The organism is Marinobacter sp. KM021 (genome assembly GCF_050707965.1).
In the GTDB taxonomy this organism is placed as follows: Bacteria; Pseudomonadota; Gammaproteobacteria; order Pseudomonadales; family Oleiphilaceae; genus Marinobacter; species Marinobacter shengliensis.
Window position 1 is genome coordinate 3,609,450 of sequence record NZ_CP136129.1, and the last position, 229,893, is coordinate 3,839,342.

Annotated in this window: 206 protein-coding genes, 1 tRNA gene, 1 pseudogene and 2 riboswitches (2 of these 210 running past the window's edge); of the genes and pseudogenes, 116 read left to right on the forward strand and 92 right to left on the reverse strand. The window is 58.9% G+C overall.

What is annotated here, in order from left to right; genetic code table 11:
* Positions 1-383 carry the 3' portion of a sensor domain-containing diguanylate cyclase gene (locus tag RVM24_RS16870; protein ID WP_286922499.1) on the forward strand. The gene continues 1,417 nt to the left of window position 1, outside the view, so only the last 383 of its 1,800 coding nucleotides appear in the window; its start codon lies off the left edge, out of view; its stop codon occupies positions 381-383.
* Positions 384-386: 3 nt separating this feature from the next.
* Here the strand turns inward: RVM24_RS16870 and RVM24_RS16875 are convergent, their stop codons facing one another.
* The 3 genes and pseudogenes from RVM24_RS16875 to RVM24_RS16885 form a co-directional block, all read right to left on the reverse strand.
* Complete coding sequence (locus RVM24_RS16875) at positions 387-773, reverse strand: DoxX family protein (protein WP_286922500.1); 387 nt, start codon at positions 771-773, stop codon at positions 387-389.
* Positions 774-868: 95 nt separating this feature from the next.
* The gene (locus RVM24_RS16880; protein ID WP_286922501.1) at positions 869-1,516 is read right to left on the reverse strand and encodes a hypothetical protein; all 648 of its coding nucleotides are present in this window, start codon (positions 1,514-1,516) and stop codon (positions 869-871) included.
* A gap of 191 nt (positions 1,517-1,707) precedes the next feature.
* A pseudogene (locus RVM24_RS16885) lies at positions 1,708-2,809 on the reverse strand (MATE family efflux transporter).
* 280 nt (positions 2,810-3,089) lie between these two features.
* Here RVM24_RS16885 and coxB point away from each other — a divergent pair.
* From coxB to RVM24_RS16905, 4 genes are read left to right on the forward strand one after another with little or no spacing between them, the layout of a single operon-like run.
* Entirely contained in the window at positions 3,090-4,151 is a 1,062-nt protein-coding gene (gene coxB / locus RVM24_RS16890) for a cytochrome c oxidase subunit II (RefSeq protein WP_227510101.1), read from the forward strand.
* A gap of 57 nt (positions 4,152-4,208) precedes the next feature.
* Positions 4,209-5,792 carry a cytochrome c oxidase subunit I gene (ctaD, locus tag RVM24_RS16895; protein ID WP_058091851.1) on the forward strand — a complete coding sequence of 528 codons (1,584 nt, stop codon included), beginning with the start codon at positions 4,209-4,211 and terminating at the stop codon, positions 5,790-5,792.
* A gap of 15 nt (positions 5,793-5,807) precedes the next feature.
* The gene (locus RVM24_RS16900) at positions 5,808-6,410 is read left to right on the forward strand and encodes a cytochrome c oxidase assembly protein (protein WP_061331378.1); all 603 of its coding nucleotides are present in this window, start codon (positions 5,808-5,810) and stop codon (positions 6,408-6,410) included.
* Positions 6,411-6,426: 16 nt separating this feature from the next.
* Complete coding sequence (locus RVM24_RS16905) at positions 6,427-7,314, forward strand: cytochrome c oxidase subunit 3 (RefSeq protein ID WP_286922503.1); 888 nt, start codon at positions 6,427-6,429, stop codon at positions 7,312-7,314.
* Positions 7,315-7,329: 15 nt separating this feature from the next.
* Here the strand turns inward: RVM24_RS16905 and RVM24_RS16910 are convergent, their stop codons facing one another.
* Positions 7,330-7,539, reverse strand: coding sequence for a twin transmembrane helix small protein (locus RVM24_RS16910; RefSeq protein WP_061331377.1), 210 nt, complete (start codon positions 7,537-7,539; stop codon positions 7,330-7,332).
* Positions 7,540-7,635: 96 nt separating this feature from the next.
* Here RVM24_RS16910 and RVM24_RS16915 point away from each other — a divergent pair, with 96 nt between their 5' ends.
* From RVM24_RS16915 to hrpB, 7 genes are all read left to right on the forward strand, one after another.
* The gene (locus RVM24_RS16915; RefSeq protein WP_286922504.1) at positions 7,636-8,373 is read left to right on the forward strand and encodes an SURF1 family protein; all 738 of its coding nucleotides are present in this window, start codon (positions 7,636-7,638) and stop codon (positions 8,371-8,373) included.
* Positions 8,354-8,995, forward strand: coding sequence for a hypothetical protein (locus tag RVM24_RS16920; protein WP_061331375.1), 642 nt, complete (start codon positions 8,354-8,356; stop codon positions 8,993-8,995). Before RVM24_RS16915 ends, RVM24_RS16920 begins: the two co-directional genes overlap by 20 nt.
* Positions 8,996-9,059: 64 nt before the next feature.
* Entirely contained in the window at positions 9,060-10,118 is a 1,059-nt protein-coding gene (locus RVM24_RS16925; RefSeq protein WP_286922543.1) for a COX15/CtaA family protein, read from the forward strand.
* Positions 10,115-11,035, forward strand: coding sequence for a heme o synthase (gene cyoE, locus RVM24_RS16930; RefSeq protein WP_058091858.1), 921 nt, complete (start codon positions 10,115-10,117; stop codon positions 11,033-11,035). The genes RVM24_RS16925 and cyoE overlap by 4 nt, the downstream gene beginning before the upstream one ends.
* A gap of 34 nt (positions 11,036-11,069) precedes the next feature.
* Complete coding sequence (locus tag RVM24_RS16935) at positions 11,070-11,732, forward strand: SCO family protein (RefSeq protein ID WP_286922505.1); 663 nt, start codon at positions 11,070-11,072, stop codon at positions 11,730-11,732.
* Between the two features lie 126 nt (positions 11,733-11,858).
* Positions 11,859-13,061, forward strand: coding sequence for a YbfB/YjiJ family MFS transporter (locus RVM24_RS16940; protein ID WP_286922506.1), 1,203 nt, complete (start codon positions 11,859-11,861; stop codon positions 13,059-13,061).
* A gap of 377 nt (positions 13,062-13,438) precedes the next feature.
* A complete protein-coding gene (hrpB, locus tag RVM24_RS16945; protein WP_286922507.1) occupies positions 13,439-15,913 on the forward strand; it encodes an ATP-dependent helicase HrpB in 2,475 nt (824 codons plus the stop codon).
* On the opposite strand, the gene RVM24_RS16950 is transcribed toward hrpB, so the two are convergent.
* Positions 15,867-16,721 (reverse strand): translation initiation factor eIF-2B, encoded by an 855-nt coding sequence (locus tag RVM24_RS16950; protein WP_286922508.1) that lies wholly within the window; start codon positions 16,719-16,721, stop codon positions 15,867-15,869. The genes hrpB and RVM24_RS16950 overlap by 47 nt on opposite strands.
* Positions 16,722-16,793: 72 nt before the next feature.
* Positions 16,794-17,165 carry a DUF6746 family protein gene (locus tag RVM24_RS16955; protein ID WP_286922509.1) on the reverse strand — a complete coding sequence of 124 codons (372 nt, stop codon included), beginning with the start codon at positions 17,163-17,165 and terminating at the stop codon, positions 16,794-16,796.
* A 147-nt stretch (positions 17,166-17,312) separates the two neighbouring features.
* Between RVM24_RS16955 and RVM24_RS16960 the strand changes: the two genes are divergently transcribed.
* Both RVM24_RS16960 and RVM24_RS16965 read left to right on the forward strand, forming a co-directional pair.
* Entirely contained in the window at positions 17,313-18,131 is an 819-nt protein-coding gene (locus RVM24_RS16960; protein ID WP_286252865.1) for an ATP-grasp domain-containing protein, read from the forward strand.
* Positions 18,132-18,301: 170 nt separating this feature from the next.
* Complete coding sequence (locus RVM24_RS16965; protein WP_061331369.1) at positions 18,302-19,477, forward strand: type III PLP-dependent enzyme; 1,176 nt, start codon at positions 18,302-18,304, stop codon at positions 19,475-19,477.
* Between the two features lie 172 nt (positions 19,478-19,649).
* Here the strand turns inward: RVM24_RS16965 and RVM24_RS16970 are convergent, their stop codons facing one another.
* The 5 genes from RVM24_RS16970 to RVM24_RS16990 form a co-directional block, all read right to left on the reverse strand.
* Positions 19,650-21,719 (reverse strand): site-specific recombinase, encoded by a 2,070-nt coding sequence (locus tag RVM24_RS16970; RefSeq protein ID WP_286922510.1) that lies wholly within the window; start codon positions 21,717-21,719, stop codon positions 19,650-19,652.
* Between the two features lie 69 nt (positions 21,720-21,788).
* Positions 21,789-22,979 carry an MFS transporter gene (locus RVM24_RS16975; RefSeq protein WP_286922511.1) on the reverse strand — a complete coding sequence of 397 codons (1,191 nt, stop codon included), beginning with the start codon at positions 22,977-22,979 and terminating at the stop codon, positions 21,789-21,791.
* Positions 22,980-22,990: 11 nt separating this feature from the next.
* On the reverse strand, positions 22,991-23,386 hold the full coding sequence (locus RVM24_RS16980) for an ectoine synthase (RefSeq protein WP_008176749.1): 396 nt from the start codon (positions 23,384-23,386) through the stop codon (positions 22,991-22,993).
* A gap of 50 nt (positions 23,387-23,436) precedes the next feature.
* Positions 23,437-24,867 carry a GTPase/DUF3482 domain-containing protein gene (locus RVM24_RS16985; RefSeq protein WP_286922512.1) on the reverse strand — a complete coding sequence of 477 codons (1,431 nt, stop codon included), beginning with the start codon at positions 24,865-24,867 and terminating at the stop codon, positions 23,437-23,439.
* Positions 24,864-26,276 (reverse strand): DUF2868 domain-containing protein, encoded by a 1,413-nt coding sequence (locus RVM24_RS16990; protein ID WP_286922513.1) that lies wholly within the window; start codon positions 26,274-26,276, stop codon positions 24,864-24,866. Before RVM24_RS16990 ends, RVM24_RS16985 begins: the two co-directional genes overlap by 4 nt.
* An 83-nt stretch (positions 26,277-26,359) precedes the next feature.
* On the opposite strand from RVM24_RS16990, the gene RVM24_RS16995 reads away from it, so the two are divergent.
* Positions 26,360-26,719: a DUF6164 family protein gene (locus RVM24_RS16995; protein WP_061331364.1), complete on the forward strand. Its 360-nt coding sequence runs from the start codon at positions 26,360-26,362 to the stop codon at positions 26,717-26,719.
* On the opposite strand, the gene RVM24_RS17000 is transcribed toward RVM24_RS16995, so the two are convergent.
* Positions 26,696-27,616 (reverse strand): alpha/beta hydrolase fold domain-containing protein, encoded by a 921-nt coding sequence (locus RVM24_RS17000; RefSeq protein WP_431474428.1) that lies wholly within the window; start codon positions 27,614-27,616, stop codon positions 26,696-26,698. The two genes, RVM24_RS16995 and RVM24_RS17000, sit on opposite strands and share 24 nt — an antisense overlap.
* 471 nt (positions 27,617-28,087) lie before the next feature.
* Here RVM24_RS17000 and RVM24_RS17005 point away from each other — a divergent pair, with 471 nt between their 5' ends.
* The 7 genes from RVM24_RS17005 (at position 28,088) to RVM24_RS17035 (ending at position 38,514) form a co-directional block, all read left to right on the forward strand.
* Positions 28,088-29,500, forward strand: a complete 1,413-nt coding sequence (locus RVM24_RS17005) for a sigma-54 interaction domain-containing protein (RefSeq protein WP_431475413.1) — start codon at positions 28,088-28,090, stop codon at positions 29,498-29,500.
* 321 nt (positions 29,501-29,821) lie between these two features.
* On the forward strand, positions 29,822-30,907 hold the full coding sequence (locus RVM24_RS17010; protein ID WP_061331363.1) for a TRAP transporter substrate-binding protein: 1,086 nt from the start codon (positions 29,822-29,824) through the stop codon (positions 30,905-30,907).
* Positions 30,908-30,983: 76 nt separating this feature from the next.
* Positions 30,984-31,598, forward strand: a complete 615-nt coding sequence (locus RVM24_RS17015) for a TRAP transporter small permease subunit (protein ID WP_208622815.1) — start codon at positions 30,984-30,986, stop codon at positions 31,596-31,598.
* Positions 31,599-31,613: 15 nt separating this feature from the next.
* The gene (locus tag RVM24_RS17020) at positions 31,614-32,984 is read left to right on the forward strand and encodes a TRAP transporter large permease (protein ID WP_106694539.1); all 1,371 of its coding nucleotides are present in this window, start codon (positions 31,614-31,616) and stop codon (positions 32,982-32,984) included.
* Between the two features lie 57 nt (positions 32,985-33,041).
* Entirely contained in the window at positions 33,042-33,821 is a 780-nt protein-coding gene (locus RVM24_RS17025) for a 3-hydroxybutyrate dehydrogenase (RefSeq protein ID WP_286252896.1), read from the forward strand.
* 16 nt (positions 33,822-33,837) lie between these two features.
* Positions 33,838-35,826 (forward strand): acetoacetate--CoA ligase, encoded by a 1,989-nt coding sequence (locus tag RVM24_RS17030; protein ID WP_431474429.1) that lies wholly within the window; start codon positions 33,838-33,840, stop codon positions 35,824-35,826.
* Between the two features lie 444 nt (positions 35,827-36,270).
* Positions 36,271-38,514: an NADP-dependent isocitrate dehydrogenase gene (locus RVM24_RS17035; protein ID WP_138437347.1), complete on the forward strand. Its 2,244-nt coding sequence runs from the start codon at positions 36,271-36,273 to the stop codon at positions 38,512-38,514.
* Positions 38,515-38,610: 96 nt separating this feature from the next.
* Here the strand turns inward: RVM24_RS17035 and ybaK are convergent, their stop codons facing one another.
* From ybaK to RVM24_RS17055, 4 genes are read right to left on the reverse strand one after another with little or no spacing between them, the layout of a single operon-like run.
* Positions 38,611-39,081 (reverse strand): Cys-tRNA(Pro) deacylase, encoded by a 471-nt coding sequence (gene ybaK, locus RVM24_RS17040; RefSeq protein ID WP_106694170.1) that lies wholly within the window; start codon positions 39,079-39,081, stop codon positions 38,611-38,613.
* A gap of 57 nt (positions 39,082-39,138) precedes the next feature.
* Positions 39,139-40,443: a DSD1 family PLP-dependent enzyme gene (locus RVM24_RS17045; protein WP_431474430.1), complete on the reverse strand. Its 1,305-nt coding sequence runs from the start codon at positions 40,441-40,443 to the stop codon at positions 39,139-39,141.
* Positions 40,444-40,449: 6 nt separating this feature from the next.
* A complete protein-coding gene (locus tag RVM24_RS17050; RefSeq protein WP_431474431.1) occupies positions 40,450-41,868 on the reverse strand; it encodes a D-arabinono-1,4-lactone oxidase in 1,419 nt (472 codons plus the stop codon).
* Between the two features lie 11 nt (positions 41,869-41,879).
* The gene (locus RVM24_RS17055; protein WP_106694173.1) at positions 41,880-42,263 is read right to left on the reverse strand and encodes a c-type cytochrome; all 384 of its coding nucleotides are present in this window, start codon (positions 42,261-42,263) and stop codon (positions 41,880-41,882) included.
* Between the two features lie 136 nt (positions 42,264-42,399).
* On the opposite strand from RVM24_RS17055, the gene RVM24_RS17060 reads away from it, so the two are divergent.
* The 3 genes from RVM24_RS17060 to RVM24_RS17070 all read left to right on the forward strand — a co-directional run bounded on the left by RVM24_RS17060 (position 42,400) and on the right by RVM24_RS17070 (position 45,316).
* Positions 42,400-43,620 carry a sensor domain-containing diguanylate cyclase gene (locus RVM24_RS17060; RefSeq protein ID WP_138437344.1) on the forward strand — a complete coding sequence of 407 codons (1,221 nt, stop codon included), beginning with the start codon at positions 42,400-42,402 and terminating at the stop codon, positions 43,618-43,620.
* Between the two features lie 74 nt (positions 43,621-43,694).
* Entirely contained in the window at positions 43,695-44,981 is a 1,287-nt protein-coding gene (locus RVM24_RS17065; RefSeq protein ID WP_431474432.1) for a serine hydrolase domain-containing protein, read from the forward strand.
* A 107-nt stretch (positions 44,982-45,088) separates the two neighbouring features.
* Positions 45,089-45,316 carry a hypothetical protein gene (locus RVM24_RS17070; protein ID WP_058092899.1) on the forward strand — a complete coding sequence of 76 codons (228 nt, stop codon included), beginning with the start codon at positions 45,089-45,091 and terminating at the stop codon, positions 45,314-45,316.
* 2 nt (positions 45,317-45,318) lie between these two features.
* Here RVM24_RS17070 and RVM24_RS17075 read toward each other — a convergent pair whose 3' ends face one another.
* Complete coding sequence (locus RVM24_RS17075) at positions 45,319-46,332, reverse strand: hypothetical protein (RefSeq protein ID WP_431474433.1); 1,014 nt, start codon at positions 46,330-46,332, stop codon at positions 45,319-45,321.
* Between the two features lie 164 nt (positions 46,333-46,496).
* On the opposite strand from RVM24_RS17075, the gene RVM24_RS17080 reads away from it, so the two are divergent.
* Genes RVM24_RS17080 through RVM24_RS17090 form a run of 3 tightly spaced genes read left to right on the forward strand, consistent with a single transcriptional unit; the run spans position 46,497 to position 51,019 of the window.
* Positions 46,497-50,039, forward strand: coding sequence for a 7TM diverse intracellular signaling domain-containing protein (locus tag RVM24_RS17080; protein ID WP_058092897.1), 3,543 nt, complete (start codon positions 46,497-46,499; stop codon positions 50,037-50,039).
* Complete coding sequence (locus tag RVM24_RS17085; protein ID WP_058092896.1) at positions 50,032-50,577, forward strand: hypothetical protein; 546 nt, start codon at positions 50,032-50,034, stop codon at positions 50,575-50,577. The genes RVM24_RS17080 and RVM24_RS17085 overlap by 8 nt, the downstream gene beginning before the upstream one ends.
* Before the next feature lie 28 nt (positions 50,578-50,605).
* Positions 50,606-51,019, forward strand: coding sequence for a response regulator (locus tag RVM24_RS17090; protein ID WP_058092895.1), 414 nt, complete (start codon positions 50,606-50,608; stop codon positions 51,017-51,019).
* Positions 51,020-51,044: 25 nt separating this feature from the next.
* On the opposite strand, the gene RVM24_RS17095 is transcribed toward RVM24_RS17090, so the two are convergent.
* Positions 51,045-51,317: a hypothetical protein gene (locus RVM24_RS17095; protein ID WP_058092894.1), complete on the reverse strand. Its 273-nt coding sequence runs from the start codon at positions 51,315-51,317 to the stop codon at positions 51,045-51,047.
* Positions 51,318-51,888: 571 nt separating this feature from the next.
* Between RVM24_RS17095 and RVM24_RS17100 the strand changes: the two genes are divergently transcribed.
* On the forward strand, positions 51,889-52,125 hold the full coding sequence (locus tag RVM24_RS17100; RefSeq protein ID WP_058092893.1) for a hypothetical protein: 237 nt from the start codon (positions 51,889-51,891) through the stop codon (positions 52,123-52,125).
* Here the strand turns inward: RVM24_RS17100 and RVM24_RS17105 are convergent.
* Positions 52,094-52,606 (reverse strand): 3'-5' exonuclease, encoded by a 513-nt coding sequence (locus RVM24_RS17105; protein WP_058092892.1) that lies wholly within the window; start codon positions 52,604-52,606, stop codon positions 52,094-52,096. The genes RVM24_RS17100 and RVM24_RS17105 overlap by 32 nt on opposite strands.
* 150 nt (positions 52,607-52,756) lie before the next feature.
* On the opposite strand from RVM24_RS17105, the gene queC reads away from it, so the two are divergent.
* Positions 52,757-53,422, forward strand: coding sequence for a 7-cyano-7-deazaguanine synthase QueC (gene queC / locus RVM24_RS17110; RefSeq protein WP_058092891.1), 666 nt, complete (start codon positions 52,757-52,759; stop codon positions 53,420-53,422).
* The gene (gene queE, locus RVM24_RS17115) at positions 53,422-54,078 is read left to right on the forward strand and encodes a 7-carboxy-7-deazaguanine synthase (RefSeq protein ID WP_058092890.1); all 657 of its coding nucleotides are present in this window, start codon (positions 53,422-53,424) and stop codon (positions 54,076-54,078) included. The genes queC and queE overlap by 1 nt, the downstream gene beginning before the upstream one ends.
* Positions 54,079-54,121: 43 nt before the next feature.
* Here queE and RVM24_RS17120 read toward each other — a convergent pair whose 3' ends face one another.
* From RVM24_RS17120 to RVM24_RS17135, 4 genes are all read right to left on the reverse strand, one after another.
* Complete coding sequence (locus RVM24_RS17120; RefSeq protein ID WP_058092889.1) at positions 54,122-55,165, reverse strand: AraC family transcriptional regulator; 1,044 nt, start codon at positions 55,163-55,165, stop codon at positions 54,122-54,124.
* A 144-nt stretch (positions 55,166-55,309) separates the two neighbouring features.
* Complete coding sequence (locus tag RVM24_RS17125) at positions 55,310-56,197, reverse strand: alpha/beta fold hydrolase (RefSeq protein ID WP_058092888.1); 888 nt, start codon at positions 56,195-56,197, stop codon at positions 55,310-55,312.
* A gap of 112 nt (positions 56,198-56,309) precedes the next feature.
* On the reverse strand, positions 56,310-58,070 hold the full coding sequence (locus tag RVM24_RS17130; protein ID WP_431474434.1) for an ExeM/NucH family extracellular endonuclease: 1,761 nt from the start codon (positions 58,068-58,070) through the stop codon (positions 56,310-56,312).
* A 9-nt stretch (positions 58,071-58,079) separates the two neighbouring features.
* Positions 58,080-58,982, reverse strand: a complete 903-nt coding sequence (locus RVM24_RS17135; RefSeq protein ID WP_431474435.1) for a WYL domain-containing protein — start codon at positions 58,980-58,982, stop codon at positions 58,080-58,082.
* A 248-nt stretch (positions 58,983-59,230) separates the two neighbouring features.
* On the opposite strand from RVM24_RS17135, the gene RVM24_RS17140 reads away from it, so the two are divergent.
* The 8 genes from RVM24_RS17140 to RVM24_RS17175 all read left to right on the forward strand — a co-directional run bounded on the left by RVM24_RS17140 (position 59,231) and on the right by RVM24_RS17175 (position 67,538).
* Entirely contained in the window at positions 59,231-60,514 is a 1,284-nt protein-coding gene (locus RVM24_RS17140) for an MFS transporter (protein ID WP_431474436.1), read from the forward strand.
* A 162-nt stretch (positions 60,515-60,676) separates the two neighbouring features.
* Entirely contained in the window at positions 60,677-61,102 is a 426-nt protein-coding gene (locus RVM24_RS17145; protein ID WP_072675787.1) for a MarR family transcriptional regulator, read from the forward strand.
* Positions 61,103-61,105: 3 nt separating this feature from the next.
* Entirely contained in the window at positions 61,106-62,497 is a 1,392-nt protein-coding gene (locus tag RVM24_RS17150; RefSeq protein WP_431474437.1) for an MDR family MFS transporter, read from the forward strand.
* A gap of 46 nt (positions 62,498-62,543) precedes the next feature.
* A riboswitch (yybP-ykoY riboswitch) is annotated at positions 62,544-62,649 on the forward strand.
* Between the two features lie 84 nt (positions 62,650-62,733).
* On the forward strand, positions 62,734-63,303 hold the full coding sequence (locus RVM24_RS17155) for a TMEM165/GDT1 family protein (RefSeq protein ID WP_072675785.1): 570 nt from the start codon (positions 62,734-62,736) through the stop codon (positions 63,301-63,303).
* Positions 63,304-63,402: 99 nt separating this feature from the next.
* Entirely contained in the window at positions 63,403-64,404 is a 1,002-nt protein-coding gene (locus tag RVM24_RS17160; RefSeq protein WP_431475414.1) for a L,D-transpeptidase family protein, read from the forward strand.
* Between the two features lie 70 nt (positions 64,405-64,474).
* Positions 64,475-65,227 carry an SDR family oxidoreductase gene (locus RVM24_RS17165; RefSeq protein WP_286922532.1) on the forward strand — a complete coding sequence of 251 codons (753 nt, stop codon included), beginning with the start codon at positions 64,475-64,477 and terminating at the stop codon, positions 65,225-65,227.
* 22 nt (positions 65,228-65,249) lie between these two features.
* Entirely contained in the window at positions 65,250-66,710 is a 1,461-nt protein-coding gene (locus tag RVM24_RS17170) for an NfeD family protein (RefSeq protein ID WP_061331334.1), read from the forward strand.
* Between the two features lie 42 nt (positions 66,711-66,752).
* Positions 66,753-67,538, forward strand: coding sequence for a slipin family protein (locus RVM24_RS17175; protein WP_106694188.1), 786 nt, complete (start codon positions 66,753-66,755; stop codon positions 67,536-67,538).
* 66 nt (positions 67,539-67,604) lie between these two features.
* On the opposite strand, the gene RVM24_RS17180 is transcribed toward RVM24_RS17175, so the two are convergent.
* The 3 genes from RVM24_RS17180 to RVM24_RS17190 all read right to left on the reverse strand — a co-directional run bounded on the left by RVM24_RS17180 (position 67,605) and on the right by RVM24_RS17190 (position 70,486).
* Complete coding sequence (locus tag RVM24_RS17180) at positions 67,605-67,886, reverse strand: Lpp/OprI family alanine-zipper lipoprotein (RefSeq protein ID WP_061331332.1); 282 nt, start codon at positions 67,884-67,886, stop codon at positions 67,605-67,607.
* Between the two features lie 209 nt (positions 67,887-68,095).
* Positions 68,096-68,650 carry a L,D-transpeptidase family protein gene (locus tag RVM24_RS17185; RefSeq protein ID WP_374787088.1) on the reverse strand — a complete coding sequence of 185 codons (555 nt, stop codon included), beginning with the start codon at positions 68,648-68,650 and terminating at the stop codon, positions 68,096-68,098.
* 123 nt (positions 68,651-68,773) lie between these two features.
* Complete coding sequence (locus RVM24_RS17190) at positions 68,774-70,486, reverse strand: potassium/proton antiporter (protein WP_431474438.1); 1,713 nt, start codon at positions 70,484-70,486, stop codon at positions 68,774-68,776.
* A 71-nt stretch (positions 70,487-70,557) separates the two neighbouring features.
* On the opposite strand from RVM24_RS17190, the gene RVM24_RS17195 reads away from it, so the two are divergent.
* Positions 70,558-70,631 (forward strand) — tRNA-Gly (locus RVM24_RS17195).
* 25 nt (positions 70,632-70,656) lie between these two features.
* Here the strand turns inward: RVM24_RS17195 and RVM24_RS17200 are convergent.
* Positions 70,657-71,967 carry an NAD(P)/FAD-dependent oxidoreductase gene (locus RVM24_RS17200; protein ID WP_106694192.1) on the reverse strand — a complete coding sequence of 437 codons (1,311 nt, stop codon included), beginning with the start codon at positions 71,965-71,967 and terminating at the stop codon, positions 70,657-70,659.
* Positions 71,968-72,294: 327 nt separating this feature from the next.
* On the opposite strand from RVM24_RS17200, the gene RVM24_RS17205 reads away from it, so the two are divergent.
* On the forward strand, positions 72,295-72,918 hold the full coding sequence (locus RVM24_RS17205; RefSeq protein ID WP_106694193.1) for a YbhB/YbcL family Raf kinase inhibitor-like protein: 624 nt from the start codon (positions 72,295-72,297) through the stop codon (positions 72,916-72,918).
* A gap of 135 nt (positions 72,919-73,053) precedes the next feature.
* Positions 73,054-73,905, forward strand: coding sequence for a UDP-2,3-diacylglucosamine diphosphatase (locus tag RVM24_RS17210; protein ID WP_431474439.1), 852 nt, complete (start codon positions 73,054-73,056; stop codon positions 73,903-73,905).
* A 58-nt stretch (positions 73,906-73,963) separates the two neighbouring features.
* Here the strand turns inward: RVM24_RS17210 and RVM24_RS17215 are convergent, their stop codons facing one another.
* The 4 genes from RVM24_RS17215 to RVM24_RS17230 form a co-directional block, all read right to left on the reverse strand.
* A complete protein-coding gene (locus RVM24_RS17215; protein WP_431474440.1) occupies positions 73,964-74,569 on the reverse strand; it encodes a TetR/AcrR family transcriptional regulator in 606 nt (201 codons plus the stop codon).
* A gap of 255 nt (positions 74,570-74,824) precedes the next feature.
* Positions 74,825-75,496 carry a TVP38/TMEM64 family protein gene (locus tag RVM24_RS17220; protein ID WP_431474441.1) on the reverse strand — a complete coding sequence of 224 codons (672 nt, stop codon included), beginning with the start codon at positions 75,494-75,496 and terminating at the stop codon, positions 74,825-74,827.
* Between the two features lie 95 nt (positions 75,497-75,591).
* The gene (locus tag RVM24_RS17225) at positions 75,592-75,867 is read right to left on the reverse strand and encodes an anti-sigma factor family protein (RefSeq protein WP_431474442.1); all 276 of its coding nucleotides are present in this window, start codon (positions 75,865-75,867) and stop codon (positions 75,592-75,594) included.
* Complete coding sequence (locus RVM24_RS17230; RefSeq protein WP_431474443.1) at positions 75,861-76,481, reverse strand: RNA polymerase sigma factor; 621 nt, start codon at positions 76,479-76,481, stop codon at positions 75,861-75,863. Before RVM24_RS17230 ends, RVM24_RS17225 begins: the two co-directional genes overlap by 7 nt.
* Positions 76,482-76,670: 189 nt before the next feature.
* On the opposite strand from RVM24_RS17230, the gene RVM24_RS17235 reads away from it, so the two are divergent.
* The 10 genes from RVM24_RS17235 (at position 76,671) to RVM24_RS17280 (ending at position 89,934) form a co-directional block, all read left to right on the forward strand.
* On the forward strand, positions 76,671-78,863 hold the full coding sequence (locus RVM24_RS17235; RefSeq protein ID WP_431474444.1) for an FAD-dependent oxidoreductase: 2,193 nt from the start codon (positions 76,671-76,673) through the stop codon (positions 78,861-78,863).
* A complete protein-coding gene (locus tag RVM24_RS17240; protein ID WP_431474445.1) occupies positions 78,850-79,821 on the forward strand; it encodes a radical SAM protein in 972 nt (323 codons plus the stop codon). Before RVM24_RS17235 ends, RVM24_RS17240 begins: the two co-directional genes overlap by 14 nt.
* 280 nt (positions 79,822-80,101) lie before the next feature.
* Positions 80,102-81,505 carry a sodium:solute symporter family transporter gene (locus RVM24_RS17245; protein WP_374813990.1) on the forward strand — a complete coding sequence of 468 codons (1,404 nt, stop codon included), beginning with the start codon at positions 80,102-80,104 and terminating at the stop codon, positions 81,503-81,505.
* 239 nt (positions 81,506-81,744) lie between these two features.
* On the forward strand, positions 81,745-83,286 hold the full coding sequence (gene istA / locus RVM24_RS17250) for an IS21 family transposase (RefSeq protein ID WP_374816283.1): 1,542 nt from the start codon (positions 81,745-81,747) through the stop codon (positions 83,284-83,286).
* Positions 83,287-83,298: 12 nt separating this feature from the next.
* Complete coding sequence (istB, locus tag RVM24_RS17255; RefSeq protein WP_061332066.1) at positions 83,299-84,054, forward strand: IS21-like element ISSpu5 family helper ATPase IstB; 756 nt, start codon at positions 83,299-83,301, stop codon at positions 84,052-84,054.
* 70 nt (positions 84,055-84,124) lie between these two features.
* Complete coding sequence (locus tag RVM24_RS17260; protein WP_431474446.1) at positions 84,125-85,087, forward strand: hypothetical protein; 963 nt, start codon at positions 84,125-84,127, stop codon at positions 85,085-85,087.
* A 147-nt stretch (positions 85,088-85,234) separates the two neighbouring features.
* Entirely contained in the window at positions 85,235-85,750 is a 516-nt protein-coding gene (gene ectA, locus RVM24_RS17265; protein ID WP_431474447.1) for a diaminobutyrate acetyltransferase, read from the forward strand.
* Between the two features lie 178 nt (positions 85,751-85,928).
* Positions 85,929-87,197, forward strand: coding sequence for a diaminobutyrate--2-oxoglutarate transaminase (ectB, locus tag RVM24_RS17270; protein WP_061331308.1), 1,269 nt, complete (start codon positions 85,929-85,931; stop codon positions 87,195-87,197).
* A gap of 50 nt (positions 87,198-87,247) precedes the next feature.
* Positions 87,248-88,699, forward strand: a complete 1,452-nt coding sequence (locus RVM24_RS17275) for an aspartate kinase (RefSeq protein ID WP_138437324.1) — start codon at positions 87,248-87,250, stop codon at positions 88,697-88,699.
* 242 nt (positions 88,700-88,941) lie between these two features.
* The gene (locus RVM24_RS17280) at positions 88,942-89,934 is read left to right on the forward strand and encodes a sigma-70 family RNA polymerase sigma factor (RefSeq protein WP_431474448.1); all 993 of its coding nucleotides are present in this window, start codon (positions 88,942-88,944) and stop codon (positions 89,932-89,934) included.
* A gap of 2 nt (positions 89,935-89,936) precedes the next feature.
* Here the strand turns inward: RVM24_RS17280 and RVM24_RS17285 are convergent, their stop codons facing one another.
* Genes RVM24_RS17285 through pdxH form a run of 5 tightly spaced genes read right to left on the reverse strand, consistent with a single transcriptional unit; the run spans position 89,937 to position 92,717 of the window.
* Positions 89,937-90,392 carry a DUF3429 domain-containing protein gene (locus RVM24_RS17285; protein WP_061331302.1) on the reverse strand — a complete coding sequence of 152 codons (456 nt, stop codon included), beginning with the start codon at positions 90,390-90,392 and terminating at the stop codon, positions 89,937-89,939.
* Entirely contained in the window at positions 90,389-90,694 is a 306-nt protein-coding gene (locus tag RVM24_RS17290) for a DUF6482 family protein (protein ID WP_061331300.1), read from the reverse strand. Before RVM24_RS17290 ends, RVM24_RS17285 begins: the two co-directional genes overlap by 4 nt.
* Before the next feature lie 57 nt (positions 90,695-90,751).
* Entirely contained in the window at positions 90,752-91,336 is a 585-nt protein-coding gene (locus tag RVM24_RS17295) for a DNA-3-methyladenine glycosylase I (RefSeq protein WP_431474449.1), read from the reverse strand.
* A gap of 15 nt (positions 91,337-91,351) precedes the next feature.
* Positions 91,352-92,113, reverse strand: a complete 762-nt coding sequence (locus tag RVM24_RS17300) for a 4'-phosphopantetheinyl transferase family protein (RefSeq protein WP_431474450.1) — start codon at positions 92,111-92,113, stop codon at positions 91,352-91,354.
* The gene (gene pdxH, locus RVM24_RS17305) at positions 92,082-92,717 is read right to left on the reverse strand and encodes a pyridoxamine 5'-phosphate oxidase (protein ID WP_106694228.1); all 636 of its coding nucleotides are present in this window, start codon (positions 92,715-92,717) and stop codon (positions 92,082-92,084) included. The genes RVM24_RS17300 and pdxH overlap by 32 nt, the downstream gene beginning before the upstream one ends.
* A 177-nt stretch (positions 92,718-92,894) precedes the next feature.
* On the opposite strand from pdxH, the gene RVM24_RS17310 reads away from it, so the two are divergent.
* From RVM24_RS17310 to RVM24_RS17330, 5 genes are all read left to right on the forward strand, one after another.
* Positions 92,895-95,717, forward strand: coding sequence for a DUF748 domain-containing protein (locus RVM24_RS17310; RefSeq protein ID WP_431474451.1), 2,823 nt, complete (start codon positions 92,895-92,897; stop codon positions 95,715-95,717).
* Positions 95,718-95,740: 23 nt separating this feature from the next.
* A complete protein-coding gene (yfbR, locus tag RVM24_RS17315; RefSeq protein WP_286252992.1) occupies positions 95,741-96,346 on the forward strand; it encodes a 5'-deoxynucleotidase in 606 nt (201 codons plus the stop codon).
* A 131-nt stretch (positions 96,347-96,477) separates the two neighbouring features.
* Positions 96,478-97,293 carry an SDR family NAD(P)-dependent oxidoreductase gene (locus RVM24_RS17320; protein ID WP_058092851.1) on the forward strand — a complete coding sequence of 272 codons (816 nt, stop codon included), beginning with the start codon at positions 96,478-96,480 and terminating at the stop codon, positions 97,291-97,293.
* A 94-nt stretch (positions 97,294-97,387) separates the two neighbouring features.
* Positions 97,388-98,494 (forward strand): GGDEF domain-containing protein, encoded by a 1,107-nt coding sequence (locus RVM24_RS17325; protein WP_431474452.1) that lies wholly within the window; start codon positions 97,388-97,390, stop codon positions 98,492-98,494.
* A 50-nt stretch (positions 98,495-98,544) separates the two neighbouring features.
* The gene (locus RVM24_RS17330; protein WP_431474453.1) at positions 98,545-99,318 is read left to right on the forward strand and encodes a class II glutamine amidotransferase; all 774 of its coding nucleotides are present in this window, start codon (positions 98,545-98,547) and stop codon (positions 99,316-99,318) included.
* A gap of 203 nt (positions 99,319-99,521) precedes the next feature.
* On the opposite strand, the gene RVM24_RS17335 is transcribed toward RVM24_RS17330, so the two are convergent.
* Positions 99,522-100,415 (reverse strand): metal-dependent hydrolase, encoded by an 894-nt coding sequence (locus tag RVM24_RS17335; protein WP_431474454.1) that lies wholly within the window; start codon positions 100,413-100,415, stop codon positions 99,522-99,524.
* A gap of 229 nt (positions 100,416-100,644) precedes the next feature.
* Here RVM24_RS17335 and RVM24_RS17340 point away from each other — a divergent pair, with 229 nt between their 5' ends.
* Both RVM24_RS17340 and RVM24_RS17345 read left to right on the forward strand, forming a co-directional pair.
* On the forward strand, positions 100,645-101,751 hold the full coding sequence (locus tag RVM24_RS17340) for a helix-turn-helix domain-containing protein (RefSeq protein WP_431474455.1): 1,107 nt from the start codon (positions 100,645-100,647) through the stop codon (positions 101,749-101,751).
* Positions 101,752-102,150: 399 nt separating this feature from the next.
* Positions 102,151-102,558, forward strand: a complete 408-nt coding sequence (locus tag RVM24_RS17345; protein WP_431474456.1) for an NINE protein — start codon at positions 102,151-102,153, stop codon at positions 102,556-102,558.
* On the opposite strand, the gene RVM24_RS17350 is transcribed toward RVM24_RS17345, so the two are convergent.
* Positions 102,559-103,926 carry a WS/DGAT/MGAT family O-acyltransferase gene (locus RVM24_RS17350; protein ID WP_431474457.1) on the reverse strand — a complete coding sequence of 456 codons (1,368 nt, stop codon included), beginning with the start codon at positions 103,924-103,926 and terminating at the stop codon, positions 102,559-102,561.
* Between the two features lie 113 nt (positions 103,927-104,039).
* Complete coding sequence (locus tag RVM24_RS17355; protein WP_431474458.1) at positions 104,040-105,917, reverse strand: MFS transporter; 1,878 nt, start codon at positions 105,915-105,917, stop codon at positions 104,040-104,042.
* Between the two features lie 145 nt (positions 105,918-106,062).
* Between RVM24_RS17355 and RVM24_RS17360 the strand changes: the two genes are divergently transcribed.
* On the forward strand, positions 106,063-106,728 hold the full coding sequence (locus RVM24_RS17360) for a nitroreductase (protein WP_374786489.1): 666 nt from the start codon (positions 106,063-106,065) through the stop codon (positions 106,726-106,728).
* A gap of 19 nt (positions 106,729-106,747) precedes the next feature.
* On the opposite strand, the gene nirD is transcribed toward RVM24_RS17360, so the two are convergent.
* From nirD to RVM24_RS17375, 3 genes are all read right to left on the reverse strand, one after another.
* Positions 106,748-107,116: a nitrite reductase small subunit NirD gene (gene nirD / locus RVM24_RS17365; RefSeq protein ID WP_431474459.1), complete on the reverse strand. Its 369-nt coding sequence runs from the start codon at positions 107,114-107,116 to the stop codon at positions 106,748-106,750.
* A gap of 170 nt (positions 107,117-107,286) precedes the next feature.
* On the reverse strand, positions 107,287-109,800 hold the full coding sequence (gene nirB / locus RVM24_RS17370) for a nitrite reductase large subunit NirB (RefSeq protein WP_431474460.1): 2,514 nt from the start codon (positions 109,798-109,800) through the stop codon (positions 107,287-107,289).
* Between the two features lie 27 nt (positions 109,801-109,827).
* Positions 109,828-111,057, reverse strand: a complete 1,230-nt coding sequence (locus RVM24_RS17375; RefSeq protein WP_431474461.1) for an NAD(P)/FAD-dependent oxidoreductase — start codon at positions 111,055-111,057, stop codon at positions 109,828-109,830.
* Positions 111,058-111,421: 364 nt separating this feature from the next.
* On the opposite strand from RVM24_RS17375, the gene RVM24_RS17380 reads away from it, so the two are divergent.
* Entirely contained in the window at positions 111,422-112,720 is a 1,299-nt protein-coding gene (locus RVM24_RS17380; protein WP_431474462.1) for a nitrate- and nitrite sensing domain-containing protein, read from the forward strand.
* Positions 112,721-112,765: 45 nt separating this feature from the next.
* On the opposite strand, the gene RVM24_RS17385 is transcribed toward RVM24_RS17380, so the two are convergent.
* The 3 genes from RVM24_RS17385 to RVM24_RS17395 all read right to left on the reverse strand — a co-directional run bounded on the left by RVM24_RS17385 (position 112,766) and on the right by RVM24_RS17395 (position 116,166).
* Positions 112,766-113,644, reverse strand: a complete 879-nt coding sequence (locus tag RVM24_RS17385; RefSeq protein ID WP_431474463.1) for an ABC transporter ATP-binding protein — start codon at positions 113,642-113,644, stop codon at positions 112,766-112,768.
* A 153-nt stretch (positions 113,645-113,797) separates the two neighbouring features.
* Positions 113,798-114,790 carry an ABC transporter permease gene (locus tag RVM24_RS17390; protein WP_431474464.1) on the reverse strand — a complete coding sequence of 331 codons (993 nt, stop codon included), beginning with the start codon at positions 114,788-114,790 and terminating at the stop codon, positions 113,798-113,800.
* An 11-nt stretch (positions 114,791-114,801) separates the two neighbouring features.
* Positions 114,802-116,166, reverse strand: coding sequence for a CmpA/NrtA family ABC transporter substrate-binding protein (locus tag RVM24_RS17395; RefSeq protein ID WP_431474465.1), 1,365 nt, complete (start codon positions 116,164-116,166; stop codon positions 114,802-114,804).
* Between the two features lie 486 nt (positions 116,167-116,652).
* Here RVM24_RS17395 and RVM24_RS17400 point away from each other — a divergent pair, with 486 nt between their 5' ends.
* A complete protein-coding gene (locus RVM24_RS17400) occupies positions 116,653-119,328 on the forward strand; it encodes a molybdopterin-dependent oxidoreductase (RefSeq protein ID WP_431474466.1) in 2,676 nt (891 codons plus the stop codon).
* A gap of 7 nt (positions 119,329-119,335) precedes the next feature.
* Here RVM24_RS17400 and RVM24_RS17405 read toward each other — a convergent pair whose 3' ends face one another.
* Positions 119,336-120,034, reverse strand: a complete 699-nt coding sequence (locus RVM24_RS17405) for a hypothetical protein (protein ID WP_431474467.1) — start codon at positions 120,032-120,034, stop codon at positions 119,336-119,338.
* Positions 120,035-120,209: 175 nt separating this feature from the next.
* On the opposite strand from RVM24_RS17405, the gene RVM24_RS17410 reads away from it, so the two are divergent.
* Together RVM24_RS17410 and brnA are read left to right on the forward strand one after the other, a co-directional pair.
* A complete protein-coding gene (locus RVM24_RS17410; RefSeq protein ID WP_230713194.1) occupies positions 120,210-120,356 on the forward strand; it encodes a BrnT family toxin in 147 nt (48 codons plus the stop codon).
* The gene (brnA, locus tag RVM24_RS17415; RefSeq protein WP_061331257.1) at positions 120,346-120,615 is read left to right on the forward strand and encodes a type II toxin-antitoxin system BrnA family antitoxin; all 270 of its coding nucleotides are present in this window, start codon (positions 120,346-120,348) and stop codon (positions 120,613-120,615) included. The genes RVM24_RS17410 and brnA overlap by 11 nt, the downstream gene beginning before the upstream one ends.
* 1,563 nt (positions 120,616-122,178) lie before the next feature.
* Here the strand turns inward: brnA and RVM24_RS17420 are convergent.
* From RVM24_RS17420 to RVM24_RS17460, 9 genes are all read right to left on the reverse strand, one after another.
* The gene (locus tag RVM24_RS17420) at positions 122,179-122,514 is read right to left on the reverse strand and encodes a hypothetical protein (RefSeq protein ID WP_431474468.1); all 336 of its coding nucleotides are present in this window, start codon (positions 122,512-122,514) and stop codon (positions 122,179-122,181) included.
* Position 122,515: 1 nt separating this feature from the next.
* A complete protein-coding gene (locus RVM24_RS17425) occupies positions 122,516-123,025 on the reverse strand; it encodes a hypothetical protein (protein WP_431474469.1) in 510 nt (169 codons plus the stop codon).
* A gap of 320 nt (positions 123,026-123,345) precedes the next feature.
* On the reverse strand, positions 123,346-123,864 hold the full coding sequence (locus RVM24_RS17430; protein ID WP_431474470.1) for an Hcp family type VI secretion system effector: 519 nt from the start codon (positions 123,862-123,864) through the stop codon (positions 123,346-123,348).
* 204 nt (positions 123,865-124,068) lie between these two features.
* A complete protein-coding gene (locus RVM24_RS17435) occupies positions 124,069-125,799 on the reverse strand; it encodes a protein kinase domain-containing protein (protein ID WP_431474471.1) in 1,731 nt (576 codons plus the stop codon).
* Entirely contained in the window at positions 125,796-126,632 is an 837-nt protein-coding gene (locus tag RVM24_RS17440; protein WP_061331253.1) for a formate/nitrite transporter family protein, read from the reverse strand. The genes RVM24_RS17435 and RVM24_RS17440 overlap by 4 nt, the downstream gene beginning before the upstream one ends.
* Positions 126,633-126,929: 297 nt before the next feature.
* Positions 126,930-127,700 carry an energy transducer TonB gene (locus RVM24_RS17445; protein ID WP_431474472.1) on the reverse strand — a complete coding sequence of 257 codons (771 nt, stop codon included), beginning with the start codon at positions 127,698-127,700 and terminating at the stop codon, positions 126,930-126,932.
* Complete coding sequence (locus RVM24_RS17450; RefSeq protein ID WP_374786480.1) at positions 127,697-128,107, reverse strand: ExbD/TolR family protein; 411 nt, start codon at positions 128,105-128,107, stop codon at positions 127,697-127,699. The genes RVM24_RS17445 and RVM24_RS17450 overlap by 4 nt, the downstream gene beginning before the upstream one ends.
* Positions 128,104-128,499, reverse strand: a complete 396-nt coding sequence (locus tag RVM24_RS17455; protein ID WP_374786479.1) for an ExbD/TolR family protein — start codon at positions 128,497-128,499, stop codon at positions 128,104-128,106. The genes RVM24_RS17450 and RVM24_RS17455 overlap by 4 nt, the downstream gene beginning before the upstream one ends.
* A complete protein-coding gene (locus RVM24_RS17460; protein WP_106694252.1) occupies positions 128,486-129,271 on the reverse strand; it encodes a MotA/TolQ/ExbB proton channel family protein in 786 nt (261 codons plus the stop codon). Before RVM24_RS17460 ends, RVM24_RS17455 begins: the two co-directional genes overlap by 14 nt.
* 155 nt (positions 129,272-129,426) lie before the next feature.
* Between RVM24_RS17460 and RVM24_RS17465 the strand changes: the two genes are divergently transcribed.
* Positions 129,427-131,781, forward strand: a complete 2,355-nt coding sequence (locus tag RVM24_RS17465) for a sensor domain-containing diguanylate cyclase (protein ID WP_431474473.1) — start codon at positions 129,427-129,429, stop codon at positions 131,779-131,781.
* Here RVM24_RS17465 and RVM24_RS17470 read toward each other — a convergent pair.
* On the reverse strand, positions 131,778-132,545 hold the full coding sequence (locus RVM24_RS17470) for a sulfite exporter TauE/SafE family protein (RefSeq protein WP_230713179.1): 768 nt from the start codon (positions 132,543-132,545) through the stop codon (positions 131,778-131,780). The genes RVM24_RS17465 and RVM24_RS17470 overlap by 4 nt on opposite strands.
* A 96-nt stretch (positions 132,546-132,641) precedes the next feature.
* Between RVM24_RS17470 and RVM24_RS17475 the strand changes: the two genes are divergently transcribed.
* Entirely contained in the window at positions 132,642-134,129 is a 1,488-nt protein-coding gene (locus RVM24_RS17475; protein ID WP_230713177.1) for an amidase, read from the forward strand.
* Positions 134,130-134,271: 142 nt separating this feature from the next.
* A complete protein-coding gene (locus RVM24_RS17480; protein ID WP_058092818.1) occupies positions 134,272-134,880 on the forward strand; it encodes a hypothetical protein in 609 nt (202 codons plus the stop codon).
* Positions 134,881-134,907: 27 nt separating this feature from the next.
* Here RVM24_RS17480 and RVM24_RS17485 read toward each other — a convergent pair whose 3' ends face one another.
* Positions 134,908-136,329 carry an HDOD domain-containing protein gene (locus tag RVM24_RS17485; protein WP_230713176.1) on the reverse strand — a complete coding sequence of 474 codons (1,422 nt, stop codon included), beginning with the start codon at positions 136,327-136,329 and terminating at the stop codon, positions 134,908-134,910.
* A gap of 210 nt (positions 136,330-136,539) precedes the next feature.
* On the opposite strand from RVM24_RS17485, the gene RVM24_RS17490 reads away from it, so the two are divergent.
* The 4 genes from RVM24_RS17490 to ltrA all read left to right on the forward strand — a co-directional run bounded on the left by RVM24_RS17490 (position 136,540) and on the right by ltrA (position 141,270).
* Positions 136,540-137,547, forward strand: a complete 1,008-nt coding sequence (locus RVM24_RS17490; protein WP_106694261.1) for a methionine ABC transporter ATP-binding protein — start codon at positions 136,540-136,542, stop codon at positions 137,545-137,547.
* Positions 137,547-138,224 carry a methionine ABC transporter permease gene (locus RVM24_RS17495; RefSeq protein ID WP_058092815.1) on the forward strand — a complete coding sequence of 226 codons (678 nt, stop codon included), beginning with the start codon at positions 137,547-137,549 and terminating at the stop codon, positions 138,222-138,224. The genes RVM24_RS17490 and RVM24_RS17495 overlap by 1 nt, the downstream gene beginning before the upstream one ends.
* Before the next feature lie 200 nt (positions 138,225-138,424).
* Entirely contained in the window at positions 138,425-139,207 is a 783-nt protein-coding gene (locus RVM24_RS17500) for a MetQ/NlpA family ABC transporter substrate-binding protein (RefSeq protein WP_230713175.1), read from the forward strand.
* A gap of 785 nt (positions 139,208-139,992) precedes the next feature.
* On the forward strand, positions 139,993-141,270 hold the full coding sequence (ltrA, locus tag RVM24_RS17505) for a group II intron reverse transcriptase/maturase (protein ID WP_058578632.1): 1,278 nt from the start codon (positions 139,993-139,995) through the stop codon (positions 141,268-141,270).
* 107 nt (positions 141,271-141,377) lie between these two features.
* Here ltrA and RVM24_RS17510 read toward each other — a convergent pair whose 3' ends face one another.
* Positions 141,378-142,031, reverse strand: a complete 654-nt coding sequence (locus RVM24_RS17510; protein ID WP_058092813.1) for a peroxiredoxin — start codon at positions 142,029-142,031, stop codon at positions 141,378-141,380.
* A gap of 155 nt (positions 142,032-142,186) precedes the next feature.
* Complete coding sequence (locus RVM24_RS17515) at positions 142,187-143,548, reverse strand: alanine/glycine:cation symporter family protein (RefSeq protein WP_230713174.1); 1,362 nt, start codon at positions 143,546-143,548, stop codon at positions 142,187-142,189.
* A 198-nt stretch (positions 143,549-143,746) separates the two neighbouring features.
* Between RVM24_RS17515 and RVM24_RS17520 the strand changes: the two genes are divergently transcribed.
* Together RVM24_RS17520 and fghA are read left to right on the forward strand one after the other, a co-directional pair.
* Complete coding sequence (locus RVM24_RS17520; protein ID WP_061331240.1) at positions 143,747-144,178, forward strand: CBS domain-containing protein; 432 nt, start codon at positions 143,747-143,749, stop codon at positions 144,176-144,178.
* A gap of 29 nt (positions 144,179-144,207) precedes the next feature.
* Positions 144,208-145,053 carry an S-formylglutathione hydrolase gene (gene fghA, locus RVM24_RS17525; RefSeq protein ID WP_061331239.1) on the forward strand — a complete coding sequence of 282 codons (846 nt, stop codon included), beginning with the start codon at positions 144,208-144,210 and terminating at the stop codon, positions 145,051-145,053.
* 21 nt (positions 145,054-145,074) lie between these two features.
* Here the strand turns inward: fghA and RVM24_RS17530 are convergent, their stop codons facing one another.
* Positions 145,075-146,199 (reverse strand): HD-GYP domain-containing protein, encoded by a 1,125-nt coding sequence (locus RVM24_RS17530; protein WP_061331238.1) that lies wholly within the window; start codon positions 146,197-146,199, stop codon positions 145,075-145,077.
* A 244-nt stretch (positions 146,200-146,443) separates the two neighbouring features.
* Between RVM24_RS17530 and RVM24_RS17535 the strand changes: the two genes are divergently transcribed.
* The gene (locus tag RVM24_RS17535) at positions 146,444-147,448 is read left to right on the forward strand and encodes a GGDEF domain-containing protein (RefSeq protein ID WP_061331237.1); all 1,005 of its coding nucleotides are present in this window, start codon (positions 146,444-146,446) and stop codon (positions 147,446-147,448) included.
* Here the strand turns inward: RVM24_RS17535 and RVM24_RS17540 are convergent.
* The gene (locus RVM24_RS17540; RefSeq protein WP_082780510.1) at positions 147,424-148,866 is read right to left on the reverse strand and encodes an MATE family efflux transporter; all 1,443 of its coding nucleotides are present in this window, start codon (positions 148,864-148,866) and stop codon (positions 147,424-147,426) included. The two genes, RVM24_RS17535 and RVM24_RS17540, sit on opposite strands and share 25 nt — an antisense overlap.
* Before the next feature lie 164 nt (positions 148,867-149,030).
* Between RVM24_RS17540 and RVM24_RS17545 the strand changes: the two genes are divergently transcribed.
* The 3 genes from RVM24_RS17545 to RVM24_RS17555 all read left to right on the forward strand — a co-directional run bounded on the left by RVM24_RS17545 (position 149,031) and on the right by RVM24_RS17555 (position 153,188).
* Positions 149,031-149,903 (forward strand): carboxylate/amino acid/amine transporter, encoded by an 873-nt coding sequence (locus RVM24_RS17545; RefSeq protein ID WP_058092806.1) that lies wholly within the window; start codon positions 149,031-149,033, stop codon positions 149,901-149,903.
* A 144-nt stretch (positions 149,904-150,047) separates the two neighbouring features.
* Positions 150,048-151,622 (forward strand): methyl-accepting chemotaxis protein, encoded by a 1,575-nt coding sequence (locus RVM24_RS17550; protein WP_431474474.1) that lies wholly within the window; start codon positions 150,048-150,050, stop codon positions 151,620-151,622.
* 171 nt (positions 151,623-151,793) lie between these two features.
* Complete coding sequence (locus RVM24_RS17555; RefSeq protein WP_286920648.1) at positions 151,794-153,188, forward strand: sodium-dependent transporter; 1,395 nt, start codon at positions 151,794-151,796, stop codon at positions 153,186-153,188.
* 81 nt (positions 153,189-153,269) lie between these two features.
* Here RVM24_RS17555 and RVM24_RS17560 read toward each other — a convergent pair whose 3' ends face one another.
* From RVM24_RS17560 to RVM24_RS17575, 4 genes are all read right to left on the reverse strand, one after another.
* Positions 153,270-153,872, reverse strand: coding sequence for a hypothetical protein (locus RVM24_RS17560; protein WP_072678760.1), 603 nt, complete (start codon positions 153,870-153,872; stop codon positions 153,270-153,272).
* A gap of 120 nt (positions 153,873-153,992) precedes the next feature.
* Entirely contained in the window at positions 153,993-154,571 is a 579-nt protein-coding gene (locus RVM24_RS17565) for a QsdR family transcriptional regulator (RefSeq protein WP_228263890.1), read from the reverse strand.
* 62 nt (positions 154,572-154,633) lie between these two features.
* The gene (locus tag RVM24_RS17570) at positions 154,634-155,356 is read right to left on the reverse strand and encodes a 3'-5' exonuclease (protein ID WP_286920649.1); all 723 of its coding nucleotides are present in this window, start codon (positions 155,354-155,356) and stop codon (positions 154,634-154,636) included.
* Complete coding sequence (locus RVM24_RS17575) at positions 155,349-157,226, reverse strand: putative nucleotidyltransferase substrate binding domain-containing protein (RefSeq protein WP_230714092.1); 1,878 nt, start codon at positions 157,224-157,226, stop codon at positions 155,349-155,351. The genes RVM24_RS17570 and RVM24_RS17575 overlap by 8 nt, the downstream gene beginning before the upstream one ends.
* 139 nt (positions 157,227-157,365) lie before the next feature.
* On the opposite strand from RVM24_RS17575, the gene cobU reads away from it, so the two are divergent.
* Positions 157,366-157,896, forward strand: a complete 531-nt coding sequence (cobU, locus tag RVM24_RS17580) for a bifunctional adenosylcobinamide kinase/adenosylcobinamide-phosphate guanylyltransferase (protein ID WP_061331229.1) — start codon at positions 157,366-157,368, stop codon at positions 157,894-157,896.
* Here the strand turns inward: cobU and RVM24_RS17585 are convergent.
* Together RVM24_RS17585 and cobT are read right to left on the reverse strand one after the other, a co-directional pair.
* A complete protein-coding gene (locus RVM24_RS17585) occupies positions 157,880-158,479 on the reverse strand; it encodes a histidine phosphatase family protein (protein WP_230714094.1) in 600 nt (199 codons plus the stop codon). The genes cobU and RVM24_RS17585 overlap by 17 nt on opposite strands.
* A 4-nt stretch (positions 158,480-158,483) precedes the next feature.
* Positions 158,484-159,542: a nicotinate-nucleotide--dimethylbenzimidazole phosphoribosyltransferase gene (gene cobT, locus RVM24_RS17590; RefSeq protein WP_230714096.1), complete on the reverse strand. Its 1,059-nt coding sequence runs from the start codon at positions 159,540-159,542 to the stop codon at positions 158,484-158,486.
* A 114-nt stretch (positions 159,543-159,656) separates the two neighbouring features.
* On the opposite strand from cobT, the gene cbiB reads away from it, so the two are divergent.
* The 11 genes from cbiB (at position 159,657) to RVM24_RS17645 (ending at position 171,636) form a co-directional block, all read left to right on the forward strand.
* A complete protein-coding gene (gene cbiB / locus RVM24_RS17595; RefSeq protein WP_230714097.1) occupies positions 159,657-160,616 on the forward strand; it encodes an adenosylcobinamide-phosphate synthase CbiB in 960 nt (319 codons plus the stop codon).
* The gene (cobD, locus tag RVM24_RS17600; protein WP_230714098.1) at positions 160,613-161,677 is read left to right on the forward strand and encodes a threonine-phosphate decarboxylase CobD; all 1,065 of its coding nucleotides are present in this window, start codon (positions 160,613-160,615) and stop codon (positions 161,675-161,677) included. The genes cbiB and cobD overlap by 4 nt, the downstream gene beginning before the upstream one ends.
* A 39-nt stretch (positions 161,678-161,716) precedes the next feature.
* A riboswitch (cobalamin riboswitch) is annotated at positions 161,717-161,909 on the forward strand.
* 158 nt (positions 161,910-162,067) lie between these two features.
* Positions 162,068-163,897: a TonB-dependent receptor domain-containing protein gene (locus tag RVM24_RS17605; protein WP_230714100.1), complete on the forward strand. Its 1,830-nt coding sequence runs from the start codon at positions 162,068-162,070 to the stop codon at positions 163,895-163,897.
* Positions 163,898-163,965: 68 nt separating this feature from the next.
* Positions 163,966-164,817: a cobalamin-binding protein gene (locus RVM24_RS17610; RefSeq protein ID WP_061331430.1), complete on the forward strand. Its 852-nt coding sequence runs from the start codon at positions 163,966-163,968 to the stop codon at positions 164,815-164,817.
* 69 nt (positions 164,818-164,886) lie between these two features.
* The gene (locus RVM24_RS17615; RefSeq protein WP_061331429.1) at positions 164,887-165,801 is read left to right on the forward strand and encodes a FecCD family ABC transporter permease; all 915 of its coding nucleotides are present in this window, start codon (positions 164,887-164,889) and stop codon (positions 165,799-165,801) included.
* Between the two features lie 23 nt (positions 165,802-165,824).
* Complete coding sequence (locus RVM24_RS17620) at positions 165,825-166,595, forward strand: ABC transporter ATP-binding protein (protein WP_230714182.1); 771 nt, start codon at positions 165,825-165,827, stop codon at positions 166,593-166,595.
* Between the two features lie 159 nt (positions 166,596-166,754).
* Positions 166,755-168,062 carry a cobyrinate a,c-diamide synthase gene (locus tag RVM24_RS17625; protein ID WP_431474475.1) on the forward strand — a complete coding sequence of 436 codons (1,308 nt, stop codon included), beginning with the start codon at positions 166,755-166,757 and terminating at the stop codon, positions 168,060-168,062.
* Positions 168,063-168,096: 34 nt separating this feature from the next.
* The gene (cobO, locus tag RVM24_RS17630; RefSeq protein WP_286920657.1) at positions 168,097-168,708 is read left to right on the forward strand and encodes a cob(I)yrinic acid a,c-diamide adenosyltransferase; all 612 of its coding nucleotides are present in this window, start codon (positions 168,097-168,099) and stop codon (positions 168,706-168,708) included.
* The gene (locus RVM24_RS17635) at positions 168,709-170,178 is read left to right on the forward strand and encodes a cobyric acid synthase (protein ID WP_230714106.1); all 1,470 of its coding nucleotides are present in this window, start codon (positions 168,709-168,711) and stop codon (positions 170,176-170,178) included.
* Positions 170,175-170,876 (forward strand): 5,6-dimethylbenzimidazole synthase, encoded by a 702-nt coding sequence (gene bluB, locus RVM24_RS17640; protein ID WP_374786474.1) that lies wholly within the window; start codon positions 170,175-170,177, stop codon positions 170,874-170,876. The genes RVM24_RS17635 and bluB overlap by 4 nt, the downstream gene beginning before the upstream one ends.
* A 91-nt stretch (positions 170,877-170,967) precedes the next feature.
* Complete coding sequence (locus tag RVM24_RS17645) at positions 170,968-171,636, forward strand: DNA-3-methyladenine glycosylase I (protein ID WP_061331219.1); 669 nt, start codon at positions 170,968-170,970, stop codon at positions 171,634-171,636.
* A 30-nt stretch (positions 171,637-171,666) separates the two neighbouring features.
* On the opposite strand, the gene cobS is transcribed toward RVM24_RS17645, so the two are convergent.
* From cobS to RVM24_RS17660, 3 genes are all read right to left on the reverse strand, one after another.
* Entirely contained in the window at positions 171,667-172,428 is a 762-nt protein-coding gene (gene cobS / locus RVM24_RS17650; RefSeq protein ID WP_082780509.1) for an adenosylcobinamide-GDP ribazoletransferase, read from the reverse strand.
* A gap of 99 nt (positions 172,429-172,527) precedes the next feature.
* Positions 172,528-173,952, reverse strand: a complete 1,425-nt coding sequence (locus RVM24_RS17655; protein WP_061331217.1) for an ATP-binding protein — start codon at positions 173,950-173,952, stop codon at positions 172,528-172,530.
* Entirely contained in the window at positions 173,943-174,629 is a 687-nt protein-coding gene (locus tag RVM24_RS17660; RefSeq protein ID WP_061331216.1) for a response regulator transcription factor, read from the reverse strand. Before RVM24_RS17660 ends, RVM24_RS17655 begins: the two co-directional genes overlap by 10 nt.
* 157 nt (positions 174,630-174,786) lie before the next feature.
* Here RVM24_RS17660 and RVM24_RS17665 point away from each other — a divergent pair, with 157 nt between their 5' ends.
* From RVM24_RS17665 to RVM24_RS17700, 8 genes are all read left to right on the forward strand, one after another.
* The gene (locus tag RVM24_RS17665; RefSeq protein ID WP_197463806.1) at positions 174,787-175,497 is read left to right on the forward strand and encodes a thermostable hemolysin; all 711 of its coding nucleotides are present in this window, start codon (positions 174,787-174,789) and stop codon (positions 175,495-175,497) included.
* Positions 175,481-177,688 carry an AMP-binding protein gene (locus RVM24_RS17670; RefSeq protein ID WP_061331215.1) on the forward strand — a complete coding sequence of 736 codons (2,208 nt, stop codon included), beginning with the start codon at positions 175,481-175,483 and terminating at the stop codon, positions 177,686-177,688. The genes RVM24_RS17665 and RVM24_RS17670 overlap by 17 nt, the downstream gene beginning before the upstream one ends.
* Positions 177,675-178,454 (forward strand): SDR family oxidoreductase, encoded by a 780-nt coding sequence (locus RVM24_RS17675; RefSeq protein WP_061331214.1) that lies wholly within the window; start codon positions 177,675-177,677, stop codon positions 178,452-178,454. The genes RVM24_RS17670 and RVM24_RS17675 overlap by 14 nt, the downstream gene beginning before the upstream one ends.
* Positions 178,454-179,074, forward strand: coding sequence for a tetratricopeptide repeat protein (locus RVM24_RS17680; protein ID WP_061331213.1), 621 nt, complete (start codon positions 178,454-178,456; stop codon positions 179,072-179,074). The genes RVM24_RS17675 and RVM24_RS17680 overlap by 1 nt, the downstream gene beginning before the upstream one ends.
* A 79-nt stretch (positions 179,075-179,153) precedes the next feature.
* On the forward strand, positions 179,154-180,668 hold the full coding sequence (locus tag RVM24_RS17685) for a sensor domain-containing diguanylate cyclase (protein WP_106694289.1): 1,515 nt from the start codon (positions 179,154-179,156) through the stop codon (positions 180,666-180,668).
* Between the two features lie 85 nt (positions 180,669-180,753).
* Complete coding sequence (locus RVM24_RS17690; protein WP_374813952.1) at positions 180,754-181,620, forward strand: MBL fold metallo-hydrolase; 867 nt, start codon at positions 180,754-180,756, stop codon at positions 181,618-181,620.
* Between the two features lie 7 nt (positions 181,621-181,627).
* Positions 181,628-183,349 (forward strand): SulP family inorganic anion transporter, encoded by a 1,722-nt coding sequence (locus tag RVM24_RS17695; protein WP_374786472.1) that lies wholly within the window; start codon positions 181,628-181,630, stop codon positions 183,347-183,349.
* Positions 183,350-183,436: 87 nt separating this feature from the next.
* Positions 183,437-184,096, forward strand: coding sequence for an energy-coupling factor ABC transporter permease (locus RVM24_RS17700; protein ID WP_061331209.1), 660 nt, complete (start codon positions 183,437-183,439; stop codon positions 184,094-184,096).
* Positions 184,097-184,103: 7 nt separating this feature from the next.
* On the opposite strand, the gene RVM24_RS17705 is transcribed toward RVM24_RS17700, so the two are convergent.
* The 7 genes from RVM24_RS17705 to RVM24_RS17735 all read right to left on the reverse strand — a co-directional run bounded on the left by RVM24_RS17705 (position 184,104) and on the right by RVM24_RS17735 (position 194,532).
* A complete protein-coding gene (locus tag RVM24_RS17705; RefSeq protein ID WP_286253118.1) occupies positions 184,104-186,233 on the reverse strand; it encodes a putative bifunctional diguanylate cyclase/phosphodiesterase in 2,130 nt (709 codons plus the stop codon).
* Positions 186,234-186,431: 198 nt separating this feature from the next.
* Positions 186,432-186,962 carry a response regulator transcription factor gene (locus tag RVM24_RS17710; protein ID WP_374786471.1) on the reverse strand — a complete coding sequence of 177 codons (531 nt, stop codon included), beginning with the start codon at positions 186,960-186,962 and terminating at the stop codon, positions 186,432-186,434.
* Positions 186,959-188,230 (reverse strand): sensor histidine kinase, encoded by a 1,272-nt coding sequence (locus RVM24_RS17715; RefSeq protein ID WP_431474476.1) that lies wholly within the window; start codon positions 188,228-188,230, stop codon positions 186,959-186,961. Before RVM24_RS17715 ends, RVM24_RS17710 begins: the two co-directional genes overlap by 4 nt.
* 63 nt (positions 188,231-188,293) lie before the next feature.
* Complete coding sequence (locus tag RVM24_RS17720; RefSeq protein ID WP_374813948.1) at positions 188,294-190,870, reverse strand: PEP/pyruvate-binding domain-containing protein; 2,577 nt, start codon at positions 190,868-190,870, stop codon at positions 188,294-188,296.
* 7 nt (positions 190,871-190,877) lie between these two features.
* Positions 190,878-192,227 carry an NADP-specific glutamate dehydrogenase gene (gdhA, locus tag RVM24_RS17725; RefSeq protein WP_374813946.1) on the reverse strand — a complete coding sequence of 450 codons (1,350 nt, stop codon included), beginning with the start codon at positions 192,225-192,227 and terminating at the stop codon, positions 190,878-190,880.
* Between the two features lie 119 nt (positions 192,228-192,346).
* The gene (locus RVM24_RS17730; RefSeq protein ID WP_431474477.1) at positions 192,347-193,552 is read right to left on the reverse strand and encodes an ISL3 family transposase; all 1,206 of its coding nucleotides are present in this window, start codon (positions 193,550-193,552) and stop codon (positions 192,347-192,349) included.
* 221 nt (positions 193,553-193,773) lie between these two features.
* The gene (locus RVM24_RS17735; RefSeq protein ID WP_431474478.1) at positions 193,774-194,532 is read right to left on the reverse strand and encodes a putative 4-mercaptohistidine N1-methyltransferase; all 759 of its coding nucleotides are present in this window, start codon (positions 194,530-194,532) and stop codon (positions 193,774-193,776) included.
* A 220-nt stretch (positions 194,533-194,752) separates the two neighbouring features.
* Between RVM24_RS17735 and RVM24_RS17740 the strand changes: the two genes are divergently transcribed.
* The 3 genes from RVM24_RS17740 (at position 194,753) to RVM24_RS17750 (ending at position 200,337) form a co-directional block, all read left to right on the forward strand.
* Positions 194,753-197,227 (forward strand): ExeM/NucH family extracellular endonuclease, encoded by a 2,475-nt coding sequence (locus tag RVM24_RS17740; RefSeq protein ID WP_374813905.1) that lies wholly within the window; start codon positions 194,753-194,755, stop codon positions 197,225-197,227.
* A 122-nt stretch (positions 197,228-197,349) separates the two neighbouring features.
* Positions 197,350-199,170 carry an NAD nucleotidase gene (gene nadN / locus RVM24_RS17745; RefSeq protein ID WP_286253195.1) on the forward strand — a complete coding sequence of 607 codons (1,821 nt, stop codon included), beginning with the start codon at positions 197,350-197,352 and terminating at the stop codon, positions 199,168-199,170.
* 147 nt (positions 199,171-199,317) lie between these two features.
* Positions 199,318-200,337 carry an LLM class flavin-dependent oxidoreductase gene (locus RVM24_RS17750; protein WP_431474479.1) on the forward strand — a complete coding sequence of 340 codons (1,020 nt, stop codon included), beginning with the start codon at positions 199,318-199,320 and terminating at the stop codon, positions 200,335-200,337.
* Here the strand turns inward: RVM24_RS17750 and RVM24_RS17755 are convergent.
* Positions 200,304-200,849, reverse strand: a complete 546-nt coding sequence (locus tag RVM24_RS17755) for a glutathione peroxidase (RefSeq protein ID WP_083557658.1) — start codon at positions 200,847-200,849, stop codon at positions 200,304-200,306. The two genes, RVM24_RS17750 and RVM24_RS17755, sit on opposite strands and share 34 nt — an antisense overlap.
* Positions 200,850-200,956: 107 nt before the next feature.
* Here RVM24_RS17755 and RVM24_RS17760 point away from each other — a divergent pair, with 107 nt between their 5' ends.
* The 7 genes from RVM24_RS17760 (at position 200,957) to RVM24_RS17790 (ending at position 207,305) form a co-directional block, all read left to right on the forward strand.
* Positions 200,957-201,496, forward strand: a complete 540-nt coding sequence (locus tag RVM24_RS17760) for an alpha/beta fold hydrolase (RefSeq protein ID WP_374813909.1) — start codon at positions 200,957-200,959, stop codon at positions 201,494-201,496.
* A 127-nt stretch (positions 201,497-201,623) separates the two neighbouring features.
* A complete protein-coding gene (locus tag RVM24_RS17765) occupies positions 201,624-201,947 on the forward strand; it encodes a high-potential iron-sulfur protein (RefSeq protein ID WP_106694325.1) in 324 nt (107 codons plus the stop codon).
* A 247-nt stretch (positions 201,948-202,194) separates the two neighbouring features.
* Positions 202,195-203,223: a TRAP transporter substrate-binding protein DctP gene (gene dctP / locus RVM24_RS17770; RefSeq protein WP_061332497.1), complete on the forward strand. Its 1,029-nt coding sequence runs from the start codon at positions 202,195-202,197 to the stop codon at positions 203,221-203,223.
* 115 nt (positions 203,224-203,338) lie between these two features.
* Positions 203,339-203,935: a TRAP transporter small permease gene (locus RVM24_RS17775; RefSeq protein WP_374813911.1), complete on the forward strand. Its 597-nt coding sequence runs from the start codon at positions 203,339-203,341 to the stop codon at positions 203,933-203,935.
* A gap of 37 nt (positions 203,936-203,972) precedes the next feature.
* On the forward strand, positions 203,973-205,259 hold the full coding sequence (locus RVM24_RS17780) for a TRAP transporter large permease (RefSeq protein ID WP_431474480.1): 1,287 nt from the start codon (positions 203,973-203,975) through the stop codon (positions 205,257-205,259).
* A gap of 33 nt (positions 205,260-205,292) precedes the next feature.
* The gene (locus tag RVM24_RS17785) at positions 205,293-205,736 is read left to right on the forward strand and encodes a universal stress protein (RefSeq protein WP_058093009.1); all 444 of its coding nucleotides are present in this window, start codon (positions 205,293-205,295) and stop codon (positions 205,734-205,736) included.
* 156 nt (positions 205,737-205,892) lie between these two features.
* On the forward strand, positions 205,893-207,305 hold the full coding sequence (locus tag RVM24_RS17790) for an alanine/glycine:cation symporter family protein (RefSeq protein ID WP_058093010.1): 1,413 nt from the start codon (positions 205,893-205,895) through the stop codon (positions 207,303-207,305).
* 2 nt (positions 207,306-207,307) lie between these two features.
* Here the strand turns inward: RVM24_RS17790 and RVM24_RS17795 are convergent, their stop codons facing one another.
* The 7 genes from RVM24_RS17795 to RVM24_RS17825 all read right to left on the reverse strand — a co-directional run bounded on the left by RVM24_RS17795 (position 207,308) and on the right by RVM24_RS17825 (position 216,424).
* Entirely contained in the window at positions 207,308-209,464 is a 2,157-nt protein-coding gene (locus RVM24_RS17795; RefSeq protein WP_431474481.1) for a diguanylate cyclase, read from the reverse strand.
* 198 nt (positions 209,465-209,662) lie between these two features.
* Positions 209,663-210,700 carry an extracellular solute-binding protein gene (locus tag RVM24_RS17800; RefSeq protein ID WP_431474482.1) on the reverse strand — a complete coding sequence of 346 codons (1,038 nt, stop codon included), beginning with the start codon at positions 210,698-210,700 and terminating at the stop codon, positions 209,663-209,665.
* Positions 210,697-211,467: a spermidine/putrescine ABC transporter permease PotC gene (gene potC, locus RVM24_RS17805; protein ID WP_058093013.1), complete on the reverse strand. Its 771-nt coding sequence runs from the start codon at positions 211,465-211,467 to the stop codon at positions 210,697-210,699. The genes RVM24_RS17800 and potC overlap by 4 nt, the downstream gene beginning before the upstream one ends.
* Positions 211,464-212,321: a spermidine/putrescine ABC transporter permease PotB gene (gene potB, locus RVM24_RS17810; RefSeq protein ID WP_431474483.1), complete on the reverse strand. Its 858-nt coding sequence runs from the start codon at positions 212,319-212,321 to the stop codon at positions 211,464-211,466. The genes potC and potB overlap by 4 nt, the downstream gene beginning before the upstream one ends.
* Positions 212,314-213,435, reverse strand: a complete 1,122-nt coding sequence (potA, locus tag RVM24_RS17815) for a spermidine/putrescine ABC transporter ATP-binding protein PotA (RefSeq protein WP_431474484.1) — start codon at positions 213,433-213,435, stop codon at positions 212,314-212,316. The genes potB and potA overlap by 8 nt, the downstream gene beginning before the upstream one ends.
* 130 nt (positions 213,436-213,565) lie before the next feature.
* Positions 213,566-214,636, reverse strand: coding sequence for a TRAP transporter substrate-binding protein (locus RVM24_RS17820; protein ID WP_431474485.1), 1,071 nt, complete (start codon positions 214,634-214,636; stop codon positions 213,566-213,568).
* A gap of 111 nt (positions 214,637-214,747) precedes the next feature.
* The gene (locus tag RVM24_RS17825) at positions 214,748-216,424 is read right to left on the reverse strand and encodes a methyl-accepting chemotaxis protein (protein ID WP_431474486.1); all 1,677 of its coding nucleotides are present in this window, start codon (positions 216,422-216,424) and stop codon (positions 214,748-214,750) included.
* 233 nt (positions 216,425-216,657) lie between these two features.
* Here RVM24_RS17825 and RVM24_RS17830 point away from each other — a divergent pair, with 233 nt between their 5' ends.
* Complete coding sequence (locus tag RVM24_RS17830; RefSeq protein ID WP_431474487.1) at positions 216,658-218,007, forward strand: CHAD domain-containing protein; 1,350 nt, start codon at positions 216,658-216,660, stop codon at positions 218,005-218,007.
* 16 nt (positions 218,008-218,023) lie between these two features.
* Here RVM24_RS17830 and RVM24_RS17835 read toward each other — a convergent pair whose 3' ends face one another.
* The gene (locus tag RVM24_RS17835; RefSeq protein ID WP_431474488.1) at positions 218,024-218,797 is read right to left on the reverse strand and encodes a cation diffusion facilitator family transporter; all 774 of its coding nucleotides are present in this window, start codon (positions 218,795-218,797) and stop codon (positions 218,024-218,026) included.
* 93 nt (positions 218,798-218,890) lie between these two features.
* On the opposite strand from RVM24_RS17835, the gene RVM24_RS17840 reads away from it, so the two are divergent.
* Positions 218,891-219,772 (forward strand): LysR family transcriptional regulator, encoded by an 882-nt coding sequence (locus tag RVM24_RS17840; protein WP_431474489.1) that lies wholly within the window; start codon positions 218,891-218,893, stop codon positions 219,770-219,772.
* Here RVM24_RS17840 and RVM24_RS17845 read toward each other — a convergent pair.
* Positions 219,751-219,984, reverse strand: coding sequence for a DUF3565 domain-containing protein (locus RVM24_RS17845; protein ID WP_374786458.1), 234 nt, complete (start codon positions 219,982-219,984; stop codon positions 219,751-219,753). The two genes, RVM24_RS17840 and RVM24_RS17845, sit on opposite strands and share 22 nt — an antisense overlap.
* On the reverse strand, positions 219,981-220,877 hold the full coding sequence (gene rarD, locus RVM24_RS17850; RefSeq protein ID WP_374786459.1) for an EamA family transporter RarD: 897 nt from the start codon (positions 220,875-220,877) through the stop codon (positions 219,981-219,983). Before rarD ends, RVM24_RS17845 begins: the two co-directional genes overlap by 4 nt.
* 103 nt (positions 220,878-220,980) lie before the next feature.
* Between rarD and RVM24_RS17855 the strand changes: the two genes are divergently transcribed.
* Positions 220,981-221,361, forward strand: a complete 381-nt coding sequence (locus RVM24_RS17855; protein WP_058093022.1) for a rhodanese-like domain-containing protein — start codon at positions 220,981-220,983, stop codon at positions 221,359-221,361.
* On the opposite strand, the gene RVM24_RS17860 is transcribed toward RVM24_RS17855, so the two are convergent.
* Positions 221,362-221,826 (reverse strand): YchJ family protein, encoded by a 465-nt coding sequence (locus tag RVM24_RS17860; protein ID WP_227513291.1) that lies wholly within the window; start codon positions 221,824-221,826, stop codon positions 221,362-221,364.
* Positions 221,827-221,895: 69 nt separating this feature from the next.
* Positions 221,896-222,570: a hypothetical protein gene (locus RVM24_RS17865; RefSeq protein WP_058093024.1), complete on the reverse strand. Its 675-nt coding sequence runs from the start codon at positions 222,568-222,570 to the stop codon at positions 221,896-221,898.
* Between the two features lie 165 nt (positions 222,571-222,735).
* Between RVM24_RS17865 and RVM24_RS17870 the strand changes: the two genes are divergently transcribed.
* Positions 222,736-223,695 (forward strand): GGDEF domain-containing protein, encoded by a 960-nt coding sequence (locus RVM24_RS17870; RefSeq protein ID WP_058093025.1) that lies wholly within the window; start codon positions 222,736-222,738, stop codon positions 223,693-223,695.
* Here the strand turns inward: RVM24_RS17870 and RVM24_RS17875 are convergent.
* A complete protein-coding gene (locus tag RVM24_RS17875) occupies positions 223,690-224,526 on the reverse strand; it encodes a substrate-binding periplasmic protein (protein WP_227513292.1) in 837 nt (278 codons plus the stop codon). The two genes, RVM24_RS17870 and RVM24_RS17875, sit on opposite strands and share 6 nt — an antisense overlap.
* A gap of 235 nt (positions 224,527-224,761) precedes the next feature.
* Here RVM24_RS17875 and RVM24_RS17880 point away from each other — a divergent pair, with 235 nt between their 5' ends.
* The 5 genes from RVM24_RS17880 to RVM24_RS17900 all read left to right on the forward strand — a co-directional run bounded on the left by RVM24_RS17880 (position 224,762) and on the right by RVM24_RS17900 (position 229,611).
* A complete protein-coding gene (locus tag RVM24_RS17880) occupies positions 224,762-225,400 on the forward strand; it encodes a DUF1826 domain-containing protein (RefSeq protein ID WP_286920689.1) in 639 nt (212 codons plus the stop codon).
* A 45-nt stretch (positions 225,401-225,445) separates the two neighbouring features.
* Entirely contained in the window at positions 225,446-226,744 is a 1,299-nt protein-coding gene (locus tag RVM24_RS17885) for a hypothetical protein (RefSeq protein WP_431474490.1), read from the forward strand.
* Positions 226,745-226,828: 84 nt separating this feature from the next.
* The gene (locus tag RVM24_RS17890) at positions 226,829-227,944 is read left to right on the forward strand and encodes a hypothetical protein (protein WP_431474491.1); all 1,116 of its coding nucleotides are present in this window, start codon (positions 226,829-226,831) and stop codon (positions 227,942-227,944) included.
* Entirely contained in the window at positions 227,934-228,860 is a 927-nt protein-coding gene (locus RVM24_RS17895; RefSeq protein ID WP_286920686.1) for a metal ABC transporter solute-binding protein, Zn/Mn family, read from the forward strand. The genes RVM24_RS17890 and RVM24_RS17895 overlap by 11 nt, the downstream gene beginning before the upstream one ends.
* On the forward strand, positions 228,850-229,611 hold the full coding sequence (locus tag RVM24_RS17900; RefSeq protein ID WP_286920685.1) for an ABC transporter: 762 nt from the start codon (positions 228,850-228,852) through the stop codon (positions 229,609-229,611). Before RVM24_RS17895 ends, RVM24_RS17900 begins: the two co-directional genes overlap by 11 nt.
* Here the strand turns inward: RVM24_RS17900 and RVM24_RS17905 are convergent.
* A protein-coding gene (locus tag RVM24_RS17905; protein WP_106694311.1) for a hotdog fold thioesterase crosses the window boundary here: on the reverse strand, positions 229,592-229,893 show its 3' portion. It continues 127 nt past the right edge of the window; only the last 302 of its 429 coding nucleotides appear in the window; its start codon lies off the right edge, out of view — the gene reads right to left on this strand; the stop codon is at positions 229,592-229,594. The two genes, RVM24_RS17900 and RVM24_RS17905, sit on opposite strands and share 20 nt — an antisense overlap.

A 229,893-nucleotide genomic window follows, 5' to 3' on the forward strand; every position in this document is an offset into this window, starting at 1 on the left:
GGCATCTGACCGGCGATGATTGCCTGGTGGCACTTGCCGGCATTTTGCGGGCGGAAGTCCAGCGGGCAGGCGACCTTGTGGCACGTTACGGCGGTGAGGAGTTTGCGATACTGCTGCCAACCACCGATTCCGAGGGTGCCCTGTTAGTGGCAGAGCGCATTCGCAAGGCGGTTGCGGGAACCCCGGTGGCCACTAAAGAGCAGGATGCGCCGGTGCCACTGACCATCAGCGTTGGTGTGGCAACCATGCTACCGGCGAGAGGCATTAGCAGCCCAGAGCTGGTGCGCCGCGCCGATGAAGCACTCTATGCCGCCAAGGACAATGGCCGCAATCGGGTGGCGGTGTGGCAGCCGAAAGTGCCGGCCCCCACCGCCGACTCCTGAGTCTCAGTTTTTCAGTTTGTACTTGCCCGGCCCCAGAAAAATCACTGCAAAGGCAATAAACAGGAAGAAACCCTGCAGCTCCAGTGCCCAGCCGCCGTTGCTGCTGAGGCTCAACAGCTGATGCCCATGGACCAGGGCGATGGCGACAATCATATTGAAGACAATAATCAGCGCGCCAATCCGGGTCTGGTAGCCCAGTATCACCATCAGCGGTGCAATGACTTCACCAATGTAAACGCCGTAGGCGAAAATGGTCGGCAGGCCGTGGGCGGCCAGCTGTCCTTCGATGAAGCCAATACCATTTAACAGTTTGGCAATACCATGAAACAGCAGCAGTCCGCCCAGGGTGAGCCGGACAATCAGTTTTCCCAAATCGGCATTTTCAAGCACAGGGTGGTCTCCCAATAGATGGATGGAAAGCCGAAGGATACAGGTTTTCTGGCACGGAATTCAGTGACGGGTTTGTAGCAAACTGAAACGGTCGCTCAAAACGCGGAGCCGAGATTGAAACGGATATGGTTCCGTTCGAGAAGGTTTTCCCAGTAATGCCGCATCCAGTCCCAGGCTCGGTTGTTGACCTGGTCGATGAAGGGGTCAAGATCAAGGTTGTAATAATCCGTTGTGCCAGCAATTTGAAGTACCGTCACTGTAATCGAATCATCCAGTTCATTGGCAAAGGGCTCGCCAATCAGTTCGTGGGCCAGTAGGTTAGCCCGGGTGGCTTCCAGGTCGATCAGCTCGCCGGCCCGGATCGAGCGGTTGTTGTCGTGCATTTCCTCCATCAGACGGTGGCACAGGTAGGCCCGGATCAGCAGCCCGTCCAGGCCATCGTACTGCACCAGCAACACCGAGGGCTGGGTAAAGTAGCGGATAGCGGCGTCGACGAAAGGCTGAAACAGCTGGGACTTGCCGGCCTCCCGTGCGCAGGCATCAACACACTCGATCAGTCTTGGCGCCATTTCGATGTATTCGACGGCAAACTGGAACAACGACGTGGCCGGCTGATAGCCGTCAACCACGATCGCTGTGGGCAGTTGGGCGGCTTTCTCCTTCATCTGCCGGAGAAATGCGCCGGAGCGGGCTTCCTTTCGCCTTGCCTGGTCAATGATGTTGAGAACAGCCTTTGGTGTCATTTCAGGAAATGCCAGTGTATGAACAAGTTGAGGTCGCAAGGCGTTCCCCCTGGGTCGAGGAGTACACGGGCAAAGGCGCCAATGCTGAATCACAAACGCCCCCGCCGTTTCTGATCAGTGTAGCCAAGATTTTGGGCTCTGCTGTGGTTATGACAGAAGTTAACCTTTCACGGCCAGAACGCGGTTCAGGGTCAGCTCTGGCTGAACCAGGTGTCCTGGCGGGTATAACGCCAGCAGAGCCAGCCCATGCTGGCGGCTCTGGCCAGCATCAGGGCTATGAGCGACAGCCAGAGCCCATGGTTGCCCCACCCAGTGCTCAGCCACCAGACCGGCAGGAACACGCCAAGGGCCGAAAACAGCATGGTGTTCTGCATTTCCCGGGTGCGGGTGGCGCCGATAAAGATGCCGTCCAGCAGGAAACCCCATACCGCAGCCAGCGGCAATAGCCACAGCCAGGGCATTGGAAATCACCAGCAAAAAGGTAATCAGCACGGCGTTGGCGGCCAGGATCACATCCCCCTGACGGGCGCCCTGGGCCGTGAAAAACGCCAGCACCAGCAGCAGTGCGATGGTCCTGACCATGATGTAACGGTTCACCTGAAGAATCGACAGGTAATCGGACACCTGGCCGATCAGCGCCCGGGTAAACCGCTGGCCTTCGGGCATTCGGCGCAGCACGATGGCAAAACCGATCAGGGCGGCACTGTACTCGGCGATGACCGTGGCCAGGGCCACGCCGCGACTGTTCCAGCCCAGAACCGTCACAAAAAACACATCGAGCACGATGTTGATGCCGTTGGCGATGATGAGCATCACCATAGGCCCCCGGGGGAACTGGGTACCAATAAGCCAGCCCACCAGGGTGTACTGGCACAGTACCGCCGGCGCGCTCCAGATCCTGATTGCCGCGTATTCGGCGGCCAGCTCGGCCACCGCCGGGCTCGGGTTCATCAGGGTAAGGCCCAGGCTTATCAAAGGCTTGTGGAACAGAATCAGCAGCAGGCCGATGCCCACAGCCAGAAAGATCGAGCGTAACAGTAGTGCTACCTGGGCGAAGGGGTCACGTTTGCCCCAGGCCTGGGCCGCCAGCCCCGTGGTTCCCATGCGCATAAAGCCGAATGTCCAATACAGAATACTGAACAGGTTGGCACCGACCGCCACAGCACCAAGGTATTCCGGACTATCCAGGTGGCCCAGCACGGCGGTGTCCACCAGGCCGAGCAGTGGCACGGTCAGGTTGGTCAGCATCAGCGGCCAGGCCAGTGCCCAGAGGCGATGGTCTGTACTGGTCATTATGGGCCTTTTATGAGTTATGGTTCTCAAAATTCCGTGTTTATCCGTTTTGGATTTAAGGATTTTTTAGCCTTTTCTTGATCTGTGTCTATACTCGATCCTGATGTATCCATAATCAGGCTTTCACTCTGAGGCCATCCGGTGTTGCGAGCGCCGGGGTGTGTCGCAGGGGGATGACGCAAAATCCGACAAGAATAACACTCTGTGGAGACACAGTATGCGCGTGCATGCCAAGCGGGCAGTAGCCCTAGCCGCTGGTCTGTTGTTGCCGGTCACTGTCATGGCTGACTGGACCATGAACATGTCACCCGGGGTGACCAGCACCAGTAACCAGATTTTCAGCCTTCATATGACCATTCTCTGGATCTGTGTCGCCATTGGCGTCATCGTTTTCGGGGTCATGTTCTGGTCAATCTTTGCTCACCGCAAGTCCCGGGGTGCCAAGCCCGCGAACTTCCATGAGAACACCGTGGTGGAGGTGCTCTGGACCATTATCCCACTGGCCATTCTGGTGGCCATGGCGATTCCCGCCACCGCGACACTGGTCGAGATGTACGACACCACCGAATCGGATGTCGACATCAAGATCACCGGTTACCAGTGGCGTTGGCAATACGAGTACATTGACGACGATTTCAGTTTTTTCTCGAACATGTCGACGCCGCGCGACCAGATCCGCAATCGTCAGGCCAAGGGTGAACATTACCTGCTGGAGGTCGATAACCCGCTGGTGATTCCTGTCGGCAAGAAAGTCCGTTTCCTGCTCACCGCCAACGATGTCATTCACTCCTGGTGGGTGCCGGCATTTGGTGTGAAGAAAGATGCCATTCCCGGGTTTATCAACGAGACCTGGACCCGGGTGGATGTGCCCGGCACCTACCGTGGCCAGTGTACCGAGCTTTGCGGCAAGGACCATGGCTTTATGCCGGTGGTCGTCAAAGCGGTGCCTGAGGAGGAATACAACGAATGGGTGGCGGAGCAGAGAGAAATGGCTGAAATGGAACGCCAGTTGACCGAGAAAGACTGGACTCTCGACGAGTTGATGGAGCGTGGTGAACGGGCTTATGCAACCGCCTGTGCCAGCTGCCACCAGGCTGATGGTACCGGTATGCCTCCGGCGTTTCCGGCTCTGAAGGGCAGCCAGATGGCGCTGGAAGATATGGACGCGCACATTGAAATAGTCGTGAAAGGCTCGCCCGGTACCGCCATGCAGGCCTTCGGCAACCAGTTGAGCGAGGTCGACCTTGCCGCGGTGATTACCTACGAGCGGAATGCCTGGGGTAACAACACCGGCGAAATGGTCACGCCCAAAGAGATTTTTGATTACAAGAACCAACAGTAATCAACGCCAGATAACAACAATCACCAGCCATAACAAACGGCGGTAACGGGGGTTTTCATGAGTGCGGTTGCAGATACCCACACCCAGGACCATCATCATGGCCCGGCCAAAGGCATTAGCCGCTGGCTGTTGACCACAAATCATAAAGACATCGGGTCGATGTACCTGATCTTCAGTTTCGCCATGTTCCTGCTGGGTGGCAGCATGGCGATGGTGATTCGGGCCGAGCTGTTCCAGCCCGGCCTGCAGATTGTCGAGCCGGAATTCTTTAACCAGATGACCACCATGCACGGCCTGATCATGGTGTTTGGTGCGGTTATGCCGGCCTTCGTCGGCCTGGCCAACTGGATGTTGCCGCTGATGGTGGGGGCGCCTGACATGGCCCTGCCGCGGATGAACAACTGGAGCTTCTGGCTGCTGCCCTGTGCCTTCCTGATTCTGGTCTCTACCCTGTTCATGCAGGGCGGTGCTCCGGACTTTGGCTGGACCTTCTATGCACCGTTGTCGACGACCTACGGGCCGCCGAGCACCACCTTCTTTATTTTCGCGGTGCACATCATGGGTGTGTCGTCGATCATGGGCGCCATCAACGTGATTGCCACCATTCTGAACATGCGGGCGCCGGGTATGACCCTGATGAAAATGCCCCTGTTCGTGTGGACCTGGCTGATTACTGCCTTCCTGCTGATTGCTGTCATGCCGGTACTGGCTGGTGTGGTCACCATGATGCTGATGGACATCCACTTCGGGACGAGCTTCTTTGATGCTTCCGGTGGCGGTGATCCGGTGCTGTTCCAGCACGTGTTCTGGTTCTTCGGGCACCCCGAGGTGTACATCATGATCCTGCCGGCGTTCGGGGCCATCTCGCACATTGTGTCTGCGTTCTCCCGCAAGCCACTGTTCGGTTATGCCTCCATGGTGTATGCGGTGGGTGCGATCGCTATCATGTCGTTCATGGTCTGGGCGCACCATATGTTCACTGTGGGCATGCCCTTGGCGGGCCAGTTGTTCTTCATGTACGCCACCATGCTGATTGCGGTGCCCACCGGGGTGAAGGTGTTCAACTGGGTGACCACCATGTTCCGGGGCTCCCTGAGCTTTGAGGCGCCGATGCTGTTCTCGGTGGCCTTTATCATCCTGTTTACCATTGGCGGGTTCTCCGGACTGATGCTGGCCATCGCGCCGGCGGACTTCCAGTACCACGACACTTACTTTGTGGTGGCGCACTTCCACTACGTACTGGTGCCGGGTGCCATCTTCGGCATCTTTGCCTCTGCCTACTTCTGGCTGCCCAAGTGGACCGGCCACATGTACGACGAAACACTGGCCAAGACGCACTTCTGGTTGTCGTTCATCGGTATGAACCTGGCGTTCTTCCCCATGCACTTCCTGGGGCTGGCGGGTATGCCGCGCCGGATTCCGGATTACGCCCTGCAGTTCACCGACTTCAACATGATCTCCAGTATCGGGGCGTTCATGTTCGGGGCAACCCAATTGCTGTTCCTGTTCATCGTGGTCAAGTGTGTGAAGGGCGGCAAGAAAGCGCCCGCCAAGCCCTGGGATGGTGCTGAAGGTCTTGAGTGGACCGTGCCGTCACCAGCGCCTTACCACACCTTCTCCACTCCACCGGAAGTGAAATAACCGGGAGACTGCACCATGTCTGAGCAAACAGGTGAGAAAACGCCAGAGCGTAAAAGTAATGCGAGGGTGATTGGCTGGTGCCTGTCAGGGGTGGTGGGCATGTTCGCCTTCGGGTTCGCGCTGGTGCCGTTGTATGAGGTGTTCTGTGAGATCACCGGCATCAACGGCAAAACCGGTGGCCGGTATGAAGCCAGTGCCACCCAGCAGGTGGATGAAAACCGGACCGTGACAGTTCAGTTCCTGGCCAGCAACGGCCCAGGTATGACCTGGAAATTCCGTCCGGTGGTTCGAAGTGTGCAAGTGCATCCGGGGGAATCGGTAACCATCAATTACTATGCCGAGAACCCGACCGATCAGCCCATGGTTGGCCAGGCGGTACCTAGCCTGGCCCCCTCCGAAGGCACTCTGTTCTTCCACAAGACCGAGTGTTTCTGCTTTAACCAGCAACCGCTGGAAGCGGGGGAAAGTGTGGAAATGCCGCTGATCTTTATCGTTGACCGGGACTTGCCGGAACACATCACCAAACTGACCTTGTCATACACCCTGTACGATCAGGGCAAGCAGGCGGAAGTTTCAAAGTCCGACCGGGCGCAGACAACAACTAACAATAACGGCTAAGCCATCGGAGACAGTTATGGCGGATAACCAGACCTATTACGTTCCCGAACAGAGCAAATGGCCCATCGTTGCCACTGTCGGGCTGGGGGTGACCCTCTACGGGGTGGCGTCAATCATGGTCAATGGCAAACAGGGTGAAAGCACCACCGGCTCCTGGATCATGTTCATGATAGGCGCCTTGATCATGGCGTACATGCTGTTTGGTTGGTTTGGCGCGGTCATCCGTGAGAGCCGGGCCGGCCTGTATAGCCCCCAGATGGACCGTTCGTTCCGCTGGGGTATGAGCTGGTTTATCTTTTCGGAAGTGATGTTTTTTGCCGCCTTCTTTGGCGCGTTGTTCTATGTTCGGGTGTTTGTGGTGCCTTGGCTGGGTGGTGAAGGCGACAAGGGCAGCACCAACATGCTCTGGGAGGGGTTCCAGGCCAGCTGGCCGTTGGTGAACAATCCGGACCCGCAAGCCTATCCGGGCCCCAGCGAAGTCATCGGCCCCTGGGGTTTACCGCTGATCAATACTATCCTGCTGGTAACCTCATCCTTTACCGTTACCATTGCCCATCACGCCATGAAGGCGGGTGACCGGGCAAAGATCAAACTCTGGTTGATGGCGACCATTGCGCTGGCGGTTGTGTTCATGTTCGTGCAGTCCTATGAATACCTGCACGCCTATCGGGATCTGGACCTGACCCTGCAATCCGGTATCTACGGCAGTACCTTCTTTATGCTGACGGGCTTCCACGGTGCTCACGTATTCCTTGGCACCTTGATGCTGGTGATCATGCTGATACGAATCAACAAGGGGCACTTCACTGCCGACAACCATTTTGGTTTTGAGGCGGCAGCCTGGTACTGGCACTTTGTGGATGTGGTCTGGCTGGGACTGTTTGTATTCGTCTATGTCATTTGACAACAACGTTGGTCATTACGGGACCGGGGTCGGGTTAAGCACCAGATCTCCGGTCCACAGGGAGGTCAGAACCACGGCAATGAGCAATACGCTCAACGCCACCCGAACCGCCAGGGAGTTCACCACCCGGCTGGTTTTGCCACCGTCGCGGATCAGGAAAAACAGACCACTGAACAGGCTGACCATAACCGCCAACAGCAGTACGACGATAAGAAGTTTTAGCATGGGGTGTCCCTGTTGTTGAATGGTTTTATGGACAGAGTCCCCGGTGCACGATGGGAACCTGATATCACTATAGCAAAGCATGGGTAGGTGCGGTTGATGAATCGCCGATGGCAGTTTGACTGGCGATTGCTGATGTTCAGCGGGCTGCTGTTGCCCGTGCTCCTGAGCCTGGGAGTCTGGCAACTCAACCGGGCCGAGGAAAAGCAGTTGCTTTTGGCGGCCTGGCAGCAACAGGCCAGCCAGGCCGACTGGCCAGAACTGGTCTCAGGCGGATTAGAGAAAGGGCAGCCGGTTGTTCTGACCGGCTGGTATACCGAATACACCTGGCTGCTGGATAACCGAACCCGTGACGGCGTGCCCGGATACGAAGTGTTGACCGTGTTTACGCCGGTAGAGGGGCCGTTACTGGTAGTCAATCGTGGCTGGGTTCGCGGCCCCCGCACTCGGGATCAACTGCCGGAAATCGACACCCCGGGCGGACTGTTTACCCTGGAGGGACGGCTGGATGATTATCCGGTGCCCCCCGTGCTGGCTGAGGATACGGGCCCAGCCAGTGGCTGGCCAAGACGGGTACAGGCATTACCTGCAGCCACTGTTGAAGACACGGTGGCTAGTCCGGCCGGGATGATCCTCAAGCTCTCAGACTCCGAGCAGCCCGGTGCTTACCGCGCCGATCATGCACCGGATGTAATGGGCCCACAGACCCACTACGGATATGCTGTGCAATGGTTTGCGCTTGCTGCAGCACTGACTATATTGACGTTAGTGGCGAGTTATAAAAAAAATGAAAGAATCCGAAAGACAGGAGCCGATAATGACAACGACAACGGCTGATTCCGTGACCGGGCAGGACCCCCTCAGCCCGGAACAGGTTCGTCGTGGCAGGCGCACCGCCCTGCTGCTGTTTGCAGTGGGTTTTGGGCCGATGATTCTGGCCACCATCATGTTTTATACCGGCTGGTTGAATCCGGTTGGTCATACCAACGAAGGCGAACTCCTGATGCCGCCGGTGCCGGTGCAGGCACTGAATCTGGAAACCTCAAACGGGGTGCCGCTGGCAGAGCGCTTCGGCGCTGATCAGGTCGACCCTAACTGGCTTATGCTTGTGGTCTCAGGTACTTGCGGCACCGATTGTGAGGAGCTTCTGTATCTGGCCCGCCAGGTAAACATCGCCCTTGGCAAAAATGCACCTCGGGTCAGCCGGGCAGCAGCGCTGGGCTCTGTGCCAGCCGGGCTCGAGCAACGCTGGCAGGCAGAGTACAGCTCCATGGAGCGACTGCGCCCGGCACCCGGCGCGGCAGCGGCCTGGCCCACTGGCGTGTCACCCGAGACAGCTCCCCGGATCTTGCTGATCGATCCTTTCGGTAACGTGATGATGCATTACGGCACCGAGCACACTGGCAAGCAAATGCTCAAAGACCTCAAGCATTTGCTGAAGTTGTCGCAGATTGGCTGACCAGGGAGAACGGAACGTGACGCAACAGTTTTCCCGGGAGCAATCTGCTCAAACGGTTAAGAAAATGGCCCGCTGGTCCACCGCTGCCTGCCTGCTGGCGGTGGTGGTGATTATGCTTGGTGCCTGGACCCGACTGGTGGATGCCGGGCTGGGTTGCCCTGACTGGCCGGGGTGTTACGGCTTCCTGACGGTGCCCCAGAGTGAAACCCGCATTGCCATCGCCAATGCCCGTTTCCCCGAGACGCCGGTGGATGTGTCCAAGGGCTGGCCGGAAATGATCCACCGCTACGCTGCAGGCATACTGGGCCTGGTGGTGTTTGGTCTGGCCGCCACTGCGGTACGCCACCGCCGGGCGGGTGTGCCGGTCAAACTGCCTCTGTTCATTGCTGCCTTCATTCTTTTACAGGGCGCGTTTGGCGCCTGGACCGTGACCCTCAAACTCTGGCCACAGGTGGTCGCCCTGCATCTGCTGGGTGGGTTCACCACGCTTACTCTGCTGCTATTGCTAACGCTACGTTTGCGCAAACGATCCCGGGGCTCTGCCCCTTCAAGCACAGCATCGCCGGCCCTCGCCCGCCTGCGCCCCTGGTTGTACGGTGGTCTTATGCTGGTGATCATGCAAATTGCGCTGGGTGCCTGGACCGCAGCCAACTATGCCGCCGTGGCTTGCACGGACCTGCCTACCTGCCAGGGGCAATGGTGGCCGGAAGGTATGGATTTCCAGCATGGCTTTGACATTACCCAGCAGGTTGGCCCGAACTATCTGGGGGGGCAGTTGACGGCGGATGGCCGAGTAGCGATTCATGTTACCCATCGCCTGGGTGCGGTTATCGTACTCGGCTACTTTGTCGTCCTGCTGATGCTGCTCTGGCGGAATCGAGGTGATAGCGGTCTGGACCGGAGCATCGCGTTGGTCTCGGCGGCGCTGGCCGTGCAGATCGGCCTGGGCCTGGCCAATGTGTGGCTGTACATTCCACTTTCTATTGCCGTCGCCCACAACGCCATGGGGGCAGGACTGCTGCTGACTGTGGTCAACCTGATCTGGCAACATCGGCAGCTACCACAATCTGAAACATCCCCCGCAACCCATACAACAACCATAAATCGGGAGGTAACGGCATGAGCGAGCAAGTCAAAGCGCTGCCGGCCGAGGAGCATGCGAGTTCCCTGAGCAAATCCATTTCCTGGCGGGATTACCTGGAGCTGACCAAGCCCCGGGTGGTTGCGCTGATGATCCTCACCTCGGTTATTGGCATGCTGCTGGCGGCGCCTGGCGTGCCCGGCTGGGGTGTGCTGCTGTATGGCAACCTGGGTATTGCCCTGCTGGCAGGGGCCGCCGCCGTTGTGAACCACGTCGTCGACCAGAAGATCGACACCGTGATGGCCCGCACCCGCAAGCGCCCGGTGGCCACCGGACGGATTGCTGCGATTGATGCCCTGTTGTTTGCCACCGTACTGGCAGCCGTGGGCATGATTGTGCTGGTCTGGCAGGTGAATGAACTGACGGCCTGGCTCACCCTGGCTTCACTGGTGGGTTATGCCGGGGTTTACACCCTGTTCCTGAAGCGGGCCACGCCACAGAACATCACCATTGGTGGCCTGGCGGGGGCTATGCCTCCCTTGCTGGGCTGGACTGCCGTTACCGGTCAGGTGGAGGGGCACGCCCTGCTGCTGGTACTGATCATCTTCGCCTGGACACCGCCGCACTTCTGGGCCCTGGCCATTCACCGTAAAGAGGAATACGCCAAGGCCGGTATTCCCATGCTGCCAGTGACCCATGGCAACAAGTACACCGAGCTGCACATTCTGCTGTATACCCTGATGTTGCTGGCGGTCAGCCTGCTACCTTTTGTCACAGGGATGTCAGGTGGTATTTACCTGATCGGTGCACTGGCACTAGGCTTGAGGTTCCTGCAATACGCCATCCGATTGTTGAAGGGCGATGACCGGCGGGTGGCGTTGAACACTTTCAAATACTCCATCACTTACCTGATGGCGCTATTTGTGGTGCTGCTGGTGGATCATTTTGTCTATTTTTGATTGACAGTTTCCGGGTTTATAAAGTGGAGGCCCAATGGGGCGATCGTTACGCATCACGTTGTTTGTCTTGTTCCTGGTGGTCATGCTGGTGTTCGGCCTGACGGTTGGCCGGCAGGTGTTCCTGAAAGGAGCCGGTGAATCGCCAGTGGCGGCGCCGGACCTGAGCCAGTACAACACCTATGTGTACGAGCAGCCGCGCCCCCTGGCGGAGTTCACCCTCACCAACGAACAGGGTGAAACCGTCACCCGCGATGACCTGAAGGGCCGGTGGACGTTTGTGTTTGTGGGCTACACCAACTGCCCGGATATCTGCCCGGCGGCCATGGCGAATCTGCGCCAGACCGACAAGCTGTTGTCGGCGGATGTGCCCAAACCGGATTACCTGTTGGTCACGGCCGACCCGGAACACGACACCCCGGAACAACTGAAAGCCTATACCGGCTTTTTCGGTGAAAACTTCCATGGCCTGACCGGCGACCTGGAGACCCTGCGTGAACTGGCCAAGAGTGTCAGCGCCGTGTTTGTTCATCGGGAGGTGGACGGGCAACTGCTGGTGGACCACAGTGGTCACTTCGCCTTGCTTAACCCCGAGGGCCGGCTTCAGGCCCTGATCCAACCGCCCCATAAGCCCCAGGAGCTGGCCCAGGCCTATCAGCGCATCACCCAGTGGGCCAGGAACCGCAACCCCGGCTCCTGAGCCCGTGGCTCGTTCGGCGGGCCAGCTGGCTGGACCCTATCCTGCGAAAGTCACACTGACAATTAATCGGTAGTGACCTACACTGCTCGGCCGTTTCATTGATCGACACGACCTCCGGGCTGAGCTATGACCAACTCGCACTCTGCTGACCCAAGACAGCTGTTTACCGTCCTGACCGCCGGCGCCCTGGTGTTGCTGGTGGTGCATGGTCTTGGCCGGTTTATTTACACCCCGCTGCTGCCCTACCTGGTTGCAGACGGCCAATTCAGCGCCCCGGATGGCGCTGCCGTCGCCACCTGGAACTATCTTGGGTATCTGATGGGCGCCATGCTGGCCATTCGCTGGCATCGGATTGACCAGATCCGTGTCATGCTGCCGCTGTTCCTGGCTATTCATGTGGTCACCACACTGGTGGTCACCCAGACCGACAACCTCACAGTTATATCCGCAAGCCGCTGGCTGAACGGCGTGGCCAACGGCGTGGTGTTCGTGCAGGCGCCCGCGTTGATACTGGAGTGGCTGGTGTTGCGCAACAGGGCCTCGCTCAGCGGCCTGGTCTATATCGGTGTGGGCATCGGCCTGCTGGTGTCCAGCGGACTGGTCACCGGTTCTGCGACCCTGCTTGAAGGCGCCGAGCGCTGGTGGCCCGCGGCGGTGTTGTCGATACCAATAGCCTGGTGGGGCGCCATGCAGCTGCGCAGGCTGGACGTACCGGTGCGCCAGCACGACGATTCCGGGCAGGTGGTCAGCAATACCCCGTTACTGGATCGAGCGAGTATTCCGTTGTTCCTGTCCTATGCCGGGGCTGGCCTTGGGTACATCCTGCCGATGACCTTCCTGCCGCTGCTGGCCAAGATGACCTTGCCCCAGGGCCACGGGCTACTGGACGGCACCTGGGTGATCGTAGCCCTGTTTACCATTCCCGCACCCTGGCTCTGGAACAAGTTGGGGGCCCTGATGGGGGATCTGCCGGCATTGAGGCTGAATTTCCTGATCCAGCTGGCGGGGGTGCTGGCGGCGGTGGTCTGGCCTGGGGCCTTGGGGTTGGTCCTGTGTGCAGCCCTGGTAGGCAGCACGTTCCTGGGTACGGTGCTGCTGACTCAGCGTATCGGGCGGGCATTGCATCCCCATCAGGGGCCCCGGTTGTCGGCGGCGATGGTGGCGCTTTACGGTTTCACCCAGATGGTTGGGCCGTGGCTCACCAAACAATGGCTGGATGCGGGCGGTACCCTGGGGTCTGCCTTCGGTATTGGAGTGGCGTCGCTGGCGTTTGGGCTTTTGTTTGCGTTCTTTGTGCCCCGGGCTGAGGTTTGGCATTCGCGGTCTTGATGTGGTGTGGACCCAGACTGCGGGTTGTGGGGGATTGATCGGGGTGGTGGGGTATTTTTTGCCTTGGAAATGAAACTCGCTGCGCTCAGACATTCATTTCCGGCGGAAAAAAATACCCCGCCACCCCGCGCTAGCTGACCACGGCGGTTCCGCTGAAAAAGATAATTTGCTGGGTGAGCTTGACGGCGTAAGCGGCTTAACCCAAGTACGACCATGGTAACCTCTGGATATTCCCTTAAAGTTACGCAGGGTGTGGGGGTGTTTAGGTTTTTTTGACCGAATAAAGGTGTCTGAGCGAAGCGAGTTCTTTTTCGGCCAAAAAAACCTAAACACCCCGCGCCACCCCAAAACTCCCAGGCTAAACCCAACCACACCCCATGCTTCCAATAGAACACATACTCCCAGAGCTAAAACAAACCCTGAACCAAGGCACCACAGCCTTACTGCAGGCCCCGCCGGGTGCCGGTAAAACGACAAGGGTCCCGCTGGCTCTGTTGGACGCCCCCTGGCGGGACAACCGGAAGATCCTGATGCTGGAGCCCAGGCGGCTGGCGGCGCGGTCGGCGGCACGGTATATGGCGAAGCAGCTTGGGGAAGCGCCGGGGCAGACGGTGGGGTATCGGACTCGCCTGGATACCAAAGTGTCAGGCAGCACCAGGATTGAGGTGGTGACCGAGGGCATTCTGACGCGCCTGATTCAGAACGACCCGATGTTGGAAGACTATGCCGCTGTGCTGTTTGATGAGTTTCACGAGCGCTCCTTGCAAGCTGATCTGGGATTGGCGCTGGTGCGGGAAAGCCAGCAGGCCCTGCGGGAAGACCTGCGATTGCTGGTGATGTCGGCCACCCTGGATACCGCGCCCATTGCCCGGGTGCTGGGGAATGTACCGGTAATCACCAGCGAGGGCCGGGCGTTTCCGGTGGAGGTGTTGTACAGACCCTTACCCCGCAATGCCCGGATAGTGGACCAGATAGTGGCGGTGGTTCAGGAGGCCTTGGGAGCGCAGACCGGCTCCATGCTGGTGTTCCTGCCCGGGGCCGGGGAGATTCGCCGGGTGGCGCAGCAGCTGGCGGGTCAGTTGCCGGATAACGTGGTGCTGGCGCCGTTGTATGGCAATCTCAAAGCTGAAGAACAGGATCGGGCGATTTCGCCGGCACAGGACGGTACCCGCAAGATTGTGCTGGCCACAGCGATTGCCGAGACCAGTCTGACCATTGAAGGCGTGCGGGTAGTGGTTGATGCCGGCCAGCAGCGCCGGGCAGTGTTTGATCCTAACAGCGGTATGACGCGCCTGGTGACCGGGCGGGTATCGAAGGCGTCTGCCGAGCAGCGCAAGGGCCGGGCCGGTCGTGTTGAGCCGGGGGTGTGTTACCGGCTTTGGAGTGAGTCGGAGCAGTTCGGGTTGGCGGACTACACGCCGCCGGAAATCCAGCAAGCCGACCTGGCGCCGCTGGTACTGGAACTGGCCCAGTGGGGGGCCCGTTCCCCGGAGCAGGTGGTGTGGATTGATACACCACCAAAAGCGCACTGGCAGCAGGCGGTGGCGTTATTGCAGTGGCTGGATCTGCTGGATGCCGAGGGCGCCATCACCGACCACGGCAAGGCGGCCCGGGAGCTGGGTCTGCACCCGCGCCTGGCCCATATGGTGATCAAAGGCCGTGCTCTGGGGCTGGGCCAGCTGGCGGCAGAGCTGGCCGCGCTGCTGGAGGAGCGGGATTTGCTCGGGCCAGGCTCAGGCGCTGATTTGCCTGAACGGATTCGGGTGCTGCGGGGGGAGCGCGGTCATCGCGGCCTGGACACCGCACGGTTGCAGGCGGTTCGGCAGGCGGCAAAGCGACTGTGCCGTGGCCAGCTGGCTCAGGATCTACCCTCGGAAACCGACGTTGGGCGGGTGTTGGCCCGGGCCTATCCGGACCGTATTGCCCGCCGCCGCTCAGGGGCCATGCCCCGGTATCAGTTGAGCAACGGCAAGGGTGCGGTGTTGCGGGAGGACGATCCCCTGGCCAGGCAGGACTGGCTGGTGGCGGCGGAACTGGATGGCAAGGCCCGGGAAGCAACCATCTATCTGGCGGCACCGGTCGACCTCGCAGACCTGGAGCAGGACTTGTCTAACCATATTGAAGAACGTGAGGAAGCCGTGTGGGACGACAAACGCGGCACCATCGTAGCCCGTCGGGTCCGCAAGCTCGGGGCACTGGTGCTGGCGGAGAAACCGCTGAATCAGGTGGCCCCGGAACTGGTTCAGCAGGGCCTGCTGGACGCGGTGCGCCGTAAAGGTCTGGACAGCTTGCCCTGGAGCGATGCAGCACGCCAGTGGGTTGCCCGGGTGAGATTACTGGCCGGCCAGTTTCCCGGTGACTGGCCGGAGATCAGCGACCAGTCCTTGCTGGACACCCTGGAGACCTGGTTAGCGCCGTTTATGGCGGGCATGAAGCGCTGGTCTGACCTGGCCGGCATCAACCTGGTTCCGGCCCTGAACGCCCTGCTGGATTACCCGCAACAGCAGCGACTGGAAGAACTGGCCCCGAAAGCCCTTACCATTCCCACCGGCCAAAATGTCACCCTGGATTACAGCGTGGAAAACGGCCCTGTGCTGGCGGCCAAGCTGCAGGCGTTGTTTGGCTGGACCGAAACGCCGAAAGTGGCAGGTGGTCGGGTGCCGGTGGTGATTCACCTTTTGTCACCGGCCCAGCGGCCTTTAGCGGTTACTGCCGACCTGGCCAGTTTCTGGCAGAACGCCTATCCCGAGGTGCGCAAGGACATGCGTGGCCGCTATCCCAAACATCCCTGGCCGGACGACCCACTCACCGCCCAGGCCCAGCAGGGAACGAAAAAACGCCCTGCTCGCTGACCCGCCCGGTCACCAGGCTGTCAGGCACCGGTTCGAAGTAGATATTGCGCACGGTTATGCCCGTCTCTGCGGGCCCCTGCAGTTCATCCGCGGGCATTTCCTCGAGTTGGATGCTGTTAACGGTTTCCGGGCTGTCCCGGAAAGTGTCCGCCAATACCCAGAACGGCGTTCCCGCATGCCGCGCGGCCAGGGCTACAAGCAGCGTGCCGCTCTTATTGATAAAGTGATGGTCCGCCAGCCAGCAGTCGCAGCCGGTGAACACAAGGTCTGCTCTCGGCATAAACAGACCGACCTGGGCATCGGTAATCAGTGTGACCGGAACCCCTTGGTGGGCCAGCGCTGTGGCCAGGCCGTGGCCCTCGAAACCGGGGCTGCTTTGGGTGCAGATCACCGAAAACTCCACGCCATCCCGGGCCAGTTCGGTCAGACACTGCAGCACCACAGAACTGGCGCTGTGGGTCAGGATGGTGTTGCCATGTTGTACAAGTGCGCGGGCGTGGGCGATCAGCTGGCTGGTGGCTGATTCGAGCTCGATGATTAATGCCTGAATGGCGCTTTCAGCTGACTGTAGATTCTCAGCCAGTGCTCGTTGCAGGCGGTCGACACTGTTGCCAATCACCACCATGCTGGGGCGGGCTTTGGTCAGGGCAGCCAACAACGGTTCCAGGCCTTGTATTGCCGCCGGTTGTTCAGCGACGTAGCGGTGCAGCTGGCGCAGAGTCGTCAGCGCCAGTTGACTGGCGCCCGAGTGGGTATCCTCTTCAACCTGCTGTAACAGTGCCTGCGCTTGTGGATCAAGAACGGCCATCGCCACTAACCTGTGTTCACCGGGTGAGTAGCCTTCAGGTTAGCAGCGATGGAGAACCGGAACAGCAATCCGTTATTTGATCACTTCCCGACTGACTTCAAGGTACTTCTGCCCGTGCTTTTTAACAGCGTTGCCATCAGCGTGCTCGGAGGCAACGTGAACTTCTTCCAGCATATCCGCCAGTTCGCGCAGTTCTTCATTGATCTTGCCCAGGGCGTTTTCCAGGGTATAGGTCAATTCGTGGACCTCGTTCATGGCCTCGGGGGTCATGTCTCCGGCCAATACCTTTTCCAACTTATTGTTGTATTCCGAGAAGTTGCTAACCGCTTGTTCCAGGGTGTCAGAGGGCTTGCCCTTGAAGTGCTCGACGTCACTGGCGTGGGCGTTGGCACCGAATGCAAAGGCGGCGCAGGTGAGGGTGGCAAACATCAGGTTTTTGGTCATGGGTAGCTCCTTTTGTGTTAATGCAAAGTATTATCATTTATATTCGCTCTGTCCATGACGCCGGTCAATTATTTTTCCTGAGGTAGCTTGTCCGGAACCGGATTCTGTATAAAATGCGCGCAACCTATCTGGAGTGCCGCTGACACCATGCACCTGGTTTCCTTTGATATCTTCCGTACCCTTGGCTTTCCTGACACCACAGTACTCAAGCCGGAGCAGTTCCTTCGACACAAGGACTTGCTGCGAGACGCCGACTGGGTGCTGTTCCCGGAATACTGGCAACTGAACGCCCTGGTCCATGGGCTCAAGTGCCGCGTGTTTCCAAGCGAGGCCAGCTACCGCATTGGTCATGACAAGGTGGAGATGACCCGTGCGTTCCAGACCGTAGTACCGGAACACACCCCCTGGACGTTGATCGAAGCCAACGGCCCCCAGGAGCGGGATCTGATCTGGGACACCATGGCCCTGCCCTTTGTGGCGAAGCTGCCCAAGGCCAGTATGGGCGAAGGAGTGTGGCTGATTGAAAACCGGGACGACTGGCGCCGGTACTGCGAACGTACCCACGTACTTTATGCTCAGGAATACTTGCCTATCGACCGCGATGTGCGGGTTGTGGTGGTGGGTGACCGGGTGCTGACGGCCTATTGGCGAACCCAGGCGGAACAGGGCTTCTACAACAACGTGGCCCGGGGTGGGAAAATTGATACCAGCGAGGTGCCAGGGGTGGTCACCGAATTGGCCCTGCGGTTGGCGAGAGAGTTGGGAGTAGACCACGCCGGCTTTGATATAGCGCTGGTTGACGGCTACCCCTACGTTCTGGAATTCAACCGGCTGTTTGGCAACCAGGGGCTCGGCCAGGGCAGCGATCTAAAAGAGGCCATTCTGGATTATCTGAACAGGCAGAGCTGCCCCCAGGATCCGGACGGGCCGACAGAGCCGACGCCGCTTTGGCCGGTGGCGGTGTGATACAGAATTCTCTGCCAGAGGTCCGGTTTCCGTTGCCGGATTTATGGGTATATATGCGCATTTGCGGTGGTCAGAAAAAAGCCTGATGATCGCGACTATTCACGGGTAACACGGCGAGGCTGTGCTACCCTTTTTTATGCCCGTTTACCCTGTGGAGGGACACACCACCCATGAATCTGAACCCCAACGCTGACATCGCCGATTATTACAGCGCCGAGACCTTCAAGCGGATCAAGGACTTTGCCGACGGCAAGGAAACCCCGTTTGTGGTCATCGACACCCAGACCATTGACCGTCAGTACGAGGAGCTGGTGGAAGGGTTCCCGTACGCCAAGGTTTACTATGCGGTGAAAGCCAACCCGGCGCCGCAGATTCTGACCATGCTGCGGGACAAGGGTGCCTGTTTCGATATCGCATCGGTGTATGAGCTGGACAAGGTGATGGGCCTGGGTGTGACCGGTGATCGCATCAGCTATGGCAACACCATCAAGAAGGCGAAGGACATTCGCACCTTCTACGAGAAGGGCGTGCGCCTGTTTGCCACGGACTCCGAAGCCGACCTGCGCAACATCGCGAAAGCGGCGCCGGGCTCAAAAGTGTATGTGCGCATTCTGACCGAAGGCACCCTGACCGCAGACTGGCCGTTGTCCCGCAAGTTTGGCTGCCAGACGGATATGGCCATGGACCTGCTGATCCTGGCTCGCGATCTGGGCCTGGTGCCTTACGGCGTGTCATTCCACGTGGGTTCCCAGCAGCGGGAAATCGGCGCCTGGGATGCCGCCTTGAACAAAGTGAAGGTGATTTTTGAGCGCCTGAAGGAAGAAGACGGCATTGAGCTGAAGATGATCAACATGGGCGGTGGTTTTCCGGCCAACTACATCACCCGCACCAATGAGCTGGCGGTGTATGCAGAGGAAATTGCCCGTTTTCTGCGGGAAGATTTTGGTGACGATCTGCCGGAGATCATCATTGAGCCGGGCCGTTCGCTGATCTCCAACGCCGGTGTGTTGGTGAGTGAGGTGGTGCTGATTTCCCGGAAGTCCCGTACCGCGTTGCACCGATGGGTGTTTACCGATGTGGGTAAGTTCTCGGGGCTGATCGAGACGCTGGATGAGTCGATCAAGTTTCCGATCTGGACTGAGAAGACCGGTGAGGGCGAGGACTGTGTGATTGCGGGGCCGACTTGTGACAGTGCCGATATCATGTATGAGCACCACAAGTACCCGTTGCCTTTGAATCTGGCGATTGGTGACCGGATGTACTGGCTGTCGACCGGGGCTTATACCACCACTTACAGTGCGGTGGAGTTTAATGGCTTTCCTCCGTTGAAGGACTACTACATCTGAGTTTGGGAGTCTGGCCGCGGAGCGGGGAGGTCTTTTCCGCCGGAAAAAACAACTCGCTTCGCTCAGACATCTTTTTTCCGGCGGAAAAGACCTCCCCGCCCCACGGCCTGTCGGGTCGGTTCGGGAAGTCTTATTTTGCTACTGTTTTGTGGGTCGCTTTGGCGGCCCTTTTTTATTTCTGCAGGGCCTTTTGGCGCTGTTCTTTGTTTTCGGCCTTGGTTTGCGGGCTGTCGGGTTGAGCCTCTTTGATGTCATCCGGTTCGGGCAGCGGATCTCTTGGCGGGTAAACCAGCGCCATGGGGTTTTCAGCGACCACCTGGAACCAGGCTTTGATCAGTTTCGGGAAGCTGGATATCCGGGTGTTTCTGGCTCTGAGCGCCACGTTCAGGGCCAGGGTGAAGCTGACGATGAGGTTGACGCCGCCGATCAGCAGGGCGAACAGGGTGAACAGGGCGAAGTCGCTGGCGCCGGGGATGAACACGGACATGGCGTAGCCGACGTCGGCGGAGGAGAAGGCGACGTGGCGGATGTCGATGGGCAGGGCCAGGAGGTAGCCGATGTAGCCGGTGATGCCGAGCAGCACGCCGAACACGAAGTTGCTCATCAGGGCGCCGTAGTGTTCAGCCACGTAGGCGCCGAAGCGGGCGCGGGTTTCCGGCGGCATCAGGGGACGCAGCAGGGGGTGTTGTTCCAGGCGTTCGGCCAGGTTCAGGTAGGCTGCGCGGTTGTCGAAGTAGCCGGCCACCAGGCCTGAGAAGAACAGCCAGACACCGGCGATGGCGGCGTACATCAAGGCCAGGCTTTGCCAGGGGTGGATGCCGGTGAGCATGTAATCGTAGCGTTCGGTACTGATCAGCGGAACGCCTTGCACATGGCTGTATAACGAGCCAACGGCGAAAGCCACAGACAGGGCGACGGCAACGTTGCCCATGATGGCGACGAATTGGGTGCGGCCAACCCGGACCAGCAGTTCTGCCAGTTTGCGGGCGTTGGCGCGGCCCTGTTCGCCCTGCTCGACTTTTTCGGCGATGCTGGCGGCAGTCATGGCGGGCTGTTTGGTGGCCACGGTGCAGTGCAGCATGTGGATGATCATGAAGCCGATGCCGTAGTTCAGGCTGACCCAGAGGGTTTCCCAGCCCCTGGTCAGGTCCAGCTGGAGTATCTGGATCTTGATCAGTGCCATGAAGGCGATGATAAACCCGCCCCCGGCGCCGGAGGCCAGCATGGCCAGGTATTCTTTTCGGCTGCCGGCAATGTAGTGCTCGCCGTGGTCGCTGGCGTTCTCGGTGACGCTGCGGGACATCAGCCTCAGGTTGGCGCGCCACAAGGCTCTGACGCCGTGGCGTTCGGCGCTGGCCTGGACCAGGGTCTTGAACAGTTCCACGGATCGGTTAAGTCGCTTCACCGGGTCTGCCGGGTCCAGAATATCCAGCAGGTGTTCAATCCGGTCCAGGGTCTGGTGCAGCCGCTCCAGCAGGTGGGTCAGCGCCATGGTAGAGCCGGCGGTGACGGATTTGCGTTGCAGTCGGTCAATCTCTTCACGGCATTGTTCAATCAGTACCCGGGCGTGGGCATCGTCCAGCTCAACGGATTCCTTTTCCTGCAGGGCATGCCCCCAGGATTGCACCAGCGCGGCAATTTCCCGCTGTAGGGCCACGAAGGCGGATTCCCGGTCAATGATCTTCGGGTTCAAGCGCAGGATGTTGGGCTCCAGTTCCTCGGCGGCGACCCAGATGGACATCATCTCCAGGGCGTTGAGCATCTGGCTGTAAATGCGATTCCGGGTGCGTTCCAGAGCCGAGGGTGAAAAGTGCCACAGGGTGGTCAACAGGCGGATCAGAGCCTCATCGGGGATGCGGTGAATCCATTCGGCGTCGTCTTTGCGGTGGAACACCACAAACAACACGTTCTTGACGTTGTTGCGGTCTTTGGGGGCCGGGTTGATCCGCTCGTACAGGCGCTCGCCGATTTCTTTCAGGAAGCCGCGGCGGGAATAGAGCCCCAGGCCAGACAACAACTGGAAAAACTGGGCCTGGTCGAGCCATTCCTGCAGCCGGCCAGACACTGCCAGGTGTACGTCCAGGTTCTCGGTCAGGGCACCTTCCAGTTGCTTCATGCGGTCAACGGCGTTGTGGACGGTTTCGCCCCGTTGCGGGCGAATCCAGTCCACCACCAGGCTGAGTGTTTTCAGAGCGCTGGTGTCTTCATCCGCGAGCTGGTTAATCAGGGTGGCCAGTTTCAACACAGAGTCCTTGCTTGAGCATGGGGCTTAACGGCTTCCATACGATGTTTGTTTGCTGACAGATGATACTCAGGCCGGTCGACGGCGCAGATCCAGAGTAAAGGCTATGGGTAACACCAGCAGGCTGTACCCTACCATCACCATGATGGCGTGGCGGATATCCCCGCTCCAGTCGGCAATCAGACCGCCGATCATGGGCACTGAAAACGCCAGGGTATAACCCACCAGAAACGTGCCGGCCGACAACCTCCCGGTTTCCTCCGAGCGTACCAGCAGTGGTGGCAGCGCAACCAGCAGAATCAGCAGGATACCGGCAACAAAACTCATCAGGGTGGCGCTGAATATGGCTGGCCACCCCTCAAGGACAATGGTGCCGCCGGTGCCGACAATACTGAGCACCGCCATCAAGATGATCATGCTGCGCTTACCTACCCAGAATCGGGCCATCTTGAGCATCAGCAGCGAGGCCACCACTTGCGCAAAGTTATACCAGAAAAGCGCGTCTGCCAGCTTCTCAAAATGCCCCTGCTGTGCCAGCAGGTTCCCCATGTAGGCGTTAAGGCCAAAAAACATGGAGCCGGACAAGCCCAACAGCAGGCCAATACGCAGGGTCAGCGGGTTTTTCCAGTCTGGCAGCCAGGCGCTGCGGCGCACCGGCCGTGCCAGGTCCCGCTTGGGCAGAAACAGGGCTGCGGCAACCAGAAGTGCCGGTAACGACCACGCCAGTAGCGTGGCGCGCCAGCTGTTATCCAGCAATGGCATGAGCACCGGTAATGTGATGCCGGCACCAATGAATTCGCCCATCAACATGCCGTTCATGTAGATGGCAGAGCCGATGGCCAGGTGATGGGGCGCCAGCCAGCGTGGCAGCAAAGCCGGTAATGCCGGTTGCATCATGGCGACGCCGAGCCCCATGACCGCGCTGGCGAGCATCAGGGTGAAGGTGTCTGGCACCAGGCCGCGGCCCGCAGAGCCGATCACCATGATCACCATGGCCATGGCCAGGGTGTTTCTGGGGCCGATGCGGGAAATGGCCAGGGAGCCAGGCATGGCGCCAATGGCCAGCATCAGGATGGGTAAAGTGGTGAGGGCGCCAGTCAGGGCCTGCGTAAGCGCCAGTTCATCTGAAATAAATGGCGCCAGTGGCGGTGCCACCAGTACCGGAATTCTCAGGTAAACACCGGCCAGCCAAAGCAGCACCGCCACCGGCAGCAGCCTGGCTGGCGATGGCGGTGCAGTTGTTGCCGAAGGGGTTGTCACGACCAGCGGGTTCAGTCTTCGCTGGTGTCGGGCAGGTAGGCGCCGTCTTCGTCGTGTACTTCGCGGCCGGTGACCGGAGGGTTGAAGGCACAGATCAGGCGCATGTCTTCGGTGCCGCCGTACAGGGTATGCTGGTCGTGCTTGTCGAGTGCATACAGGGTGCCGTCGGTGATCTCGTGGGTTTCGCCGGTGGCCTTATCCAGAATTTTGCCGTTACCGGCAACGCAGTAAACCGCTTCCAGGTGATGCTTGTACCAGAGGTTCAACTCAGCACCGGCGGGAATAATGGTTTCGTGGAACGAGAAACCCATGCCGTCTTTTTTCAGCAGCATGCGGCGGCTGGTCCAGCCTGGGCCGGTGACTTCGCGCTCGGTACCGATAATGTCTTGCACTCGTACAATTTTCATTCGCATTCCTCATTGTGTGATGGAATAGCCGTACAGTATAAACATGCCGGTTAAGGCCGATTCAACCGCCAATCGTCGTAAACCATCATGGCATGCTCAATGGCGGTTGCCAGAATCTGTCGTTGCGGGTGGCCGAGAGATTTTTGCTTGCGACAACGGTCGAAGGCTTTCTGGATCTCCCGGCGACTGTGTTTATCAAGCCGCTCCAGCCAATGCTGATCGGCTGGTTCCAGCTCCAGCAGGTCCCGTCCGGCGTGGTTTCGGTGACTGATGTGCCACCAGTGATCTACTGCCCTGCCCAATACAACATAGCCGAACTGGCTGTCCTGTACGGGGCCGAACGTGGCGCTTTTCAAACCGTCTTTCAGGGGGCCGATGTTCAGTGCCGGGAGCAGCAGTCGGTCACCGTAAAAGTAGCTGCCGGCGGCACCGATCAGCCCACCCACCAGGGCTCCGGTGCCAAGGGAGGTGCCGAAGGTCGCGGCGTCAATGCCGGCACCCCCGACCGCTCCCGCACCAAAGCCGGCCCCGGCCAGATACTTCTTGCTGACCGCCCAGTGTTTCCGGGTGTCTTCGGAGAACAGGTCGTGCTGGTTGGCCCATTCCAGCTCTGCCTCCTGGCGCTGGATACGTTGATGCTGGTACAGGTGTTCAATGTTCACCCGCAGGGTCTGTTCGCGCTGGCGCTGATGCCGATACCAGCGGTCCCGCAGGGTTTCAGCCAGGGAAGCATCACTGATGCTGGCCACCTGATCCAGGGTGAGTGTGCGCTTCTCCTGATAGGCCATCATGTCTTCCAGGGCTCGCGCGATCAGGCCGGCGGCCTGGTGGCGGCGCTGTTGTCGTTGCTGGGCCAGCAGGTCGGTGGCCCGGGCGAGGGTCTGCTCCCAGTCCGGTTCAAGCTGTCCGAAGGCTTTGAGCAGGCTGAGATGCTGCTCGAATGGGGCGCGAACGGCGTCGAACTTGCGGACAACCTGAAAGAACTGGCCGAGTGCGGCCTGCCAGGTATCGCTGTAGTCGTCATCACCTATGCTGTTGATCAGGGCCAGGCTTGGCCGGCCAGTCCAACGCAGGATGGTCATTTCAGCCTCGTGCTCGGTACTGTAGGGCACGGAACCATCCACCACGTAAATGATCCCGGCGCCTTCGATAACGGGTGTCAGCAATTCGCATTCATCCACGTAGCGATCGTCGCCCTGGTGCTGGAGCACGAACGCCCGGACGGTTTCCGGATGGTCGGAGGCCGACAGGCTGTGGGCCTCCAACCACTGCAGTACCCGCCGGGGTCGCTGGAAGCCGGGGGTGTCGACCAGGGTGTACAGCTGCTGGCCATCAACACTGAGCGGGTAGGCCTGTCGGGCCCGGGTGGTGCCCGGTTCAAGGGCAATGGCGATGGCGTCGTTCTGGGACAGGGTGGCCACCACGCTGGACTTGCCTTTGTTGGGATGGCCGACCACGGCGAAAACCGGCTGCTGGCTCATGGGCGTTCGGTTCCGGTCTGGTAGGGGTTATCCGGCACGGACGGCAGCACGGTGACCTGGGCAAAGCCCGCCGGTAGGCGCTCGGTAAATCGCAACCAGGGTTGGATCAAGTGGTCGGCTGGTGCGCGGTTGGCGTCGGAGGCCAGCGGTAGCACCAGTACACGGGTATTCCCTGGCCACTGCTCCCGGGCATGGTCCAGGAAGTCGTGCAGCTCGCCGGTGGGGGGTTCCCAGCTGCGGGTAACCACCATAACGCTGGGTTCCGGGTTCTCTGACAGGGCCTGCGCCAGGGTTGCCAGCACCCGGTCATCCTCTTCCAGGGAGGCGCGCCCCCCGGCCTTTAGGATCTGGGTCTGGTTACCAAGCAGTTGTTGCGGTAACTCCGGCTCACCGGCACCGGCCCAACAGACAATATGGTCCGTGTCTGATAGTTCGACGGTCCGGGCCCGGGTGGTGGTGTCGGGGAGGTCGTCGGCGTCGTTGTGCTGGTTGCCGGTGTCCAGGGTCGGGGTTTCCATACGCCAGGCCAGCGCTTGCATGCCGGGATGCTGTTGCAGAATCCGGCGGGCCTTGTGGGTGATCAGCCAGTGGCTGAAAGCCAGAAGCATTAAGCGGGGCACCAGCACCCAGGTTAGCCACAGCATGACGACAAATGGCCACCATTGGCCCCATTGCGCCGGAGCTGTGCCGGGGCTGTCCGGCGCCGCCCGGAAAAACCGCGTGGCCTCGACCAGTTCCTGGGACGGCACAGCCGCCGGCCACAGCCAGCCCCAGGGGGTGGCAAGCGCCTGCACCAGTGTGTGATACCCGCCGGCGGCCGTGTCGAGTGTGGTGCTCCAGCCAAAGGCCAGGTCTTGAATCACAAGCAACACCAGCAGGGTCAGTAGCCCGGTGGTGGCGAACGCGGTGCCGCCGGCGTGGGCGGCACGGGCCATCAACAGCGGTTGCAATTGTGCCAGGGTTTGCCCCGGCAGTTGCGGCTGCAACCGCCGTTGCAACCAACCCCAGGGCTGCCAGCCGGCAACCGCCTGGACGGTGGTTGCGGTAGCCAGCAACAGCTGCAGCAGCACAAATGCCACGAACACCGTGATATTGATGCGCTGGCCGCCATCGTAGAACAGCAGGCCGGCCATGGTAATCACCCCAAACAGTGCCCCGGCTGCGATAAAACCACGCTGAATCCGTTGCCACTGCAACTCGAGCTTGTGGTTCGCCTGGCTTGCCCTGCCGGGGCCGCTGAGTCGCTGCATGTGTGCCAGCCAGGCCGCTGCGTCGGGGCGAATGCCCTGCTGTTCGCAGTCCAGTGCAAAACGCCGGTCCCGGCGGTGCAGAAAGGCGGGGGCTTGCTCCCTGTCGCGCTGGATGCGGTCATCAAACTCCAGCAGCAGACGAAGGGGGTGGTGGCTCATGCAGAATCCTGTTGCATTCGGTCGGTTATGCTTTCCTGCTAGGATATAGCCAACAACGCCCGTTAAGCCAGCCGGAACGCCCTATGCCCCACCACCTGATGAACCTGCGTAACGTACCCGACGACGAGGCCGACGATATCCGCGCCCTGTTCGAAGAGCATGAGGTGCGCTATTACGAAACACCACCCAGCCGCTGGGGCATCAGCATGGGCGGTTTCTGGGTGCATGACGATGACGAGGCGGAGCGCGCCCGGGCGCTGTTGGATGACTACCAGGCCCGCCGCCTGCAAGCCCAGCGCGAAGACTACCTGGCCCGTTGCCAGCGTGGTGAAACCGGGCTCTGGTATCAGTTTCGACGCCGGCCGGTCACCTTCCTGGCGGCACTCATCGCCATTGCCGTTATTCTCGGGTTGAGCCTGTTACCGTTCATTCGCCTGGGCTGATTGCGGCCCGGCGCCCTGGCGAGCCAGGAACCGGGCCGCCTGATCGACCGCATTGCCGGCGGTCAGAAAGCTGGTGACATGGCCCCGCAGGCGCATCCGGTAGATCTCGCGATACACCCCCTGGGCATCCAGGGCCTCGGCAAAACGCTCAGCCTGACTGAACGGAACCAGCATATCCATGGTGCCGTGAAACAGGAAAAATGGCGGTGTTGCTGCGCTCACATGGGTCACCGGAGACGCCCGTTGGTAACGATCGGGTTGTTCTTCCAATTCAGCCCCCAGAAGCTGACGCAATAGCCGGCCAGAGCCAAAGGCGGGCAAGTCCGCTGGAAGCCCGCCGGCCACCGCAGCCTTTAGAGCTGTTTCCGGGCCGCCATGGGGCCTGTTCAGGTCACTGTCGGTGCTGGCCACGGTGGCCAGCAGGGCCACCAGGTGAGCGCCCGAGGAGAAGCCGAAGCCAGTGACCCGGGAGGTGTCCAGGCCATAGCGGCCGGCATTCCGGTTCAGCCAGTGGCGGGCGATCTGCAGGTCGTGCAGCTGTGCCGGAAACGTGAAGTCCGGGGCGAACCGGTAATCCACGTTGAGCACGGCGAATCCCTGGCTGGCCAGGGACTCCGCCACCCAGGTCATATCGCTTCGGGAGCGACGCTCCCAACCACCACCATGAGCCATCAGAACTACCGGGGCAGGATCCGTGCGCTCAGGCACGTAGAGATCGGCGTACAGCGGCTCTGGCCAGGTATCCGGTGAATATCGGAGCGAGGAATGAACGGTGAACCCGGTTTCCGGCAGGGTAACGGAGTGTGATGGCGTTGGCTGGTGGCTGGCGCAACCTGTCAGGAACAGGGCGGACATAGCCATGATGGCGCTGATATACCTGACATTACGAACGATCACCCCCTGCCTCCTTAAGGCTTACTAATTACTCCGATGATACGAGCTGCCGCTGAAGATGGATGTTGATGGGGTATGTGTCCGGTTCGCAGGACGCTGTCTGAAAAGCCGGACACGTCTGAGAAGGCCGCATTGCCGGGGATCGAAGATGATTTGAGCCTGTGCATGTCCGGAAATCCGGAAGCTTTCACCTGTTGAATCTGTGTTATTTGAAATTAAATCAATAAAAACAGATGGTTGGGTTGTTGGCACAGGATACGCAAGGGCATGTTTGCCTCCCGTGAGGCGTTTCCAAAAACAACAAACAAGGAACGATCATGAAACCCATAGTGATCTGGCCCTGATCGAGGCCGAGCTGCCGACTTTCGATTTGCCCCCGGACCGGGGGCTTTCTATACTTCCGTGACTGCGTCCGGAAATCCGGACGCCCAGGGTTGCCCCATGAACCAATTCCGGCCCGTGAGTACGCGGTACATGACCGAGCTGTTTACCGATAGAAACAAGAGTGGTCTGACAAGAGACCTGATAGAAGCGCTGTTTCCCATGTTTGAGGAAGCCAGTGCCGGTGCCATTGCCGTGGACCGGCATACCCGGATTACCTGGATTAACAGCAGCTATTCCCACCTGCTGGGCCTTGGCGACCCGGCCCAGGCAATCGGCAAACCGGTGCGCCAGGTGATACCCCAAACCCGAATGCCGGAGGTGGTGGAAACCGGCAAACCCCTGCTGTTGGACATCATGGAACACAACCAGCAGCAGTTGGTGGTTACCCGGCTGCCCTATTACGACCAGCAGGGTGAGATCGAGGGGGCGGTTGCCTTCGTCCTTTATGATGACCTGCAACCGCTGACGCCACTGGTATCAAAATACCGTCGCCTGCACCGTGATCTCGCCGCCGCCCGCAAGGCGCTGGCGAAGAAGGCCCGGGGCACCCGTTACAGCCTTGGAGACTTTGTTGGTGGCAGTCCCGCTGCCCTGGAAGTCAAACGGCGTGCCCGTCTGGCCGCTGGCCGGGACATGCCAGTGCTGCTGCTGGGAGAAACCGGTACCGGCAAGGAGGTTCTGGCCCAGGCGATCCACGCGGTATCGCCCCGGGCCGACAAACCCTTCGTTGGGGTGAACGTGGCGGCCATTCCGGAAAATCTGCTGGAAGCGGAGTTTTTTGGTGTGGCGCCGGGTGCCTATACCGGAGCTGACCGGCGTACCCGTGATGGCAAGTTTCAACTGGCCAACGGGGGCACCCTGTTCCTGGACGAAGTGGGCGACATGCCGCTGCCGTTGCAGGCGAAACTGCTGCGGGCCCTCCAGGAGGGGGAAATCGAACCCCTGGGTTCAAACAAGGTGGCCAATGTGGATGTTCGGGTCATCGCGGCAACCAGCCGGAATCTGGAATCGATGATTGCTGAGGGCAGTTTTCGGTCAGACCTCTATTACCGCCTGAACGTGCTGGAAATCAACATACCGCCGCTACGGGACCGCTTGGCGGATCTCGGGGTGCTGTGCGAGGCGCTGCTGGGTGAAATCTGCGAGGGCCAGGGGCTGCGGGGGGAAATTACCGATGCCGGGGTGGCGGCTCTTGGCAGCTATGACTGGCCGGGCAATATCCGGGAATTGCGCAACGTGCTGGAGCGGGCGTTGACCATGAGTGAGGATGGCGACCTGCTGGATGCCGATGCCATCTTCAAGGTATTGCCGAGGGCGAGCCAGCGCACTGTGCCGGCCATGGCGCCCAGGCCGGTGCGGCCGCTCGCCCAGACCCTGGCCGAGGCGGAGGCCCAGGCCATCGAGCAGGCGCTGCTGGCCTGCCGGGGTAACCGTACCAAGGCCGCCCGTCTGCTGGGCATTTCCCGGTCGGTTTTCTATGAAAAACTGGCGAAGCTGTCCTGAATCCAAGACATATGTCCTGTTTTTAGGACACTTCACTCCGACCAAGGTCTTGAAGTGTCCGGTCAGCCAGACGCTCCGATGTTTCTGGAATATGGGGAAAAATCATAATTAATTGATAAATAAAGACTTTGTTTGGATGGCACGGTGTCTGCTACAGCCTGAATGCAGGACGTCAGAACAACGCTCGAAAACAACACTGGCGCACATTCGTTGGACCCGAACCGGTCAGTCGCGGTTTCGTGCGTTGTCTGATTCAACTCAGACCAGCCTTTCGGCACCAAGACCGAAAGGTGGATGACAACAACAAGAAGGATCCATTTCATGTCGATCAAGCAAAAGCTCTCGCGTCTTACCTATGGTATTACCGCTGCGGCTGTGATTTCCGGCAGCCTGATCAGCAGCGATGCCCTGGCATCGGAACGAGTCCGTTGGCAGGTGCCCCTGGCATTCCCATCGCATCTGATTGGCCTGACTACCCCGGTCAAACACCTGACTGAGAACCTGAAAGCGGTTTCTGGCGGCAATATCCAGCTTCGTTACTATGAGCCGGGCGAGCTGGTACCCCCGTTTGAAATCATGGAATCCGTCAGCACAGGCAAGTACCCCGCCGGTTACACCTGGGTGGGTTACGATCAGGGTACTATTCCCGCGTTGCCGTTGTACTCTGGCGCCCCCTTCAACATGGAACCCCCTGCCTACCTGGCCTGGTATTACCAGGGTGAGGGCCGCGAGTTACTTGAAGAAATCTACGCCAAACGCAACATCCACCCCATGCTCTGTTCGATCATTGGCCCCGAGGGTGCCGGTTGGTTCGCCAAGCCGATCGAAAGCCTGGATGACATCGACGGCCTGAGAATCCGCTTTGCCGGCATCGGTGGCAAGGTACTGGAAAAGCTGGGTGCATCAGTCACCATGATTCCGGGCGGTGAGCTGTATCAGGCCCTGGAGCGCAAGACCATCGATGCCACCGAGTTCTCCCAGCCGGCCATCGACAAGATGCTGGGCCTGGACCAGATCATCAAGAACTACATCATGCCGGGTTGGCACCAGACTCTGACCACTTCTCACCTGCTGGTGAACAAGGACGTCTGGAACAAGCTCAAGCCTGAAACCCGCGCCGTGATCGAAATGGGCTGCGAATCGGCAACCCTGAAAGGCTTCGCCGAAAGTGAATGGGCCCAGCCCACGGCGCTGCGGGATTACGAGAAGGAAGGCGTAAACGCCCAGACTCTGCCGGAGCCGGTACTGCGTGAGCTGCAGAAAGTCACCAACGAAGTACTGGACGAGATCGCCGCCGGAGACGAAATGTTCCGTCGCGTTCTGACCAGCCAGCGTGAGTTTATGGAACACCACTCCATCTGGCACTCCAAGGGCTACCTGCCCCGGGACTTCTATCAGTACGACTGATACCGAGTCCTGAACCTGTGGATGCCGGCGTTGCCGGCATCCACCCCGAATTTTCCCTGATTATGTCGAGGTGATTGTGACTCACGAGCACGAATCCCCCAAGGCGCCCGTGCCTGCTCAGGCGGGGTCTGGCCTGCCCTACAACCGGTTGTCCTGGTGGCTGGACCGGTTTGTGGCTGGCGTTGGCAAGCTCAGTTCCTGGCTATGGATTGCCGTGCTGGTGGTGGTGCTGGCCAACGTGTTCAGCCGGTTCATTCTCAATGCCGGATCGATCTGGCTTGAGGAATTGTCCTGGCACTTCTTCGGTGCCGCCATGATGCTCACCCTGGGCTTTGCGGTGGTGAAAGACGATCACGTTCGGGTGGACGTGTTGCGGGAACGGTTTTCCCTGAAATGGCAGGCGAGAATAGAACTGGCGGCCATCTTGTTGCTGGCGCTGCCCATCGTCTACCTGATGGTGGAAACCCTGATTCCCTACGCCTACAGCTCTTATGTGTACAACGAGCGTTCCCAGGCCCCCAGCGGCCTGCCCTATCGCTTCATCTTCAAGAGCGTGCTGCCCATCGGCATGACCCTGGTGGGTATTGCCCTGGCTTCCCGGGCCCTGCGTTGCTGCACGCTGCTGTTCCGATTTCCCCGCGAGATTGCCACGCCCGAAGGTGATGGCAACGGCGAACACCCGCATCCGTAACGAGGCACAAGAATCATGGGCTTGGAAACACTTCTGGTTATTGCCATGTTCGCCGCCTTCATGGTGCTGTTGCTGCTGGGTTTTCCAGTGGCCTGGTCATTGGCGGGCATAGGCCTGGTGTTTGCCGTACTGGCGAACTTTCTGATTGAACATTTTGATGCCGACCTCTGGTTCACCTGGAACGGCACCATCGGCGTCCTGGACGCCCGATTGTATGGGGTGGTGGCCAATGAACTGATGGTGGCGCTACCGCTGTTTATCTTCATGGGCATCATGCTCGACCGCTCCGGCATTGCCGAGAGGCTGATGCACAGCCTGGTGCGGGTACTCGGCCCGCTGCGCGGTGGCTATGCCATTACCGTGGTGATTGTCGGTGTGCTGCTGGCGGCCTCTACCGGTATTGTCGGGGCTTCGGTGGTGTTGTTGGGCATGTTGTCCCTGGGGCCGATGATGCAGGCCCAGTACAACAAATCCCTGGCGGTGGGTACGGCGTGTTCCGTGGGCACCCTGGGTATTCTGGTGCCCCCCAGCATCATGCTGGTGTTGATGGCGGATCGTTTGGGCACGTCCGATGCGTCTGTCGGTAAGCTGTTCATGGGGGCGCTGATTCCGGGCCTGATGCTCGGCGCCATGTACATCCTGTACATCCTGATTGCCTCCTTCATCAAAAAGGACCTGGCCCCGGCGCCGAAAAACCGGGAGCCGCTGGATCTCAGGGCGCTTCTCGATGTATTCCTGGCGGTGGTGCCGCCCATGGCGCTGATCATTGCGGTGCTGGGTTCCATTTTCTTTGGCATTGCCACCACCACCGAAGCCTCGGCCGTGGGGGCGTTCGGGGCCCTGCTGATGGCGCTTCTGAGCCGGCGTCTTAACGTCAAGGTACTGCGGGAATCCCTGTACCAGACCAGCCGCACCACGGCCTTTATCTTCGGCATCTTTATCGGCGCCACGGTATTTGCTGCCGTCCTTCGCGGCCTGGGCGGCGATGATGTGATTCGCGATGCCATTACCGGTTTGCCGTTCGGCACCACTGGCATTCTGATCACCGTGCTGTTCATTACCTTCCTGCTGGGCTTCTTCCTGGACTGGGTGGAAATCACCCTGATCATTCTGCCCCTGGTTGCCCCTGTGGTGTTCTCCCTTGGCGTGGAGCCGGTGTGGTTTGCGGTGATGTTCGCCATCTGTCTGCAGACCTCGTTCCTGACCCCGCCGGTTGGTTTCTCCCTGTTTTACATCAAGGGTGTTTGCCCACCGGGGATCACCACACGCCATATCTACCTGGGGGTGCTGCCGTTTATTGCCCTGCAGGTGCTCGGACTGGCGTTGGTTTTCTGGTTCGAACCCCTGGCCACCTGGCTGCCCAACGAAGTCTACGGAGGTCGTTGATATGACCGCCCTGTACAAGACCAATAACAAACCGATCATCAACAAGGAGACAGTGTGATGCGTCTTCACAACCAAGTTGCACTCATCACCGGCGCTGGCCGGGGCATTGGCCGGGCCATTGCTGAGCATTACGCCCGCGAAGGCGCCCGGGTGGCGGTCGCGGACCTGACACTGGAAAGTGCCGCCGACACCGTCGCGGCCATCGAGCAGGCGGGCGGCACGGCCATGGGCCTGGCCATGGATGTCACCGATGAGCAGGCGGTGGACCAGGGGGTTGCTACTATCATTGAGCAATGGGGCCGGCTCGATGTGGCCCTGGCTAACGCAGGCATCCAACACATTGACCCGGTGCATAAACTGGCCTTTGCCGACTGGAGCAAGGTGATGAACGTGCACCTGGACGGCGCCTTCCTGGTGACCCGTGCCGCCCTGCGCCAGATGTACACCCAAGGTGGGGGTACTATGCTGTATATGGGCTCGGTACACTCGGTGGAAGCCTCGCCGCTGAAAGCGCCCTATGTAGCCGCCAAGCACGGCATGCTGGGCCTGTGCCGGGCGGTGGCGAAAGAGGGTGCCGAGCATGGGGTACGTAGCAACATCATCTGCCCCGGCTTTGTACGCACCCCGCTGGTGGACAAGCAGATCCCAGAGCAGGCCAAAGAGCTGGGCATTTCCGAGGAAGAAGTGATCAGCAAGGTGATGCTCAAGAACACGGTGGACGGCAAGTTCACCACCCTCGAAGACGTATCAGAGCTGGCGGTGCACCTGGCGGCCTTCCCGTCCGCCGCCCTCACTGGCCAGTCGATCGTGGTCAGCCACGGCTGGCATATGCAGTAATTTTCTGGAGAGACGGATGAGCAACATAGAACAATCACCGGTTGTCTGGACCCCGAGCCAGGAAACCCTCACCGGTTCCCGAATGGGCCAGTTTCAGGCCTGGCTTGAGCAACAGGGCTTTGGCCCGTTTGCCGATTACCACGCCCTGCACCAGTGGTCGATCACCGAGCTGGATACCTTCTGGCAGAAGATCTGGGATTATTGTGGCCTGGTCTGCGACACCCCCGGCAAGCGGGTGTTGGGCCGCCGTGAGATGCCCGGCGCCGAATGGTTCCCCGGCATGAAGCTGAATTTTGCCGCCAACCTGCTGCGGCTGGCGGACGGCGATCATGCTGATAAAGAAGCCGTGGTGGCCTACTGCGAAACCCGCCTGGTAATGCGCAAGACCTACGCCGAACTGAAAGCCGACGCCGGCGCCCTCGAAGCCTTCCTGCGCAGCAAAGGTATCCAGAAAGGCGACCGAGTGGCCGGCGTGGTCACCAACGGCTACGAAGCCTTGGTCGGCATGCTTGCAGCGACCAGTCTCGGTGCCATCTGGAGCTCCGCCTCCCCGGACTTCGGCATCGGCGCCATCAACGACCGCTTCGGCCAGATCGAACCCTCAGCGTTGATCGTGGTGAATGGCTACGGTTATGGCGGAAAGGTGTTTGCCCGCCAGGATGACTTTGCCGAATTGATCGCTGGCCTGCCGTCCCTGAAAGTGGTGGTCAGCGTTGCGCAACTGCCAGATGAAACCCCGATTCCAGGGGGGATGGTCACCACCTGGGACGACGCCCTGAAGGCGGGCGAAGGCCAGGCCCCCTCATTCACCCCAGTGGACCCGGACCACCCGGTTTACATCCTCTATTCCTCCGGCACCACCGGCAAACCCAAGTGCATCGTTCACGGCACCGCCGGCCTGTTGGTCAACCACGCCAAAGAGCTTATGCTGCACGGCGACGTGGGTCCGGACGACCGCTTCCTCTACTTCACCACCTGCGGCTGGATGATGTGGAACTGGCAGGCCTCCGCCCTGATGACCGGCGCCGCCGTCATTACCGTCGACGGTTCCCCGGGTTACCCGAGCCTTAATTTCCTGTGGGAAACCGTAGCGAAAGAGCGGGTGACCCACTACGGCACCAGCGCCCGCTTCATCGCCGGCTGCCGCAAAGCCGAACTGCAACCGGCCAAAACCCTGGACCAGAGCCACCTGCGCGTGGTCTTCTCCACCGGCTCCCCACTGCTGCCGGAAGACTACGACTGGGTCTATAGTGATGGCGCTCCCAACGTATTACTCGGCTCCATCGCCGGCGGCACCGACATCTGCGGCTGCTTTGTGGGATCAACGCCACTGCTGCCGGTACGAAGAGGCGAAATCCAGTGCCGCTTCCTGGGCGTGGACGCCGTCGCCTACGGCGATGACGGCCAGCCGGTCAGCGAAGGCCGGGGCGAACTCGTTTGCCGCCAACCGCTGCCCTCCATGCCCGTCAGCTTCTGGCAGGATCCGGACGGCGAACGCTACAAAGACGCCTACTTCAACACCTTCCCCGGCGTCTGGGCCCACGGCGACTTCATCGAATTCACCGAGCACGGCGGCGCCATCATCTACGGTCGCTCCGATGCCACCCTCAACCCCGGCGGCGTAAGAATCGGCACCGCCGAAATCTACCGCCAGGTGGAAACCATCAGCGAGGTGAAAGACAGCCTCGTGGTCGGCCGCCAGATCGACGGCGACGTGGAAGTGGTCCTGTTCGTAGTCCCGGCCGACGGCCAGACCGTCACCGACGACCTGATCAAAACCCTGAAAACCCGAATCCGCGAAGGCGCCAGCCCCCGGCACGTACCCAAACACATCGTGGAAGTGCCCGACATTCCCTACACCCGCAGTGGCAAAAAGGTGGAACTCGCGGTGGCCCGGCTGGTCAATGGCTCAAGTAAAGCGGACAACCGGGATGCCCTTGGCAATCCGGAAGCCCTGGACCGGATACGTGAGCGGTTGGTGGAAGTGAAGCTGTTACCGGCGTGATTTCGTTCATTTTGTCGACAAAATGAGCGTGTTTTCGCTTGACTGAAAGCGCGCGGAATACAGCTCGGTAGTTGGATGAGCGTTGGTGGAACGGCCTCCCAAAACTGTGCGGAGCCATGGATGGCGGAGCCCAAGCGCCACAAGGATGTGCCGGCAGGAGCGTGTTTTGGGAGGCCGTTCCACCAGCGCGATAACTCCAAAACCGGAAAACCTGACAAATGTTAGAAAGTTTCGTAAATTCCCGCCATTTCATCGTCCTGTAACCGAAGATCAGGCATTTTTAGTCCGTTCTTATACTAAGATCGTAACCAAAGTTTGGTAAAAAATGCTATCTTAGTAGGTCTATCAAAAGTTCCGAATCAGTCATCGGCATAACCAGCCGTTCACAAGACGCCTGACCGTGCCATGACCGTCCTGAACCCACCCATTTGCCTGAGGACGAAAATGACAACATCCAAAGCCAAGATTGTCTACACACTGACCGATGAGGCCCCCGCTCTCGCCACCCGGTCACTGCTTCCCATCCTGGAAACCTTCGCCAAGCCGGCTGGCATCGACTTTGAAACCAGCGACATCTCTCTCGCGGCGCGTATTCTGGCAGGCTTCCCGGACTACCTCGAAGAAAACCAGCGCGTTCCGGATGCCCTGGCTGAATTGGGTGAGTACACCAAGGATCCGGACGCCAACATCATCAAGCTTCCGAACATCTCCGCGTCCATTCCCCAGCTCCGTGCCGCCATCAAAGAGCTGAACGAACAGGGCTACAAGGTTCCGGAATATAAAGAACACCCGGAAACCGACGAAGAGAAAGAAATCCACGCCCGTTACTCCAAAGTACTGGGCAGTGCTGTTAACCCGGTACTGCGTGAAGGTAACTCCGATCGCCGTGCGCCGGCTGCGGTAAAAGCCTTTGCCCGCAAGTTCCCCCACAGCATGGGTGAGTGGAGCCCGGCGTCCCGTACGCACGTAGCGCACATGCGCGGTGGTGACTTCTACTCCAGTGAGCAATCGGTAACCCTGGACAAGGCCACCAACGCCCGCATCGTGTTTGAGAACAAGCAGGGCAAACAGACGGTACTGAAGTCCGACCTGCCGCTGCAGGAAGGCGAAGTGCTGGACGGCATGTTCATGAGCAAGAAGGCTCTGGTGAAGTTCTTCGAAGACGCCATTGCCGACTGCGAGAAAACCGGCGTGATGTTCTCCCTGCACGTTAAAGCCACCATGATGAAAATCTCCCACCCGATCGTGTTCGGTCACGCGGTGAAGGTTTTCTACAAGGAGCTGTTCGACAAATACGGCGACCTGTTCAAGGAAATCGGTGTTAACCCGAACAACGGCCTGTCTTCCGTCATTGAGAAGATCAAACAGCTGCCGGAGTCCAAGCAGGAGCAGATCCAGGAAGACCTGCACGCGTGCTACGAGCACCGCCCGGAAATTGCCATGGTGGATTCCGTTAAAGGCATCACCAACCTGCACGTACCGAGCGACGTGATTGTCGATGCCTCCATGCCGGCGATGATCCGCAACTCCGGCAAGATGTGGGCCCGTGACGGCAAGCTCAAGGACACCAAGGCGGTGATGCCGGAGTCCACCTACGCCACCATCTACCAGGAAGTGATCAACTTCTGTAAAACCCACGGCGCGTTTGACCCCACCACCATGGGTACCGTACCGAATGTGGGCCTGATGGCGCAGAAAGCCGAAGAGTACGGCTCCCACGATAAGACCTTCGAAATGAAGGAAGACGGCATTGTGCGTGTGGTGGCCGAAGACGGCACCGTACTGACCGAGCATAAGGTTGAAGAAGGCGACATCTGGCGCGCCTGCCAGACCAAAGACCTGCCGATCCGTGACTGGGTCAAGCTGGCGGTTAACCGGGCCCGCTCCAGCGGCACGCCTGCGGTGTTCTGGCTGGACGATGAGCGCGCCCACGATGCCCAGCTGATCAAGAAGGTTGAAAAGTACCTGGCCGAGCTGGACACCGACGGTCTGGAAATCCACATCAAGTCTCCGGTTCGCGCCATCCGCTGGACCATGGAGCGCCTGATTCGTGGTCTGGACACCATCTCGGTAACCGGCAACGTGCTGCGGGACTATCTGACCGACCTGTTCCCGATTCTGGAACTGGGCACCAGTGCCAAGATGCTGTCCATCGTTCCGTTGCTGAACGGCGGTGGCCTGTACGAGACCGGTGCTGGCGGTTCTGCGCCCAAGCACGTACAGCAGCTGATCCAGGAAAACCACCTGCGTTGGGATTCCCTGGGTGAATTCCTGGCCACGGCGGTGTCTCTGGATGAGCTGGGTGAGAAACAGGACAACCAGCGGGCCCGTCTGCTGGGCCAGACCCTGGACAAAGCCACCGAGCGCCTGCTGGAAAATAACCAGTCTCCGTCTCGCGTCACCGGTGAGCTGGATAACCGGGGTTCCCACTTCCACCTGGCTCGTTACTGGGCGGAAGAGCTGTCAAAGCAGGATGATGACAAGGAGCTGAAAGAGTTCTTTGCCAAGTTGTCGAAACAGCTGGAAGAGAACAAGGACAAGATCTTGGAGGAAATGACCGTGGTGCAGGGCCACCCGGCCGATATCGGTGGTTACTACCACCCGCCCATGGAGAAGGTGTGTGAGGTGATGCAGCCAAGCGCGACCTTCAACAAGATCCTGGCCGATGCACGGGACTCCGTGAAGTAAGGCCAGCAGTTCAGCCGGCCGGAGCCTGCTCCGGCCGTGATTGACAAAAACCGGGTTGCCCATGGTCGCCCGGTTTTTTTGTGCTTGCTCCTGCGGTCAATCCTGCTGCAGAGGCACTAACAGGCCATTGGTCAGGCGTGCCAGATCGTCCGGCGTCAGCTCTATCTCGAGTCCACGTTTGCCGGCGCTGACGAACACCGTCGGGAAGTGGTGGGCGGTGCTGTCGATAAACGTTCGGAGCCGTTTTTTCTGGCCCAGAGGGCTGACACCACCCAGCACATAACCGGTGGTTTTCTGGACCAGCTGTTTGTCCGCCATCGTGGCTTTCTTTGCCCCGGCGGCCCTTGCGATCTGCTTGAGGCCCAGCATGGCGGTGACCGGTACAATGCCGACCGCCAGTTCCTTGTCATCCAGGCTCACCACAAGCGTCTTGAATACTTGCTCCGGCGCCACACCCATTTTCGCCGCTGCTTCACCACCGTAACTCTCGGCCGCCGGATCGTGGTCGTACTCATGTATGGTGTAGTTCACTTTGGCTTTTTTGGCCGCGAGAATTCCAGGGGTCATGCCGGGTCCCGTATTGATCGATGGTGGACGGAATTAAAGCATGCACTGCCGGCGACGTCATCCCTCTGGCAGCACCGGCCAGTAACGGGAAATCTCCCCCAGTCTGGCATCGAAAACGGCGAGTTCGCCGAACTGCAGAAACACAGACTCGCTCTGATGCGGCCTCAGGAATACCCAGTCGTCTTCCTGCAGTGGCACCCCGGCGGCCAGGTTAAGCATCTCCTGATTACTGGACCGTCCGAACACCGCGTTGGTTGTCAGCCCCGCCGGTGACACCGGCCGAGCCTTCCAGTTGCCCCCGTAAATGAAGACCGCCCTGGCCCGGTTGGGGTTCCACAATCGCTGCAGTCGGCCAAGGCCCGGTGTGCCGGGAATCCGGTTGGCTTCCTGCAGTTTCAGCACCGGAGTGGCAATGAAAGCTGCAGGCTGGTGGCCCGCCAGGGTGGCCAGGTCGAAATCCGTGGGCATCACCAGGCCGGAGCCGGCCGCCAGGTCGTTGGCGGTAATGGTGTTGGCCCGGCCCTTATATAACTGGTACGTGGTGGAGCCTCCGGTGTTGAAGGTGAGCCCTGCCAGGTCACGCCCCAGGGTGTTCCGGGCCAGTGAAACATACCGGTTGTAACGGGCCATGGCCTTTTGCCACAACCAGTCCGTCGGCCCCGGTGCTTTCACGATATGGGGTTCATAACCCATAAAACCGCTGAAGCTCAGCCAGCGGGATTGCTCTATGTCCAACAGCGCCCGGGATAGCAGCTGATCATCGTTGAACCCGCCCCGGTGCAGGCCGATATCCAGTTCCAGGTTCACCCGCATAGGCTCGTTCCGTTGCCGGGCCAGTTGCTCGTATTGCGCCAACCGGCGTGGAGAGTCGATCAGCCATTGCAGTTGCTGTCGGGGCTGGAAGTCGTTCTGGTCAGCCTGGTGCCGATCATAGAAACGGACAGCCGCCGCGACCGGTAACGGTTTGCCCAGCAGAATGTCGGCGTCAGGGATGGAGCTGGCAATCTGGTTGAGGAAGGGCTGGTGAAACAGCATCAGCCGCCGGGTGCCGGTCTTGGCCATCACGTGCTCCAGTAAGGGCACCGAAGGTAGGGATTTCACCACAATCCGGTAGTCGAAGTCGTGGCCAAGGTGTTGTAGCAACACCTGAATGTTGTGGTCCAGGCGTTGCTGGTCAATCACCAGGGTGGGTGTGGCCAGCCCGCTGGCATCCAGCGCCCGGGACAGGGCGCGGAAGTAGTCTGAGTGGCCATCGCGAATAGCCGGGGGCCGGAGCCATGCGGCTGTACCCAGGCCGCCGGCCGCCACCCCGGCCAGAATGAGTTTGCGCCTTTGCTGACGGAACGCTTCGCTGTGAGCCATGGTGGGTTATCCGTGGGAGGTATTGTCGCTGAAAAGGCCGGCCAGGTAAGGGTTCAGGAAACGGCCGTTCGGGTCGAGACTTTTCCTTACTTCACAGAATGCCTGCCATTTCGGGTACTGCGCCTGGAATTCAGCGGCGGTAAGCGTGTTCAGCTTGCCCCAGTGAGGCCTGCCACCATACCGGCGGAATATCGGCTCCACTGCGGCAAAGAGCGGCTGGTAGTCATCCTCGAAAAACCGGTGGACGGCGATGGATACTGAATCCCGCCGATAGAATGGGCTGAGCCAGGCATCATCGGCTTGCACAAAGCGCACCTCGAAGGGAAAGAACACCTCCGGGAAACGGTTTTCAACCAGATCCACCACCTCCCGGAAGGCCTTTTGCCAGTTTTCTCTGGGCAGGTGGTACTCCATCTCATTGAAGCGCACATTGCGGTCACTGGTGTAGTTCTGCCAGGACGGCGCCACCTTCTGCTCCCGGGCCAGGGTGCGCATATAACCCCCGAGAATCAAGCGCCGCAGCCTGGGGGACCAGGCCAGGTAGTCGCGGGCTTTCTGCAAATCCCGCACGCCGTCGTTCTGGTCCAGTGCCGGGGTTGCCGAGAGGGGTTCGTCCGTCAGGTCGTGGGTGCTGGTGAAACCCATGCCGGAGAACGGAATGTAATAGAACTCAAAATTGCGATGCTGGTCTGCCAGGGTGTCCGCCGTTGCCAGAATGTCCTCGATGGGCAGCCATTCGGTGGTTTTCCGGAGCCGATATGGGCGGGTATTTTGCAGGGTGACGTCAGTCACAATGCCCAGGCAGCCCAGCCCCACCCTGGCTGCCTGGAACAGGTCCGGATGCTGGGTCTGGCTGCACTCGATACGCTCGCCATTGGCGGTGACCAGTGTCAGCGCCGATACGTAGCCAGACAAGCACATCAGCTTGCTGCCAGTGCCATGGGTTGCAGTGGCCAGAAGGCCCGCCAGGGATTGCTGGTCTATATCGGGCATGTTGAACAGGGCCTGGTCAATCGCTTCCAGGGGTTGGCCCAGTTGCCCGAGCAGGGTGCCGGCGGCCACCTTGGCCTGGCACCGGCTGTCATCATGCCCCAGAACGCCGCTCAGGCGAGCCATGGATACCAGAATGCCGTCGGTGGGTACCAGGGCGGAGAATGAATGGCCAGAGCCAACGGGGCGAACGGGCAGGTGTCGATGGTTTGGGGCGGCAAGGAGTTCCTGCAGCTCGGTGACGCTCCGGGGGGCAACACGCATGGCAGGGACCGACTGCTGGGAGCCAGACCAGTTACGCCAAGGCAAAGGGGACTTGCTGCCCCCGGCGTTGCTTTGTGCCTGTGCCGGCGCTTGCTGTGCTGCCTGCAGCGACAGGGTATGCCCGACGATGGCGGTACTGACCAGCAATTGCAGAAAATGCCGTCGTTCCATATGAATCTACCTCAGGTTTCTGCCGGCCGCGCCATGAATTCGATGAGCGCCTGAAATTCTGCGGTGTCGCAGTCCATGCACAAGCCGTAGGGCGGCATACCACCCATGCCCGACACCACGTTGTCCACCAGCCGCTGCATGCCTCCCTCCAGGCGCCTGTTCCAGGCTTCGCTGTCACCGGTCAGGGGGGCATCCGAAGTACCCCGGCTGTGACAGGCCATGCAGGAGCGCTGATAGATACCAGAAAGTTCAGGGTCTTGAGGGCGGGCTGTTTCGGCATAGTCCCGGATGGCCTGTTCAGAAGGGCCGGAGGGTGAACAACCGCCAATGATCAAGGCAAGGCTGGTAATGACCAGCAGCCTGGCGTGAGTATGGTGCAGAGGGTGTTGAATCATTGTTTTTGCCCAAAACAAAACTATGTGTCACGTTTAGTTTTGTGGAAATGCCTGGAAAATGCAACCTTGCCTCGACTGAACGTGTGAAACTGTCTACTTTTCCTATAGGACAGCTCCCCAAGGCAAAAGGAAGACTATGCAGCCTGAACAACCAGAGCGAGGGAAAGAAACCGGCTGGAGTAGCAGTCAAAGCCCTTTGCGCCGTGCCCTGTCGGCCACCCTGGTGTACCTGGTGGCAGGTATCATCTGGATTACGTTTTCTGACCGGATGGTGGAGATCTGGTTTGCAGACCCCCGGTCCCTGTCAGCCATGCAAACCTGGAAAGGGTTTTTGTTTGTCGCGGTCACCGCGCTGGTGTTATTCACCGTTATGCTGCGCTTGCTCAGCAAGGATCGTTTGTTGCTGTCGCTCCAGCTGGACCAGCGGCGGGCGCTGCGCCAGAGGGAGCAGCAACTGCGGGTATTGATGGATAACCTCCCGGGCATGGCCTATCGATGCCGGAACGACGACAGCTGGACCATGATGTTCGTTTCTGGTGGCTGTGAGCAGCTGACCGGCTATCTGCCCGACGACCTGATCAACAACAAGCTCGTCAGCTATGCCAGCCTGATGGATCCGGATGCAATCGAACAGGTGTCCGAAGAGGTCGCCATTGCGGTGCGCAAAGGCCGGTCTTTTTCCCTGGAGTACGCTATTACCCGCAAAGACGGCCGTAAGGTGTGGGTCTGGGAGCGTGGCTGCGGTGTCGAGCACGATGACGGCAGTGTTTTCCTGGAGGGGATAGTGCTGGATATCTCCGACCGCAAACAGCTGGAAACCGAGTTGGAGGAGATGGCCACCCGAGATCCTTTGACCGGCCTGCTCAACCGGCGGGAGTTCTCCAGAGTCCTGGAGGAAGAGTTGGAGCGCGCCCGCCGCTATGAACGTCCGATGGCGCTGTTATGGATTGATTTTGATCACTTCAAGGACATCAATGACAGCTGGGGCCACGCTGCTGGTGATACCGTGCTCTGTGCGGTGAGCGAGATCCTGACCGACCGGGTAAGAAGTGTCGATTCCGTCGGCCGGTTTGGTGGCGAGGAATTCGTTATTGTGCTGCCCGAAATGGATGTGGAGGGTGCCCGGGATACCGCCGAGCGTTTGCGCCAGCGGGTAGGTAACGCGCCGATACCGCTGGAGTCTGGCCACTCGGTGCCATTAACCATCAGCGTGGGTGTCGCGGTTTATCCTGTTCATGGTCACACAGTGGAAACACTTTGCAGCGCAGCGGACAAGGCGATGTATCAGGCCAAAATGCAGGGTCGCAACTGTGTGGCCATGGCGCAGCCGATCGAGCCGGTTCATAATGAAATCTGATAAAGGCTGAAATGTCGGCCCCAGCAAGTGTCCCGGGAGGGGCCAGTTCTCAATAACGATAAAAGGCGTCCGTTATGCATTCACTCGCCCGCCGTGCCCTGCACACCTGCGATATTCCGGAAGACCTGACCTCTGTCACTTTCCGCAATCGTGACACCGAACACCCGGATCGGGTTGGTTTACCGCAGGACGCAGTGGAATCCGTATGGCGTAGTGTGGAGGGCTTGTACCGGACCGGTGTGCACCCGGGAATCCAGCTGTCGCTCCGTTACCGGGGCGAGCAGGTGCTGCATGGCGCCATGGGCCATACCCGGGGCAACGGCCCCCATGATCCCGCCGCTCTGCCCAGGCTGCCGATGACCACGGAAACCCCGATCTGCTATTTCTCCGCCTCCAAGGCGGTGACAGCGCTGCTGATGCACATGCTCGCAGAGCAGGGCCTGGTGAATCTGATGGACCCGGTTTCCTACTACTGCCCGGAGTTTGCCAAGAACGGAAAGCGCACCATCACCGTGCACCAGATCCTCTCGCACCGGGGCGGTATTCCGGCGATTCCCCGTGAGACCCCCATAGACGTGCTCTGGGAGCGTGATGAAATCTGGCGCCTGCTGTGCGCTGCCAAACCGGTCGAGGTGGACGGCGCGAAGGTGGCTTACCATGCCATTACCGGTGGCTTTGTGTTGCAGCGGGTCTTGGAGAAGGTCACGGGCGATACCATCGAAAATTACCTGGACCGGTACCTGCGCAAACCTATGGGTATGAAGTGGTTCACTTACGGAATCGCCCCGGAGAAGCTGCACGAACTGGCTACCAATTATGCCACCGGCCCGACCCCGATGTTTCCGCTGTCGTGGATCGTCAGCCGGGCCCTGGGCGGAGACATTCGCACGGTGGAGAAAGTCACCAACGACCCGCGCTTCCAGGAGGCGGTCATTCCCGCCGGTAATCTCTGTGGCACCGCGGAGGAAATGGGCCGGTTCTTCCAGATGATGCTCAATGGCGGGGTCTGGAATGGTCAGCGAATTTGCAGTGAGTTAACCATCCGCCGTGCCATCCACCAGTTCGGTTCATTGCAGATAGACCGTACCATGATGATCCCCATGCGCTTCAGTGCTGGCATGATGCTGGGCGGCAACCCGGTAGGACTCTGGGGGCAGCAGAGCAGTTATGCCTTTGGCCATGTAGGCCTGATCAACAAATTGTGTTGGGCGGACCCGGCCCGGGATATTTCCGTGAGCCTGCTCAACACCGGGTTTCCGATCGTGGGTCATCACTTACCTGCACTGGCCAGATTTGTCTATACTGTGTGCAGGCAGTTCCCGGTGTTGCCGGAAAACAAGCGAAGGCTGGTGGCTGCCTGAGTCAGTAAAAGTGAAACCTTGTTCATTCTAATTGCACTTTGTCTGACAGTTCTGCAAAATCGGCATTCTGAAACGGATTATTCACCAGACTCAAAGGATGAGGCACCATGGACAAACCGGAACTTCCCCCGCCTGAACTTCAGCGCGTCAAGCTGGACCAGCACGACAGCGTACGCAGCCATGTACAACAGCAGGTATGCGACGAGGTCCAGCGCCTGGAACGCCGTATCGAAACCCTGCGACTGACCAAAGCCCCCCATGCGGCCATCATGATCTCCACCTACGAGCGTATGATCAGCCGGAAGAAAGGCTTTCTGCAGAACTGGGATCTGTGAGCCTATTTGCGGGTTGAGGCCGACGCCGCGCTCCAGTTGGCGATGGCCAGATCTTCGCTCTGGTTGACGCAGTTGTTGGGATTCTGCTTCGTTGCGTCGTCCTCTTCTGCACTGTCGTCCGGTACACGGGCGGGCTCGCCATCCGAGGTGTAGATATGCACGGTATCCATGGCGTAGTTGATCTCCACCCGCAGGCAGTCTGGTGTCGTGTTATCCGCACCGTACCGGCTCAGGTCGATGACCGCCTGCTCGGTATTCTTGATGAACAGCGTGTCGAGCTGAGCATCGGTTACAAACGTTTGGCGTAGCTCGACGCCCCCGTGATTCCGGCTGACGTAGTCGGCGGTGGCGTATTCTGGCTGGTTGTAGCCGCTGGCAACAAACTGCAAGGCGTCAAAGCGGGAGCCGGCCAGCACACTCAGCAGCTCCGGCTGCTCTTCCCTGACGTCATCGTTGACGCTCCGGGCCACATACTGAATGGTCCGATAGACCTTTTCGGTAAGCTCGCTGCCTTCGGGGCCCTCGGGCAGATATCGCCAATCGAGGGTCTGGTAGTTCCATTCGTAGTCGTTCAGGGGCTGGAGACTGAAGGACGCTGCCTGGTCGGTAAACCGGATACGGGCGCCGGCACTGCGGGTGTTGTAGTTGCCGGCCTGGGACAGCGCGATACGATCCCGGATATAGCGCCTGCCTTCATCAAAGTTGGTAATACCGCCCACGCCGATCACCTGGTTCATCAGGTCCAGGGGATTACGCACCCGGGTATAGTCCTGGCCAGTGTCGTCTGGCTGTGCTCCGATAAAGATATCGATATGCCGCCGGATTTCTTCCACCGTAGCCAGATGGTCTTCGTTGTCGGCGTTATCGCCAGTGGGTTGTATGCCCTGGTAGAAATCGCTGAACCGGGTGAAGCTGAGGGTATCCGGTGCCTGCTCGGTGTTGGTCAGGTCAAAGGTTGAGAACACCAGGTCAACATTGGTTGCCGGGTTGAACGCGGAGGAACCGGTGCTTTCCATCCGACACCCCGACAGGGTAAGGACGGACAGGGAAACAGCAACAAAAAGGCAGGAATGTCTCATTTCAGGTGGCCCCGGGGTGCGAAAAAACGGGTGAAAGGCTAAAGTGACTTGTGCTGACAATAAACGATAAAGCACGCAGCTACCCGCGCGGAGATCACATTTTGCAGCAACGGTTTTCCGAAACACTCAACCGGGTGCTCGTCGCCCTGTTGATGCTGGTTGTTGTTTCCCTGCCCTCTCTGGTGCAGGCGAAAAGCGCCTGTCCTGCCGGGTCGGTGGTGCTGGATAGTACGACCAGCAGTGTGCGTAATCTCGATGGCTGTATCTGGTATCTGGAAGATGCCGGCCATGAACTGGTCATTGACGACATCCTGGCCATGCCGAAGGAGCAGTTCAGCCTGCACCGGGGGGGCGTGCTTAATTTCGGTTATACCGACTCGGCCTACTGGACCCGTTTTGATCTGACCACCCGCGGCAGCCAGGTTGCCAGCAACTGGATCCTGGAACTGGCGCTGCCACTGGTGGATGAAGTCTGGCTGTATGTGGTGCGTGACGGTCGGGTGGTTGAGCAGCGCCGTGCGGGCTACCTCGACAACTGGGACGACCGGGATCTGGCCGTGCCCAACCCGACCTTCCGCCTGCAGTTGATGCCTGATGCCACCACCACCGTGTATCTGCGAACCACCACCACCAATACCTTCAGGTTGCCGGTAACACTCTGGCACCCGGACAGTTACATTGAGAAAGTCTCCATCGATGAAGCGGTCAGGGGCGTGCTGTTGGGGGCCATCCTGGCGATCCTCGCCTATAACCTGTTTGTTGCTGTGTCAGTCCGGGAACGCAGCAACATCTATTATGTGCTGTACCTGGTCTGCGCGGCGGTGTTTATCGGCACCGAACAGGTGCACGGGGTTCAGTTGCTGGACAACCGGCCACCGATTCTGGACAAGGCCTACCTGCATTTTCAGATCATCCTGACCTGGTTCTTCGGGTTGCTGATGGCCCGCTCTCTGCTCGAGACCCAACAGCGTTCCCCGGACCTGGACCAGGTCATCCGCCTGTGCCTGTATTCGGTGGCGGCCACCTTCGTGTTGTCGTTCTTCATGCCCTACTCGGTGGCGATGGAATGGATTGTGGTGGGGTCCATTCTGTTGAGCCTGATCCTGATTGTGGTCAGTTACCTGTCATGGCGCTATTACAACCCGGCGGCCCGGTCCTACTTCTTTGCCTGGACCATCGCGCTGATCGGTTTTGGGATCTATGCGCTGACGGTCATGGGGTATGTGCCCCTGAACACCTTCACCACCTATGCTCCCCAGTTTGGGTTAGTGGCTCAGATCATTCTGTTCTCCTTCGCCCTTGCCGATCGCATCAAGCAGGTTCAGGGCGAAGCGCTGGCCTGGAACCAGCGGGCACTGGCTAATCTCCAGCGCTACCAGTCTCTGTTTGATAACGCCATTGAAGGGGTGTTCCAGATGTCGCCAGACCGGCGCTTTGTCACCGCCAATCCGGCGATGGCCGAGTTGTTGGGCTACAGCAGCAGCCGCGAGTTACTGCAGGACAACCCGGATGTGCTGGAAACCTGCATCGCCGATGACAGGCTGCGGCGCCTGGTGATAGAGCAACTGGAAGTCCGGGGCATGGTCAAGGGTATTGAGGCCCGCTATTTCACCCGCAGTGGTGTTGAACGTTGGGCCACCATCTCGTTGCACACGGCTTACGATCTGGATGGCGAGCCCCTGCACCTTGAAGGTACCTGCATTGATGCGACCGAGAGTCACCAGCGCCAGCGAATCGAGCGGGAGCGTGAGCAGGAGCGCCTGGAGAAAGAGCTGGCCCGACACTCAGCCCAGGCCAAGAGCCAGTTTTTGGCCAACATGAGCCATGAGATCCGGACACCGCTGGCGGCCATTATCGGGTATGGCGAAACCCTGCTGGACCCAGACCTTGATGAGCGGGAGAAACGCAGCAGTGCCGAGACTGTCGTGCGCAGTGGCCGACATCTGCTGGAGTTGGTCAACGACATCCTTGACCACTCGAAGATCGATGCCAACAAGCTCGATGTCGATGTGGTACCGGTCATGCTGCCGGATTTGCTGGATGAGATTCGCGCCTTTTTCGAGCCCCGGGCCCGGGAAAAGGGCCTGGAATTCACCATTATCTGCGACTTTCCCCTGCCCGAGCAGATTCTGACCGACCCAACCCGGTTTCGGCAGATCATCATTAACCTGTGTGGAAATGCGCTTAAATTCACCGAAAAAGGAACAATTTCTCTGATTTTGCGCTGTGACCGAGAAGCCGAAACCCTCTGTGCCCGGGTTGTGGACACCGGCATTGGCATGAAGCCGGAGCAACTGGAGCGGCTGTTTGATCCCTTCGCCCAGGGCAGCACGGCTATCTCCCGACAATACGGCGGGACGGGGTTGGGACTCAGCATTTCCCGCCGGCTGGCCGAGTTGCTTGGCGGCAGTATCCGGGTATCCAGTACCTACGGTGAGGGCAGTGAGTTTGACGTCTGCATTCGCACCGGCGACCTTGCCGACGTTCATTTTCTGCGTGACGCCTCGGAGTTGAACCAGCGCCGACGGGGTATCGCCTCGGTGTTGGCCCCCAGGCTCAAAGGCCGGATTCTGTGTGCTGAAGATAACGACGTGAATCGGCGCCTGGTATCCATGCTGGTAGACAGAACCGGTGCCGAACTGGTGCACGTCAGTAACGGGGCCGAAGCGCTGGAATTGGCTAGCCGGGAGCGTTTTGACCTGATTCTGATGGACATCCAGATGCCGGTGATGAACGGCCGGGATGCCACCCAGGCATTGAGAGAAGCCGGGGTAAATACCCCAATCATCGCCCTGACAGCCAACGTAATGACGGAAGACATTGCCGAGTACCGGCTGGCGGGCTGTAATGAGCATCTGGCCAAGCCCATCGACAAACAACGCTTCTACGAGGTGCTGGCGCGGTACCTGACGGTTTGCCCTGAAGACTATCAGGGCGATACGCGCCAGTACTCGGGTAAGGTGCTGGTTGCCGAAGATAACGACGACAATCGTTTGTTGGTTGAGCGGATGTTGCGGCGCTTTGGTGTTGAGCCGGTTCCGGTCGCCAGTGGCGATCTGGCCGTCCGGCTTGCGCTGGCCGACACCGTGCATCTGGTCCTGATGGATCGCCATATGCCGGAAATGGACGGTGTAGCCGCCACCCGCCTGCTGCGCCAGGCCGGGTTCCGCCGCCCGATCATTGCCTTCACGGCCGGGGATCAGACAGAGAACGATGCTCTGCTGGCGGCGGGCTGTGATGGGGTGCTGAACAAACCGATCGACCAGTCGCATTTGCAGGCCATTCTGGAACGGTACCTGGTGGCGTCACCGGCCTCAGCGGTCACTTCCGATGATCTGGCACACCTGGTGCCCCGGTTTCTGGGCGGGCTTGAGGGTCGGCGGGAACGCATGCGTTTGGCATTCCGGGCCAGGGATGCGAGCGCACTGCAGATGGAAAGCCACCAGATCAAAGGCACGGCCGGTGCCATGGGCTACCCCTTGATGACGCGCCAGGCGACCAGCCTGGAAAACCGATTGAGGGAAAATCCGCCGGATTGGGCGCGAATCGGCAAGGAACTGAGAACTCTGGACGAGATGATTGAACGGGCGCTGCAGGGAGCGCCAGATGAGCGGGAAACAACACAGGAACAGGCCAATGACTGAAAACCGACAGCAACAGGAACAGTATTCCCTCAGCATGATGTATGGTACCTACGCCGACGTGTTGTTCGTGCTGTTTCCGTTTCTGGTGATTGCCATGCAGCGGTTGTGGGATGGCAATCTTTACCAGACGCTGATGCGCCCGGACCTGAGCATCGCGGCGGCGATACTGGCGGGTCTGGCCATTGGCAAATTTGTGCTTGGCCTGGTGACCAATCGAGAGCTTGGGCGTTACAAAGAGCGTATTGTGTTCTTTATTGCCTTGACGTTGTTCGTGGTGCTGGGCCCGGCGATTATCCTGATACTGAGTATCACAGCCAACGCACAGGTCCCGGGATTTGTGGCGTTTGTGCAGCCGGTCTTGTTGATTGTGGCCATTTCGCTCTACACCACGGCGGTGAGTATCGCCAATATTCTGGTGCGTACCAACCAGGGGCAGTCAGGGGCGGAGGTGTCTGAAGCCACGTCGCAGTCGAAAGATGGTCGTCCCCGGCCCGCGCCCCTGGATTTGCCCAGACGAACCGGCAACGATGGCTACTGATCGGTGCGGATAATACAGGAGACAAGGGATGACGGATCTGAGAATACTGGTAGTGGAAGATGAGCCCGTGATGCGGGAACGGCTCGCGGAAATGCTCTACAAGGCGGGCGCCACACAAGTGGCTGAATGCCCCGATGCGGCCTCGGCCCGGGCGGCTTTCGATGCCAGCGAGTACCATATTGTCCTGCTGGACCTGGGTTTGCCAGATGGGGATGGCCATGAGCTAATGACGAGGTTCAAGCAGATTCGGGAGGATCAGCATATCGTGCTGGTCACCGCCGATGACTCCATTGAGAGCATTCAGCGGGCAATCAGTGCCGGTGCCAATGGCTATGTGGTCAAGCCCTACTCCCAGGAAAAAATTCACGATGTGGTGAATAACTACGCCATCGTGCATGGCGGCGATATGGCGATGATGCAAGGGCTGAACCGGCGCCACTGACCGGTTCAGCGCATCGTCAATGCAATCAGGCGACCTGGCGGGCAATCCAGGAGTTATAACGGGTGGCCAGGGCACGCACGTAACGCGCTTCGGATCCATCCAGATTGCTCAGAACCCCTTTGAAAATCCAGCCTCGTTCATACAGGCCCAGCACCCGCTGTTCGTCATCCAGATTGACGCGCTGATTGAGTTTCTTACAAATTGCATCCAGCAGCGGCAACTTTTCCGGGCGCTTGATCGGAGCCTGACGATTGCTGATCGGCTGATTGGCTGCGCGGGTTGTCGGATGTCTTCTCATGATGTTCTCCTTGTCGTTTTGCGGCTGCAAAAACAAAAAACCCCGGGGCCTGAGGCAACCGGGGTTTGGCAGAGAAGCTGCCCCGGTCGCCGCAATGGCTCCCGGGACTGACCGAAAGCCGTTAGATGTCTTTCACCATGGCGCGCACAGACTGCCCGTGACGGCAACCGGTGGCGGAGTAAGCGGTGGTCTTGGTAATCATCCTGGTCATATCAGCTCTTTGGATTCGGTTCACTTACCAGTGTATAGGCAATTGGCCGGTTTGCAATAGCCCCGGTGATTCGGCAAACCCGTACAGACGTGGCGAAGGTCGATCGGGATAATTCCCAGCGTCACGTGTTTTTACGTTGTGCAATCCGCGGTACCTCCGTATCAGGTATCGAATGGATCTCTCCTTTCTACGCAGCCGAATTGGCTGCGTTTTTTTTGCCCGGATATTGGCAGGCCAGGGTGGTTTCGGTTAGTTCGTAGCCACTAGTCCGTACAGCCTCTTGGGGTCGTTTTTGCGATAATTCGTACACTAACTTAATGCATTGAATTATCCGAAACCCAGAGGTTGAAACCGAAGAAAATGCCCGACGAACCCGGATCTGCCCGTAACAAATTCCGTTCCGATTTCATGGTTGAGCTTGCGTTGATTGTCGCTGTGGCCGTTTATCTGATGATGGCTCAGGGGCAGGCAGTTGGAGAAAATCTGTCGTTCACCGTGGTGGGCGCGGCCCTGATGGCCCTGGCCACCTACTGGACGCTTCACACCGTCCGTGACGGCCTGGAAGTTATTGCACTGCGGCTTCGCCCTGGCAAATAACCCGCTCCCAGGTTTTGTGCAGGATCAGCGCGTCGTTGGCGGCCCGGTGAACCGGTAGTCCCAGGTCGGCAATGACTTGTTGGCGGGTGCCCGACCACTGCCGCACCTGGGCCGGGTTCAGCAGCATGGACACCGATTCCAGCTGGAACTCCGGGGTTTCGCCGGCGGCCCGGAACAGCCGGTGCAGCCAGAAGCTGTCAAAGGTCCAGGCGTCGCAGAAGATCTGCTCCGGCAACAGCCTGTTCAGCGCCCGGGCCACTTCCCCTACCGGTGTGCCTTCCTGCTCCAGCCGTGCACGGGAAATGCCGTGTATGGTTTCCGCGCTCTCAGACCAGTCCTGCCAAAGCACGTGTGGTCGAATCAGCCAGCTGTGCAGGCTGCCATTGGGCATGCACACGCCAACTTCGATCGGATAACTTGCGATCAGATCGAGACTGGATGCTTCAAAGTCGATGAATGCCGGGCTGCTGTCTGAGTTCATTGAATCGTTGCTGGCTGTTTGTCGTTTTCCATCGAGTTTACCCCTGATCTTCCCATGACGCGAACCCAAGCGGCTCTGGCGCTGTTACAATATAGCCATGGTTTGTAAAAGCCCAATGACAAATCCCCTTCTTTTCCTGGTGAATACCCCATGACTGACACCGTTGTCGTTATCTATTCCGGGGGCATGGACTCCTTTACCCTGCTCCATCTTGCCCGGGCCCGTGGCTATAAAGTGCATGCACTGTCGTTTAATTACGGTCAGCGCCATGTACGGGAGTTGGAGGCGGCAGCTGCGGTGTGTCAGGCGGAGGCGATTCCCCACAAGGTGATTGATATCCGCGCCATGAGTGAGGTGATGGCGGGGTCCTCACTGACCTCAGACATTGCCGTGCCGGAGGGGCACTATCAGGAAGACAGCATGAAGTCTACGGTGGTACCCAACCGCAACATGATCCTGCTGTCGCTGGCCACCGGCTATGCCGTCACGGCCGGTGCACAGGCGGTCTGGTTTGGTGCCCATGGCGGCGATCATGCTATTTACCCGGACTGCCGGCCGGAATTTATCGAAAAAATGGATGCGGTGTGCCGGGTGGCCAATTACCAGCCGGTGGCGGTTGAGGCACCTTTTATGGCGCTGGACAAGGGTGAGATCCTGGGTGAGGGGCTGAAGCTGGGCCTGGACTACAGCCAGACCTGGACCTGCTACAACGGCCGGGAACTGGCCTGTGGTCGCTGCGGCTCCTGCGTTGAACGCCTGGAGGCGTTTGCGGCTCATGGCCTGAAAGATCCTCTGGCTTACGAGAGTCGCGCCTGATGTACCGGGTAAAGGAAGCGTTTTACACCCTGCAGGGGGAAGGCGCCCAGGCGGGCCGGGCAGCGGTATTCTGCCGGTTTAGCAAATGCAATCTGTGGACCGGACGGGAGAAGGATCGGGCGGGGGCTGTCTGCAACTTCTGCGATACCGATTTTGTCGGTACTGACGGCCAGAATGGCGGTCGTTTCGAGACTGCCGTGGAGCTGGCCGAACATATTCGTAAGCTTTGGCCCGACGCCCCGGGCCGACCCTACGTGGTTTGCACCGGTGGGGAACCCCTGTTGCAGCTGGACAAACCATTGATTGATGCCTTCCACGCTTCGGGTTTCGAGGTAGGGGTGGAAACCAACGGTACCCTGCCGGCACCGGAGGGAATTGACTGGTTGTGTGTCAGCCCAAAGGCCGACGCCGAGGTGGTGATTACCGAATGTGATGAGCTGAAACTGGTGTATCCCCAGCCCTTGGCCCAGCCGGAACGGTTTCTGGGTATTTGGGCCAGGCACTATTTCCTGTCACCGATGGCCTCGCCGTCTGTGCCGGATCAGAATGATGACCCGGTCAAACGCAGCAACACCCGCAAAGCGACCGAGTATTGCCTGGCGCATCCGCAATGGCGCCTGACCCTGCAAATGCACAAGATCCTGGGCATTGACTGACCGAATGCCCGGGTGAGCCCCGCAGGCACTCTCCGGTCATGCTTCAGGCCGTTCGGCGCAGGGCCGTTTCCCGGGTGCGGAAATGGCTGGGGCTCAGGCCGGTCCAACGCTTGAAGGCCCGGGTAAAGTTGGCCGCATCGGCATAGCCAAGGGCATCGGCAATCTGGCTCAGGTTCATGCCCGTGTTTTCCAGAAGTTCCTTGGCCCGCTCAAGGCGAACCTGATCCACCAGTTGCTGGAAGCTGGCCTCTTCTTCCTGAAGGCGGCGTTTCAGGGTGCGCTCGGACACAAACAGAGTAGCGGCTACCCGCGCCAGTTTTGGAGGAAACGGATGACTGGTCTCGATGACCCGTCGAACCCGGCAGGCAAAGCCGGCATCCTCCTTTAACTGCTTCAGGGCTTCCTCACACTGCGCCCGTGAACTGGCAGCAAGCTGGTCGTCGCTGAATCGCACTGGCAGGCAAAGCTGGCTGACGGGCACGATAAGCGCGTTCTCGGTCGCGCCATACTCCACCGGCACCCCGATACGATTGCGAAAGCGGTGGAAGTGGTTGGGCTCTGGCCCGCGCCGAAGCACCCGTGTGCCGGGCACCAGGGTGCCGGTCAGTTGGGCGCCCATGGTGACGCAGCCAAACAGAACCGCATCCAGCACAAAACCCTGCAGTGGCCCCAGCTCGATGTCGCAGGTCACGTTATACCAGGCGTTCTGCCCGGATACCCGTTTCTGAACTTTCAGGTGGGGCGCTCGCAGCGTCAGGTAGCGGGTCATCAGCTCCAGTGCCTCTTCCAGGGTTCTGCTGCTCATGACCGCCGTCCCCAGGGCGCCATGCAGGGGGAGCTTGAGCTCCCGGGCGAGCATGATGCCAAGGCCCGGTTCGCCACTCTCGATGATGGCGCGGGTAACAAACTCGCTGGCCTGGGCCTGGCTGACTCTTACTTCCGTTGAGTTCAGGCGGGTGGGGTCAAGACCGACCCGAAGAATGAGATCCCTTTCGTCCACTCCAATGGTGTGCAGCAATTCGGCCAGGGTATGCAGGTAGATGGCCGGCATGCCCAGATCCTGTACAGTAGAAACTGAGACGCGCATGGGTTTCCTCGTCAGCGACTGTTCTTGTTATGTAAGGGTGTTCAGTATTGCTGATTATGACCGTTTGCCCGGGCCAGCCCCATGACTTGATTGACGGGTCAATGGGCCAGAGAGGCCAATTCGGCACCTCTCCGGTCAGTCATTTCAATGGTTATGGCGCCGGATGAAGGTTTCCAGAACCTGGGCGGAACGGCCAGGATTTTCCAGCATGGGCAGGTGGCCGACGCCCCGGAATACATGCACATCGGCGTCTGGTGTGGCGGTTCTGAACCAGTTTACGCAACGGGTCGGGGTGATCACGTCTTTCTCGCCCCACTGCACCTGCAGCGGTGGTGTGCCCGGGCCGAGATACCGGGCCGGAGCCAGGGCGTCAGCGAGCATGTCGTTGAATATGTGTCTCAGCGCTTGTCGGCGGTTCAGAAGGTCCGGGCCCAGTAATCCGGCCATGGCCAGCCCGGGTAACGTTGGTTTGCCGGTGCCCACACTGTTGAACATCCGGTAGACCCCGGCCCAGTCCTGGGGAATCAGGATGGCATCGCGATCAGACTCAAAGGGCGCGTCAATATCCACATCCGCATGTTCCGGGATACCGGCGCTGTTAAGCAGTGTCAGTGACCGGGGAGGCTGTTCCAGCTTATGGGCCAGAATCGACGCAATGGCGCCCCCCATGGAGCTGCCGGCAATGTGCAGGTTGTCTGTCGCGTAGCCGGATAGCCACTCACTCAGCCGTCGGGCCTGGCTTTCATAGCGGTAGCAGGCGTCGGCATGGTACTGGCTCTCGCCCAGCCCCGGAACATCGGGAACCAGCAGGTGCCAGTCCGTGGGGAGCTTCTGCATCCAGAAGGCCCAGTTTTCTTTCATGGCGGCAAAGCCATGAATCAGCACCAGGGTTGGCCGCCCGGGTGCCGGTTTGCCGCGCTCCAGGAACACCATGCGGTGGCCGTCAACAATGGCCTCCTGGCGTCGCGCGCGCAGCAGCCAGCGTTGTCCGGTGCGGGCGACCGGCCATAGGTTCGGGGTCGGGACTTTCATGGATACGACAACCTCTTGATGGTAAATCCGAATTCCAGTTTACCGCCCCTGTTGTGGGGTGCTATTGCCTGCCCGCCCCGATCTGGCGTCGGTGCGGCAACCGGGTTCAAGGCTATGGCAGCCGGATATCCGTAATCACCGGGTTGTGATCCGAAGAGCGCCAGGGGCCGCTGACCGGTATCCGAGGTGGTTGGTCGTAGCCCAGGGCCCGGGGTTCATCGGCATTGATGTTCCACGTTTGGGCGTGGGTAACATGGGGCATCAGGCTGGCTGAAGCCAGGGCATAGTCGAGGCTGCCTTTTCCTCCCCGGTATCGGTAACTGTGGTGTGGGCAGTGGTCCGGTTGGCAGGGATGGAAGTGGTGCACCAGGCTGGTAAAGCCCTGTTGAAAAAGCACCTGCACCGGGTCTTCCTGAGCGTAGCTGTTGAGGTCGCCGGTGATCAGGGTGCCAGCGAGCACGTCCGGGACGGGAAGTGAATCAAGCCAGCGGAGCATGGCGTCGGTGGCCCGGGTACGGCGATGATTAAAACAACCCTGGCCGTCTTTCTGATCTGAATCTTTGCTGCTGGCATTTCGGCAGGATTTGGATTTCAGGTGCGTCACTACGATGCGAACAGCCTGGTCGCTGTGCCGGGCCTGGAACATCTGGGCCAGGGGAGGCCTGCCCATGGGCTCTGACGGCTGTCGGTCGGCGCCGCCGACAGGGGTTACCCGGTCTGTCCGGTATAACAGGGCGCTGCGAATGGCGTCGGAGCCGTCATCGCCGGGTGTCGCCACAAATCGCCACTCGGCGCCAAGCTGCGCGGCCAGTTCGGCAACGGCACTGTCTGGGCCATAACCATCGTTTTCAAGTTCGGTGACTGCCAGTATGTCCGGGTCTGGTAAGGTGAGAGCTGCCACCAGCCGCTGGCTCTGGTCCTGGAAGGCGGCCAGGCTCTCTGCCCCCCGGGCAGTGGGAAAGCCGGCACCCTGGCCGTTACCGTTGAAGTAGTTCTCCAGGTTCAGGGTGACGATCCGCAGGTGGACGTCATCGGGCTTGCCGGGTGGTTGCGGGCGCTCGTTGCTGGCTTTGAAGACCGGTTGCCTGTCTGGCTGGACACGCCACTGGCCAAAGCGGAAATCAAGAACGCCCTGCAGCTGCGAGACGGTATCGCCGGCGCGTACCGTGTTCTGCCCATCAAGCCCGCCCGGTGGCCAGGGCACGGGATCGGGATTGCGCACGGCCAGCCCATCGTCCAGAAACACGCGGTGTTGATGGTTGTTGCGGGCCTGCCTGACGGCTGCTGGCCCCGGTGCCAGGTATTCCGTCGGGATGACTTGATCCTCGGCGGCCAGAGCAAGCTCTCCGTAAAGGGCAAGGTTGTAATGATCAATAACGGTCAGCGGGGCGGCAAAGCGAACCCGCATGTTCTCAAGGCTTTCCGGTGGTTGTGACCAGGGCAGTGAGACTTCGATGGGTTTGGGCAGCTCGCCCTCGCCGCAGACGGTAAGTTTGCCGACATCCACCAGCTCCGTCAGACCATGATATTCCTTGACGGTCCCTGTCAGTCGCAGGCGCTGGCCGGGCTTGCCCGCTGCCTGGCGTGTGTAGATGAACAGGGCTTCGGAGGTGGCCGGGTTCTGGTCCGTTTCAGCGTCAGCCTGTTGCAGGTAGAAACCACCAAAACCACCTTTATGGCGACTGTCCCGGGTGAGGATGCCTTCGACGGTGACGGTTTGCCCGACCATGGGCGAAGCGGAGCCGCTCCCCTGAATGGTGTGGATGGCAGTGGCCGGCGCGCCACATGCCTCGGCCACTGCCTGCGTCGGCACGCAGAGCGTGGTAGCCAGGCCGAGGGCGGCGTTGAGCAGAAGTCTGGAAAGTGTCGTCACCGGGCCAGTCTAGCAGAGACCGGCCACCGCTTTGAGTGCCCGTTCGCGTTTGCTGCCAAAGCCAAGCTGGTCCGGGTTGGCCAATTCCAGCTGCTGCACCAGTGGGTCCGGGTGGCTGTTATCAAAGGTAATTCCGAGCCGGGACAGGACATAGGGTGCCAACGCTGCGCGGGTTTCGATGCTGAGGTAGCCCTTTTCCATACCGTAGTCGTTGGCAATGATCTGTTGCTGGGCTTCGGTCAGGCGCTGATCAGGTGCGATCTCCAGGGTGACCAGGCGTTGCCAGTCTTCATCCTGCTGCGCGGCGTGCCTGGATTTCTGCCGTAGTGCTTCCGGCTGGCCCTGAAAACGGCTCAGGGCGAAATCCCGGAATTCCCGGTTGGCATTGCACCAGGCCCGCACGTGCCAGCTGTTACCCGTGCATACCAGTGAATGCGGCTCCAGCAGGCTGTCGGCGGCTTCCGGTCGGCTCAGGGACACGTAACTGGCCTTGAGTTGGCGGTGATAACGGGTAGCGTTAACCACAGCCCGCATGGTTTCCGGGGCGATGCGCCGGGACGGTTCCGGGATGACGGCATTGCCCGGCAGTCCAAGGTCCAGGTCAGAAAACGTGTCGCTCAGGCTCTGTTGCCGCGCAAGCAGGTCTTGATACTCGCTAACCTGGCCTCGGGTTACCACCGGTTTGAAACCGGCTGCCGGCACATAGCCTTTCAGGTGCCGGTCGTAAACCAGATTGCCGGGAGCCAGTTCCCGCAGGTAGGTGTTGATATCCTTCGATGCCTGCTGGCGACCGATGCCAAAACTGTGGCAGATATGGTTGGTGGTCAGGCGTCCTTCCCACAACGCAATGATCTCAATCAGTCGATAGCGAAGCAGTAAATCCCAACGAATGGGCCAGTCCGTTTTCTTCATAACCAGGCGCTCATGGTCCGATAAGTAGCTTGACGTTTATGTTACCCGCTACGGCTATCGGGTTCTGTTACGGCCCATTAATGTAAAACATTGTCAAATACCGCGCCACTGTTGGGTTCAGGGTCTCGGCAACTGCTTAGTGGAGTCGCCTGATGATGGCTGGTTAAATACCCGCCAGCAGACAACCGATAACGTTGCTATCTTTTCTTTACTGTCACCCAGATGTAACTCTTTACCCGGAGCTCCTCATGACCCGAATGGTCACATCCCTTTCGGCGCTGATCCTCAGCATTGTTTTGCTGGTCAGTGGCAATGCATTTCTGATGACGCTGCTGGGTATTCGACTGAGTATCGAAGAAGTCTCACCCAATGTCATTGGCTGGGTGCTGGTGTGCTATTCCATCGGTTTTGTCCTTGGCACCCTGTATGTCCACAAGATTATTGGCAGGGTAGGCCATATCCGCGCCTTTGCGGCATTTGCTGCCATGGCTGCCGTGGTGTCGCTGATGTATCCGATGGCGGTGTCGATGATTTTCTGGGCGGTCCTTCGGGTACTGTCTGGCTTCACCATCGCCGGTGTGTTGGTGGTGATTGAAAGCTGGTTCTCCAGCCGTGCCACTAACGCCAACCGGGGTGCGCTGTTTGCCGTTTACCAGATTGTTTTCTACTTGTCGGCCGCCGGCGGCCAGTTGATTGTCAACGTGGGTGACCCGGGCAGTTTCCTGCCGTTTTCGCTGGCGGCCATCCTGCTGACTCTCGCCCTGATTCCTCTGGCTCTCACTCGAATGGAAGCGCCGTCGATTGAGCAGGTGCACCGGATGTCGATCTTCAAACTCGGGCGGGAATCATTTTCCGGTGTCGCTGGCGCGCTGATCAGCGGCGTCATGATTGGCGGCTTCTATGCACTGGGGCCGGTATACGCCACGTTAGTCGGGCTGGACGTGGCCAGAACTTCGACCTTCATGGCCAGCGCCATCATTGCTGCCATGTTGTTGGCCTGGCCATTGGGCCGGGTGTGTGATCGATTTGACCGGCGCCGGGTGATGTTCTGGGTGGCGCTGATTGCTTCTGCTTCGGCCGTTGGGGTTGGCGTTTTCGGGGCGGCAAGCCTGACGTTGCTCACCCTTCTGGTAGGGCTTTTTACCGGTCTGTCGGCCACTCTGTACCCAATCGCGGTGGCCATCACTAACGACCGCATGGACAGCAACCGGATTGTCGCCGCCAGTGCCACGCTGTTGCTGAGCTACGGTATTGGCAGCGTAATCGGGCCGATCACCATGGCGGAGTTAATCAACATCATGGGGCCCTCCGGGCTGTTCTATGGCAACGCCGGCTTCCTGTTGCTGCTGGCGGTGATCACCAGTTATCGGATCAGCCACACTGACGATGTGCCAGTGGAGGAGCAGGAGCATTTCGTGCCTGCCATGCCGGAGGCGTCTCCGGTGCTCTCAGAGCTGGACCCGCGTAATACCGAGTTCCACGAATCACCGGAAGTGGAAGAAATGCAGGAGGAGTTGCGTCAGGCTGGCTGACGCACCTTTCGGTTTTCCCCAATTATATTTTCACCATCATATCTGTTTTTATTTCAATGGTTAGCTTACTATTGGTGAATTTCCAATAAGGTAAGTGTTTTCTCGGTTTTCGGGGTGGCGTTTGCTTGTCCCATGCCGGATCACCATCAGGAGTATTTAACCATGAGAGATCAATTCCCGTTTGCCGTTGCCCGGGTTACCCGCCGCTGGCGCAAGATGCTGGATGAGCGGTTGAAAGACCTGGGGGTCACGCAGGCTCGCTGGAGTACCATGGTGTATCTGCAGCAGGGCGGTGAAGGCCTGACCCAGCGCGAACTGGCCAGTCTGATGGCCATTGAAAATCCTACCCTGGTCCGGTTGCTTGATAGTCTGGAACAGCAGGAGTTGATTGAGCGGCGCCCTTGCCCGAATGATCGGCGCGCCCGCCGGTTGCATCTGACCAAGGCCGGTGCTGCGTTCATGGATGAGCTGTCCGAGCGGGCCGCTGTGTTGCGTGAAGAGATGCTGGAGGGCGTGACTGATAAGGAAATCGAATGCGCGCTCAAGGTGTTCCACAAAATTATGGATAACGCCGAAAAGCAGAAGTAACGCTTGAGCGATAATTCTGTCGAGGGCCTGACCGCCCGTTACGGCGAACGCTGGCGCTGGCTGGCCGTTGCTACGGTTGTGCTTGGCACCATGGCCACGGTGCTCAGTGCCACGGTGGTGAATGTTGCGCTCCATGACATCATGATGGAGTTCGGCATTCGCCAGGGCCAGGTGCACTGGCTGGCCACCGGATTCATCGCCGCCATGACCACTACCATGCTGGCGTCCGCCTGGCTGCTCGACCGTTTTGGCGTGCGCCTGACCCTGGGTGTTGCCATGGCGGTGTTCACCGTCATCTCCCTTCTCGGCGGCTTTGCCGAATCTCCTGAACAGTTGATTGCCGCCAGAATAGGCCAGGGCGCCATGGCCGGGTTGATGCAACCCATGGGCATGTACCTGGTGTTCCGGATTTTTCCGGCAGACAGGCGTGGTCAGGCCATGGGCATTTATGGCATGGGGGTGATTTTGGCACCGGCGTTGGGGCCTGTGCTGGGTGGTTTTCTGGTGGACCAGTTCAATTGGCGTTACGTGATGTTTGCACCGGCACCGGTCACCCTCCTTGGGGTCTGGATGGCCTGGCGGTTTCTGCCGCTGCCCCGCGCCCGTCCTGAGCCTTATCCCTTTGACCTACCCGGTTTGTTGCTGCTCGGGGCAACGATCGCACTGACCCTGGACACCCTGACCCGAATGCAGGCCTGGCCCGGCCAGGAACCGCGAATCGTGGTGCAGTGGGGACTGGCCCTTGGCCTGCTGTTGGTCTTTGTGTTTCGTGAGCGCACGGCGAAGCATCCCCTGGTCAATCTAGTGTTGTTGCGCCAACCGGTGTTTCTGTTCGCCACGCTGGGAGCCATGGCGCTGGGGCTGGCACTGTTTGGCTCAACCTATCTGATTCCTCTGTTTGTGCAGACCACGCTGGGCTTCTCTGCGACGGAGGCGGGTCTGCTGATGCTGCCCGCCGGGGTGGTGCTGGGCATTGTTTTTCCGCTGTCGGGCCGGCTGGCAGACAAGCGCAGCGCCCGCAGCCTGGTGCTGTTTGGAATTGGGGTATTCGCCCTGTCCGCTGTCCTGTTTGCCCTCACCGGCCAGTACGCTGGGTTTGGCTGGCTGGTACTCTGGGCAGTGTTGGGCCGGATTGGGATTGGCTTTATGCTGCCGGCCCTGTCCACCGGTGCGCTGAATCCACTGCCCAAGGAACAGCTGGGCGCCGGGTCCAGCACCATCAATTTCGCCCGTCAATTGGGGGGTGCCCTGGGAGTGAACGTGGTGGCGTTGACCATCGAGTTCGGTGAACACCAGGGCAGTGTGCCTACTGCTGCTGCCTTCGAGGCAGCCTGGTGGCTGGTAGCGGTGTTTGTGGCGTTGGCTGCCGTGCCGGTCTGGAAAATGCGGGTGTAAGGTGGCCAGTTGCCATTTCCGGCGGGATTCATTAGCATGTGGCCAACTTCGGGGGAGTAGCCTTCGCTTCTGGGTAACAGGAGCGGACGGTAGTCAACATACTTGGAGCTCATTCTCCATGGCTACCGTGTTCCGTAATTGATCGCGGAATTGGCAAGACCTGAGGCAGATCACCTCCACTGGGCGGAAGGTGAGCTGTCTCATGTCTGACGATTTCCGCCCTGAGGTCTCTTCGAATGGATGCGTTTCTCGCTTCAACCCTTGCCGTGGCCATTGCCGAAATTGGCGACAAAACCCAGCTCCTGTCTCTTTTCCTGGTTGCCCGATACGCAAAGCGTACCCCTATCATTCTTGGTATTCTGGTTGCGACCGTGCTCAATCACGCGCTCTCAGCGTGGCTGGGGGCCTGGGTGGCCAGCTGGATTCCGTCCCAATGGTTGCCCTGGATTCTCGCAGTGAGTTTTGTCGCTATCGCCCTTTGGTTGCTGATACCGGATAAAGACGACAGTGCCGAATCTCGGTTTCTCGGCATGGGCGCCTTCTGGGCCACTACGGTAATGTTCTTCCTGGCGGAGATAGGTGATAAAACCCAGGTGGCTACGGTGGTCCTGGCGGCAAGGTATACGGAAACGTTATGGGTTATCATCGGCACGACGGTGGGTATGCTACTGGCCAATATTCCGGTGATCCTGGCCGGGCGCTGGCTGATGGAGCGACTGCCTCTGGCTACCGCCAGGATCAGTGCCAGCGTATTGTTTGTGGTGTTGGCGGTGGTAACGGTCTGGACCACTCTGGTGAACTCCTGACACGGAACTGTGTCTTTCAGAGCAGAGGCCCGGAATGAATGTTTATGGGAACTGATTGATATGTGGTTGAAAAAATGTGCCGCCGTCCTGGTGTGCCTGATGTCCCTGGCGTCAGTCGTCAATGCTGCGCAGAATCAAAAGCCGTCAGACACCGCAACGGTGGAAAACGATCGTTCGCCCCGGGTACCAACGTTCGCGCTTAACGGCGATCTGGCGGGGGAACTGCAGGTTTTCACGACCCGCTATGAGGATACCTTTGCTGCCATTGGCCATGATGAGGCTTTGGGATATCTGGAGCTGGTCAAGGCCAATCCTGGTGTTGACCCCTGGTTACCGGGAGACGGTACGACCATTACCCTGCCGCGCATGTACGTGCTGCCTGATGCGCGCCGGGAAGGCATCGTGATTAATCTGGCCGAGTATCGGCTCTATTATTTCACTGACGATGGCGTTCAGGTGTATCCCGTGGGCATTGGGCGTGAAGAGAATCCGTCACCGCTGACCAACGCCGAGGTAACCATGCCACTGGAATCGCCTGCGTGGTATCCGCCGGCCAGTATCCGGGCATCCTATGAAGCCCGGGGTGAGTACCTGCCGCGCATGATCCCACCCGGCCCGGATAACCCACTGGGTACCCATGCCCTGATGCTGAGCGAGAAAGGCTATCTGATCCACGGAACCAACAGGCGCTTCGGTATCGGCTTGCCGGTCAGTGCCGGCTGTTTCCGTATGTACAACGAAGACATTTCCCGGTTTGTCTATCAGGTTCAGAAGGGCACGTCGGTCCAGATTATCCGAGAACCTGTCAAGCTTGGCTTGTCTGGCGGCGAGGTGTGGCTTGAAGTGCACCGGCCCCACGAAGATTACTCGCCCGAGGATCGCGAACAGCTATGGCGTGTAACACTGGAAAAACTGGAAGCCTTCCGCCAGCAACACCCGGACGTGGAAGTTCAGCGCCGGTCCATCGAGCTGGTGGTGGATCAGGCCGATGGCATTCCCACCATGGTCGGTGAGCGGCTGACCCGGGTGGCCTCTGATAAGGGACAGACGGAAAGCAACCCGGAAGAGCCTGCAGAGCCGGAGCAAAAGCTGTACTTTTGACCCTGGCGCCAGGCTTTGCTGAAGTACCCGCTCCGCGACAACCAATAATAACCAAACGGCAGGAGTACTCATGAGTCGTACTATACTGATTACCGGAGCCAGTTCCGGACTGGGTGAAGGCATGGCCCGGGAGTTTGCTGCCCGGGGTGATCACCTTGCCCTGTGTGCCCGTCGTACCGAGCGGCTGGACCAGCTCCGGGCCGAGCTGGAGGGCACCTATCCGGGAGTGAAGATTAGTGTGCGGGCCCTGGATGTGAATGATCACGCACAAGTGGCTGAGGTTTTTCAGGCTTTCCGGGAGGAGTTTGGTCAGCTCGACAGGATCATCGTCAATGCCGGGATTGGCAAGGGGCAGCCGCTGGGCACCGGGCGCTTTGATGCCAACCGGCAGACCGCAGAAACCAATTTTGTTTCCGCCCTGGCCCAGATAGAAGCCGCCATGGAGATTTTCCGGGCACAGAACCATGGTCACCTGGTTGCCGTATCATCGGTAACGGCTGTTCGGGGGATGCCGGGCAACGTCACCACCTATGCGGCGACCAAGGCCGGATTGGCGGCACTTTGCGAGGGTTTGCGTGTCGAACTGAAAAAGCGCCGGTCTCCCATTCGCGTGACCACGCTCTATCCGGGGTATATCCGGACTGAGATCAACGAAAAGGTCAAGAACACACCTTTCATTGTGGACGCGAAGACCGGATGCCGGGCCATGGTCCGTGCCATTGAGTCCGGCAAGGCCGAACGTTTTGTGCCAGGTTGGCCCTGGACGCCCATTGGTTTCATACTGAGGCGACTGCCGGAGTCCGTACTGGCCCGAATATTCTGATCACTCTGCCTGGGAGATCGCCATGACGCCAAACCCGATGCAACGTCAGAACCTCCGCTTGCCCCTCTGGTCCCTGATTTTTTTCCTGGGAGGGCTGCTGGGACTGATCGGGGCTTCCTGGCAGGCAATTGCCCAGCAGGACACGCCGAGAACGGCACTGGTATTGACGGTCGAGGGTGCTATCGGCCCGGCCACAATGGATTATGTCACCCGTGGCATCAGACGGGCCGAGCAGGAGAATGCTGGCCTGGTCATTCTGGAAATGGATACGCCGGGTGGCCTGATGGATTCCATGCGGGAAATCATCAAAACCATCCTCGCCTCCGAGGTGCCGGTGGCAACCTACGTGTCACCCCAGGGCGCCCGCGCCGCCAGTGCCGGTACCTTCATCCTCTACGGCAGTCATATTGCGGCTATGGCGCCCGCCACCAACCTCGGTTCGGCAACGCCGGTTCAGATGGGCGGCCTGCCAGGCTCGCCAGAGCAAGAACCGGAGCAGCCCGCCGGGGACGACGAAGCTTCAGAGACCAGTGCCGACGACTCGGCCGCCGAACCACAGAAACGCCGGGGCGACACGGCGATGGAGCGTAAGGTTCTGGAGGATGCCGTCAGTTATATCCGTGGCTTGGCCGAGCGCCATGGTCGGAATGCCGACTGGGCGGAAGAGGCCGTCCGCGAAGCCGTCAACCTCGGCGCAACCGAGGCGCTGGAACTGAATGTTATCGATGTCGTGGCGCCTAACCTCCGCGAATTGCTGGAGGCCATTGATGGTCGCACCGTGCAGATGGCCACCGGCGAGCGGGAGCTGGTCACGGCGGACCTGGAACTGGTCCGTTCAGAACCGGATTGGCGAACCCGGTTACTGTCGGTGATCACCGATCCGAACGTCGCCTATTTCCTGATGATCATCGGTTTCTACGGCATTATCTTTGAACTGTCGAATCCCGGTGCAGTGTTCCCCGGGGTGATCGGTGCTATCTGTCTGATACTCGCGTTGTTTGCATTTCAGGTGTTGTCGGTGAATTACGCCGGCCTTGCCTTGATTCTGTTGGGGCTGGCGTTCATCGTGGGGGAAGCCTTCATGCCTAGTTTCGGCATTCTTGGTGTCGGTGGCATAGTCGCCTTTGTCACGGGATCGGTGATTCTGATGGATGGCAGCCACTCGGATATCTCATTGCCCACCGTTGGCGGCACGGCTGTTGTGGCGGGCGGGTTTATTCTCTGGACGGTTACCCGCTTCATCGGTTTGCGACGCCGTACGCCGGTCAGTGGCAGCGAACACATGGCTGAGGAAAAAGGCGTGGCACTGGACGACTTTGAATCTTCTTATGACGGCTACAAGGGCCATGTCCGAGTCAGTGGGGAGCGTTGGAATGCCCGTTGTCCGCATCAGATCACCAAGGGCACGCAGGTGCAGGTAAACGGTATGGAGGGGCTGACCCTTCTGGTTGAAGCCAGGCCTGATTCTGATCAAGGTCATTGAACGAGCAATTCGTACTAACCAACGGCAAATCAAGGAGGCCGTATGAACCTGGGTGACATTATTCCCTATATTGCACCGACTGTGGTGCTGCTTCTGATTCTCGGTTCCGCCATCAAGATCCTGCCGGAATACGAGCGCGGTGTGGTGTTTTTCCTGGGCCGCTTTCAGGGTGTCAAAGGCCCCGGCCTGATCATCGTCATCCCCGGAATTCAGCAAATTGTCCGGGTGGATCTGCGGGTGATCACCCTGGATGTCCCAAGCCAGGATGTTATTTCCAAAGACAACGTGACGGTCAGGGTAAATGCAGTGCTGTACTTCCGCGTGGTTGACCCCGAGAAGGCGATTATCCGGGTCGAAGACTATGGCGCTGCTACCAGCCAGTTGGCGCAAACAACCTTGCGCTCTGTGCTCGGCAAACACGATCTCGATGAAATGCTGTCTGAGCGAGACAAGCTGAATTCGGATATTCAGGAAATCATTGATTCCCAGACCGAGGATTGGGGTATCAAGGTGGCCAATGTGGAAATCAAACACGTTGACCTGAATGAGTCGATGATTCGTGCGATTGCCCGGCAGGCTGAGGCTGAGCGGGAACGTCGTGCGAAGGTCATCCACGCAGAGGGCGAATTGCAGGCTTCCAAAAAGCTGGTTGAGGCCGCAGAGGTGATGTCTGTGAATTCCGGTGCCATGCAGTTGCGTTATCTGCAGACCCTGTCAGACATGAGCAACAACAACTCCTCCACGATTGTGTTCCCGCTACCGATGGACATGATGAAAACCTTTATGCAAAACCAGCAACAGAAGGCTTCCGGCAACCCGGAGGGGTAAGACAAAACATTTTGAGCGAGCACAAAAAAGGCCGGTTGAACCGGCCTTTTTTGCTAAACGGCAGCCTTACTTCTGGCTGGCACGCTCGAGCATGCGCTTGGCGCGCTCGTTCGCTTCGTCAGCGGACTTCTGAGCAGCACGGGCAGCAGCCAGGGCTTCTTCAGCAGTCTGCTGAGCAGTGCGAGCGGAGCTTGCAGCGCTGTTAGCAGTGTTCAGAGCGTTGTTAGCAGTTTGCTCGGCGGAGCTTGCAGTCGCATTGGCCTCGTCGATAGCGCCCTGCTCAGTGGTGGCACAGCCTGCAGTCAGAGCAGCGGCCATTGCAAACCCGGCGATCGTCAGTTTACGCATGGTAAATCCCCTTATTGGTCGTTTTATTTCCTGTGATCCAGAAGTCATTAAGACGACTTCCTGTCAGCTAAGCCCGATAGGCGTTGACTACCGGAGTCGTCAAACAGTGTAAAACACTCAGAGACAAAATGTTAACTAAGGATACGTAAATTTTCTTAGGCTATGACAACAACTTAATACTCCCGTCATGAACGGGGTGGGTTCTGCGGTCAGGGAAGAATCCGAATGGGGGTGCCGTTATCGACCAGTGCCCAGATCTCATCCATCTCTTCATTGGTGACCGCAATACAGCCTTCGGTCCAGTCCAGGCCGGTATACGCGAAGGCAAGGTCGCCCGCTTCGTTGGGCAGTCCGTGGATCATGATGCTGCCGCCGGGATTAAGCCCCCAGGCTTCGGCCAGCTCCCGGTCACGGGCGTTCGGGTAGGATATATGGATGGACTTGTAGAAATCGCTGTTCGCGTTGCGCCAATCGAGAATGTAATCCCCTTCTGGCGTTCGCTTGTCACCCTCATACAGCTTGTGTCCTACCGGATTGCCTCCCAGTGAAATCCGATAGCTGCGCACCTTGTGCTCACCGCTCAACAGATAAAGCCTGCGCTCACTTTTGCGCACCAGAACCTTGGTGATGTTCAGGTGCTCTTCCAGCGTTGGTTCGCTGCCAGGCATGGCCATGCGTGTATCAGCCCGGGCCAGCAACTCCGAGCTACTGGCCATGGCAGGCAATAAGACAACTAACAGTGATAGAAAAACTCTGAAGATCATGATGCTGGCACAGGTCGCTGGATGGTTAAACTTTGTTCACGTGTGTTTATAACATAGCCAGCACGAGGATTGATAAGGGGTTTTGTTACGGTTTTTGATTTTCCTGCACAAACCGGACGGGCATCACGCATCCATTTTCAGGCCAACTTTGGTTACCCTGTCGGCTTCGGTGGCCCGGGCCACGAGCGTGACTGGCCCCAATGTGACGGTGTCGCCAACGACAGGATGCCCCTTGGTGCGTTTGGCGAAACACTCGGCCAGCGAAAGTTCCGGGGGTAATTCGTCAAACTCGATGCCGTAGACCTGTTCAACATCGCCCAGCAGGGCATCACCGTTCAGTACGAAATCACCGAAGAATGCACGTTCGGCCAGATGCTTGGGTGCCTGCCGTCCGCTCAGGGCTTTTCCGAGCTCGGGCAACAGGGAGGGTGTTGCAAACATGGCAAGCATATCACCAGCAGACACCTGCAGATCCTTGGTCGGTTGCAGGCATTTGCGTTGCCGGAATACACCGGCAACCGCGGTATTTTCGGGCAGGCGCAGTTGGCCCAACGCTCTGGGCTTCTCCCAGTTTTGCCCCCGCAACGGAAACAGCATCAGCTCATGGTCGCCAGCGGCGGGCGCATCCAGTGGCAGCCGCCGGTAGGGATCTTCGCCGGCGGGAACTTCAAGCCGCAACTTGCGGGCGAGAGGTGCCATGGTGGTGCCCTGCACAATCAGCGACACCAGAACGATAAAGAACGCCGCGTGGAAAACCAGTTGCGCATCCGGCAGGTCGGCAATGATCGGGAACAGCGCCAAAACAATGGGCACCGCGCCTCGCAGGCCCACCCAGCTGATAAAGCCCAGCTCCCGCCGGTTGAAGCCGAATGGCCAGAGCGTGATCAGCACGGTTAATGGCCGAATAACAAAGATAAGCGCCAGAGCCAGCACCAAACCGGCGCCTGCCAGGGGGATCAGGTCTGATGGGCTCACCAGCAGGCCGAGCATCAGGAACAGACAGAGCTGTGCCAGCCAGGCCATGCCGTCGTGCACCTGAAGAATCATTGGCATCATCCGGACATGACGGTTTCCAATGACCACACCGCACAGGTAAATGGCGAGGAATCCGCTGCCACCGACAGCGTTGGTGGCAGAAAACACCGAAATGCCGGCCGCACCCACCAGCAGGGGGTACAGCGCGGGGGTCAGACGCATCCGATTGGCCAGTTCCACCACCAGAAAGCCACCCAGAACGCCGGCTGCAGCGCCGATGCCGAACTGTTGTACCAGCATGGTCAGGCCGGAGAGTATGGACCCCTGCTCATGTTGGCCAATCAAGGTCACCAGCATCAGGGTGAGGAAAATGGCCATCGGGTCGTTACTGCCAGACTCGATCTCAAGGGTGGCACTGACCCGCTCGTTCAGGTGCAGGCCCCGGCCTTGCAGCAGAGAGAAGACCGCGGCGGCATCGGTTGAGGAAATAATGGCCCCGATCAACAAAGCCATCATCCAATGCAAATCGAATACCCACCATGCCACGATGGCCGCGCCACCCGCGGTCAGGGCAACGCCAAGGGTGGCAAGTACCAGGGCTGGCCGCAGACCTACCCTGAAGGTCTCTACCCGGGTGCGCATGCCGCCATCCAGCAGGATAACGGCCAGTGAAAGATTGGCGATAAGAAAAGCCAGCTCAAAGTTATTGAACTGGATGCCGCCCGGTCCGTCCTCGCCCATCATCATGCCGACAGCCAGAAAAACCAGCAGCACCGGCATGCCGACCCTGCTTGAAAGCGGGCTGAGAACGATGCTGAACACAAGCATCAAGGCGCCAATCAGAGTAAACGTGGGATCCATTAGACTCCTGACCAAAGGGACTTGCCCGGACGCTGGTCCGGGCCTATATTGCTGTGGCAATCATTATGCAGGCGGGCGTAGCTCAATGGTAGAGCAGAGGCTTCCCAAGCCTACGACGTGGGTTCGATTCCCATCGCCCGCTCCAGCCTCACACGCTAAGCAGTTTTCGCTCAATGCAACTTCAGGCGAGGGTGCATCGCTCGGCTGATCTTGTCCATCAGCCAGATAATGCCCGTGCGCAGGAACCCGTGCAGGGCAACCTGGTGCATCCGGTACAAGGACACATAGAACAACCTGGCCACCTTCCCTTCGATGTACATGCTGCGACCAGACAGGTTGCCCATCAGGTTGCCGACCGTCGTGTAACGGCTGAAATTGATCAGTGAGCCATGGTCATTGTAGACAAAGGCCACTGGGTCTTTGCCCTCCAGGCGGTTACACAGGGTCTTGAACAGGGCATCGGCCTGCTGATGGGCGGCTTGGGCCCGTGGTGGCACGGGATGGTCGGAATCGGGCTGCGGGCAGGCTGCGCAATCACCGAAGGCAAAGATGTCGGTATCCCGTGTGGTTTCGAGGGTTTGCTTCACCAACAGCTGATTGCTGCGATTGGTTTCCAGGCCGCCGAGCTCTGCCAGAAACGGGGGAGCCTTGATGCCCGCGGCCCAGATGGTCATTTCAGATGGCAATTCGGTGCCGTCTTTCATGACCAGACTGTTTTCACGCACTTCGCTGACTGGCTGCCCGGTCAGTACTTTCACCTTCTGGCGTTCCAGTTCACGGGTGGCTGCCGCTGACAGGCGCCCGGGCAGGGCCGGCAAAATCCGGTCTGCCGCTTCGATCACGCTGATGGAAACATCCGAGGACTGCAGGTGGTTCATGCCGTAGACCGGCAATTCCCTGGATGCCAGTCGCAGCTCGGCAGCCAGCTCCACACCCGTGGCGCCAGCGCCGATGATGCTGATGTTCAGAGTATGGGGTTTGCCCTGATTGGCCTCGTGGTTCTTGCGCAGGAACGCGTTGAGCATCAGGTTATGGAATCGTCTCGCTTGCCTGAGGCTGTCGAGAAACAGGCAGTGTTCCTGGGCGCCGGGTGTGCCGAAATCGTTGGCTGTACTGCCCACGGCGATCACCAGGGTGTCGTATTGAATCCGACGCTCGGGCACCACCTCGTGGCCCTCTTCGTCCAGGAACGGCGCGATGATGATTTCCTTGGCCGCCCGATCAAGGCCGTTCATGCGCCCCAGCTGAAATTCATAGTGATGTTTCCGTGCGTGGGCCCGGTAATTAATTTCGTTGGCACTGGCGTCCAGTGAGCCGGAGGCCACTTCGTGCAGAAGAGGTTTCCAGACGTGGGTCAAGCCGGCGTCGACCAGGGAGATGCGAGCCTTGTTTTTTTTGCCGAGTTTGTTGCCGAGGCTGGTGACCAGTTCCAGGCCTCCGGCGCCACCGCCGACGACAACAATGTGATGCAGGTTTTCCATAACAGTCAGACCTTCAGAAGATGAGAGCCAAGCGCTCTCGCGGGAAAACGCTTGGCTGTCTGCTCTGATCAGTCTGACCTGTGAACACAAAAGGTAGGCTGCTAACACCGTTATACTAACGTTGACGGCCCGGGATGACAATTGGACAGAAGTGTTGCCTGGCGGGTGCTTTGGGTTACACCTGAGCGCAGAAGCCGTGTTTTCCGCCGCTGGTTTGCTAATCTGGACAAAGACCTGACGTGGTTGATAAAACCGGAACACCGGCCGGTCCCGTATCATTCGGCGATGGCTGAATTAATCAAAAGCCGCTCGACAGGAGAGACGATCGTGAAACTAGAGGTTCGTGGTGTAGAAGAGGGACAACCCATTCCAGAGAAGTTTGCCTTTGGGGTTTTCAGCGAGCAGGACCACATGAGCTTTGGCCCCAACCGAAACCCCGAGTTGGTCTGGTCTGGGGCACCGGAGGGTACGAAGAGTTTTGTGGTGATGATGTTTGACCCGGATGTGCCCAGCGTAGCCGATGATGTGAATCAGGAAGGCAAAACCGTGCCCGCCGACCTGCCCCGGGTGGATTTCTTCCACTGGCTGCTGACAGACATTCCCGCCAATATCGGCCGCATCCCGGAAGGCGAAGACAGTGACGGCGTGTTGCCCAAGGGCAAGGACCATGGGCCGGGTCCGATTGGCGTTCGGGGCGTGAATAATTACACCCAGTTCCTTGCCGGCAACCCGGACATGGCGGGCACCTATGCCGGATATGACGGCCCCTGCCCGCCCTGGAACGACGAGATCATCCACCACTACCATTTTGAAGTGCACGCGCTGGATGTGGACAGTCTTGGTCTGGAAGGTGAGTTTGATGGCAACGATGTGCGCCAGGCGATGGCCGGCCATGTGCTGGCCAGTGCCAGGGTGACCGGCACCTACACTCTCAATCCAGATCTGCGCTGACGCTGTTTGTCGCCGGGCGGACGGTTCTTCGCCCGACTTCATAAAACTGACTTGCCATTGTCACCCGGGTGTCACCGGAGCTTGCCAAGGTTGTTACAGGAAACCGAAGGCAGGCCTGACACCACGGGAGGCACCATGCGAGCGTATCGCAGCGTATTCATTTCGGATGTTCATCTGGGAACGGCCGATTGCCAGGCCGACTACCTGCTGGATTTCCTCAACAACGTTCGCTGCCAGACGCTGTACCTGGTAGGCGACATTATCGACCTGATCGCCATGCAGCGCCGGGCCCATTTCCCGGACAGTCATCGGCGGGTTATCCACAAGCTGTTGGAGCTCGCCGCCACGGGTACCCGGGTGGTATACATTCCCGGTAATCACGACGAGTTTTTCCGGCGCTTCTGCGGTCAGACCTTCTCCGGCATAGAGCTGCAATACAAGGCAGTGCACACCACCGCCGACGGTCGTCAGTTTCTGGTCTGCCATGGCGACCAGTTCGACCAGGTGGTGCGCTGCAGCCCGCTGATGCTGTTAGTAGGAGACCGCGCCCACGGCCTGTTGCTGCGCCTGAACCGCTGGTTCAACGCCCTGCGTCGGCTTCAAGGCAAGCCTTACTGGTCGCTGGCGGCCTGGATCAAAAGCCGGATCGGTAAGGCCAGAACCTTTATCCGGCGATTCGAGCTGGCGGCGCTGACGGCTGCAGAGAAAGGTCATTACCATGGTTTTATCTGCGGCCACATCCACTCGGCAGGCTTTCTTCGCAGTGAAGATGGCCTCTACTGCAACGATGGCGACTGGGTGGAGCATTGCACCGCGCTGGTTGAGCGGGACGACGGCAAGCTGGAGCTTTTGCACTGGTCAGAATCGCCGGTGACCCTGAGCCGGGAACCGGAACACCCCAACCCGGAGCTGGCCGGTGACGCCCGGCCGGTGATCGACGCCCTGCCAGCGGCGTTTCTGGAACAGTTGAACGGCCCCGTGCGCTAGCGGCTGATTGAACGGGGGGTAAGGAGTTTCAACTTGGCAGAGGACACCTGGCTGGAGTTCAGTTCTGTACCTTGTAGACCTCTAGAATTGCCGCCATGTCGTCGCCCAGGTGCTCCAGCTCAGTGGCCGACAGGTTGCGCTCAGCCATGGAGCGCAGCCCCATAATCTGGCTCTGAAGCAGCCTCGCCAGCCGCCGGCAATCGGTTTTGGCGGCAATTTCTGCCTGAGTCCTCGCACTTTCCAGCAGCTCGGCAAAGGACGTTTCAATAGCGGCCAGCACACTCTGGGCCTGTGAATACAGTGCCGGGTTGGTGTTGCTGGCTTCCAGCAAGGTTTTCACGATCAGGCAGGCGCGCGCGGGGGCGCAGTCAACGTCTGTGCAGCTGCTTGCGATTTTTCGAAGATACGCCTGCAACCCTTCGACAATGCTGTCATAGCCGGCCATGTGCTCTGAAAGATCAGCCCCGCCCTGTTGGGCGTAACTGGCCAGGGCTTCAGAAAACAGGCCATCTTTACTGCCAAACGTGGCGTAAATGCTGCCGGGGCGCATATCCAGCGCCTGTTCAATCTGCTTCATCGAGCTGCCGTGATAGCCCTTGTGCCAGAACAGACTGACGGCCTTGGCCAGGGCTGTATCCCTGTCATAGCTTGGAGGTCTTGGCATAACAACACCGCCTTCGTGTGAGCTTTGAATGTTCACTCAATTATAACTTGAGCGACTGATCAAAAACAGGTGGGCTACGATAACCGGCACGTTCTGAATGTGGTCATGACGTTGTCCCAGAAAATCATGAGTAACCACATCAATCACATCGCCAACAAGCCGGTAGATGGGCCCGTTTTAATTGAACTACCTTGACTACGACCGCAGAACCCAGCCAGAAGCGAGGAATGGCGAGACTGGCCTACCCTTTTGTTGTTATTGATTTAGTTGCAGCCAACGGGCCAGCCTTGAGCCCGGGCGTCGGCTGATCGACCAGGGTAACCATACCATGGCGGCCAGAATTGCAGCGCCGGCCAGCACGGTCAGTATGGGGTTTAGCCTGAAGGTGTTCCCCAGCCCGGCGAAGACCACTGTCATCGGGAGCATGCCGAGCAGAGTCGCGACGGCGAAACGCCAGGCTTTAACGGCAGTAACGCCGGCGGCATAGCTGATCAGGGCAAAGGAAAATACAGGAATCAGCCGGGTCAGCAGAATTGCGATGGTCAGAAAACGCTGAGACCCATCCTGAGCCAGCACGGGGTTGTCAGGGAACCGTTTGCAGATGGCATCGCGGCCAAGGCTTCGGGCAATCCAGAAGGCCGCCATGGCGCCGACCAGCGCGCCGGTCCCCGCAATCGCTGTACCCCACACAACGCCGAAGGCAAGTCCGGCCGTTGCGCTGACAGGTAGGGTTGGGATGGGGCCCACTACCACCGCGATGATCATCAACATTATCAGCAGTAGAGGACCGATTGCGCCTTGGCTACCAAGCCAGGCGGACAGCACATCCGGAGAAAGGTTCGTTGGCATACCCAGGTTCTGTAACAGCCACCAGGATGCTGCCAGCGCAACAAGAACCACGACCAGAATTGTGATTCTGAGAGTCATTGAACAACCTTCGAGGAAGTGGCGGGTTAGCTCTGGGATAACGTGGCTGAGTACTCAAGCAAGAGCGTGTCGCATCAGTGAAACCCAGGATATCACTATGACTGAGGCGTGTCGTTCGAGTCGTTTGGGCCTGTGGCTTGAGTCTTCAGAGCCTCGGAAACCCGCTCATCAATTCGGCGAAGGAATTCCTCGTCTGCGCGCCCCGAAGAGTGCGCCCTCAGTAGGTTGTTACTGGCCCTCAAATTGCCAATAAACGTCCGGCAGTCCTTGCACATCATCAGGTGCATTTTCACGGTCAGATTCTGGCGGCGGCTGAGCTCGCCATCAATGTAATCACTGGCGATTTCGGCCAGGCCCCTGCACATTAACATTCGCCGGTCTCCTGGAAAGTCTCCACCATGAGAAAGATCTTCTGCCTCGCCCGATGTAACAGTACACGCAGGTTAGAGGCACTGACATCCAGAATGTTACAGACATCATCCGATTTATGCTGGTGGGCTTCATAGAGCATCAGAGCTGAGCGCTGGGTTTCCGGCAGGGCAGACAAATGTTTGTCCAGGCAATCGCTAAGGGCACCGTTTTCCATCAGATTGTCGGCTGATTCATGGAACTGAAGCTTTGGGGGCAGGTCCCAATGGCCTTTGGCGTTGAAACGGTCAGCCAGTTCCGGTTCCAGGCTTTCCGAGAAATCCGTGGCCACTTCCCGATTGCTTGAGCGCAGTTTGTTTTTGCACCGATTGGCAACGATGCGGTGCAGCCAGGTTTTCAGGCCTGAGCGGCCTTCAAATTTCTGTATTGCATCTATCACTGTTACCCAGCAGTCCTGGAGAACCTCTTCCGCGCTGGAGTGGTCCAGGTAAAACCGGGCCACGGCGAGCATGCCCGGTGAGTATTCGCGTACTGCCCGGCGATACGCGCTGGGCTCGCCCTGCTTGAGGTCGTCGATCAGTGATGTTTCAAGTTCCGGGCGTGCCGCTGTGTCCATGGGTTTCCGTCCCTTGTCGCTGTCAGTATGGCTGTTTGTCTTTGTATAGTGTTTCGTAATCGGTAAAAGTTCCGGTATTCTGTAGTGAGTGCTCAAAAATAATAGTTCAGGGGCTGTGTAACATCCAGCCGGTGATCGTGTCTTGGCTATAACAGCGTATTGGTTTATTCAATTCTTACGGGCATGGATATGAATCGCAGCAAGCTTTTACTTCTTCTGATTATCGCCGCCATCGTGGGGATCTTCCTCGGATTCGACGGCCATAAACTTCTTACTCTGGAAAACCTCCAGTCGCACCAGAGTGCCATCGGGCAGTGGATTGACCAGAATCTGGTATTGGCCGTCACAGGTTACGCGGTTATCTATGTGGTTGTGACCGCCCTGTCTCTGCCCGGAGCCACCATCATGACTCTGGCCGGTGGTGCCTTCTTCGGCAACCTTTACGGATTGGCGGCGGTCTCCATTGCGTCGACCGTGGGCGCATCCCTGGCCTTTCTGGTTGCCCGGTTCCTGATGCGGGATACCCTGCGTAAGCGCTACGGGGAAACGGTGGCCAAAATGGACCGCGGCATCGAGAAAGACGGCGCGTTCTATCTGGCCACCCTGCGCCTGGTGCCGGTGTTCCCCTTCTTCCTGATCAACCTGGCCATGGGACTGACCGCCATGAAGCTGCGCACCTATGCCCTGGTGAGTTGGATTGCCATGTTGCCCGGTACCTTTGTGTACGTGAACGCGGGCACCCAGCTGGGGCAAATCCAGTCGACCGGTGACATTCTTTCGGCCAACCTGCTGCTGTCCTTTGCCCTGCTGGGGCTGTTCCCGCTGATCGCCAAGTTTGTGGTGGGGTTCATCCGCCGCCGCAAGGTCTATGCCGGCTGGCAGAAGCCGGATCATTTCGACTACAACCTGCTGGTGATCGGAGGTGGTTCGGCCGGGCTGGTATCGGCCTATATCGCAGCGGCCGTAAAAGCCAAAGTGGCGCTGATTGAAAAACACAAGATGGGTGGCGACTGCCTGAACACCGGCTGTGTGCCCTCCAAGGCCCTGATACGCAGCGCCAAGGCGGCCGACACCTTGCGCCATGCTAATCGTTACGGGCTGGAGGCGGTGCCGGTAAAAGGCTCGTTCAAGAACATCATGAATCGGGTCAAGGATGTCATCGCAAAAGTAGAGCCCCACGATTCCCCGGAACGCTATCGCAAGCTCGGTGTGGACTGCATTTCCGGCGAGGCGAGTTTCGTGTCGCCCTGGGAGCTGGAGGTGAAACACAATGATGGCCGCACCCAACGCCTCACTGCCCGCAGCATCATCGTCGCCACCGGTGGCAAACCTGCCGTACCGCCCATTCCCGGCCTGAACGACATGCAGCCGCTGACCTCCGATAATTTGTGGGAACTGGAGGAGCAACCGCAACGCCTGCTCGTGCTCGGTGGTGGCCCCATTGGCTCGGAACTGGCGCACGCGTTTGCCCGGCTTGGCTGCCAGGTGACCCAGGTGGAAAAAGGGGAGCGATTGCTGGCAAAAGAAGATGCTGATGTCTCGGAACTGGTACTCAAACAGTTTGAATCCGACGGAATTGATGTCCGGTTGAAACATTCCGCTGCCGAGTTTCGTATAGAGGATGGAGAGAAGGTCGCCTATTGCGATTATGAAGGCGAGAAGATACGGATTCCCTTTGATCAGGTGTTGGTGGCGGTGGGGCGCGCGGCGAATACCTCTGGCTTGAATCTGGAAAGGATTGGTGTAGACACCTTGCCCAACTGCACCGTGCCGGTGGAAGACGACATGAGTTTGCGGTATCCCAATGTGTTTGCCTGCGGCGACGTGGCCGGCCCGTACCAGTTTACCCATGCGGCGGCCCATCAGGCCTGGTACGCGGCGGTGAACGGTCTGTTTGGCCAGTTCAAGCGCTTCAGGGTGGATTACCGGGTAATGCCCTGGGTGACGTTTACCTCTCCGGAAGTGGCCCGGGTTGGTTTAAGTGAAGCGGAGGCTCAGGAGCAAGGGGTTGCCTACGAGGTCACCCGCTACGGCCTGGATGATCTGGACAGAGCCATCGCCGAGAGCGAAGACCACGGCTTCATCAAGGTGCTCACGCCGCCGGGCAAAGACAAGATTCTGGGTGCTGTGGTTGTGGGTGCCCATGCCGGGGAAATTCTTGCCGAGTTCACGCTGGCGATGAAACATGGCCTGGGGCTGAACAAGATTCTGGGCACCATTCACCCCTACCCGACCTGGAATGAGTCAGCCAAGTACGCGGCGGGTGAATGGAAACGGGCCCATGCGCCCGAAGGCATTCTGAGGCTGCTGGAGAAGCTCCACGGCTGGCGCCGTGGTGGCAAAAATACAAAAGCATTGAGGAGCACCTATGCCCCTGACTGAAACCCGACCGGCACGCAGTAAACGCATTCCGGCCGTGGAAGTGCTGGAACCCCGGGCATTCGACAGCTGGACCCACACCCGCAACGGCGACCCCCGGGGATACATCGACGCGGACAAGCTCAAGGAGCTGTGGATTCACACTGGCACCGCCTGCAACCTGGCCTGCCCCTTCTGCCTGGAGGGTTCACACCCCGGCGATGGTCGCATTCCGGGCATGAAGCTCAGCGATGTGAAACCGTTTATCCGCGAAGCCATCGACATGGGCGTGGAGCAGTTCTCCTTCACCGGCGGAGAGCCGTTCGTGATCCGGGATTTCGTGAATATCCTGGATTACGCCAGCCAGCACCGGCCCTGTTTTGTGCTGACCAACGCCACCGAGCCGCTGCATAAACGGCAACACCAGGTGTTGCCGTTACTGGACAACCCCTACCCGATTCACTTCCGGGTCAGCCTGGATTTTCCGGATCGTGCCCGGCACGACAAGGACCGCGGCGAAGGCAGCTTTGACCAGGCGCTGGAGGGTATCCAATGGTTGATCGAACAGGGTTTCAAGGTATCGATCGCCCGCCAGACCGACCCCGGCGAACACCCGGTGGAGGTGGAAGCCGCGTTCCGTGAGATTTTCCGTCAGTGGAACATTCCGGAGAACCTGGCGTTTACCGCGTTTCCGGACCTGGGCACGCCGGGATCTGAAGACGGCAGCCCGGAGATTACCGAGACCTGCATGGAGAAGTACCCGACCAAAGAGGCCCGTTCCCACTTCATGTGCACCTACACGCGGATGCTGGTGAAGAAGGGAGATCAGGTTCGGGTGTATGCCTGCACGCTGGTGGATGACGACCCGCAGTATGACCTGGGCGGCACGCTGGCCGAGAGCATGGACGAGCGGATTATGTTGCGGCATCACCGGTGTTTTTCCTGTTACCGGTTTGGGGCTAGTTGTTCGGCGCCTGGCTGATTTTCTGTTCCGGGATTCTTGGGTTTTGGAACTTTGGAGTTACGGCTGTTGGGGATGGGGAATGCCCTCCAAAACAAAAATCGTGGATTTTTTAATGGTTTTGGAGGGCATTCCCCATCCCCAACGGCCTTGGTGAGCACCGGTGGTGTGCCGGGAAGCTGTTATCGATGTCGGGGGCGTTGAGCGGTGGGGGGGTTCCAAAACCATTAGAAAATCCACGATTTTCGTTTTGGAACCCCCTCCACCGCTCAATGACCTGCACCAAACAATGGAATAAAAAATGAACATTACTGAAGCCTCCCTGTTCTGGGGATTTCTGTTGGTCTACGGCGTGGTTATGTACGTGCTGTCGCCCAAGAGCAAGAACGCGAATTCGTTTTACAAGGGCGCGGATGATCACGGCAACCCGGTGGGCCAGTGGTCGCTCACGGCGAGTATCTTTATCAGCTGGATCTTTGCCAAATCGGTGACCAACGCCGCCAATCTTGGGGCGGCGTATGGCGTGGTCGGTGGCCTGGCCTATGCCAGTTACTGGTTGTCGATTCCGGTGGCGGGTTACGTTATCTACCTGATCCGCACCCAGACCGGGGCCAGGAGCCTGCAGGATTTCCTGACCTCCCGATTTGGTCGGTTCGCAGCCCTGGCGTTTGCGGCGGCGATCCTCATCCGGTTGTATAACGAAGTCTGGAGTAACACCGCCGTGGTCGGTGGGTATTTCGGCCTGCCTGGTGAGTGGGAATACTACGCTGCGGCGATGCTGTTTACCGTTTTTACCCTGGCGTACAGCCTTAAAGGCGGGCTTCGGTCTTCGATCTTTACCGATGTGATTCAGGCCTTTGTGTTCGTGTTCTTCGTCGGGGCGGTGTTGTTCCTGATTATTCCGGCCAACGATACCAGCGCGCTGCTGACCAACGGCGAGTTCCGCCTGAACGCCGGCTTCGATCTGCTGCTGGTGGCTTTGCTGCAGCTGTTCAGTTACCCGTTCCATGACCCGGTGCTGACCGACCGGGGCTTTGTGAACAAGGAAAAGACCATGCTCAAGAGCTTCGTGGTGGCGGGTCTTCTTGGCTTTGTGGCAGTGTTTATCTTCAGTCTGGTGGGTGTGCATGCGCGTCTCAATGGCATTGAAGCAATGGGCAATGCACCGGCGGCGGTCGGTCAATCCCTTGGTCTGGCGGCGTTGTTCTTTATGAGTGTGGTGATGATGACCTCCGCGGGCTCGACCCTGGATTCCACGTTCACGTCCCTGGCCAAATCCCTGGCGGTGGATTTGCCCCGTCTGGCTCGCCGCGCCAAGGACAAACTGCCGAGTATGCGAGTGGGCGCGGTGGTGATGGTTATTTTTGCTTTCCTGGGCAACCTGCCCATGTTCGCAGGTACCGATATCCTCAAGGCCACGACCATCTCGGGCACCATGGTGATGGGCCTGGCGCCGGTGTTCCTGTTCTATGGCTTTACCCAGTGGTCGCCCTGGAGCTTTCACCTCAGTTTCTGGACCGGGCTCGGGTTGGGTGTTCTGCTGGCGGCGGGCCTCATTCCCTCCAGCTGGGCGATTGGTGATGGTGCCTACGCCATGTTGCTGGGTGTGAATGCCTACGGCTTTCTGATCTGTACGGCGTGTTTCTTCCTGCCTTTGCTGCTGCGGCGCCTGGCCGGAAAGTCTGTGGTTGCTGAGGGCGCGTGATAAAACGGGAGGGATCAGGCAATGGCTGACACAGAAGGGCGCAGCTGCCCGCTGGTGCGTATTCCAGACCAAGGTTGCCACTGATTCCAGACGAAGTCTGCCACCCATTCCACGCGAAAGCTGCCACTAATTCCACGGCAAAGCTGCCACCCCAGCAGACTGCCTGAAGCTCCATCAAAATCGTCCGGCGCGGGATAACTTAACGGTACTCTGACCCTTTTCATCCGGAGATGGGCCAGATGCCAGCGAAGAGGTTATCCATGCGTAAAATCAAAGAAGTCCTTCGCCTCAAGTGGGAGCGAGGGCTGAGCAACCGCCAGATTGCGGCGTCCTGTGGCGTTAGCCGCCCCACCGTAAGCGACTACCTGCGCCGCACGGTTGAGGCCGGTCTGAGCTGGCCGTTGCCAGCGGATCTGGATGAGGCCCACCTGGAGCGGTTGCTGTTCCCGCCGCCACCGGACCTGCCGGCACAGGCCAGAGGTATACCCGACTGGCAACACATCCGTGACGAACTCACGGGCAAGAACGTCACCCTGTTCCTGCTCTGGCAGGAGTACCGGCAAGCCAACCCGGACGGTTATCAGTACAGCTGGTTCTGCGAGCACTACCGGGCCTGGCGGGGCAAGCTGGACCTGGTGATGCGCCAGGACCATCGGGCCGGTGAGAGGCTATTCGTGGACTATGCCGGCCAGACCGTCCCCGTCATTGACCGCACCACCGGAGAGATCCACGAGGCACAAGTCTTTGTCGCGGTGATGGGTGCATCCAATTACACCTACGCCGAAGCCACTTGGAGCCAGACATTGCCGGACTGGGTCGGCTCCCACATCCGGACCTTCGAGTTCCTGGGCGGAGTGCCGGAACTGGTGGTTCCGGACAACCTCCGCTCCGGCGTCAGCAAGGCCCATCGCTACGAGCCGGATCTCAACCCAACCTATCAGGACATGGCCGCCCATTATGGCGTGGCCGTTGTCCCGACAAGAGTTCGCAAGCCCCGTGACAAGGCCAAGGTGGAAGGCGGTGTATTGATCGTCGAGCGCTGGATCCTGGCGGCGTTGCGCCATCGCCAGCACTTCTCCCTGGGGCAACTCAACGCCACCATCCGTGAACTGCTGGAGCGGCTCAACAGCCGCCCCTTCCGCAAGTTGCCCGGCTGCCGGCGCGACCACTTCGAACAGCTGGATAAACCGGTTCTACAGCCGTTGCCGGCAGAACCGTATGTCTACGCAGAGTGGAAGAAGGCTCGGGTGCATATCGACTACCACGTAGCCATCGACGGTCACTATTACTCAGTGCCCTACACCCTGACCAAGAAAGAGGTGGAGGTTCGCATCACCCACAACACCATCGAATGCTTTTACCGGGGCAACCGGATCGCCAGCCACCGGCGCTCAGACCAGAAGGGACGGCACACCACCATCGCCGCGCACATGCCCGAATCCCATCGCCAGGCTGGCGAGTGGTCGCCGGAACGGCTGATCGCCTGGGCAGCCAAGACCGGACCGGCGACGGAGAAGCTTATCCGCACCGCTCTGGGTGCCCGCAAACACCCTCAGCAGGCGTACCGCTCCTGTCTGGGCATTCTCCGGTTGGGGCAGAGCTACGGCGAGTCGCGGCTGGAGGCCGCCTGCCAGCGAGCCCTGATGCTGGGAAGCTGCCGCTACAAGAGCATTGAATCCATCCTCAAACACCGTCTGGATCAGCAGCCTCTGGAAGAGCAACAGGAACTGGCCTTGCCCGATACCCACGACAACATCCGTGGCCCCGCCTACTACCACTGAAGGATCTCTGACATGCTGAAACATCCCACACTGGACAAGCTCCACGCCCTCAAACTGACCGGCATGGCCGCCGCCCTGGCGGATCAGTCGGCCACCCCCGACATCACCGATCTGAGCTTCGAGGAACGCCTCGGGCTGCTGGTCGACCGGGAAATGACCGAGCGAGATAACCGGCGCATGACCAGCCGGTTGCGCCGGGCTAAGCTGCGGCACAATGCCATCCTCGAAGACCTGGATTACCGCTATTCACGCGGCCTAGATAAAGGACTGGTCCAGTCGCTGGCCGGTTGCCAATGGGTGAAGGAACACCTGAATGTGCTCATCACCGGTCCCACCGGGGTCGGGAAAACCTGGCTGGCCTGTGCTCTGGCACATAAGGCCTGCCGGGAGGGTTACACCGCCCAGTACGTCCGCCTGACCCGACTGCTACGGGAGCTGACCATTGCCAAAGGCGATGGCCAATACTCAAAACTCCTGACGAATCTGGCCAAGGTCGACGTGCTGATCCTGGATGACTGGGGGCTGATGAAACTGAGCGCCGAGAATCGGCGAGACTTGCTGGAGGTGCTGGAAGACCGGCATGGCAGGCGCTCCACCATTGCCACTAGCCAATTACCCATCGAGGAATGGCATGGCGTAATCGGTGACGCCACTCTGGCAGACGCCATTCTGGATCGGCTCGTACACAACGCCTACAAGATCAACCTGCGGGGCGAATCCATGCGAAAACAACAGGCAAAGTTGACGGCCACCGAGACTTCGGAGTAAGAAGAGAAACCCCGCGTCGCTACGCTCCGATGGGTGGCAGCCTTGCTCCGGTCCGGGTGGCAGGCTTCACATGGAATGGGTGGCAACCTTCAGCGGTTTACGCACGCTGGCTTACCGCTACCGGCCGGAAGCGCTTTGCGGGGAGCCCTCCCATGCCTCCGAGAGTGTGCTGTATATCGTCGGCGGGCTGTACGGCAACCCCTTTGCCCTGGACGAAATCGAAGCCATGGCGCAGGCGGAGGAGCGCCATGGTCACCGGGTCAAACTGGTGTTCAATGGCGATTTTAACTGGTTCAACGCCGACGACACCTTGTTCCGGGAGATCAACAGCCGGGTTCTGGACCATACCGCGGTTCTCGGCAATGTGGATTATGAGCTATCGCTTCCCAATGCCGGAGCGGGCTGTGGCTGTGCCTACCCGGAGTACGTGGATCAAGGTGTGGTGGCGCGTTCGAACCAGATGATGGAGCGCCTGCAGGCGCTGGCGGATCAACACCCCGATATCCAAAAGAAACTCTCGCTATTGCCAAGATACCGCTGCCTGATCTTTGGAGGCCTAAAGATTTTGGTGTTGCATGGTGACCCTGAGTCGCTGGCGGGCTGGGGGTTGTCCCATGAAGCATTCACCACCGGTAACGACCGGCAGTTGGTCAGTTGGTTTCGCACCACCGGTGCCGATGTGATCGCGTGCACTCACACCTGCCTGCCGGTTCTCTGGTCTGGAGAAGTGGATGGGCGCCCTTGCCTGGTGACCAATAACGGCGCGGCGGGGATGGGTAACCTGCGCTCTGACCCACGCGGTTTGATTACCCGTATTGGCTTTACGAGCCCCTTCTCTGAGCCTGTGGCGGGCTTGGCGCGGCCCGGTTTGCACGTTTCCCTGATGCCTGTGGCTTACGATGTGAATGCCTGGCTGTCACAGTTTGACCGGCTGTGGCCGGAAGGCTCGCCTGCGGCAGTGTCTTATCGGAGCCGCCTGGTGGGTGGAACCAGTCTGGATCCTGGCAATGTGGTTTTTCCTTCCATTCCGTAACCAGTCTGTCACTGGCGAATGCTTCAATTCGGTCTATTCTGAAAGAATCGAGCCCCGGTAGTCCTTGGTGGCTGTTGGGGGCGACTTGAAATATATTTTGTGGTCTATATAATTCAACTCTAACTTTTGAAGCGAATTGATCACGTTATGACATCAGAAGGATCGAATACCACCGCCATCACCTTGCGCAAACCCACCAAGGATGATGGCTACAGGCTCCACCAGCTGGTCGCGGAATGCCCGCCGCTGGACCCCAACTCGATTTACTGCAACCTGTTGCAGTGCAGCCACTTTGCCGAGACCGGCGTGGCCGCGGAGAAGGGCGGCGATCTGGTCGGCTTTATCTCCGGATACATCCCTCCCCAACAGCCCGAGACCGTGTTTGTCTGGCAGGTGGCGGTTCACGAGAAAGGTCGTGGCCAGGGCCTCGCCAAGCGGATGCTGAAGGAAATCGTAGGCCGGGGCGCGTGCAAGAACGTCACGCACCTGGAAACCACGATTACCGGAGACAACGAGGCCTCCTGGGCGCTGTTCCGCTCATTTGCCCGGGACCTGGGAGCCGAGCTCACCTATCACGAGCACTTCGAGAAAGAGACCCACTTTGGCGGCAAGCACGATTCCGAGTTCCTGCTGCGCATCGGGCCTTTCACGAAACCTGTCTGAGAGCCCTGATTCACAACATGTGAATCGCCGACTGCGAATCTGAACAGCCGGCAGGCCACCCGGGGTGGGCCTGCCAGACGGCTGACATCAACGCACGGCGGGCCTGTTGCGACCGACACGTTTTACCAGCAGGCCTCCGCGCATTTACCTCGAACCTGACATGCTAAGAGGCAAGACAATGGAAATTTTCAAGTCCACTGAATCTGAAGTACGCGTTTATTCCCGTGCCTTTCCGGTGATTTTCAACCGCGCCAAGAACGCGCACCTGTACACTGAGGACGGCAAGCAGTACCTGGACTTCCTGGCCGGTGCCGGATCCCTGAACTACGGCCACAACAACGATATTCTGAAAAAAGCGCTGCTTGAGTACATCGAAGCGGACGGCGTGAGCCAGGGCCTGGATATGTTTACCACCGCCAAGCATGACTTCATGGAGGCCTACAAGAAGTACATCTTGGATCCCCGTGGCCTGGACTACAAGATGCAGTTCACCGGCCCCACCGGCACCAACTGTGTGGAAGCGGCCATGAAGCTGGCCCGTAAGGTCAAAGGCCGCACCGGTATTATCTCGTTCACCAACGGTTTCCACGGTGTCACCATGGGTGCGGTTGCAGCAACCGGTAACAAGCACCACCGTGGTGGTGTCGGCACACCGCTGGGTAGCGTTGATTTCCAGTTTTACGATGGTTACCTCGGTGAAGACATCGACACCCTGATGATCATGGACAAGGTGCTGTCCGACAGCTCTTCCGGTGTTGAATTGCCGGCGGCAGTGATTGTCGAGGCGGTTCAAGGCGAGGGCGGTCTTAACGCAGCCCGTGCCGAATGGCTCAAAGGCCTGTCTGACCTGTGTAAGAAGCACGATATCCTGCTGATTCTGGATGATATCCAGGCGGGCAACGGCCGCACCGGTGAATTCTTCAGCTTTGAATTTGCCGGCATCAAGCCGGACATTGTAACCGTGTCCAAGTCGCTGTCCGGTTACGGTCTGCCGATGGCGCTGGTGCTGTTCAAGCCGGAGCTGGATGTTTGGGAATCCGGTGAGCACAACGGTACCTTCCGTGGTAACAACATGGCGTTTGTCACGGCCCGTGCCGCGGTAGAAACCTACTGGAAAGACGACAGTTTCGCTAACGAAGTGAAGGCCAAGACCAAGGTGCTGGGCGACGCCCTGCAGGCGATCTGCGACAAGTACCCGAGTGAGTTCAAGATGAAGGGCCGGGGCCTGATGCGTGGCATTGAGGCGACCCATGCGGACATCACCGGTGCCATTACCAAGCGTGCTTTCCAGAAGGGCCTGATCATCGAGACCAGTGGTCCGAACGACGAAGTCATCAAGTGCCTGATGCCGCTGACCACCAGCGAGGAGGACTTGCGCCTGGGAGCCAGCCTGCTGGCCGAGTCTGTTGATGAAATCATGCAGGAAGGTGTGAGCGAGGCGTCGTAAGGCGCCCGTCATCCAGACCATTCATTCCGCAGGATAGCGAAGGCAAAAATATGACTACGGCACAGCATACCGTCGAGAAGATCGGCGGTACCTCAATGAGTAATTATGAGGCCGTTCGCGACAATATCATTATTGGTAAACGCAAGAAGAGCGACCTCTACCAGCGGATTTTCGTGGTCTCCGCCTACGGTGGCGTGACCAACGAACTGCTGGAGCACAAGAAAACTGGCGAGCCGGGCGTATACGCCCTGTTCGCAGACGCTGAATCAGACTGGGCCTGGGGCGACGACCTCACCAAACTGATCCAGTTCCTGACCGACATCAACGGCGAACTGTTTGAAGACCCCATGCTCAAACAGCAGGCTGACCAGTTCATTACCGACCGAATTGAAGGGGTGCGGGGTTGTCTGATCGACCTCCAGCGTCTGTGTTCCTATGGCCAGTTCCAGCTGGAAGAGCATCTGCTGACCGTTCGGGAAATGCTCGCCGGAATCGGTGAAGCCCACAGTGCGTTCAACACCGCCCTGAAATTGCAGCAGGAAGGCATCAATGCGCGCTTTGTCGACCTGACCGGCTGGCGCGACAGCGAACTGCTGCCTCTCGACCAGAAGCTCAAGCAGGCGTTCGACAGCGTTGACCTGACTCGCGAACTGCCGATTGTCACCGGCTACGCTCAGTGCAAGGAAGGCCTGATGCGAACCTTCGACCGGGGTTACAGCGAGATGACTTTCAGCCGGGTGGCGGTGATCACCAATGCCCGTGAAGCCATTATTCACAAGGAATACCACCTGAGTTCTGCTGACCCCAATATCGTGGGCGAAGAGAAAGTGGTCCCCCTGGGGCGCACCAACTACGACGTTGCCGACCAGCTGGCCAACCTTGGGATGGAGGCCATCCACCCCCGCGCCGGTAAGGGCCTGCGCCAGAATGAGATTCCACTGCGGGTGATGAACACCTTCGAGCCCGAGCACACCGGTACGCTGATCACCGGCGATTACGTCAGTGAAAAGCCGCAGGTGGAAATCGTGGCCGGCGCCAAGGGCGTGTTCGCCATCGAAGTGTTCGATCAGGACATGCAGGGCGAGCCGGGCTCCGACCGCCGTATTCTGGATGTGCTGAATCGCTTCAAAGTGCGCTTCATGTCCAAGGACACCAACGCCAACACCATTACCCATTATGTGGACACCACGCTCAAGCATGTGAAGCGTGTGGTCAAGGCGCTGGAGGAAGAATTCCCCAATGCCGAGATCAGTACCCGCAAAGTGGCCCTGGTGTCTGCCATCGGCAGTGATATGAAGGTGCCGGGTATCCTGGCACGCTCTGTAAAATCGCTGGCGGACCAGGACATCAGCGTTCTGGCGATTCACCAGTGCATGCGCCAGGTGGATATCCAGTTTGTGATTGAAGAGGACCACTACAACCAGGCGATTGTGGCCCTGCACGGTGCTCTGATTGAACCCCACAATCACGAGTACGCCATTGTGGCGGCTTCAACCACCTGAAGAATTACCCGCCGGCAAAACCGGTCGCTTTGCCGGTGGGTAATGGAGGACGTCTTGCCTCCTGATCGGGCGCCCGGTCGGCCGTTTTGCCCGGTGTTTTTCACCGGGTAAGTAACATGGCCGGGCGTGACCGATCTCCTCACTTCCCCGCTCGTTTGTATCGGTTTTCCACGCCTTCCAGGGCAATCTGCCCGCCCGACCTCACCGTATATTCGACAAAGTTTCAACGGGTACCTTAGCCAATGCAGATACATGATCGGCAGGGACCGTCTCCGACTCTTCCCCACGATGGTGAAAGGGATTCCCTGGTAGGGTTGTACTTCAGGGATGCGTCCCGACATGAACTTCTCAGTGATGATGCGGAGCGCCGCCTGGCGCGGCAGCTGATTCGCAGTTTAAGGGTGATCAGCCAGGAACTCTGTTTGCCCGATGACACACCACAAACCCTTCGGGAAGTGGTTGGTAGCCTGGGCGACGCCTGTGCCTTCTCCAGCCGCAGTCGCCGGGCCTATCACCTGGCCATGGCCTGCCGGCGCCGGCTGATACAGTGCAACCTGAGGTTGGCGGTGCACATCGCCCGCCGTTACAGCCAGCACGGTATCCCCATGTCAGACCTGATCCAGGACGCCAATGTGGGTTTGATCAAGGCGGTTGAACGATACGACCCGGCTAAGGGTTTTCGTTTTTCAACCTATGCTTACTGGTGGATCAGCGAGGAGGTGCGCCGTTGCCTGCAGCGTGGCGTGCGGGTAGTGCACACACCGGAGAACGTCGTCGAGGAAATACGTCAGCTCCAGAAAACCTCCATGCGATTACACCAGGCCCTGGGGCGCACGCCATCGCAGACCGAGCTGGCCAAAGCCATGGAGGCCTCGCCCTCGCGGATCGGCGAACTGAGAGCGCTGGCCGCCCGGGAAGTGTCCACCGATGTGCCTTTGCTTGAAGACGGTACCATTACCCTGGGCGACAGCCTCGCCAGTGGCGAAACCATGTCTCCGGACCATCCACTGCGGCAGCGGGACCGACAGATTACCTTGCAGGCCATGATGGGTGAGTTGACTGAGCGGGAGAGGGATATTCTGTCCCGACGCTACGGGCTGGGTGTATCCGAACCGGAGACGCTGCAAACCCTGTCGGATCAGTTGGGAATCAGCCGTGAGCGGGTACGCCAGATAGAGAAGACCGCGTTAAAGAAGCTGCAACAGTGGTTTTCGGAGCCGAACAACGGTGCCTGACCTCAGGCACCGTGACTAAGATAGAACCACACGCCGACGGTCACCTGGCAGGCCAGTACCACGGTGGTCAGCACCAGGCGCAGTCGCAGATACCATGCCGGCCAGTAGGGCCGCATCCAGCGAGCGTCGACGATGTACAGCAGCAGGTAGGCGGTGGTGTACAGGGCAATCTTGTGGGGCGTTTGTAATAGCAGCCCTACTCCGGCGGCGACGAAAAACAGCTGGCTGAGTAACATCGACACCAGTGGTGACTGGGGGTAGGAGCGGTTCTCCAGTTGCAGTGCGATGGTCCAGTAAATGCCGGCCATGAACGCGAGAATGCCCGCACTGTACGCGTAGAACCAGCTCAGGATGATGATGCTTTTCCCCGGCATTGCAAACAGGCCGGCGGTTCCTGCAAGAAACGGTATCAGGCCGGCTATGCCGACCAGGATGGCGAGACGGGCAACTGCAATCACGACCGTTGCCTCTGAACCTGTATCCGCATGGGTTCGAATTCTGTTGGCTCCATGCCCACCATTTCATGGTAGGCGGACGGGTGAACAATCTGGGTTTCACGCACGTCCAGATCGCTCAGGGTGTCCTGCAGTTGCCAGGCGCTGCGAAACAGGCGTGTTTGCCCTTTGTCGTCAGACAACAGCATCAGGCCATCCGGCCCGTGCAGTCTGGCCATGTAATGCTGGCCTTCCAGTGAAATGATCTCCAGCAGTTCAATAACCGGCTGCTCGAGGTTCCTGAGTTGGTTGAGGGTGATGCGCACGGATTGGCTCCCGAAATGGTGTTACCCAGGGATTTACGTGCAACCGCTCCGGTAAGATCATTGTGACAGCTCAAAGCAGGCCTGATAGGCCGGGCATTGAACCAGATGATCATTCACCATGCCTGTAGCCTGCATGAAGGCGTAGACGATGGTCGGGCCAACGAACGTGAAGCCGGCTTTCTTCAGGGCCCTGGACATGGCCTCGGATTCTTTGGTGATCGCCGGAACTTCCTCGAAACGTTGCCAGGTGTTCTGGATTGGCTGGTGATCAACGAACTGCCAGAGAAACGAGGAAAAGCCAATGCCCTGTTCCTGCAGTTCAAGGTAGCGTCGGGCATTGTTGATCACCGAACGTACTTTCAGTCGATTACGGATGATGCCCGGGTTCTGCAGCAGGCGTTGCAGGTCTTGCTCGGTAAAGCGGGCGACGGTTTCCGGATCAAAGTTGGCATAAGCGTCGCGATAGCTCTGTTGCTTTCGCAGGATGGTGATCCAGCTCAAACCTGCCTGCTGGCCGTCCAGACACAGCTTTTCAAACAGCGCCTGGTCATCGTACTCCGGGCGGCCCCAGACGGTGTCGTGGTAATGCACGTAGAGTGGGTCGGTGCCGCACCAGGGGCAGCGCTCGGTGTATTGGGTCATAACAGTGAATCCCGGTTATCGCTTTGACCGGATGACCCTGTGGAACATGGGCTCCCAACTTGCTTCCTGGGTACCCGCCAGTGCCAGGTTATAGTCATCCGGAGGTGGTTCCAGCAGGGTGATGCGGGGCCAACTGCCCGGGCCGCCCTGATCCCTGCTTCGATAGACCAACGTTACCAGAAAACCCTCCACGTAGAAGCAACTGGCCAGCCAGGTCTGGTCGGGCTGATCGCCATAGAGCTCAAACTGGTTGCGAACTTCAAGGGTTTGCAGGTTGCCGGCAATGCCACGACCGGTTGCCTTGAGCCAGGCTTCTTTCAGGGTCCATACTTTAAGGAAATCGAAGGGATCATCAGCGCGAAACAGCCACTCCTGTTCGATGGGGGAGAACCAGCGTCTGGCAACGGCGACCCAATCCGGCCTGCGTTGGCTTGGCTCGATGTCGATACCCAGCTGATAGGTGTCTGTGCCCACGGCGCAAAGCCCCCGGCTATGGCTCAAGGACAGAAATCGGCCTTCCGGATTAACGGCACTGTTTGGTCGCCCATCCACGGGAAGACAGCACTCTGGTGCCTGGTCACTGGTTTGCGCAAGGCTTTGCCGGAGCAGCCAGCGGCTGGTCAGGAACTCCTGACGGCGAGTACCCGCCAGCCGAGCCAGTGTTTCAGCCTCGAAACCGGTCATCCAGGCAGGAGCTTCGGGAATATCCCGGTTGATCTGGTGGCACAGCCAGATACTGGGACGATCAGGGTTGGAGTCGTTGGATGGTCCAGCCATCGGCCTCTCTCACGTATTCAAAACGGTCGTGAAGTCGGCTTGGCCGTCCCTGCCAGAACTCGATGCGTTCCGGTACCACGCGATAACCGCCCCAGAAGCTGGGTAAAGGTATTTCACCGGAGCTGAACTTGCGTTTCATCTCCGCTACCTTTTGTTCCAGTAGCCCCCTTGAGGTAATCGCCTTGCTCTGTTCAGAAACCCAGGCTCCGAGCTGGCTGCCACGGGGTCTGGAGGCGAAGTACCTGAGGGATTCCGCCTTACTGACTTTCTCTACCTTTCCCTGAATACGTACCTGGCGGTTCAGACCGATCCAGGGGAACAGCAGCGCAGCCCTTGGGTTTTCGTCCAGTTCTCTGGCCTTGCGGCTGCCGTAGTTGGTGTAGAAAACAAAGCCTTGGCTATCAAAGTATTTCAGTAGCACGGTGCGCAAGTCCGGCATCTGGTCAGAGCCGGTGGTGGCAAGTGACATGGCGTTGGGTTCCAGAATCCCGGCACTACGGGCATCGTTAAACCAGGCCTGGAACTGGGCTACTGGGTCATCATTCAGGTGTTCCCTGTCCAGCCCCTCACTTTCAAAATCCCGACGCATATCGCCGATGTCCATTCACCTCTCCTCGTCTTGCTGCGTAACCTGCTAAGTGTCTACAGGTACGGCACTCAAGCATAACGGGTTCACGTTGGCGTGTCAGCGGCTGACAAAGGACTACCGGGCGGACTATCCTAGTGTCAGGCAGGGGGTGCAGGCAGCCCCGTGTGTTCGCCCTCGATCAAGGAGAGTTTCGTGGCCCGGAGTCATTCCCCCAGTCGTTTGCCCAGAAACCTGGCTATTGTAGCGGTCGTTCTGTTTGGCTTGTACGCCCTCGCAGGCTTTTTGGCTTTGCCCTGGTGGCTCGAAAAGACTTTGCCGGAACAGCTAAACCAGCAAATGGGCTGGCAGACTGAGTTGTCGGAAGTTCAGGTAAACCCCTTCACCCTGACCCTGGATATCACGGGGTTGTCTGCCGACGACCGTGCCGGCGAAAAAGTAGTCGGGTTTGATCGCCTGTTTATAAATCTGGGTTTCTTTCCTCTGTTCCGGGGGATCGTCCATTTCCAGGACATTCGCCTGCAGGAACCGCACATCCGGCTGGATCTGTTGGATGACTACAGCATCAACCTTGCCCGTGACTGGCAGGCCGCCCGGCCAGATGAGCCTGCACAGGAACCCGCGGCCGAACCCGAGGATGAGGCAGGCGCGATACCCAAGCTGTACTTCCAGCACCTGGCAATCGACGGCGGCGAGTTGCTGTTCCGGGATTTCAGCCAGGCGGAGCCGGCAGAGTTCCGTATCACCCCGCTTGACCTGTCCATCAACGAGCTGGCTACCTGGCCAAGAGAGACCGGTGGCAGTCAGTATTCAGTGATCGCTGCCCTGGGTGACCAGACCATTGAGTGGGACGGTGAGCTGAGCATAGCGCCACTTTACTCCGAAGGCCGCCTGAAGGTGTCTGATTTGCGCCATGACACCCTGGCGCATTTTCTGTCGCCGTTTTTGCCATGGCAGTTACGGGATGGCACCGTGGCCATCGAGTCCTATTACCAGTTGGCGGGTGGCGAGCCGTTTGAGCTGATCACGTCCCAGGGCAAGCTGACTGTGCAGAACCTTGCCCTGGCCCTGGATGCCGGGGATGAGGAACCGGGCTTGACCACTTCCGATATCCAGGTTGATGGTATCGGCTTTGATCTGACAGCCAGAGAAGCCCGGGTAGGTATGATCACACTCGATCAACCCTTTGTTGCCGCGGTCCGCAACAACGAGGGTCAGATTGACTGGCTGGCAACTATGGCAGAAGCCACTGCCGATGAAGGCCAGGGCGAGCCACCGGACACCGGCGCGCCGGCGTTTCGCTGGTCGGTTCAGGGTTTTGAGCTGGCTGACGGGCGGGTGCGCTGGCGGGATCAGGTGCCACAGCAAGCGGCGGAGCTGGAACTGGTGGATCTGGACATAACCCTCGGCGGTTTGTCACATCGCTTGGATGAACCGGTCAGCTACCGTTTGAGTTCGGCGCTTGCCAGTGGTGGCCGTGTCGCCGCCAACGGCCAGTTGACCCCGGTGCCGTTCACGCTGGAGGCGGCAGTATCCGGCTCCGATCTTGTGCTTGCGGTGATTGAGCCATACCTGCAGCAGGCGGCCAACCTGGCGGTGGCCAGCGGTGAGTTGAGTTTTGATGGCAACCTGGACCTGGACAGCCAGGACGATCCGATGACCGGTACCTTCAGCGGCACCGGCGAGGTCGCAAACCTGGATTTAAGGCTGCCTGATGGCGATGACTCCATGCTGGGCTGGCGTACCCTGCGCCTGGCGCCAATCGAGTTCAATGTATACCCGCCAAGGCTGGAAATCGGCACGGTAACCCTGGCACAGCCCTCGCTGAACGTCGTTCGCTCACTGGATGGCGTGCACAATCTGGCCCGGATCGTTCGCGGGCAGCCAGATACCGGTAGTGAGCCTGCATCAGCGCAATCGACCGGCCCTGAAGCCAGCTCCGGCGAACCGGAGTTTGTTTTCCGGATCGATGAACTGGTGGTTGAAGATGGCGCCGTCGGTTATTCCGATCGCACACTGGAGCCGCCGTTCAGTACCAACTTTGATCATCTCACCGGTGCGGTCAGCGGCATCAGTAATGTGCCGCCACAGCAAGGACGGGTGAACCTCAAGGGCCGGCTCGCAGGCGTTGCCCCCGTCACCTTTGAAGGCACGCTGGGCGCATTGGGCACCGAGGATACCAGCGACATTCGCCTGGCCATGGAGGATCTGGCGTTGCCGGTGCTGTCACCCTATTTTGGCCGTTATCTGGGCTATGGGGTGGACTCCGGCAAGCTACGAATGAATCTGGACTACGAGTTTACTGGCACCCGGCTGAAAGCCTCCAATATGGTGGTTCTTGATCGAATGGAGTTGGGCCAGGCGGTGGTCAGCGACCAGGCCATTAACGCACCGGTGAAGCTGGGGCTGGCCCTGCTGACAGACCGGCAGGGTGTGATTGAAGTTGATTTGCCGATCCAGGGTGATGTCTCCGATCCGGAATTTCGGGTCGGCCAGATCGTCATGCGCGCCTTTGTGAACCTGCTGGTGAAAGCCGCTGCATCCCCCTTCAGCATGTTGGGCTCCCTGGCTGATCTGGCGGGCTTCAGTAGTGAAGACCTGGGCGAGGTCAGTTTTGTGCCGGGTAGCGTTGAGTTGGCAGAGGGTGAGGCCGCCAAACTGTCGGCCCTGGCACAGGCTTTGAGGGAGCGCCCTGAGCTGGTGCTGAACGTTCGCGGCGGCGTGAATCCGGAAGCTGACGCCCTGGCGCTACTGCGCGCCCGGATGGAAGCCCGGGGCGAGGAACTGACCGACGAAGCCTGGGCCCAGGCACAACAAGCCTGGCGCGAGGGTGAGCGCCCGCTGCCGCCAGAGGCCCTGGGGCAACTGGCTACCAACCGGGGTCTGGCGGTTCGCCGCCTGCTGCAGGAAACCCATGAAGTGGACCCTGCCCAGTTGTTCACCCTGGAGCCGTCCCGCCAGGCCATCACCGATGAACAGGGGCTTGTCACCGTGCAGTTCACGCTGGACGTTCGTTAATCCTAATTGAATCAGGTAGTTCTATGGCCAGTCTGACACAGCGCACTGCCAGCCACTTCTTTGCCTATGTTTCCCGTCTGCGCTGGATCAAGCGCTGGGGCTTGATGCGTAACGCCATCGAAGAAAACGTCGCTACCCATTCCTGGGAAGTGGCCACCATCGCCCACGCCCTGGCGCTGATCCGCAACCGGCATTTTGACGGTCAGGTCAACGCGGACCGCATCGCGGCTGCCGCGCTTTACCACGATGCCACCGAGGTGATTACCGGCGACATGCCGACACCGGTGAAATATCACTCGAAAGTGATGCGGGAAGCCTTCGGTGATATCGAACACAAGGCAGAAGCGGAGTTACTGGCCTTGTTACCGGCCGATCTCCGGGATGATTTCTCGCCCTATGTTCGGGAGTCCCGGCTGGCTGAGCAGGAAAAGGAGTTGATCAAGGCGGCTGACCGGCTCTCGGCCTGGCTCAAGTGCCGGGCGGAAATCCGTGCCGGCAACCCGGAATTCGTGCCCGCCGAAGCCCAGATCCGCGCCCGGCTGGACGCAGACGGATTGCCGGAGGTGCGCTACTTTCTGGAGGTCTTTGCACCGGGTTACGACCAGCCTCTGGATAACCTTCTGGAATAGCCTGTTGACTGGCCCCGCTGCCGGCACCAGGCGGAGTCCGCTGCCATAGGTTTGGCCCGGGTGGCTCTCTAAAGTGGCGAAGTACCAAGACGCTGCTTTAATTGGAAAGACCACAACAAGAGGCTCCCGCCATGAAAGATCTGAAAAACAAAGTCGCCGTGGTGACCGGTGCAGGTTCCGGCATTGGCCGTGCCCTGGCCCATGCCCTGGCAGCCCGGGGCTGCCGCCTGGCGCTGTCGGATGTCAACGAAGCTGGCCTGGCGGAAACCGTCGCCACCCTGGACAAGAACCGTGTGAAAACCTACCGCCTGGACGTCTCTGACCGTGATGAGATCTACGCCCACGCCGAACAGGTGAAGGCAGATTTCGGCCAGGTAAACCTGGTGATCAACAACGCGGGTGTGGCGCTGTCTGCCACGGTGCGGGAAATGACTGACGACGACTTCAAGTGGGTCATGGACATCGATTTCTGGGGCGTTGCCCACGGCACACGGGCCTTTTTGCCTCATCTGATCGCCTCCGGCGACGGCCACGTGGTGAACATCTCCAGCGTATTTGGCCTGATTGGTGTGCCCAAGCAGAGTGCCTATAACGCTGCCAAGTTTGCGGTGCGTGGTTTCACCGAATCCCTGCGCCAGGAAATGAAGCTGGAAAACCAGCCGGTGCATGTCAGCTGTGTGCACCCGGGTGGCATTCGTACCAACATTGCCAACGCCGCTCGTATGGGCAAGTCCGAAAACGCCGACGCCCAGCGTAAGGGTTTCGACAAGCTGGCCATGACCACCCCGGACAAGGCGGCCGAAATCATCGTCAAAGGCATTCTGAAGAACGAATCCCGCATCCTGGTGGGCCCGGATGCCTGGGGTATTGATGCCATCAACCGCCTGCTGGGTTCAGCCTATCAGCCACTGGTTGAGCGCTTTTCACGGAAGAACCTGTACGTTTGATTGGTTCTAACCCCCGGCCCTTGAATACCGATTGCTTATTTTACAGCCAGTCTTCAAGGGCTATACTCTGAGACTGATCCAGGGAAGAGTCAGCATGAATACGCCAAAGCATCCCGATCTGGGCGCGGCGCTGGAACACAGCCGCTCCGGTTTGCGGGACAATCACCGCCGTACACTCGCAAGATTACTGTTTTTTGTCACCGGTTCCGCACTGGTGGTGTTTGCTGTGCTTCAGTTTTTCAACGGATTCCCCTGGGTGTCTGCCATTGAACTGCTTGCCAGCGGCCTTCTGTTCTTCGGCGCGCAAAGGCTGAAGACCACGCCCCACCTGCAGCAGTGGATCTACGCCTACCTGGTGGCCATCTTCTCATTCTTTATTGTCATCATGTTGTTGCCGGATGCCTCCATCGCGGCGTTTGTCTGGGTGTTGATGATGCCGGTACTGGCCTATTTGCTGCTGGGTAAATGCGAAGGCATGATCCTGAGCGTGCCGTTCATGGTTGTCGGCCTTGTTGTCTACTACTTCTTCCTGGAAACCGTTGGCACCGCCCACGGCATGATTGATCTGCTGAACATGGTGTTGTGCGGCGTGCTTATGCAAGTGTTCATGCATATGTACGAAGAGCGCCGGGAGGAGGCCGAGCAACGGCTGGTCGACATAGCCCAGACCGATGCCTTGACCGGCCTGGCCAACCGCGCCAATTTCCAGTCTACCCTGGCCCGCACCATCGCCGAGTGCGAGCGCAGCGGCAGCGGGTTTGCCCTGGTGGTGATGGACATCGACCATTTCAAGCTGGTGAACGACACACTGGGCCATGATGCCGGTGACCACGTGCTGCGCAACATCGGCCAGTGCCTGACCGAACGCCTGCGTACCACTGACTCCGTGGGCCGGCTCGGTGGTGAAGAGTTCGGTTTGATCCTGCGGGACGTAAAACCTGCAGACGCCTTTGAACTGATGGACGAACTGCGAGAGCGCATTGCCGGCCGGGAGTTACACTACGGTGAGGCCGGTATCCGGGTGACGGCGTCCTTCGGCATTGCCCAGTGGCCTGACCATGGCCAGGACGCCGAAACCCTGTTCTGTGTCGCCGACCGCTGCCTTTATACCGGCAAACGCGCCGGTCGGAATCGGGTGGCCCCTGCGGGGCCGGTGCACCGTGACCGGAGCGAAAAAACCGTGGCTGGAGGTACGGTCTGAATCGGGTATCCTAAGGCGGACAGCATCGACAGCCAAGGACCGAATTCACCATGTGCGAACTGCTGGCCATGAGCGCCAACACCCCCACCGACCTGTGTTTCAGCTTCACCGGTCTGACCCGCCGTGGTGGCGAAACCGGCCCCCACAAAGACGGCTGGGGCGTATCCTTCTATGAAGGCAAAGGCGTTCGCAGCTTCCACGATTCCGACGCCAGCGCCAGCTCCCGTCTGGCCGAAGTGGTCCAGACCCACCCGATCAAAAGCGAAGTGGCCATCTGCCACATCCGCCAGGCCAACGTCGGCGAAATCTGCCTGGCCAACACCCATCCGTTCATCCGCGAACTCTGGGGCCGCTACTGGGTCTTCGCCCACAACGGCCAGCTCTCCAAATTTCGGGCCGCAGAGGGGTTCTACGAGCCGGTGGGCGACACCGACAGCGAAGCCCTGTTCTGCGACATCCTCAACCACCTGCGCAGTCACTGTGACCGCAATGCACCTCTGGAGGAAGTGGTCGAGAGACTGGTGCGCCTGTCACAAACCTACGCCCGCGAAGGCGTATTCAACCTGCTGCTGAGTAACGGCGACTGGCTGTTCACCTACTGCACCACCAAAATGGCCAGCATCACCCGCCGAGCCCCCTTCGGCCCGGCCCGCCTAAAAGATGCCGACGTGACCGTTGATTTCGAATCCGAAACCACCCCCAACGACATTGTCAGTGTGATCGTCACAGAACCCCTGACCAGCGATGAACAATGGGATATCTACCAGCCAGGCGAGTGGCGGCTGTGGAAAAAGGGAGAAGTGATAGCGGCAGGCGGAAAATAACACTCCGGGCCGAAAAGAGCCCAGAGTAAAAAGTCCAGTCAAGCAGGAGAGTGGGTTGGGAAGGCTTTCCTGCAGGAAAAAAGATGTCTGAGCGCAGCGAGTTGTTTTTTCCGGAAGGAAAGCCTTCCCAACCCGCTCGCCAGCGTAACTCCAAAGCCCTAAGCATAACCCAGAGCCCCGGGAGTCACGCTGAGGCTCAAGCCTTACTGCAAAGTCCGCCGATTGCCATTCTTATACTGCGGCGCAATGTAACCCTCGATCTCAGCCTTGAACCGCCCGATCACCTCACTGTTGTCCTTGTCCCAGGGGTGGAAACCAGGCTTGAAGTACTCCAGCCAGGTCGGAATCAGGCTGGAAAACGCACCGTCCTTGCCCCACATACGCCACATGCCCTTGGCGGCATCTTTCAACGAGAAATGCTTGCGATCGTGCATGATCATTCGGCCGGTGTACCAGGTACCGACAATGCCCAGTGCGACGGTACTGAACACCTGATAGAACGCCCGCTCAGCGTAGGTGCCGCCAGCCTGCTGGAAGACATCGTAGGCCACCGCCTTATGTTCGGTCTCCTCGATGGCGTGCCATACCCACAGCGGGCGCATGGATTCGTGCATGTCCCCGCGCACGTCGTCCCGCTCCAGCAGCATGTCCGCCATCATCGCCGTGATGTGCTCCAGGGCACAGGTAATGGCCAGCTGGTGACGCTTGGGCAGCTTGCGGGCCACGTCCAGAATCACCTTCAGGTCACGCTCCATTTCCTCCACTGGCATGCCCTGGTCCCGCACGTGCTGATTCATGGCAATGTGTTCCAGCGAATGCATGGCTTCCTGGCCAATAAAGCCGCGAACTTCCTCTTTCAGCTTGGGGTCCTGAATCTGGCCCCGGAACGCCCGTACCGAATCCACAAAGAACTGCTCGCCCTCGGGGAACAGCACCGACAGCGCATTCATGGTATGGCTGATCAGGTAATTGTTATCCAACCAGTACCGGGGTACCTGTTCTCCAAATTCAAAGCCCATGCGCTGCGGCTTGATCGAGACATTGTCCGGTGTATGTGAAACCTTGTTTTGCTTGTCTGTTTGAGTTGTTGTCAGCATGTCTGTACTCCTCTGCGATTGAACGCTTTGGCTGATGTCATGGGTCCAGTGTGGGGGAGTCAACGGCGTTTCAGAATGCGAGGTTGGGACGGCTACCGTTCACATTGGGACAAAAAGCGCCGCACAATTGGCCCGGGAGACAGGTAAATCGGTGCGAGCCGCCCCACTGCCAGTGGCGGTGGCTTCTGATAGAGTCAGAAACACGATAAATATCAATCAGGGACACCGCATGGCATCAACCAGTGCAGACAAAGAACGACAAATGCTGGGGCTGTTCCTGGTACCCGGCGTTTACCTGCGGGTACTGGGTGAAACGGTTCGTCAGCTTGGCCACAACGACAGGGCCCTTTACCAGGGGCTGGATTTCACGGCAGACGACCTCAAGGCCAACGACAGCCGCATCTTCGTAACCGATGCCATCCTGATGGCCCAGCGCGCCCTGGAGCTGGCCGGAAAGGATGGCCTCAGCTTCCACCTGGCCAAGGAACTGCGGCTGACCATTCACGGCACCCTCGGTTTTGCTGCCCTGACCAGCCCGACCTTTGAGGGAGCTCTGGATTCGGTGCGCCGTTACCTGCAGTTGCGGGCCCCGTTCCTGAGTATGAAACAATCCCTGGCCGGTGATCAGGTGCTGGTGCAGCTATGTACCGAATTTGATGTGCCGGGCTTGTATGGTTTCCTGGCGGAAACCGTCAGCGCCACCCTGATTCTACTGACCGAACAGCTCCTGGACCGCGCCGATGCCGAAAGCCGCGGCTTTGCCCTGGAAGACGGCAAGTTGCCGGGGGTCTCGGTGCGCCTGTCTGGCCAGGAGCCGGCCTACTATTCTAGGTTTGCGAGCCAACTGCCGGTGCGTTTCGAGTACGGCCAGCCGGAGGAAATGCTGGTGTTTCCCCGCAAACTACTTGATGTGCGCATGCGCCTGGCCGACGCCGAAGCCTCCCGCATGGCCCGGGACCAGTGTGAGTTTGAACTGCAAAAGGCCCTGAAGGAACAGGGTGATATCGTGCTCGCGATTCGGAACATGCTGCGCATGACGCCCGGGCCCTTGCCCTCCCTGGAAGCGATGGCGGAGCGGTTCTGTGTGTCGTCCCGAACGCTCAAGCGGCGATTGGCGGAGAAAGACACCAGCTACCGCGAAATCGTCGAGGCGGTACTGAAAGACCGGGCCATCCAGCTGTTGCGTTATACCAATCAGTCGGTCAGCGAGATTGCCTATGAGCTGGGCTATGCCGACCTGTCCAACTTCAGCAGGGCCTTTCGCAAGTGGACCGGGAAGTCGGCGTCCGAGTTTCGGGAAGGTGGGCCGGACCCGGCTCCGGAGGTGGGGCCTTGATAGTTTGTTTGTTGCGCCTTTGGGTTGGGAGCGTGGTCGCAGGGTGGTCAGAGAATTTTTCCTGCGAAAAACAACTCGCTTCGCTCAGACATCTTTTTCACAGGAAAAATTCTCTGACCACCCCGCGCCCTGTTAGCCTGTTAGAAGGCGTACCTATTGATAGATCGCCGTTTTTGAACGTTTTTTTCAGTGTTCTTTATTCGTTTTCGCAGTTGTCTTTCTCCGCCTATGCCCCGATATTGTGACGGACGGGGAGGTGGGATTATTTTTCCCGCCAGAAAAAAGATGTCTGAGCGAAGCGAGTTGTTTTTTCCAAGGGAAAAATAATCCCACCTCCCCAGTCCCGCCCCCAAAACCCACAGGCTAGGGCCGGAGTTAAAGCCAAAAAAAGGAACCAAGATGAACGGACAACCAGACACCCACAGCAAAATCATAGGCTACCTGCTCTGGATCTTCGGATTCCTCGGCTCCCATCGCTTTTATTACGGCAAACCCATCACCGGCACCATCTGGTTCTTCACCTTCGGGCTGTTCCTCATCGGCTGGATCATCGATCTGTTCCTGATCCCGAGCATGGACCGCCAGGCCGACAAGCGCTTCCTGGAAGGCAATATCAGCTACAACATCAGCTGGATACTGCTTACCTTCCTGGGCGTGTTCGGCGTACACCGCATGTACATGGGCAAGTGGATCACCGGCATCATCTACCTGCTCACCGGCGGCCTGTTCCTGATTGGTGTGCTGTACGACTTCTGGACCCTGAACAGCCAGATCTCCGAGCGTAATCACGCCGACCAGATCGGCTGATCAAAGGCCTGCGGCGATCTCCAGTTCTGCGAGGCCGTCTTCCAGGTAATCCAGCATCCGCTGCAGGCTGGGCAGGGTTCTTCGGCAGCCTATCAGCCCGAACTCCACCTGGCCGTTGTAGCTGGTCAGGGTCATGTTCAGGGCCATGCGATCCATGGCAATGGACACCGGGTACATACCCTCCAGCTTGACGCCGTTCCAGTAGCGGGGTGAGGACGGCCCCGGCACATTCGAAATCACCACGTTGAAGGTCTGCCACTTGGGCGCCATGCCGGTGAGCAGGTGGAACGCCGCGGGTGCCAACGTCAACGCGGTGTAGTTGATGATTTCTTCCGGCGACATATGCCGGTACCGGTCCTTGGCCTCCTGCATACCATGATGGATCTTCAGCAAGCGCTGGCCGGCGTTGGTCTCGTCGGTATGCAGGTTGGCGAGAATCACCCCCACCTGATTGCCCTCGGTGCTGTCGTCCCGGTGCAGGGACACCGGCACAAAGGCAATCAGCGGTTTCTCCGGCAAGGCATCCTGGTTCATCAGATACGTACGCAACGCTGACGCGCACATGGCGGTCACCACATCGTTGATGGTGGTGCCGTAGGCTTCGCACACCGCTTTGATGCGGGTGAGGCAGTAGGACTGGGCGGCGAAACGGCGGGAGCCGGTGATTTTCTGGTTCAACACGCTGCGCGGTGCATGGAAGATGGAGTCGTAGGCCGGGTCTTTACGGGCCTGGTTGATGGTTTTCAGTAGCTCTTTGGCCACCGTGGGGATGGTGCCCAGCTGCTTGCCGGACATCCCCAGCACGTGGGTAATGCCGTGCCACAGCGAGCTGCCCGGGCCGTCACGGTCTGGCCTGGCTCTTCGGGGAAGGTCCCAGATGGGCGGCAGCCCGGTGTCCTCCGGGTTGTCGCTGAGCATCCGGGTGGCCATGCGCATGGCGGACACACCATCCACCAGGGAATGGTGAATCTTGGTGTAGATGGCAAACTGCCGATCCTTAAGCCCTTCAATCAGGTGTACTTCCCACATGGGCCGTTCCCGGTCCATCAAATGGGAATGCTCCGCCGACACAAATGCCAGTAACTCCCGGATACGGCCGGGGGTTGGCAAGGCCTCGAAACGGAAATGGTGTTCCAGGTCCAGGTGTTCGTCTTCCACCCACATTGGCTGACCCAGCTTGTAGCTCAGCCGCTGGTTAAACGGCGGCGTCACCTCAAATTTCTGCCTCAGCTCCTCCGCTAGCTGTGCCACATAATCATCCGGTGCGCCCTCGGGAAACGAGAATAACTGCAGGCCTCCCACATGCATGGGTTGCTGGCGCTTTTCCAGCCAGAGAAACAATTGGTCGGTGGGGCTCAGAGGTTTCACAGCGCAATCCTTGTTATTGATCTATGGGCCGATACTAGCGCAAGTCGGCCCAGGCTTTATTGACTTTATTAACCCGGTTCTGTGTTACCCAGGCGACTGCGCGGTAGTTGGGATCAGCGGTGGTCACCCCGCAAGGCTTTGACTTTTTCCTCCAGAAACGATGCGGAGGCCTGCTCCGGGCCAACGGGGTGGTCCGCCAGAAGGTGTATCCGGGACCAGAAGCGCTTCGGCAGGTGGCTGAATGCCGGGCCACCGCAGTGGCTGAAGAAACTGCCCCACAGGCCTCTCAGGGCCATCGGCACGACGGTGACTGGCCGGCGCTGCAGAATCATATCCACGCCGGATTTGAAGGTATCCACTTCGCCGTCCTTGGTCAGCTTGCCTTCCGGGAAGATGCACACCAGGTGGCCGGCGGCCAGCTCCTCATCAATGCGGTCAAATGCCGCTTCGTAGATTTCCGGGACTTTGGATTTAGGGCCAATGGGGATGGTCTTGGCCAGCCGGAAGAAGCTGCCCATGATGGGGGTTGCGAAGATGTTGTGGTCCATCACAAAGCGCACCGGCCTGCGCACGGCACCGGCAATCACCAGGGCATCCATGTAGGACACGTGGTTACAGACCAGCAGCGCGGGTCCTTCCTCGGGAATCCTGTCCAGGTGATGATGGCTGACCCGGTAAACGGTGTGGGACAGTACCCAGATCACAAAGCGCAGGGCAAAATCCGGCACCTGTTGGTAAACAAAGCCCGCCACGATCAGGTTCATGATCGACAGCACCAGGAAAAACTCGGGAATGCTCAGCCCGATCACACCCAGCATCAGCATGGCCAGCAGGGCACTGATCACCATGAACAGGGCGTTAAAAATGTTGAGGGCGGCGATCACCCGCGCCCGGGTGTCTGGCGAGGCTTCTCGCTGAACATAGGCATACAGCGGCACGATAAACAGCCCGCCAAAGATGCCGATGGCCAGCAAGTCGATGGCCACCTGACGGTAATGGGGGTCGGTGATGATCATCCACCAGTCGGAGGGTATGGGCTGCTCGGGCATGTTGAAGTACAGGTCAATGCCGAAGAAACTGAGCCCGAGGGAGCCGATGGGCACAATGCCCAGCTCAATCTTGTGGCCGGACAGCCGCTCACAGGCAATGGAGCCGGCGGCAATACCAATGGTAAAAATGGCCAGCAGGATGGTGACTACGGTTTCGTCACCCATCAGGTGGGTTTTGGCAAAGTTGGGGAACTGGGTCAGGTAGGCTGCGCCGAGAAACCAGAACCAGGAGATGGCCAGAATGCTCAGGAACACATTGTGGTTTTCCCGGGCGATGGCCATCAGCTTCCAGGTTTCCTGGAGTGGGCGGAACCGGATCTTCAGGTTCGGCGCGGCGGCCTCTGCCTTGGGAATTTGCAGCGCTGACACCAGGCCGGCAATGGCCAGTAAAGCCACGGCGACCGCAATCACCGGGCCCGGCACCGGGGCTTTCATCATCACGCCGGCCATCAGCGTGCCCACCAGAATGGCTACAAAGGTGCCCATCTCCACCAGCGCGTTGCCACCCACCAGCTCAGAATCCTTCAGGGCCTGGGGCAGAATGGCGTACTTTACCGGCCCGAAAAAGGCCGATTGCACCCCGGTGAGGAACAACAGCAGGAACAACATCTCGTACCAGCCGAACCAGAGCCCGACGGCGGCGACGCCCATGATCACCACTTCGGCAAACTTGATCCAGCGGATCACCGCAGACTTCTCGAACCGGTCCGCCACCTGGCCGGCAATGGCCGAGAACAGAAAGAACGGCAGGATAAACAGCATGGCGGCGAGGTTGACCACCACATCCGCCGACAACCCGAACAGGCCCCCGGCAGTGTAGGTGACCAGCAACAACAAGGCGTTCTTGAACAGGTTGTCGTTGAATGCCCCGGCGAACTGGGTCACAAAAAACGGCAGGAACCGCCGCTCTGACAGCAGGCGAAACTGACTGTGATCTTCCATGACCCGAGCACCCTCGATTGGCCTTGTAATGTTGCCGGAGACTAAACCCGCCAGTGAGGGTGGTCAAGCATTGAAGCGGCCTCCATACTGGGTGACAGTCTGAGCCTGTTCAAACAACAACGACGTCTTGTGGGAGCTGTATTCAATGGATGTACAACAAGCCGTCCAGTCCCGGAAATCCGTCCGGGACTTCCTGGACACCCCGGTTTCCGAGGCCACCCTTCGCCAAGTGATCGAAACCGCCACCCGAGCCCCCTCCGGCGGCAACCTGCAACCCTGGCACCTGCATGTGGTGACCGGCGATGCTCTGGCCCGCCTGAAAACCCTGATGCGGGAGAAAGTCAGCAAGGGCTTCAACGAAGTGCCGGAATACGAAATCTACCCACCCAAACTGCAGTCACCCTACCGCGACCGCCGCTTCGAGATTGGCGAGCTCATGTACCGACAGCTCGACATCCCCAGGGAAGACAAAGCCGCCCGCTTCGAGTGGTTCAAACGCAACTTCGAGTTCTTCGGCGCCCCGGTCGGCCTGTTCTGCACCGTCGACGACAACATGGGCCCGCCCCAGTGGTCAGACCTGGGCATGATCCTGCAAACGATCATGCTGTTGCTGCGCGCCGAAGGCCTCGACAGCTGCGCCCAGGAATCCTGGTCGGTGTACCCCAAAACCATCAGCGAATTCCTGGGCCTGCCCGAACACCGCAAAGTCTTCGCCGGCATGGCCATCGGCTACGCCAACCCCGACAGCCCGGTGAACCAGATCACCAGCCCAAGGGCACCGCTGGAAGAAAACGTCGAATTCATCAGCTGACGTAAGCGTCTCTCAGATCTCAGGCGGCCACCGACGCCGCCTGAGCCACCGGCACCTCCAGACGGATATGATCCCCGTCCAGCAACACCGGGTACACTTTTACCGCAACATTTTCGTCCTCCAGGCATCGCCCGGTACGCAGACTGAAATGCTGTTTATACAACGGCGACGCCACCACCGGCTCCCCGTTGATATCCCCGGTAATCCCCCGGGCCAGCACGTTCGAGCCACTGAACGGATCGGTATGGCTGATGGCAAACAGCGCCGGCAGCCGGTGTGGTAGGTAAAACACGGCGACAGGGCCATCTTCGGTCCACACCGCAATCCCGGAATCGGCCACCAGATCGTCCACCGTACAAACCGCTTCCCAACAAGTCCGAGCTTTCATAGCAAAGTCTCCAAAATCCAAATGTATGTCAGTTTCCTATCCCACTAATGTTTGTGAGCGTGGGGGCCGGATTCATTTTCTGGCAGGAAAAAAGATGTCTGAGCAAAGCGAGTTATTTTTTCCAGAAGAAAATTACCCCGGCCCCCGTGCTCCGCCCCCCAAACAGAAGGCTACGAAGAAGCCACCTCCAAAACAGGCCGACGCTGCCCCCGCTCCGAAGTCCACTGCTGCACCGGATCTTTCTGCTCCGGCGCATTCACAAACTCCCGGAACCGTTTGCGCTTCTCCGGATCCTCAACGGCGGTCTTCCACTCACACTGATAGGTATCCACCAGATCCGCCATGTGCTGCTCAAGCTCCTCGCCGATACCCAGGCTGTCCTCCAGCACCACCTGCTTCAGATACTCCAGACCGCCCTCCAGATTCTCCATCCAGACCGACGTCCGCTGCAGCCGGTCCGCCGTGCGCACATAGAACATCACCACCCGGTCAATGGTCCGGATCAGCTCCTCATCCGACAGATCCGTGGCAAACAGATCCGCATGCCGTGGCCGCATGCCGCCGTTGCCACACACGTACAGATTCCAGCCCTTCTCGGTGGCGATCACCCCGAAATCCTTGCTCTGGGCCTCGGCGCATTCGCGGGTGCAGCCAGACACCGCCATCTTCACCTTGTGGGGCGCCCGCAGGCCCTTGTAGCGATTCTCCAGGGTGATCGCCATGCCCACGCTGTCCTGCACGCCGTAGCGGCACCAGGTGCTGCCCACACAGGACTTCACCGTACGCAGGGATTTGCCGTAAGCGTGGCCGGTCTCGAAACCGGCGGCGATCAGCTTCTCCCAGATCTCCGGCAGCTCAGTCAGGGTGGCACCGAACAGATCCACACGCTGGCCGCCGGTAATCTTGGTGTACAGGTTGTACTCCTTGGCTACCTCGCCCAGAACGATCAGCTTGTCCGGGGTGATCTCGCCGCCGGGAATTCGCGGCACAATCGAGTAAGTGCCGTTCTTCTGCATATTGGCCATGAAGGTGTCGTTGGTGTCCTGCAGCGGCACGTGGTCCGTGGCCAGGATGTGCTCGTTCCAGCAGGTAGCCAGAATCGAGCCCACCGTGGGTTTGCAGATATCGCAGCCCTGGCCCTTGCCGTATTGCTTGAGCAGGCCCCGGAAGGTGCGGATACCGTTCACCTTCACCAGATGGAACAGCTCCTGGCGGGTGTAGGGGAAGTGCTCGCACAGATCGGTGCACACCTCCACGCCGCGTTTTTCCAGCTCGCTGTCCACCACCTTTTTGAGCAGCGCCGCGCAGCCACCGCAGCCGGTACTGGCTTTGGTTTCCGCTTTTACACTGCCCAGATCGGCGCAACCTGCGTCAATAGCGCCGCAGATATCGCCCTTGGTGACGTTGTGGCAGGAACAGATAGAGGCCGTGTCCGGTAGAGCGTCCGCTCCCAGCGCCGGGGCACCGCCTTCGCTCTCCGGCAGAATCAGGGCTTCCGGATTGGCCGGCAGCTCGATGCCATTGAGGGCGTATTGCAGCAGGGTGTCATAGGGGCCGTTATCGCCCACCAGAATGGCGCCCAGCAGGGTCTTGCCGTCCTGGCTCACCACCATGCGCCGGTAGTGGCCGGCCTGCTCATCGTTATAGCGGATGTTGCGGGCGCCGGGAGTCTTGGCATGGGCGTCGCCGATGGAGCCCACATCCACCCCCAGCAGCTTGAGTTTGGTGCTCATGTCGGCGCCGGTGAAGGCCGCACTGGCGTCGTTGTTCAGCGCCGCTGACAGAGTACGGGCCATGGTGTAACCGGGCGCCACCAGGCCGAAGACAAAGTTGTTCCAGAGCGCGCATTCACCGATGGCGTGGATGTGCGGGTCGGACGTGGTGCACTGGTTGTTGATCACAATCCCGCCGCGTTCGCCCACTTCCAGGCCGCAGGCCCGAGCCAAGGCATCCTGGGGGCGAATGCCGGCGGAAAACACAATCAGGTCGGTTTCCAGATGGCTCTCATCCGAGAAATTCATCCGTAGCCGCGCGCTGCTGCCCGGCACGATGGCGGTGGTGGCTTTCTCGGTGTGAACCTGCACACCCAGGTCTTCAATTTTCTGGCGCAATAGCGCGCCGCCCTGATCATCCAGTTGTACCGGCATCAGGCGCGGAGCAAACTCCACCACGTGGGCCTGTAAGCCGAGGCTTTTCAGCGCGTTTGCCGCTTCCAGCCCCAGCAGGCCGCCGCCGACCACCACGCCGGTCTTCGCCTTCTGGGCGCTGGCCTGAATGGCATCCAGGTCATCCAGGGTACGGTACACAAAGCAGCCTTCCTGATCGTTACCGTCAATGGGCGGGACAAACGGGTAAGAGCCGGTGGCCAGCACCAGTTGATCGTAGGGGTACTCGCCCTTGGGTGTGGTGATCATCCGGGCGTCCCGATCTATGCCGGTCACCGGCTCATTCAGGTGCAGATCAATGCCCTGGTCGGCATACCAGTCCGCGGTGCCCATGGCCAGGTCTGCATGGCTTGAGCCGCTGAAATACTCCGACAGGTGCACCCTGTCGTAGGCCAGTTGCTTTTCTTCGCCGAAAACCACGATGTTGTAGGCGTCAGCGGCCGGAGACTGGCTGAACTGTTCCAGGAAGTGATGGCCAACCATGCCGTTGCCGATCACGATCAGGGTCTGTTTGCTCATAGTCTTGTCCTCTCTCATAGCAGCGGATCAGGCCGCTGCGTCGCAATAGGGTTTGCCGAAAGCGATGGTGTCCCGGTAGCGGGATATATCTGTGCCTGAACGAATCACCTCGCTGTACCAGGGGCCACTGCTGGTGTCGCCGAGCAAAATGGCGCCGGTCAGGCGGTTGTGTTCCACCAGCAGTTGGCCATAGACCGCCTGGGCGCGGTCCTGCCACTCAATGGTTTCGGTGTGCTGGCCCGGAGTGATCCGGCCGCAGGAAAAAATGGGGAGGTCGCTGATCTTCAATCGCGTGGCGACCTCTCCCGGTGTGAACATCGGGTTGCCGGATACCTGACACAGGTGGCGGGCCAACACGGCCGCCTGCTCGTAGCCGGGCTCCACCAGGCCAAACGTGTGTTCCTGAAACTGGCAGCATTCACCGAGGGCGTGGATATGAGGATTGGAAGTGGTCATCTGCGAATCCACTTGTACACCCCGGTCGCAGTCCAGGCCGGCTGCTTCTGCCAGTGCTTTGTTCGGATGAATACCGGTTGCCAGCACTACCAGGTTGGTGGCCAGCACCGTGCCGTCGCTGAGCTGTACCGCCCGGACCTGGTCTGTGCCCAGCAGCGCCATGGGCGCAGCACCGGTCATCACCGTGAGGCCCCGTTGCTGTAACTGCTGTTTCAGAAGCTCCCCGGCGCTCGGATTAAGCTGGCGGTTCAGCAGGTGGCTGCTGCGATGCAGAACCGTGACGTCCATACCCCGGGCCCTGAGACCCTCGGCTGCTTCCAGGCCAAGAAAACCACCGCCGATGACGACCGCACGGCGATGTGTCTGCGCCTGGCGAATCAGGGTGCGGGTATCGGTCAGATCCCGGAAGGTCATCACGCCATCCAGATCCTCGCCGGGCAGGCCAAGACGTGATGGCCTGGCGCCGGTGGCCAACACCAGGGTGTGGTAGCTCAGCGTGCGCCCGCTTGCGGTCGTCACCCGGCGCTGATGCGGTTCGATGGCCGTGACCGGCTCACGGTTATAGACCTCGATTTTGTGCTGGCGGAACCAGGACCGGGGTTTCAGTTCCAGCTCCGACTCCCGGACCTGATTCGCCAGCAAGGACGACAGCTGGATTCGGTTATAGGCAGCGAAGGGCTCGCCGTTGAACACCACAATGCGGCTGAACGGGTGCCCTGTGGCCACCAGTTGCTCCAGCAAGCGCTGCGCAACCATGCCGTGGCCGCAGATCACCAGCGCAGGGGTCTGTGTGTGTTCCATAGGTGCGCTCCCTTACTCAACGAATAGCCGAAAACCAAACGAAAAAAGCCGGAGCATCATGCTCTCCGAAGAGAACAGATGGTCCGGCACCAATGCCAACAACAATGATCTGATGGTCCGGCCTGATTCCATGGCCGGGACAGTCGTCCTTGGTTAGTACTTAGCGATCTCCATGCCAACTTTTTAACTCCTTTTAATTCAGTTGCTTAGATGATATCTCTGCTGTATTGCACCCGTGCCGGGCAGAAAAGATGCCCCGGGATGGGGCGAAACGCACGAAGATGATGCCGGTGGTTCTGGCCTGTTAATTGCTGCAGTTCAGTCAGACAGGAACCCGCTGTGTACCGATACCAGGAGTTGCACCATGAACAGCAAACGCCAGACCAACACGACCGCGACCGCGACAGCCGCAGACTTTCTGATGGCCTCCCGGCAGTGCGAAATCCGCAATCTGGAGTACTTTCTTCAGATGGGCCGGCTGGTGCAGAGCGTGGGTAACCTGGTGCACGGACTGCAACGGGAGCGGGGGGCTACCAACCTGTATCTGGGGTCCGGTTGCCAGCGTTTCGCCCGGGAGCGTTCGGTCATCCTGAAAGAGAACGACCAACTGGCCGCAATCTTCCGTAAGGCGCTGACTGACATACAGGAAGACCTGACGACCCATCCGGTCAGCAGCCCGCTGCTGGGGCATATTGCCAGCGCCCTTCATAGCCTCGATCAGCTGGCCGAGTTCAGGCAGAAAGTGGTCGGGCAGGAAGCCAGCGTGGCGGATGCCACGGACTGGTTCTGCGACGCCATCCATCAGCTGATTACGGTGGTTTTTGAAGCCGCCGAAACCGTCGCTGAACCCTCTATCGCCGGCCTGTTGGTGGCCATGGTGCATGTAATGAATGGCAAGGAATACTGTGGCCAGGAGCGGGCGGCAGGCTCAGCGGGATTCTCCAGTGGCCATTTCGAAAACGCACTGTCACGGCGCATGATGCACCTGGTTGAAGCGCAGGAACGGTGTTTCGAGGTATTTGTCGCCTTTGCCAACGACGATAGCCTGGCCCTCTGGCAAACCCTACGGTCTCACCCGCGGGAACTGGAAATAGAACGGATGCGCCAGAAGGCGGTGTCGGTGGGGCCCTATAAATCCCTGGACAGGGAAATGGCCGACCGCTGGTTTAACCTGATGACCGACCGTATGGATGATCTCAAGAAAATCGAAGATTCCGTGGAAAACGCCTTCCACCACCGTTGCGTGGAACGCTACACCGAGGCCCGCCACTCCCTGGCTCATCAGGAAACCCTGTTAGCCTCGCTGGAACAGCGGAACGCCTCGACAATGCCGGTATTGGTGGTCTGCGATAATGGTGTAGATGCGAGCACGGCAGATGCCTGGGCCGGTGACGGTGTCGGGCAACAGTCAGGCAGGTCCATCTTTGATCTGGTTCAGGAGCAAACCCGCCGCCTGCGCCAGATGTCTGAAGAGTTGCAAAGTGCAAAAGAAGCTTTGGAAGATCGACGCACCCAGGAAAAGGCGGTGTTGCTCTTGATGGAGCATCGTGACATCAGCAACGACGAAGCCCATAGATTGCTGCGAAAGCTGGCGATGGATCAGGGCAAACGCCTGCCTGACGTGGCTAGAGCCCTGGTCTCCATGGCCGGCGTGCTGGGCTGAACGCCGAGAGCACCGGGGCCAAAGTAGCCCCGGTGCCGCGCAGCCTCAGGCAGACGCCGGCTGCTTCTCCTTCTCCACCTTTGCATTCTCCTCACTCTGCCCAGAGGCACTGGCGGCCCGCCGGCTGCTCAGGGTTTCCAGCTTGCGCTGCTTCTCATACAGGAACGACAACACCTCCTGCCGGTAATGCACGTACTTGGCATCATCCGCCAACGCCACCCGATTACGCGGCCGAGGCAAATCAATGTGCAGATCCTCCCCCACCGTCGCCGCCGGCCCGTTGGTCATCATGATGATGCGGTCCGACAACAGCACCGCCTCGTCCACATCGTGGGTGATCATGATCACCGTGTTGTTCAGTTCCTGCTGAATCTCCATCAGCGAGTCCTGCAGATGTGCCCGGGTTAGCGCATCCAGGGCCCCGAACGGCTCATCCATCAGCAGCACGTTCGGTTTCATCGCCAAGGCCCGGGCAATCCCCACACGCTGTGCCATACCCCCGGAAATCTCCCCCGGCCGCTTATTGGCGGCATGGGCCATATTCACCAGCTCCAGGTTATGGGTAATCCAGTCCCGGCGCTCCTTACGGTTCATCGACTTGCGAAACACCTGCCGAACAGCCAGCTCGACATTCTCATACACCGTCAGCCAGGGCATCAGCGCATGATTCTGAAACACCACCGCCCGCTCCGGCCCTGGTGAGTTCACCTCGTGACCGTTCAACACACAGCCACCCTTGGAGGCCTGCAACAAGCCGGCGACAATGTTGAGCACCGTCGATTTGCCACAGCCCGAGTGGCCGATCAGCGAAACAAACTCCCCTTTCTGGATCTTCAGGTTCACGTTGTCCAGGGCAACGAACGGCCCTTTCGGCGTATCAAACGCCATTTCAACACCGGTTAGTTCTAAATGCGTTTTACTCATGGATATCACCTCAAAAGCAAGCGGAGCGCCGGGTGGGTTACGCCTCCCGAAACCCTCAAAAACATGGATGTTTTTGCGGAGCGTACAGGGATGTACTCGCCGCGTGTTTCGGGAGGCGTAAACCCACCCGGTGCGGCATGCTCCATAGTTCGATCACTCATTCCAGGCCACCTTTTTCTGAATCAACAGCATCACCCGATCCAGCAAAAACCCGATAAACCCGATGGCCAGCACCGCCACCATGATCCGACTCAACGACTGGCTGCTGCCATTCTGAAACTCATCCCACACAAACTTCCCAAGCCCAGGACTCTGCGCCAGCATCTCCGCCGCAATCAGCACCATCCAGGCAATACCCAAAGACACCCTCAACCCGGTAAAAATCATCGGTACCGACGAAGGCAGCACCACCTTGCGAACGTGGGTCCAGAACGACAGCTTCAGCACCTTCGACACATTCAGCAGGTCCGGATTCACCGCCGCCACCCCAACGCTGGTATTGATCAGCGTCGGCCACAAACTGCATAGGGTGACCGTGATCATCGACGTCAGAAACGACTTCTGGAACATCGGGTCATCACTCACGTACGTGGCAGACACCACCATGGTCACCAGTGGCAGCCAGGCCAGGGGCGACACCGGCTTGAAGATCTGGATCAGCGGGTTGACCGCCGCCTGAAAATACCGGTTAAGACCGAACACAATTCCCAGGGGCACCGCAATCAGCGTGGCCAGGGCAAATCCAGACAACACCGTGACCAGGCTGGTACCGATCTGATCGATAAAAGTGGGTGCGCCGGGATAAGACCGGATCCGCACCTCCGCCTCCGGGTTGTCAGCCAGAATCCTGGCATTACGCTGCTCCTGCATGGCGATGAACTGGCTGGCGCGTTCCCGCTGGTTGGCGTGCTCTTGCCAGAGTTGCCCCGCCTGCTCCCAGACCTGAGCCGGCCCCGGAAAGGCGCCAAGGGACGTCTGCACCTGGGGTGCTGCCAGATGCCAGAATCCCAGAAACACCAGAATTCCGATCAAGGGCAGCAAAGCCTCTTTGCCAGCTGCCACCAATTCATTTGGGCTCAGCCGGGCGAGGAAGTTGCGGCTCCTGGCAGCCATCGACTGGCCAATCCTTATGCTAAAAGTGCTCATGTTGTGCCCCCTTACGGTGTCTCGGTGCCTTTCAGCCCAATATCAAAGCGGTCTATGTAAGCGTTCGGTTCACGGGGTGTGAAAGGCACGCCGTCAATCAGCTCGCCCTGGAAGGGGCGTTCAAAGTTTTCAGCGTCAAAGTCAGGGAAGTCACTGGCGTTCATCACACCATCATCGATCAGTGACTGCGCGGCCTGAGCATACAGATCACCCCGGTATACCCTGGCTGCGGTCTGCATGTACCAGTCATCTGGCTTGGCGTCCGGAATCTGGCCCCACCGGCGCATCTGGGTCAGATACCAGATTGCATCAGAGGGATAGGGGTAAGTGGCGTGATAGCGGAAGAACACGTTGAAGTCCGGAACCTCCCGCACATCCCCTTTCTCGTATTCGAAGGTGCCGGTCATGGAGTTGGCGATCACGTCTTTGTCTGCGCCCACATAGCTGGAGCGGGAAAGGAGCTCTACCGCTTCCTGGCGGTTTGCGTTGTCGTTTTCATCCAGCCAGTAAGCCGCGCGGATCAGTGCCCGCAACAACCGCAGGTGGGTATTGGGATGCTTCTCTGCCCAGGTCTCGGTCACGCCAAAGACTTTCTCAGGGTTGTTTGGCCAGATCTCATAATCGGTGATGACCGGCACCCCGATGCCCTTGAACACCGCCTGCTGATTCCAGGGTTCGCCCACGCAGTAGCCCTGAATGGTGCCAGCTTCCATGGTGGCCGGCATTTGCGGTGGCGGGGTGACGGACAGATGAACATCGGCCTGCAAGGTGCCACTGGTATCACCCCGCTGTGGGGCGTAGAAGCCGGGATTCAGGCCGCCGGCCGCCAGCCAGTAGCGGAGTTCGTAGTTGTGGGTGGACACCGGGAACACCATGCCCATCCGGAACCGCTCGCCTTTGCTCAGGGATTGCTCCACCGCCGGTTTCAGTGCGCTCGCGGAGATCGGGTGGGCGGGTTTGTCGCCATCCATGTCCAGGTGGGGCTTCATCGTTTCCCACACTGCGTTGGACACGGTAATCGCGTTGCCGTTGAGGTCCATGCTGAAGGCGGTAATGATGTTGGCCTGAGTGCCATAGCCAATGGACGCGCCCAAAGGCTGGCCGGCTAGCATGTGGGCACCGTCCAGCTCGCCGGTGATCACCCGGTCCAGCAGCACTTTCCAGTTGGCCTGGGCCTCCAGTTCCACGAACAGGCCTTCGTCCAGGAAGTAGCCCTGTTCCCAGGCAACCGCCAGTGGCGCCATATCGGTGAGTTTGATGAAGCCCAGTTTCAGGTCTGGTTTCTCGGCCGGCCCGATGCTCGCCTGGGCCAGTGTGCTCAGCCCAATCAGCGCGGCTGTGAGCAAGCCCCTGAGTTGATGACGGCGTGTGTTCATGCTGTTACCTCTCTGTGTCTCTCTTTTCTGGCGCGCAAAAAAAACGCCCACCCTCCGTTTCCGGAGAGCAGGCGCCAATGCCTTAGAACGAGAGATGTGATGTCTTGATGATTCGCTGTTACCTCAGCATAAGCCGTGCCATTTTTTAATATTCATAGTTTTCAAAGGCTTGATATTCCCTTCCGTGTTGAGCGAGGAAAACGCCAATCGAGCCCGGTCTGTTTTTGGTGCAACCTGAGCGATTTCGCACCAATGTGAAACCTCAAGGCAGAAGTGTATCCCGGCCTGCCGGAGCCGATGGATCTGCTGAACAAGGCCGTAGCCCGGGCGCTGCCACAAGGCCGGCCGGGCAAGTGCTGTTTTGGCAATCGCTGGCCCCGTTATTGCTTTCCATAAAACAGACAATTTTGGCAAAGAAGCCCGCCCCGGCTCTGGAAACAGACCCCGGATGGCGGGCTTTTTTATGGGTAAAGCAGAGGATTGATCATGAAAAACCGCCGAACCACTCCCGGAAGTACCGCCACCACCTGCCCTTATTGCGGTGTGGGCTGTGGTGTTCTGGCGAAACCTGACGGCGTTCAGGGCGATGTAGGGCACCCGGCCAATAAGGGCCGCCTTTGCGTCAAAGGCTCGGCGTTGCATGAGACCGTGACCGGACACGACCGGTTGCTGGCCTCTCGTGTGGCAGGGCATAACGTTGAGTGGTCGGAAGCTATTGACCGGGTAGCGGAGGCCATCCGTGTTTCGGTCAGAGACCATGGCCCGGAGTCTGTGGCTTTTTACCTGTCTGGCCAGCTGCTCACAGAGGACTATTACATTGCCAACAAGCTGGCCAAGGGCTTTATTGGCACCCCGCACGTGGATACCAATTCCCGGTTGTGCATGTCGTCTGCCGTGGCAGCCCACAAGAGGGCGTTTGGTGAGGACTGCGTGCCCGGCTGTTATGAGGACCTCGAGCTGGCGGACTTGCTGGTGCTGGCGGGCAGTAATGCCGCCTGGACGCATCCGGTACTTTATCAGCGGATAAAAGCGTCCCACCGGCCCGGGCGCAAAGTGGTAGCCATTGACCCAAGGCAAACCGCAACCACAGAGATGGCTGACCTGCACCTGCAACTGCGGCCGGGAACCGACACCCTGCTGTTCAATGGCTTGCTGGTTTGGCTGCATGACCACGGAGCCCTGGCCACACAGTACCTGGAACAGCATTGCAATGGATTCGAGGAGACTCTGAGTGTGGCCCGCGCCTGTGCGCCTTCGATACTGGCGGTCGCCCGCGGATGTGACCTTCGGGCTGCGGATGTGGAACGCTTCTATCGGTGGTTTGCCGAGACCGATCGGACAGTCACCGCCTTTTCCCAGGGCATCAATCAGTCGGTGGCTGGCACCGACAAAGCCAACGCTATTATCAACTGCCACCTGGCCACAGGGCGCGTTGGCCGGCCCGGTGCCAGTCCGTTTTCACTCACCGGTCAACCCAACGCCATGGGTGGGCGGGAAGTGGGCGGTCTGGCCAACACCCTGGCGGCCCACATGGATTACGACACGCCGGGCGCGGTGCAACGGGTTGCCGACTTCTGGCACAGTGAAAAGTTGGCAGCGGGACCGGGCTATAAGGCGGTGGATCTGTTTGAAGCCGTTCATCGGGGCGACATCCGGGTGCTCTGGGTGATGGGCACCAATCCTGCGGTCAGCCTGCCCGACAACGCCCGGGTCAGGGAGGCCCTTGCGCGATGCGAGACGCTTATAGTGTCAGACTGCGTGGCCCAGACCGATACCACGGCGTTTGCCGATATTCTGTTGCCTGCTGCCGGTTGGGGCGAGAAGGACGGTACCGTGACCAACTCGGAACGGTGCATTTCACGCCAGCGTCGATTTTTGCCAGTGCCAGAGGGTGTCCGGCCGGATTGGCGAATCATCCGGGATATCGCCCAGGCGCTCGGTTATGGTCACGCCTTTGACTACCAGGAACCTGCGGAGATTTTCAGAGAACACGCGGCACTGTCCGGTTACGGTAACGGCGGTGAGAGAGTGTTTGATATTTCCGCCCTGGCCAAGCTGAGTTCCACGGAATATGACCGGCTCCAACCCGTGCAGTGGCCGCTTACCGGGGGCAATCCCGGTGCCTGGTTGCAGACCCGCCGGCTGTTCTCCGATGGTCGCTTTCCCACGCCCGATGGCCGCGCCCGCCTGGTACCGGTTTCGAACCTGCCGCCCGGACAGCAGCCCGATGCCCGGCATCCCCTGATCGTGAATACCGGTCGTATTCGGGACCAGTGGCACACCATGACGCGCACGGCACTGGCGCCCAGACTGTTTGCCCATCGCAGTGAGCCCTTTATCGAGGTTCACCCGAAGGACATCGCCACCTTTGGTTTGATTGAAGGTGCACTGGCCACGCTGACAGGGCATGCCCGAAAGGGGTTCACCGGCCGGGTCCGGGCCAGCCCGGCACAGAGACCCGGAGAGGTATTCGTTCCCATTCACTGGAATCGGCAGTTTGCATCCTCAGCCCTGGCCTCCGACCTGATCGCCCCCGTCGTCGACCCGATTTCAGGGCAACCGGAAGCCAAATTTGGCGTAGCCTCCCTTCGGCCACTAATCACTCGATGGCAAGCCCGGCTGATGCTGCCCGCGGCCGGGGGCACCGCATTGGACGCCAGGTCACTGGACTACTGGAGCCACCAGGCACTGCCTCATAGCCGGTCCTGGTGGCTGGCCGGTCGCCGGTCAATGGACTGGCGTGAATGGGCCCAGCAGATTTTCGCCAGGGAACCGGAGCTGGTTATGCAAGATAGTGCCCGGCGTCGCTTTCGTGCGGCCTGGCTCACCGGCAACCGGTTGGATGGCGTATTGCTGGTAGAGCCCTGTGTGCAAACCATGCCGGACCTCGGCTGGTTGGATGACTGTTTTGGCTCCGAGAACCTGACACCGGAGCAGCGCCGATCCTTGTTGGCTGCAGGTTCGATCGATGCAGAACCGACCGGGCCGCTGGTCTGCAGCTGTTTCCAGGTAGGCGAGCGCCAGATCAACCAGGCAATCGAAGATGGGGCCGCCAGCGTTGAAGCATTGGGCCAGCGGCTGCAGTGCGGCAGCAATTGTGGTTCTTGTATACCTGAGATTCGTGGCTTGCTGGCGAAATCGGCGGATCGGGAGCCTGCCTGAAACCGGATCAGTCCGGGCGGCGTAGGAGGGAAACCGGTACCCGGTACCGCAAACCGCGGGCATTCAAAGTAACCGCAACCGTGCAGGTTTTTCGGTTCACCCGGACAACCTGGCCCCGTTTCTCGTGCCGGCCTTCGCCAAAACAGACCGCATCGCCGACCTGCCACTGCCGGAGCTCCCGGACTGGACTGGGGAATACAAACGGTGTGCTGGGCAACGTCACTCCCGCTTCTACGGCAGTCTCCTCAAGGTACTGCCGGGTGGCGACCGACGCACCACTGCTATACAACCCGTCCAGCGCTTCATAGAAATGCCGGTTATGCACCGAACCATAGTGCCGCTGGCCTGCACTGTATTGCAGCAAATGGGCAAACTCATGGCAGCAGGTGTGGGCCAGCAGGTTCAATACACTCACCTCACCCCCAAAATAACCCCGACTCCGGATTTCCCGAGTCGATAACCAGCCCTGGGCGGTTTCCGGCTGATGCTTGGCGGCAATCATCCGCGCGCCATAGGTGATCAGATGCTGCTTCTGGGTTGGATCGTAACGGTGATAGGTGGCCTGGCCGGACCCTACCCGCAATGCCAGCGCTACACCCCGGTTTTGCTCCCGCACCCAGGCTTCGGCGGGCGCCCACAGGATGTGGCGGGTGGCTTGGCACATGAGAGTGCCGATGGCTCGGGTGGTTGATGTTGGTACTGGCATACGCGTTGGATATCTGGATTGAAAAGCACAGAGTGGTAATGGTCGTGCAAGCGTAACCATGGGATTCACAAATTGCTATGGCCCGTGTTGGCAAAGTTGTTCGGAGTCTCTTTGACGTTTTGTACCGTGGTAGTATTCTCTTGCCGGGCGAGTAAAAAAGGAATAGTTTGTACTCATGGATGTGTTTGAATTTGACGGAACCAAAAGCCAGGCCAATCTGGACAAGCACTGGTCGGCCGTTGTGACCTACCGGGAAGGACGTATTCGTCTGATTTCGGTCAGGCGATCCCGCAAGAAAGAGGTTGAGCTTTATGAAAGCTAAAGATTTTGACAAGAAGTTTGATGAGAGCCAGAAAGATGTTGTTGGAGATCTTGATCTGTCTTCTGCAAGGCGGGTGAATCAGGAACAAAAGCGAATCAATGTTGATTTTCCGGCCTGGGTCGTGGAGTCTCTGGACCGTGAGGCTGCGCGTATTGGCGTTACCCGTCAATCCATCATCAAGGTCTGGCTGGTTGAACGTTTGCAGGCGGAGGCGGCCAACAAGCCGCTTAATCAGGACAATGCAGGCGGTACTCACTAACGGAGCGGTGTAACTCCGGGGAAGTCCACCACCCGGTCCATGGAGTCGGCAGGCCGATGGCTAGTTTTATTTCGGAAGACAATATCGAGCAGGCGCTATTGCAGCGCCTTCAGTACATTCATGGTTTCAAGGGACATCGGGTATCTCTGCGCCGTAGGCAGTTGTTTCATCGCCTAAACAAACATAGACAGCATAGATCATTTGCGTGGTTTTCTGACAGATAAAAAATAGAATTTCGGTTTCAAGTTTTTTCTATGCAAAGTTACAAGCCGGCTGCACTACTCCGAAATTCTTACGCCATTTATACGCAATGACGTTGAGCTTGCAGCTGGCCCCTGAAATGTAATAAGTGATTGAGCTTGGCTGTTCGGTACGATAAATACGGTTCTAAATTCTCCCTGAACTACTCCAAATACCCGAGCTTCGGGAATCTGCTCTATCCAAACTGGTTTGTTTGAACCCTGACTTGCGCTCTCACAGAGCGTCAGTGAAGTGTCGATTGCTGAACCTGAGCTTACTGAACTTGGGATGTCCTCTGATTTAATAAAACCTACGATCCGGTCATTTCGTAGAAACAGCAGTTCTCCATCTCTCACCTTTACAGAGGAGAACATCTCATCTGGTACTTCTATGGTTAATTCGCTGTATGGTTGTATGACCAATGACGAATTGGTGGCACAGCCAGAGGCCAGAAGTAAAACTGCTAAAGAGAGGCCTATCCTTGGCATGGTAGGGGGCTCATTTTAACGTTAAATTTAAATGTGCTTTTAACTGGCTGCTGATAAATAGACTGCCGTGCCATAATTTCTGGCGGTATTGACTTGACAGCCGAGTCCATCAAGCTGGATTCAGGATATACATCAATTGATCTTTTCCGACGTGGTAAGTGTACTCATTATCTTCCTACTCCGTTAAGAATTATTTCTTGTAATTCTTTTCATGAAAGTCCAAGTTCAACGATATGCGTCTAAATATCTTCCCTCGATTCAGACGCAATCATTATCGTGGTGGAGTCATGCGAAAAATCTACATATAACTCTAGATTTTCCGGTAGATCAATTTTTCCTATGAAGTCGTGGTCGTTATTAAATAAATTGTTTGATATCCCTTTGGCTTGGGTCCTTGCCGATGGGTCAGTGACAGCCTTGAAGTCTTCGGTGAAAATGTAGGCTGGTACTTTATTCAGCTTTAAATCTCGAAATGGCCAATTATGCGATGTCAAAACGCCTACAGAAAAGAATTTCGATTTCGACAATATGACGCTTTCACCATCGCCACCTAAAATGATGGTGCCATCTAAATACTTGTTTTGAATTTTTACAGGATGGCCGGGATCGTTGATTATAATGTGGGGTCCAATATCTGAACGAGTGATAGAGGGTCATTCGGTTAGCTCTCGCATATGTTGTAGTCAGAGCAAAACAGCCCAACAAAAAATGGCGGCTTTAATAAGATTATCACTATAGATTGAATGGGTTCGCATATTCCCCTCCTTGCCGAGCCATTTGTAGGTGTTGGCGCTGTTCAACCCGCGCTCACAAATTGGTCCATTGGTTCGGGGCGCTACCAGATAACTGATGTTATAATCGCACTCTTCCACCTGGATTTTGTCGAAACCAAGCAGCCATATCCATGTAGATCCATCTCTTTAATTTTGTTTTTTGATGTCTTGAGGATTTTTTTCAACCAGCCTCTTGTTAACATGGATGATCCACCCAATAAGTTAACAATAAGTTCCCTGATGTTAGCATTGCAATCCATGTTTGCAATTATCATGTCCTCAACTACATCAACGGTCCTATTATTAAATTGGGACTTTCGGGATCTGATTGAAAGATCATCACCCAGAGTTGCCGCTATTAGAATATAAAGCGCATCCTTTTCGCTAGTGGTTAGCATCTCAGATTCCTTCTGCTAAGCTAATAAGTTCTTTTTCAGTAATTCCTTGGGAATAAAGTGATAGTATGTGGTCTGTTACATTGTCTTTTATTATGAATGCAATGCATTTTCGGTCTTTGCAGGCGCTATAAACTTCCGTGTCGAGTTTTGATTTTATAGTGAGGTTCTCAATTCCAAAAGAGTGATCAATTTCGTTGGCTGAGTTCTTGATCACGTTGGCAGTTTTTTTATCAAGATCTTTTTTATTTTTTATATTGAAAAGATACTTTGGATAATCTTTCAGGTCGAAGTCAATTGGTAGAGATTCTAGCTCTTTTGTTATTACGATCCCAGAAATCAAATTACCCTCGGGCCATCCTACTGATAATCCGTCAGCAGTGAAAACGGTGGATCCTGAAAGCAACTTTGTTGGAACCTGAAGGTTAAATTCGCCACTATAAGATATTGTGGTTTGGGAGGTTGCACACCCTGTCAATAGTATAGTTAAGGATAGAATCGCTCCAAATTTCATTGAGTACGTCCTTTTGGGTTAACTGTTAAAAGAAAATGGCAGGTTCGTGATTGCGAGCAGTGGTACTGCGGCGGTCTGGTTAGCCTAGTCCGATATGAGAGTGCCTCTTTCCTGCTCGCGAAATAGCTGTCAGCTATTACCCGTTGAAGACTCGGATTATTAATGAGTGTTTGAACGGGCAATACACAAACTGCTTTTCCGCCAAGATCTTACCGCACAGTAGTAGAATAAAGAACCGAAAGGTATTGCAGCATTTCTGGTTACTTCGGAGTTGAGGATCCCAAGGCCCTGAATCAAGGCCTTGGGTGACGCCGAATTGGTTAGGCTTCGACTGGGGCGCGCCAATCATCAGCGCCAGAAGTTCCAGCTACGGTGTGTTCCCAAGTAACTTTACGGTAGGACAGAGCAACGGTGACCAACTGAGTGAAGTCTGCGCTGCCAGGATCTTGGCAGTGAGGCATTTTGCAGTCGATATTAACGATAGTGGCATCTTCCAGAATGGTGGAGAAGAAGTGCTCCTGTTTGCCTTCTACCGAAGTGCGGTACCATTTGAGCTCTACCTTCGGCAGCATTTCGCCGGAAGCCAGGGCGTTGTACATCAGCGGGGTGGCTTTGTTCAGGGCTGCAGTAAACTCAAAAGGCTTATGAACGCGTTGTCCAGAAGGCTGGCCGGACTGAGGGTCTGTTGGGACCAAGACGGTGTGGCTGAATTCCTGAACCAGCACTTCGTCTTCGTGACCTTCAACGTAGATGTTACCTACGGAGTCGGAAGTGAATGCGCCAGCGGTGATGTTACCCTGAGTTTTACCTTCGATACTGATATAACAAGGAGTTGGCATAGTCTGCTCCATGACGTTTAAGTGAATGTTTGTCCCCGGGCTGTTCCCTGGACGCGCTTACTGGTTACAAGCGCTGTGCCAACTCTAAAAAATATATAAAATACAGATAGTTATGTAATATTCGGCGAAGCCGAAGTTGGTGGTGAGCAAACCCTTGCTTGGCCTCTGGGCGAGCTTTTGCTGGCCGGGCAAAAAGTTGCCCGATCAGGGGCGCCAGGCGAAGGACGCAAGTAAGGCGAGTAACAACAGCGCAGACATTCCCTGCCAGAAGGCCACCGGGTGGCGCTCCATCAAGGGTTTCTGGTGATGCTGCTGCCACTGCGGATTCGGTTGGCGCAGGTCGAACAGAAATTCCGACAGCGCCGGGTAGCGTTTGTGGGATTCCGGGTGCAACGCCCGGGCCAGGGCATGGTCAATCCAGCCGGGAAGGTCCTCCCGGTGCAGGCGAGCCGGATGGTAGCTGAGCTGGCGCAACTGGCGGTGATTGCGAATACCCGGCACGCGGGTGCCGTAGGGCAATTGGCCGGTCAGCATCTGATAGGTGATCACGCCCAGGGAAAACTGGTCCGCCTGCCAACCGGTGGTTTCGCCGAGAAAGGCTTCCGGAGCGCTGTAAAGCGCGGCGCCACGGGGCCAGGTGGGCTCATCGTGGTCATGGAGTTCCTGCAGGCCAGCGATGCGGGTGGCGCCGAAGTCGATGAGCACCACGGTGCCCTCGCCGTTGATCAGGATATTCTCCGGTTTCAGGTCCTGGTGCACCATTTCCAACCGGTGAAACGCCCGCAGCCCGCGGGCAATCTGCTCCACCAATTGACGCACGGTTTCCAGTGCCGGCGCCGGGTGGTCCAGAAGCCATTGCCGCAGGCTGATTCCCTGAACGTACTCGGTGGCCAGGTACAGGCAGCTGCGAGGGCGTTCCGGCGCAAACGCTTTCACTACGTGAGGGCTGTCGATGCGCTGGGCTACCCATTGCTCGGTGGCAAATTGCTCCAGCCCCGCCGGGTTTTCGCGCAGTTCCATGGCTGGGACTTTCAGGGCGACATGCCGATGGCTGGCTTCATCGATGGCCAGGTAGACCTGGCTGCGGCTGCTTGCGTGAATCGGCCGCACAATACGGTAGCCATCCAGTACCTGCCCCGATGCCAGTTCCCGGGCGAACGGCAACTGCTGAACATCCCGGGCGAATTCGGCGCTGCTCTTTCCGGCGGCAACGGAATCTACACGAACAAGCTGCACGCTCAGGTTATCGTCGCTGCCAGCGGCAAGGGCTCGCTCGACCAGCGTTCGGGCGGCGGAGTCCAGATCTTCACCGGCCGCCTGGATAATGCCGGCCATGTCACGCTCGGACAGATGTTCATAGACGCCGTCAGTCGCCAGCAAAAATGTATCACCGAGCCACACCGGCACCGCCAGGTAGTCGATGTCGACTTGCTGGCTCAGCCCCATGGCCCGGTTCAGGCAGCTGTCTTCTTGCGACAACCATACCCGGTGATCGGTGGTTAGCTGTTCCAGCGAGTTACCCTGCAGCCGATAGATGCGGGCATCGCCAATATGGAACACATGGGCCGTCGCCGATTTCAGCACCAGTACACTGAGAGTGCAGACGTAGCCCCTGTCCTGATCATAGCGGTAGCGGCTTTGTCGAGTTTGGGCGTGCAGCCAGGCGTTGGTGGCCCGGAGCACCCGTTGGGCCGACTGTTTTACGGACCAGCTGTCTGGTGTGGCGTAATAGTCGTTCAGAAAACCGGCGACGGCAGATTCGCTGGCTATCTGGCTGACGTTGCTGGAGCTGATGCCATCGGCAATTGCCACCGCGATACCCTTGGTGCCCAGCTGATGGTCGCCCGGGATCATCAGTCCATGGAAATCCTGGTTGACGGGCTTGGGCCCCGGGTCAGTGTGCTGGCCGGTGGAGACCGCGAGCTGTGAGGTCATACCGCATTGGAGTTAAAGCGTTCCGGCAGGGTGCGCTTGGGCGCCGTGCGCACATGAGTGGCATAGAGGGTCAGGCCGGTGAACGACAGGCCTCCGACCAGGTTGCCCAGTACGGTGGGAATTTCGTTCCAGACGAAGTAATCCATGATGCCGAACTCGCCGCCCATCAGCAGGGCAAAGGGGAACAGGAACATGTTGACGATGGAATGCTCAAAGCCCATGTAGAAGAACAGCATGATCGGCATCCACATGGCCAGCACCTTGCCCTGTACCGTGGTTGAGATCATCGCTCCGACCACGCCCATCGACACCATCCAGTTGCAGAGTACGCCCCGCAGAAAAATGGTAAACCAGCCGGCCACGCCGTGTTCCGCGTAACCCAGAGTGCGCTCCTTGCCGATCGCGGCAATGCGGTCGCCAACCACGCCGGGTTCGGTATTAAAGCCGTAGGTGAAGACAAAGGCCATGATGACAGCGACGGTTAAAGCGCCGGCAAAGTTGCCAAGGAATACCCATCCCCAGTTGCGAAGAATGCCGCGGGTATCTACCCCCGGGCGTTTGTCCAGCAGTGCCAGGGGGGTGAGCATGAACACCCCGGTGAGCAGGTCAAAGCCCATCAGGTAAAGCATGCAGAAGCCAACCGGGAACAGCATGGCGCCGATCAGCGGGCTGCCTGTCTGAACGGCAACGGTGACCGCGAATACCGCTGCCAGGGACAGAATAGCGCCAGCCATGAACGCTCGGATCAGTACATCCCGGGTAGCCATGTAGATTTTTGATTCACCGGTATCCACCATTTTGGTGACAAATTCCGAAGGCATGATGTAAGACATAGGTTATCCCCTGGTTCCTTCTTTGCCCGTTTTTCCGCAGGCGAAAAAAAACGACGACGCCCATGGGCTGCCGTGGATGGCAAGCATGGGCAGACGCCGTCGTCTGAAAGATTGCTGTTTGGGCAGACAAAATTCGATCTGCTGACCAGGATTCAGCAGGCACCGTGCCAGCTCTGGGCTTTTCGTGGAAAAAGCTTTTAATTCAGTAAGTAATAAGAGGGCAGCGGGCTGTGTGCCCGGGGCGGTGTTTGCCGGCCTGCACCGGCTCAGTGCGATCTGCGCTTCTGTGGTGCGGGTTCAGCGCAAGCTGAAGCGAACGGGCAGCGCGTAGGTAAACGTCTGGCCGCGCATGGTGTCTGGCACCTTGGGCAGGGGCGCTGCCTGGGCGAGCATCTGCATGGCTGAGTCATCAAGCAGTTGATGCCCGGAGCTGTCCCGCAGCGAATGGCTGACCAGCGAGCCGTCACGGTCAAACTCGAAGACGATCACCGGGGTGCCTTCCTGCCCGAGGCGGCGGGCCCGCCGGGGGTATTCGTAATAGCGGGCCAGGTGGCGGCTGAGCTTGCTCAGGTAGCTGTCGACCTCGCTGGAATTTCCTGCGTTCTGGAGGGGGATCGCATCCTGGCTGTTTTCGGCATCTGCTTCCTCCCCGGCTTCTTCTACAGCCGCTGAATCCGTGGGCGCTGGTGTGCTGGGCTCGCTGACTGGCTCAGGAACGGGCTCTGGCTTCGGAGCCGGTTCGGGCTCTGGTTCTGGTTCTGGTTCGGGTTCTGGTTCTGGTTCGGGTTCTGGTTCGGGTTCTGGCTCGGGTTCTGGCTCGGGTTCAGGTTCCGGTATCGGCTCTGGTTCCGGGGTGGGTTCAGGTTCGGTCGCAGGTTCCTGTTCCGGCTCTGGTGATTGTCGGCCCGCAAGGCTGATCCGGATGGCCGGAGCGGTGTTGACAGCGCTGTCGCCCAGCACCGGAAGTTCCATGGGTTTGTCTGGTGCCATCAGCGCCAGTGTGGCTACCGTCGCCACAATGGCGGCGGTCAGAATCAGTGTTTTCGGTCCCCGGCCTGCGGTTGTCATGCCCCGGGCTCCGTCAGCAGCAGCACGTTGGTGTAACCGCCGGCTTCCAGAACACCCAACAGGTCTTCCAGGTCCGCCATGGTGAGGCTTTGGTCTGCGGCAATGCGGAGAGCCCCCTGTTCCCCTGATTCGGGCAAACGTGCCAGTAGCTGGTCCCGGCTGACCGTTTCTCCACCCACGGTCCAGCTGCCATCGGCCTTGACCATCAGATCTGCCTCGGGAGCGCGCTCTTCTTTTAGCTGCGAGCTTCCCGGCAGTTCCGGCAATGGATCTTCAGTGAGCTGGCCAGCAACAATAAAGAACATCAACAACAGGAACACCAGATTGATCAGCGGCAGCAACGCATCTTCAACACGTTCCAACAGGCCTTTTCCGGAGGTGGCGGGGGGTGGAACCAGTTCGGTCATGATTCGGGTGTGCCGCTACGTTTCCAGTGGGGGGTGATGCCGGCGTTATCCAGCGTGCTCAGCGTGCGGGTAAAGCTGGCCAGGCTGGCCTCTGGAGCCGTCTCGAGGTTCGCTTCGGAAACGCCGGCGGCGGTCAGGGCCGGCACCAGCTCCTGCAGGCTGTAGCGGGTGTCCTGCCAAAGGATGCGGCCATCCACCTCTACCCGGAGTTCCGGGCGGGGGTCGCCTGTGGTGGTGCTTCGCGGGCTGGTGTCGTTGCCCAGTTCCAGATAATCCACAGGTAACAGCCTGGTGGTGAGCATGAAAAACACCAGCAGGATAAACACCACGTCAATCAGTGGTGTAATCCGGATCGGTATGGGCCTGTTTGGTCGGGGCTCAACCAGCTGCATGGGCAAAACGCGGGTTGTCTGCGGTGTCGTAGCTGTGGCTGGCTTGAGCGGCCTGCTCCGCAGCAACTGCGGATTGCCCGGTAACAGGCTGCGGCTCAGTGGCAGGCAGCACGTTGAACACGCTTACCAGGGTGCTGTTGATCACTTTGTGAATGCGTCGCAGGCGAAACTCCACCCAGGCCGCCAGTGCCGCAAATGGAATGGCAATGACCAGGCCTGCGGCAGTGGTGGTCAGCGCTTCGTAGATACCGCCACTGAGCTGGCTGGCATTGGCACGACCATCGGTTGCGGCCATGGCGCTGAAGGCTTCCATCATGCCCATAACCGTGCCCAGAAGGCCAAGCAGTGGCGCCAGGGCTGCGATCACTTCAATGATCTTGAGCGGCGCTTCAAAGGGTTCCAGAGCGTGTTGGGCATCCCGCACGGCGGTCTCCCGAACCGCTGTGGTGTTTGCGGTGCCTTTGCAGGCCGACATGGTATTCACCATCAAATGCATCAGAGGATTACAACGGCCCAAAAAGCCTGCCTGCTCCCGCACCTTTTCGGGCCGGGTATCTGCCGGGGAGGACTGCCACTGCTGGATAAGGTGCTTCAGCTTGCGGGTGTATCGGGGTGCGTACAAGGCGCCGAAAAGCATCAGATAAACGAAGGTGACGAGGCCAATAACGGCAATGGCGATGAGCACAATCATCACCGGTCCGCCCATGTCGATCAGTTGGGCAAGGGGGCCGTGCTGGGCCAGTGCGGCGGATGCAGGGCTGATGGAATCCATACAGAATCGCTCGGAAAATGAAAATAGATCTAAATAATAACGATTATCAATGAAATTACAAGCGGGAATCTGATTGGAAAAACCTGTCTTTGCTACACTTTCATAAAGTTCGTAGAATGCGGTGTGTATGATTTGGACAGCATGAGGTTGGTTATTTGATAAAGTTGTGGTTTGCGAGTCTGGCGAATCGGGCAGTTGCCCTGGTAGTGGCTTTTGTGTTGGTGACCGCGGTTGTGGTGGCCAGCATTGGTTCTGCGCTGAGCCGGTCAGAGCTGGAATATCAGGCGCACCGCCAAGTTGAAATGATTGTCGGAATGGTGACTCGTGACCTCGACCAGAAACTTGCCCTGCGGCGTGACGTTCTCTCTCACGTTGCCAGTGAAATCCCGGCCTCGGAAGCCCTGCTCCAGAATCGGGCGCGAGTGATACTGCGCCAGCAGGCTTCGCTGCTCAGTTTGTTTGATGCTCTGTTTATAATGGATGCCGAGGGTGAGCTACTGGCCGCCAATCCCCTTGATTACCTGGTCCCCAGCTTCAATGCCTCGGAACGGCCTTACTTCAAAGCCGTTTCCAGCCAGCTAGTGCCGATTATCAGCGAACCGTACGTCACCGCTCTTGAGGGGCGGCCAGGCGTAATGCTGGCTGCACCACTTTTTGATCACCGTAAACGTTTCACCGGCATGATTGGCGGGTTGATTCTGCTCGATGGTGACAACTTCATGAGCGATATCTCCGGGATTCGTGTGGGGGATGCAGGCTATCTGCGCCTGATAACCCGGCAGGGGGTGGTACTGGCTGATGGCCGAGACGGTCGGGTTATGGTGCCGGTGGATGCCCGGCAGAGCTCTATTGTACGTGCCATGGAGGGCTTTGAAGGTACACTTCGCGATGAGTCTGAGCAGCAAATGCCGACCATCACTGCCTATGGGCAAATGGCCCAGGTGCCTTGGTTTGTGGCGGCGGTCTGGCCCGAGACGGATGCCTTCGCGTCGGTCAATCGTATGCGCGACGCTTTCAGTTGGACACTGCTGTCGGTACTGGTTGTGTTGGTCCCCCTGGCATTCTGGTTCTTCCATCGCTTGTTGCGGCCACTGCGCGATCTGAGCTTGCAGATCTATCAGCGTCATACCGGGGAACGCCAGATGCCGGTCTCGGAAATCGGAGGGCGGGAAATCCGGAATGTAGCCCGGGTTTTCAACATGGTCCGCCATGAGCGCGACGAGATTCTGCGATCATTGGCGGAGCGGGAGGCATTCTTCCGTTCTCTGACCCAGGACGCCCCCATTGGCATTGTCCACTCCAATATTCTCGGCCGGATTGAATTTGTTAACCCGGCGCTGTTGAACATTCTCGGTGAAACGGCTGAACAGGTTACCCAGCGCTACCTTATCTCGAAAGTGGCGGATGAAGATCGCGACGCGGCCATGGCGGGCTGGCGCCGGGCATTGACCCGCCGCAGGTTCTATCGCGGACGCCTGCGGTTGCTGACCACCCGTTCACCGGGGTATGTCTGGGTAGATACCATGACCTCGGTCATTGAACTGCCAGGCCAGGCGCTTGGCACCATCACGATTGTGCGGGATATCACCCGTGAAATGCGCTTTGAGCAGGCGCTCCGGGAAGAGCAGCAGAGGGCCGATTCGATCCTGGATGTGTTGCAGGAAGGCGTTCTGATGGTCGACAAGGCAGGCCTGATCCGGTACGCCAACGACGCGGCCGGCGAATTTCTTGCGTTGGGCGATGATTGCATTGGTGAGAACTTCTTCGAGACCGTGACCTTTCGCTATGACAACCACAAGATGGAGCCGGAGGAGTTTCAGGAAGGCGAGGAAATCGATAACCGGTACGTTACTCTGGAAAACTCGCAGGGTCAGGTCTTCGACATTGATCTCACCATGTTGCACTTGCGCAGGGGTGAGCATGAGGAACGCCTGGTCTTTGTGCTGAGGGACGACAGCGAACGGCGTCGGGAAGAAGAACGACTCTCCTGGGAGGCTACCCACGATGCGCTGACCCAACTGGTGAACCGCAGGGCTTTCACTGCCGCGTTGCTGAAAGCGCTGGCTGAGGCGCCACACCAGGCGACGCCCGCTGTCTTGATGATGATCGATCTGGATCATTTCAAACCGGTCAATGACCAGGGCGGCCACCTGGTGGGCGACGACCTGTTGAAACGCCTGGCGGATCTGTTCCAGAGCGCGGTTCGCCAATCGGATACCGTCGCACGGTTGGGTGGTGATGAATTTGCGGTTCTGTTGCCCGGATGTGGTCTGGACCGGGCCGAAGCCCTGGCAGAAAACCTGCGCAGCCGGGTCGAGGCGCTGAAAGTCCAGCACGATGGCCGTTCTTTCGGTGTCACTGTAAGCATTGGGCTCACACCGGTGTCTGCTGGCGACAGCGGCCCGAGGGAGGTCATGGCACGGGCGGATGAAGGGTGCTATATCGCCAAATCTCGGGGGCGCAATGCGGTGGTCTCAGTGCCCGCCCCGCCTGACGACACAGGAGTTTAGGCCAACCAGCCGGCGGACTCCGCCGCTTGCCACAGCAGGCGCAGCGCCAGCAGTGTCAGTACCAGGTTGAAGGCGAGGCTGAACCACCGGTTGGTGATGGATTTCAGAACGTGCAGCCCCAGCCAGGTGCCGGTGAAGCCGCAGGCAATCATGGCGAGAATGAACAGCAGCCAGTCCGAGAACACGAATCCGGCAACCCCGAAGACCAGCGCTTTGGGCGCATGTTGCAAGGTCATGGCAGCGGCGAAGGTGGCCACGGTTTTAAAGCGATCCCGGTGAATCTGCTTGATAAAGGCGGCGACCAGGGGGCCCGTGGCGCCCACGAACAGGCTGACAAAGCTGGTGACGGCGGAAGCTAAAAAAATGCCAACGGGCCCGAACGACGCTTTTGGCAGTTTCGGCCCCCAACACAGATACAACACGAACAGAGCGATGGATAGCTGCCAGAGGTGCGCGGGTAAATCAACCAACAGCCAGGCGCCAAGCGCCGCCCCTGCGATTACGCCGGGCGTGAAGGCAGCAATAACCTTCCAGTCGATGTGGTGCCGGGTCAGCACTGCCCGGCCGGTATTAGAGCCAAGCTGAATCATGCCATGCACCGGAATAATCGCCGCCGGTGGCATCCAGGAGGCCATCAACACCAGCAGCAGAACGCCACCACCGGCACCGAGCACAGCGGTCAGCATTGAGGTTATCGCCGAGGCTAATAGCAGAAAAAGAGCGACGCCCGGGCTAATGGCCTCTGGAAACAGGGTCAGGTCCATGGAACTCACTTTGGGATTGGCGTAAGCTCCTGAGTTTCCGGTTTATGCCCCGAAAGTCCAGTGGGGGCGGGTAAATAACAACAAACAGGGTGGCCCATGAACCAGTCCGAATATCTGAGATACGACGCAACAGCGCTGGCTGATCTGATCCGCCGGGGTGATGTGACGCCCCGAGAGGTAACCGATGCGGCGGTGGAGCGTGCCAATCATGTCAATGGGGCCCTGAACGCCATTTGCCACCCCCAGTACTCGGATGCCATGGGGCAGTCGCCGGTGTCTGATGGGCCGTTTTCTGGTGTACCCCTGCTGCTGAAAGACCTGGCCCAGGAACAGGCCGGGCAACCTTGCACCTACGGCAGCCGGGCCATGCGAAAGAATATTCCGAGCCGGGACTCACAGTTCGTACAACGTGCCCGCAAGGCCGGCTTGGTGTTTATCGGTCGCACGGCAACGCCGGAGTTCGGCCTCAAGGCCGTCACCGAGTCTGCTCTTTGGGGCCCGAGCCGCAACCCCTGGAACACAGAACTGACGCCCGGGGGCTCCAGTGGTGGCTCCGGTGCCGCGGTAGCCGCCGGTGTTGTTCCCATGGCCGGAGCCAACGATGGCGGTGGGTCCATCCGCATTCCGGCAGCTTACAACGGGCTGTTTGGACTAAAGCCATCCCGCGGCCGGATCTCTGTAGGGCCCCACGCCGGAGAGGCCTGGACCGGCGCTTCGACCGACCATGTGGTGTCCCGGACGGTGAGAGACAGCGCCAGCATGCTGGATGTGTTGGCCGGTGCAGCCAGTGGCGACCCGTTCTGCATTCCGGAACCGGAGGGTTCCTGGCTGGACCTGATGCAGCAATCGCCGGGGCGGCTGAGGATTGGTGTGTTTACCTCTTCTCCTTACGACACCGAGGTAGCGCCGGAGTGTGTGGCTGCCGTCGAAGAAACCGCCCGTATGCTGGAAGGTCTGGGGCATCATGTCGAGTATGCCCGGCCGGAATTTGACGGCATGGCCCTGGCACGGTGCTACCTGGCCCTTTACTTTGGTGAAGTGTCCTCAATGATGGACAGGGCACGGGAGCAGTTCGGTGCCGAGGACAAGGATTTTGAGCTGGAGACCCGGTTACTGGGTATGTTGGGGCGTACTATGCCGTTGCCGGATTATGTTCGCCGCCGGCAGCAATGGAATGACCTTGCCCGTGCTCTGGGTGCATTCTTCGAGCGTTTTGACCTGTACCTGTCCCCGACCACCGGCCAGTTGCCGGCCAAGATTGGTGAAATGGATACGCCGGCCCACCTCAAACTGATCGCCAGGCTGATGCTAACCCTGAAAGCGGGCAAGCTGGTCCATCGTAGCGGCCAGGTGGACCAGATGGCGCTGGAAAGCCTGGCCCGAACGCCCTTTACCCAGCTTGCGAACCTGACCGGCACGCCGGCGATGTCGGTACCCATGCACTGGACCCGCGATGGTTTGCCGGTAGGCGTCCAGTTCGGCGCCGCCCATGGCCGCGAGGATCGACTGTTGCAGCTGGCCGCCCAGCTTGAGGAAGCAAACCCCTGGTTCGCCAATTACGAACGCCTGGAAAACGCATTCTGACGCGGTGACACAAACTCCCGTGCGGGGTTGTGATCCGCGCCGGCAAACTCCACGTTTATCTTTACTGGTGGAACAGGCTATGCTGTAACACAGGGATCTGATTCCCTGACTACCCTGATGGCATCGAGGAGGCGAGCATCTTATGAACCAATCGATGGCAATCGACGATCTGGTATCCGTAGCACAGGCCGAAGCCATGGGGGAACTGGACGCCCCGATGATGGCCATAGTTCTGTCCAGTGAGCAGAGCTACGACCTGCCCATCAACTCTCTGGAAACCGATGCCGACAAGGCCCGCTGGGGTCTGATTCTGCGGGCGGCCCGCGAACATGTGGAAGCCGACGCCGTAGCGGTACTCTACCCGGCCTGGACCACCATCCGTCGAAAACCGACCGATGCCGAAACATCCCAGGCCCAGGCAGAGGATGAAGACAGTGCCGATGATGATAACGGCCCCATCGACACCCTGTTTGTGCAGCTGCACACCCGAGACAGAATCTATTGGCGGGGCTTTGAACAAATCCGCGATCCCAAACATCAGCGCATTATCGGCTTTCGCCGGATCAAAGCGCTGTCCACCGACTACGACAGAGACAGCGCGCCAAGCGTGGCTGCCTGGTTGAGCACCCTGTTCGAACCTTTGCCAGACGAAGGCGAGGAAACCGATATCGACCGCGAGCTGGCGGATTTGCTGGAAGAACCCGAGGTCAGCGCGGCGCTCTACCCGCGGCAGATGCGGGCGTTGCACTGAACGACGAAAACATGGCCTGACCCGATCTCAGCGAGAGGAGATCAGGGTCAGGCACAGTTGTGCATTCTGGATAAAGTGCGAAAAGGCTGCCAACTGCTGTTCCGACGGCACATAGCCCGCCGCCGCATTATCGGCATAGAACAGGCCCACCAGTCGGCCCTTGGCGGTAAGCGAGCCTACCAGGGCCGGCACTTTGCCCAGCCAGCGGTCATAGGGAACACCGCCCGCCTGTTTGCCGGGTTTGTAGATGGCACAAGTGCCATGGGGTAAAAGCTCTCCCAGTGGCCCGGTGCCATCCTTGTGGATAATCAGGTGTTCGCGCCACTCTTCGGTACCACGACCGCCTACCTTTCTGGGAATCAGGTCTTGTCCGGTGCGGTCACTCATCAGCAGGGCTACCCGTTGCATTCCGATAGCCCGGTGAATGCCTTCGATCACCAACTGGCACACTTCGTTGATATCGGGTTTTTCAGCGAGTGTTTGAGTCAGATCTCGCAGAATCTGCAATTGCAGGGCGGGGTCCATAACCGGGGCTTCGGCGCCGTGTCCGGCGGCGCTCTCCTGATTGCCGGGCAGCAACGCCGTGACCTGCGGAATGCCCAGAGACACGGCTACTTTGGTGGCTTCCTGGGCGTTGACCTTCAGTTGGTCCCGGATGGCGGCGGGGCTTTCTCCAACATCTGCCGACAAACGTTCCAGCACCTTGTCCATCTCTGGCCCGCTCCAGCCATGCTCGGACACCGTGGCCATTTCCACGGTGTTGCGCACCAGGCTGCTAGCCAGGGAATTGGCTTTGCCGGGCGCCACCACTTCACGGATAAACGGCCCTAAAGACCAGGCTTCCACCAGGCCCCGGGTGATCTCGGTAAAGGTGGTGTGCAGCACGGCCTTCTGTGCCTCCACAGGCGGTTCGTCCAACCGCAGGCGCTCTTCCAGCTCGGTCGCCTGATCGGTTTCGCAGGACCAGAATGCCAGCTCACCGATGTTCATCAGCAAGGCCCCGATAAACACCTCCTCTAGAGCATGCTCTGTGCGTTTGGGCATCAAGCACCGGGCCTGAACGGCTGCGTGAATAGCGCGGGCAAGGCAACGCAACAGGTGTGGCCGGTCGTTGCGTTTGAGCAGAGTGTCGACAATCAGCGATGAAATCGCCATGGATTTCACGGCATCGAAACCGATCAACGTGATGGCACGGCTGACCGTGCTCACCTGGGTGCGGGTCTGGTTGTAGAACACCGTGTTGGAAAGCCGAAGCACCTGGGACGTCAACTGGGCATCATTCAGAATCACATTCGCCAGTTCGTTCACTGTGCTGTTGCGGCTGTCGGTCAGTTCGTTGATCTGCCGGAGGGTGTTCGCCAACACTGGCAGCTCTACCTTGCTGAGGTAGGAAACCCATGCCTGGGTGGAATTCATCCTTGAGGGCGTATTTTCGGACAATGTAGTCACAGGTACGGCGCGCCTCGGATAGGTGGAGGTTTATTAATGTTCTTTTCAAATAGCAGTTTAGCTGAGGGCAGGCTGGTGTGTCAGGTAGCTTTTTGTGTAAGGGCAACTACACACCGCCGGGATTCGGGTTTGGTCATCGAATAGGCTATAATCGCCGGTTTTCGGCTGCGCGCCCTACGCACTCCAAAGGCAAAGACCAAGGCACTGATCGTGATTGTATTTGACCAGGTACAGAAGTCATACCAGGTGGCCGGCCGGGCGATCCCCGCGCTGCACCCTACCAGTATGACCATTGAAACCGGCGAGGTATTCGGCATCGTCGGCCATTCCGGCGCGGGTAAATCCACCCTCGTAAGGCTGATCAACCTGCTGGAACCGCCCACCGGCGGCCGCATCCTGATCGATGACGAAGACATTACCCGGTACAACTCTGCGGAACTGAGAGCCTTCCGCCGCAAAGTGGGCATGATCTTCCAGCACTTCAACCTGCTGTCGTCCAAAACCGTGGCAGACAACATCGCGTTTCCGATGAAGCTGGCGGGCATCTACAGCAAAACCGAGATACGGGAGCGGGTACAGGAACTGCTGGCCCGGGTGAGCCTGACCGACCACGCCGACAAGTATCCGTCTCAGCTGTCTGGCGGCCAGAAACAACGCGTTGGTATCGCCCGTGCCCTGGCTTGCCGCCCCACCATTCTGCTGTGCGACGAAGCCACCAGCGCCCTGGACCCGCAAACCACTCAGTCGGTCCTGAAACTGCTGGGTGACATCAACAAGGAGCTGGGCCTGACCATTGTCTTGATCACCCACGAAATGGATGTGGTGCGTCGGGTGTGCGACCGGGTTGCCGTAATGGACGCCGGTCGCGTAGTGGAAATGGGCCCGGTGAGCGAGGTGTTCCTGCACCCCCAGCATCCCACCACCCGGGATTTTGTGTTCGAAAGCGAAAACATCGACCGCAACGAACTCCAGGAAGACCTGCAAAAAGCCGAAGGCCGCATCCTGCGCCTGACCTTCAAGGGCGAATCCACCTACAAACCCCTGCTGGGCAGCGTGGCAAGGGAATCCGGCGTAGACTTCAGCATCCTCTCCGGCCGGATCGATCACATCAAAGACACCCCCTACGGCCAGCTGACCCTGTCACTGGTGGGCGGTGATCTCGACGTCGCCATGCAGGCGCTGGAAGCCGCCGATGTTCACGTGGAGGTAGTGCGCTGATGGAAGCTTTAATGGAAACCCTCATGGGCAACGTCGACTGGCTGGAAATCGGCTGGGCCAGCTGGGACACCCTGGTGATGGTGGGCATGTCCCTGCTGTTCAGCGTACTGATCGGCCTGCCCATTGGCGTATTACTGTTCCTGTTCGGCAAACGCCAGCTGTTGGAACAACCGGTGGCCTACGCGGTGTTGTCGTTCGTGGTCAACGTACTGCGTTCCGTGCCTTTCATCATCCTGCTGATCGTGATGATCCCGTTCACCGTTCTGCTCATTGGCACGTCACTGGGCGTGGCCGGCGCCATCCCGCCACTGGTGGCTGGCGGTGCCCCCTTCTTCGCCCGCCTGGTGGAAACCTCCCTGCGGGAAGTCGACCGCGGCATCATCGAAGCCACTCAGGCCATGGGTGCTAACGTGCGCCAGATCATCTTCGGCGCCTTGCTGCCGGAAGCGCTTCCGGGCATCATCGCCGGTATTACCGTGACGGCCATCACCCTGGTCTCCTACGCGGCCATGTCTGGCGTCATCGGTGGCGGCGGCCTGGGCGACCTGGCCATCCGCTTCGGTTACCAGCGTTTCCAGACCGACGTGATGGTGATCACCGTCGCGTTACTGGTGATTTTCGTACAAGTACTCCAGATGGTTGGTGATCGTCTGGTGCTGTATTTCAGCAGAAAGTAAGACTGTGATTGAGCCGGGCAGGCAATTCCAAAGTCCGGTATAGGCAGGCTGCTGGGAGGTTCCTTCCGAAAACCTGGAGCGCCAGGGATGGCGCGACGGAGCCCTACATGGACGTATTTACGGGCGTTTTTCGGAAGGAACCTCCTAGCAGCGTGCCGTAAACCAAAGTTAAACACGATGCTCCACAGGAGAACGCAATAATGAATCTGAAGAAAACTCTGGTAGCCATCGCTGCCGTAGCAACTTTCTCCTCTGCTGCTGTTGCAGAGAAACTGTCCGTAGCCGCTACTCCGGTCCCCCATGCTGAGCTGCTGGAATTTGTGAAGCCGGCGCTGGCCGAACAAGGTGTTGAGCTGGATGTGAAAGTCTTCACCGACTACGTACAGCCCAACATCCAGGTTGACCAGAAGCGGATGGACGCCAACTTCTTCCAGCACCAGCCGTACCTGGACGAATTCAACAGCGGCCGTGGCGCCAACCTGGTCACCGTTGCCGGCATCCACGTTGAGCCCTTCGGTGCCTACTCCAGCAAAATCAGCTCCCTCGACGAACTGAAAGATCGCGCCGTGGTGGCCATCCCCAACGACCCCACCAACGGCGGCCGCGCCCTGCTGCTGCTTCAGGAAGCCGGCCTGATCACCCTGAAAGACGAAAGCAAAATCACCGCCACACCCCGTGACATTGCCGACAACCCCAAGCGCCTGAACTTCCGCGAACTGGAAGCCGCTACCCTGCCGCGTATCCTGAACCAGGTCGATATGGCCCTGATCAACACCAACTACGCCCTGGAAGCCGGCCTGAACCCGTCTGAAGATGCCATGGTGATTGAAGGTGCCGAGTCCCCTTACGTGAACATCCTGGTTGCCCGCCCGGACAACAAGGACAGCGACGCCATGCAGAAACTGGCCAATGCGCTGAAATCAGACGCCGTTCGCGAGTTCATCAAAGAAAAATACGAAGGTGCAGTAGTACCGGCATTCTGACATCCGGGTACCCGATAATGAAAAAGCCGGGCAGTTCGTACTGCCCGGCTTTTTGTTTGCCCGGCGAAGCCGGCAAACCCGGCCATCTGAAAGAAGATGGCGTCACCCCGACTGAGGGGAAGACAATCCGACTGGCAAGGGCGTCACTGGCCAACGGTGGGGTCTGAAGGAAGCCATAGGAAGTTAACGGTACACAACGCAAGTGAACCTGCTTCGGCAGTCCAGGTGGGTTAGCGTGCAAAATAGCGCGACGCCCGATACTCAGTCAGACCTGTGCTGTGTTTGAGGGTGGCATCGTTAACAGGGAGCCGGTGCAGTAACCGGGGAAGCCTGACACCGAATCCGGCGATGCCGGAGGCTGTGGCGCAAGGTGAAAGCCGAGGCCGCAGTCGGTGCGAGGTGGCAGATGAAGCCGTAGTAGTGAGGAAGTTCCGGCCTGAGAAGCCTGGTAACAGCGTGGAGGACAAAACCGGAATGACCGCTGGCGGAGGTTCAGCGGACCGGTCAGGGTCAAAAGCTCTGGTCGGATGCGAAGGGCGGAAGTCATTAACGAGAGTGACGGACGACGAGCGAACAGGTGGACGCTGCGTTCACAAGCTGCCCGACGGGGCAGGGAAGTGCATCGGGGTGCTGCGGGAACGCAGTGGCTCTGGTGTTCTCCGAACAAGGGAGTAGAGCGATACTGTGGCGGCAGATTGCCAGAGCGCTAGTACCCGGACGGATCGCCTGAAACAGACCGGCAGCCAGACCGATCCTCGAGGCCGTCACGACAGAGATGAGCAGGCATGAGGAAATACTACAGTCTGTACGGGCAATTGCTGTCAAAACAGCGCCTGTATGAAGCCTTCAGACACATCAAACGCAACAAGGGCGCGGCCGGAATCGATGGGCAGAGCCTGGGTGCGTTTGAGGCGAACCTGGAGGTGGAGCTGTCGTGCCTGTTGCTCGAGCTGAAGGAAAAGCGCTATCGGGCGCAACCAGTCAGGCGCGTAGCCATCGCCAAGGATGACGGCGGTGAGCGTCTGCTGGGCATTCCGACGGTTCGGGACCGGGTTGTACAACAGGCGCTGCGCCGTATTATCGAACCGATCTTCGAGCCGGATTTCCACCCGTCGAGTTACGGGTATCGTCCGGGACGCAGTGGTCATCACGCCATCGGCAAGGCGGAGTTGTTTATCCGCCGCTACCGGCGTGACTGGGTTGTGGACATGGACCTGTCGAAATGCTTCGACACGCTCAACCATGACCTGATCATCCGCCAGTTTCGCCAACGGATCACGGACGGCAGTGTCCTGTCACTGCTGCGCCAGTTCCTGGAAAGCGGCGTGATGGTGGGATACCACCTTGAAGAAACGGAGCTGGGAAGCCCGCAGGGCGGCGTGATCAGCCCGCTGATTGCGAACGTCTATCTGGACGCCTTCGACCAGTTCATGAAAGCCCGGGGTCACCGGATCGTCCGCTACGCGGACGACATCCTGATCCTGTGCGGCTCACGAGCGGGCGCGGAGAATGCGTTACGGGTTGCCCGGCGCTATCTGGAAAATGAGTTGAAGCTGACGGTCAATACCACCAAAACCCACATCGCCCATAGTGATGAAGGGGTTAAGTTCCTGGGCGTGGTGATACATAGCAAGTACACCCGCATACAGGGAAAGAAGGTGGTCAGGCTTAAGCAGAAGCTGAAATCACTGACGAAGCGAAACCGGGGCATCGGACTCGCGGCCATTATACGTGAGCTGAATCCGGTGTTGCGGGGCTTTGTCAGCTACTTCCGGGTGGCGAACTGCGCGCGGGTGTTAAAGCAGGTGATGAGGTGGCTAAGGCGGCGGTTACGCTGCCTCCAGCTCAAGCAGTGGAAAAAGCCGAGTCGGCTGCATCGGAGGCTGAAACAGCTGGGTTACCAACCCCCGTTCCGGCATATCAAGATGCAAAGCTGGCGCAACGCGGCGTCCCCACTGGCCAGTCTGGCCCTGCCCAACACCTACCTGCACAATGACCTGCAGTTGATGGATCTTGCGAAGGTCAAAACCGGCATCACTGTCCCCGAGTTCGGGGTAAGTTAATGGCATGAGCCGTATACGTGGCCCGTATGTACGGTTCTGTGAGAGGGATGAGGCGGTAACGCCTCACCCTACTCGCTACTGGCACAAAACTTACTGTAAGGCGAGGATCAGTCACCGCTCCAGTTAGAGGACGGGTCTGGAGTCATCCGCAGGTAGGATTTCACTGCCTTGTAGCCCTTCGGGAAGCGCTGTTTGATCTCGTCTTCATCCTGCAGTGACGGCACAATCACCACATCGCCGCCTTTTTCCCAGTTACCTGGCGTAGCCACTTTATGGTCATCGGTCAGTTGCAGGGAGTCGATAACCCGCAGCACCTCGTTGAAGTTACGACCGGTGGATGCCGGGTAGGTAATGATCAGGCGCACCTTCTTGTTCGGATCAATGATAAACAGCGAACGCACGGTCAGGGTGCTGTCGGCGTTCGGGTGGATCATGTCGTACAGCTTGGCCACCTTGCTGTCGTGGTCGGCAATGATCGGGAAGTTGACGGTGCAGCCCTGAGTTTCGTTGATATCCTTGATCCAGTCCTTGTGGGAGTCAACCGGGTCGACACTCAGGGCAATGGCCTTGACGCCACGTTTGGCGAATTCGTCTTTCAGTTTGGCGGTCAGGCCGAGTTCCGTGGTGCATACCGGTGTGAAGTCGGCAGGGTGTGAGAACAGAACCCCCCAGCTGTCACCAAGCCAGTCATAGAAGCGAATGGTGCCTTCGCTGGAATCCTGTTCAAAATCCGGTGCAGTGTCTCCAAGACGCAAACTCATAGTCGTTCTCCTCAGACAGGTTGTTGGCAAACACGGTGTTATTTTCTGTGTACGTTAGACACTGTGGCGATGGATGCCCTGAATGCAAGGGGGGCTTGATCCAGAGCATCCAACGGTTTGCTCACATCCTTATGAGCACCAGACTTAGATGCCGACTATTTCACACCCAATGCCTTCTGCTTCTCAAAGTGCTCCCGGGTGAGTTTGAACACCACCGGGCTGAGTAACAGCAGGGCGATCAGGTTGGGCAGCGCCATCATCGCGTTGAGGGTGTCGGCCACCAGCCAGATAAAGCCCAGGTTGATGGTGGCACCCACGGGGATGGCGACAATCCACAACACCCGATAAGGCACGATGGCCTTCACACCAAACAGGAACTCGATGCAGCGTTCACCATAGAACGACCAGCCAATGATGGTGGTGAAGGCGAAAATCGCCAGGGCAATCGCTACCACGTAGTTGCCGAAGCCGGGGAGGCCTGTTTCAAAGGCCAGGGAGGTGAGGGCCGCACCCGTCTCGCCGGAGGTCCAGGCGCCGGAGGTAATAATCACCAGGCCGGTGATGCTGCACACAATGATGGTATCGATGAAGGTGCCCAGCATGGCGACCATGCCCTGCTTGACCGGGTTCTTGGTCTGGGCGGCGGCATGGGCGATGGGCGCAGAACCCAGGCCCGCTTCGTTGGAGAAGATACCGCGTGCGACACCAAAGCGGATAGCCGCCCAGACAGCGGCACCGGCAAAGCCCCCCTCGGCTGCGGCCGGGCTGAAGGCATAGCTGAACACCATGCTGACGGCTGCGGGAATTTCACTGGCATTGATGGCCAGAACAATCAGGCCAACCAGCACGTAAGACACCGCCATAAATGGCACCAGGGCACTGGCCACCTGGCCAATACGCTTGATGCCGCCAATCAGCACCAGGCCCACCATAATCATCAGCAGAACGCCGGTGATCCAGTGGGGCAGGCCGAAGTTGGCAGACAACACATCCGCCACCGAGTTGGCTTGTACCGTATTGCCGATACCGAAAGCGGCAATGGAGGCGAAGATCGCGAACAACACCCCAAGCCAGGCCCATTTCTTGCCCAGGCCATTGCGGATGTAATACATGGGGCCGCCCACATGGGCACCACGCTCATCCACTTCCCGGTAGCGCACGGCCAGCACGGCCTCGCCGTACTTGGTGGCCATGCCCACCAGGGCGGTCAGCCACATCCAGAACAGGGCGCCCGGGCCGCCCAGGAACACGGCGGTGGCAACCCCTGCAATGTTACCCGTGCCTACGGTGGCTGACAGGGCGGTCATCAGGGCCTGGAATGGCGGAATATCACCATCGTCCTCGTCACCGCGGGCACGGCCGCTCCACATCAGCCGGAAACCGGCACCCAGTTTCAGGATCGGCATCAGTTTCAGACCAATACTGAGAAACAGCCCGACCCCGAGGATCATCACCAGCATGGGTGGTCCCCAGACCAGGCTATTGATTTGACTTACTAATTCAGAAATGGGTTCCATGGGTTCTCCCACTGTTTACCACGGCTAGGTCATATGAATAGAGCCCCAGAGGGCATAACCTGTTGAGTTTAGTCGACTATTTTGTGGTGTAAACCGTTTTGCTCCTGAGAGTTGTCCATTTTGCCGAGCATTGCCTATGTTTAGAGTAACTGCGGTGCCAGTTTCGGCGCCTTAAATAAAACCGAAAAGGGGCTGCCTATGCGCTCACTGAAAATCTCGGAAGTCATGTGGAATCACATTGAGCCTATCCGTTGCGGCACACCGCTGACCAAGGTTGTTAAAGCGTTACTGGATAACCACGTTACCGGTTTGCCAGTGGTGGATGAAAAGCGTCAGGTTCTGGGCTTTGTGTCGGAGCAGGACTGCATTCACTCGCTGCTGGTGAGTAATTATCACAGCGAGGGCGAGCCCATTGTGGACGATGTGATGTTCCATAAACCGCTGACGGTGTCGCCAGAGATGTCAGTGATCGATCTGGCGCAGAATCTGGGGGCCGGAAAGCCGAAAGTGTACCCGGTGGTTGATCATGGCAAACTGGTGGGGATTGTCACCCGTACAGCTATTCTGTCCCAGTTGGCCAAATCCGGTAATACTATCGAAAAACAGCGTTTCGCCAACGTCGAGGACTGACTTCTCCACCTACAATCGCCAGGAGAGCTATGGAACTTTTAGCCACCAACGTTTGCTTTGACGGCGAGCACCGCCGCTACCGCCACTCATCTGCCACGCTCCAGTGCGACATGGAGTTTGCGGTGTTTCTGCCGCCGTCGGCTCTGGGCGAGGAAGGCAAACCAGCGCCAGTGCTTTACTGGTTGTCCGGGCTGACCTGCACCGACCAGAATTTCATGCAGAAAGCCGGTGCCCAGAAACTGGCCGCCAGGCTGGGCCTGGCGATTGTGTGCCCGGATACCAGCCCCCGGGGCGTGGACCTGCCTGGCGAGCACGACAGTTACGATTTTGGCAGTGGCGCGGGCTTTTACGTGAATGCCACAGAACAGCCCTGGGCACCCCACTACCGCATGTACGATTACGTTGTGAAGGAGCTGCCCCAACTGGTCGAGAATGAGTTGCCGCTTAGCGGTGAGCGGTCGGTCAGCGGCCATTCCATGGGCGGCCACGGAGCTTTGATCTGTGCCCTGAAGAATCCGGGGTATTACAAATCGGTATCGGCGTTCGCGCCCATTGCCAACCCGATGGCGTGCCCCTGGGGGCAGAAAGCCTTCAAGGGTTATCTTGGAGATGACCAGAGCAAGTGGGAAGCGTGGGATGCCACCCGCCTGATTCCGACCGCAAAAGAGCGGCTGCCGCTACTGGTAGACCAGGGTACGGCCGATGAGTTTCTGGAAACCCAGCTGAACCCGGAAACGTTGGCGGATGTCTGTGAGAAGTTTCATCACCACATCAACCTGCGAATGCACCGTGGGTACGACCACAGCTATTTCTTTATTGCCTCGTTCATTGACGACCACCTGAATCATCATGCCAGGGCATTGGGTTTGGCATGAGCCCGCCACGCTCCGCGGGTTTCAGTTGCGAAAGCCCCAGAGCAGGCTGAAATCCATGGAGGGCATCTCTTCTGGCTCTTCGGCGCCCTGGATGTTGTATTCGGGAACGCTGGTGTCGCGCTCAAACGTGCCGCTGTAGCGGTTGCCCCGGGGCCCGAAAATAGCTTTGACAAACGGTCCCCTGGCCCTGACGGCGCGGCCGGTCACCACACCGACTTCGTTATTGTCGAGCCGCACCAGCATGCCAGGCGGGTATTCGCCGAGTACTTGCAACAGTGACCGTGGAATGGCCGGGCGGACCTTGCCGTCACCGAGAGTGGCTATCAGTTTGCGGGCAGCGGTGATGGTCATCCTGTTGCGGTAGGCTCGTTTGGTGATCATGGCCACGTAGCGTTCTGACAGAGCCAGAATTTCCGCCTCTGGCAGAATATCAGTGCCACTTAATCCTTCCGGATAGCCGGAGCCATCGGCCTGCTCGTGGTGCTGGGCGATGATTTTCAGCAACAGTTTATTGGTAATGCCGGCGGAGGTCAGTGCCTGGATGCTGCGGTGCGGGTGTTTGCGGATAACCGCCCGCTGGTCGTCGGTGAGCACACGGGTGGAAGCATTTAGCTGGTCGGCCACCGGCACAAGTGCCAGGTTGGCGGTCAGGGCCGCGGCAGTCAGCACACTGGTACGTTTTTCATCAAGCCCAAACGCCCTGGCCGTGAAGTGGCACAAAATGCCGTAGAAAAGAATCTGTTCGTGAATGGTGGGGCCGATGGAGTACAGATGCACCAGGGCCAGGCTGGCTTCCGGCGCTTCCTGACAGGTCCGCTCCAGCATTCGCGCCAGCCCCAATAAGCGTTTTTGGGCAGACGGATCTTCACTGGTGATGGCGTTGAGGGTTGCTTCCAGGGTGGCCAGCAGGTCGGCGTAGTCGGCGAAGGGGTTACGCTGCCGTTGATCCTCCTGAATTTTTTCCTTTTTCCGTTCGATTTTCCGGGGCTTGAACCGGCCCCGCTCAAACAATTGCTCCAGCTGAGTATTGGTCTGGATAACATAGCCCTGACGCAGCAAGACGTTTCCATCGGCGTCGAAAACATCCCAGGGTAATGGACGGCCGATGGTCAATGCCCCAGGGGCGATGCGTATGAGTGAATCCAATTTGAATATCCCAAGGTGTCGTAGAGCGATTCTTGTTCTTCGGAATACTTCTTTCAATATTCTGACGTCAAAACCGGCATAGGCTTGTGTATTTAGAATACTAACCGACACACTTTTGTGATGCATGTCACATTGTGTCGTGTTCAGAGATAGAATTGTTAAGAATCGTAGCCCGGTAGCGCCCCCTTACATAGCTTACGCTAAGCTTGTGCACTAACTAAGACCATAGTCGGACCCGATCTGAATGTTTCATCGGCTAAAAAACGATTTCCGATTATCGATCATCACATTGCTTGGCATCAGTGCCATCGTTGGCATCACGCCGTTCGTGATCCTGCGATTTGTCGAGGGTAATCCGCTCGCCGGTTTTGTTGATCTCGGGATTCTGTCTGGCATCGTTGGCAGCCTCGCTTATGCCTGGGTCACCGGCGACACATACCGCAGCGGCATGTTCCTGGCGATTATTATCTGCGCGGGCGCGGTCACCGTTGGTGCGGTTATGGGTGAGGCGGGTTTGTTCTGGATATTCCCTTGCCTGGTAACAACCTTCTTTCTTGTATCCAGCCGACTTGCGGCCATTCTGAACCTGCTATCCGTTCTGGCGCTGATGTCGATTGAAACGGCTTTCAGCTCAACGGTTCAAATGTGGACGTTTGCGACCACGGCGACGGTGGTCAGCGCCTGTGCCTATGTCTTTGCCTATCGTAACCAGGATCAGCGGGAACGCTTGGAGCACCTGGCCACCATCGACCCACTGACCGGTGTCAAGAACCGCCGCTCCATGGATGAGGAACTGGATGCGGCTGCTGCCAATGCTGAGCGATCCGGGCTACCCTATGCCCTGGTGATGCTGGATATCGACCACTTCAAGAAAATCAACGATGTGTATGGTCATGGCGTCGGTGATAATGTGCTGACGGACTTGGTGGCGCTGGTTGAACGCAACACACGAAAGTCTGATCAGCTGTTCCGTTATGGCGGTGAGGAGTTCGTGTTATTGCTGCCCGGTGTGGATGGGTCCAGCCTGCAGGCGGTTATGAACAACCTGCAACAGGTGTTGCGCAGGCATCTCAAGTACCCCGGTGGCCCGGTTACTTCGTCATTTGGTGTCGCCTTGCTGGGCCACGGCGAGAGCGTGGAGAGCTGGTTGGCGAGGGCTGATGAAGCGCTGTATCAGGCCAAGGAGACCGGGCGGGATCGGATTGTATTTGCAGATAAGAACACTCAGTTGGTGGCCGAACCGGCTTGAACTGAAGTCCGGCTGTCGGGTTCGCCGTGATGGTGGTTTCCGGGCCGGTAGCGAAACAATCGCCAACCCAGCAAAACACTGGCGGAGGTCAGCCCCGCCGTCAGCCCCACCCAGAACCCCGCCGCTCCCAACGCCGGCCAAAGCAGGTCTGTAAAGGTCAGAATGTAGCCCAGTGGCAGGCCAACCCCCCAGAACGAAAACAGCATAATGAACATGGGAATGCGGGTGTCTTTATAGCCCCTGAGCGCACTGATGCAGGTTACCTGAATCACATCAGCAACCTGGAACATGGCGGCAAACGCCAGCAGGCGAATGGTGACATCCCGCACGGCCTGGTCGCCGGTGTAGAGTGCGGCGATCTGTGCGGAGAACACAAACAGCAACGTGGCAAAGATCAGGGCAACCGCCGAGGCTAGGATCAGTGAGCTACGGGAAATCAGCCGGGCGGTATCCGGCGCCCGGGCACCCACCAGAAAACTCACCCGCAGCGTCAGTGCCATGCCTATGCTCAGCGGTAGCATGAACAACAACGACACCACGTTCAGCGCAATCTGATGTCCGGCCACAATCACCGGCCCCAGGGGTGCCAGGAACAGGGCAATGACTGAAAACATGCTGGCTTCAACAAAAATGGTGAAGCCAATGGGCACACCGATACCCAGAATGTAGCGAACTCCCCGCCAGTTGGGCTTCACCCAGTCGGCCAGCAGGTGAAACTGGCGGAAGGTACGGCTCCGGTTCAGGTAGATCAGTAAGGCAATGGCGGCCGTCCCGTTGGACAGCGATGTCGCCCAGCCGCAGCCCACACCGCCCATGGCGGGCAGGCCGAGCTTGCCGTAAATGAAGATGTAGTTCAGCGGCAGGTTGATCAGCGTGCTGAGTACAGAGAAAGCCATGATTACCCTGGTGTGGCCGAGGCCGTCAGTGAGTCCCCGCAGAGCGTTCATAAGAAGCAGGGCTGGAATGCCCCAGGCGAAGGCGTTCAGGTATCCCTGGGTGATGCCGGCAGTCTCTGTATCCATCTTCAGCATCGCCAGTACCGGGTGTACGTTGGTCAGCAACAACGCCATGATCACCGTGCCGCCGGCTGCGATGTAAATGCCCTGCCAGGTGGCCGGCATGATCTTCGAGTGCTGCCGGGCACCGTTGTAGCCGGAAATGATCGGTTGCAGCGCCCCCAGCATGCCCATGAAAAACAGAAACAGTGGCATCCACAGGCTGCTGCCAATGCCTACCGCGGCCAAATCCCGAGCGCTGGCGTGGCCCGCCATAACGGTATCAATAACCCCATTGGCCATCTGTGCCACCTGGGCAATCAGGATCGGCCCGCCCAGAATGGCCAGGGTTCTCCATTCCGCCAGCGTGCGGCGAACAAGGGGCTGTCGGGCTTCGGGTAACGGTTGGTGGTTTTCGTCCATGGTGCTGGTTTCGATGTTGGTTCGTCAGGGTTGTACCTGTCAGAGGCGGACATGGTACCCGATTGGCGGTCGGGCAGCTTATAGGGGTTTGCACCGCCTTCCGTACTGGATAATGCCGGCAAAAACGGTACAGTAGCGGTCCGGTTTATCTCAGGTGCGGTGGTATGGTTCTTCTGGTTCTGGTAACGGCGCTGTGGGCGTTTTCGTTCAGCTTGATCGGCGAGTTCCTGGCTGGCCGGGTAGACAGCGATTTTGCCGTGCTTACCCGTGTGCTGCTGGCGGCCCTGGTGTTTCTGCCCTTCACCCGCTGGCGTGGTGTGCCCGGGGGCATGAAGCTTGGTATTCTGATTACCGGCATGCTGCAGTTCGGTATTACCTACCTTTGCCTGTACCGCTCGTTCAGTTACCTCACGGTGCCTGAAGTGTTGCTGTTCACCATCTTCACCCCTTTGTACGTTACGCTGATTGACGATGCCCTGTTTCGCCGGTTCTCCCCGGTGGCCTTGCTGGCGGCAGCCATCGCTACTCTGGGCGCCGGCATTATCCGCTACGATGGCCTGAGTGAAGATTTCATTACCGGCTTCTTGTTACTGCAAGTGGCTAATTTTACCTTTGCCGCCGGCCAAGTGGGCTACAAACACGTGATGCGCCACTACGCCCTGGCTTTGCCGGGCTACCGTACCTTCGGCTACTTCTTTTTCGGGGCGCTGGTGATCGCCTTGCCGTCGTTCCTGATATTCGGTGATGCTGACAAGCTGCCCACAACCAGTCTTCAGTGGGGCATTCTCGGTTGGCTGGGGCTCGCGGCCTCGGGGCTTGGGCTATACCTGTGGAATCGCGGTGCCTGTGAGGTAGATGCTGGCACCCTGGCTATTATGAACAATGCCCTGGTGCCTGCCGGGTTGCTGGTGAACCTGCTGATCTGGAACCGGGATGCGGACCTCATGCGCCTTATGCTTGGCGGCGCGGTGATCGCGTTTTCACTGTGGGTGAATGCCCGTTTTCATCCCCGGGCAAGGGTCCTGGCCGGGCCCTGACAAGCCTTGTCTTCAAGATATCGGGTTGTGTGCCGTTACATTAATGTGACGTAGCGTAACTCATTAGATATTTCCTTGATATTCATCCAGACTTACGCTTGCGCCCTGAAATAATTTCCCCGGTTTAACGGACATCGACCCCCTATGCGCAAGAATCTACCTGTCACCCAGCGCGAAATTACCGTACCGGAAGGTATGCGCCTGATCAGTACCACCTCCCTCAAGGGCGTGATCACCTATTGCAACGACGATTTTGAAACCATCAGTGGTTACACCCGGGACGAACTGATTGGCCAGGCCCACAATCTGATTCGCCACCCGGACATGCCGCCGGCGGTGTTCGCCGACATGTGGGAGTATCTGAAAGCGGGCAAGGCCTGGATGGGTGTGGTCAAGAACCGGGCAAAGAACGGAGATCATTACTGGGTCAGTGCCTATGCCACTCCTATCTGGGACAACGGCCAGATGGTGGGCTATGAGTCCGTGCGCGTGGCTGTCACTCGGGACCAGATTGCGCGGGCTGAAAAGCTCTATTCTGGTATCTCCGCAGGCAAGTTGTCGTCATCGTTCAGTAACCGGGCCATGTCGATGGGCCGATCCGGCTGGCCGTTTTTGTTATCCCTGGTAATCACCTTGGGTGCCATGCAACTCGAGCCGCTCTGGCTGGCAGCGCTGGTCGTGTTGGTGGGTCATGGTCTGGCTTTCAGTCTGGTGTTCGGGTCTATTTCCAATCGTTTGAAAGGTTTACTCGCGTTGCGCCCCGATGCTTTCCAGGACCCCGTCGTTGCCCGCACATACAGCAGTGAGCGTGGCCTGATGTCGCGGTTGGCCCTGGTGCTGGTCAGTGAGGAAGCACGCATTCGCACAGCGCTGGCGCGAATTGACGATCAGGCTGAGCATTTACTGCAGCAGGCCCGAGCGTCCCATGGCTTCATTACCGAGGGGGCCACGGCGATTGCCCGGCAGCGGGCGGAGACGGACCAGACCGCCTCGGCGATCAATGAAATGACCGCGTCCATTCAGGAAGTCGCGGAAGCCGTTACCCACAACGCCAAAGAAGCAGAGCAGGCCAACCGGCTGGCCCACGAGGGCAGCCAGCGCAGTGGTGAGGCCACTGCCGCGATTGAGCAGCTGGTGCAGCAGGTGAATGGCATTGGCGAATCGGTGAGTCGCCTGGGTGAATCCACCCGCACCATTGGTGAAGCGGCCGACCTGATCTCGGACATTGCCGAGCAGACCAACCTGCTGGCCCTGAATGCGGCCATTGAAGCAGCCCGCGCCGGCGAGCAAGGCAGAGGCTTTGCCGTGGTGGCCGATGAAGTGCGGTCCCTGGCCCAGAGAACCCGGCAGTCCACCGTCAAGATCCATGAGGTGATTGATCAGTTTCGGGCCCAGGTGGATGAAACCATTCAGGCCGTACGTTCTGGTGAGGAAATCGCCAGCCAGGGTCTGGCCCGGGTGCAGGGCGCGGCAGAATCCCTGCAAACCATTGTGGGTTCGGTGGATTCGATTTCCGACAGTTTCATTACCATGTCGGCCGCGTTCGAGGAGCAAAGTCAGGTATCGGACGAGATCAACCGGCAAATCGTGAACATCGCCGGCCTTGCCGACCAGAGCGACGAGCAGGCTGAAGCCGCTAAAGACAGCAGCGACAGGCTCAGTGGCATGGCCCGTGGTCTGAAGGATCTGATTGCCCGGTTTGTCAGTAAATCTGGCTAGTTAGCGCTGGCCGGTTGGATCTGTGTGGTCGACAGAAACCACTGAACAACATTTCAGCACTGGCATCACCGCGCCAGTGCTGGCAGAATCCCGCACCAATGGCCTGAACCATTGGTTTGGCGCCCTCACAATTCGTAGTTTCCTATAGCCAAAAGCACAGGAAGAAAATTCATGTCACAGTCCAACTCCGCATCAGACAGCGGTATCGGGGCTCGCGGACTCTGGTCGTCCAAGTTCGCGTTTATTCTGGCAGCAACCGGTTCTGCTGTTGGTCTCGGTAACGTCTGGAAGTTCCCTTATGTCACTGGTGAGAACGGCGGCGGTGCCTTCGTTCTGGTTTACCTGCTCTGTATCTTCATCATCGGTATTCCCATCATGATGGCCGAGGTGTTTATCGGCCGGAATGGTCGCCACAATCCGATCACCAGTTTCCGCCTGGTGGCTGAGCGCAACCTGGCATCGTCCGGCTGGCGAATTTCCGCCATCATCGGCATGCTGGCGGCCTTCATCATTCTGTCGTTCTACTCGGTGATCGGTGGCTGGGCTGCCTCCTATGTTGGCCACGCCGCCATGGGTGATTTCACCGGCGGTACTGCCGAATCCGTGGGTGAAATGTTCGGCGGCCTGCTGGCCAGCCCGGCCAAGCTCCTGCTCTGGCACACGGTGTTCATGGCTCTGGTCGTGCTGGTTGTCGCCCGCGGCCTGAAAGGCGGCCTGGAGCGTGCGGTTACCATTCTGATGCCGGCCCTGTTTATCCTGCTGTTGATGGTGGTGGGTTATGCCACCACCACCGGCCACTTCGGGGAAGCGGTTTCCTTCCTGTTTAATCCGGATTTCAGTGCCCTGACGGTTAACGGTGTGCTGGTGGCCCTGGGTCATGCGTTCTTCACCTTGAGCCTGGGTATGGCCATCATGATGGCTTACGGCTCTTACCTGAGCCGCGATGTCTCTATCGGCCGCACGGCAGTCACCGTGGCCATCATGGATACCGTCGTGGCCCTGCTGGCTGGCCTGGCTATTTTCCCGGTGGTATTCGCCAACGGCCTTGAAGCCGGTGCCGGCCCGGGCCTGATTTTCCAGACCTTGCCACTGGCGTTCGGCAACATGCCCATGGGAACCCTGTTTGGCACCCTGTTCTTCGTCCTGCTGCTGTTCGCCGCCTGGACATCCGGCATCTCACTGCTGGAGCCAGTGGTTGAGTGGATTGAGGAGAAAACCAGCTTTGCCCGTGTGGGCAGTGCCGTGATTGCCGGTGTTGCCTGCTGGTTGCTGGGTATCGCGTCGATCCTGTCACTGAACGTATGGGCCGATGTGGCACCGCTGGGTATGTTCGCTGCATTCGAAGGCAAGACCATCTTCGATCTGTTGGACTACTTCACCGCCAACATCATGCTGCCGCTCTCCGGCCTGCTGACCGCCATCTTCGTGGGTTGGTTCGTGGCCAAGGAGTCTCTGAAGAGCGACCTGGCTCTGCAGGAAAGCACCTTTGGCTTGTGGTACAACCTGATCCGGTTTGTGACGCCGATTGCTGTAGCAATCGTGTTTGTCTACAACCTGCTGGCGTAATCAGCCCGGCTGATAGCCCGCCAAAAAGAAAACCCGGCGCTGGAGACAGTCGCCGGGTTTTCTTTTTCTAGCGGTTACTACTTACCAGTCGCTTTCGTCATCCTCGCTCAGGGCCCGCAATTCGTCCATAAACGGGCGAACCGCACGCTTGTCGCTTTCCGGGGCATTCATCGCAGTATCCAAGGCAGAAGTCGCCGATTGCAGCATGGCACGCATCTGGGCTTTTTGTTCTTCTGTCATATGAGGGCTGTTTTCGATCTCAGCCAAGGCTTGCTGCATTTCATTTTGGGGCGCTCCCCCTTGCTCATCCATTTCCAGAGCGAACCAGGCCTGGTAAACCCGGTCCCCCGTCTGTCCCCATTGTTCAAGGCTGGAGAATCCATACCGCTTGACCAACTTCTCCAGCTGTCCGTGCACCGCGTGCCCTTCTAAGTCTTTAAGGCTGTCGGAGAAGAGTCTGGAGAAATCCATGTTCTCGTCCTGCTCGGCTTCCAGGGCATCTAGAAATTCTTTGTGGTCCTCGGCCAGGGTTTCGGCGGCGCCGAGGCTGTCGATGAATGACCGGACGGTTTTTTCTGTCAGGTCGCGAGCCTGAGCCTGGGGGGCGAGTGTGAGGGCAATCAGGGCGAGTGCAATGATGATTGGCGTAAACAGTTTCTGGCTAATGGATTGGTGTAACGGCATGTCGCGCTCCTTTGCGGGTGTTGGTTCCGGGTGTTTGTGGTCTGCTTTTGAACGGGCCGGGGCCCGGCGTTATTGCGTCAGATTAGCCTGCGTTGCACGGTTCTGCCAGCGCAGATGTTGTCAGACTTTCCCGCCTAGCAGGATGCGCACAGCGGTGCAGGCATCTTCCAGCTCTTCATCCCTGGGTTCGCGGCCGCCGATGATATCGCTGTACAGACAGGATTCGGCGATGCGCACCATGAAGTAGGACAGGCTCTGGATGTTCATGGGTGGGCTCAGGTGGCCGGCACGCACTTCGTCTTTCAGTAAGCGGGTGTTCACTTCCACGGTGCGGGCGTGCAGGGTGGAGTGAGACGAGGTGAGCATTTTCAGGGCGTATTCAGGGTCCTGGTGCAGGAATTTGCGCAGGGGGCTGAAGTGCAGAATGGTCATGTTGATGTGGCGGAATACGCCGACCACGTAGTCTACGCCATGGCCGGGGGTTTGGGCCCGGGCTTCTTTATACAGAGGCTCATAGAGCGACCATAGGATTTCACCAATCAGGAGGTCTCGGTTGCCGACCCAGCGGAACAGGGTAGCTCGGCCGATGTGCAGGTCATCGGCCAGGGCGGCGAGGCTGATTTTCTCCCCTTTTAGCCACATTCTTCTGGCGCGACGGAAGGCGTCCAGGGGGGTGGTTTTGGTGATTTGTTCGGTCACTTTGGGCTCTTTGGTTGGTGTGGGGTCATTCTAGCGGTTGCAGGGCTTTGGGGCTATGGCGGTCAGACCCAAAGATCTCCAATAGGCGTATCAGTGCCGAAATGATGCTGCACCTGGGCCTGGAACAGTTCGGCGGTGGCGATGGCGTCTATCAGGGCGTTGTGGCCGGCGTAGTGTGGTAAGCCGTAGCGGGTTCGGCTGTCGGCCAGGCGGATGGAGATGGGCTGTTTGCCCATGAGTTTCTGCCAGCGGCTGGGGTTTCGGTTGGGGTGCAGGTGGGCTTCGATGGCCATGGTGTCTATGACCGGGAAGCGGAGTTGTTCTTTCAGGCGCCACTGCAGGGCCCGGTTCAGGAACGGGCGTTCGATGTTGCGGTAGTGGACCACGGGGATTCGGCCGTTGAGGTGCTGGAACAGGGTGTCGAGCACGTCGGCGAGGTCCGGGGCGTGTTCGATTTCACTGTGGGTGATGCCGTGGATGGTGACGGTGTCTTGCTGCAACGGCAGTTGCGGCCGGACGATCTGGTGCCAGGCATTGCCGAGTTGAATGCCGCCGAGGGTAAAGGGGACCAGGCCGATGCTGATGATGGAATGGCGGTCGGCATCCAGGCCTGTGGTTTCGAAGTCGAGGGCGACCAGTGGCACCTCTTTAATGGGAGTTTGCGGGTCAGGGCAGCCGGCTTGGTAGAGAGCTCGGATTCGGGCATCCTTCGCTTTTTCCGCGGCTTTTCGGTAGTTGTCTGGCCAGTCCTGTTTGCTGTTCCCGCTTTTGATGCTGTCAGACATTCCTGGTGGCTCCTCCGGCGTTGTAACGGAAGCGCAGGAACTTCTGGGCGTTGCTGACGATCTGGAAGGCGTCTTTCAGATGACTGCGTTCGAACGGGGACAGGTCTTCCGGGCGTACGTTGTTGTCGGGTTCTCGCCCCTCTTCAATGGCCAGGGCCTGGTGGCGGATGCGAACAATGGAGATGAATTCCAGGGCATCGCGCAGGTTGCCGGCATCGTCTTCCAGCAGCAGCTTGGTTTTGGCAATGTCTTTCAGTCGCTCAAAGGAATTCTGGGAGCGGCTGCCGCATCCGAGGGCGTGTACGCGGATCAAATCGGATAATGGCGCTGTACCCCGGCGCTTGAGGTTGAATGTTTTCTGGTGCTTGCCGTCTTCCTCAAGCACGAAGGTGCGAAAGAAACCGAGCGGTGGTGTTCGGTTCAGGGCGTTCCTGGCCAGGAAGGTAAGGAAGCGCTGACTGCCGCTGGCTTTCTCTACAATCAGGGTTTTCAACTGTTCGGTAAAGTCGGTTTGCCCGTAAATGCCATCCAGGTCGAAGAAGATATTGCTGTTGAGCAGGGCTTCCGCCTTGGGATTTTCGATCCAGTCGGTGAAGTAACCTTTCCACACACTCAGCGGTTGCCGCCATTTCGGGTTGGTGGCCATGATATCGCCGGTGCAGTAGGTGTATCCACACTCGGCCAGGCCATCGGACACGAACTTGGCCAGCGCCATAAAATATTCATCGTGCTCTTCGGGGATGAAACTGTCGTCCAGCACCATGGCGTTGTCCTGGTCGGTAACGACCAGCTGTTCATCCCGGGCCATGGAGCCCAGGGCCATGAAGCAGTAGGGAACCGGTGGCGGGCCGAGTTTTTCTTCACCCAGTTCCAGCAGGCGTTGGCTGAAGCTGCGACCGATACCGGCCATGGCGCTGCCGATCATGTGGGAGTTGGCGTCTTCATTGACCATGCGTACAAAGCTGTCGCGGACTTCCAGGCTGATTCTCTTCAGGCCTTTGACGTCGTTCTGGTGGTAGATGTTGCTCACCAGGTACAGGCTGCTCTGACTTTCATACTTGACGATGTCTGACAACGCAATCACGCCCCGCACTTCGTCGCCTTCCATCACCGGCAGGTGGTGCACGTTGTTGTGGAGCATGGTGAGCATGGCTTCGAAGATGAAGGAGCGGGCGCTGATGGTGATCAGCCCTTCCGACATGATGTCGCTGATCGGGGTTTCCGAGGCCAGGGCATGGGTAACCGCACGGGTACGTAGATCCCGGTCGGTGATGATGCCCTGCAATTTCGGGCGTTCGCCGCTTTCATCCATCAACAGCAGCGCCGATACGCCATTGTCTGTCATGATTCTGGCGGCTTCCTGCAGGCGAACGGTGGTCGGAGCGGAAACCGGTTCCCGGGATATCAGGCGGGTAACCTTGGCGGTCATCAGTTCGTTGGATTTCTCTCTACGCGAAACCGCCGAACGCAGTCGGCTGCGGTCTTCAATCTCAACAAAGTCAGCAAAGTTTTCGTCGGTTTCCCACAGATGCTGAAAGGTGGTATCCGGAATCTTGTAGATCAGGCAATCTTCGATGGCTTTGGCGGGGAACCGGACTTTCTTGTTCATCATCAATCCGAACTGGCCAAAGATTTCGCCCTCGCCCACGCGGTTGTACAGCTCACCGGAGCGGCGGAAAATCTCCACGGCGCCGCTGCGGATATAGTGGAGCCAATGATTGGTCTGGCCGAGTTCAAGTATCTGGGTGCCGGCGCGGTAGTAGGCCACCTCAATACCGCTGACAACCCGTTCAAGAAGTTCTTCAGGCATGTCATTGAACGGGGGGTATTGGGCAATGTGGTTGCGGATGTCCAACAGTTCGGCCTGCATGGGCTCTCCAGAGTGACTGAGTCTTGATTAAATGTTTGCGGTTGGCTGGCCGCTTATTCCAGAGTCTGGCCAAACTATAGCAGCTGTCTGTTCACTTGGTGTACCTTGGCCACGGTGGGTAAGCACGAGAGAGTGTTTTATGGTCAACAAGTTACTGGTTACCGGTGGTATCCGGTCTGGAAAAACGGGGCTGGCGGAGCAACGGGCACGCGACGCCGGCGCAGACGTGGTCTACGTGGCTACCGCCACCGCCGGTGACGATGAAATGGCCCTGCGGATCCGGCGCCACCAGCAACAACGCCCGGCACACTGGCAGCTGGTTGAGGAGCCCGTTTACCTTGGCCGGGCGCTGTCAGACCTGGCTCACGGGCATGGTACCTCGCCGCTGGTTCTAGTGGACTGCATGAGTCTCTGGTTGAGTAATCTCCTGTTCGCCGACCGTTCGCTGTTTCAGCCTGAACGTGCCGCCTTTCTGACTGCCGTGGAAACTTATCCAGGCCCCTTGGTGATCGTCACCAATGAGGTAGGCCTGGGCACCATCGGCATGGACCCCCTCACCCGTCGCTTTGCCGACGAGCTGGGATGGCTCAACCAGGCACTCGCGCAGCGCTGTGATGAGGTGGTGATGTCGGTGGCTGGTCTGCCACTGACCCTCAAGGCTGGTGGCTGACCAGGCTGCGGAAGGTGCCAAACTCGGATTGGTCTACCTGAATCCGGCTGCGGCAGGCATAGGGTACGGAAAAGCCGGCAAACGATTTCTCCAGAGGAATGCCCAGCACGTTGGCCAGCACCATGCGAATAACGCCACCATGGCAAACCACCAGGATACGCTGACTCGCAAGTTTGTCCTGCCAGCGATCAAACCCGAGGGTGACTCGCTGGTAGAAGTCGGTAATGGCTTCACCGCCGGGCGGGTTGGAGTTTATGGGGTCCTGCCAGAAGCGGCTGAGATGGTCGCCATAACGTTCCTGGACCTGCCGCGAAGTTAACCCCTCCCAGTCACCAAATCCGATTTCCCGCAGGTCATCTTCGATGTGCAGGGGAATCCTGCGTCTTTGCGCGAGCTGTTCTGCAAACAGGCGGCACCGTGTCATCGGCGAGCTGACAATGGCATCCCAATGGTCGTGACCGTGGACGGCGGCTTCCATTTGCTGCCAGCCGACGGGGCTCAGCGGGTCGTCCTTGCTGCCCCGGAACATTTGCCCACCCTCGGGTTCGCCATGGCGTATCAGGTCGATCACGGTGGTTGTCATGATTCTACTCCCCGGATTTTCCGCTGATGCCGGCATCAGCAAAGCTGGCCATGTTGTTATGCAGTGCGCAGGCTGCCCGAAGCAAAGGCAGGGCAACGGCGGCGCCGCTGCCCTCACCCAGGCGCATGCCCAGGTCCAGCAGTGGGGTCGCATCAAGTGCTTCCAGCACCGCGTCGTGACCGGGCTCGGCAGACCGGTGCGCAAACATGAGCCAATCACGCGCTCCGGGTTGCTGGCTAACCGCCACAAGAGCGGCGGCCGAGACGATAAAGCCATCGACCAATACCGGGATCTTGCGGGCTGCGCAGCCGAGGATGGCACCGGTCAACGCAGCAATCTCGAAGCCGCCGAGAGAAGTCAGCACAGACAAGGCGTTTCGGTCGTCGCCATGCCGGGCCAGTGCTTTGGAGACCACCCGGGCTTTGCGAGTGACCCCCTCGCTGTCAAGGCCGGTGCCCGGCCCGACGAGCCTCTCGGGTGGCAGGTCAAGCAATGCGCAGGCGAGTGCGGCGGCACTGGTTGTGTTGCCGATACCCATGTCGCCACCGATGAACAGCCGACATCCGGCGTTGGCCGATCGCTCGGCTGCCTGGTCGCCACTGGTCAGTGCAGCAGCTACCTGGCCCGTGCCCAGGGCGGATTTTTCGGCCATATTTGCAGTACTGGGGCCGATAATCTGGTGAATGACGCCGGGGAGCATCGGTACCTCTCCGACCGTGCCCAGGTTCACAACTTCCAGGCTGGCGCCGAGTTCCCTGGCCATAACGCTGATGGCCGCGCCACCGCCGGCGAAGTTGGCAACCATCTGGGCGGTGACCTCCTGGGGAAAGGCGGAAACACCTTCAGCACATACGCCATGATCACCGGCAAACACCACCATGCGGACAGGATCAACGGTTGGCCTGTCTGTGCCGTTCAGGGCCGCCAGGGTAATCGCCAGCTGCTCCAGTTGCCCGAGAGAGCCTGGCGGTTTGGTCAGAACCTGCTGTCGCGCTGCGGCAAGTGCGGCGTGTTCGGCTGAGGGGGCGGGGGGCGGTGCTAGCCAGCTTTGAGGCAGGGCCATGACGATGATTCCTTGTGGGCGGAAAACCGAGGATGGTCTTACCGGGAGGCGAAGGTGTCAAGATCAGGCTCCACTCGGTTAGACTTGCCAGCATCTGATTCATGGAGCCCACATTTGGAAACGTTTCTGGTTGCGGTATTGGTATGTGTCGTGGCGGTTGCACTGGACTGGTTGGTTGGTGAACCGCGCCGGTGGCACCCTCTGGCAGGCTTTGGCCGTTGGGCCTCGGTGGCGGAAGCTGGCCTGAATGGCCAGCCGCAGGCCGCAGCAAGGAGCCTGTGCCTGGGTGCGCTGGCAACCGCGATCGTCGTCACGCCGGTGCTGGCACTGGCTGTAGCGCTGCAATTCTGGCTGGGCGGCTGGCTATGGTTGGTGGCTCAAGTGGCCGGCGTATGGCTCGCAATGTCGTTACGGGGGCTGGCGGAGCATGGCCGGGCGGTGTCCTCTGCATTGAATACGGGCGACGGTGACCAAGCCAGGAAAGCGGTGGGGTGGATTGTCAGCCGGGATGCAGCGGCGCTGTCCGACGAGGGGGTGGCCGCGGCTGCCTCGGAATCCATGCTGGAGAATGGTGCCGATGCGGTGTTCTCAAGTCTGTTCTGGTACCTGCTTGCCGGGCTGCCGGGTGTGGTTTTGCACCGATTGATCAATACCCTGGACGCCATGTGGGGCTATCGCAACTCACGATTTCTTTACTTCGGTCGGTTTGCCGCCAGGCTGGATGACCTCATGAACTGGCTGCCTGCCCGGCTGACAGCCCTCACTTATGCGCTGTTGGGAAGTACCCGGGTGGCGCTCCGTTGTTGGCGTACCCAGGCAAGAACCTGGGATAGCCCCAATGCCGGGCCAGTGATGTCGGCCGGGGCGGGCGCCCTTGGTGTGACCCTCGGTGGGCCGGCGCCCTATGCCAATGGCATCAAGGAACGGCCAGTGTTAGGTCGTGGCCCCGGGGCTTCGGCAGCGACAATCGAAGGTGCTATTGCCCTGGTACAGCGCGGGGTAATGCTCTGGTTGTCGGTGCTGCTCGTCCTCGCCCTTGCCTGCAGCTGGGTGGTGCCTGGAGGTGCCGGATGACGGCCTTCGACCTTTCTGAATCCCCGGAGCATGGCGGGCGGTTACAGGCCGCAATACAGCGTTGGGGCATCCCCCGCGAGCAATGGCTTGATCTGTCCACCGGCATCAATCCGGTACCCTGGCCGGTGCCGGCCATCCCACCGGAGGTATGGCAACGACTGCCAGAGCCGGACGATGGGCTGGAGAAGATCATCCGTTCCTGGGCAGGTGCGCCCGAGCGGGCCAGCTGCCTGCCGGTGGCGGGATCCCAGGCGGCGATCATGGCCCTGCCCGCCGTGCGCGCCAGGGTGCATGGTCTTGGTCGAGTGGCGGTGCCCGTGCCTGGATATCGCGAGCACGGTCATGCCTGGCGTCGCGCCGGTTTCGAGGTGGTGGCGATTCCTGAGCAGGCAATAGAGCAAGACGATCTGACCTGGCTGGATTCTGTGGACGTGGTGGTGTGGATACAGCCGAATAATCCGACCGGGCAGCTGGTCGATCCGGCCCGTCTTCTGCTATGGCACCAACGATTGCAGGCACGTGGGGGCTGGCTGGTACTTGATCAGGCCTTTGTTGAGGGAGAGCCCGGACACGGTTTGGAACCCTGGGCGGGCGCGCCGGGTCTGATACTTCTGCGATCTCTGGGCAAGTTTTTCGGCCTGGCCGGAATGCGCGCCGGGGCTGTGTTGGCTGAACCTGAGCTGACCCGTGCGCTGGCTTTTGAATTGGGCCCCTGGACCGTCAGTGGCCCGGCGCGTTACCTGATGGCAAGAGCTCTGGCTGACAGGGCATGGCAGATAGAGGCGCTGGGCAGGCTGCAGACGTCACGGCTGCGGATGGACGGCCTGCTCAGGAAATCTGGCATGCCAGCAACCAACGGTACGTTGCTGTTTCGCACGGTCCATCACGAAAACGCAGCACCAATAGCGGATGAGTTGGCTCGTCGTGCCATTCTGGTCAGGCGTTTTGATGAGCCGCCAGCCCTGCGCTTCGGTTTGCCGCCTGATGAGTCCGGTTGGCAACGTCTGGGAAGTGCGTTGTCTGAATTAACATATCTCATTGACCACCCCCACCCGGGTTGATAGTCTTGCCCGCAATTTCAGGTGCTCTGAGCGTTCCAACCGGACTGGCGATAGTCCGGCGAATGCAGTGAGTGAAACGGGAAGCCGGTGAGAGCCCGGCGCTGCCCCCGCAACGGTAATCAGGTGAAAGGCAATCCAATGCGCCACTGTGCCTCTGGCATGGGAAGGTGATTGCCCCGGAGCATCAGCTCCACCTGGAAGCCCGGAGACCGGCCTGGAATTTGGAGCCCATGAGTTCCAGACACCTACGTTGCGGAGGGCAGCGGCGGTGGGTGAACCGGCCAATGCAACTGATCGACGCCCCTCCACCCTCCGTCAATACAGACATTTCTCCTCCGCATGAATCAGTATCAACCGCACGGGTGAGTGCGGTGCGAAGCGAGTGAAGAAATGAAGCGTTCCAAAGTCTTGTCTGCCCTTGTGTTCATGCCTTTTGCCCTACCGGCGAGTGGTTCAGAGTCTGAAGCCGCCCCGGATACTCTTGAACCTATTGTTGTAACTGCCACGCTTGGCCCCCGTACGGTGGGCGAAAGCCTGTCTTCGGTGACGGTCATCGAAGAAGAAACCATCCGTCGTGAGGCGCCTGCCGAGTTTACCGATCTGCTGGCGGCGCAGCCCGGTATTGATCTGGTCACTAACGGGTCATTTGGCAAGAACACCAGTGTATTCACTCGTGGCACTGCGAATGATTCCACGGTCTTTCTGGTTGATGGTGTGCGCCTTCGTTCTGCAACCAGCGGTGGCGCGCCCTGGCAGTATTTTCCAGCTGATCTGGTCGAGCGCGTGGAAATCGTCAGGGGCCCCCGCAGTGCACTCTATGGCGCTGACGCGGTAGGCGGTGTCATTCAGGCATTTACACTGGATCCAAAGCACGGTAACAGAGGGTGGGTTGAAACCGGAGCAGGCAATTTCAACACCCAGAAAACCAGTGCTGGCGCATCGGCGACTCACGGCGCAACCCGGTTCAGCCTCAGCGGGCTGCACAAGGAGACCGATGGCACCAGAATTGTGAAAGATGGCGAGGACAAAGGTTTTCGCAATACCGCCGGCGTCGGGCGTGTTGTGCATGAATTGCCGAGCGGAGGAGAGGCCAGTTTCGTCATCATGCAGTCACAGGGCAATACTGAATTTGACGGTGGCAACACGGATTTTATGATCCGGACCATCGGCGTCACATTGAATACCCCTGTCAGTGATTATTGGGCGACGTCCATCCAGCTTTCAGAATCCGCTGACGAGCAAGAAAGCTTCCGTAGTGCCGGCGATTCTGTATTCAACACCAAAACCCGAACCGCACGATGGGAAAACACTTTCACCGCAGGCGTGCACGAGCTTGCGGTCGGGGGAGAGCTACAATCCGACGAAGTGAAAAGCACCATCGAGTTCGATGAGAACAGTCGCACTAATGCCGCGTTATTCACCCAACTGCGCTTAAACTTCGGCCCTTCCGATATTCAGTTGTCATTTCGCGGCGACGACAACGAGGCATACGGTCGACAGGAAACCGGTGGCATTGCCCTTGGCCACTCGTTTGACCGTTCCCACCGGGTACGGGTGAGTTATGGCACCTCTTTCCGGGCGCCCACGTTCAATGATCTTTACTATCCTTTGGAGATATTCGATTTCGGTGGCAGTTATGCCGGCAACCCGGACCTCAAGCCGGAGGAAGGCGCGTCCGTGGAGCTGGGGCTTAGCGGTCGTTACGAACACTGGTACTGGGATGCCGCTCTTTATCAACTGGACGTAGAGAATCTGATTGAACTCCAGAGCATCAACGGTGATCTCCGGCCTGCCAACGTGAGTGAAGCCCGTATTCGTGGCGCGGAGCTGGCCTCCGGTCTGCGGTCGAATGGTTGGGATCTTGGGGTCAAACTCACCTTGATGGATCCTCGTGATCGTGAGACGGATAACCGCCTGCGTCGTCGCAGTCACCAATCGCTGAGGGTTGACCTGGACCGTCAAATGGGCGCCTGGAGTCTGGGAGGCACCGCTCTGGCCAGTGGCTACCGCTACGATGATGCTAGTAATCAAAATCGTTTACCGGGCTACGTCACCTTCAACCTTCGTGCAGGGTGGGAATTTACTCAGGACTGGACAGCACGGCTGACGCTTCAGAACGTTACGGATAAGGAATACGCGACGGCAACCCGATTTGATGGTTCAGGCTACCTGGCGGCGGGAACCGCAGGGTTTCTTTCGATTCGCTATGACTTCCGATAAAACTGCATAATCTTGCCGGGGAGGCGCCAGTGGGAAAGCTTAAGGGTGTGAGCATACTGCTCGGCTGGATGCTGCTGGCATCTCCGGCCCTGGCATCCTATGTCTGCGCCACGGATGATCTGGGCGAGGAGATATGCCTGGAACACCCGGCAAAACGCATTGCCGCACTTTCGCCTGGGGCGACAGAACTGGCATGGGCGGCGGGCGCCGGTGATCAGGTAGTTGCCGTGGTGGCTTACAGCGATTATCCCCCGGCAGCCCGAGAGGTCGCTTCAGTGGGTAGCCATACCCGCATGGATATGGAACGGCTGCTGGAGCTGCAGCCGGATCTTGTGATTGGCTGGGTAACCGGGAATCCGACGGAGCAGCTGGTCACACTCAAGAATATGGGCGTCCCGGTGTTCTCCATTGAACCCCGGAGTTTTGAAGCTGTCTCCAACACCATTGAGCGCATCTCCATACTGGCAGGTACTGAAGCAGAAGGCTTTGCAGAGGCGGAGCGATTCCGTCAGGGCATTGCCGACTTGCAGGAGGCGTACGCCAAGGCTGATCCGGTGCCGGTGTTCTACCAGGTTTGGGATGAGCCCCTGATGACGGTCAACAGCCAGCACCTGATCGGTGAAATGATTGAACTTTGCGGTGGTGATAACGTGTTTGGTCAGCTGGACCGGCTAGTGCCGAGGATCAGTGCGGAAGCGGTGATTGCGGCGAATCCCGAGGCCATTCTGGCGGGTGGAATGGGTGAGGAGAATCGCCACTGGCTGGCGCGCTGGCAGGCATTCCCCAGTATCACTGCGACAGAGCGAAACAACCTCTTTTTTATTCCGCCGTCACTGGTTCAGCGACCGACTCCGAGAATGCTTGAGGGAACGCAATTGTTTTGCGAGAAACTGGAGGTGGCCCGTGGCCGACGGCCCTAGTGGAGTAGCCGTGTGATACGCCCGATCACCCTGCCCCTCACCGTTCTAGCCGTAGCGGGGCTGATCGCCATGGTGATGTCGGTCGGTATTGGCAGTGTCGCAATTGCACCTGCGGATGTGCTGTTGGTGTTTCTGGGTGAGGGCTCCAACCTGCACCGTACTCTGATTCTTGAGCTCCGGCTACCCAGAACGCTGTCGGCCTTTGCCACCGGAGGTCTGCTGGCGGTGGCCGGGGCATTGATGCAGGTGCTGCTGCGTAACCCGCTTGCCGATCCCTATGTGTTGGGGCTGTCCGGGGGTGCCGCCGTGGGGGCATTGCTGGCGATGTTGGCGGGGCTCGGCGGCGCGGTTATCTCCGGTTCTGCCTTTGCCGGTGCCATGCTGGCCACCTTGATGGTGTTCGGGCTCGCCCACGGCACCGGCAGCTGGACGCCCTCCCGCCTTTTGCTCACGGGGGTTGTGGTGGCGGCTGGCTGGGGGGCGGTCATTACCTTGATGCTGGCCATCAGCCCGGCCAGAGAGTTGCCGGGCATGTTGTACTGGCTCATGGGCGATGTGTCCTACGCCAGGGCACCCTGGCCGGGGCTTGGCGTGCTGGTGCTGGTCTGTGCGCTGGTGGTGCCTCTTGGCCGCAGTCTGAATGTATTGGCCCGTGGCCCCATGCAGGCTGCTGCCCTGGGGATTTCAGTGCGCCCACTGGAATGGCTGATTTACATACTTGCCAGCCTGCTCACGGCCACGGCGGTGACCATGGCCGGTAGCATAGGCTTTGTAGGGCTGGTGGTCCCGCATATGCTTCGGTTGGTGCTTGGTAACGACCAGCGCCTGATTTTACCGGCCTGTGCGTTAGCCGGTGGCACACTGTTGGTGCTGGCGGATACCCTGGCAAGGGTTGTGATCGCGCCGGAGCAACTGCCGGTGGGTGTGATCACCGCGCTGTTGGGCGTTCCCACTTTCCTGTATCTGTTGTACCGGAGTCGCTGATGTCCGGTAATAAACGCCCCCCAATGCAAGCCTTGAGTACCCGGGAACTGGTCATCGATATTCCTGGCCGGGCCGACGGTTACCCTTTGGATCTGACAATAAAATCAGGTCAGGTTTGGGGCGTACTTGGGCCCAACGGGGCCGGCAAGACCACGCTGTTGCACACCCTCGCAGGTCTTCGTGCGCCCCGTGCCGGTGCTTTGTTCCTGAATGATGTGCCTACAACGAAGCTAAAGCGGAGAGCCCTCTCCCAACAGTTGGGGCTGGTGTTCCAGGACCGACAGGATGGCTTCCCTGCAACGGTACTGGAAACCGCGCTGATCGGGCGTCATCCGTGGCTGGCGCCCTGGCAGATGGAAGGGGCAGACGATCTGGCCATGGCCGAGAGATCACTTGAAGCGCTGGATGTCCTGCATCTGAAAAACCGCCTGGTCAGCACCCTGTCTGGCGGTGAACGCCAGCGAGTGGCGATTGCCACGCTGATGACACAGTCGCCCCACACCTGGCTGCTGGATGAACCGACAAATCACCTGGACCTGCACCACCAGGTGGCCGTCATGAAATTGCTCACTGACCGGGCGGCAGCGGGTAACGCCATTTTCATGTGCCTGCACGACCTGAACCTGGCTGCCCGCTGGTGTGATCATATTTTGCTGATGTACCCCAATGGCGAAACCTGCTGGGGCCCGGCAGAAAGGATGCTGGTGCCGAACGCTCTGGAACGTTTGTATAACCAGCAGCTGGCAACGGTGGAAGTGGATGGCGCGCCTTTTTTCGTGCCAAAACGAGACTAGCTCAGAAGTATCGCGAGGGCAGCGGAGCAGGGCTTTCCGGGACTGTCTGCAGCAGGGATGCTGCAGTCAAGCGTACAGGGATGTATTTACAGCGTGTCCCGGAAAGCCCTGCTCCGCTGCCCGTCTGCACCAAATTCAGACGACAGGGAACAGCAACACATGCCAGACAACAAAATCCCCGCCGCCATGATCACCGCCCCGGGTTCCGGCCAGGGCAAATCCATGGTTACGGCTGCGCTGGCGCGCCTGCATCGGAATGCGGGCCGTAACGTCCGGGTGTTCAAGCATGGGCCGGATTACCTGGACCCCATGGTGCTGGAAGTCGCCTCCGGTAACCCGGTTTACCAATTGCACCCCTGGATGACCGGCGAGGACGAGTGTCGGTGGCGGCTGGCCGAGGCCGCCCAGAGCGCCGACCTGATCCTGGTGGAGGGCTCCATGGGCTTGTTTGATGGCAGCCCCAGTAGCGGCGACCTGGCCAAACTGGCAGGCATTCCGGCCCTGCCCGTGATTGATGCCAAGGGCATGGCTCAGACCTTCGGCGCGGTTGCCATGGGCTTGGCGAGCTTTGATTCCGAACTCCCTGTTCATCAGGTAATTGCCAACAAGATTGGCAGTTCCTACCACGGCGAGCTGTTACGGGAGAGCCTGCCGGATGGCATCAGCCTTTTGGGCGCGATACCCCGAAACGATGCCATGAATATCCCGGACCGGCACCTTGGGCTGGTCCAGGCGGCAGAAATGGACGACCTCAGTGATCGGCTGGATAGAGCGGCCGAAGTCCTGACATCAGCGGGTCTGGATGTACTTCCCAAGCCCGTACCTTTTCATTTTCAAGCACCACCGAGGCCAGAACCGCTGCTGACCGGGCGCCGGATTGCCGTGGCCAGGGATGCGGCCTTCAGCTTTATCTACCGGGCCAACCTGGATCTTCTCACAGCCATGGGCGCTGAGCTGGTGTATTTTTCGCCCCTGCACGATTCGGAAGTACCGATGGCCGACGCGCTCTGGCTGCCGGGCGGCTATCCGGAACTGCATGCCCGGAGCTTGGCGGAAAACCAGCCTATGCAATTGTCGATCCGCGCCTTTCATCAGGCCGGTAAGCCCATTCTGGCAGAGTGTGGCGGGCTAATGGCCTGTGCCGAAGAGCTGGCAGACAAAGACGGCACGGTGCATGGCCTGCTGGGCCTGGTACCCGGGCGCGCTACCATGGCTAACCGTTTGACCGCGCTGGGCCTGCAAAGTCTGGAGACCCAGCTGGGCGGGTTGCGGGGTCATACCTATCACCATTCCAGTCTTGAGACCCCTTGGCAACCTGCGGCCAGGGCGAAGAAGCAGGCCGGCTCTGACGGAGAGGCGGTGTATCGCCACCAGAATCTGTTGGCCAGCTATTTTCACGGCTACTTCCCGTCGTCGCCGGCGTTGGTTGCCGCGATCTTTCGCGGCGAGGAAATCCGGTTTTCCTGATGAATACAAATGCGTGAACCCAAGGAGAGTCATCATGCGTGAACGCGCCAAAGACCCCGAACGCCATGCCAAGCGCATGGCCGCCAAACAGAAAATCATGCAGGAACGTATCGCCCGCGCCCAGAAAGAACAGAGCGTGTTGCTGGTGCTGACCGGCCCAGGTAAAGGCAAGAGCAGTTCCGGCTTCGGCATGGTCGCCCGGGCCCTGGGCCATGGTATGAAAGTGGGCATCGTCCAGTTTATCAAGGGCGCTTTCAGCACCGGCGAGGAAGCGTTCTTCCGGAGCCTGCCGAACGTGACCTACCACGTGATGGGACAGGGCTACACCTGGGACACCCAGAACCGGGAACAGGATGTGCAGAGTGCGACTGAAGCGTGGAATATCGCAGCTGACATGCTCAAAGACGACAGCTATGACCTGATTCTGCTGGACGAACTGAATATCGCGCTGAAGTACGACTACATCGATCTGGACCGGGTGCTGGATGACCTGCAGGCCCGGCCGGAGATGCAGCATGTGGTGGTCACCGGCCGTGGTGCTCCCCAGGAACTGATCGACCTGGCCGACACCGTGACCGAAATGGGTGTGGTCAAGCACGCCTTCAAGGATCAGGGCATCAAGGCCCAGAAGGGCGTGGAGCTGTAAATGCCCACCCTGATGGTGCAGGGCACCACCTCGGATGCTGGCAAGACCACGGTGGTGGCGGCCCTGTGCCGCTGGCTGGCGCGTCAGGGGGTATCGGTGGCACCGTTCAAACCCCAGAACATGGCCCTGAACAGTGCGGTTACCGTGGATGGTGGCGAAATCGGCCGCTCCACGGCGTTGCAGGCACTGGCCTGTGGACTGGAGCCCCACAGTGACATGAACCCGGTGTTACTGAAGCCCCAGAGCGATTGCGGGGCCCAGGTGATATTACGGGGCAAGGTTCATGGCAATATGGATGCCCTGGATTACCACGCCTACAAAGCTGAGGCGATGAATTCGGTGATGGCAAGCTGGCGGGCTCTGAGCGCCCGCTTCGATGTGGTCATCGCCGAAGGCGCTGGCAGCCCGGCTGAAATTAACCTGCGGGCCAACGACATTGCCAACATGGGGTTTGCTGAGGCCGCCGATTGCCCGGTGTTGCTGGTGGGTGATATCGATAAAGGCGGGGTTTTCGCCCAGTTGGTGGGCACCCTGGCGTTGATCTCCGACAGTGAACAAGCCAGAACGGCCGGATTTATCATCAATCGGTTCCGGGGTGACATTGCGCTGTTGGAGCCCGGGCTGGACTGGCTCGCCGAACACACTGGCAAGCCGGTGTTCGGGGTCTTGCCCTACCTGCACGGGTTGGTGATAGATTCCGAAGACAGTGTCAGTGCCGCCGGCACCAGCGAGGCCGGCGCCTTGAAAGTGGTGGTGCCGGTACTGCCCAGGATCAGCAACCACAACGATTTTGATCCGTTGCGATTGCACCCGGGGGTAGACCTTGTTTTCGTTGGCCCGGATGAGACCATTCCGCCGGCGGACCTGATTATCCTGCCCGGCAGCAAAAGTACCCGCCACGACCTGCAGTGGCTGAAACAGCAGGGCTGGCCCGAGGCCATCCAGAAACACCTGCGCTATGGTGGCAAGCTGCTGGGTATCTGTGGCGGATTCCAGATGCTGGGACTTCGGGTGGAAGACCCGGACGGGCTGGAAGGCGAAGTTGGCAATACCGAGGGCCTGGCACTGTTCGAGATGGTCACCCGCATGGTATCGGGTAAGCAGCTCAGACAAGTGACCGGTAGACTATCCCCCGAGGTTACTGAAAGTGGTGTTACGGCGACAATGACCGGCTATGAAATGCACAACGGAGTCACCGAGGGCTCAGCGCTGGCCAGGCCTTTTGCGGAGCTTGATGGTCGACCGGATGGTGCGGTCAGCGCCGACGGTCAGATGGCGGGCACCTATGTGCACGGTCTCTTTGATGAGCCTGCCGCCTGCGATGCCATTCTGTGCTGGGCCGGTCTAAATACACAGAATGCGCGGTCAGTGGACTATCAGAGTCACCGTCTGCAGCAGCTCGACCGCCTGGCAGATCAGGTGGAACAGTGCCTGGACACGGACCGGTTAAGGAGCCTGTTGCAGTTATGAGCAACCAGAACGACCCATTCACGGATGCCCAACGTGAGGGGCTCTACCGGGCCATCTTCGAGCGTCGGGATGTGCGCTCGCAGTTTTTGCCGGATGCCATTCCGGATGAGGTGCTGGCCCGTATTCTGAGGGCAGCCCACCATGCGCCGTCAGTGGGCTTCATGCAGCCCTGGGATTTCATCGTTATCGACAGCCTGGCGGTGCGCGGGCAGGTGCTGGCCAGCTTCAATCAGGAAAACACAAAAGCCTCGGAAAATTACACCGGCGAGCGACAGCAAACCTACCGGACACTCAAACTCCAGGGCATTCTGGAGAGTCCGATTAATCTATGCATTACCTGTGACCGGACCCGCGGCGGGCCCCATGTGCTCGGCCGTAACTCCATCATGGAAATGGATCTGTTCAGCACCTGCCTGTCGGTACAAAACCTGTGGCTGGCGGCGCGAGCAGAGGGTATTGGTGTGGGCTGGGTCAGTATTCTGGATCAGGGAATACTGTCTGACATCCTGCAGCTGCCAGATCACGTATACCCTCTTGCGTATCTGTGCCTGGGGTATGTCAGCGAGTTTCTGGAACAGCCGGAGCTGCAGGCCAAAGGCTGGCGTTCACGGCTGCCGCTGGAAGAGCTGGTGCATGGCAATGGCTGGGGTCAGCCTCTTGAGCATCAGCGTCTGGCAAGTTACCTCGCCGGCAAGTGAAGGGCACCGAAAAAGAACATGATCGTTTTCCTCACAGGTCCTGAATTGGGTACGATCAGACTCGATTTGGGGCTTCTGGTCAGGAGGTGAAATGAAATTTTCCGAGCTCTACCAGCAGGCACTGGCCCGCAAAGGCGGCGAACAGGCCCTGAAATCCATGCTGCCACCGGTCACCGAGAAGCAGCGCCTGGCCAAGATCAGCGACGACCGTTACCTTTCCGAGATCACCCGGTGCATTTTCAAGGCCGGGTTTGTCTGGCGGGTGATCGAGAATAAATGGCCGGATTTTGAGGCGGCGTTCGAAGGGTTTGTGCCCGCCTACTGGCAGCAGGTCCCGCCGGAAGTCCTGGAGCGGCTGGCAACAGACGAGCGGATTGTTCGTAACATGCAGAAGATCCGCACGGTTCCGGAGAATGCCCGGATGATCATGGATGTGGCGAAAGATCATGGTAGCTTTGGCCGGTTTCTGGCGCAGTGGCCGTCAACCGATCAGGTGGGGCTGCTGCTGTACCTGAAACGCAATGGCGAGCGTCTGGGGGGTAATTCCGCCCAGTATTTCCTGCGCCGGGTGGGGTGGGATGGCTTTATCCTGTCTCACGATGTGGTGACCGCACTGACCCGTGCAGGCATTCTGGATGCGTCTCCTGCCAGCAAGAAAGGGCTCACCCAGGCCCAGGAGGCATTTAATCGCTGGCATGAAGAAACCGGGATGCCCATCAGTCAGCTTTCCCGGATAGTGTCATTCACGGTGGATAACTGAGCATTGCCCAGAATCAATGACCGCCTGAGACTACAGAAACAGCAATAGCACCAGTTCACTTAAGACGACGGCCGCGCCCAGGGTATCGCCTGTATAGCCGCCAAGCTGCCTGCGCAGATAGCCTCCCCAGAGCAGGGCAGCCAGAAGTACGGCAGTGACGGTCGCGGGAATAAGCAACGGCTGCCAGAGTGATAACCCCGCTGTAAGCAACATTACAAAGCCGGCCGCCGCCAACAACCGGCTGCGGGAGAAACCGTCCGCCACCGGTTTGGATTTGCTTTTGTCAGGATCGGTGACATAGGGCAGGCAAGCCATCAACACCAAGGGTGTCAGGCGGGAAACCGCAGGTGACACCAGCAACGCGAGCCAGATCAATTGGGCATCGGCCAGCAGGGCCACTTTTAGCAGCAAGGCCATCACCAGCGCCACCGTGCCATAGGTACCAATGCGGCTGTCCTTCATGATCGCCAGCCGTTTTTCTAAGGTATAACCCCCGCCGAGAGCGTCAACACTGTCCGCCAGACCGTCCTCGTGAAAAGCTCCGGTGATAAACAGGTGCAGAATAACCACCAGGATAATGGCGACCACTGGGCTGGCGATCAGTGAAAACAGAAAGAAGGCGGCGCAATAGACCAATCCGAGCAGAAGGCCCACTAGGGGAAAATAGGTGCTGCTCTGATTCATGAGGCGCTGGGAGTAGTCAATCCGCACGAGCATGGGGATGCGTGTAAGGAAGCCGATAGCCAGCCAGAAGGCTTGCCATTCATGGGCAACGCGTGACCTAAGGGGCAAAGGGCGCCTCCATGTTTGAGCCAAAGCGCCATTGTACTTTAGAGCGCCATGAAGTGCTGCCTTGTACGGACGTTTGCTGGTCGGGAGAAAGTGACAGAGTCAGGACGGCGTGTGAATGAGGTCGCTTGAGGCAGGCAGCCAAACGTGTACACAGAGTCCGGGGTGTCCATCTGCTCTATCTAACAGCGTCAACTGGCCGCCATGGAGTTCAGCAATACGTCGGGCAATCGCCAGGCCCAAGCCCGCTCCGCCACCTGCGCGTTGATCCAGTCTTACAAACCTGCTCAGAGCGCGCTCCCGCTCCTTTGAGGGTATGCCTGGTCCCTGGTCGCATACCGAAATGGCATAACCTTCGCCCGCCGGCACCAGCTGGATGGAAATCACGGTATGTGCTGGGCTGTACTGGATGGCATTAGCCAGCACGGTACGCATCAGGGTGTTGATCAACGTGCTGTGGCATCGAACCAGGCCATTGCCGCTGGTTTTATCATCCAGTTCCGGCTCGATGTGCTTTTTCAGGGCCAGCGGGGCAATATCCGCGATGCTCTGTTCCAGCAATTCTGGCAGGTTGTGAATGTCCGGCATTGAGTCGGTGCCCGCGTCTACCCGGCTCAGTAGCAACATCTGTTCTACCAGGTGAACCATCCTGTCCACGGCACCGATCAGTTCGCTGAATTGTTCGGGGTTTTGCTCGCAGGCTTTTTCCAGGTTCAGCCGAAGCACGGTCAGCGGTGTGCGTAGCTCGTGGGCGGCGTCGGCGGAGAACCGGCGCTCACGCTCCAGTGCCTGGTTTAGCCGTTTCAGCAAACCGTTGACGGCCTGAACCAGCCCGGCAACTTCCTTGGGAGCCTGCCGGTCGTCCAGGGGGTGGATGCGTTCCGGGGCCATGTTGCGAACGGGCTTTTCCAGCCGGCGCAGGGGGCGGAAACTGATCTGTATGGCGGCTATTACCGCTAATGCCAGCAATGGCAGGGCCAGCAATAGAGGCAGGATATTGCCCAGCGCCAACTCCTGGCTCAGTTCTTCGCGGATATCCTCACGTTGCGCGGCGCGTATCCAGAATCCGGTGTCCGGGTCCTGCAGGGTAAAGGTGCGCCACCGATAACCGGTAGATTCGGCCCAGGTATAGCCGGGTGTAAGGCCTAAAGAATCGTCGGCATTCAAGGTGTCCAGCAACGGGGAGCCTCCGGGAGTCCAAACCTCAAAAGCCAGTTTTTTCTCGTACTTGTGGCCGGCTCCATCCGGCAGGATCTCATCCCGGTCTGACTCAAGCTCTGCTTCGGTCAGGCCAAGCCCGGGAAGCTGCAGGGTTTCTTCAAGGGTGTCAGAAAGCTGTTCCAGTGATTGGCTGTCGGCCAGGTGCCGGATCAGCCCCTGCACGATCCGGGTGCTTTGGGCCAGCTCCGCGTCGAACAGTTCTTCCAACTCGTGGTTACTCTCAACATAGCTCCAGCCGGCGGCGATCAGGGCGATCAGCAGCACGGCGGATGTAACCAGCAGAGTCAAGGTACGGGTCAGAGACATGCGGGCTCCGCGGCGGCCTGGCTGTCGAGTAGGTAGCCTACACCCCGTACGGTTCGGATGGCTGCCTTGCCAATCCGTCGGCGCAGATGATGGATATGCACCTCCAGGGCATTGCTCTCCGCCCCCGCCTCCCAGCCGTAAAGCTGTTCCTCCAGCCGGCGCCGGGTAGCCACCTGGTCCGGGTTGCGCATCAGGTAATGCAGAATCTGGAACTCGCTGCGGGGCAAGGTGATGGATTCGCCGTCAACGATCAAATGGCCGTTCTCCGGATTCAGGGTCAGGCGCCCTACCGTCAGCCCCGTGGAGGGGCTGGTTGCGGCACCACGGCGGGTCACCGCTCGAATCCGGGCTTTCAGTTCGGCCATGGCGAAGGGTTTGGTCAGGTAGTCATCGGCCCCGGCGTCGAGTCCCTGGAGCTTTTCGTTCAGATCTGCCCGTGCAGTGAGGATGATGACCGGGGTTTGGTTACCCTGCTGGCGGATGTTCCGGACAATGTCCAGGCCGTCCATCCGCGGCAGGGTCAGGTCCAGAATGGCCAAGTCAAAGTGTTCCTGCAGCAGGGCATTCAGGGCCTGCTGGCCATCATCCAGCCAGTCCACCGTGTTCTGGTCTTCCCGCAGCATATTGAGCATGGTGCGGGCAAGGGAGTGGTCATCTTCCACCAACAGTATGCGCATTCACGAGCCCCGTTCTGATATCTGAAAACGAGTTTGCCACAGAAACCTTAAGCCGAGCTAAAGAATTCTTGCGTGTCGTCTTAAGGGAGGTTTAAGGCTCTGACAATACTCTGACAGTTGTAACCCATGGGCCTTGCCCGGCTGTTGGAGAACCCCGATGACTGACCCGCTGACGATGTCCACCTGCTGCCCGCCAGACTCCCCGGAAGTTTTGCCCGTGCTGCGTTGTGCCGGCCGCTGGTTCAGCGAAATCACACCGCACAGTGCCATGGCAGCAACGGTGGCGGCGTTTATCCGTCGCCGTTTTCTGCAGGCCTACGGAGCCGAGCCGAATTTGCGAATTCCCTCCCTGCTTGCGCTGACCACGGCTCAGGGCAGCCTGATGGCGGCGGTGGGTGTACGTAATGCCGGCGACGACACACTGTTCCTGGAGGATTACCTGTCGGTGCCAGTACAAACGCTGATGCCCGAACTCGGCACCGAACGCCGCCGCATTGCCGAAATTGCCCACCTGGCCGGGGTGGAAGCCGGCGTCAGCCGTTATCTGTTTGCTTCTCTTTCGGTGTGGCTGGATGCGGCGGGCTATGACTGGGTGGTGTGCACCGGCACCGACCAGCTGCGCAACAGCTTTCATCGCCTGGGTATTGCTACCCAGGTGCTGGCAGATGCCGACCCTTCAAGGCTGCCGGATGGCGGTGCGGGCTGGGGCCGCTACTACGACCACCACCCGGTAGTGATGACCATTCGCGTGGCCGATGGCATGTCGGCGCTTCGTGAAGCCGGACTTTTGAAACTGGTGCAGCCGGTTGCAGCGGCTGAGGTCGAGCATCAGACGGATTTGGGAGGTGCCTATGGTCGCCTTGCCTGAGCTGTTGTACCGGCGCGTACAGCAGTATCCGGATCACATCGCCCTGCGCGGGCCGGATGACGAATTAACCTACCAGCAGATGTGGCTCGCGGCTCAGGCTGTGTCTGAACAGCTGCGGAATCTGGGCGTCAAACGCATCGGGCTGTGTGGCGACAACACGCCGGCCTGGGTGGTGGCCGATCTCGCCTGCCTGATGGCAGGGGTGGTGTGTGTGCCGGTGCCGGTGTTTTTTTCCAGCAGCCAGACTGAGCACCTGATCCAGCGGGCCGGGCTGGATGCCCTGCTATTCAGCGCTGAGGCAGAACACGCGGAGACCATTGGACAGGGAGTCTGGCTGCGCCGTTTGTCGGTTTTTCCGGGAGCCGCCTGGATGCCGGAGCAAACCGCAAAGATCACCTTCACCTCCGGCAGCACCGGCACGCCGAAGGGCGTATGCCTGTCTGCCGGGCAAATGGTCGCTACCGCGTGTGCCCTGCAGCAACGGCTCGAGGGTGTGGATCTGCAGAAGCACCTGTGCATCCTGCCGCTGGCCACCCTGCTGGAAAACATTGCCGGGGTTTACCTGCCCTTGCTGATAGGCGCCACAGTGACGGTTATGCCGCTGAAAACCCTGGGCATGACCGGCAGCAGCGGGTTGGACGTGGGCCAGCTTGCCCTCGCCCTTAACCGGTTTCAGCCGCATTCAGTGATTCTGGTGCCAGAGCTTGCGATGGCGCTGGTCAATGCCGCTGAGCAGGGCCAATTGTTGGCTGGCGGTTTCCGCTTCCTGGCTGTTGGTGGCGGCCGGGTATCGACGGATTTGCTGGCTCGGGGCCGGGCGGCTGGTTTGCCGCTGTACGAAGGCTATGGCTTGTCTGAGTGTGGCTCGGTGGTGGCGCTGAATGCGCCGGGTTGCGAGTGCGAGGGCACCGTAGGCCTGCCGCTGAATCACGTGCAGGTTCGTGTGGATAGCGACCAGCGGATTCTGGTGCAGGGCAATACCCACCTGGGTTACCTGGGAGATGAGCCGGAGCATGATGGCTGGTTGGACACCGGCGATCTTGGAGCCACAGGCCCGGGCGGATTCCTGGGCGTTAACGGCCGGGCCAAGAACCTGATCATTACCAGTTTCGGCCGTAACATCAGCCCGGAATGGCTGGAAAGCGAGCTGATACAGGCCGTGGGCGCTACCCAGGCCGTGGTGTTCGGTGACGGAGAGCCCCAGCCCCTGGCCCTGTTGGTCATCCGGGATGGTCGTAGCCCCGAGGCTGTGCGTCAGGCCCTGGCGCAGCTCAATGCCGGATTGCCCGACTATGCCCGCCTGCAGGCGGTATACCTGCGCCGGCAACCGCTCACTCAGGCCGAAGGGCATATCACCGCCAACGGCCGCCCGGTGCGGCACCAGATTCAGGCCGACCTGCCCATGCTTTTGGCGGAAGGCTTCCCCCTGTTCATGAACCTCTCGGCGCCATCAAGCGCCTCTTCACAACCCGTAACTACCCAGTTTTCAACGCCAGGAGACTCCAACATGGCATTTTTTGACCGACTGCAATCCGAAACCGAACAGGCCCGGGCCCATGTCACTGGAGCCCCGGTGATTCAGGCTATCCGTGAGGGTCGCTTTGATCTTGACGGATACACCTGGTTCCTGACACAGGCCTACCACCACGTCAAACACACGGTACCGCTGATGATGGCCTGCGGTGGCCGGCTGCCCGAGCGGCTGGAGTTCGTGCGTAAGGCGCTGGTGGAATACATCGAGGAAGAATACGGCCACCATGAGTGGATCCTCAACGATCTTGAAGCCTGCGGTGAAGACAAGGAAACCATTCGCGATGGCCAGCCCGATACCTCCATCGAGTTGATGGTGGCCTACCTGTATGACCGCATCCAGCGGGGTAACCCGGCGGCGTTTTTTGGCATGGTTCAGGTACTGGAAGGCACTTCCATTGAGCTGGCCACGCCGCTGGGTGAAGCCGTCCAGAAGCAGCTGGGCCTGCCGGACCAGGCGTTTAGCTACCTATACTCCCACGGCGCCCTGGACCAGGAACACTTCGAGTTCTTCCGCAACCTGATGAACGACATCACCGACCCGGACGACCAACAGGCCATTATTGAGGCTGCACGCATGGTGTACCGCCTGTACGGCGATATGCTGCACAGCATTCCGCTGCCGGCACGTGGCAAGGAGCAGCGCCATGAGGCTGCATGACCGTACCTTTTTGCTGCTGGGCGGCACCGGCGGCATTGGCCAGGCCCTGATCGGGCCGCTGGTGGAATGCGGTGCCCGGGTGATCGTCGCTACCCGGCATCCGGAGCGGCTGGAAAAGCGTGCGGGCGTTTCTCCGGTGCACCTGGAGCTGGCCAGCCCGAAGCTGGATCAACAGCTGCAACAGTTGAGCAAGGTGTATCCCGATATTGATGGGGTGATTCATTGCGCCGGCCAGAACCGGTTTGCGGCGCTGGATACCATGGCGGTCAGTGACCTGGATGCCCAGCTTATGGTCAACCTGCGTTCCGCCATGCTGGTGGCCCGGCATTTTGCGCCTCGTTTCCGCAAAGCAGGGATGGGCGCGCTGGTGTTTGTCGGCTCCACCTTTGGCAGTATCGGATTTCCCGGCTACACCGCCTATTGCGCCAGCAAGTTCGGCCTGCGCGGCTTCAGCGAAGCCCTGCGCCGGGAGCTGGCGGATACCCCGGTACAGGTGGTGTATGTGGCGCCCAGAGCCACCGCCACAGCCATGAACCCGGCGCCGGTGAACGAGCTGAACCGTGCCCTGGGCAATGCCATGGACGCACCGGAAGCCGTCGCAGCCCAGATTCTTCAAGCCATGGAAAAAGATGAGCGCCGGCGTTTTCTAGGCTGGCCGGAAAAACTGTTTGTGGTACTCAACGGCATCCTGCCGAAGATTGTGGATAAAGCCATGTTGAAACAACTGCCGGTAATCCGGCGCTTTCTGGATTCAGGAGTGGTGTGATGAAGTGGATGATTCTGGTGCTGGTCTCTGTGGCGGCTATGCCACTGTGGGCGCAGGATGTTGAAATTGAGCTGGCGCAAATCCAGCAGCGCTGGGCTGAAATTCAATATCAGGTTCAGGACAGGGACAAAGAGAAAGCATTCGAGAAGCTGGCCGCTGAGGCCGAAGCCTTTGTTGGCCGCTACCCGGGCCGTGCCGAACCGCTGATCTGGCAGGGTATTGTGCTCAGCACCTACGCCGGTGCCAAAGGCGGCCTCGGCGCCCTCGGGCTGGTAAAGCAAGCCCGGGCCTCACTGGAAGCGGCCCTCGACATCGACCCGGAGGCGTTGGATGGCTCCGCTTACACGTCGCTCGGCAGTCTGTACTATCAGGTGCCGGGCTGGCCGCTGGGGTTCGGGGATGATGGCAAGGCGCGGAAGTACCTGCAAAAGTCGCTGGCCATCAATCCCGACGGTATTGATGCCAATTACTTCTTCGGGGATTTTCTGCTGGATCAGGGCGAGCCCCAACGTGCCCGTATTTATCTTGAAAAAGTGTTGGCGGCACCCGACAGGCCAGGCCGCGCGGTGGCTGACCAGGGGCGCCGGGCAGAGGCGCAGGCTCGCCTGAATAATCTGTGATTGCTGGTCGCCGCGCCTGTCTGGCTGGGCTACACTCGTCATTACGTAAGAGTGCAAATGCTAGGGAGACAGGTCATTCATGGCGAGCAATTATGGGGCAGGCCAGCCAGACCGAATGCCGGCTCATTTCTTCCGGAAATTGGCATCAGGAGTTCCGGGAATCCTGTTTACCTATTGGCTCAGCCCGGATGGTCAGTCCCACCGTTACCCCTATGTCAGTGATCAGGTACAGGACCTGTTCGGCATTGAACCCGCCCTGCTTAACGAAGACGCCAGAGCAGTATTCTCGGTAATTCACCCGGAGGACGCGACCGGGGTGGCCAACAGTATTGTGCACTCGGCGCAGACTCTGGAGCCCTGGTGTTACCGGGCGCGTCTGAAGTTGCTGGATGGCCAGTATCAGTGGTTTGAGGCCCATTCGGTGCCGGAGCGCCAACCCGATGGCAGTACCATCTGGTATGGTCAGTTCCACAACATCCAGCACTACAAAGAACTGGAGCAGACCCTGCGGGACAGCGAAGCGGAGTTCCAGTTTCAGGCGGGTTTTCAGAAGCTGATTGCCCGGTTGTCCGGAGAATTTATCCAGCTTGGATTTGGTTCGATCGACGAGTGTATCGACGAGTTGCTCCGCTCCATTGGCGGTTTTTTTGGCATTGATCGAGCCTATGTCTATGGGTTTTCGCAAGATCACCTGACGATGACCAATACCCACGAATGGTGTGCGCCGGGGGTGGCTTCCCTGATGGCGGATCAGCAAAGCGTGGCCATTCAGGAATTCCAGTGGTGGCAAGCGCAAATCAACGCGATGAAAAGCCAGAATCAGGTGGTTTTTATTGAAGACGTCAATCAGTTGCCGCCCGAGGCCAACAACGAGCGTGCCCTGTTGGAGTTGCAGGGCGTGATTTCCATGTTCTGCGTGCCAATCTGGATACGTGGCCAGGTAATGGGCTTTTTTGGCGTTGATTCGTTATCGCAGCGACCTTGGCGGCAGGACATGGCAGACCTTCTGATCATTGTCTCCGGGCTTTTGTCCGGTGCCCTTGAGCGCAATCGTCTGGAGGAAGACTTGCTGAACCAGTCGATTCGTGACCCTCTCACCGGCCTTCACAACCGTCGCTACTTAATGCCCAGGCTGGATGAGGTGCTGGCTACCTGCAGTCGTCATGGTGAACGTTTTTGCCTGGCGATGTTTGACATCGATCATTTTAAACGGATTAACGATAACCTGGGCCACCTGGCCGGGGACCAGGTGTTGGTGCGATTTGCCGAACTGCTTCTCGCGAACACGCGGAATACCGATGTGGTTTCCCGATACGGTGGCGAGGAATTTCTCGTAGTTTTCACCGAATTGGCGGATGCGAATGTTCAGCCATTGGTGGAGCGAATCATGCACGCCGTCAGGGCGGAAAAGTTTGTGATTGGTGGTGAGACTTTCGGGATCACGGTAAGTGCTGGTTCTGTCTGTGTGGCGGAGCTTACCGAGGAACCGGTCAGCCCCCACGCATTGATTGGGCTTGCGGACCAGCGGTTGTACCAGGCCAAGCAGGGTGGTCGGGACTGCCTGGTCGATGCATCGGGATTATCACGCATATAAGGAAACAGCATTTCACCTCATATATCCATTTGGTATATTCTTAGATCATAAGATTAGTGATCAGCAGATCTCAGAGGTGAATACCATGACACAGCCCATCGTTCAGCATTTTTTCGACGAGCCCACCAACACGTTCAGTTACGTGGTGCGTGACCCTGACAGCCAGGTTTGCGCCATCCTCGATTCCGTGCTGGATTTCGACTACGCCGCAGGCCGTACCGACGTGCGTTCGGCTGACGACATTATTCAGTACGTTCGCGCCCACAACCTGACCGTAGAGTGGATTCTGGAAACCCACGTGCACGCCGATCATCTTTCGGCTGCCCCGTACTTGCACGAGAAACTGGGTGGCAAGACAGGTATTGGCGCGAAAATCGTCGATGTTCAGGAAATCTTTGGCAAAGCGTTCAATGCCGGCACGGAGTTCGCTCGTGACGGCAGCCAGTTTGACCAGCTGTTCGAAGAGGGAGATACCTTCGCCATCGGCAACCTTGAAGGTCGGGTTTTGCATACCCCGGGCCACACTCCCGCTTGCCTGACCTATGTGATTGGCGACGCCGCTTTCGTTGGCGACACCCTGTTTATGCCGGATTACGGCACCGCTCGCTGCGACTTCCCGGGTGGTGATGCCCGTACCCTGTACCGGTCAATCCAGAAGGTACTGTCGTTGCCGGCCGAGACCCGGATTTTCCTGTGCCACGATTACAAGGCGCCTGGTCGCGATGAGTACCATCACATGACCACGGTCGCGGAACAGCGCGAGGCCAACGTGCATGTGCATGAGGGAATTTCAGAGGACGAATTTGTCAGAATGCGCACCGAGCGTGATGCCACTCTGGACATGCCCCGGCTCATCCTGCCTTCGGTGCAGGTGAACATGCGCGCCGGTCACATGCCGCCGGCTGAGGATAACGGCCAGGTGTACCTGAAAGTTCCGGTTAACCGGTTCTGAGCCCGGCATGAACCTCAAACATTACCTGCCTGTTCTGCAATGGGCGCCAAAGTACAGCCGTGATCAGGCGACCAGTGATCTGGTCGCGGCGGTGATTGTGACCGTCATGCTGATTCCCCAGTCGCTGGCTTACGCTTTGCTGGCGGGGTTGCCGGCGCAGGTCGGGCTGTACGCCAGTATTCTGCCGCTGGTGGTGTATGCGGTGTTCGGCACCAGCAGGACCTTGTCGGTGGGCCCGGTGGCGGTGGTCTCGTTGATGACGGCGGCGGCCCTGGCGCCGCTGGCGGACATGGGAACACCGGAGTACATTGCCGGTGCCGTATTGATTGCGGTGATGTCCGGCCTGATGCTGACGGTGATGGGCATCATGCGGCTTGGCTTCCTGGCGAATTTCCTCAGCCATCCGGTCATCTCCGGTTTTATTACGGCCTCGGGTATCGTGATTGCGGCGAGTCAGCTCAAACACGTGTTTGGAATCCAGGCCTCGGGCCATAACCTGTGGGAAATTGCGGGCTCCTTGCTGGCATCCCTGCCGGAAACCAACATACCTACCTTGCTGGTGGGGGTTGGCGCGCTGGCATTCCTGCTGTGGTCCCGAGAATTTCTGAAGCCATTGCTGGTCCGGCTGGGCCTGGCCAACAGAAGCGCAGATATCATCACCAAAACCGCTCCGATTCTGGCGGTGGTGGTGACCACGCTGATTGCCTGGTGGCTGAATCTGGACGAAAAAGGCGTTCGCCTGGTGGGCGAGGTTCCGGCAGGATTGCCCTCATTTACCATGCCCACACTGGATATGGCGATCTGGTCGCAGTTGGCGGTCAGTGCCCTGCTGATCAGTGTGGTTGGGTTTGTGGAATCGGTGTCGGTGGGCCAGACCCTGGCGGCGAAACGGCGCCAGAGAATCGATCCGGATCAGGAGTTGATCGGCCTGGGCACTGCGAACCTGGGCTCCGGGCTCTCCGGTGGGATGCCGGTGACCGGAGGCTTTTCCCGTTCGGTGGTGAACTTTGATGCCGGCGCGGAAACTCCGGCGGCCGGTGCTTATACGGCGGTCGGCATTGCCCTGGCCACGTTGTTCCTGACCCCGGCCATCGCCTGGCTGCCCCAGGCCACGTTGGCGGCCACGATCATCGTGGCGGTTGCCACGCTGATCGACCTGCCAGCGCTGGGCCGCACCTTCCGGTATTCACGGACGGATTTCGGCGCCATGCTGGCAACCATTGTGCTGACTCTGGTTCACAGCGTTGAGGCGGGAATCATTGCCGGTGTTGCCCTGTCGATCGGTCTGTTTCTGTACCGCACCAGCCGACCCCACAGTGCCGTGGTGGGCCGGGTGCCGGGCACCGAACACTTCCGGAACATTCTGCGCCACGACGTGGAACTGTGCCCGAAAGTGACCTTCCTGCGGGTGGATGAAAGCCTCTACTTTGCCAATGCCCGCTTTCTTGAAGAGCGAGTGATGGATCTGGTCACCCGGGAACCGGAGCTGACCGACCTGGTGCTGGTCTGCCCGGCGGTGAACCTGGTGGATGCGTCGGCCCTGGAGAGCCTGGAAGCCATCAATGAGCGGCTGACCGATGCCGGGGTGCGGTTGCACCTGTCGGAGGTGAAAGGCCCGGTGATGGACCGGCTGAAGGGTACCGAGCTTATCCGGCACCTCGGTGGTAACGTCTATCTGAGCACTTATGAGGCCTGGCAGTCCCTGACCGGGCGTACTGCCCTGGAGTGACCGGGGTCAAGTGATCCCATTGACCGGCCGGGGGGTATCAGTAAACACTGCCCCGCGCATCCGATGCTTTGGTAACCGGTGACTTTGATGGGAATGACAGAAAATCTGCTTTCAACCAGCCAGTGGTTGCTGACCGCGTCGATTTTTGTGCTGGTGTTGCTGGCAGCTTTGCGCTCAGTGGATTGGCAGGCGCTGAGGAAAGATAACGCCACCCAGCACTCGCTGTTTGGTGCGGCGGTGGTGTTGGGCTTTGTCTGGCAGTTACGGGCGGGCATCTCGCCCGGGCTGGCTATCCACATTTTTGGCATCACCGTGATCACCCTGATGCTTGGCTGGGCGTTGGCCGTTATCAGCGGTCTGTTAGCGCTGGTGATCACCGTTATTACCGGCCGCGAGCCTCTGGTGATGTTTGCCGCCAACGGCCTGGTGACGGTGATGGTGCCGGCTCTGGTTACCCACGCCATCATGCTGTGGGAGCGGCGCAGGGATTTCCGCAACTTCTTTGCCTACATTTTCTTTTGCGGTTTTTTTGGTGCCGGGCTGTCGGTGGCCGCAGCCGGTGTTCTGATGTGTCTGATGCTGTGGTCCAGCGGCGTTTATACCTTCGAGACCCTGGTGCACGAATACCTGCGCTACCTGCCACTGTTCATGATTCCGGAAGGCTTTGTGAACGGCGTTTTTGTGACCGGCCTGATGGTGTTTCACCCAGACCGGCTCAGCACCCTGGATCAGCGACGATACCGGTAACGCCCGGTCAGATGCCTCCGCCCTGGACGGAGGTTTGTTCATGTTTGCCCAGGCTGTGATGTCGGCTCACCTGATCGCGCCACTGTGCCAGCCAGGGCAGCAAGGCCTTCGCTTGCATTGGGCGGGCGATGCCATAACCCTGAATCAGATTGCACCCCATGTCCCTCAAGGCGCGAGCATGTTCCATGGTTTCCACGCCTTCAGCAAGAACCGGGTGGTCGAAGCGTTGCGCAAGGAAAATCACGCTCTCCACAATCGCGCGGTCACTGGCATCGGTGAGCATGTTGCGGACGAAACTTTGGTCGATCTTGATCACATCCACCGGCAGGGTGCGCAGGTAAGTTAATGACGAGAAACCGGTACCGAAGTCGTCCAGTGCCACCTGTAACCCCAGGGACTGGCAGCGAGCCAACACATTGCTCGCGCGCTTGGTGTCTTCCAGCGCGGTGGATTCCAGAACCTCCAGGGTGATTTGCCCGGGGCGCACATCCGGATGGCTGTGCAAGTAGCTTTCCAGGTAATCGGCAAAACTGCGGTCCATCAGGTGAGGTGCGCTGATGTTGATGCTGACGGCGAGCGATTCGTCCGCCTCATGCCACAGATTCATCTGATGGATGGCTTCCTTGAGTACCCACTGGCCCAGCGGAATCTCCAGATGGCTGTTGGCGACAGCTGGCAAGAACTCACCGGGGCCAAGCAGTCCTTTGTCCGGATGATTCCAGCGAATCAGCGCCTCAAACCCAATGACCTCGCTATCGTCCAGGCGTAACTGGGGCTGGAAGTAGAGTTCGAATTCTTCGTTCTCCAGCGCGCGGGATATTTCCATCAACTGGTTCCGGCGCTGCCGGCGATGGGCGTCCAGGCCGGGGTCGAAAATGTGGAACTGATTCCGGCCCTTCTCTTTGGCGGCATACATGGCCTGGTCGGCATGGCGAATCAGGCCCTCTGCATCGGTGTCGTCCTCCGGATACAGGGTGACGCCCAGGCTGGCGGTCAGGTTGACCGTCTGGTCACCAATCTGCAGGGGCTCGCTGACATTGGCGAGTATTCGCGAATACACCGCCTCGGGGCTGTCGCTTTGCAGTAACAGTACGAATTCATCACCCCCGATGCGGGCGATGGTATCGCCACTGCGTAGGGCGCGGGTCAGGCGCTCGGCGGTCGCTCGCAGCGCCAGGTCGCCGATGCCATGGCCCAGCTGGTCGTTAATGGCTTTAAAGCCATCCAGGTCCAGGTAGCAGATGGACAGCACCCGCTTCTGACGGTCCGCGTGGGTGCGGGCCGAGCGAAGACGCTCTTCCAACAGTTGCCGGTTGGGCAGCCCGGTCAGCTCGTCATAGTTGGCGGCGCGGTCCAGTTCCCTGGCATGATTTTTCAGAGCAGTGATATCTGAGAACGCGGCCACATGGTAGAAACGCCCCGGCTCTTCAAGGTGAACGCGGCTGATCGACAGCAGCTCTGCATATTCTTCCCCGCTTTTCCGGCGGTTCCAGATTTCGCCTCGCCAGTGATCGGTCTTCTCAATCGACGTCCACATGGACTGGTAGTATTCGCGGGAGTGGCGACCGGAGCTGAGGATGGAAGGATTCAATCCAAGTACTTCCGGGCGACTGTATCCGGTGATGCGGGAGAAAGCCGGGTTGACGTCGATAATCCGATTGAAGTGATCAGTAATGACAATGGCTTCGTGGCTGCGATCAAACACGCTGGCGGCGATGCGCAGGCCGCGTTCACTATTCTTCCGATCGGAGATATTGGTCTGAATGACTACGAAGCCGGGCTCGACACCCTCGCTTTCGCCAACAGGCATACAGTAGGTGTGTACCCAGTAGGGCGTGCCATCCGCCGAATAATTGAGAACGTCTTCCTCGAACACTTCGCCACGGAACAGGTGTTGGCGAATACGGCGGACGGTCTCGGTGTCGGTGTCCGGCCCGTAGAGGAGTTCGCCGGGGTTCTTTCCAACTATGGTGTCGAGGTGAAAGCCGGTATGACGTTCGAAAGCGGCATTCACCCATTCGATGCGACCACCAGCATCCAGAATGAGCACCAGATTGCGGGTGGCAGAGGCCACCAATGCCAGGCGCTTGGGGTCAAACTCCGGTGACGTATTGTTGGAATCAGGGGCATTCGACATGTGTCGGGTGTTCCGGGTAACGGTGGCTTGGGTGTTTCTCTCCTCCCTGTGAGAGGGTGTGTCCGTTTATTGCAATCTCACAACGGGGCACGATGCTAGCCTATCTGGCCCGTTAAGACATTCGACCAAAGCGGTGTCTGGTTGATTGATATCAATTTCCGGGGAGATTCTTCGGGCACACCCGGCGGCAACCGTTCATTAGCGCCAGCGAGAGTGCTTTTGCAGTTTGCGTTGCAGGGTCCGCCGGTGCATGTTGAGGGCCCGGGCGGTGGCGGAAATGTTGCCATCGTGTTCGTTCAGCACGCGCTGGATGTGTTCCCATTCCATTTCTTCCACAGACGGCGGTTCGGGCCTCAGGTCCGGTGGTGCGTCCAGCGGTTCAAAGCCATTCATCAACTGGTTCACGGTAACCGGCTTGCACAGGTAGTTGGCGGCGCCGCGGCGCATGGCTTCCACCGCCGTGGCAATACTGCCGTAACCAGTCAGCACCAGTACGTCCAGGTCTGGCCTCTGCTCCAGAAGTTCCGGCAACAGTTGCAGGCCACTTTCCCCGGCCAGGTTGAGATCCAGAACACACCGGTTCACCGGCCGGGTACGGATGGCCTCCAGAGCGCTGTCAGCATCGCTGGCGCAGAGTGTTTCGATGCCCTGGCGAGACAGGGATCGGGCCAGCACCTGGAGAAACGCCGGGTCATCGTCGACCAGCAGCCAGAGTTCCTGTGTGGTCATGGTTGTATCTCCTCGCCTTGGGCCTGGGCAACCGGTAAATCGATCACCATGGTGGTGCCTGTTTCACTGGCCTTGGCTCGGAGATTGCCGCCAAGCCTCTGGATCGTGGCATTGGAAAGGAACAACCCGACCCCAAGACCATGGTGGGAGTCGACAATGTCCTCACCCGGCGTGCCCTGCAGAGCCGTTTCCAGGCCGTCACCCTGGTCCTCGACAACCACCTCCACCCGACCGGATTCCGACAACTGACTTCTGACGGCGACCCAGGACGGGCTCGCTGTCAGGGCATTTGCCAGCAGGTTGAGCACCGCCTGGTCCAGAGTGGCATCCACGGCCACCGAGACGTCGGGGTGGGCGCCTGGCCATTGAACCGGCCCTGACGGCCATAACAGCGTGGCCGACTCCCTCAGCCTGGCGAGCCAGTCTTTGACCGTCAGTATTTCCAGTTGCGCTGTGCGGGCTTCAATCGCCGCCTTGGTTAGTTGCTGCAAATGCTGGCTGCACAGGTTCAACTGCTGACCCATCAGGTCGAGATCTTCCGTCAGCGCCACGGAGGCCTGGCCTTCGGTGTGGGAACGGATTTCGTCCAGTAACAGGGTCATGGTATTCAGCGGGGTACCTAGCCGGTGGGCAACGGCGGCCGAAGACAGGCCCAGTGCGATGATCTGTTCATCCCGCAAACGGTTTTCCCGGAATTGCGAAAGCTGGGACTGTTGCAGCCTTAGCCTGCGGGATAGGGTGCCAACCACCAGTAGCAGAATGGCGGCGGTCAGGGCAAAGGTCACCCACATGCCCACCAGATGCAGCCTGGCCAGGTCTGCCGAGTGGTGATCATGCATAACCGGGGTGTGCCAGAGCACCAGCGCTGTATACACCGCAACGCCGGTGACGGTAAGGACAATGCTCTGGCGGCTGGGGACCAGAATGATGGCGACGGCAATGGGCAGCAGCAGCAAGGACACCAGGGGGTTGGTGTAGCCGCCGGTGAAATACAGCCACCAGCCGATCAGGAACAGATCTGTGGCCAGGGTCAGGCTGACCGGTGCGAACGTTTCGGGGGGCCTACGGCTGAACCACAGCCAGGCCAGCGTGGCCAGAACGGCATAAAGCAGGCTGAGGATCAAGGCCTCGGCCCGGTGGGCCAGTGTTACGGTGGTTTCGGCAACAGCGATCGCGACCAGTTGCGTGGCAATAATGGCCAGCCGCATACCCAGAAGATAACGGGCAGCCTGACGAAAACCGGTTTGAGAGTGTGTGAGCCATTCCATAGACGGCATTCTAGCAGCATGCCATCGGCCATGGTGGTGAAAACGGCGTTTGTTTGCGACGGGTCAATCGGTGAAATAACAGACCAGTTGCTGGCGCACCACATCACCGGTCAGTTGCAGGTGTTGCGCCTGCAGATCATGCACCTGAACCGCACGGTTGACCGCAGATTCGGTGCTGGTGGGCGTCGGGGCCCCGGGCAGGCGTTCAGGGTGATATCGGCAATGCTGGATGTCGGGAAACAGCGCCGCGTAGGCGATGCCGGTTTCCACCAGGTCCTGGAAAAAGTGAGAACCGTAGGACAGGTCTGGCACCATCTCGCCGGCCTTTTCTGAGACTTCGACCAGGGCGGCGACCCCGGCAATGTCCGCAAAGCGAACCGGAACGCCAAGATCCGGGCTGCTGGTGCCCCAGCGGCCCGGGCCGATCAGCAGGGTGGGCACACCGGATGCACGGACAGCTTCGCCGACACGGCGGGCAACGTCATAGCGCTGGCTGGTGGACAGCCCGGCGTAGACCGACGCGTCGACCCGGACCACCCGTTCGATGGCCAGGTTGATGTTGCCGCCCATGAAGTGGCCCTGGGTTCTGAACAGTAGCTTACGCTCAGGCAAGTCGCCGGGCAGAGCCACCGGCCCGGTCTCGCCGATGGTCGCCAGCGGGCGGCATTGCACCAGGTTGAAGGCGGGGTTGCCCTGTTGGTCCAGGTGCAGGGTGAATTCCACATCCACCGGGTGCCGGTAGCCCGCTTCCAGGGTTTGCAGCAGATGCGACAGCCGGCTGATAAACGGAGTGCGCTGCACCAAAGGGCGGAAGGTCAGTCTCCACACCGGGCCTTGCAAGCCAATCTGCTCGGCCCGGGTACTGGCCGCCCGATCCACCTCGGCCAGGTGATCCATGGGCAGATCGTTGGTGGTTTCCAGCAACTGGCTCAGGGGTCGGGTGTCGAGCTTTCCATCCTGTAGGTCCAGCAAATCCACCAGGTGTTGGGAATACCGGTAGCTTTCGTCCTGGTTGCGGAACGGCTGGCGCATGGGGTGGTCCAGCGCCATCACGCAGGCGTGATCGCCTTCAATGCGATCAACTGCCCGGGTGCCCAGGCCCATCACCAGCCGGACCATCCCCGCTTCCGGGTCCATACTGCTGTCCCAGGCAAAGGTATTGCGGGATACCCCGACCCCGGCCGCATCGGGCAGGTAATAGCGACCATGAAACCGCCCGTTGACCCGCTGGATCAGCAGCGCCATGGGCTCTTCCCGCTGGTCCAGGCCCCGCTGTTTGCGGTACACCAGGGCATCTTCACTCATGGATGACGCGTACACCTGGCGGATTGCGTCTTCCAGTGCCGACAGCCGTTGTTCCGGTGCCCCCTGGTTGACCAGGAACACACTGTCGTATTTACCGGCAAAAGCATTGCCAAAGCCGTCTTCCTGCAGGCTCGATGAGCGCACCAGGATAGGGTACTGGCCGTAATGGTCCAGCAGTCGCTCCAGCTCGGCCTGTATCTCGTCGGGAAACTTGCCGGCCAGGATCGCGGCTCTGAGCGCGGGCGCCTCACTCAGGTAACCCTCCCCGGAGCGTTGCCGCATGATCGCCGGCCAGAGCCCGTTATGGACCAGGAAAGCGTAATAGGCGTCGGTGCCAAGATAACTTGAATCGTGGGGCTCCAGCTGGCTTTGCCATGGCTCGGTGGCGTCTTTTAACAGAATATTGCGGGCAATCAGCATGCCGGTGGCCTTGCCGCCGATGTAGCCGCTGCCGACCAGGCGGCTGCGAATGCCCAGCAGGTCCTCCAGCGACAGGTAACGCCGTGCCAGTTCCAGTATCCGGGAATCGCGGCTGATCATTACCTGCAGTACTTGCTCCTGCAGGTCGTCGATACAGTCGGTGTCCTGGTCGGACAAAGCCCGGCTGGCTTCCTGGAACAATCGGTCCCAATAGTCCAGCAGGGGCTGGCGGTGCAGGTGTTCAAGCTCCAGGCTGGCTTGCAGTCGGGTGGCATCACTGCTGTCGGTTATGGGTTGAAACTGTCCATCATGCTCCCGGTGCGGCAGGAACATGGTGGGCGATTGCCGCCGCCAGGCCTTGATCGGATGAATCTGCACGTCATCGCCGTGGCGATGCACATCAATCATCACCTGGGTGGTCTGGCGAATCCGGTCCAGGGTCATCCGGGAGTGTCTTTTCGGGTGCAGGGCAAACCAGGCCACGGTGTCCAGTTCAAACAGAAACGGGCACACCACCCGGAAGAAATTACCGACCATGGCATCGGTTGCCCAGGCGTTGAGCAGCTCGCTCAGGCTGTCGCAGACATAAAAGGCGCCACGGCCATGCTGTTCGATCAGGTGCCAGACTCGACTGGTAAAGCTTTCAAAGCCACCGAGCGCGTCGATGGTGATGGTTCGAACCGACGGGTGGTCCCGGATAATCGGGGCATGGTCACCAAAGCGAAGGTAGATAATCTGCCGGCCGGCGTCAGAAGCGGCGTCTACGAAGGGAAGAACAAATCGGCGATAGTCGTCCAGGTCGGAAACCCGCCAGACCACGTTATCGCCGATTCGAAGGCCATCCAGAACCTCATCCAGCCCACTCAGGCCGGTGGAAACCCGGTCATCAGGCTGGAGAGGTTCGTTGCTGATCATGGCCGGATCAGATAACACCCATGGCGTTCATCGCCTTGGCAACGCGCAGGAAGCCATTGATATTGGCGCCCAGCACGTAGTTGCCCTCGGCACCGAACTCGGCGGCGGTCTCATAGCAGTTCTTGTGGATATCGATCATGATCTCCTCAAGGCGCTTCTGGGTGTAATCGAAGGTCCAGGAGTCGCGGCTGGCGTTCTGCTGCATTTCCAGGGCGGACGTGGCAACACCGCCGGCGTTGGCGGCCTTGCCAGGGCCATAGGCAATCTTGGCATCCTGGAACACGATAATACCTTCAGGCGTGGTCGGCATATTGGCGCCTTCGGCCACGGCAACACAGCCGTTTTCGACCAGCATCTTGGCGTCTTTACCGTTCAGCTCGTTCTGGGTTGCGCAGGGCAGCGCCACATCGCAAGGCACGCTCCAGATGTTGCCGTCTTCCACGTACTTGGCGTCTTTGTGGTATTCAGTGTAGGCGCTGATCCGGCGACGCTCCACTTCCTTGATGCGCTTCAGGGTCTGCAGGTCGATGCCCCTCTCATGGACAATCATGCCCTGGGAATCGGAGCAGGCAATGACCTTGGCGCCCAGCTCGTGGGCTTTCTCGATGGCGTAAATGGCCACGTTGCCGGAACCGGAAACCACCACGGTTTTGCCTTCCAGCGAGTCACCACGGGCTTTCAGCATTTCGTGGGTGAAGAACACCGTGCCGTAACCGGTGGCTTCAGTACGGGCGCGGCTGCCGCCCCAGTCCAGGCCCTTGCCGGTAAACACGCCGGACTCGTAACGGTTGGTGATGCGCTTGTACTGGCCGAACAGGTAACCGATTTCACGACCACCTACGCCGATATCGCCGGCAGGTACGTCGGTGTACTCGCCCAGGTGGCGGTACAGCTCGGTCATCATGCTCTGGCAGAAACGCATGATCTCGTCGTCGGACTTGCCCTTGGGGTCAAAGTCACTGCCGCCTTTACCGCCGCCAATGGGCAGGCCGGTCAGGGCGTTCTTGAAAATCTGTTCAAAGCCCAGGAACTTGATGATGCCGAGGTACACGGACGGGTGGAAGCGCATGCCACCTTTATAGGGCCCCAGGGCGCTGTTGAATTCGACGCGGAAGGCGCGGTTGATATGAATCTCGCCGCTGTCGTCCTGCCAGGGCACACGGAAGATGATCTGGCGCTCGGGCTCACAGATACGCTGGATGATCTTCTTGTCGGCAAACTCCGGGTACTTCACCAGAACCGGCCCGAGGGTTTCCAGAACTTCGTGAACCGCCTGGTGGAATTCACTCTCACCCGGGTTGCGGTGCAGCACGTCCTGGAAAATCGGTTCGAGTTTTTCGTCGAGTTTAACTGTCATGGCAAGGCCCTCGGAATACGCGTATTGAAAACCGCAAAAATGCGGATGCCCAAAAAAAGGGCAGTGATTGCACCACATTGGCGCGTTAGTTGGCAAGTCGGTCGCGCAAAATTTATGGTTCATCGCGCTTTACCGGGAAATGCTGCTTTTATCTTCAGAAAGAAGTAGTCGTTATCCCGGTAGCCGTAGGCCACCCGCTTGATCACCTTGATCTTGTTGTTCATTCCCTCCAACACACTGGTGTTCAACCGGTAGACCGCGCTGGCGATAATGCCGTCGACGTAGCCCTTGAGGCGCCTGGCAAACTGCTGCACGGGGGCCAGCCCACTACTCATAGCCAGATTTAGCCAGTCTTGCCAGCGTTGTCTGGCATCGGCCTCTGAGGGAGCGTACCAGAGCTCTTTGAGCTGGTCTTTCAGGACGTAGACAGTCATCAGGGGCTGGTTGGCTTGCAGCAGTTCTTCGAGCTTCAGAGCCTGCTCGTCCTTGAGGTTGCCTCGGTTTCTGAGCAACAGCCAGCGACTTCGTTTCACTACTTTGCGAGCCGGCTTGTCGTGTCGAAGCTGATTGGCCGGATCGACCCGGACACGGTCAATCACTTCCCGTCCGAACTTTGCTACAACGTGGAACAGGTCATAGACCACCCGTGCTTGTGGGCAGTGGTGCTGAACTTCCAGGTCCATGGCGGTATTCATATCCATCGCCACGGCTTCGATCTGGCCACAGGTTTCCGGCCCCAGCCATTCAAAGAAGGGGCGTACCGCTGCTCGACTGCGGCCTTCTCCAACCCAGAGGACTTGTTGAGTATCCGCATCAATCGCCACGGTGGCGTAGCGGTGTCCCTTGAACAAGGCGAACTCATCCATGATCAGTCGACGAATCCGGCGTTTATCTGGCTCAGTCACTTCTCGTTTGAGGCGCCGATGGTCGATGGCCTTGACCGTATGCCAATGCAACCCTAGCAGCGTTGCCACATGTTGGATCGGCATCAGTCGTACCAGGGATTCAATCCAACTGACCATGCCTGCCGTCAGACGCTGTCGCCCTGGTAACCAGCGAATCTGTTCAAGCTTGGGGCCACAGGTCGTACAACGAACTCGGCGAACTGGCACGTCCAGCCAGACGCGGTATTGGAACAGGTCGCGTTCTCGGACTCGTCGGGTGCTGATGTCATGGATGGCAAGCGTGTGCTGATTACAACCACTGCAGCATGGCAAGTAATCGTCGGCAGGTTGCAGTCGGATGAGCAGAGATTGAGCGTCAATCTGGGCATACGATTCTATCGTGAATCCTTCCCAGAACAGGGCAAGAGGATTAGCATTCATAGGGACGGCGGTGAGTCGGTCAGGTTTGTTGTTTTGGCGAACTCAAAACTAACCGGTTTGACCGCCGTCTCCTACTTTTTCACGCTAACCCGCGATGAACCATAAAAAAGCCGGGGGAGTTCCCCGGCCAAAGTATTCACACGATGCACCAACACAATGCGTGTCGTCCTGATGAGTCTTTAAGTTAACACCCGAACATGACCGTTCAGTGACAGCGCTCGTCAGGCCGGCAACTTTTCCCAGATGGTCAGTTCGGAAAAGCTGTGCTGGAACTTGTTACGGGTTTCCCGGATCACGAACGGCAGGTTTCTGGGCTCGCCCAGCAGCCTGAAATGAGGCCCCAGCATGTCTTTCAGGCCATCGAGCGTGGTGAAAGGCTCACCGTTTTTCAGATAACCGCCCACCCACTCGGATTTCGGCGTGTAGTCTTCCAGCCAGGTATACGGGGAGGCGATCACCAGCAAACCCATATCATTGATCCGCTCGTGGATGGTTTCAAGAAACAGGGACGGCTTGTATAGCCGATCGATCAGGTTACCCGCCAGCACCAGATCATAATCCCGGTAGTCCTGCCCCAGATCACAGGCATCGCCCTGGTGGAAGGCGACGCGATGAGCGGCTTCTGCCAGGCCCAGTGATGCCAGCGAGCGTTCCTGATAACTCACCAGCTCACCCTCCTCCGGCCTGGCGTAGCGGGCCATACCGTTGGCCACAACATCCCGGCAGGTGTTTACAAAGGTCTGGGAAAAATCGACGCCATCGACATGATCAAAATGGCGGGCCAGTTCCAGCGTGGTTCGCCCCACCGCACAGCCGATATCCAGCGCCCGACAGGTTTCACGGCCATTCAGTGCCTCCAGGGCAGCCTCCGCCAGCTCTTTCGGGAAATTCGCTTCGCCATGCCAGGATTCACCAAAGTGAAACTCCAGATACTGGGCCAGGGTGGTATCGTTTTCATAGTAATCGCTGGGATTGTTCACCTATTTCTCCTCTACTCGGTTCGCATAGCACGGTTTCACTGTACCGCGAATCCTCGATACTGACAGCCTGGGGCTGGAGTCCCGTTCGTCGGGCACGCCGAACTCATGTCACCATCCGGCAAAACACCCTTCACACAAATCACACGCCATCGTCACAGATGTTCGCCAGATTGTCCGTAGCGGACTTCCCGCTAACCAACAATGACTCAGGGACAGAACCATGACGATGAAGCATACACTGCTGGCCACTGCCATCAGCGGTTTTCTGGCCGGCCCAATTCAGGCGGGGCTGGTTATCAGCGAATACGTTGAAGGCTCCAGCAACAACAAGGCTATTGAGTTACTGAACACCACTGATGCCAGCATTGATCTGGCCGCCTGGGAACTTCAGGTTTACTTCAACGGGTCGGACGTGGCTGGTCAGACCTTCGATCTGACCGGCAATGTGGCACCTGGCACCAACTTTGTGTTTGCGCACAGCAGCGCAGATCCGGCGATTCTGGCCGTGGCCGATCAAACCACCGGCGCCGGGCTGTTCAACGGTGACGACGCCGTCGTGTTGCTAAAGGGTGGCGCCGTGGCTGACAGTATCGGCCAGGTCGGTTTCGACCCCGGCAGCTACTGGGGCTCAGGGGATACCCGAACCCAGAACCGCACACTGCGCCGAAAAGCCGGTGCAGTGGCAGACACCAATCCGTTCGATACATACGACCCGGCCATCGCTTACGACGGTTTCCCACAGGACGATTTTTCAGACCTCGGTAAAGCCGGCGGCAGCGATGGCCCACTTGAGCCAGAGACACCAGACCTCACCTGTGGCGCTGAGGCAACCCGTATTTCCGAAATCCAGGGCCTGACGGACCAGAGCCCGCTGGCTGGCCAGACGGCGGTTATTGAAGCGATCGTCACCGCCAGTTTCAACGGAGACGGACAACTGGGCGGCTTTTTCATGGAAGAAGAACTGCAGCACCGGGATGACGATCCGAGGACATCCGAAGGCATTTTCGTCTTCGCTCCCAATCTTGACGTAGAGGCCGGCCAACGAATCCGAATCGCCGGCAAGGTACTGGAATATCAGGGGCTGACCGAACTGACCGATATCATCGACAGCACCCTCTGTGGTTCCGGCGAGCTACCCCCGCCCGTGTCTTTGACCCTGCCAAGGCCGGATCTGGATTCTCCGGAAGCCTTCGAATCCATGCGCGTCATCTTCAATGAGGCGCTGGTGGTTAACGACAACTACGATCTTGGCCGATTCGGCAGCCTGACCCTGGGTAGCGGACGGCATTTCATTCCCACTAACGTGGCGCTGCCAGGCCCAGATGCCGCACTGGTCGCCGAAATGAATGGCCTGGACAGGATCATTCTGGACGATGGCAGTAATCGACAGAACCCCGCCATCGTGCCTTACCCGTCACCCCAGCTCAGTGCCAGCCAGACTGTCCGCGCCGGTGATACGGTAAACGACCTGCAAGGCATTCTGGATTACCGGTTCTCCGAGTGGCGATTGCAACCAACCACCGCTCCCAGCTTCAGCCAAACCAACCCACGACCAACCGAACCACGGCTTAAGGAACGGGGAAACCTGCTGGTGGCGTCGTTCAACGTGCTGAACTTTTTCAATGGTGATGGCATGGGCGGGGGTTTCCCGACCGCCCGTGGTGCCGACAACCCCGAAGAACTCAGCCGGCAGACTGCCAAACTCGCCAGTGCCTTAGCCGCCCTGGATGCTGACATCATCGGTTTGATGGAAATTGAGAATGACGGCTACGACAACAACAGTGCCATTGCTGAGCTGACGGCGGCCCTGGGAAGCGAGTGGCAGTATGTTAACCCGGGCCTGACGCAGTTAGGCGGGGACGCGATCGCCGTAGGTCTGCTTTACCGGGCAGACCGTGTTGAGACGGTTGGCAGTGCCGCCACTATCGGCGCCGCCCCGTTCAACCAGCTGAACCGTCAGCCGCTGGCACAAACCTTCCGGTTGATCGGATCTGAGGATGGCCTGACCATCGCCGTTAACCACTTCAAATCCAAGGGCTGTGGTAACGCCGACGGCGCCAATGCTGATCAAGGTGATGGCCAAGGCTGCTGGAACCCGGAGCGAACCCAGGCCGCCAACGCCCTGGCGGACTGGCTGGCTAACGATGCCACGGGCACCGGCGAACAGGATGTACTGATCATCGGTGACCTCAATGCCTACGCCAAGGAAGATCCGATTCGCGCCCTGAACGCACGGGGATATCAGGATCTCGTAGCCGTCCACGAAGGCGAACAGGCTTACTCTTACGTGTTTTTCGGCCAGGCAGGTTACCTCGATCACGCCCTTGCCAATGAAGCACTGGCAGGCAAGGTCAAAGACACCAGCATCTGGACCATCAACGCTGACGAACCCCGGGCGCTGGACTACAACACCGAGTTCAAGACTCCGGAGCAACAGGCCAGCTTCTATGCGCCGGACCCCTACCGCGCCTCCGACCATGACCCGGTGCTGGTGGCGCTTGAGATGGACACCCGCACCGCAGCCGACCGGGCAGACCTGAACGGCGACGGCCGGGTGAATGGCCGCGACCTCGCCCGCTTTATTCTTGCAACCCTGTTCGGTAAGGCCCCGGCGCCAACCTACGACATCAACGCAGACGGCAAAGTGGATGGCCAGGACTTCGTGGCCCTCGTACACGCCATTCGAGGCCAATAATCCGGTCGCACAACACCTGCCGGCGGGCAGGTGTTGTGCCCTTCAAACTGCAACAAAATCATCACGGCTTTGACACCTCAACAACGCAGACTCCCTGTAGTCACCCAACAAGGAGTTCAGGCATGATTCGCAAAACCCTATGGATTGCATTACCCCTGGCCGCACTGGCCGGTTGCAACAGCGACAGCGATAACAACACCCCGGAAGCCAGCAGCTTTACTGCCAACATCCTGCACATCAATGACCACCACTCCCATCTGGAAGAGGGCTCCCAGTCCCTGATGATTGCCGGCCAGAGCACGTCCTTTCCGATTGGCGGCTTTCCACGAGTGGCCGGGAAGATCGCAGAGCGTGAGGCGGCCCTGGACAACGTCCTGAAACTTCATGCCGGCGATGCCATCACCGGCACCCTGTATTTTTCGTCGTTTGAGGGAGAGGCCGATGCCCGACTGATGAACCAGGTGTGTTTCGATGCATTTGCACTGGGCAACCACGAGTTCGACCGGGGCGATGAGGGGCTGAAGAAGTTCCTTGATCTGCTGGATAGCGGAAGCTGTCAGACGCCGGTACTGGCCGCCAACGTCAAGCCCCAGGTTGGCACTCCCCTGGCACCGATTGCCGAAGATGACTACATCCAGCCCTACGTCATCAAATCAATCGGTGGTGAGCAGGTGGCCATAGTCGGTATCGACATAGCCAATAAAACCCGCAACAGCTCCAGCCCGTTGGAGACCACCGAATTCCTCGATGAGATGGAAACGGCGCAGGCCATGATCGACGAGCTCGAGGCGGCCGGCATCAACAAGATCGTGCTGCTGACCCATTATCAGTACGACAACGACCTGAACCTGGCAGCGTCGCTGTCCGGCGTGGATGTCATCATCGGTGGTGATTCCCACAGCCTGCTGGGAGACTTCGATGCCTACGGACTGTCTGCTGCAGGGCCCTACCCAACAGAACTGACCAATGCCGATGGTGACAAAGTATGCGTAGCCCAGGCGTGGCAGTATTCCCGAGTGGTTGGCGAGCTCAGCGTTACCTGGGACGAAAACGGCGTAGTAACCTCGTGCAGCGGCACGCCCCACCTGCTCCTGGGTGATAACTTCACGCGCAAAGATGCGGAAGATAACAACTACGAGCCGGAGGGCAGCGAGCGCGCCGACATCCTGGCGGCCATCGACGCCGATGACCAGCTCAGCCTGGTAACCCCAGACCCGACATCCGCACAGCTGCTGGCCTACTACACCAACCAACTGGATGATTTCCGCAACCGGGTAATCGGAACCGCCACCGAAGATCTCTGCCTGGCCAGAATTCCCGGCCGGCCCTATGGGGATGACACGTGCGACGGCGAAGACCCCAACCGCGGCAGCGACATCTCCAACCTTGTCGCCCAGGCCTTCCTGTTCCTGAGCAAGAACGCCGATGTGGCCATCCAGAACGGTGGTGGCGTCCGAACCGACCTGTTTGCTGGCAGCATCACCATCGGCGACGCCTACACGCTCCTGCCGTTTGCCAACACCCTGACGGACCTGGCCATGTCCGGCGCGGAAATCCGGGCGGTGTTGAACGAAGCGGTTGAGTTTGCCCATGTTGAGGGCGGCTCCAGCGGCGCCTACCCCTACGCGGCAGGGCTGCGCTGGGAAGTGGACATGAACCGACCGGAAGGCGAGCGCTTGTTCAACATTGAGGTCAACCCGCGCAATTCGGCCGAATGGCGAGCCCTGGCCGATGACGAGGAATTGAACGTGGTCACCAACAGCTTCACCGCCGGCGGCCGCGATGGCTATGTGACCTTTGGCGCCGTTTCTGACGACGGCCGGGCAACCGATACGTTCCTGGATTATGCCCAGTCGTTTGTCGATTACGTTCTTGAGGTAGGCTCCCTGAGCAAGCCGTCCGCAGACGAATATTCAACCCAGAACTATATACCCGCCCTCTGAAGCAGCGCCTTGGTAACCTCCGGTCAGTCGCCCCCGACTGGCCGGACTTCAGCTACCCTCCCGGTATACTTCTTCGCTATTCTTGAAATAGGCCGCCGACATCACCATGGTTGCCTGTCCATTGATTACAACAGCCACCGGAGAACTATGCCTACCCTGCCCGATTATTCCCTGCTCGAACTGGCCTCCGTCCGCGAAGGTGATTCGGTGAGCACCACACTGGCAAACAGTGTTGCCTACGCCCAACATGCCGAAACACTGGGCTTCAAGCGGTTCTGGCTGGCCGAGCACCACAACATGGAGGGCATATCCAGTTCCGCCACGTCTGTGCTGGTGGGTCATATCGCTGGTCGAACCAACACCATTCGGGTTGGCTCTGGTGGCGTCATGCTGCCCAATCACCCGCCATTGGTGGTGGCTGAACAGTTTGGCACCCTGGAATGTCTTTATCCGGGGCGCATTGACCTTGGCCTTGGCCGGGCGCCGGGTACCGACCCGATCACGGCCAGGGCGCTGCGCCGTGAAGGCCTGGGAGCAGAACAGTTCCCGGAAGATGTGGCCCGCCTGCAAAGCCTGCTCGGCCCCCTGCAACCGGACCAACCGGTCAAGGCAATTCCCGGGGCGGGCACCGAGGTGCCCATCTGGCTTCTGGGCTCAAGCCTGTTCAGCGCCCAGCTGGCAGCTGCCCGGGGCTTGCCCTATGCCTTCGCCGGGCACTTCGCCCCAAGGCTGTACCGGGAAGCCCTGAGGGTTTACCGGGATAATTTCCAGCCCTCACCCCAATTGGACCGGCCCTACGCCATGCTTGCCATTCCGGCCATTCCGGCCGACTCACTGGATCAGGCAAAGTTTCTGGCCACCACCAGTTACCAGCGCATTCTGTCTCTGTTCCGGGGCCAGCCCTTGTGGATGAAACCGCCGGTTGAATCTATGGACGGTCTGTGGAACGCCGGTGAGAAGCTCAGCGTACTGGATTTCCTGGCGTTACAGGTGATGGGCAACACCGATGATATCCGCCACCAATTCGATAACCTTCTGGCGGATATCCACGTAGACGAACTGATGTTCACCGTCGATATCTATGACCCGGCGCAACGACGCCATGCCCTTGATATCCTGGCGCAAACCCGGGATCAGAGCACCTCTTCGATGGCTTCCATCAACTGAGGATCGTCCGGGCGAACCCGGCTGGGGAAGCTGGCGGTGACCTTGCCGTCCCGGTCCAGTACGTATTTGGTGAAGTTCCAGCGCGGCGGCTGGCTCTGACGGTTGATCTCGCGGAACACCGGGTTCGCCTGGGTACCGGTCACCGGCCCGGGCGCGATCATCGTGAAGGTGACGCCAAAGTTGACGAAACAAACCTCGGCCGCTTCTTCTTCGGTGCTCGCCTCCTGCCGGAAATCATCGCTGGCGAAGCCCACCACAACCAGGCCCTTGTCGCGGAATGTCTGATGCAGCGCTTCGAGCCCCTCAAACTGGCCGGTATAACCGCAACGGCTTGCGGTGTTCACAACCAGCATCGGCTGGCCGGCGGCCAGGTCACACAGGTTGACGGAATCCCTGGAGTGCAGCTTGCGCTGGTCATGGTCGAGAAAGGCGGGGCACTCGGCGGCCCATGCTGGCAAAGCAGCAACCATAAGGGCGATCAGCGACCACCGCTGCCATCGTGTCGTGTGCATTGTTAGACTCCTGTTCTGCTGACAAGAAGGAATACGATTGCGAGTGGCAATCCGCTCATAACCCGACTTAACGCCAAAGTTCCTGACCAACCACCGGAGTAAATCCCGTGTCTGCACCCGAAACTTTCGTTTTTCTTTCCCATGGGCTCGAAAGCGGCCCCGGGAGTACCAAGATCCAGGCCCTTAAAACGGTGGCGGAGTCGTTCGCCGGCGTCCACGCTGAAGCCATTGATCATCGTAGCACCAAAGACCCGGCCCAGCGCCTTGGGCAAATGCGAGATGCCATGGCGGCAGCGGGTGCTGACCCGGCCCGGACCATTCTTGCCGGTTCCAGCATGGGCGGCTGGGTGTGTGCGCAAACCAGTGCAGACACACCGGTACTGGGCTGTTTCCTGTTGGCGCCAGCCCTGGCCCTCCCCGATTACCGCCAAAGCCGGCCTCGCATTCAGGCCCGGCATACCCAGATCATCCACGGTTGGCAGGACGACGTGGTGCCACCTATGCCGGTCATTGAACTGGCGCAAGCGCAGAACCTGCCAATCCTGCTGTTACCCGACAACCACCGGCTGGAGCACAGCGTTACCCGGGTTGCCGATGAGTTCCGTGCCTTTCTCATGAACACCGGATTAAACCCGCGTCATCATTGACCGATGTCATCCAAACGCCGTGCATGACCGAATCATTTTGGTAGGGTGGTTCTGCTGCCCTCGCCGTTGCCTGAACCCCGGTTCCGGCAGGGCAATCCATAAATGATGAGAGAGAAAGGAGTTACCAATGAGCGATTTCAATAAAAGTCGACGGGTATTCCTGCGCACTGCCGCGTTAGGTGTCGCTGCCGTTCCACTGGCACGGGTGGCCACACACGTTCCGGCAGCCCGAGCCGAGAAGCCGAAAGCGGAGGACGGCCATGCCCTGGACTACGTGAACGACGGTAGTACCAGCGATCATGAGAAATATCAGGATGGAAACAAGTGTTCCAACTGTGCGTTTTGGGCCGGGGAAGTTTCCGGGGGATGGGGCGGTTGCCGCCACCCGCAGTTCAGCGATGTACTGGTCAATGCCGATGGCTGGTGTAACACCTGGGTACCGGGCGGTTAACGTAACATGACAGGCGGCCACAAGGCCGCCTGTCATCCACCTGCCCGCCATCAAAAATTCAATTTTTTCCTCCCCTGAGTAAGACAGAAAACCGAATAAATCGAAAATTCATAGACTTGCGATACCAATAAAACCTGTCGCCTGAATTATCTGATTTTGGCCATTTCCTTGCGAAAACCCTCATGTTTTGCCAGTCTTTAATAATGTAACAAAGGATTTCAGCAAAAAAACAAACGGAGACAGCGCGATGAGCAACACAAGTAAATTCAGGAAACTGGCCGGTTTTTCGGCGTTCGCCTTTGCAGCGATCACTGCGGCAAACTCGGTAAACGCAGCTAACTGGCGCTATGCCCATGAAGAATACGAGGGTGATGTTCAGGACGTTTACGCCTACAAATTCAAGGAATACGTTGAGGAGAATTCCGACCACACGGTCCAGGTGTTCCGCTTCGGCGAGCTGGGCGAGTCTGATGACATCATGGAGCAAACCCAGGCTGGCATTCTCAACTTCGTAAACCAGTCACCAGGCTTCACCGGCTCCCTGATTCCCGAAGCACAGATCTTCTTCATTCCCTACCTGATGCCGACCGACATGGAAACGGTCATCAAGTTTTTCCGGGAATCCAAGGCCATCAACGAAGACTTCCCGGAGCTCTATTCCGAACAGGGCCTGGAATTGCTGAAGATGTACCCCGAGGGTGAAATGGTGGTCACGGTAGATGAGCCAGTCACCTCACCGGAAGAATTCCGCAACAAGAAAATCCGGGTAATGACTAACCCGCTGTTGTCTGAAACCTATTCCGCCTTTGGTGCCACACCCACGCCGCTGCCTTGGGGTGAAGTGTACGGTGCCCTGCAGACCAACATGATCCAGGGTCAGGAGAACCCGATTTTCTGGATTGAATCCGGTGGTCTGTACGAGGTATCCCCGAACTTGGTATTCACCGGCCACGGCTGGTTCACCACCGCCATGATGGCGAACCAGAATTTCTACAACGGCCTGTCTGATGAAGACAAAAAGCTGGTTCGCGATGCTGCGGACTACGCCTTTGAGGAAATCATCGTTCACATCGATGGCCTGGCCGATGAAGCCCTGGAGAAAATCCAGGCAGCCAGTGATCGGGTTACCGTTACCCGCCTGAACGACGAGCAGATTGAAGCCTTCCGCGCCCGCGCCCCGCAGGTGGAAGAGCGCTTCATCAACATGACCGGCGAACGTGGCAAGCAACTGCTTGACCAGTTCAAGGCCGACCTCGAAGCCGTTCAGGGACAGTAAAACGGCAGGATTCAAAGGGTGGCACTTCGCCACCCTTTGATGTCCGGCCCTGGTTTAACCCCCGCCCCGCCGGGGTCTTTACCGGCCGGGAGCAAATGATTCTGGAGAGGAATCCATGTCTGAACATCCCCAGGAGGTTGTTGAAGACGATACCGGCAGCTATGAGTCCGGTCTACCGGGCTTTCTGGGCACCATCGACGAATGGATCGCCAAGATTGAAGCCGTCATGCTGGCCGCCGGCGTTATCCTCATGGCCATCAACACCTGCGCCAACGTTATCGGGCGTTTTGTGTTCGGAGAAGGGCTGTTCTTCTCTGGTGAGATCAACCGCATCCTGATCATTCTGATCACCTTCGCCGGGATTGGTTACGCCGCCCGCCATGGTCGCCACATCCGAATGTCGGCGGTATACGACGCCCTGCCCGCCAAAGGCCGAAAGGTTCTGATGATCTTCATCGCCCTGTTCACTTCGGTGGTGATGTTTTTCCTGTGTTACCACGCCTACGGATATATCGAAACCCTGTACAGCCGTGGCCGCATTTTGCCTGCCCTGGGCATACCTATCTGGATTATCTACATCTGGGCGCCCATCGGTTTTGCCATCACCGGCATCCAGTATTTCCTGACAGCCATCAAGAACCTCACCAGCAAGGACGTCTATCTCTCGACCGGCGTGGTGGATGGCTATGCTGATACCGAGTCCGAGGTCTGAGACAGCCGTAACCCGATAAGGAACAGGAAGATTACTTATGGCAACCATTCTGATGTTGATCATGATCGGGCTACTGCTGCTGGGCTTCCCGATGATGATCCCACTGACCACCGCAGCGGTGGTTGGTTTTGTAATGATGTTCGACGGCTTCGGCCAGATGCAAACCTTCATCCAGCAAATGATGGGTGGTATCCGGCCGGCGTCGTTGATTGCGGTACCCATGTTTATCCTGGCCGCCGATATCATGACCCGGGGCCAGTCTGCGGATCGGCTGATCAATATGGTCATGTCCTTCATCGGCCACATCAAAGGTGGCCTGGCCATCAGTACCGCCACTTCCTGCACCCTGTTTGGGGCAGTTTCCGGGTCTACCCAGGCCACGGTGGTGGCCGTTGGGTCGCCACTTCGCCCGAAAATGCTCAAAGCGGGCTATTCTGACCCGTTCACGCTCGCACTGATCATCAACGCCAGTGACATCGCGTTCCTGATTCCCCCCAGTATCGGCATGATTATCTACGGGGTTATCTCCGAAACCTCCATTGCCGAACTGTTCATTGCCGGTATCGGGCCAGGTATTCTGATCCTGTTCATGTTCTCGCTTTACTGCCTGTTCTACGCGTACAAGCACAACGTACCAACCGAAGAGAAGGCCAGCTGGAAGCAAAGGGCACTGTCAGTGCGGGATGCCTCCTGGCCGCTGATGTTCCCCGTGATCATTGTTGGCGGTATCTACGGCGGCATTTTCAGCCCCACCGAAGCCGCAGCCGTGTGCGTACTCTACGCCTTCCTGCTGGAGTTCGTGATCTTCCGCTCCCTGAAGCTCAAAGACGTTTACAAGATCGCCAAGTCCACCGGCCTGATCACAGCCGTGGTGTTTATTCTGGTTGCCGTTGGCAATGGTTTCTCCTGGATTATCTCCTTCGCCCAGATTCCCCAGGCCATTCTGGAAACCGTCGGTGTGAACGAAGCCGGCCCGGTGGGCGTGCTGATTGCCATCTGTATTGCTTTCTTTATTGCCTGTATGTTCGTTGACCCGATCGTGGTCATTCTGGTGCTGACCCCCATTTTTGCCCCAGCCATCCAGGCAACCGGCCTGGACCCGGTGCTGGTGGGTGTACTGATCACCCTGCAGGTGGCCATAGGCTCCGCAACACCGCCGTTCGGCTGTGACATATTTACCGCCATCGCCATCTTCAAACGCCCCTACATGGAAGTGATCCGGGGTACGCCACCGTTTATCTTCATGCTGGTGACCGCCGCCGGGCTGATCATTGCCTTCCCGGATATCGCCCTGTTCCTGAGGGACCTGGCTTACCGAGACTGAGCCGGGTTGCCCGGCCAGTAACAGGAGAGACCTATGTTCAAACGGATCCTGGTAGCTGTGGATGGCTCCAAAACCTCGCTGAAAGCACTGGATAAGGCGATTGACCTGCAAAAGCTGATTCCGGATGCCGAGATTTTCATCCTGTGCGTCTACAAACACCACAGCCTGTTCGAGGCGTCATTGTCGATCGGACGCCCCGACGACATGGACATTCCAGACAAGGTGCTGTCGGATTACGCCAAAGGAGTGGTGAACCACGCAAAAGAGATGGCCAAAGAGCACGGCGCCACCAAAGTGCGCGGCTTTGTGAAAGCCGGCCGGCCATCCAAGGTGATTGTAAAATTCGCCCAGGACAAAGAGGCGGATCTGATCGTCGTTGGTACCAAAGGCACCAACAGTGATAAAGACGGCATGTTCCTGGGCAGTGTTTCCCACCGGGTGGCGTCCCATGCCAAATGCCCGGTATTGGTGGTCTGAACAGACATTGATGCTGCAATCTCAGGCCGGTATTGCAAAATACCGGCCTTCTGGCAATCACGGATTTCCGCAGTCTGATCAGATTTTCACCGTGCTAGACTCCCCCGCCTTGCGTTTCTTTCAATTCACAAAACTCAAATCACAAGGCGTCTACCCATGACTGCAATTGTCGATTTTCTCAACTCGATTCTCTGGGGTTATGTCCTCGTCTACGGCCTGCTGGCCGTCGGTGTCTTCTTCACCATCCGCCTGGGTTTTCTGCAATTCGTCAATTTCGGCGAAATGGTCCGGGCCATCCGCGGTTCCCGTGAAAGCGACGTTCACGGGATCTCACCTTTCCAGGCACTGTGTACCAGCCTTGCTTCCCGGGTCGGCACCGGCAACCTGGCCGGGGTGGCCGTAGCCTTGTACCTCGGCGGTGCCGGCGCCATTTTCTGGATGTGGATGGTAGCACTGGTGGGCATGGCCACGGGCTATGCCGAAAGCACCCTGGCACAGCTCTACAAGGTGCGTGACGGCAAGGGCCAGTATCGGGGCGGTCCGGCGGTTTACATTGCCAAGGGCCTGAAAGCCCCATGGGCAGCGGCCATCTTCGCAGTTTGCCTGATCATCTCGTTTGGCCTGGTGTTCAACGCTGTACAGGCCAACTCCATCGCCGACGCCATGGAGGGTGCCTTTGGTGCGCCCAAACTAGGTGTTGGCGTGGTCATTGCGGCGCTCGCCGGCATCGTGATATTTGGCGGTCTGCGCAAGATCGTTCGTTTTGCCGAGTTTGTTGTGCCGTTTATGGCGGGCGCCTATGTGCTCCTGGCACTTGGCGTGATGGCCATGAACATCACCGAGGTACCGGGCATTCTGACGATGATCGTCAAAAGCGCCTTCGGCCTGGAAGAAGCCGCCGGTGGCGCCGCCGGCTCGGTGACCGCCGCGATGCTCAACGGCATCAAGCGGGGCCTGTTCTCCAACGAAGCCGGCATGGGTTCTGCCCCCAATATCGCGGCCACCGCCACACCGGCACCGCACCACCCGTCGTCACAGGGCCTTGTTCAGGCGTTTGGTGTGTTTGTCGACACCATCATTATCTGTACCGCCACAGCCGTGATGATTCTGCTGGCCGGCGTGCTGGAACCCGGTTCTGGCATCACCGGTACGCAACTGACCCAGCAGGCCATGGAAGTCCACCTGGGTGAATTTGGTGGCTACTTTATTGCCGTCGCCATCCTGTTTTTTGCCTTCACGTCCATCGTGGCCAACTACACCTATGCCGAGAACGCCCTGATTTACCTGAAAGGCGGCAGCACCCTTGGGCTCACCCTGCTTCGCCTGGCAGCCCTGGCCATGGTTATCTGGGGTGGCTATGAAGCCGTGGTTACGGTATTCAACGCCGCGGATGCCTCGATGGGACTGATGGCGGCCATCAACCTGGTGGCAATTGTGCTGCTATCCGGCACGGTAGCCAAGTTGACCAAGGACTACCTGGCCCAACGGAAAGAGGGACTGGTACCCCACTTCAAGTCAAAGGATTACCCGGAGCTGCACGAGAAAATCGACAGCAACATCTGGCATTAAGCTCAAACACTGGCCGTAACCACCCGGTTACGGCCAGCGGCCTTGGCCTGATACAACGCCCGGTCGGCTGCCCGGAACAGCTCGTCGAACTCCGGGCTGCTTTCCGGCCAGCATGCAATACCTGCCGATATCGTCAGATTGCCCAACTGCTTTCCAAGGTATTCAACCTGAGATTCGGCAATGGTTGCCCGAAGATTTTCCGCCCTCTGGCGGGCTTCCTCCCGTGACGCCCCAGGCATCAGAACCGTAAACTCCTCTCCCCCATAACGGCATACCGTATCGCTCCCGCGAAAGCAGTTCTCAAGGACTCTCCCAACCATTCGCAAAACCTCATCGCCGGCATCGTGGCCATGACTGTCGTTGAAGCGCTTGAAGTGGTCGATATCGAAAATCAACAGGCTCAGTGGGCGCTCTGAGCGGATGGCGACTTCCCGCTCATGTCGGAATAACTCATCAAAGTAGCGCCGATTTTTAAGACCCGTCAGGCTGTCCTCATAGGAAAACCGTTGCAATTCGGATCGCAGGGCCAACCCTGACAGGGTAATCCCGATCTTCTCGACAGACTGATACACCCAGGCAACCACCCGGGCGGTGCCGTAATCCTTCACGACGTCTGGCAGATTCGGTCGCTCCAAAAGCAACACGCCCTCAGGAACATTCCCGAACTGGGCTGGTTCAACCCGGAGCAGGAAACAGAGTTGTGCAGGTACGTCCTGGCTCCGCACGGGCAAAACGGTCTCCGTCAGGCCGGAAAGATCCTGCGTCAGGCTGGGTGGAAAGGTATTGGCAGCGGATCTGCCCCAGAGGCAGGCCCGATCATAGCCGCCACCCGGGTTGCGCCGGTAGAAACAGCCAGCAATCGGCAAGTACAGTTGCGGCAGCGCCTGAAGCAAAGGCTGGAAAGCCTCTTCCACACCCGCACAGTCCTGCAGGGCCGCAATGGTGTCCGCCAATTTCTGACTTTTCTTGCTCTCCAGCGCTAACAGCCGTGACCGCTCTACCTCTCGCTCAGCAAGCGCTTCAGCTCGAGCAGTGCGCTCAGCCACCTTCTGCTCCAGTTGAACGGTCAACTGATGCAAGGCCTGTTGGGTTTTGCCGTAATGCCACACAGAAATACTGATAAGCGCCAGCGAGAACGCCAGCGCCCCCCAACTGACCGGCACCCGCCCCCAGGGGAGAAAGCCATGAGCAACCGCCATATCCAGAATCAGCAGAACGATAAACACGCCACAGGTAAACAGAAACACCTGCTGCTCCCGATACAGGCTACTGAAATTCCCGACAACCACCGCCACCATTAATGCCAGGGAGATCAGCAAAACACCGTCAAACACCGGGAATGTAGAGGACAGGTTCACTAACCCGAGCAGCGCCAGCATAAGGGCAAGGGCCGCAAACACCAGATGCAGCCACATCAGCCAGCGAACCAGGCGGGGGCGACGGGCGTCGAGCCACTGGCTTAACAAGAGCGCCAGTGCAACCGGAATCAAATAATAAGAGCCCGCTGCAAGATAGTCCCACAGCAGTGGCTGATACAGGATCAGCAAGCTGGCCTGGCTTTCCGCCAGCAGCATTACGCCGGTCAGGAAGGCAAACAGGGCAATGCTGGCGAAACTTCTCTGGCCTCGCTGGATCAGGGCGAATACCAGGGCAAGGAGTGCAATCAGTCCGGATAACGCGGCAATGACCAGGCTCTCGGCCGAATTGCTGACGATGTGTAGCACCAAGTCCGGGTGGTCGAGAATGGCCACCTCACCCCATAACCCGATATCCGTGTAATTTGAGAACACACGGAAGTACATGGTTTCGCCTTCGTAGCCATCGGGCAAAGGAATCTCGTGCCAGGGCCAGCCTTCGAACTTGCCACGGCCGTGCTCGTCGAAACTGCCGTACTGATACAGCAACTCGCCCCGGAACCACACCTGCAGGATGATATCGACGCTGTAGATGTAAAGTGCCGGCGCATACCACTCCCCTTCCGGTAACGTCACCCGGAACCAGACATGTTCTTGCCCCTTGCGGCCAGGAGGGTTGGAAGGGAAAGCAATGTCATGCCAGTGTTTGTCGCTGTCCGGTTCGTCCAGCCAAAGCGGTGTGCCGTCAGCCAGGAAAGGGGAGTCGCCCCAGCGATATTGCCAGCCTTCATCCACTGGCTGCATCGCAGACAACGCCGGTTGCGACAGGCATAACGCCAAAACGAGTGAGGCAAGCGAGAGTAAAGTGCGACAGGAAAAGGGACGCAAAGCGAAACCTGCTAGTGGGCGCTATGCTTTCAGTATAAACCGTAGACAGCAGTTACAGAACTGGTCTGGTGGGAAGAATTCAGGGCGGCACTGGCACCGCCCTGGTGGAAGGCCTCAACGACCGGATTTCAGCATTTCCCAGAACTTTGCGTAGATCTGCAGGGCATCGTCACCGATATCCGCCTGGAATTCAGCATTCTCCATATCCGCATCGGTCGGGTAGCTCGCGCGGTCGTTGGCAACGGACTCATCCAACAGTTCAAGCGCCGCCTGGTTAGGCGAGGCGTAACCGATGTCCTCACTTATCAGCGCTGCAATTTCTGGCTGCAGAACGAAGCTGATGAACTGATGGGCGGCTTCCGGGTTGCGGGCGTTTTTGGGAATCACGAAGCTGTCCAGCCAGGCGATAATGCCCTCTTCCGGATAGACATACTCCAGGCTGGGCATGCTCTCCTTGCCCATGACCGCCTCGCCGTTCCAGATCATACCCACGTCGGCTTCGCCTTCCAGGTAGGGCATGCGGGGCGCATCAGAGTTGAAGGTGCGCACAGACGGCATCAATTCCGCCAGTTTTTCGTAGGCTTCTTCGATTTCCTGCGGGTCAGTGCTGTTACCGGAATAACCCAGTACCCGCAGGCCCACATGGAACACTTCGCGCATGTCGTTGGTCAGCATGACACGGCCCTGGAAGCGCTCATCCCAGAGATCTGCCCAGGCCGTCACCTCGCCTTCCACGTCATCGGTGTCCACCGCGATGCCAGTGGTGCCCCAGAGATAAGGAATGCTGTACTGGTTGTCCGGGTCAATATCCAGGTTCACCAGATCGTCGTCCAGGTTACCAAAGCCTTCAATCTTGCTGCGATCAATGGGCATCAGGAGATCTTCCTGGCGCATTTTGCTGACGTAATAGGTCGAAGGCACAGCCAGGTCATAGGCAGCGCTCTCGTCCAGCAACTTCAGCCGGGCATACATGGCTTCGTTGCTGTCGTAGGTGGTGTAAACCACCTGAATACCGGTTTCCTCGGTGAACCTGTCCAGGACTTCCTGGGGCATGTACTCGGACCAGTTGTACAGGTTCAGCACCTGCGGGTCTTCAGAGCTACACCCGGTCAGGCCTATGGCCAGCATACCGGCCAGTGCCAGTTTCTTCATCGTCTACTCCTTAGCAATATCCATTGAGACAAGATCAACATGAACAGTGAGAACACCAGCAACAGCGTACCCAATGCATTCACTTCCGGCTTCAGCCCTACCCGCACCATGGAGTAGATGCGCAGGGGCAGAATTTCGTAACTCGGGCCGCTGACAAAGGTACTGACGACCACATCGTCCAGTGACAGTGTAAACCCCAACAGCCAGCCTGCCACCAAAGCCGGCATGATCACCGGGATCAGCACCGTGCGGGTCATGGTGAAATCGCTGGCACCCAGATCCCGCGCGGCTTCCGGCAGGCGTTCGTCAAAGCCGCTCAGGCGTGCCATGACCGTAATCACCACAAACGGCAGACAGAAGGTGACATGGGCCAGCAGCAACGACACATAGCCCAGTTTCAGGCCCACTAACAGGAACAGCGCCAGCAGTGAAATCGCCAGCACGATCTCCGGCGACATCATCACAATAAACAGCATGCCATTGAGCAGCTTCTTGCCCCGGAACCGGTACCGATGAAGGGCCAGGGCGGTGAGGGCACCAATCATGGTCGACACAGTGGCGGCAGACAACGCCAGCCACAGGGAGTTCCACATGGCCTGCACCATGGCCCGGTTATTGAACAGCGCCTCATACCAGCGCAGGCTAAGCCCACCCCATTCGTAACCGCTACGGGAATCGTTGAAGGAAAACACCACCAGCACGATGATGGGTACGTACAGCAGAACATACACCAGGGTCAGGTAGGTGCGGGGCAACCAGCGGCTCATACACCGTCCTCCCCGATCCGCCGCTTACTCAGGCGGTGAGCAAACATCAGAAACGCCATGGCCAGGGTCAACACGATGCTGGCGGCGGCGCCGAAGGGCCAGTTACGAGCATCCAGGAACTGGTTCTTGATGACGTTACCCACCAGCAAGTTGCGGGAGCCGCCGAGAATATCCGGCACAAAGAACAGCCCCATGGCCGGCAACAGAACCAACATCACACCCGCCAGCACTCCTGGCAGAGTCAGAGGCACGATCACGTGGATAAAGGTGGAAAGGCGGCCGGCGCCGAGGTCGTGAGAGGCCCGGAGCAGATCATCCCTCAGGTCATCAAATACCGCGTACAGCGGCAGTATCATGAAGGGCAGCAACAGGTACACCAGCCCGACAATCACCGCACCCTCGGTGTATAACATTCGCAAAGGCGCATCGATGACGCCCAACGACATCAGCGCATTATTAATTAGCCCATTGGTGGCCAGCAGCAGCTTCAAGGCATAGGTGCGCACCAGGGAGTTGGTCCAGAAGGGTACGATCAGCAGGAAAATCAGCAACATTTGCCGCTGCTTGCCAACCTTGGTCAGCGCCCAGGCGAAAGGATAGCCGATCAGCAGGCAGATCAGGGTGGTCATGGCCGCCATGTACAGGGAGTGCAGGAACACATCCAGGTACAGGGGGTTCATTAACTGCCGGTAGGCATCCAGGTTCAGGGGCAGGGACAGAAAGCTGCCTGGGTCCCGGGTCATCACACTGGCGCCCACCACCAGCAGGTTCGGGGTCAATACCAGGAACAGTAGCCAGCCCCAGACCAGCACCAGTACCGCCAGGCGAAACGGCTGCTGTGTGACGCTACTCATCCAGACTGGCTTCCGCTTCAGCTTCCGGGCTCTCCATGGGCAGCAGCCATTCCCAGCCGTCTACCCAGCTGACTTTCACCGGCTCACCCAAACGGTAGTCAAAGGTGGGGTCGTCTTCATCGAAAAATTCCGACGCCAGTACCTCGGTGCCGTCGTCCAGGTGAATAACCGAATCCAGGGTGCTGCCCTTGTAGTTCCGTTCCACCACCTTGCCGGCTACACCGTCGTCGTCATCCGGCGCCAGAACCCGTATGTCCTCCGGGCGCAACAGAACATGCAAAGGCTGGCCGTCAGCCACCGGGAAGTCGGGTTTGCGAAAAGTGCGTTTGAGGCCAAACACATCCACGGTAATGGTGTCATCGCCGTTGGCTTTGTCGATGCGGCCAGGGAAGAAATTGGTCTCGCCCACGAACCGGGCGGTGAACAGGTTGGCCGGCCGCTCGTAAACTTCTCTGGGCGTGCCCAGTTGTTGAACCAGGCCATCTTTAAGAACCACCACACGGTCCGACATGGACAGCGCTTCTTCCTGGTCGTGGGTGACGAACACAAAGGTAATACCCAACTCGCGCTGCAAGCGTTTGAGTTCTACCTGCATGGTGCGGCGTAACTTGTAATCCAGGGCAGACAGGGGCTCGTCCAGCAGCAGCATCTTCGGCCTTTTGACCACTGCACGGGCAATGGCTACTCGCTGCTGCTGACCTCCGGAGAGCTGATGCGGCTTACGCCGGGCGAAATCTTCCAGCTGAACCATGGCCAGAGCTTCCTCTACCCGCTGGCGAATCTCGTGCTTAGGGCGCTTTTCCATTTTCAGGCCATAGGCCACATTGTCGAACACCGACATATGGGGGAACAGCGCGTAGTTCTGGAACACGGTGTTGAGTGGGCGCTTCTCTGGCGGAGTGTGGGTCAGGTCCTGACCACCGAGCAGGATGGTCCCGTCATCCGGATGATCGAAACCGGCCATCAGCCGTAACAGGGTGGTTTTGCCACAACCGGACGGCCCTAACAGGGTAATGAACTCGCCATCAAGGATTTCCAGATCCAGCGAATCCAGTACTGCTTTGCCGTCAAATTGCTTGGAGAGATTGCTCAGTGATAGCAGTGTCTGTTTCATCGGCCCTGCCCAAAGAATGAGCGGCCTATTTTTCCAGAAACAGGGACAAACAGAAAGAGGCGTCGGGATAATCCGCAATCCCGGCGCCCCTTGACCTCAACTCATTCAGACACGCTTGCCAAACTCCTGCTCACTGGTCCGCAACGCTATCCAGATAGGCTTTGTCCGAAATGTTGGTCCAGGGCCGCACCTGGCTGAGGTAGTCGCGCTGGGAGGTGATGATTTCACGGGCCAGTTCGTCTTTCTCCGCGAACTCATCCAGTAAACGATTGGTGGTGTCACGCAAGGCGTTGATGACTTCCGGCGGGAACACTTTGTGGGTGACGTCCGGATAGTCCTCGGTCATGTGGCTCCAGGCAACACCGCTCTCATGGGTGCTCTGGATGTACATATCATAGGCTGCGGTGCGCATGGACACTCTCAGGATTTCCTGAAGGTCCGCCGGCAGCGAATCCCAGGATTTCTTGTTGATCAGGAACTGCACCTCGGCATTGGGTTCCTGCCAGCCGGAATAGTAGTACTTGGCGATCTGGTGAAAGCCCATCTGCAGATCCAGAGCCGGGCCAACCCATTCCACGGCATCAATGGTGCCCCGCTCCAGGGCTGTGTAAAGCTCGCCGGGCGGAAGGTTGGTGACGGCCACACCCAGCTCGGACATCACTTCTCCGGCAAAGCCCGGGGTGCGCATTTTCAGGCCTTTGAGGTCGTCCAGAGAGTTGATTTCCTTGCGAAACCAACCACCCATCTGGTTACTGGTATTACCACCCGGAAACGACAGCAGGCCGTAGGGCTCGTAGACCTTCTGCATCAGCGCCATGCCATCATCGTGATAGAACCAGGCATACATTTCCGGCGCGATCATGCCAAACGGTATGGTGGTGAAGTACATGGCATTAGGGATGGTGCCCTTGTAGTAGTAAGAGGCAGTGTGGCCCATGTCGTACTGACCGTTGCGCACCAGGTCAAAGATGCCAAAAGGTGCCTTGTGTTTGTTTGAGGAATCGATCCGGAACTTCAGGCGGCCGTTAGACATTCGCTCGGCCATGGCAGCCATGTTGCGAGGCGCCTCGCCCAGGATTTTGGAGTTTGGGCCCCAGGTTTCGGCCAGGCGGATGGTGTAGGTTTTCTCGGCCACCGTAAACGGGCTGGCCAGCAGGGCAACCATCGTAAGGGCCGCCACGAAGATTCTGCGCGTAGACATGGTGTTGGCTTCCATTGTTATTGGTTTCAGGGTGAAACGAACAAGTAATAGAAAGCCATGATAACCCTGGAGGCCGGCCACGCCAATGCGGCGGGCCGGTCCAGGGCATCCTCAGACTTTGAACTGCCCCACCAGCTCACGAAGATGCTCACCCAACCTGGCCAGCTCGTGACTGGCTTCGTTAGTCTGGGTAACACCGGTGTCACTGCGCTGGGCCGCATCAACAATGCGCACCACGTTCTGGTTGATTTCTTCGGCCACCTGGCTCTGCTGCTCCGCCGCGGTAGCGATCTGGGTCACTTGGTCATGAATCTGGGTCACCGAGGTCACAATGGTGTTCAGCGCACCGGTAGCGTGGTTGATCCGCTCGACGGTGGCTTCGGAACTTTTGCGGGAATGGTTCATTCGTTCAACAGAGGCCTTGGATTCGGCCACAAAGCCGTCAATCATTTCCCGGATCTGGTCGGCGGATTCCGCAGAGCGTTTGGCCAGTTGCCGGACTTCATCCGCCACCACCGAGAAGCCTCGACCATGCTCACCCGCCCGAGCCGCTTCAATGGCCGCGTTAAGGGCCAGCAGGTTAGTCTGTTCGGTGACCGCATGGATCACATCCAGAACCTGCTGGATATCATTGGATTTCTCCGCCAGGGCGTTGATGCTGGCCGCTGTGCTCTCCATCTCTTCCGACAGCTGGTTGACTGCACCCTGCGCGCTGGTGATGGTTTCACCACCTTCGCGGGCCATGCGGTCAGCGTCCGAGGCCGCACTTTCCACTTCATTGGCATTGCCAGAAATCTGCTGGATGGTGGCTGCCATTTCATTGATCGCAGAAGCAATCTGGTCCGTTTCCGAGCCCTGTTCCTGAACCGACTGGCGGGTTTCGTTGGCTACCCGGCTCAACTCTTCGGCGGCCGAGGCGACCTGATCGGTGGTGGAGCCCACTTCGCGAATGGTGTCCTGAATCTTGATCACAAAATGATTGAACCGGCGGCCAAGTTCCGCCAGCTCGTCTTTGCCATCCTCCGGCAAACGCTGGCGCAGATCGCCATCACCATCGGCAATTTCCTGCATGATATTGCTGACTTTGTTCAGTGGCGCTGTCACAGTGCGGCCAATCACCAGGCCGATGATCAGGGATACGACAACCACGATAACCGTCACCAACAGGATAAAGCCCATGGCCGCCGCTATGGCCGAATCGATTTCCTTGCGCGCCTCGACCAAAACACGCTCGATGTCGGTTACGTAGATACCAGCGCCGATCATCCAGTCCCAGCCCGGGATGATGCTCGAATAGGACACTTTAGGCTCCACCTCTCCCGAGGCGGGGTTTGGCCAATCATACCCATAGTAGCCATCGGTTCCTGCAGCTGAGAACAGGTCCCGAACCAGTTTCTGAGTGGTGGGGTTGGTCGTCGGCCCCTCAAGGGAAGGGTCCGGAGCATAGGCCAGATTTTCCAGATTACGAGCATAGGCGAAGACGTAGTTATCCTGCCCGAATGTAATGGAGCGAAGCCTTTGTCGGGCTTCCTCCCGAGCTTCCCTGTCGCCCAATCCGGAGTTGTTCTTCACTTCCATGACCACCGCGCGGGCCGTTTCCACAACATTCTTCAAGCCTTCCTTTCGGGCATCCAGCAGTTCCTCCTCCAGGCGCTCCAACTCCGCCTCTCCGTTTGCACGAATCTGGCTGGCGGTGATCCAGGCAATGGTACCCGCCGTAACAAGAACTGGGACCAATACGCCAATTAGAAGGCGAGCTCGGATAGTCAGGTTACTCAAGAATGTCATGGTTCTGCTCCGGGTTGTCTACTCAGGCCTCGGGATTATCCACAGTGCCACTCACAAGGCTGTTCCAGTTTGTTAACGCCTGTATACCGATACAGAAGTACAAACATGTCGACTTTATTGCCAGGCCTTTTGTATCAAGCCTTCCAGATAGTTCGGGTATCGACCGTCATGTAAACGACTTGAGCCTGTGTCAGACTAAAGTTTCATGTCAGCTGTGCCGGGGAGAACCCACCGTGAAGCATCTTTTTCTCATCCGCCATGCCAAGTCCAACTGGGATAACGAAAGCCTCAGCGACAAGGACCGCCCGCTCAATCCCAGAGGCGAGGAACAACTGGCACCACTGGGGCGGGCACTGCGGCGTTATGGGGCCATGACCGGAGAAATTCACGCAAGTCCTGCCCTGCGCGCCCAGCAAACACTGAAGGGCATCCTCCCCGGTTCACCTTCTGACGTGCAGGTTTACACTGCCCCGGAACTCTACACTTTTGACTACCGCCGTCTATTACAGTGGCTGCAGACCTGCGGCGATCAGGTGCAGACACTGGCCATTGTCGGGCATAACCCGGCGCTTCTGGAATTGGCAGCCAGCCTGGTGCCACAGGCGCCATTCGAACTTCCCACGGCCAGTTTTATTCACATCCGGCTACCGATCAAACACTGGCGCAAACTCGGTAAACAGGAGGGGCGGCTTGAAACCTTTCTGACCCCGGTGGACTTCAGTTATGAGGCTTTCAAACGCAAGAATAAGAAACGGCACAAGAACGCTGGCAAAGCGACGATCAAAGACACTCCGTCAGTGCTTTTGGGGCAGGCCGAGAGTCTTACCCAGTTACATCGGGGGGTGATGCTCGGCCTGGACGATGAGTTTCTCCACCAGTATCGCATTGCCCTACGTCGCAGCCGCGCCGTGGCCGAATCCCTGGCCGAGGTGACCGGAAACAAATCACTGAAGAGCCACATTTCCCACCTGAAACGACACGCCCAGGCCACGAGCAACCTGCGGGACCTGCACGTATTCAGCCAGGATCTGCCGCCGCTATGCAGTGACCAGCCAGAACTCCTGCGGGCACTGGAGCAATGGGTCTGCGCGCGGGTGGACAAGGAACAGAAAAAACTGGCGAAACGGCTTGCAAGCAAACGTTACCGGCAGAGCCTGCACAGCTGGGAAGACGAGCTGCAGTCACGGCAATTCCGCAAACTGATCGACAAACTCAGTACCAGGGACATTCAAAAAAGCGTTGACCACCGGCTACGAATGTTCAACCGGAAAACCGCAGAACTGCTGCACGACTCGCCTGACGAGGACATCCACAATCTGCGCAAACTCCTGAAGCGCATCCGCTACCTGATGGAACTGGACATCGACCGCTGGAAATCCGCCCTTAAGACCCTGCGACAGCGCCAGGATCTCTATGGCCGATTCCAGGATCTGCATGTCCAGATTGAGCTGGTCAATCGGTTTGCTTCAAGCCACCCGGAGGATCCAAACGGCGCACTTCAGGCACTGCTGGACCACCTGACCATCAAAAAGGACGACACCCGCAGACTGATTCTGTCCATCGGCGGGCTGAAGGCTGGCTGATGCCAGAACACGAGGTTCAGATTCTGACCATACGAGCTTCCAGGAGCAGGTTGGGGCCCAGCTTCGCCACTCTCACCTGGCCCGGATTCAAGCCAAGGTCTTCCAGGGTTTCCTGGATATCGTCCATGGCATCTTCCGAGGGTGCCGCCAGCAGCAACTCCCGCACTGACTCCAGAATCATCTTCACCGGCACGGTCATAAAATACACCGAGATCACCAGCATCATCACCGGGTCTGCGTATACTGCCAGCTCTGACCACTGACTTTTCTCCAGCATCCAGGCGGCGGCAAAACCGATCATCACAGCAGCACTCAGGGCGCTGTCCATCAGCCACTGCCTCTGCTCGGCCCTGACCAGGCCAGAGTCGTTCTGGAAGCCGGACCAGCGCAGATACACCCACACGGCCAGGCAACCCACGACGTTCACCGCACCAAACACCATGGCCATGTCGGCGGCCACCGCACGGCCTCCCTGCAGCAGCGAAACCACCGCCGAGGCCAGCGAAAGCACACACACCAGGGCAATAACCAGGCCTTTCACCGCAATCACCAGCGGCTCCACCGCACCCAAACCAAACGGATAGTCTTCTGTTGCTGGCCGACGCACCAGGCGAGCGGCATAGAGAGAAAGCAGGGACAGCGCCAGACTGATCAGTGAATAGGCGCCATCGAAAAGAATGACCAGGGAATCAACCCAAAGCCCCCAGCCGATACCGACGACAGCAAACAAGCCCGCACCGGCCGCAGATAATGTCAGCGCCATATTTTCCCGCGCCAGAGAAGTAAACATTTTGACCTCCTGAGAATTGCCGGCCATATTATCGGCATCATCACGAAGGCGTGAGTCGCTGAGCGACGGAAAATCCGGCGCAATGAGATAGGCATGAAAACTTCCCAGATTAAAACCTTTCTATCCGTGGTCCGGAACGGCAGCGTTGCCGCGGCCGCCCGCGAGCTGAACCGCAGCCGGACGACGGTCAGCACCGTGCTGGCCTCGCTGGAGGACGAGCTGGGGGTTGAGTTGTTTGAACGCAGCGGCAACCAGCTGCATTTGACCTCTATCGGCCAGTCCATTCTCACCGACTGTCGGCGCTTTGATCAGGTCGCCGGCCAGATACAGGCCCGCTGCCAGCACCACCTGAGCGGCGCCGAATCGGTCTTGCGCATCGCCCGGGACGATGCCATTCCCGAGGACGTGTGGCGAGACATCCTGCGCCGCCTGAAACAGCGGTTTCCGCAAACCAGCCTGTCGATCTATCTTGCCCCTCCGAGAGAACTGCCCTCGCTGGTCCGTAACCAGTCGGTGGATGTCGCCTACGGCCTGATGCCGGAACTGACGAATGAGGGCTACCAATGGTTCCGCGAGCTGGCTGACGTGCGCATGCTGACCGTCGCTGCGCCCGAGCATCCACTTAGCCAACTGAAACGGGTAACCCAGGATGATCTGATCAGCCACACCGAAATCACCATTGCCTACATGCAGGATTCAGTGCTGGTGGCAGACTCACCGGAAACCGCCAACTACCTGGCGTTTACCCAGTACGAGCTGATCCGGGATGCGGTGATGGACGGCGCCGGCTGGGCGGACCTGCCGTTACCGTTAATTGCTGAGGCACTGCGGAGAGAACAACTGAAAACCATCCACCACCGCAGCGCGCGCTGGTGGAAGGTCTTCAGCGCCCTGGAATCAGAACAAGCTCAGGGCGGCGCCGTGGTAGGCTGGCTGGCTAACGAACTGGAAGCCTATCTGGAGACGATGGCCTGAAGGCCTGGCTGCTCATCGGCCGGAGCACCCTCGTCACACTTTTTGCAGTCCAGCTCAACTCCCAGCATGGCCTGCCGCCCTTCCGGGGTAACAACCCATGGGCGGTTCACCCACGGCGGATCGTGGCGCACATGCTGGTTATGCCCGCAGGCCAGCTGCGCCACCCAATGGTTTTCGTCGTCTTGGTGATAGCCGATGATGCGCTGTTTCATGATCTCCCCCTTTGATCCCAGGCCGACCAGGAATAAATCCCCAGCGCCACCCAGATCATGCTAAAGCTCACCAGTTTCGCGGTGCTCAGGGGCTCGTGGAACACAAAAAGCGCAATCAGGAACTGGATAGTGGGGTTGATGTACATCAGAAACCCCACCGTCGAGAGCTTCAGCCGCCGGGCGGCACCGGCGAAGGCCAGCAGGGGAATGGCAGTAACCGCACCGCTGGAAAGCAACAGCAAGGTACTGTAGCTGGTGCCACCAAAGTGAGACAAACCCTCCGATGACAACCAGGCCAGCGTCACCAGCCCCAGCGGCAGCAACAGCAGAGTTTCCACAAACAGGCCAGACAGCCCATCCAGCTCGACCTTCTTTCGCATCAACCCGTAGGTGCCAAAGCTGAACGCCAGCACCAGGGTAATCCAGGGCAGCTCACCCAGCAGAACAAACTGGTACAGAATCGCCACTGCCGCAAGGGTCACCGCAACCACTTGCAAGCGTGAAATCCGCTCCCCCAGAATCAGCAGCCCCATGGCCACATTCACCAGCGGGGTAAGGAAGTACCCCAGGCTGGCCTGCAGCACGTGCCGGGTTTCCACGGCATAAATGTAGACGCCCCAGTTAAGGGCAATAAACACCGCGCAACCGAGCACAAACCCGAGCCGTTTCGGCTGTTTCAATGCTGCCGTAACCGCAGACCAACGTTTTAGCAGGGAAATAACAATCGCAAGAAACAGGCACGACCAGATCACCCGGTGAATCAACACTTCCCAGGCGGGAATACCCTTGAACAACGCGAAGTACAGGGGAAAGCTGCCCCACATCGTGTATGCAGCAAGGCCGAACACAACACCTTTGGTGTTTTCCCGGTTAACCGGAGATGTCGATTGCATAGGTTCCTCATCACTGATCGACACAATCTATCACAGCATGGGTGACGGGAACCCGTGAATTGTCTTAACCTGACACCATTGTCTGATTTGCCGAGGAGTGAACATGAAAACTGCACACGATTTGGTTGCCGCTGCAAAGCAAGAAATCCAGGAAGTGCCACTGGCCGATGCCGACACAGCGATTCAAAAAGCCGATCTACTTCTGGATGTCCGTGATGGCGAGGAGTACCGGGCCGGCCACCTACCCGGTGCGGTCAATGTTTCCCGGGGTTTGCTGGAGTTCAAGTTCAGCAACGATCCTGCCTTCGACGACCGGCAGATGAAGATTGTGCTCTACTGCAAGAACTCCGGCCGCGCGGCGCTCAGCGCCAGGTCCCTGAAGGAAATGGGCTACCTTAACGTGCTGTCTATCGAAGGCGGCTTTGATGCCTGGGCAGAAGCAGGCAAACCCGTGGTGAAACCGGAACTGCCCGACTTCGAGTGATCACCGCTTCAGGCAACAGGCTTTATACTTTCTCCCGCTGCCGCACGGGCAAGGTTCGTTGCGGCCGGGCTTGAGGGCACCCTCGCCCGTTTCGCCAGCCACGTAGAACCAGCGGCCATCCACCCGTGCAAAGTCAGAAACTTCCTCCAGATAGCCCCAACCGGTTCCAGCCCGGTAGACCGCAAGGAAATGAACGCGCCCACGGGAGCCCTGCTCACTGGCATCCAGAATCCGTAACGATGCCCAGTCCGGAGAGTGTTCCAGCTCAAGCTCCCCGGGCCGGGTGTCCGGATGCCAGGTGGCCAGCAGGTAGTCCGGATTGCGCAGCACGAACGCAGCATAGCGAGAGCGCATCAGCGCCTCGGGGGTGGGCGCCAGCTGCCCGGAATGCCAGGGTTGGCAGCAGTCACGGTAGGCCTTGCCGCTGCAGCAGGGGCAAAGACCTGGCGATGTCGTCGTGGTCATGGTGGCGGGCTCAGAAGATCCATTTTGCCGGCAGTCTAGCAAGCTGGCCCCAGCCTGTCCCGCCGGCCGTCAATCCGCCCACAGCCTGGCGCGAAACCCGCTGCGCCGCCAAAGCAACGCCAGCCAGAGCGCGTGCAGGTTGATCAGCAGCGCCAGCACCCACTCAAAGGCATCGTCTTTCTGGCTGTACCAGTCCGGCACCACTGCGGTCAGAATCACCGAGAGAATGCCCACCGCCAGCGTCAGCTGGCAAAGGCGCAACAAGCGCAGGCCAGAGGTATACCACCTGGGATGATTCATCAGGCAGGCACTGATCAGCAACTGGCACAGATAGGTGAATGAGAAGTACAGAACAACGCCAATACGGCGAGTCAGGTTAAAGCCGTCCCCCGCATGGCCCAGCGCCAGGGTATAAAAGGCAAGGGCAGCACAGGCAACCAACCCGAGCCATGGAATCCAGGCAACACGCCGAGCCTGAACACCAAGCTGGCGCAACCAGAGACCGTTCAGCCACCAGAACAGAATCCCCAGCAGCGCTGCCGGCAGCATGGTCCCCTTAAAAATGAAATAAGCGGTACCGTGGCGCCCTGTGCGGCTGATACTGGTGCAGCTGTCCCAATACGGCACACACCACGACACATACCCTTCTATTACCGACACGGCAAAGGTCAGGTGGATCGTCAGCAAGGGAATCAGTGCCGCTGCAAACGCCAACCACCATAGTGGCAAAGATCGATGCCCCATACCGTTGCTCCTGAAACGTTTTTTCTCTGACGAACACCATCCGAAGTCGGATGGCAAACGTAGGCACAAACCCAAGAATAAGACAGATTCCAGGTGCAGGCGACGGCCAAAAACGCCATACTCGGCAACACATTGGCGAAAAATCAAGCGAAGACAAAAGTACCAATGAGATCCGGGATACCAACCATCAACCTACCCGCCCAGCCGGAAAAACCGGTTCCGGACACCAGTACCTCCGCCGAGGGCCTGCAGGCCGTGCTCGACAATCTCGATGCCCTGGTTTATGTGTCTGACTTCGAGACCCACGAATTACTTTACATGAACGCCTACGGCCGCCGCATCTGGGGCAGCATAGACGGCCGCAAATGCTGGCAGGCGCTGCAAGACAGCGACGGCCCTTGCTCTTTCTGCACGAATGACCTACTTGTCGCCGATGACGGCACCGCCAACGCACCTCATGTCTGGGAGTTCCAGAATCAGCTCGACCAACGCTGGTACCAATGCCGGGACCAGGCTATTCAGTGGACAGATGGTCGGCTGGCGAGGCTGGAGATTGCAACTGACATAACTGAACGAAAGAACATGGAGCTGGCGTTACACGAAGCCCACGAGCGGGCTCGGGCCGCCGCGTTCGAGGATGAACTGACCAGGCTCAGGAATCGCCGGGCGTTCTTTGAGTTTGGCAATCAACTACTCAGCCGCGCCCTGCGACAACAGTCCCCGATGGCACTGATCATGATGGACCTCGACCATTTCAAGCAAGTCAACGACACCCACGGTCACGAGGCGGGCGATGAGGTGCTTCGCAAGGTATCTTCAACGCTTGGTGAGAACATCCGCGACTATGACATCCTTGCCAGGATGGGCGGCGAAGAATTCGCACTCCTGCTCCCGGAAACCACGGAGCAGGAAGCTCTGGATACCGCTCACCGACTTCTGAGTGCGCTGACCAGCCTCACAGTGGATTATCGGAACCATGCAATCCAGATCAGCGCGAGTTTTGGGATTACCCGTCTGGGGCGGCAAGACCAGCGCCTGGAAGACCTGCTACACAGAGCAGACCGGGCACTCTATCGCTCGAAAGAGCTTGGACGTTGTCAGGTCAACCTCGATGCACCGTTATAAATCCTGATTGCCAACGTACCGGGCCGTATATTCCTCGATAAGCGCGGGCAATCTTCTGTTCACCGTCAGGTGCGAAAGCCGTTCCATAAAGGCTTCCCTGAAGGATTCTGAATTGCACGGTGAGCCTTTCGGAAACGCAAAGAACAGCCCCTCCCTCGAAATCGGTGGGTCCAGTGCAATAAAATCGCCGGCAAGCCCGAGCCTCTGGAGTTTCACCTGCCCCTGAAGTTGTTCGTACAACACATAGTCAACTCGGCCCGCCCTGGCCATCAGGAATGACTGTTCAATCGTGCGCACCCCTTCGATCATCAGGTTTGCTTTTGCGTACTGATCGAAACGCTGACCAAAACTGTTGTTGATCAGGGTGCTGCCCCGCTTCATCAGCAAGTCCGGCCAATGGCGATACTCAAAAGGCCGGTCCTTTGGCACCCAGACGTTGGTGGGCAAGTGAGTCATCGGCGGCAACACATAATCCATATAACCAATGCGCTCCGATGTCATGAAAGCGCCGGCCACGAGATCAAGATCACCCAGCTTTGCAAGATGCTGCACCCTGGCCCAGGAACCCTTGTCCCGAACCTCAACTTTAACTCCGAGCGGCTCTGTCAGCTCCCGCAAAAATGCTGGTATAGCGCCAACCAGCTCCCCGGGCGACCGGTCTGAACGCCAAAGCAGAGGTGGGTACTGAGGGTTACCACTGGCCAAGAGTGTGGTGCATACGAACCTTTCAGACTCTCCGGCCGCGACCCCGTGATGGCTTACCAACACCATCATCAAGCAGGCAAGCACGAGCCTTGTCATGGCCCCACCAATCGTCACTTTGATTGACACACAGTCTCCTGATGCGAGAAAGCAGCCGCTGCAAACTGGTTGATAAAATGAACTAAATTGAGTGTATCACCGATCCTGCCGACCGGCAGGCTGAAAACTTGATATCTCTCAAACCCCGGTCAACTTCCTCAAACCCGTTTCGCCAATTCATGTCAGCCCTTCACAATTCATATGTTATAACATAACATTGTCAGCCCGGATTCGGCTTCTCTCGCCAGACCAAGAGGTTCCAGCGATGACACAACACCCTCATAACCTCGAACACTCCTTAAGTGTCCACGGGAAAAATGTACAGTGCCTTGCGGAAATACTCCGTGACAACGTTAACCTGGCCGTCTGGCAGAGACCCCGGAACAACCACTGGGCCGCATTCGTAAATGAATTCTGTAGCCGCGCGGGGAACCTTGAACGTTTCGTCAGCCTCGAACGTGGGCAAAGTGCGGCCACTGCATTGCCCGGGTGGGCTCTTGATATCGAAGGTTCCAACCACTGGATTGCCGATGTCGACGAGCTGGCAGAGATGTATCAGTGCCTGTTTGAGCCTGAAGCGATAGGTCTTCGCATACATGTTCTGGCTGACACTATGTGCCCCAGATTTCATGTGGATCGGGTACCGGTGCGGCTGCTTTGCACTTACCGCGGGCCAGGAACCGAGTGGCTACCCGAACCCCTTGTTACCCGTCCTGCTGGTGAAGGCCCTCTGCCAGAGCAAAGTGTTCCCTCAGATCAAATTCAAACCATACCCACTGCCGCCGTCGCCCTTCTGAAGGGCGAAGCATGGGAGGGCAATGAGGGCCGGGGACTGGTGCATCGTTCACCGCAGCCGAATGGCACCCCAAGACTGATTGTTGGCCTCGATTGGCTTTCATCCTGAACTTTTAATGCAACGTTATAACATGAACAAAGGAGTGAGAATTCAATGAAACTAGCACCCCCCGCTCAAAAACCGGTAACACCAAGGCTGATCATTACATCCATTGTCGCAGCCTCAGCACTCATGCTTTCTGGATGCGGCGGCAGCAGCTCCAGTGACGGTCACGACCACACAGAGATCGAGACCGCCGGGCGCCTGGCCATTTATGACAGCACCGGCTCACAGATCAAGGTGATGGACCTGGACGACGGAAGCATACTGGAACAATTCCCCCTGGACGGTGAGGCACCCCGCCTGTACCGATCACCCAACGCACGGTATGGGGTAGTCATCCAGCGTGGAGATGACCTGGTGTCCTTTGTTGACAGCGGACTCTATACCGAAGACCACGGCGACCACATGCATGATTACGCGGAAACGCCATCCATGCTGAGCCTGACGCTGAACGATCACCGGCCCACCCACTATTCCCTCGGCGAAGAGTATGGCGTGGTGTTCTACGACGGCGCGGCCAGCGCGGCCAACGCCAAGGTGACAGTCTTCTCCGACCACTCCCTGGAAAGTAACAGTGAGGTCGCATCTCTGGGTCGTGACAACAACATGCATGGCGTTGCCAAGATGGTTGGGGATCGCCTGTTCGTTACCCGTCGTGATTCATCGATCACCGATACGACCCTGCCAGCGGAAGTTGAGCGTTACCAGCTGGACGGTGGCAGTTTCACCCACGAACACCTCTACGCTGAACAATGCCCACGCCTGCATGGCGCGGCAGCCAATCACCATGCCCTGGCCTTCGGCTGCTCCGATGGTGTGCTGGTGATCGATCTGGAAGACGATACCTTCCCCGCGGAAAAACTGGATACCCCACCAACCCTGATCGACGGCAGTCGCATTGGCACCCTGGTTGCTCATCATGACGTCGACGCCCTGGTCGGTGTTGCCGGAAACCAGCTTTTCGTCATCAACCCGGAAGATGCCGAGCCCTACCTGGAGTTGACTCTGGGCGAAGGCGTCACTCGCGTTGCCCAGGGTTTTGATGGTCATGGCGAAACCTTCTACGTGTTCGGTAATGACGGCAAGCTTCGCTTGTTCGACCCTGCCGACAGCTGGCTACTGGTTGCCACCCTGGACGTTATGGCGCCTCTGGCAGAGGATGACCAAGTTGCGTTTACCGAATCGGCCAGCGAAGACCGCCTGTTTGCACTGACACCGGATGGTCAGTCCATCATCGAAATCGACACCCATGAGCGGGAGGTTCTGCGGACCATCGCCCTGGACTTCCAGGCCGCCAGCCTGGTCTGGCTTGGTCTGATGGATGATCACGACCACGATCACGCTCACTAACCAACACCGATGACACCGCGCCGGCTGCTTAACGCATCGCCGGCGCCGACTCCATTTCCTATGCAAGCAGTACGAGGATTCAACATGCGTTTTACCCGCCTTCAAGCCGGCCTGTTCTCCACCTTGCTGATGCCATTTGCGTCGGCCCAAGCCAATGAAATGAACCCAGACATCAGCGTGGTTCTGGACGGTTATTACAAACAGAACGCCACCGCGCTGTCCCACCGGGACGAGGGTTTTGGGCTTGGGCACACCGAGCTGTCATTGTCTGCGCCCATCGATGACCTGTTCACAGGCCGCCTGACTGCAGTTTTGGAAGAACATCACGGCGAAACCGAAGTAGCACTGGAAGAAGCCTACCTGCAGACCACCGGCATGCCCTGGAACCTGAGTGTTCGGGGCGGCCGATTCCTGTCCCAGATCGGTTACCTGAACAGTCGCCACATGCATGAGGACAACTTTGTCGAGCGCCCCGCAGCCTATCGGGCTCTTCTGGGCAGCCACTACTTCGACGACGGTCTGCGGGTCAACCTGCTGATGCCCACACCGTTTTTCTGGCAGATCGGGGCGGAAGCTTTCAACGGCAATCGCCTGACGGAAGGTGACGAAGACATTGGTGTGTACACCGTCAACACTCGTTTCGGTGGCGACATCGGGGTGTCACAAAGCTGGCAGGCCGGGCTGTCCTATCTGAACAACCGCCAGGTTCATGGTGACCATGACGGCGATCACGATCATGACCATGACCACGGTGATCACGACCACAGCCATGCCGCCGCCTACACCGGCGAGAACCTCTATATCGCCGACCTGGTCTGGAAATGGTCGCCTGATGGCAACACCCGCCAGCAACAGCTGACGCTCAGCGGCGAATACCTGTACGCGGACGAACTGAACGAACATGCCCGCTCCTCAGATTACCACCAGGGCTGGTATACCTCCGCTGTCTACCGCTTTACCCCCCAGTGGTCTGTCGGTGCCCGCTATGGCCGGGTGGATCTCAAGGAAGCCCACGGTGACCACTTCCACGATCAGCAACTGAAAGAAACCGACGTGATGTTGGCCTGGTCCCGGTCCCACTTCTCGACTCTGCGTCTGCAGTACACGCACCAGAGTGCTCACGGTTTCGATGACGCCGACAACACCGTCACCCTGCAGTACGTGATGACCTTCGGAGCTCATGGTGCCCATGATTTCTAAGCCCAACCGCCTGGCATGGGTGTTTGGCTGGCTGCTGGCGTTTGCCAGCGTGCCGGCCAGCGCCAGTCTGAATGTGTTCGCCTGCGAACCAGAGTGGGCCAGCCTGGTCTCGGCGTTGCTGCCGGATGCAACCATCACCACCGCGACCACCGCCTGGCAAGACCCGCACTACATTGAGGCCAGACCCAGCCTGATTGCCGCCATGCGTAAAGCCGACCTGGCCGTGTGCACGGGTGCGTCGCTGGAAGCCGGCTGGCTGCCTTCGCTGATCTCAAGGGCGGCCAATCGCAAGATCCAGCCCGGCAGCGATGGGCTGTTCTTTGCCGCCGACCATGCTCCTCTGCATCAGAGTCATGAGCACGTTGACCGCAGCATGGGGGACGTCCATCCAGAGGGCGACCCGCACCTGCATCTGTCTCCGGACGCCATCCCCCTGGTTGCCGATGCCCTCGCCGAACGACTGGCTGCCCTGGTCCCCGATCAGCAAGCGCAGATTCAAATGAGGTACATTCGGTGGCGGGGAGAGTGGAACCAGCAACGCCAGTCCTGGCGTTCTACCGCCCGGCAACTGGCCGGGACCGGTGTGGTTACCCAGCACTCCACCTTCGATTATCTGCTGCGTTGGCTGGGCATCGAGGTCATTGCCGACCTGGAGCCAAAACCCGGCTTACCACCCGGCAGCGCGCACCTGCGGAACGTACTGGCCACCCCGGACCTGGCTCGTGCCAGCGTGATTATCGTCGCCTCCTATCAGGATGATCGTCCGGCCCGGTGGTTATCCTCACAATCCGGCGTACCGGCGATAGTGCTACCTGGCACCGTCACCGGCCAACCGGGTGAAGAGACTCTGGAGCAGGTTATCAACCTGATCGTCGACACACTGTTGAATCATCAGGAGCCAACGAATGTGGAATGAGTGGGGCTGGATGTGGCCGGCACTCACCGCCAGCGCGCTGACTGCAATCGCCCTGGTGCCTCTGGGCAACCGGGTACTTGAGCGGGGTATGGTATTTGCGGATCTGGCGATCGCCCAGTGGGCGGCGCTCGGCATTTTGCTGGTCGGCACTTTGTTCCCCGCCGGTGGCCCTGCCCTGAGCCTTTCCGGGAGCCTGACCCTGGCCCTGCTGGCCGTTGCCATGGTCAGCCTGGTGTTGCGGTATCTGACCCGGCATCGTGAAGCCATGATTGGCCTGCTCTACGCACTGGGCGCGTGCCTGGCCACCTTGCTGGTAAGCCAGGACCCCCACGGCGCACAGCGGCTTGCCCATACCCTGAACGGAGATCTGCTCTGGACCACACCCACGGTGCTGGCCCCGATGGTGCTACTGGCACTGGCCGTGCTTGTCTGGCAATACGTCCTGCCGCAGAGTTACAGGGGCTGGCTGTTCCTGCCAATGTTCGCTATCGCCATCACACTGACGGTCGACCTGGCCGGCATCTACGTGGTGTTCACCTCATTGATTGCCGCCCCACTGCTACTGATACACCTGCGTGGCACCAGCATTGTCTTCGCCATACTGACGTGCCTGGCGGGCCACAGTCTGGGGCTTCTGATCTCAGCCTGGCAGGATCTGCCAACCGGGCCAACCGTGGTTATCGCTGCCATGGCCACCTGTGCCAGTGCGGCGGTGCTGGCGCGCAAACCCATCAACCGGGACGCTTGGTAACCGCCATCGTCAGCCTGGAAATGCAGGTCAGCTTGCCTTGCTCGTTCTCCAGGCGGATTTCCCAAACCTGGGTGGTGCTGCCGATGTGCTGGGCGCGGGCCGTGCCGTATACCCAGCCGCCGGTCACCGGGCGAATGTGGTTGGCGTTGATATCCAGCCCCACCGCCACGGTGTTCTTGTCTTTCAGGCAGCAATTGGCCGCCATGCTGCCCAGGGTTTCCGCCAGCAACACCGAGGAACCGCCGTGCAGGATGCCAAACGGCTGAACCGTACGCTGGTCCA

Coding starts and splice junctions, on each gene's coding strand:
- RVM24_RS17625 (WP_431474475.1), top strand. CDS start 166,755: ATGCCAGACAACAAAATCCCCGCCGCCATGATCACCGCCCCGGGTTCC.
- potA (WP_431474484.1), bottom strand. CDS start 213,435: ATGAAACAGACACTGCTATCACTGAGCAATCTCTCCAAGCAATTTGAC.
- RVM24_RS17800 (WP_431474482.1), bottom strand. CDS start 210,700: ATGAAGAAACTGGCACTGGCCGGTATGCTGGCCATAGGCCTGACCGGG.
- RVM24_RS17535 (WP_061331237.1), top strand. CDS start 146,444: ATGTTTCATCGGCTAAAAAACGATTTCCGATTATCGATCATCACATTG.
- RVM24_RS17325 (WP_431474452.1), top strand. CDS start 97,388: ATGAATACGCCAAAGCATCCCGATCTGGGCGCGGCGCTGGAACACAGC.
- RVM24_RS16900 (WP_061331378.1), top strand. CDS start 5,808: ATGTCTGAGCAAACAGGTGAGAAAACGCCAGAGCGTAAAAGTAATGCG.
- RVM24_RS16905 (WP_286922503.1), top strand. CDS start 6,427: ATGGCGGATAACCAGACCTATTACGTTCCCGAACAGAGCAAATGGCCC.
- RVM24_RS17860 (WP_227513291.1), bottom strand. CDS start 221,826: ATGACCACGACGACATCGCCAGGTCTTTGCCCCTGCTGCAGCGGCAAG.
- RVM24_RS17245 (WP_374813990.1), top strand. CDS start 80,102: ATGAACATTACTGAAGCCTCCCTGTTCTGGGGATTTCTGTTGGTCTAC.
- RVM24_RS16980 (WP_008176749.1), bottom strand. CDS start 23,386: ATGAAAATTGTACGAGTGCAAGACATTATCGGTACCGAGCGCGAAGTC.
- cobU (WP_061331229.1), top strand. CDS start 157,366: ATGGTCAACAAGTTACTGGTTACCGGTGGTATCCGGTCTGGAAAAACG.
- RVM24_RS17685 (WP_106694289.1), top strand. CDS start 179,154: ATGGCGAGCAATTATGGGGCAGGCCAGCCAGACCGAATGCCGGCTCAT.
- RVM24_RS17070 (WP_058092899.1), top strand. CDS start 45,089: ATGGACAAACCGGAACTTCCCCCGCCTGAACTTCAGCGCGTCAAGCTG.
- RVM24_RS16955 (WP_286922509.1), bottom strand. CDS start 17,165: ATGACCAAAAACCTGATGTTTGCCACCCTCACCTGCGCCGCCTTTGCA.
- RVM24_RS17135 (WP_431474435.1), bottom strand. CDS start 58,982: ATGAAGAAAACGGACTGGCCCATTCGTTGGGATTTACTGCTTCGCTAT.
- RVM24_RS17090 (WP_058092895.1), top strand. CDS start 50,606: ATGACGGATCTGAGAATACTGGTAGTGGAAGATGAGCCCGTGATGCGG.
- nirD (WP_431474459.1), bottom strand. CDS start 107,116: ATGAAAGCTCGGACTTGTTGGGAAGCGGTTTGTACGGTGGACGATCTG.
- RVM24_RS17345 (WP_431474456.1), top strand. CDS start 102,151: ATGAACGGACAACCAGACACCCACAGCAAAATCATAGGCTACCTGCTC.
- potC (WP_058093013.1), bottom strand. CDS start 211,467: ATGAGCCGCTGGTTGCCCCGCACCTACCTGACCCTGGTGTATGTTCTG.
- RVM24_RS17700 (WP_061331209.1), top strand. CDS start 183,437: ATGGGAATGACAGAAAATCTGCTTTCAACCAGCCAGTGGTTGCTGACC.
- RVM24_RS17220 (WP_431474441.1), bottom strand. CDS start 75,496: ATGACTCTCAGAATCACAATTCTGGTCGTGGTTCTTGTTGCGCTGGCA.
- RVM24_RS17695 (WP_374786472.1), top strand. CDS start 181,628: ATGAACCTCAAACATTACCTGCCTGTTCTGCAATGGGCGCCAAAGTAC.
- RVM24_RS17175 (WP_106694188.1), top strand. CDS start 66,753: ATGAACCTGGGTGACATTATTCCCTATATTGCACCGACTGTGGTGCTG.
- RVM24_RS17145 (WP_072675787.1), top strand. CDS start 60,677: ATGAGAGATCAATTCCCGTTTGCCGTTGCCCGGGTTACCCGCCGCTGG.
- RVM24_RS16880 (WP_286922501.1), bottom strand. CDS start 1,516: ATGACACCAAAGGCTGTTCTCAACATCATTGACCAGGCAAGGCGAAAG.
- RVM24_RS17895 (WP_286920686.1), top strand. CDS start 227,934: ATGATTTCTAAGCCCAACCGCCTGGCATGGGTGTTTGGCTGGCTGCTG.
- RVM24_RS17775 (WP_374813911.1), top strand. CDS start 203,339: ATGTCTGAACATCCCCAGGAGGTTGTTGAAGACGATACCGGCAGCTAT.
- RVM24_RS17785 (WP_058093009.1), top strand. CDS start 205,293: ATGTTCAAACGGATCCTGGTAGCTGTGGATGGCTCCAAAACCTCGCTG.
- RVM24_RS17730 (WP_431474477.1), bottom strand. CDS start 193,552: ATGAATGCTAATCCTCTTGCCCTGTTCTGGGAAGGATTCACGATAGAA.
- RVM24_RS16965 (WP_061331369.1), top strand. CDS start 18,302: ATGAATCTGAACCCCAACGCTGACATCGCCGATTATTACAGCGCCGAG.
- RVM24_RS17470 (WP_230713179.1), bottom strand. CDS start 132,545: ATGGACCTGACCCTGTTTCCAGAGGCCATTAGCCCGGGCGTCGCTCTT.
- RVM24_RS17720 (WP_374813948.1), bottom strand. CDS start 190,870: ATGATCAGCAACGAACCTCTCCAGCCTGATGACCGGGTTTCCACCGGC.
- RVM24_RS17550 (WP_431474474.1), top strand. CDS start 150,048: ATGCGCAAGAATCTACCTGTCACCCAGCGCGAAATTACCGTACCGGAA.
- RVM24_RS17690 (WP_374813952.1), top strand. CDS start 180,754: ATGACACAGCCCATCGTTCAGCATTTTTTCGACGAGCCCACCAACACG.
- RVM24_RS17360 (WP_374786489.1), top strand. CDS start 106,063: ATGGATGTACAACAAGCCGTCCAGTCCCGGAAATCCGTCCGGGACTTC.
- RVM24_RS17065 (WP_431474432.1), top strand. CDS start 43,695: ATGCATTCACTCGCCCGCCGTGCCCTGCACACCTGCGATATTCCGGAA.
- potB (WP_431474483.1), bottom strand. CDS start 212,321: ATGAGTAGCGTCACACAGCAGCCGTTTCGCCTGGCGGTACTGGTGCTG.
- RVM24_RS17395 (WP_431474465.1), bottom strand. CDS start 116,166: ATGAACACACGCCGTCATCAACTCAGGGGCTTGCTCACAGCCGCGCTG.
- RVM24_RS17320 (WP_058092851.1), top strand. CDS start 96,478: ATGAAAGATCTGAAAAACAAAGTCGCCGTGGTGACCGGTGCAGGTTCC.
- dctP (WP_061332497.1), top strand. CDS start 202,195: ATGAGCAACACAAGTAAATTCAGGAAACTGGCCGGTTTTTCGGCGTTC.
- RVM24_RS17900 (WP_286920685.1), top strand. CDS start 228,850: ATGTGGAATGAGTGGGGCTGGATGTGGCCGGCACTCACCGCCAGCGCG.
- RVM24_RS17540 (WP_082780510.1), bottom strand. CDS start 148,866: ATGGACGAAAACCACCAACCGTTACCCGAAGCCCGACAGCCCCTTGTT.
- RVM24_RS17185 (WP_374787088.1), bottom strand. CDS start 68,650: ATGATCTTCAGAGTTTTTCTATCACTGTTAGTTGTCTTATTGCCTGCC.
- RVM24_RS17670 (WP_061331215.1), top strand. CDS start 175,481: ATGGTCGCCTTGCCTGAGCTGTTGTACCGGCGCGTACAGCAGTATCCG.
- RVM24_RS17740 (WP_374813905.1), top strand. CDS start 194,753: ATGACGATGAAGCATACACTGCTGGCCACTGCCATCAGCGGTTTTCTG.
- RVM24_RS17865 (WP_058093024.1), bottom strand. CDS start 222,570: ATGGGGCATCGATCTTTGCCACTATGGTGGTTGGCGTTTGCAGCGGCA.
- cyoE (WP_058091858.1), top strand. CDS start 10,115: ATGAGCGAGCAAGTCAAAGCGCTGCCGGCCGAGGAGCATGCGAGTTCC.
- RVM24_RS17420 (WP_431474468.1), bottom strand. CDS start 122,514: ATGCTAACCACTAGCGAAAAGGATGCGCTTTATATTCTAATAGCGGCA.
- RVM24_RS17795 (WP_431474481.1), bottom strand. CDS start 209,464: ATGCAGCCAGTGGATGAAGGCTGGCAATATCGCTGGGGCGACTCCCCT.
- istB (WP_061332066.1), top strand. CDS start 83,299: ATGCTGAAACATCCCACACTGGACAAGCTCCACGCCCTCAAACTGACC.
- RVM24_RS17885 (WP_431474490.1), top strand. CDS start 225,446: ATGAAACTAGCACCCCCCGCTCAAAAACCGGTAACACCAAGGCTGATC.
- RVM24_RS17400 (WP_431474466.1), top strand. CDS start 116,653: ATGAAAAACCGCCGAACCACTCCCGGAAGTACCGCCACCACCTGCCCT.
- RVM24_RS17705 (WP_286253118.1), bottom strand. CDS start 186,233: ATGTCGAATGCCCCTGATTCCAACAATACGTCACCGGAGTTTGACCCC.
- RVM24_RS17235 (WP_431474444.1), top strand. CDS start 76,671: ATGAATCGCAGCAAGCTTTTACTTCTTCTGATTATCGCCGCCATCGTG.
- ectB (WP_061331308.1), top strand. CDS start 85,929: ATGGAAATTTTCAAGTCCACTGAATCTGAAGTACGCGTTTATTCCCGT.
- RVM24_RS17210 (WP_431474439.1), top strand. CDS start 73,054: ATGCGAGCGTATCGCAGCGTATTCATTTCGGATGTTCATCTGGGAACG.
- RVM24_RS17430 (WP_431474470.1), bottom strand. CDS start 123,864: ATGCCAACTCCTTGTTATATCAGTATCGAAGGTAAAACTCAGGGTAAC.
- RVM24_RS17280 (WP_431474448.1), top strand. CDS start 88,942: ATGCAGATACATGATCGGCAGGGACCGTCTCCGACTCTTCCCCACGAT.
- RVM24_RS17615 (WP_061331429.1), top strand. CDS start 164,887: ATGGTGATGTCGGTCGGTATTGGCAGTGTCGCAATTGCACCTGCGGAT.
- RVM24_RS17710 (WP_374786471.1), bottom strand. CDS start 186,962: ATGACCACACAGGAACTCTGGCTGCTGGTCGACGATGACCCGGCGTTT.
- RVM24_RS17755 (WP_083557658.1), bottom strand. CDS start 200,849: ATGCACACGACACGATGGCAGCGGTGGTCGCTGATCGCCCTTATGGTT.
- RVM24_RS17260 (WP_431474446.1), top strand. CDS start 84,125: ATGGAATGGGTGGCAACCTTCAGCGGTTTACGCACGCTGGCTTACCGC.
- RVM24_RS16990 (WP_286922513.1), bottom strand. CDS start 26,276: ATGAGCCACCACCCCCTTCGTCTGCTGCTGGAGTTTGATGACCGCATC.
- gdhA (WP_374813946.1), bottom strand. CDS start 192,227: ATGACAGTTAAACTCGACGAAAAACTCGAACCGATTTTCCAGGACGTG.
- RVM24_RS17665 (WP_197463806.1), top strand. CDS start 174,787: ATGACTGACCCGCTGACGATGTCCACCTGCTGCCCGCCAGACTCCCCG.
- RVM24_RS17510 (WP_058092813.1), bottom strand. CDS start 142,031: ATGAGTTTGCGTCTTGGAGACACTGCACCGGATTTTGAACAGGATTCC.
- RVM24_RS17390 (WP_431474464.1), bottom strand. CDS start 114,790: ATGAGCACTTTTAGCATAAGGATTGGCCAGTCGATGGCTGCCAGGAGC.
- RVM24_RS17100 (WP_058092893.1), top strand. CDS start 51,889: ATGCCCGACGAACCCGGATCTGCCCGTAACAAATTCCGTTCCGATTTC.
- RVM24_RS17425 (WP_431474469.1), bottom strand. CDS start 123,025: ATGAAATTTGGAGCGATTCTATCCTTAACTATACTATTGACAGGGTGT.
- RVM24_RS16910 (WP_061331377.1), bottom strand. CDS start 7,539: ATGCTAAAACTTCTTATCGTCGTACTGCTGTTGGCGGTTATGGTCAGC.
- RVM24_RS17375 (WP_431474461.1), bottom strand. CDS start 111,057: ATGGAACACACACAGACCCCTGCGCTGGTGATCTGCGGCCACGGCATG.
- RVM24_RS16950 (WP_286922508.1), bottom strand. CDS start 16,721: ATGGCCGTTCTTGATCCACAAGCGCAGGCACTGTTACAGCAGGTTGAA.
- RVM24_RS17750 (WP_431474479.1), top strand. CDS start 199,318: ATGCCTACCCTGCCCGATTATTCCCTGCTCGAACTGGCCTCCGTCCGC.
- RVM24_RS17180 (WP_061331332.1), bottom strand. CDS start 67,886: ATGCGTAAACTGACGATCGCCGGGTTTGCAATGGCCGCTGCTCTGACT.
- RVM24_RS17240 (WP_431474445.1), top strand. CDS start 78,850: ATGCCCCTGACTGAAACCCGACCGGCACGCAGTAAACGCATTCCGGCC.
- RVM24_RS17035 (WP_138437347.1), top strand. CDS start 36,271: ATGACAACATCCAAAGCCAAGATTGTCTACACACTGACCGATGAGGCC.
- RVM24_RS16960 (WP_286252865.1), top strand. CDS start 17,313: ATGCACCTGGTTTCCTTTGATATCTTCCGTACCCTTGGCTTTCCTGAC.
- RVM24_RS17095 (WP_058092894.1), bottom strand. CDS start 51,317: ATGAGAAGACATCCGACAACCCGCGCAGCCAATCAGCCGATCAGCAAT.
- rarD (WP_374786459.1), bottom strand. CDS start 220,877: ATGCAATCGACATCTCCGGTTAACCGGGAAAACACCAAAGGTGTTGTG.
- RVM24_RS17635 (WP_230714106.1), top strand. CDS start 168,709: ATGCCCACCCTGATGGTGCAGGGCACCACCTCGGATGCTGGCAAGACC.
- RVM24_RS16940 (WP_286922506.1), top strand. CDS start 11,859: ATGACCAACTCGCACTCTGCTGACCCAAGACAGCTGTTTACCGTCCTG.
- RVM24_RS17675 (WP_061331214.1), top strand. CDS start 177,675: ATGAGGCTGCATGACCGTACCTTTTTGCTGCTGGGCGGCACCGGCGGC.
- RVM24_RS17655 (WP_061331217.1), bottom strand. CDS start 173,952: ATGTCTCTGACCCGTACCTTGACTCTGCTGGTTACATCCGCCGTGCTG.
- ybaK (WP_106694170.1), bottom strand. CDS start 39,081: ATGACCCCTGGAATTCTCGCGGCCAAAAAAGCCAAAGTGAACTACACC.
- RVM24_RS17715 (WP_431474476.1), bottom strand. CDS start 188,230: ATGGAATGGCTCACACACTCTCAAACCGGTTTTCGTCAGGCTGCCCGT.
- RVM24_RS17405 (WP_431474467.1), bottom strand. CDS start 120,034: ATGCCAGTACCAACATCAACCACCCGAGCCATCGGCACTCTCATGTGC.
- RVM24_RS17355 (WP_431474458.1), bottom strand. CDS start 105,917: ATGGAAGATCACAGTCAGTTTCGCCTGCTGTCAGAGCGGCGGTTCCTG.
- RVM24_RS17835 (WP_431474488.1), bottom strand. CDS start 218,797: ATGTTTACTTCTCTGGCGCGGGAAAATATGGCGCTGACATTATCTGCG.
- queC (WP_058092891.1), top strand. CDS start 52,757: ATGACTGACACCGTTGTCGTTATCTATTCCGGGGGCATGGACTCCTTT.
- pdxH (WP_106694228.1), bottom strand. CDS start 92,717: ATGGACATCGGCGATATGCGTCGGGATTTTGAAAGTGAGGGGCTGGAC.
- RVM24_RS17450 (WP_374786480.1), bottom strand. CDS start 128,107: ATGACCGAACTGGTTCCACCCCCCGCCACCTCCGGAAAAGGCCTGTTG.
- RVM24_RS17855 (WP_058093022.1), top strand. CDS start 220,981: ATGAAAACTGCACACGATTTGGTTGCCGCTGCAAAGCAAGAAATCCAG.
- RVM24_RS17880 (WP_286920689.1), top strand. CDS start 224,762: ATGACACAACACCCTCATAACCTCGAACACTCCTTAAGTGTCCACGGG.
- brnA (WP_061331257.1), top strand. CDS start 120,346: ATGAAAGCTAAAGATTTTGACAAGAAGTTTGATGAGAGCCAGAAAGAT.
- RVM24_RS17010 (WP_061331363.1), top strand. CDS start 29,822: ATGTCGATCAAGCAAAAGCTCTCGCGTCTTACCTATGGTATTACCGCT.
- RVM24_RS17160 (WP_431475414.1), top strand. CDS start 63,403: ATGTCCCTGGCGTCAGTCGTCAATGCTGCGCAGAATCAAAAGCCGTCA.
- RVM24_RS16925 (WP_286922543.1), top strand. CDS start 9,060: ATGGCCCGCTGGTCCACCGCTGCCTGCCTGCTGGCGGTGGTGGTGATT.
- RVM24_RS17790 (WP_058093010.1), top strand. CDS start 205,893: ATGACTGCAATTGTCGATTTTCTCAACTCGATTCTCTGGGGTTATGTC.
- RVM24_RS17825 (WP_431474486.1), bottom strand. CDS start 216,424: ATGACATTCTTGAGTAACCTGACTATCCGAGCTCGCCTTCTAATTGGC.
- RVM24_RS17495 (WP_058092815.1), top strand. CDS start 137,547: ATGGAAGCTTTAATGGAAACCCTCATGGGCAACGTCGACTGGCTGGAA.
- hrpB (WP_286922507.1), top strand. CDS start 13,439: ATGCTTCCAATAGAACACATACTCCCAGAGCTAAAACAAACCCTGAAC.
- RVM24_RS17005 (WP_431475413.1), top strand. CDS start 28,088: ATGACCGAGCTGTTTACCGATAGAAACAAGAGTGGTCTGACAAGAGAC.
- RVM24_RS17610 (WP_061331430.1), top strand. CDS start 163,966: ATGCTGCTGGCATCTCCGGCCCTGGCATCCTATGTCTGCGCCACGGAT.
- RVM24_RS17295 (WP_431474449.1), bottom strand. CDS start 91,336: ATGACCCAATACACCGAGCGCTGCCCCTGGTGCGGCACCGACCCACTC.
- RVM24_RS17475 (WP_230713177.1), top strand. CDS start 132,642: ATGAACCAGTCCGAATATCTGAGATACGACGCAACAGCGCTGGCTGAT.
- RVM24_RS17385 (WP_431474463.1), bottom strand. CDS start 113,644: ATGAGTAAAACGCATTTAGAACTAACCGGTGTTGAAATGGCGTTTGAT.
- RVM24_RS17330 (WP_431474453.1), top strand. CDS start 98,545: ATGTGCGAACTGCTGGCCATGAGCGCCAACACCCCCACCGACCTGTGT.
- ectA (WP_431474447.1), top strand. CDS start 85,235: ATGACATCAGAAGGATCGAATACCACCGCCATCACCTTGCGCAAACCC.
- RVM24_RS17300 (WP_431474450.1), bottom strand. CDS start 92,113: ATGGCTGGACCATCCAACGACTCCAACCCTGATCGTCCCAGTATCTGG.
- RVM24_RS17680 (WP_061331213.1), top strand. CDS start 178,454: ATGAAGTGGATGATTCTGGTGCTGGTCTCTGTGGCGGCTATGCCACTG.
- RVM24_RS17045 (WP_431474430.1), bottom strand. CDS start 40,443: ATGGCTCACAGCGAAGCGTTCCGTCAGCAAAGGCGCAAACTCATTCTG.
- RVM24_RS17480 (WP_058092818.1), top strand. CDS start 134,272: ATGAACCAATCGATGGCAATCGACGATCTGGTATCCGTAGCACAGGCC.
- RVM24_RS17335 (WP_431474454.1), bottom strand. CDS start 100,415: ATGCTGACAACAACTCAAACAGACAAGCAAAACAAGGTTTCACATACA.
- RVM24_RS17340 (WP_431474455.1), top strand. CDS start 100,645: ATGGCATCAACCAGTGCAGACAAAGAACGACAAATGCTGGGGCTGTTC.
- RVM24_RS17870 (WP_058093025.1), top strand. CDS start 222,736: ATGAGATCCGGGATACCAACCATCAACCTACCCGCCCAGCCGGAAAAA.
- nadN (WP_286253195.1), top strand. CDS start 197,350: ATGATTCGCAAAACCCTATGGATTGCATTACCCCTGGCCGCACTGGCC.
- RVM24_RS17445 (WP_431474472.1), bottom strand. CDS start 127,700: ATGACAACCGCAGGCCGGGGACCGAAAACACTGATTCTGACCGCCGCC.
- cobT (WP_230714096.1), bottom strand. CDS start 159,542: ATGGCCCTGCCTCAAAGCTGGCTAGCACCGCCCCCCGCCCCCTCAGCC.
- nirB (WP_431474460.1), bottom strand. CDS start 109,800: ATGAGCAAACAGACCCTGATCGTGATCGGCAACGGCATGGTTGGCCAT.
- RVM24_RS17020 (WP_106694539.1), top strand. CDS start 31,614: ATGGGCTTGGAAACACTTCTGGTTATTGCCATGTTCGCCGCCTTCATG.
- RVM24_RS17025 (WP_286252896.1), top strand. CDS start 33,042: ATGCGTCTTCACAACCAAGTTGCACTCATCACCGGCGCTGGCCGGGGC.
- cobD (WP_230714098.1), top strand. CDS start 160,613: ATGACGGCCTTCGACCTTTCTGAATCCCCGGAGCATGGCGGGCGGTTA.
- RVM24_RS17500 (WP_230713175.1), top strand. CDS start 138,425: ATGAATCTGAAGAAAACTCTGGTAGCCATCGCTGCCGTAGCAACTTTC.
- RVM24_RS17585 (WP_230714094.1), bottom strand. CDS start 158,479: ATGACAACCACCGTGATCGACCTGATACGCCATGGCGAACCCGAGGGT.
- RVM24_RS17515 (WP_230713174.1), bottom strand. CDS start 143,548: ATGGAACCCATTTCTGAATTAGTAAGTCAAATCAATAGCCTGGTCTGG.
- RVM24_RS17030 (WP_431474429.1), top strand. CDS start 33,838: ATGAGCAACATAGAACAATCACCGGTTGTCTGGACCCCGAGCCAGGAA.
- istA (WP_374816283.1), top strand. CDS start 81,745: ATGCCAGCGAAGAGGTTATCCATGCGTAAAATCAAAGAAGTCCTTCGC.
- RVM24_RS17170 (WP_061331334.1), top strand. CDS start 65,250: ATGACGCCAAACCCGATGCAACGTCAGAACCTCCGCTTGCCCCTCTGG.
- RVM24_RS17215 (WP_431474440.1), bottom strand. CDS start 74,569: ATGCCAAGACCTCCAAGCTATGACAGGGATACAGCCCTGGCCAAGGCC.
- RVM24_RS17435 (WP_431474471.1), bottom strand. CDS start 125,799: ATGACCTCACAGCTCGCGGTCTCCACCGGCCAGCACACTGACCCGGGG.
- RVM24_RS17575 (WP_230714092.1), bottom strand. CDS start 157,226: ATGCAGGCCGAACTGTTGGACATCCGCAACCACATTGCCCAATACCCC.
- RVM24_RS17570 (WP_286920649.1), bottom strand. CDS start 155,356: ATGTCTGACAGCATCAAAAGCGGGAACAGCAAACAGGACTGGCCAGAC.
- RVM24_RS17075 (WP_431474433.1), bottom strand. CDS start 46,332: ATGGAAAGCACCGGTTCCTCCGCGTTCAACCCGGCAACCAATGTTGAC.
- RVM24_RS17105 (WP_058092892.1), bottom strand. CDS start 52,606: ATGAACTCAGACAGCAGCCCGGCATTCATCGACTTTGAAGCATCCAGT.
- bluB (WP_374786474.1), top strand. CDS start 170,175: ATGAGCAACCAGAACGACCCATTCACGGATGCCCAACGTGAGGGGCTC.
- RVM24_RS16920 (WP_061331375.1), top strand. CDS start 8,354: ATGACAACGACAACGGCTGATTCCGTGACCGGGCAGGACCCCCTCAGC.
- RVM24_RS17140 (WP_431474436.1), top strand. CDS start 59,231: ATGACCCGAATGGTCACATCCCTTTCGGCGCTGATCCTCAGCATTGTT.
- RVM24_RS17460 (WP_106694252.1), bottom strand. CDS start 129,271: ATGGATTCCATCAGCCCTGCATCCGCCGCACTGGCCCAGCACGGCCCC.
- RVM24_RS17560 (WP_072678760.1), bottom strand. CDS start 153,872: ATGCCGTTACACCAATCCATTAGCCAGAAACTGTTTACGCCAATCATC.
- RVM24_RS17275 (WP_138437324.1), top strand. CDS start 87,248: ATGACTACGGCACAGCATACCGTCGAGAAGATCGGCGGTACCTCAATG.
- RVM24_RS17410 (WP_230713194.1), top strand. CDS start 120,210: ATGGATGTGTTTGAATTTGACGGAACCAAAAGCCAGGCCAATCTGGAC.
- RVM24_RS17120 (WP_058092889.1), bottom strand. CDS start 55,165: ATGCGCGTCTCAGTTTCTACTGTACAGGATCTGGGCATGCCGGCCATC.
- cobO (WP_286920657.1), top strand. CDS start 168,097: ATGCGTGAACGCGCCAAAGACCCCGAACGCCATGCCAAGCGCATGGCC.
- RVM24_RS17050 (WP_431474431.1), bottom strand. CDS start 41,868: ATGGAACGACGGCATTTTCTGCAATTGCTGGTCAGTACCGCCATCGTC.
- RVM24_RS17765 (WP_106694325.1), top strand. CDS start 201,624: ATGAGCGATTTCAATAAAAGTCGACGGGTATTCCTGCGCACTGCCGCG.
- RVM24_RS16995 (WP_061331364.1), top strand. CDS start 26,360: ATGCCCCACCACCTGATGAACCTGCGTAACGTACCCGACGACGAGGCC.
- RVM24_RS17060 (WP_138437344.1), top strand. CDS start 42,400: ATGCAGCCTGAACAACCAGAGCGAGGGAAAGAAACCGGCTGGAGTAGC.
- RVM24_RS17660 (WP_061331216.1), bottom strand. CDS start 174,629: ATGCGCATACTGTTGGTGGAAGATGACCACTCCCTTGCCCGCACCATG.
- RVM24_RS16935 (WP_286922505.1), top strand. CDS start 11,070: ATGGGGCGATCGTTACGCATCACGTTGTTTGTCTTGTTCCTGGTGGTC.
- RVM24_RS17440 (WP_061331253.1), bottom strand. CDS start 126,632: ATGTCTTACATCATGCCTTCGGAATTTGTCACCAAAATGGTGGATACC.
- RVM24_RS17085 (WP_058092896.1), top strand. CDS start 50,032: ATGACTGAAAACCGACAGCAACAGGAACAGTATTCCCTCAGCATGATG.
- RVM24_RS17840 (WP_431474489.1), top strand. CDS start 218,891: ATGAAAACTTCCCAGATTAAAACCTTTCTATCCGTGGTCCGGAACGGC.
- RVM24_RS17605 (WP_230714100.1), top strand. CDS start 162,068: ATGAAGCGTTCCAAAGTCTTGTCTGCCCTTGTGTTCATGCCTTTTGCC.
- RVM24_RS17620 (WP_230714182.1), top strand. CDS start 165,825: ATGCAAGCCTTGAGTACCCGGGAACTGGTCATCGATATTCCTGGCCGG.
- ltrA (WP_058578632.1), top strand. CDS start 139,993: ATGAGGAAATACTACAGTCTGTACGGGCAATTGCTGTCAAAACAGCGC.
- RVM24_RS17820 (WP_431474485.1), bottom strand. CDS start 214,636: ATGTCTACGCGCAGAATCTTCGTGGCGGCCCTTACGATGGTTGCCCTG.
- RVM24_RS17165 (WP_286922532.1), top strand. CDS start 64,475: ATGAGTCGTACTATACTGATTACCGGAGCCAGTTCCGGACTGGGTGAA.
- RVM24_RS17190 (WP_431474438.1), bottom strand. CDS start 70,486: ATGGATCCCACGTTTACTCTGATTGGCGCCTTGATGCTTGTGTTCAGC.
- coxB (WP_227510101.1), top strand. CDS start 3,090: ATGGCTGACTGGACCATGAACATGTCACCCGGGGTGACCAGCACCAGT.
- ctaD (WP_058091851.1), top strand. CDS start 4,209: ATGAGTGCGGTTGCAGATACCCACACCCAGGACCATCATCATGGCCCG.
- RVM24_RS17055 (WP_106694173.1), bottom strand. CDS start 42,263: ATGATTCAACACCCTCTGCACCATACTCACGCCAGGCTGCTGGTCATT.
- RVM24_RS17645 (WP_061331219.1), top strand. CDS start 170,968: ATGAAATTTTCCGAGCTCTACCAGCAGGCACTGGCCCGCAAAGGCGGC.
- RVM24_RS17225 (WP_431474442.1), bottom strand. CDS start 75,867: ATGTTAATGTGCAGGGGCCTGGCCGAAATCGCCAGTGATTACATTGAT.
- RVM24_RS17545 (WP_058092806.1), top strand. CDS start 149,031: ATGGTTCTTCTGGTTCTGGTAACGGCGCTGTGGGCGTTTTCGTTCAGC.
- RVM24_RS17380 (WP_431474462.1), top strand. CDS start 111,422: ATGAACAGCAAACGCCAGACCAACACGACCGCGACCGCGACAGCCGCA.
- RVM24_RS17555 (WP_286920648.1), top strand. CDS start 151,794: ATGTCACAGTCCAACTCCGCATCAGACAGCGGTATCGGGGCTCGCGGA.
- RVM24_RS17890 (WP_431474491.1), top strand. CDS start 226,829: ATGCGTTTTACCCGCCTTCAAGCCGGCCTGTTCTCCACCTTGCTGATG.
- RVM24_RS17780 (WP_431474480.1), top strand. CDS start 203,973: ATGGCAACCATTCTGATGTTGATCATGATCGGGCTACTGCTGCTGGGC.
- RVM24_RS17520 (WP_061331240.1), top strand. CDS start 143,747: ATGCGCTCACTGAAAATCTCGGAAGTCATGTGGAATCACATTGAGCCT.
- RVM24_RS16985 (WP_286922512.1), bottom strand. CDS start 24,867: ATGAGCCAGCAGCCGGTTTTCGCCGTGGTCGGCCATCCCAACAAAGGC.
- RVM24_RS17200 (WP_106694192.1), bottom strand. CDS start 71,967: ATGGAAAACCTGCATCACATTGTTGTCGTCGGCGGTGGCGCCGGAGGC.
- queE (WP_058092890.1), top strand. CDS start 53,422: ATGTACCGGGTAAAGGAAGCGTTTTACACCCTGCAGGGGGAAGGCGCC.
- RVM24_RS17125 (WP_058092888.1), bottom strand. CDS start 56,197: ATGAAAGTCCCGACCCCGAACCTATGGCCGGTCGCCCGCACCGGACAA.
- RVM24_RS17845 (WP_374786458.1), bottom strand. CDS start 219,984: ATGAAACAGCGCATCATCGGCTATCACCAAGACGACGAAAACCATTGG.
- RVM24_RS16915 (WP_286922504.1), top strand. CDS start 7,636: ATGAATCGCCGATGGCAGTTTGACTGGCGATTGCTGATGTTCAGCGGG.
- RVM24_RS17455 (WP_374786479.1), bottom strand. CDS start 128,499: ATGCAGCTGGTTGAGCCCCGACCAAACAGGCCCATACCGATCCGGATT.
- fghA (WP_061331239.1), top strand. CDS start 144,208: ATGGAACTTTTAGCCACCAACGTTTGCTTTGACGGCGAGCACCGCCGC.
- yfbR (WP_286252992.1), top strand. CDS start 95,741: ATGGCCAGTCTGACACAGCGCACTGCCAGCCACTTCTTTGCCTATGTT.
- RVM24_RS17155 (WP_072675785.1), top strand. CDS start 62,734: ATGGATGCGTTTCTCGCTTCAACCCTTGCCGTGGCCATTGCCGAAATT.
- RVM24_RS17230 (WP_431474443.1), bottom strand. CDS start 76,481: ATGGACACAGCGGCACGCCCGGAACTTGAAACATCACTGATCGACGAC.